This window comes from Bradyrhizobium sp. USDA3516, from assembly GCF_057651995.1.
This window is the reverse complement of sequence record NZ_JBYGYN010000002.1, coordinates 677157-901623: the sequence shown is the minus strand read 5'-3', so window position 1 is coordinate 901623 and position 224467 is coordinate 677157. Positions and strand designations below refer to the sequence as shown.

Genomic DNA, 224467 nt, shown 5'->3' with positions numbered 1-224467 from the left:
CCTGCGGCCGCCGTTCCTAAGAACGCCGATGCGGAGCATCGGCTATGGTGAGGGGCTCTCTCCGCGAATTCAACTGTCACCGCCATTGCGGATGCAGCCCCTCACCCCAACCCTCTCCCCGTAAGAACGGGGAGAGGGAGAGGAAAGGCGAAAAACCTCACTTCACCTTCGGCAGCACCTGCTTCACCACCTGCTTGCCTTCGACCACCTCGACCAGGAAGCTCTGGCGGTCGATGTCGCCGGTGTCGCTGAAGGTGACGTCCATCAGGATGCCCGGCTCGTCCGCGGCCTTGATGGTGAGGCCGTGCAGCGTGTCGGCGAACTTCTTCGGGTCGACCTTGCCCATCTTCTCGGTGGTGGCCTTCACCATGTAGACGGCGAGGTAGCCTTTCAGGCCATTATGGTCGGGGACGTAATTGTACTTCTTGGAGAACTTCTCGCGGAACGCCTTGACCAGATCGACCGGCGCGTCGGTGGTGAGGCCGACATGGCCGCGCGCGCCGTTGGCGGCATCGCCGGCGAGCTCGATCACCTTCTGGCCGATCAGCGTGGTCTCGCCCATCAGGGGCGCGGTGACGCCCTGGCGCTTCAGCTCCTTCAGGATGCGCGCGCTCTCTTCTTCATTCAGGTAGACGAACACGGCGTCGGGATTGGCGGCCTTGATCTTGCCGACGTCGGCGGCGAAGTCGGCCTGGCCCGCTTCGGTGGAGAGATCGGCGACGACCTTGGAGCCGAGCCGGTCGAGCTCCTTGATCATCACGTCGCGGCCGCCGCGGCCGAAGTCGTTGTTGACCCAGACCACCGCGACGGTCTTCGCCTTCATCTCGTCGTGGATGTATTTTGCGACCTTCGGCATCGAGGATTGCTGGCCGAAGGAGGTGCGGAACAGGAACTTGTTGCCGCCTTGCGTCAGCTCGGCGGCTTCGCCGCCCATGATCTGCGCGATGCCGGCTTCGGCCGCGAGCGGCGCGGTCACCTTCACCGAGCCGGAATAGCCGGGCCCGAGCAGCACATAAGGCTCGGCGTCGAGCGCCTTCTGCACCTGGGCGCGCGCCACGCCGGGGTTGGATTGCGAGTCGGCGTGGGTCACTTCCAGCTTGCGGCCGAGCACGCCGCCCTTGGCGTTGATCTCCTCGATCGCGAGGTCGATGCCGTTCTTCCAGTTCGTGCCGACGGTGGCGCCGCCGCCCGAGAGCTCCGCGACGTTGGCGAGCTTGATGGCCTGGCCAAGGGCGCCCGTTGCGGTCATGACGGTGAGCAATGCGCCCACCACTAGCGTTGATTTCATCGTCCTCTCCTCCCGTTTCAAATGTTGCAAGCGGCCTTGTATCCGGCCGCTTCGCCTCAAGCTACCTGATAGGCGGCGCTGCGCGCCGCCATCACGGCGTCGAAAGCCTCTCCCATGATCTCGGTGGATGGGGCAAGGCCTGTGAACAATTCGAAGGCGTCGGCGGCCTGGTAGATCGCGAGGTCGCGGCCGGTCATGATCCTGGCGCCTTTCTCTCGCGCTGCGCTCAGCAGCGGCGTGATCAGCGGCGAATAGACGGCGTCGGCGACCCATAGGTCCGCCCTGAGCAGGCCCGCCGGCACCGCCGTGTCGCGGTTCGGCAGCATGCCGACCGGCGTGCCGTTGACGAGACCGGTCGCGCCGTCGAGCGCATCCTCGATGCTGGCGGCAGCGCGGGCGCCGCGCGGGGCGAGCAAGGCGGCCAGTTTCTCGGCGCGCGCCGGCTCGCTGTCGAAAATGCGGATGTCGGCCACCTCCAGGCTCGCCAGCGCAAACGCGATGGCCTTGCCGACGCCGCCGGCGCCGATCAGGGCGACGGCGTTACCGGAGGGCGCCAGCAACGGCGTCACCGCCCGCGCGAAGCCCGTGGTGTCGGTATTGTGGCCGGTCAACCGGCCATCCCTGACCACGACGGTGTTGACCGCGCCCATGCTGGCTGCGCCCGGCGCCAGCGCGTCCAGCAGCGGCACCACCGCTTCCTTGTAGGGGTAGGTGACATTGACGCCGGCAAAGCCGAGCCGCCGGACGCCCTCGAGCATCATGCGCAGCCCGGCCGCATCGGCGCCGGCGACCTCGATGAGCTGGTAATGGCCGCGCAGGCCGAGCGCCTCGGCGGCGCGCTCATGCATGGCGGGCGAGGCGGAATGCGCGATCGGAGCGCCGATCAGGCCGGTGAGGAGCTTCTTGCTGGCGGCGTATCCGCGTTTCGACATGGTTCGCGATCGTCTCCAAGGGAGCGTCCGGCCCCGGCCATTAGCGGGGAAATCCGTGCAGTTCCAGCCGCGACGATAGTCTTTCCCCCGCCTAACACAATTACCCTTTTATCTGGCAAACCTAACATTATGTTATTTCTTCCGCCCGCGTGCCGGCGCGGTCTTGCCACTGCCGCGGGATGGCTCGACCGCGCGCATCTCGGTGCGCAGGGCCTCGATGAAGTACTCGGCATGCAGTGACAGCGGCGTGCCGCGCTTGACCGCGACGTAGGTGTCGAACCGCGTCGGCTCGGCGATCTTCAGAAGCTCGATCCCGGGATAGCCGCCATGGGCGACGGTGAACTGGTCGATGATGGCGATGCCGAGTCCCGCCTTCACCAATGCGCAGACCGTGGTGCCGAAGCGCGCGCGGATGGTGATGTTGTAGTCGAGCCGATGGCGCGCGAAGATCTCGGCCATGATCCGGCCATAAGGGTCGTTGGGATCGATGCCGATCAGCGGATAGCGCGTGATCTCGGCGGCGGAGACCTGCTTGCGGCCGGAGAGCTCGTGGCCGGGCGGAACGATGCAATAGAGCTCGCCCGAGGCGAGCGGCATGAAGTCGAGCCCGGAATGCTCGAGCCGATAGCTCATCGCCACGCACTCGCCGCGGCCGAGCATCAAATAGTCGATTGCTTCCTCGAGCTTGAGGATGTTGATGTCGATGCCGAGATCGGGATAGCGGCGGCGGACGCGCTCGATCGCGCGCGGCACCATCACCTGCGAGATGCTCGGCACCGAGCCGATGCGCAATTCCGAGAGGCCGCCGCGGCCGATCTTGGAGATGATCTCGGAGAGGTCGTCGACCTTCTTGTAGACGCCGTTGATCTGCTCGAAGATGTTCTCGGCCTCCGGCGTCGGGAAGTAGCGCCCGTTCTGGCGCTGGAAGAAGCGGATGCCGAGCGAGCGCTCGGTGTATTTGACGAGGCGGCTGATCCCCGGCGCCGAGACGTTGAGCAGCTTCGCCGCACCGCCGATGGTGCCCGTCACCATCACGGCGCGGATCACTTCGACCTGGCGCAGCGTCATCATGGCCTTGAAATGTCCCCGGCATCTACAAGAGATCGCGGCGGCGATCATCTCACGAGAGATGCGAGGTCATCCAGCGGCAAGTGTGTGGATGTGGAGGCGGCACTTTCTCTTACCCTCCCCTGGAGGGGGAGGGTCGATCGCGCGCAGCGCGAGCGGGGTGGGGTGATCTCTCCACTCGGGCACTGTTGGAGGTGGAGAGACCGTCACCCCACCCCATCTCATATTTCGCTTCGCTCAAAATGAGCCGACCCTCCCCCTCCAGGGGAGGGTAAGGGCTCAGCAGGCGTTGCTGACAATGACGGAGTAATTTCCCGGTCAGAGTGTTTCGACTAAAATCCGCGGTCAGATGGAAGGGCGCCGTCCTTCAGCGCGATCGGTTGCTCCGGCGTCGTCTGTTGCAACGGCGTTCTAGCTCGCCGGTCCTTCCGGCGACACGCTCTCGGCCAGCTCCGCGCGCTCGCTCTGCAGCACCTCGCGCGCAAACTCGATGATCTTCTGCTTGTTCGCCGTTTCGCGAACGGCAAAAAACACGCGGTTCAATTCCAGGCCGAGCACGCTGTTGAGGGCGATGTCCTCGTCTTCCATCGTTGGCTTCCCGCTTCGGATGCTCTCAGGTGTATCGTGGCGTCAATTCTGCCACAAGTAGTTAAATCTTCGGAGCGGATGAGCACCGGGAAACTACGGCCACAGCGAATTGAGGCAGCGCCCAAATACGTGCTATACGGGAAGAGCGAGGGTCAGGAAACTTACCGATGTCGGCCGCAGACGCCGTTGATTATGGCCGGGAGGCGCTCGATTTCATCGAAGGGCTCGGAGCCTATACCAAGGTTCCGGATGCCATGGACGCGCTCGCAACTGCGTTCCGTCGCTACGGTTTCGAACATATCATCGTGACGGGCTTGCCGAATCCCGAGCAGCGCTTTTCCCAGATGGTGCTTGCCAAGAAGTGGCCTGCGGAGTGGTTCAGCCTCTACACCGAAAAGAGCTACGACCGGGTCGATCCAGTAATCCGCAAATGCCGGCAGACGGTGAATCCTTTCGAATGGTCCGAAGCGCCCTACGATCCGGAGCTGGAGCCCGGTGCGGTCGAGGTGATGCGGCGCGCAGCCGATTTTCGCATGTCGCGCGGCTTCGTCGTGCCGATCCATGGCCTGACTGGCTATGAGGCCGGCGTCTCGCTCGCCGGCGTCCACCTCGATCTCAATGCGCGCAGCAAGCCGGCGCTGCACCTGATCGGGATGTACGGCTTCGATCACATCCGCCGTCTGCTCGAGCCGGTGCCGCATCCGTCCACGCGTCTGACCCCGCGCGAGCGCGAGGTGATCGCCTGGGCTTCGCAGGGGAAGTCGGCCTGGGAAATCGGCGAGATCCTGCACATCACGCAGCGCACCGCCGAAGAGCATCTTGCAACTGCTGCGCGCAAGCTCGGCGCCGTCAACCGGACGCATGCGGTCGCCATCGCGATCCGCAACAGAATCATCTCTCCCTGAAATATCCGCCTACTGGGAAATTTCCCAATAGTCGGTTTTGCCTTTTTCGCTGAGGCTTTCCTCATTGCAAGCCATGGGGGACCTCATGATTCATGTGATTTCTAGCGCCAATCGACACCTATACGAGGACGTTCTCGAGCAGCATTTCCGGATTCGTCACGAGATTTTCGTCGAAGAGCGGAAATGGGAGGCGCTTCGCAAGCCCGATGGCCGCGAGGTCGACAGCTACGACAACGAGGACGCGGTCTACCTGCTGGCTCTCGAAAGCCGCCGGGTGCTCGGCGGCTCCCGCCTGTATCCGACCACCCGGCCGACGATGATGAGCGAGGTTTTCCCGCATCTCGCCGCGGTGCGCGGTTGCCCTGCGGACCCGCTGGTCTGGGAGTGGTCGCGCTTCTTCGTCACGCGCGAGCGCCGCGACGGCGCGTTCAATCTGCAATTGATGGCGGCCGCGCAGGAGTTCTGTCTCGATCAGGGCATCGAGCGGCTCTGCCTCGTCATGGAGACCTGGTGGTTGCCGCGGTTCCAGGACATCGGATTCGTCGTGGCGCCGCTGGGGTTGCCGGCGCTGGTGGAGAATTCCTGGACCATGGCGGCAACCATCGAGGTGCGCCGGGAGTCGCTCGACGTCGTGCGCGGCCGGATCGGGATGGCGAGCATCGTCCAGCATGACGGTCCCCGGATCGACTGCGTCGCCCGTGCCAACCTCTGCGGCCATGTCGCCGCGCAACGAAAGAGCGCCTGAGATGTCGAACGTGATGCGGGACAGCCAGATCATGGCGCAGACCAGGGACGAGAATCTCGGCTACATGTCCGACATGGCGCTCGAGTTGGCGCAGATGGCGGAGGACGCCGGATTGGCGACGCTCGCCTATCTGTTTCGGATGGCGGCGCTGGAGGCCTCGACGGCCAACGTGCTCGCCGAACCCGATGACCTTCCCCAGCAGATGACGTCGCACTAGGCGCAGCCCTGCTCGATTTTACGACGATCGCACCCTCTCCCCGTGACACCGGGGGGAGGGTGATTGTCGGCTGGCTGCGGCAGGTTGCCTCATGCCGCGCGGCAGCCTTTTTGCATTGCGATGCGCGTCTCGGCCGCATGGGCCGAGATGCAACAAAGTGCATGTCTGGTGTCGAATCGCTCTTGCCTCGGAACGATACTGCCATTACCCATTTTTCGGCCTTGAAGAGGCAGGGGGAGCTCTTTCACTGATGGCGACTGTGTTCGAACATCGGCGCGACGCTGCGCGCGCCTGAAAGAGTCTTGATGCTGCTCGTCGTCGAACAATTCTTGAATGGGCTGCAGTTCGGTCTGCTGCTGTTCCTGCTCGCCGCGGGCCTGACGCTGGTGTTCGGGATCATGGATCTCGTCAACCTCGCGCACGGCTCGCTCTATATGATGGGCGCCTATTTCGCCGCGACCTTCGCGGCCTGGACCGGCAGCTTCGTGCTCGGAGCGCTGATGGCGCTCGGGGCCACGCTCGTGCTCGGCATCGTGCTGGAGGTGACGGCGCTGCGGCATCTCTATGGCCGTGACCATCTCGACCACGTGCTCGCGACCTTCGGCCTGATCCTGTTCTTCAATGAAGCCGTGCGGCTGATCTGGGGCCCTGCGGGCCTGGCGCTGCCGCTGCCGGCCTGGCTCACCGTGCCGGTGCCTATCCTTCCCGGCATTCATTATCCCGCCTATCGCCTCGCCATCATCGCGGTGGCGCTGCTGGTCGCGCTGTTGCTCTATCTCGGCGTGATGCGCACCCGCATCGGCATGCTGATCCGCGCCGGCGCATCCAACCGCGAGATGATCGGCGCGCTCGGCATCAACATCAAGTTGCTCTACACGCTCGTGTTCGGTCTGGGCGCCGCGCTCGCGGGCCTTGCCGGGCTGATGCAGGCGCCGATCCTCACCGTGCAGATCGGCATGGGCGAGAACATCCTGATCCTCGCTTTCGTCATCATCGTGATCGGCGGCATCGGCTCGATCCGCGGCGCTTTCCTCGCAGCGATCTTCGTCGGCATGATCGACACGCTCGGCCGCGCCTTCCTGCCGAACCTGCTCCGCCAGGTGCTGAGCGGCGCCGCCGCATCCACCGCCGCACCCGCGCTGTCCTCCATGCTGATCTATCTTCTGATGGCGATCGTGCTGGTGGTGCGGCCGGAGGGGCTGTTTCCGGCCAATCGCCGATGAAGAGCTTGCGTCGATGAAGAGTCTGAGTGTGAGCAAGGCCGTCACGGCCCTGATGCTGGCGGGCCTCGTGCTGCTGCCGCTCTATTCGCAGCTGACCGGCAACATCTTCATCCTGACGCTGTTCACCCGCATCATCATCCTGGCGCTGGCGGCGGCGAGCCTCAACCTCATCATGGGATTTGCGGGCCTGATGAGCTTTGGCCATGCCGCCTATCTCGGCATCGGCGGCTATGCCGTCGGCATGCTCGCGCAGGAAGGCGTTGGGTCCGGCTTCATCCAGTTTCCGGTCGCGGTCGCGGCGTCGGCGATCTATGCGCTGGTGATCGGCGCGCTGTCGCTGCGCACCCGTGGCGTCTACTTCATCATGATCACGCTGGCCTTCGCCCAGATGGCCTACTACGTCGCCTCGGGGCTGGCCCGCTACGGCGGCGATGACGGCCTCACCATCTACAAGCGCAGCGACTTCTCGGGCCTGATCGATCTCGGCAACCGCACGCAGTTCTACTATCTCTGCCTCGCCTGCCTTTTTGGCGTCATGCTCCTGATCTGGCGCATCGTCAATTCGCGCTTCGGTCTTGTTGTGCAGGGCCTGCGTTCCAACGAGCAGCGCATGCAGGCCATCGGCTTCCCGGCCAAGCGCTACCAACTGGTCTGCTTCGTCATATCGGGCACGATGTGCGGCCTTGCCGGCGCGCTGCTCGCCAACAACACCGATTTCGTCAGCCCGGCCGTGATGTACTGGACCCGTTCCGGCGACCTCATGGTGATGGTGATCTTGGGCGGCATGGGCACGCTGTTCGGCCCGGTCATGGGTGCGGTGGTGTTTCTGCTGCTGGAGGAGTTCCTGTCGCAGATCACCGAATATTGGGCGCTGATCCTCGGCCCGCTGCTGCTGCTCATCGTGCTGTTCGGCCGCGGCGGCATCATGGGTGCGCTCGGGAGGGCCGGACGTGGCTGAACCCTTGCTCCGCGTCGAAAAGCTGGTGCGCCGCTTCGGCGGCATCATCGCCACCGACAACGTCTCGCTCGACGTCGCGTCCGGCGAGCTGCACGCCATCATCGGCCCGAACGGCGCCGGCAAGACCACGCTGATCAGCCAGCTCACCGGGCATCTCGCGCCGCATTCCGGCCGCGTCTCGCTGGCGGGCCGCGACATCACCGACTTGCCGGCCTATCGCCGCTGTGCGCTGGGCCTGGCGCGTTCGTTCCAGATCACCTCGCTGCTGCTCGACTTCACCGCCGCGGACAATGTCGCACTGGCCGCGCAGGCCCATGCCGGCACCTCGTTCCGCTTCTTCGCCAACGCGCGGAAGGAGAAGGGCTTGCGCGATGCCGCCCACGCCGCGCTCGACCGCGTTGGCCTCGGTCACCGTGCCGACGTCGTGGTGTCCAGGCTCAGCCATGGCGAGCGTCGCGAGCTCGAGCTCGCGGTCGCGCTCGCGAGCAAGCCGAAACTGCTGCTGCTGGACGAGCCGATGGCGGGCTTAGGGGTCACCGAATCCCAGCGCATGGTGAAGCTGCTCCAGGAGCTGCGCAAAGAGGTCTCGATCGTGCTGGTCGAGCACGACATGCCGGCGGTGTTCGCGCTGGCCGACCGCATCACGGTGCTGGTCTATGGCCGCGTCATCGCCTCCGGCGATCCGGCCGCGATCCGCGCCAACGAGGACGTCAAGCGCGCCTATCTCGGCGATCAGCACGTGGTGACGCATCATGGCTGACACGCTGCTCGAGGTCGACGGCATCGAGACCTGTTACGGCCTGTCCCAGGTGCTGTTCGGCCTGTCGCTGTCGATCAAGCCGGGCGAGATGGTCTCGCTGATGGGCCGCAACGGCATGGGCAAGACCACCACCATCCGCTCCATCATGGGCCTGACGCCGGCGCGCGCAGGCACCATTCGCTTCGCGGGCGCGGAGGTGCGGCAGCTCCCGTCCTACAGAATTGCCAAGCTCGGCGTCGGTCTCGTTCCGGAGGGCCGCCAGATCTTCCCGAATCTCACCGTGCGCGAAAACCTGGTCGCAGCCGCGGCCGATCGCTTTGGCAGCGACAATCCCTGGACGCTCGCTGCGATCTACGTGATGTTTCCGCGCCTTGCCGAGCGCGCGTCCAACATGGGCAACCAGCTTTCCGGCGGCGAGCAACAGATGCTCGCGATCGGCCGCGCGCTGATGACGAATCCAAAACTCCTGATCCTGGACGAGGCGACCGAAGGTCTCGCGCCGCTGATCCGCGAGGAGATCTGGAATTGCCTGTCGCTGCTCAAGAGCCGCGGGCAGTCGATCCTGGTCGTCGACAAGAACGTCGACCATCTCGCCCGCATCTGCGATCGCCACTACATCATCGAGCGCGGCAAGACGGTGTGGAGCGGCACCTCCGATGAGCTGATGGCCGCGCCGGACCTGCAGCACAAATATCTGGGAATCTGACGCGTTCGTTGCCTTCGCCACCGCGACGCAAGTTCTCTTCGAGCAAATCCAATTTCGAAATCCTCCAAATTGCGCGCTGAGCTCTTGAGCGCGCCGCCGTCAGCCGTCAAAGAAGACGCGGCGTTGTGGATTCGATGCGGGACTTTTACGAGCAAATTGTCGGGTTGCCTGAGGACGACGTCGGTTCCGCACAGCGAGGGGCAGCCCAATGGCTGGACTATCCGGGCTGCGTGGTCGTCAAAGGTGAGTTTCGAGCCGACGCCGAGGGGCCTGCAGCGCCGGGTCTGTTCATCTCCGTGACGTTCGATGAAGCCGATACTGGCCGCGGCACTCTGACGCGCTCAATCGGCGAGAGGCGGATGGGCGTGATCGCGGTGCGCGAGCGCCTCGCCGTGAAACACGCGATGCGGAACGCCATCGGCCTCGCATTGCCCCGACCTTCCATTGATCAGCTCGGACTCGGCGCCGCGTTTCGGGCGCTGTTCAAGGAGGAAGGATCTGGCGCGGTCATCCTCTCGCTGGCCGCATCGGCGCGGGCGCGGGCCGTCGCGGCGGAAATGTTCTCGCCGCCGGTCGCCGGAAACGCGGCGCGATTGCTGATGTCGGCGCATGCCGCCGAGATCGTCGTCCATGCCTTGTTCGGCGAGTGCGGCCGGATCGCGGTTGATCCGGCAACAGATCTCCAGCGCATGCGGCTGCAATCGGTCAAGGAGCGGATGGACGCCGACCTTGGCTATCCCTGGAGCATCGACGAGCTGGCGCGGAACGCAGGCCTGAGCCGGCGATCCTTCAATCAGAAATTCCAGATCGCCTATGGCGAGAGCGCCATCGACTATCTGAGGGCGCGCCGGCTCGAGACTGCACGAGCCCTTCTGATTCACCAGCGCCTGTCGGTCACCGAGGCCGCCTATCGGGTCGGCTATACCCATCCGGCGAACTTCGCGACGGCCTTTCGCAGGCGCTTTGGTCATTCGCCCAGTCGCTGCCAGTAACGGCAGCAGGCGATGCGCTGCCTCACGCCGCAGTCTTGAAAGCCTCCACGTGGAATCAAAGGCGATTTGCGCGGTCGCAAAGGCGGCGTGCGCCCCGATCTGATTACTCCCGGGTGGTCCAAAGACGGAGCTTGGGGAAGACGATGAGGCGTGGCGACGGGCAAACGTTCGGTTGGGAACGGTTGATGAAGGCCGGTCTGGGTGCGGCCGGTCTGGGCGTGGTTTTGCAGGCAACACCCACCCTTGCACAGGTCTCCGGGGCCAATTCGGGATCGACGGCCGCGACATTGCCGCCCGTCACGGTGGAGGCGCCGAATCAGGTGCGCCCGCGCGCCGCGTCTGCCCAGCGCACTTCACCGTCGCAGCGCGGCCGTGTCGCGGCGCAACGCAATGCCGCCTCCAGGCAAGCCGCAAGCCGGGATGCGCGCGAGGCAGGTGGCGGTCGCGCCACGATGTCGAGCGAGAACAGCTACGTTGCCAGCAGCAGCTCCGCGGGCACCAAGACGAACACGCCCCTGTTGGAGACGCCGCAGTCGATCTCGGTCGTGACGCGCAAGGAGCTCAACGATCGCGCCGTGCAAACGCTGACGCAGGCAGTCGGCTATGAACCGGGCGTGCGCATCGATGCCTCAGGCTACGATCCGCGCTTCGATGCCATCTCGATCCGCGGCTTCGACATCACCTATAACGGCATCTATCTCGACGGCCTGCGTCTCGTCGGCGCTGGCCTTGGCGTGTTCAAGACGGAGCCCTACGGGGTCGACAGCATCACCGTGGTCCGCGGCCCGAGCTCGGCGCTTTACGGCCTCGGCTCGCCAGGCGGACTGGTCGATCTGCAAAGCAAGCTGCCGACCAGCCAGCCTTTCCACGAGGTGCAGACGCTGTTCGGCGACCGCGATCGCGTTCAGGGCAATTTCGATTTTTCGGGGCCGATCGATCCCAACGGCCAATTCTCCTATCGGCTGACCGGCGTGGTGCGAGACGCCGACGTGTTCGTGCCGGGCGGCACGGACAATCGCACCTATGTCGCTCCCGCCATCACCTGGAGACCGGACCAATCGACAACCCTCACGCTTCTCGGCGCCTATCAGAAATCGAAGACGCCGGGCTCGATGTTCACCTATTCGACGGAGGTCGGCACCACAACGGACATCTTCACGGGCAGCCCGTCCTACAATTCGCTCGATCAGGAGCAGGGGCGTGTCGGCTACCTGTTCGAGCACGCGTTCGACAACGCCGTGACCGTCCGCCAGAAATTCCGCTACGTCGATCTCGACGCGGTCACGCGCTATGTCGGCTTTCTCGGTGCTCCCGTCGGCAACGTCGTGTCGCGTTATACCGGCTACGTCCACGACACGCTGCAATCGGCCATCATGGACAACCAGGTGGAGGCGAAGCTCGCCACCGGCCCGGTGCAGCACACGCTTCTGGTCGGCACCGACTACACCTCGTCGAAGTTCACCGACAAGCAGGGGTTCGGCTTCGGCGTGTCCGCTCTCAATCTGGCTGCGCCGGTCTATGCGCCGGAATCCATTCCGGATCCCGCGATCTCCTCGTCCACGGCGCAGCGGCAAACCCAGTCCGGCGTCTACATTCAGGACCAGGCCAGGCTCGACCACTGGATCCTGACGCTGAGCGGCCGCAGCGACTGGGTCCGCACCACCGGTGAGGACCGGTTCGCGCTGACGAGACAGTCCCAGTCCGATCAGGCCTATAGCGGGCGGGCGGGCCTGACCTACGTGTTCGACTCCGGCGTGGCGCCCTACGTCGCCTATTCGACGTCGTTTTTTCCCAACCTCGGCGTCGATCCATCCGGTGCCTTCTTCAAGCCGACCACCGGCAAGCAGACCGAGGTCGGCGTGAAGTATCAGCCACCAGGGACACAGAGCTTCATCACCGCTGCCGTGTTCGACCTGACGCAGGATGGCGGCCTGGTGACGACGGGCACGGGTATGACGGTCCAGCGCGGCGAGATCCAAAGCCGCGGCTTCGAATTGCAGGGGCTTGCAAGCCTCGGCAATGGTTTCGACGTCACCTCGTCCTACACTTATCTCGACATGGTCACCAAGCAGGCCGGCGACAGCGCGCTGGTCGGCAAGTTTCCGTCGGGCAATCCTCCGCACACCGTGACGCTGTGGGGCAATTACGCCCTGCCGCTGGCTGGCCCCTTCGCTGGCCTGAGCGTCGGTGCCGGCGCGCGCTACATGTCCTGGAGCTATGGCGATGATCTGAACACGTTCAAGAACAGCTCGGTGACCCTGGTCGACGCGGCGCTGAAATACGATTTCGGCCAGGCGGCGAAGGAGCTGAAAGGGCTTCAGTTCCAGGTCAACGCCAGGAACCTGTTCAACGTGCACTACACGACGTGTCAGGTCGGTTACTGCTATCGGGGCGCGCCGCTGACCGTCATTGCGACGCTCGGCTATCGCTGGTGAGCGGAGCTGCCGGGCGGACGTCGCCGGACGATCACCAATAGATCCCGTGGCGGTGCAGCTCGCGGATCACGCGGGCTTCCACGGACGGCTGGCGGCGTTTCGGCTTTGACGTTTCGCTCGTCTTTGCCGGCGTGGTGCTTGATTGCACCGGAGCTGCGGCGCTCGGTGTCGTTGCGGCGGGTGCGGTCGGCGTCTGGACGTTTGCCGGTGACGCTTGCGTCGCCGGCGGCGACACGGCGGCCGCCGCGGCCGGCTGCTCGGTGGCCGGTTGCTTCGGATCGGCCGCCGCCAGGCTGAGGCTCCGCGAGCCTCCGGCATTGGCCTGGCTTGCGAGCAGCGACAGCGCGGCGATCAGGATCAGCTTGCGCATGGTCATCCCCGTCATCTGGTCAATCGATCTTACCTAATTCGCATGGACTCAGCGGGCGAAGCGATGCGCGCCGATTTCCATCAGGGTGGTGCGGCAGGACAGGCGGTAGATCAGGCTGAAAAGTTGACCCCACATGACCGAACTCCGTTGTTGATCATCGAAAACAATCCTAGACCGCCTGCCTTTCCGGCGTTTTTCGCCGGGTGAGGAAAATGGCTTCGTGCGGGGGCGGCGCGATGTCGTCGTAACAGTCCGGAAGAAGTCGCCTCACGCCGCCGTGAAGCGACGCGCCGACCGGCCCGGGCCGGATTCCGATAGAGGCCGGTAGTTGTCCCGAGATGAAGCGCGCGCCGCGCGGTAGTAACGTGCGGGCCGCCTCAGTCCCGGTTATTGTATGAGTTCCGACCGCCAAGACGATCCGCCGATCCTGATCTGCTCAAAATGCAGGCGGCCGATGAAGTTCCTGGCGACACTACCTGGAATAGTCACACTGCCTGCGGAGCACGCTTATCATTGCGTCCCGTGCCGTCGTGTCGACACGATACGGCTGAAATGACGCGCTGACGGCCGGAGCGGGCCGGACTCAAAACATCTCGAAATATTCGCGATGCTCCCAGTCGGTCACGTCCGACAGGAAGCGATCGATCTCGGCGTTCTTGATGTGGGTGTAGTAGTCGACGAATTCGGCCCCGAGCTTCTCGCGGAAGAACGGGTCGTCCTTGAGTGCCGAGACCGCATCGCGCAAGCTCTTCGGCAATGGCGGCGCCTTGGTCTCGTAGGGCGTGTCGGCCGAGGGGCCGGGATCGAGCTTGCGGTCGACGCCGTCGAGGCCGGAGAGAATCTGCGAGGCCATGTAGAGATAGGGATTGGCCGCGGGCTCGCCGATGCGGTTCTCCAGCCGCGTGGCGGCATCACCCGCGCCGCCGAGCACCCGGATCATCACGCCGCGATTGTCGCGGCCCCAGATCGCACGGTCCGGCGCCAGCGAATAAGAGCGGTAGCGCTTGTAGCCGTTGATGGTGGGCGTTGTGAACAATGTCGAGGCGCGGGCGTGGTCGAGCAGGCCGGCGAGGTAGGACTTGCCGAACGCGCTGAGCGGCTCGCTGCCGTCCTTCGTCATGAACTGATTCTCGCCGCTCGCGCGCGAGACGATCGACTGATGCAGGTGCCAGCCGCTCGCGAACACGTTCGGCAGCTTCGGCCGGCACATGAAGGTGGCGTGATAGCCGTGACGGCGCGCGATCTGCTTCACGGCGCTGCGGAACAGCACCATGTTGTCGGCGGGCTCGAGGCCCGTCTTCGGCTGGAACGTGAATTCGCACTGGCTCGGCCCGAACTCAACCTCGACCGAGCGCAACGGCAGCCCCAGCGCGACGACGTCACGCCGCAGGATCTCCAGCACCGGCTCCATCTGATCGAAGCGCTGCTCAGTGAGATATTGATAGCCGTGGCTGAGCAGGCTGACCGAGGGCGGCGTGCCGGGCTGGCCCGCGTCCTCGCTGCGCATGTGCGGATCGTCGAGCCTGAAGATGTGGAATTCGACCTCGAGGCCGGCGACGAAGTCGCAGCCGCGCGCGCCGAGCTCGTCGAGCACGCGCTTGTAGAGCCCGCGCGTCGCGAACGGGACGGGACGGCCGTCGTTGAAATAAAGGTCGCACAGCACCCAGCCCGTGGTGGGCGCCCACGGCAGCACGCGAAACGTGGTGGGATCAGGCACCATGAGCACGTCGGCCGCGCCCTCCATCTCCTTCATGCCGAAGCCGCCGCCTGCGGTGAACACCGGGAATACCGTGCGATGCGAGGTATCCTTGGCCAGCATCGTCGTCGTGATGGAACAGCCGCTCTCCAGCGAGGCGATCGCCTCGGACGCGACGATGGTCTTGCCGCGCAGGATGCCGTGCTGGTCGGGGAAGGCGAGGCGGATGACCTCGAGGTTCTTCTCCTCGGCGATGCGGCGCATGCGCGTCGCCGCATCCCTCTGCTCATCCGACCACAGCGCATGACGCGCGACGAAAGTCACTTTGCGATTCCTCCAGTCGTGAGGCGCGAAGCGTGCGCCACATTCTCCGTCATTGCGAGGAGCCCGCGACAAAATTGCAAAGCAATTTTGCGCTGGTGCGACGAAGCAATCCAGAATCCCTCGGAGGAGGTCGTCTGGATTGCTTCGCTGCGCTCGCAATGACGTGGATAGGCCGTCACGCTCACTCCGCCGCCGTCAGCCGGTGCACGTTGTCGGAGATCTCCTTCGGCACCGGTGCGGCCCAGGGAGCGCCGCGGCGGCGCTTGACGTCGACCTCCATCCAGTAGAGCTCCCAGCCCTGGGTCGGCCCGATGCCGTCCATGGTGGCCGGTCCCTGGATGCTGCGTGCCCTGCTGTCGTCCAAAAACAGCATCGGCTTCTCGCCGCCCTGGACCTTCTCGATCTCGGCTCGTAGCAGGCGACGATATTGCACGATCGCCTTGTCGGATTGGCCGAGATGCTCCTTGGTCCGGTCCTGGATCGCGCCCATCGATTCCACCGCCCATTGGTCGTGGACGTTGATGTCGTTGCCCATGCCGGTATAGGTCGCGGTCTGCTGCTCGTGCGGATCGAAACCGTAATCGTTGGCTCTGTTCTTGCGCGATTTGTAGTCGGGCAGCTCGTAGAGCTCGAGCCGCTGGTCGCGCATCTTCTGCTTGTCGACCGGGTTCGTGTAGCTGGTGAAGATCGCGTACCAGTAGCAGTTCTCGTCATCCACAGGCACGTGCCACTGCGTGATCGTCATCTCCGTGCTCATGGGGATGACGAAGCCGTGCGGGAACAGCTGGTTGGTGACGCGCACATGGGTGCGCTCCTCGTCGATCTCGCGCAGCGCGATCAGGCGCAGGCCGTACTCGGTGTGCTCGACATTGATGATCGGGCGGTCGTATTCGCGCAGGATCTTCGTCATCGGCAGATCGCTGCCGGCGGAGGCGCCGCGGAATTGCTTGCCGTAGGCGGTGGAGGTGTCCTCGTCCTCGAAGAAGCGATGCAGATAGGAGGCGTGGGCGGGATCGATGCCGACTTCGAGGGCCTGCAGCCAGTTGCAGGCCATGTGGCCCTTGAACGCGAAGGTGTGCGTGCCCGGCGCAATGAAGCAATCGATCTCCGGGAATGCGGGCGGCTCGCCCTCACCGAGATAGGCCCAGAGGATGCCGCTCTTCTCCACCACGGGGTAAGAGCGCTGGCGGATGTTCTGGCAGAGTTTTGAGTCCTTCGGCTCGGCCGGCGTCTCGATGCACTGGCCGGTGGCGTCGAACAGCCAGCCATGGAAGGCGCAGCGCAGGCCGCCATGCTCGAGCCGCCCAAAGGCGAGGTCGGCGCCGCGATGCGCGCAATGGCGGTCGATCAGGCCGTAGCGACCGGTCTCGTCGCGGAACAGCACCAGGTTCTCGCCGAGCAGCCGGACAGACCGGATCGGCCGCGCGCCCTCCAGCTCGTCCACCAGCGCCGCCGGCTGCCAGTAGCTCCGCATCAGCTTGCCGCAAGGGTCCTTCGGCCCGGTGCGGGTGATCAGGTCGTTCTGCTCCTGGCTCATCATGGCGAGTTCATCCTTTGTGGAATGGTATCTGTTCGCCTATTGAACGAATGGGCGAATTATGACATGCCTTGGATTGTCAGCAAGCACTATTTTGCAGAATTGTCCCGTCACCATGCCCAAGCTGAAGCGACGTGAAAGCGAGGAGCGCGCGACGGATTTCGTCGAAGCCCTCGATCGCGGCCTGCGCCTGCTGCAATGTTTCGGCACCAATGCAGGCCCGATGACGCTGAGCGATCTCGCCCGCGCCGCCGACCTGCCGCGCGCCACCGCGCGGCGCATGCTGTTCACGCTGCAGCGCGGCGGCTACGTCTCGGGCGATGGCAAGCTGTTCTCGCTGACCCCGCATGTGCTGACATTGGCGGCGTCCTACTTGCGCGCCAACCAGCTCGTTGCGGTGCTGCAACCCGTGCTGGATCGCGTTGCGACCGCGGCGAACGAAATCTCTTCGCTGGCGGTGCTCGACGGCGATGAGGTCGTGTTCATTGCAAGGGGCAGCCCGGCGCGGGTGTTCTCGGGCGGGTTGGAGATCGGCTATCGCCTGCCTTCCTTCTGCACCTCGGTCGGCCGCGCCATGCTCGCCCAGCTCGACGATGCCGAGCTCGCCGCGCGCCTGAAGGCGATGACGCGCGAGGCGCTGACCCCGCAGACGGTGACGGACCCGAAGGCGCTGCTCGCGCGCATCGCTGCCGACCGGGCTCAGGGCTATGCCCTGGTTGACCGCGAGGCCGAGCCGCACTTCCGCTCGATCTCGGTCCCCGTCCGCCGCTACGACGGCGTGATCGTCGCCGCCATCAACATGGGCGCCCATGTCGACCGCGTGCCGGCGCAGGAGTTGATCGACCGCTTCCTGCCGTTGCTGTGGGAAGGAGCAGATTCCGTACGTTCACAGCTGTTGTAGCTGCTTCGCAGCGACGAGGCGGCTGCAGGCGAGCCGGTTCGCCCGATGGACTTGCTTGGCTATCCCGGCAGCGGCGGCTCGCCGACTTTGGGCCAGTAGGTGCCGAAGCTCCAGAGGCCGCCTTCGGGATCCCGGGCCGAAAAGTCCCGGCTGCCGTAATCAGTGTTCTGCAGTTCCATTTCGATGCGGGCTCCGGATGCCTTCACCTTGGCATAGAGCGCGTCGGGATCATCGACGGCCAGATACACCGCGTCGGTTCGGCGTCCGTCGAGCTCGCCGACGCTCTTGCCATAGCTATCCTGGCGATCTGATCCGAGCATCAGAATGGATGACCCGAACGACAATTCGGCATGCATGACGGTGTTCTCGTGCCTGTAGATCACGCGTTCGGTGAACCCGAGGACGTCCTTCAGCCAGGCGATCATCGCCTCGGCGTCCCTGCAGCGCATGGTGTGGTAAAGGCGTGGCGCTTCGATCGCGACTGAGCTGGGCATGGCATTCTCCGCTTCGGTTGCGTGCTCACTCTAGGTGGCCCGCTCGCCGGCGGCTTGAACAAATGGGACCTGGAACTATCCGCTGGCTTCCCGGATCAAGCGCGGATCCAGCTGCTCCAGCCTCGCGGCCCATACGCTCGGCCTTTCGCCGCTGAACTCCCTGAACTCGCGGGCGAGATGCGCCTGGTCGGCATAGCCGGCCTCGATCGCAATACCGGCCCAGCCTCGCGCATCGCCGTGGCGCGCCAGCTCGCAGGCGCGGTGAAAGCGCAGCATCCGCGCCAACGTCTTCGGTGCAACGCCGATCTCGTGGTGAAACCGGCGCGCGAGATGCTTACGGCTCCAGCCGATGTCCGATGCGATGTCCGATATGCGCGCTGCGCCGGCGCTGCGCTGGAGCCGGCGGAGCGCCGCAGCGATTGCGGGGGAGGGCTCGTGCACCGACCGCTCACGCACGAAGTTCTCGATGATGTCGAGGCGTCGCTGGCAATGATCTGCCTCGGCCACCCGCTCGCCGAGTTCTCGACCGTCGCGGCCGAGCAAATCTCCAATATCGATCATGCGCGCGGTGAGTTCAGGTACGACGCCGCCGTAGAACCGGTAGGCGCCGAGCGGCGTGAAGTCGATCTGGACACACATGGCGCGGCCATCGGATTCGATCTGCACGGGTCCGGGGAACAAGCCGGCGACGAAGCTCGGCTGGATATCCGACCGATCGGGCTCACGCCCGAGCGCGATGCGGAACGGGCTGCCGAGGTTGATCAGAAGCGGCAGGGACAGCGGCGCGGCGTGGCGAAAATTGGTCAGGCCGGCCCCGCGCTCGCGGTAGCAGGAAATCGACGAGACGATGTGCGTCATATGCACGGGAACAGGGCGTCTGATGACTTCCGGCGCGATGCTTGCGTCCATGAAGAAGCCTCCGTTGTCCTGCACAGCTTAGCCGGATGACGGGATCGCACCAAGAGACGGCGCCCGGAGCTAGGGACGGTTGCGCATCCAGTCGGCCAGACCCGATATCGCCTTGTCGAGGTCCTGCCGCGCGGCGGCATCGGTGATCGTCTCTTCCATCGCACCGCGCATGCAGAGCATCCAGGCATCGCGCTCGGCGTCCCCAATCGAAAAGCCGAAATGTCGCTGGCGCAGCCGCGGATGGCCTTTCTCGGGGGTGTAGAGCCGCGGCCCGCCGGTCCATTCGGTGAGATAGCGCTTCAGCACGTCCCTGATCAGGCCGAGGTCCTCCGCATGCATGGCGCGGATGATCTTCGCCTCCGGCAGGGAGTCCATGCGGTCGTAGAAGCGGTCGACCAAGGCGTCGATCGTGGCACGGCCGCCGATCCGCTCGAACAGGGAGATTACGACGGTGTCATCGGTCATCATTGATCCCAAGGCTTGCTGTTCGGCGTCGATATCGTGTTGCCGGAGGTCGCGCAAACCCTCGCTGTCGTCCCGGATCTGCGCTTACGCTTGTCCGGGACGACAGCGGAGTGTGTCGCTTTAGTGAGGGCCCAACGACCTACAGCGCCACGCTGCGCAGGCCGAAGCTGCGGGCCTCGTTCTGCAGCACCGGCCGCACCGCATCGATCAGGCGGACGGCGGCGGCGTCGACCGACAGCCCCGCGGTATCCACCACCGCGGTTGCACGCGAATACAGCGGCTCGCGGCTGCGCAGGATGTTGCGCAGCTCCGTCATCGCCGAGCGATCGTCCGCCATCGGGCGCAGATCGCCCTGGCGACGCACGCGCGCCATGTGCTCTTCGGGCTCGGCCTTCAGCCAGATCGTGTAGAACGAGCTCAGGACCTGGTCGAAGGTCAAAGGCTCCGAGACGATGCCGCCGCCGGTTGCCAGCACCATCAGCTCGTTGCGCGCGAGTAGCTGTTGCAGCGCCGCCTGCTCCATGCGGCGAAAACCTTCCTGGCCGTACAGCGCGATGATCTCGGCGACCGAGAGCCCGTTCTGCTGCTCGACCTCCTTGTTGAGCTCGACGAAACTCCAGCCGATCTTCTTCGCCAGCATCCGCCCCAGCGTCGACTTGCCGGCGCCGCGCAGGCCGATCAGCGCGATGCCGCAGAATGGCGCGCGCCGGGGCGCGGTTGCGCTGCCGCCGGAGAGCAGATCCTTGGCCTGAGCAATCTGCGCGGGCGTCGCCTTGCGCAGGAGGTCGCGAAACATCTGCCAGTCCGGCGTCGGATCGGCGCTGGGCAGCAGATCTTCGAGATGGGCGCCCATCGCGTCGGAGACGCGGCGCAGCAGCACGATCGAGACGTTGCCCTTGCCGCTCTCGAGCTGCGCGATGTAGCGCTCCGAGATTCCCGACACCTTGGCGAGCACCTTGCGCGACATGCCGCGCAGCGCGCGCATGGTGCGCACGCGCTGGCCGAGTTGTTCGAGGAAGCGGGATTCGGCGTCGGGACTTTCGCTCATGTGCCTTCTTTACAAGGGTCCTGCGGCGCGTTTTAATGAAACATAGTGCCTGCTGGCATTGACAGCAAGCTGCCGTGGTGTCTTTCTATGAATTATAATTCTAAATTCGGGGGAGATGTCCGTGAGCGAGGGATCCTATAACGCGGTGACCTGGCTGCTCGACCGTAACGTCGAGGAGGGCCGGGGCAGCAAGCTCGCCTTCGACGACACCGTCTCGCGGCTCACCTATGGCGAGCTCCAGCAACAGACCCGGCGCGCCGCCAACATGCTGCGCCGGTTAGGGGTCCGCCGCGAGGAGCGCGTGGCGATGATCATGCTGGATACGATCGATTTCCCGATCGTGTTCCTGGGCGCGATCCGCGCCGGCATCGTACCGGTGCCGCTCAACACGCTGCTGACCGCGGACCAATACGCCTACATCCTCGCCGACTGCCGCGCGCGCGTGCTGTTCGTGTCCGAAGCGCTCTACCCCGCCATCAAAGACGTCGTCGGCCGCATGCCGGATCTCGAGCATGTCGTGGTCGCCGGCGCCAAGCAGAATGGCCACAAGCAGCTCGCCGAGGAACTCGCCGGCGAGAGCGAGGCGTTCACCACCGCCGCGACGCATCCGGACGAGCCGGCGTTCTGGTTCTATTCGTCGGGGTCGACGGGCATGCCGAAGGGCGTGCGTCACATTCATTCCAATCTGCAGGCGACCGCCGACACTTACGCCAAGCAGGTGCTCGGCATTCGCGAGAGCGATGTGTGTCTGTCCGCGGCGAAATTGTTCTTCGCCTACGGGCTCGGCAATGCGCTGACCTTTCCGATGTCGGTCGGTGCCAGCGTCATCCTCAACAGCGAGCGGCCGACGCCGGCGCGCATGTTCGACCTGATGAACCGCTACAACCCCTCGATCTTCTACGGCGTGCCGACCTTGTTCGCGGCCATGCTCAACGACGAGACCATGAAGAGCGAGCGCGGCGGCAAGGCCTTGCGCATCTGCACCTCCGCCGGCGAGGCGCTGCCGGAATCCGTTGGCCACAGCTGGAAGGCACGCTTCGGTGTCGACATTCTCGACGGCGTCGGCTCGACCGAGCTGTTGCACATCTTTCTGTCGAACGCCCCTGGTGACATCAAATACGGCTCGTCCGGCAAGCCGGTGCCGGGCTATGCGGTGCGGCTCGTCAACGAGGCCGGGCAGGACGTCGCCGACGGCGAGGTCGGCGAGCTCCTGGTCGATGCGCCCTCGGCCGGCGAGGGCTACTGGAACCAGCGTCACAAGAGCCGCCGCACCTTTGAGGGGCCGTGGACCCGCACCGGCGACAAGTACGTCCGCGACAGCGACGGCCGCTATACCTTCTGCGGACGCGCAGACGACATGTTCAAGGTCTCGGGCATCTGGGTCTCGCCGTTCGAGGTCGAAAGCGCGCTGATCACGCATCCCGCCGTGCTGGAAGCTGCCGTGATACCGGAAGCCGATCCGGAAGGCCTCTTGAAGCCGAAAGCTTTCGTGGTGCTGCGCCCGGGCGCCAAGACGGCGGACTTGCAGGAGATGCTCAAGGAGCACGTCAAGCAGAAGATCGGCCCCTGGAAATATCCGCGCTGGATCGATGTGGTGGACTCGCTGCCGAAGACCGCGACGGGCAAGATCCAGCGGTTCAAGCTGCGCGAGGGCGCGCATTAATAGCAGCCGTCATGGCCGGGCTTGACCCGGCCATCCACGCGCCGCCACGCATGAGTAAAGACGTGGATGCCCGGGTCAAGCCCGGGCATGACGATCGAGAGAGAAGAGCGCAGAAATGACCAACCTCACCCCCACCGGCTTTCTCAGCATCAACGGCGCCAGCCTCGAATACAAATGGCTCGCGCCGCTATCGGCCGACGCTCCCACCATCGTCATGCTGCACGAAGGCCTCGGCTGCGTCGGCCTCTGGGGCGACTTCCCGGAGAAGCTGCAGCAGGCCACGGGCGCGGGCATCTTCGCCTATTCGCGCGCAGGCTACGGCCAGTCAAGCCCGGTCGCCCTGCCGCGGCCGCTCGACTACATGCAGCGCGAGGCGCTGGACGTGCTGCCGAAGCTGCTCGACATGATCGGCTTCAAGCGCGGCCTCCTGCTCGGCCATTCCGACGGGGCCTCGATCGCGGCCATCTATGCCGGGGCGCATCAGGATCATCGCCTGAACGGCCTCGTGCTGATCGCGCCGCATTTCATCGTCGAGGACATCTCGATCAAATCCATCGCCGCGATCAAGACGACGTTCGAGACCACGGACCTCAGGACGAAACTGGCGCGCTGGCACAAGGACGTCGACAACGCGTTCTACGGCTGGAACGGCGCCTGGCTCGATCCGAAATTCCGCGATTGGGATATCTGCGAATACCTCGCCTACATCCGCGTGCCCGTCATGATCGTGCAGGGCGTGGACGATCAATATGGCACGCTGCGCCAGGCCGAGATCGCACAGGAGGAATGTTACTGCCCGGTCGACCTGAAGATCATCGCCGGCGCAGGGCATTCCCCCCATCGCGAGGCCCCGGGGCCGACCCTCGAGGCCATCGTGCAGTTCGCAAAGGCCGCCCTGCGGGACGATCCGGGGCTTCAGGCCGCGTGAGGCGCATGCGCGCCGAGATGAAGCAAAGTGCATATGATGCCGAGATTCGGGCTGGACTAACCTAGTTAGATGCACTATTGTGCATCAAACGCTCCAGAATGCATAACCAAGCTTAAGGGTGGCTCATGGCCGGGGAAGATCGGCGCCTCGCAGGCGGCGCGACATTCATCGATTTCCAGACCGAACCGTCCCGCTACAGGCATTGGAAGCTGGCGGTCGATGGCGACGTCGCGACGTTGACCATGGACGTCGACGAGAACGGCGGCCTGTTCGAAGGCTACCAGCTCAAGCTCAATTCCTACGATCTCGGCGTCGACATCGAGCTCGCCGACGCGATCCAGCGCCTGCGCTTCGAGCATCCGCAAGTGAAGGCCGTCGTGCTGCGCTCGGCCAAGAACCGCGTGTTCTGCGCCGGCGCCAACATCCGCATGCTCGCGGGCTCAACCCATGCCCACAAGGTCAACTTCTGCAAGTTCACCAACGAGACCCGCAACGGCATGGAAGATTCCTCGGAGAATTCCGGCCAGCGCTTCATCACGGTCGTGAACGGCTCCGCCGCCGGCGGGGGCTATGAGCTCGCGCTCGCGACCGATCACATCATCCTCGCCGACGACGGCTCGTCCGCCGTGGCGCTGCCCGAAGTGCCGCTGCTCGCGGTGCTGCCGGGCACCGGCGGTCTCACGCGGGTGGTCGACAAGCGCAAGGTGCGGCGCGACCACGCCGATGTCTTCTGCACCATCGAGGAAGGCGTGAAGGGCAAGCGCGCCGTGCAATGGCGCCTCGTCGACGAGATCGCGCCGAACTCCAAGCTCGAGGCCAGGATCGCCGAGCGCGCCAGGGAGTTTGCGGCGGCCTCGACGCGCAAGGGCAGCGGCAAGGGCATCGCGCTGACGCCGCTCAAGCGCGTGATCGACCAGAACAGCATCCGCTATGGCTTCGTCACCGTCGACATCGATCGCACCGCCCGCATCGCCACCATCTCGATCAAGGCGCCCGAGGCCGCGCCGCCCACCGACATCGACGGCATGATGGCGCAAGGCGCATCGTTCTGGCCGCTGCAGGTGGCGCGCGAGCTCGACGACGCCATCCTGCACTTACGCATCAACGAGCTCGAGATTGCGATGCTGGTGTTCAAGAGCCATGGCGACCGCGCCCATGTGCTCGCCAGCGATGCGTTCCTCGAAGCCAACAAGGCGCACTGGCTGGTCAACGAGATCAGGCATTACTGGAAGCGCGTGCTCAAGCGCGTCGACGTCACCTCGCGCACGCTGGTGACGCTGGTCGAGCCCGGCTCCTGCTTTGCCGGCACGCTCGCCGAGCTCGTCTTTGCCGCCGACCGTTCCTACATGCTGATCGGCACGCGCCAGGGCGACAATCGTCCGCCGCCCTCGATCGAACTGTCCGCCATGAATTTCGGCCCCTATCCGATGAGCCACGGCCTGACGCGGCTGCAATCGCGCTTCCAGGCCGATCCCTCCGACCTGGAGCGCGCCGAAGCAACGCTCGGCACCAGCCTCGACGCCGAGCAGGCCGAGGAGCTCGGCCTCGTCACCTTCGCGCTCGACGACATCGACTGGGACGACGAGGTCCGCGTGTTCCTCGAAGAGCGCGCCAGCTTCTCGCCCGACAGCCTCACCGGCATGGAAGCGAGCCTGCGCTTCGTCGGCCCCGAGACGATGGAATCGAAGATCTTCGCGCGCCTGACGGCGTGGCAGAACTGGATCTTCCAGCGCCCGAACGCCGTCGGCGAGGAAGGCGCGCTGCGCCGCTACGGCAGCGGCCAGAAACCGAAATTCGATATGACGCGAGTGTGATGATTTTCGTGTCCCGGGCGCGCTGCGGCACGAAGTGACGCTGCGCAGAGCCGGGACCCAGCAAGACGAGACGGTGGGTCCCGGCTCAGCAGCGCACCGCTTCGCGCTGCGCAGCGTCCAGGACAAGAAACAAGGAGCACGGCCATGAACATGAACATCATGAACGTCGACTACTCGACCAAGATTCCCAACAACGTGAACCTCGCCGAAGACCGCCAGGTGCTCAAGGCCCTGGAGGGCTGGCATCCCGGCTACATGGACTGGTGGAGCGACATGGGCCCGGAGGGCTTCCAGGAATCGCTGGTCTATTTGCGCACCGCCTACTCCGTCGATCCGCGCGGCTGGGCCAAGTTCGACTATGTGCGCATGCCCGAATACCGCTGGGGCATCCTGCTTGCGCCGCAGGAAGAAAATCGCGTCGTGCCGTTCGGCGAGCATTATGGCGAGCCGGCCTGGCAGGAAGTCCCGGGCGAGCATCGCGCCATGCTGCGCCGCCTGATCGTGATCCAGGGCGACACCGAGCCGGCTTCGGTCGAGCAGCAGCGCCATCTCGGCAAGACCGCGCCCTCGCTCTACGACATGCGCAACCTGTTCCAGGTCAACGTCGAGGAAGGCCGTCACCTCTGGGCGATGGTCTATCTGCTGCAAAAGTATTTCGGCCGCGACGGCCGTGAAGAAGCGGATGATCTGCTGCGCCGCCGCTCCGGCGATGCCGACGCGCCGCGCATGCTGGGCGCGTTCAACGAGGCGACGCCGGACTGGCTGTCCTTCTTCATGTTCACCTATTTCACCGACCGCGACGGCAAGATGCAGCTGCACTCGCTCGCGCAGTCCGGCTTCGATCCCTTGTCGCGCACCTGCCGGTTCATGCTGACGGAGGAAGCGCACCACATGTTCGTCGGCGAGACCGGCATCACCCGCGTCGTGCAGCGCACCTGCGATGCGATGCGCGCAGCCGGCATCACCGATCCCACCGACATCGCGAAGGTCCGAGCGCTCGGCGTCATCGATCTCCCAACCATCCAGAAGAAGCTGAATCTGCACTACACGCTGTCGCTCGACCTGTTCGGCTCGGAAGTCTCGACCAACGCGGCGAACGCCTTCAATGCCGGCATCAAGGGCCGCTATCACGAGACCCAGATCGAGGACGATCACCAGCTCAAGAACTCCACCTATCCGGTGCTCAAGCTGATCAACGGCGAGGTCAAGCTGGTCGACGAGCCGGCGCTGACCGCGCTCAACATGCGCCTGCGCGACGATTACAGCCAGGACTGCGTCAAGGGCATGCTGCGCTGGAACAAGGTGATCTCGACCGCGGGCTACGACTTCAAGCTGACGCTGCCCAACGTCGCCTTCCACCGCCACATCGGCGAGTTCAAGGACGTGCACGCGACCCCCGACGGCATCCTGATCGACGATGCCACCTGGGCCAAGCGCAAGGATGAATGGCTGCCGTCGGCCAGCGATGGCGACTTCATCACCTCGCTGATGCAGCCCGTCACCGAGACCGGCAAGTTCGCCTCCTGGATCTCGCCGCCCAAGGTCGGCATCGACAACAAGCCCGGCGATTTCGAGTACGTGAAGATCGAGTCGTAAGGGCTGCTAGCTACGCACTCAGTGTCATCGCCCGGCTTTGACCGGGCGATCCAGTATTCCGGCGACGGTCGTGATAGAGCCGGGAGATCGCGGCAATCCGGCTCGAGCTCGGCGGTGTCTTGCCCGACGTGTCAACATCATCGCGCCTGCAACGGCCGTTTCCGCGCCATCCGAAAAACCCCTTGTCGATCAAGGGGCCTTCTACTGTGCATGGGGTTGTTTTCGACGTTTTGGTTTTCGAGCCCCACTTCGGGTGACGGGAGACCGCCGGATCAATCGCTGTCCCAGCCGCTGCCCTTGATTCCCGGGTTCGCATAGACGATGCCGCCATCCACCGCGATGGTCGCGCCCACCACGTAATCGCCCGCGCGCGAGGCGAGGTAGATGGCGGCGCCCGCCATGTCCTCGTCGGTGCCGATGCGGCCCACGGGGACGCGCGTTGCGACCTCATCAGCGTGGTCGCGCGCGGCGCGGTTCATGTCGGATTTGAACGGGCCCGGCGCGATCGCCGTGACGACAACGTGGTCGGGGACGAGCTTCACCGCCATGCGCCGCGTCAGATGGATCAGCCCGGCCTTGCTGGCGGCATAGGAATAGGTCTCGCCGAGATTGACGAAGATGCCGTCGATCGAGGCGATGTTGATCACCTTCGCCGGCCGCTCCGCGCTTGCGGAGGCGCGCAGCGTCGGCGCCAGCGCCTTGGTCAGGAAGAACGGCGCCTTCACGTTCAGGTTCATCACCTTGTCCCAGCCGCTCTCCGGGAATTCGTCGAACTCCGCGCCCCAGGCCGCGCCGGCATTGTTGACGAGGATGTCGAGCCGGGATTCGCGCTTCCCGAACTCGCTGGCCAACAGCTCGGCGCCGGCAATTGTCGAGATGTCGATCGGCAGCGCGATGCATTCGCCGCCATATTGCGCGGTGAGCTCCTTGGCGGTCTCCTCGCACGGTCCGGCCTTGCGCGCGGTGATGTAGACCTTCGCCGCGCCGGCGCTGAGAAACCCCGCCGCGATCATCTTGCCGATGCCGCGCGAGCCGCCGGTCACCAGCGCCACGCGGCCGTTGAGCGAGAACAGATCCTTGAACATGCGTTCCTCCTTGGTTGCCGCCGGTTGTGGGCGGAGCGGGAAGGGGAGTCAAGGAAGGCGCGCTTGGCCTCGACAACTGCGGAGAATGCAGCAGCTACGCCGCCGCGATGCGGCGGAAGCCGTTCCACATCGCGGTCGCGGCGCCCGAGGTCAGCACCGGCAGGATCCGCGCGTCCTGGTAATTGCCGTTGAGCGAGACGCGGGGCAGCGCGGTCATGTGGCCGGCGTTCTCCGCGAACAGCATGCCGGGCCGCGTCGTCACCGCGGTCTTGAAGCCGGCGGATGCGGCAAGGGCGAATTCGCGCGCGCCCGCGGCGTCGCGATCGCCATAGGGATAGGCGAGGTGCAGCACGGGGCGCTCCAGCGCCTGCTCGATCCGCGCGCGGCTCGCGGCCATCTCCTGCGCGGCGATGTCTTCCGTCTGCTTGGCGAGGTTGCAATGGCTGACGCTGTGCGCGCCGATCGTGACCAGCGGATCGGCGGCAAAGGACTTGAGCTCGGCCCAGGACAGGCAGAGGCTGCGGCACAGCGCTTCCATGTCGACGCCGTAAGTCCTGCACAGCGCCCCGATCTCGCGCGCAAGATCGTGCTCGCCCGGCAGCGCACGCAGCCAGTCGTGCAGGCGGTCGAATGCCGCCTGCTTCGCCGCGACACTGGTGGCATCGAGCCGCAGGGCGGAATTGCCGATCTGAATGTCGATCTGCTCGGTCTTGGCGATCACGGCCTCCAGCGCCGTCCACCACAATCGCCCGGTGCCGTCGGCGAAATCGCTCGCGACATAGACTGCCAGCGGCGCGTCAAATTCGCGCAGCACCGGCAGCGCATAGTCCAGATTATCGCGGTAGCCGTCGTCGAGGGTGAAGGCGGCGAAGCGGCGGTCGAACCGGCCCTGCACCAGCCGCTCATGCAACTCGTCCATGCTGACGATGTCGATGTCGCGCGAGCGCAAATGGCACAGCGTGGCGCGCAGGAATTCGGGGGTGACCTCGAGATGCCGGTTCGGCTGGAACGCGGCCTCGCGCGCCGGCCGCACATGATGCAGCATGAAAATGGCGCCGACGCCCGACAAGAGCGGGCGCAACAGGTGGTGCGCCCCGCTGAAATAGAGTGCTCCCAGCCCGGCGCGGATGACGTTGTTACGCAGTTGTTTCATGACCGGGTGGGGGACTTTGGCATTCCGGCCTCAACTTACGGAAGAACCCTTGAAGAAAAAGTTATTCCAATTGTCCCACCCCGGTCTTGGGAAGGGCGCCATTTCCGGTTTGACAGCCTGCCAAGGGTTTGTTTTGTCTCCGTTTCCAGAGTTCGGGTCGTCGAATGCAGAAGCTTTTCTCGTGGGCCAGCAAATGGTGGCCGGGGCTGATCCCCCTTGCCGTCATGTGGGGATTTGCGGCCTGGAATAATACCTTACCGGTCGAAGCCGATCTGTCGGCCCGCAGCTCGGCTGCGCTGAAGGACACCGTTCTGGACAAGACCCGGATCGCGGTCGACGGCCGCGACGTCAGCCTGGCCGCGGACGCCTTCTCCGAGGAGGGCCGCCGTGACGCCGTGATGGCAGTCGAAACCGTGCCCGGCGTGCGGCTGGTCGACGACCGGACCCGCCTCGTTCCCGAGGCCAAGCCCTTCGTCTGGAACGCGGAGCGGGACGTGGTGCGGGTGACGCTGTCGGGCTCCGCGCCGCTGCCCTCGATGAAGGCCCGGCTGACCGAGGCGGCCCGCAAGGAAGTCGGCGGGGTCGAGGTCGCCGACCAGATGGGGCTGGCGCGCGGGGCGCCGCCCCGGTTCGAGGCCGCCGCGACGCTGCTGCTGGATCAGATCGGCAAGCTGAAGGACGGCAAGATCACGATCACCGACACCAAGGTCAATCTGTCGGGCATGGCGCGCGAGCTCGGCGGCCGTGAGGCGATCGCGGCCGCGCTGAAGAACCTGCCCGAGGGTTTTTCGATTGCGGCCAACGAGATCAAGGCGCCGCCCTACATCTTCCAGGCCTACAAGGATCCGGTGGCCGCGACGGTGACGCTGACCGGCTACGTTCCCGACAACAACGTCCACGCCGCGATCGCCACCAGCGCCTCGCGAAAGTTCTTCACCGAAAAGGTCGTCGACAATCTCAAGGCCAGCGTCGGCGCACCCGGCTCCTTCAGCACCGCCGTCGTCGCCGCGCTCGGCGCGCTGTCGCGGCTGTCGACCGGCACGCTCGTCGTCTCCGACCGCGAGGTGAAGCTCTCGGGCGATGCGCTCTACGAGGGCGCCGCCAACGAGATCCGCGCGGGCCTCGGCAAGGACTTCCCGAAGAACTGGCAGTACAAGCCGGAGATCACGGTGAAGCCCGCCGCAGGCCCGGTCGACGGCACCGTGTGCCAGCAATTGTTCACGGAGCTCCTGACCAAGGGCAAGATCCGCTTCGCGAACAAGCGCGCGGACATCGATCCCGACTCGGCCGGCATCCTCGATCGTCTGATCGAGACGGCACTGCGCTGCCCCACCACCAATATCGAGGTCGCCGGACATACCGACGCCGATGGCGACGATTCCTTCAACCAGGCCCTCTCGGAAAAGCGCGCGCAGTCGGTGATCGACTATCTGGTCAAGGCGGGCCTGCCCGCCAGCCGCTTCACCGCGGTCGGCCATGGCAGCACGCAGCCGGTCGCCGGCAACGACACCAATGAAGGCAAGGCGCAGAACCGCCGCATCGAATTTCTGGTGAGGTGACGATGCCCTATCTCGTCTCGTTCCATCTGGGCTGGCTGATCGGCTCGCTGCTGCTGGGCTTCTGCATGGGCTGGATCTCGGTGGTCCAGCGCGGCAACGGCACTTCGAAGGTCACCGCGCGGTGGCTCGCAGTGCTTGCCGCCGCCCTGGTCGCAGTCTCTCTCGCCCATGTGGTCCCCGGTCGTTTCGGCTACTGGCTCGACCTCGGCCTGATTATGTTCGCCTGCTACCTCGTCGGCTGCACCATCGGAGCATGGCTGCGCGACCGCGTGGTCGCGCGCAGCATGCGGGCGGGCTGAGGCGCCGGCGCCGAGGTCCCTTTCTTCTTCCCGACAGGTCATGAAAGCGTCGACGAAAAGCTGCGCTTGACAATAATACGTACGTACGTATTATTTGGTCATGCCTAAGCCCTCAGTCAAAGACGCCATCCTCGACGCCGGCCTGAAGGTCATGTTCCGGACCGGCTATCACGGCACCAGCGTGCGCGATGTCACCGCCGCGTCGGGCGCACCGCAGGGCTCCTTCACCAATCATTTTCGCTCCAAGGAAGCGTTCGCCTCGGAGGTGCTCGATCGCTATTTCGAGATCACGAAGGGATTGGTGGCGGAGGCCCTTGAAGACGCCTCGCTGACGCCGCGGGCGCGACTCAAACGCTATCTCGACATCATCACCGGCCGGCTCGAAGCCGACGGCTACGGACGCGGCTGCCTCATCGGCGATCTCAGCCTGGAAGCGGCCGGCAGCAGCGAGCTGCTGCGCACCCGCCTCGCCGCGATTTTTGCCGAGTGGCGCATGCCTTTTGCCGCCTGCATCCGCGAGGCGCAGGAAAGCGGCGAGATGGATTCCGAATTCGAGCCCGAGGAACTGGCCGACTTCCTGCTCGCGTCCTGGCAAGGCGCGATCCTGCGCATGAAGGTCGACCGCACGCCCAAGGCGCTCGAGCGATTCAAGACCATCGCATTCAAGACTGTATTCAAGGAGCCGACATGAGCCAGCAAGCCGAGATCCAGATCCGCAGCGCCGCCGTGCTGGGAAGCACGATGGCTTATCGCGAGACGGGCGCGAAGGATGCGCCGGTCGCGCTCTTTCTTCACGGCAATCCGACGTCGTCCCATATCTGGCGAAACATCCTGCCGTTGGTGGCGCCGGTGGCGCATTGCATCGCGCCCGATCTCATTGGCTTCGGCCGGTCCGGCAAGCCCGATATCGCCTATCGCTTCTTCGACCACGTCCGCTATCTCGACGCCTTGATCGAAGAGCTCGGCATCGATTCGGCCTATCTCGTTGCGCAGGATTGGGGCACGGCGCTCGCCTTTCATCTCGCGGCGCGCCGGCCGGCCTTCGTGCGCGGCCTCGCCTTCATGGAGTTCATCCGGCCGATGCCGACCTGGCAGGACTTTCATCAGGTCGAAGCAGCGCGCGAGACGTTCCGTAAGTTCAGGATACCCGGCGAGGGCGAGGCCATGATCCTGGAGGGGAACGCCTTCGTCGAACGCGTGCTGCCCGGCGGCATCATGCGCACTTTGAGCGAAGACGAGATGGCGCCTTATCGCGAGCCTTTTCCGACGCCGGACAGCCGCCGTCCTATTCTTGCATTCCCGCGTGAATTGCCGATCGCGGGCGAGCCCGCCGATGTCTATCAAGCGCTGCAATCGGCCCATGCGTCGCTCAAGACGTCAGGCTATCCGAAGCTGTTGTTCGCGGGCGAGCCGGGAGCCGTCGTCGCTCCCGCAGTTGCGGAGACGTTTACGGCTTCGCTGCAGCACTGCGCGCTCGTCCGCCTTGGGCCCGGTCGGCACTACCTCCAGGAGGATCATCCCGATGCGATCGGCCGTTCCGTGGCCGGCTGGATCGCCGGCATCGAAGCGATGCGTCCACAGCTTGCCGCCTGAAGGAGAGCGAGATGTCGATTGTCTGGTCCGACGATCTCGCCGGTGTCGACTGGGACGAACTGTCTGAGCTCTATCGCATCGCCCCGCTCGCCACCAAGACACCGACCGATCTTGCGTTGGTGTTCGGCAACAGCATGTTTGCTGCCTTCGCCAGGGAGAATGGTCGCATGGTGGGTGCAGGACGCGTGCTGGCCGACGGCCGGGACTGCGCCTATCTCTGTGATGTCGCAGTGCACCCGGACCATCAGGGGCGGGGTCTCGGCCGCGGCATGATCGAGCGTCTGCTTGCGCGTTGCCGCGGCCATCGCAAGATCATCCTCTACGCCGTGCCGGGCAAGGAAGGCTTTTACGAGCGCCTGGGCTTCAGGCGTATGACCACGGCCATGGCGATCTTCGAGGATCAGGCCGGCGCCTATGGCCGCGGCTATTTGACCGCGCCTTGAGTGCGGTCTGGAGCCGGCGACCCTCCCGGCGCATCGGAAAAACCCGGGAACGATGCCGGGATTGCCCCCCTCTTTCAACAGGCAGGCCGGCTCCATAGATTGATGTCGGCTTAAGGCGTGACGGAACATTGTGCGGCCGAAATCATCAAAACTTCATGGCCCCTGCGCAGGATCGCCATGGAGATTCGCGCCAAGCCTTGCCGACGAAAGCGCCAAACCCTGCACTGGGAGCCGTAACCCTGCCTAAAATATTGAAGGCACGTGTTTTTGTTCGAACTGGCGAATTCCACTTCGGCCGAAAACGCGCTAGTGGAGGGGCAGGGGGCATGCGCGATTCCGGCGCCGGCGGCGAGGGTTCGTTGAATGCCTGTGCGTCCGCCTGTCCGCCGGCCACCCTGGCCGCTGAAGCGCTGTTCGAGGTCTAGATGCTGGAAGCCATACGCAGGGCCATGACGTTTCTGCGCCAGAAGCAAGTCCTGCATAAGCTTGGAGTCGTGATCAGCATCGCGGTCATCGGCATCGCTTGCTACGTGCTCTACCACATGCTGCGCGGCATCGATTTCAACGAGGTCCTCGAAGCGATCAAGAGCACCGAGCCGAGCCAGATTGCGATGGCGGCGCTGTTCGTCACTGCAGGCTATTTCACGCTGACCTTCTACGACCTCTTCGCCACGCGCGCGATCGGCCATGCCCATGTGCCCTATCGCATCAACGCGCTCGCGGCCTTCACCAGCTATTCGATCGGCCACAATGTCGGGGCCTCCGTCTTCACCGGCGGCGCGGTGCGCTACCGCATCTATTCGGCCTATGGGCTGAACGCGATCGACGTCGCAAAAATCTGCTTTCTCGCCGGCCTGACCTTCTGGTTGGGCAATGCCGCCGTGCTCGGACTCGGCATCGCCTACCATCCGGAGGCGGCAGCCTCTATCGACCAGCTGCCGGTCTGGCTGAACCGGACGTTGGCGCTAATGATCATCGTGGCGCTGATCGGCTACGTGATCTGGGTCTGGAGCCAGCCGCGGGTGGTCGGCCGCGGCCCCTGGACCGTGGTGCTGCCGGGCGGCCCGCTGACGCTGCTCCAGATCGCGATTGGCATCGTCGATCTCGGTTTCTGCGCGCTGGCGATGTATGTGCTGGTCCCCGACGAGCCCAATCTCGGCTTCGTGATGGTCGCGGTGATCTTCGTCTCGGCGACCCTGCTCGGCTTCGCCAGCCATTCGCCCGGAGGTCTTGGGGTGTTCGATGCCGCCATGCTGGTCGGCCTCTGGCAGATGGACCGCGAGGAGCTGCTGGGCGGCATGCTCCTGTTCCGCGTCCTCTATTATCTGTCTCCCTTCGTCTTGTCTGTAATCTTGCTGACGTTTCGAGAGGTTATCATCGGCGCCCGATCGAAGCGCTTGCAACAGGCGGCGCTCAAGCTGGACCCCGGCCCGGCGCCTGAAGCCGCTTATGTGAGAGAGCGCAGCGACGGCGGCGCCTGACCGATGTCAGGTCCTTAAGGACAGTTCCTCCAGGAGAAGCCGCCCGATGGCGATCGACGCCCCCTCTTCTCCCTCCGCCCAGCCGTGGTCCGACCGGTTGCGGCATTCGACCATCATCCTGATCGCCGCGGCGCTGGCGCTGTCCGTCGTGGTCTCGCTCGGCGAATTGTCGGCGCTGCACGCTGCAATCGTGTTTCTCTGCATCGCGGCGGCTGCCTTGATCCCGTGGCGGCTGCACGATCCCGCCACCTCCCGCGACGACGTCAGACGCATCAACCCGGTCGAGAGCGCGGCGGTGGCCGCGGTGGTCGCCGGCATGCCGGACCCGGCGGTGCTGCTCGACCGGGCCGGCCGCGTCATCCATCTCAACGCCGCCGCCGCCCAGCTCGCGCCGGCGCTGCGCAAGAACGAGCTCGCCCAGTTCGCGCTGCGCTCGCCGGAGATCATCACCGCGCTGCGCGAGGCCATCGCGACCACCGAGCCGCGGCGCGCGACCTATCTCGATCACGTTCCGGTCGATCGCTGGATGGAGCTGATCATCACGCCGGTGCCGGTGCCGACCAGCTTCGGCGGCGCCGACAAATGCATGCTGATGACCTTCCACGACCAGACGCCGCTGCGCCGGGTCGAGGAGATGCGCGCCGACTTCGTCGCCAATGCCAGCCACGAGCTGCGCACGCCGCTGGCGGCGCTGTCGGGCTTCATCGATACGCTCCAGGGCCAGGCCAAGGACGATCCCAAGGCGCGCGAGCGCTTCCTCGGCATCATGCACAACCAGGCCACGCGCATGGCGCGCCTGATCGACGATCTCCTGTCGCTGTCGCGCGTCGAGCTGTCGGCCCATGTCCGGCCCGACACCCTGGTCGATCTCGTCCCGATCATCCGCCAGGTCGCCGACGGGCTCGAGCCGCTGGCGCGTGAGCGTCAGGTCGAGGTAGACATCCACCTGCCGGAGCCGCCGGTGATGATCGCGGGGGACCGCGAGGAGCTGCTCCGCCTGTTTGAGAACCTGATCGAGAACGCGCTCAAATACGGCGCCTCCGGCGGGCGCGTCATCGTGTCGCTGACCTCGAGCGCCGCCGCTGAGGGTGCTCAGGAAATCCGGGTCACGGTCCGCGATTTCGGCCCCGGCATAGCGCCGGAGCACCTGCCGCGGCTGACCGAGCGGTTCTACCGCGTGGACGTCGGCGACAGCCGTTCGCAGGGCGGAACCGGGCTCGGATTATCGCTGGTGAAACATATTCTTAACCGTCATCGCGGCCGCCTTTTGATCGAAAGCGTGCCCAAACAGGGTGCCACCTTCACCGCCTGTTTTCCCCAGAACAAGACTCTGGCCTGATCGAATAATTCAAGCAATTTCAATTGCTTGAGGCCGTCATCCAACTGTCACGAAACCTTCGTAAAAGCACAGCCGACCGCCCCTAAAGCGGCGGCGCGGGGAGCGCGATCGGGCGCGGATGGCGCTTCGCTCCCCTGTATGGAGACCAGCATGAATTTCCTCAAAACCATGGTCGCTGCCGGCTTGGTCGCCGCATCGACGACGGTAGCCTTTGCGGCCGACATCACCGGTGCCGGCGCGACGTTCCCGTTCCCGATCTATTCGAAGTGGGCCGACGCCTACAAAAAGGAGACCGGCAACGGTCTGAACTATCAGTCCATCGGCTCCGGCGGCGGCATCAAGCAGATCCAGGCCAAGACCGTGACCTTCGGCGCCACTGACGCGCCGCTCAAGGCCGAGCAGCTCGAGAAGGACGGCCTGGTCCAGTGGCCGATGGTGATGGGTGCCATCGTCCCCGTCGTCAACCTCGAGGGCGTGAAGCCGGGCGAGCTGGTGTTCGACGGCGAGACCCTCGCCAACATCTATCTCGGCAAGATCACCAAGTGGGACGATGCCGCGATCAAGAAGCTCAATCCGACCGCGAAGCTGCCGTCCGAGGCCATCACCGTGGTCCGTCGTTCGGACGGCTCGGGCACCACCTTCAACTTCACCAACTATCTCTCCAAGGCCAGCGCGGACTGGAAGAGCAAGGTCGGCGAGGGCACCGCGGTGGAGTGGCCGGTCGGCGTCGGCGCCAAGGGCAACGAAGGCGTGTCGGGCAACATCAGCCAGACCAAGAACTCGATCGGCTATGTCGAATACGCCTATGCCAAGCAGAACAAGCTCACCCACACGGGTCTCGTCAACAAGGCCGGCAAGCCGGTGCAGCCGACCGTCGAGGCCTTCCAGGCGGCCGCTTCCAACGCCGATTGGTCCAAGGCTCCCGGCTATTACGTCATCCTGACCGAGCAGCCCGGCGAGAAGTCCTGGCCGATCACGGCGGCGACCTTCATCCTGATGCACAAGTCCGCCACCGACAAGGCGGCCGCGCAGGAAGCGATCAAGTTCTTCCGCTGGGCCTTCAAGAACGGCGGCAAGATGGCCGAGGAGCTCGACTACATCCCGATGCCGGACAGCGTCGTCCAGCAGATCGAGAAGACCTGGGCTGCCGAGATCAAGAGCTAAGGCGCTATACGTGTCCCGGACACGGTTCCGGGATGCTGCAAGATCTCCGCTCCGGATCGGCCTCCTGCCGTATCCGGAGCGCGCCACCAACAACAAGCGTAAATAAACGGGTATAGGGGATCGGCGTGGCTGAGATGGCTGTTGAGAGCAATGTGATTGATGCTGCCGGTCCATATGATCGCGCCAAGGCCTTGAGCGCATTCAAGCTCGGCGACGTCACCTTCTACTGGATCACGCGGTTGTCCGCGATCTCGGTGCTGCTGATCCTCGGCGGCATCATCATCTCGCTGATCGTCGGCGCCTTCCCGGCCATCCAGCAGTTCGGCATCTCCTTCCTGTGGACGCAGCGCTGGGCGCCCTCGGCCGATCCGCCGGTGCTCGGCGCGCTCGGGCCGATGTACGGCACGCTCGTCACCTCCTTCATCGCGATGCTGATCGCCATTCCCGTCGGCCTCGGCATTGCGATCTTCCTCACCGAGCTCTGCCCGCAATGGCTGCGCCGTCCGATCGGCATGGCGATCGAGCTGCTCGCCGGCATTCCCTCGATCATCTACGGCATGTGGGGCTTCTTCGTGCTTGGCCCGTTCCTGGCCAACACCTTCCAGCCCTTCATGATCAGGGTGTTCGACGGCGTCCCCGTGCTCGGCGCGATCTTCGCGGGCCCCCCGTCCTATCTCAGCCTGTTCAACGCCGCGCTGATTCTCGCCATCATGGTGCTGCCCTTCATCACCTCGATCTCGGTCGATGTGTTCAAGACGGTGCCGCCGGTGCTGAAGGAAGCCGCCTATGGCGTCGGCTGCACCACCTGGGAAGTCGTCCGCAGCGTCGTGATCCCCTACACCCGCGTCGGCATCATCGGCGGCGTCATGCTGGCGCTGGGCCGCGCGCTCGGCGAGACCATGGCGGTGACCTTCATCATCGGCAACTCGTTCCGGATCTCCTCGTCGATCTTCGCGCCGGGCACGACCATCTCGGCGGCGATCGCATCCGAGTTCGCCGAGAGCGACGGCCTGCACCAGTCCGGCCTGATCCTGCTCGGCCTCCTGCTGTTCGTGCTGACGTTCTTCGTGCTCGCGGCCGCGCGGCTGATGCTGATGCGTCTGGAAACCAAGGCGGGGAAGTGAAGCCATGAACCCGATCTATGCACGTCGCCGCCGCTGGGACATCGTCATCCGCGGCCTCTGCATCGCCGCCGCCGCCTTCGGCGTCACCTGGCTCGCGCTGATCCTGATCACGCTACTCTACAACGGCCTGGCCGGGCTCAACCTCCAGGTCTTCACAGCGGACACGCCGCCGCCTGGATCGACCGAGGGCGGCCTGCGCAACGCCATCGTCGGCTCGCTGATCATGACCGTGATCGGTGTCGGCATCGGCGCGCCGCTCGGCCTGTTCGCCGGCACCTATCTCGCCGAGTACGGCCGCAACGACAAGCTGACCTCGGTGATCCGCTTCATCAACGACATTCTCCTGTCGGCACCCTCGATCATCATCGGCCTGTTCATCTATGGCGCGGTGGTGGTGCCGATGCGCGGCTTCTCGGCGATTGCAGGCGCGCTGGCGCTTGCCGTCATCGTGATCCCGGTCGTCGTGCGCACCACGGAGGACATGCTGCTGCTGGTGCCGAATCCGCTGCGCGAAGCTGCCAGCGCGCTGGGTCTGCCGCGCTCGCTGGTGATCAGGCGAATCGCGTACCGTGCGGCGCGCGCCGGCCTCATCACCGGCGTGCTGCTCGCCACCGCCCGGGTCGCCGGCGAGACCGCGCCGCTGCTGTTCACCGCGCTGTCGAACCAGTTCTTCAGCCTGGGCCTGGACAAGACGATGGCCAACCTGCCGGTCACCATCAACAACTTCGTGCAGAGCCCCTACGCCTACTGGAAGCAACTCGCCTGGAGCGGCGCGCTGCTGATCACCCTGACCGTGCTTGCCCTGAATATTGGCGCGCGCATCCTTGGCGCCGAGAGGACTGCAAAATGAGTGAAATGTCTGTTTCCGTCAGCGCACCGACCGTTCATCCCGGCTCGCAACCCCTGCCCGAGGCGCCCGCCAAGGTCACGGCGCGCAACCTCAACTTCTACTACGGTGACCACCACGCGCTGAAGAACATCAACCTGACGCTCGGCACCAACCGCGTCACGGCGTTCATCGGCCCGTCCGGCTGCGGCAAGTCCACCCTGCTGCGCATCTTCAACCGGATGTACGACCTCTATCCGGGCCAGCGCGCAGACGGTCAGCTGTTGCTCGACCATACCAACATCCTCGACCCCAAGCTCGATCTCAACCTGCTCCGCGCCCGGGTCGGCATGGTGTTCCAGAAGCCGACGCCGTTCCCGATGACGATCTACGAGAACATCGCCTTCGGCATTCGTCTCTACGAGAAGATCTCCAAGTCCGAGATGGACGGCCGCGTCGAGAAGGCGCTGCGCGGCGGCGCGCTGTGGAACGAGGTCAAGGACAAGCTCAATGCCTCCGGCCTGTCGCTCTCCGGCGGCCAGCAGCAGCGCCTCTGCATCGCCCGCACCGTCGCGGTGCGGCCCGAGGTGATCCTGTTCGACGAGCCTTGCTCGGCGCTCGACCCGATCTCGACCGCCAAGGTCGAGGAGCTGATCCAGGAACTGTCCGAGAACTACACGATCGCGATCGTGACCCACAACATGCAGCAGGCGGCGCGCGTCTCCGACAAGACCGCCTTCATGTATCTCGGCGAGTTGATCGAGTTCGACGACACCAGCAAGATCTTCACGTCGCCGAGCGATCGGCGCACGCAGGATTACATCACCGGCCGGTTCGGCTGAGGAGACGGAACATGGGTTCTGAACATACCGTAAAGGCCTTCGACAGCGACCTTCAGGAGCTCACCCGCCTGGTCGCCGAGATGGGCGGCATCGCCGAGCGCATGATCGTCGATTCCGTCGACGCGCTGATCCGTCGCGACGTCGCGCTCGGCCAGCGCGTCGTCACCACCGACGGCGAGCTCGACGCGCTGCAGAAGCGCATCGAGGAGCGCGCCGTGCTCACCATCGCCCGCCGCCAGCCGATGGCCGTCGACCTGCGCGAGATCGTCGGCGCCATGCGCGTTGCGACCGATCTCGAGCGCATCGGCGATCTCGCCAAGAACATGGGCAAGCGCGTCGCGGCGCTGGAGACGGATTTCCATCCGCTCAAGCTGTTCCGCGGCCTGGAGCACATGACCGACCTCGTGCAGCAGCAGGTCAAGAGCGTGCTGGATGCCTACGCCGCGCACGACCTGCCGGCGGCGATGGCGGTGTGGAAGGGCGACGAGGAAGTCGACGCCATCTGCACCTCGCTGTTCCGCGAGCTCCTCACCTACATGATGGAGGATCCGCGCAACATCTCGTTCTGCATCCACCTGATGTTCTGTGCCAAGAACATCGAGCGGATCGGCGACCACGCCACCAACATCGCCGAGACCGTGTTCTACATGATCGAGGGCCAGGCGATCACCGACAAGCGGCCGAAGGGCGACATGACGACCTTCGCCACGACGGTGCCGAATACCTGACGACTTAAGGAGCTACGACCACATGGGCGCACGCATTATGGTGGTTGAGGACGAGGAAGCTCTCACCGAGCTTCTTCGCTACAACCTCGAAGGCGACGGCTATGACGTCGAGACGGTGATGCGCGGCGATGACGCCGACACCCGCCTCAAGGAGCACATTCCCGATCTGATCGTGCTCGACTGGATGCTGCCGGGCCTGTCGGGCATCGAGCTGTGCCGGCGGCTTCGGACCCGCCCCGAGACCAAGCAGCTGCCGATCATCATGCTCACCGCGCGCGGCGAGGAGAGCGAGAGGGTACGTGGGCTTGCCACCGGCGCGGATGATTACATCGTCAAGCCGTTCTCGGTGCCGGAGCTGCTCGCGCGTGTGAAGGGCCTGCTCAGGCGCGCGAGCCCCGAGCGCCTCGCCACCGTGCTCGCCTATGGCGACATCGAGCTCGACCGCGACAAGCGCCGCGTGGCGCGCTCGGGCCGGCCGATCGATCTCGGCCCGACGGAATATCGTCTGCTGGAGTTCTTCCTGGAGCATCCCGGCCGCGTATTCTCGCGTGAGCAGCTGCTCGACAGCGTCTGGGGCCGCGACATCTACATCGACGAGCGCACCGTCGACGTCCATATCGGCCGTTTGCGCAAGCTGCTCAATCTCGGCCGCGAGCAGGACCCGATCCGCACCGTGCGCGGCGCCGGCTACGCGCTGGACGATCGCTTCGCGAAGGCTGAGCAGACGTAAGATTTGGAGGCCGGGGGATTTGGCGGACTACCGCTACGATCCCGGCCGTCATCCCGTGGCGCGCGGAGCGCAAACCCGGGATCTCAGCGCGAGCGCTCGTCGCGATCGACCACAGCACCTCGTTTGGCGAAGACTCGGAGTGACCATCTCGCGCAACAATTGCGCCCTGTGGTAATGATCCCCGCGTGCGCGGGGATGACACCGAGTTGGTGGAGCCGTCAACGTGTGACGGCTGCGATCAGCTAGATCAACAAACTCACCGCGTGCCCGGCTTCGGGGCTGCGCGACGGCGGTCCGCTGCGGGCTGATAGGCCACGCGCGAATGCTGGGCGCAGTAGGGCAGGCCTGAGAGCGCCTTGCCGCCGCAGAAGAAGAAATCCGGGCTCGAGGGATCACCGACCGGCCAGTGGCAGGTCGCCTCGTTCAATTCCAGCAGCGACAGCCGCTGGCTCATCGGCACCACGTTGTCGTAGGTCACCGGCTCGGCTTCCAACTCGACCTCGAAGGCCTGCGCCAGCGCGGTGTTGCCGCGCGCGACGGGGCGGGTCACCCGCATCATGTGCTGTGCGGGCCGTGCCTTGCGCGGCCGCGGCGCTGCCGATGAAGGGCTCTTGGCGCGGCCGGACAGGCCGAGCCGGTGCACCTTGCCGATCACGGCATTGCGGGTCACATTGCCGAGCTCCGCTGCGATCTGGCTGGCCGAAAGTCCGGCCTCCCAGAGCTTCTTCAGCTGCTCGACGCGATCATCGGACCAGGTCAAAACCGTCATTGCACCCTTTCCCTCGCTGCGCGCCAGCCATCCTGGGGGCTTCGCAGCGAATGCTTAGCCTTGAAAAACCCGTGCCGTCAGAATCCCTTAAGGCTCGCCGGGCGCGCTCAAGACGCCCGAACGTTTACGCCGGTACATGAGGACTTCTGGGATCAGAACTGCTGCACGAGATGTCGTATCTGACAGCCCAAACGCTACAATATGGCGTGACTCCCGCGCAAGAGTCCGCCGACTCGCTTCCACATGTTCCGTGGTGAAAAACCCGCAAAATCGGCACCGCAAGACTACGGAATCAGTGTTTCGCGAGGCTTTCCGGGCGGCATTGACACCCGTCTTGCCAGGCATAAGATAGTGACACGTGCCGCCCTTAAAAGGCGGCACGTTTCGTTTTCCGGGGCCGGTCGATGGTGCGTTGCCCAATGCATGTCTCACACGGTCCGCAACATTTAAGTGACGTCATGACTAACAGCGCAGCGCCGCATTTGCTCCCCGTTTTCGCCAGGGCCGACCTCGGTTTCGAGCGCGGCGAAGGCTGCTGGCTGATCGCGACCAATGGCGAGCGCTATCTCGATTTCACCTCGGGCGTGGCGGTGAATGCGCTCGGCCACGCCCATCCCGCGCTCGTCAAGGCGTTGCAGGAGCAGGCGACCAAGCTCTGGCACATGTCGAACCTGTTCCAGAGCCCTGACGGCGAGAAGCTCGCGAGCCGCCTCTGCAACGAGAGCTTCGCGGACTTCGTGTTCTTCTGCAATTCCGGCGCCGAGGCGCTGGAGGGCGTGATCAAGCTGGTGCGCCACCATCATTTCTCGAAGGGGCATCCGGAACGTTACCGCATGATCACCTTCGAGGGTGCCTTCCATGGCCGCACGCTGGCGACGCTCGCCGCCACCGGGTCTGCGAAATATCTCGAGGGCTTCGGTCCGCCGATGGACGGCTTCGATCAGGTGCCGCATGGCGACCTCGATGCCGTGAAGAAAGCGATCGGCCCGCACACCGCCGGCATTCTCATCGAGCCGATCCAGGGCGAGGGTGGCGTTCGTGCCGCACCTCACGCCTTCTTGAGGGCGCTGCGCGAACTCTGCAACGAGCGCGGCCTGTTGCTCGCCTTCGACGAGGTGCAGACCGGCATGGGCCGCACCGGCGAGCTCTTTGCCTACAAGCGCACCGGCGTCACACCGGACGTGATGTCGCTCGCCAAGGCGCTCGGCGGCGGCTTCCCGATCGGCGCGGTGCTGGCGACCGCGGACGCGGCAGAAGGCATGGGCCCTGGCTCGCACGGCTCGACCTTCGGCGGCAATCCGCTCGCGATCTCGGCCGCCAACGCTGTGCTCGACGTCATGCTCAAGCCCGGCTTCTTCGACCACGTGCAGAAGATGTCGCTGCTGCTCAAGCAGAAGCTCGCCTCGGTAATCGATCGTCATCCCGATGTCGTCAGCGAGGTGCGCGGCGAGGGCCTCCTGATCGGCATCAAGGCCGTGGTGCCCTCGGGCGATCTCGTCGCGGCGCTGCGCGCCGAAAAGCTGCTCACCGTCGGGGCCGGCGACAATGTCGTGCGCTTCCTGCCGCCTTTGATCGTCACCGAAGCGGAGATCGAGGACAGCGTCGGCCGGTTAGAGCGCGCCTGCACTGCGATCTCCTCCAGCCAGACCAAGCGGGCGGCAAGCTGATGAGCACGACGCCCAACAAAGCTCCCAAGCATTTCCTGGACATCAACGAGCTGCCGCTGTCGGAGCTCAAGAGCATGCTCGCCGCCTCTTCCGCCATGAAGGCGAAGCAGAAGGCGCAGCAGCCGGTCAGGCCGCTCGAAGGCAAGACGCTGGCGATGATCTTCGAGCGTCCCTCGACCCGCACCCGCGTCTCGTTCGACGTCGGCATGCGCCAGCTCGGCGGCGAGGCGATCATGCTCACCGGCGCCGAGATGCAGCTCGGCCGCGGCGAGACCATCGCCGACACCGCGCGGGTGCTGTCGCGCTATGTCGATGCCATCATGATCCGCATCCTCAATCACGATGCGCTGCTGGAGCTCGCGGCCAACGCCACCGTGCCCGTCATCAACGGCCTGACGCGGCGTTCGCATCCCTGCCAGGTGATGGCCGACCTCATGACCTATGAGGAGCATCGCGGCCCGATCGAGGGCAAGACGGTGGCCTGGACCGGCGACGACAACAACGTGCTGGCGTCCTGGGCCCATGCCGCCGAGCGCTTCAAATTCCAGCTCAATGTCGCAACGCCGCCGGAGCTCGCACCGAAAAAGGCCATGCGCGACTGGATCAAGGCGACGGGCGCGCCGATCGTGCTCGGCACCGATCCTGAGGCCGCCGTGCGCGGCGCCGATTGCGTCGTCACCGACACCTGGGTGTCGATGGGCGACAAGGAGGGCGAGCACCGCCACAATGTGCTGAAGCCCTACCAGGTCAACGGCAAGCTGATGTCGCTGGCCAAGGCGGACGCATTGTTCATGCATTGCCTGCCGGCCCATCGCGGCGAGGAAGTCACCGATGAGGTGATCGACGGCCCGCAATCCGTCGTGTTCGACGAGGCCGAAAACCGCCTGCACGCGCAGAAGGGCATTTTGGCCTGGTGCTTCGACGCGGTGAAGTAGCCGCGCTGGCGGCCCGGCTGCCGCGTCAAAACGACTGTCGTCCCGGACAAGCGCGCCACAAGTGCGCGCCGATCCGGGACGACCTCGATCTTGAGGTGGCTTCTCAGAACCCACCTGCATCCGGAACGCACCACCCAGCGCCCTTCCATTTCCGTCCACCGACCCCAGATAATGCGCCATGGTTTCCCAATCTCCTGACATGAAGACCGGGCCTGAAGGCCCGGTTCGCGCGCCATCATCGGTTCCGATCGATGACGCCGTGCTGCCTTACGAGGTTGACGCGCTCGACGTGCGCGGGCGCCTGGTGCGGCTTGGTCCTGCGCTCGACGACATCCTCACCAAGCACGATTATCCCGCAGCCGTGGGCAAGCTGCTCGGCGAGGCCATCGTGCTGACGACGCTGCTCGGCTCGGCCCTGAAATTCGAGGGCCGCTTCATTCTTCAGGCCCAGACCGACGGCCCGGTGTCGTTCCTGGTGGTCGACTACAAGGCCCCGGACCGCCTGCGTGCCTATGCGCGCTTCGACGCCGCGCGCCTGGGCACGGCGAAGGATTCCGGCACGCTGCTCGGCCGCGGCCATCTCGCCATGACCATCGACCAGGGCCCCGACATGAGCCGCTACCAGGGCCTGGTTGCGCTCGACGGCGGCAGCCTGGAAGACGCCGCCCACGAATATTTCCTGCGCTCCGAGCAGATCCCGACGCGCGTGCGCCTGGCGGTCGGCGAGGAGTGGCGCTCGAGCGACGGCGGCAAGCATCGCTGGCGCGCCGGCGGCATGCTGATGCAATTTCTGCCGAAGGCGCCGGAGCGCGCGCGGCAAGCGGACTTGCATCCCGGCGATGCGCCTGATGGTACCGAGGTGCACAGCATCACGGAAGACGATGCCTGGGTCGAGGCACGCTCGCTGATCGAGACGGTCGAAGACGTCGAGCTGATCGATCCCGAGCTCTCCGGCGAGCGGCTGCTCTACCGCCTCTTCCACGAGCGCGGCGTGCGCGTGTTCAATCCGCAGGCGCTCGAGGCGCGGTGCTCCTGCTCGCGCGATGCGGTGGCCGCCATGCTCAAGAGCTTCTCGCACGACGACCGCGCCGCCATGGTCAAGGACGACAAGGTCGTCGTCACCTGCGAGTTCTGCTCGTCGGTGTACCAGTTCACGCCGCACGAGGCGGGCGCCGAGGACGCGTAAGCCTATCCTTCGTCATTGCGAGCGCAGCGAAGCAATCCAGAGTCTCTCCGCGGTGGCAGTCTGGATTGCTTCGCTGCGCTCGCGATGACGATGTGGAGGAAGCGGGCCAAGATCTCCGACATTGTAGGGTGGGTAAAGCGAAGCGTGCCCACCATTCGTCGCCGAATTCGGAAGGGATCGTGGGCACGGCGCTTTGCGCCTTTGCCCACCCTACGACCCGCGCCCGGCTCCGCTAATTCAACACCCGCTTGCTGTCGGGGCTGTCCAGCGAAAACGTCGGCACGTCGATCTCGAAGCGCTCGCCGGTTTCGCTGACCATCTGGTAGCGGCCGGTCATGAAGCCCGAGGCGGTCGCGAGCGGCACGCCGGAGGTGTATTCGAAGCGCTCGCCGGGGGCCAGGATCGGCTGCTCGCCGACCACGCCTTCGCCCTTCACCTCCTGCTGGCGGCCGGAGGCATCGGTGATGATCCAGTGCCGCGTCTTGAGCTGCACGGTCTCCTCGCCCGAATTGGTGATGACGATGGTGTAGGACCAGAAGAAGCGCGAGCGGTCGGCCGACGATTGCTCCGGAACAAAGTTCGGCTCGACGGTCACTTCGATCTGGCGGGTCACGGCGCGGTACATGGCTGTCATCATACCGAATCCGCCCCGGGAACCAAACCCCCGCGGGCGCCTTGGCGACATCGTCCCGCCAGAATTGGCGGGAAAGCACACCGCCGAGGGAGACACCCTGATGTGATCCGGCCGCTTTGCGAGACGACGGCCGGACCATTACACTGCTTCGACGTCGCGATTTGCGGAAGGGTTTCCAGGCCCGATGACCATTGCCGACCAAGTGACGGGATCGACCATCGCAGGAACCGCGGACGCCAAGCCCGCAGGGGCGAAGGCGCGCGCCGCAGCGCCAGCCATCACGCTGCCCGCTATCGGCGAGCGCGAGCTCCGGCTCGATCTGTTCCGCGGGCTCGCGCTGTGGCTGATCTTCATCGACCATCTGCCGCCCAGCCTGCTGACCTGGTTCACGATCCGCAATTACGGCCTCAGCGACGCCACCGAGATCTTCATCTTCATCTCCGGCTACACCGCGGCCTTCGTCTATGGCCGGGCGATGCTGGAGAGCGGCGTCCTCATCGCCACCGCGCGCATCCTGCGCCGGGTCTGGCAGATCTACGTCGCCCACGTCTTCCTGTTCACGATCTTCCTCGCCGAGATCTCCTATGTCGCGACCAGGTTCGAGAACCCGCTCTACACCGAAGAGATGGGCATCATGGACTTCCTCAAGCAGCCCGACGTCACCATCGTGCAGGCGCTGCTGCTGCGCTTCCGTCCCGTCAACATGGACGTGCTGCCGCTCTACATCGTGCTGATGCTGGCGCTGCCGCTGATCCTGTGGTCGATGAAATGGCGGCCGGACGTCACGCTCGGGCTGTCGGTCCTGCTCTATGCGGTGACCTGGGAGTACGACCTTTACCTCTCGGCCTATCCGAACGGCTTCTGGGCCTTCAATCCTTTTGCCTGGCAATTGCTGTTCGTGTTCGGTGCCTGGTGCGCGCTCGGAGGTGCGCGTCGCATGTCGGGCGTCCTGGCCTCGCCGGTGACGATGTGGATCTCGATCGCCTATCTCGTCGCGGCGTTCTACGTGACCCTGACCTGGTACGTGCCCCAGCTCTCCCAGTTCATGCCGAAGCGGATCGAGCAATGGATGTATCCGATCGACAAGACCGACCTCGACGTGCTGCGCTTCGCGCACTTCCTGGCGCTGGCGGCGCTGACCGTGCGCTTCCTGCCCCGCGATTGGCCGGGCTTGAAATCGCGCTGGCTACGACCATTAATTCTATGTGGTCAGCATTCGCTCGAGATCTTCTGCCTCGGCGTCTTCCTGGCCTTTGCCGGCCATTTCGTCCTCGCCGAAATCTCCGGCGGGCCGGTGATGCATGCGTTGATTAGCCTCTCCGGAATCCTGATCATGTGGGGGGTGGCCTGGGTCATTTCGTGGTACAAGCGTGTGGCTGACAAGAGCGGTGCGAAAACCAAAAACGCCGTCGGCAACGCCGATCTGGCGGGAGGGGGCTGATGAAGGCGAAGGTTCTCCTGAGCCTGGTCCTGCTATGCGGTAGCCTCGCCGCGCCCACGGCGCGCGCGGGCGATACCGCGCCTGCCGCATCGCCCGCGGCCTGCGAATTGCCGTCCTATCTGCTGACCAGCGAAAGCCAGCTGCCCAAGGTGGCCGATGCGGTCAAGGCCGGTAAGCCGCTCGATATCCTCGTCATCGGCAGCCGCTCGACCACGATTCCGTCGTCGGAGAGCAGCTCCTATCCGGCGCGCATGGAGGCGATCCTCAAGGAGAGGCTGCCGCCCTCCGAGGCGGTGCACGTCTCCGTAGAAATACAGAGCAAGAAAACGGCAGAGGAGACCGCGTCCACCTTCGTTAAGCTGATGGAAGCAAAAACGCCTACTTTGGTCATCTGGCAGACCGGGACCGTGGATGCTATCCGATCCATCGATCCCGACGAATTTCGTGGCGCGGTGACCGATGGGGTTGTTGCGCTGCAAAAGGCAGGGGCGGACGTCGTCTTGATGAATTTGCAGTACAGCCCGCGCACCGAGACCATGATCTCGGCGCAGCCCTTTCTCGATAATATGCGCGTCGTGGCGCAGGAGCACGACATCCCGCTGTTCGATCGTTTCGCGATCATGCGGCAGTGGAATGAACAGGGCCAGTTCGACCTGTTCAACCCGTCGCGCGGGCCTGAGCTGGCGAAGCAGGTCCATGATTGCCTTGGCCGGGCGTTGGCACAGTTCGTGATCGGTGCTGCTCATCTGGAGCCGGCCCAGCAGCAAAATTGAGGTCTAGCGTTAATGAGTTCTCTCCGCCCTTTTTGCCTGACGTCATGGCTGGCCGCGCCTGCAGCAGCAATGCTGTTGTTGCTGACGCCCGCCTCGCATGCGCAGACGCCGGCCGCACAGCCGGCGACCCCCGCACCCGCCCAGTCGCCTGATCCAGCGCCCCCTGCGCCGTCCCAGACCACCGTCGCCGCGAGGTCGCCCGAGCAGCGCGGCGTCACCTCGCGCGCCATCGACAAGGTGAAGGAGGTCGCCAAGTCCGCCGCCGACATCTTCAGCCGCGTGCCCTGCTTGCCGCCCAAGGACGCGAACAAGGGCGGCTCCAAGGCGATGGGCTCGCTGCCCCATGTCGCAAGCAAGCTTGCCGCCGGCCGGCCCGTCGTCATCGTCGCGTTCGGCTCGTCCTCGACTGCGGGCTTCGGCGCGAGCTCGCCGGAGTTCAACTACCCCAACCGGCTCGCCGCGCAGCTGCGCCGGCACTATCCGACCGCCGACATCACCGTCGTCAATGCCGGCGTCGGCGGCGAGGATGCGCCCGAGATGATGAAGCGCCTGCAGACGCAGGTCATCGACGTGCATCCGGATCTCGTGATCTGGCAGGTCGGCACCAATGCCGTGCTGCGCAACCTCGATCCTGCCGATACGGCCAAGCTGGTCGAGGACGGCATCAGCCGCATTCAGGCCGCCGGCGGCACCGACATCGTGCTGGTCGATCCGCAATATTCGCCGGCCGTCAACCAGCGCAAGGAAAGCGCCGGCAAGATGATCAAGCTGCTCGGCAACGTCGCCGAGCTCCGCAAGGTCGGCATCTTCCCCCGTTTCGAGGTGATGCGCGACTGGCACGAGAACCAGTCGATCCCGGTCGAGAGCTTCGTCATCGCCGACGGCCTGCACATGAACGATTGGGGCTATGCCTGCTTCGCCCAGCTGCTCGGCGACGACATCATCCGCTCCGTCGGCCAGCTCAAGCTCGGCGTGAACGTGCCGGCAGACGTGAGAACCTATCGGCCGATGTAGGTCTGCTTCACCCTCCCCTGGAGGGGGAGGGGACGAGCGTAGCTCGCCCGTGGTCGATCGCGCGCAGCGCGAGCGGGGTGGGGTGATCTATCCACTCGGGCAGTGTTGGATGTGGAGAGACTGTCACCCCACCCCGTCTCACATTTCGCTACGCTCAATGTGAGCCGACCCTCCCCCTCCAGGGGAGGGTAAGAGCCTCACGCCTTCTCCAGCGCCGCGGTGAGATCCTCGATCAGGTCATCCGCGTGCTCCAGCCCCGCCGAGAAGCGGATGAAGCCTTCGCTGATGCCGAGCGCGGCGCGGTCTTCCGGCTTGAGGCGCTGATGCGTCGTGGTCGCCGGATGCGTGACGAGGCTCTTGGCGTCGCCGAGATTGTTCGAGATCTTGGCAAGCTTCAACTCGTTGAGCACGCGGAACGCCGCCGCCTTGCCGCCCTTCACCTCGAAGCCGACCAGCGTCGAGCCGCCGCGCATCTGCTTCTTCACCAGCGACGCCTGCGGATGATCGGCGCGGCCCGGATAGACCAGCCGCGAGATCTTGGGATGGCTCGCCAGCACCTCGGCGATGCGTCCGGCCGTCTCGGTCTGCGCGCGCACGCGCACGCCCAGCGTCTCCAGGCCCTTGAGCAGGACCCAGGCATTGAACGGCGAGATCGACGGGCCGGTCTGGCGCATGAAATTGTGGATGTGCTCGGCAATGAAGGCTTCCGAGGACAGGATGATGCCGCCGAGACAGCGGCCCTGGCCGTCGATGTGCTTGGTCGCGGAATAGACGACGACGTCGGCGCCGAGCGCGAGCGGGCTCTGCCAGATCGGCGTCGCAAACACGTTGTCGACGACGAGCCGCGCGCCGCCCTTGTGCGCGATCTCGGCAATCGAGGGGATGTCGAGCACATCCAGCGTCGGGTTGGTCGGGCTCTCCAGGAAGAACGTCTTGGTGTTGGGTCTCAGTGCGCGCTGCCACTGGTCGAGATCGAGCCCGTCGACCAGCGTGGTCTCGATGCCGTAGCGCGGCAACAGGTCCTGGATGACGTAGAGGCACGAGCCGAACAGCGCGCGGGAGGCGACCACGTGATCGCCGGCCTTGAGCGGCGCCAGGATCGCGGTCGTCACCGCCGCCATGCCGGTTGCCGCCGAGCGCGCGGCCTCGGCGCCTTCGAGCTCGATCATGCGGCGCTCGAACATCGCAATGGTCGGGTTGGAATAGCGCGAATAGATGAAGCCGGGATCCTCGCCCTTGAAGCGTGCCTCGCACTCCTCCGCGCTGGCGTAGACATAGCCTTGCGTCAGGAACAGCGCCTCCGAGGTCTCGCCATATTGCGAGCGCAGGGTGCCGGAATGGACCAAGCGGGTTTCGGGGCGGTAGTTGGCGGTCGACTTCGACATAGGTACCTCCGACATGACCGCTTCACGCGAAAACGGTCACAAAAAAACCGGCCTGGACATGTCCACGGGCCGGGATCTCAGAGGTCCCCGGCCTGTTTAGCGACTTATTTAACGTGGCTGCAAGCCGGCCGGCTCAAATCACCACGGGATAAGTGATGCTCATATTCCGCAATGCCCTTTCCGTCAAGGCGTCCATCGGATAGCCGTAAAAGACCTGTATTTCCGGCATGTCCGGATGCGTTTGACCCTTGATGAGGACTCCCGGTTGACGTTCACGGTCGCCGCCGACGCCAATGGCATCCTGCCCGACCGCATAATCGCGGCGATGGCGGAAGCGGGCCTCATCCTGCCCGCCTACGACTTCGTCGAGAGCCAGATCCAGCCGGCGAGCCTCGATCTGCGCCTTGGCGACATCGCCTATCGCGTCCGCGCCAGCTTCCTCCCCGGGCCCGGCGCTACCGTGGCCGAGCGCATCGACGAGTTGAAGCTGCACGAGTTCAGCCTCGCCGACGGCGCCGTGCTGGAGACCAATTGCGTCTACATCGTGCCGCTGCTGGAGAGCCTGGCGCTGCCGCCGGAGATCGTCGCGGCCGCCAATCCGAAGAGCTCGACCGGCCGGCTCGACGTCTTCACCCGCGTGATCGCCGACGGCACCCGTCGCTTCGACATGATCGGCGCCGGCTATCACGGCCCGCTCTATGCCGAGATCAGCCCGAAGACGTTTCCGGTGCTGGTGCGCGAGGGCTCGCGTCTCAGCCAAATGCGCTTCCGCACCGGCGATGCCATCCTCAATGCCGACGAGCTCGATGCGCTGCATGCGAGCGAGCGTCTCGTCGACATCGACGATGCCGACCTCTCGGGCGGCGTTGCCGTCTCGGTCGATCTCTCGGGCGAGAAGGCGAGCGGCTTCGTCGGCTACCGCGCCAAGCGCCACACCGGCGTCGTCGATGTCGACCGCCGCGCCGGCTACGCGGTGGAGGATTTCTGGGAGCCGATCTCGGCGCGTCCCGACGGCAGCCTGATTCTCGATCCCGGCGAGTTCTACATCCTGGCGTCGAAGGAAGCCGTGCAAGTGCCGCCCGATTACGCCGCGGAGATGGTGCCGTTCGATCCGCTGGTCGGCGAATTCCGTGTGCATTATGCCGGATTCTTCGATCCCGGCTTCGGCTATGCCGGCGCCGGCGGGTTGGGCTCGCGCGCGGTGCTGGAAGTGCGCTCGCGCGAAGTGCCGTTCATCCTCGAACACGGCCAGATCGTCGGCCGCCTCGTCTACGAGAAGATGCTGGCCCGTCCCGACGCGATGTACGGCCAGCGCATCGGTTCGAATTACCAGGCGCAGGGCCTGAAGCTGAGCAAGCATTTCCGGGTGTAGAGCCAGGCTACGCCGCGGCCTCTCGATTCAAGCATGACCGTCTCGGAGTACTGGATCGCCCGCCCCAGTGCGCAATGGCGCACAAGGCGGGCGATGACACAGAGATCGCGTCCGGTTGCGTCCTCCGATCCGCGATGACACACTCCCGCAAAACAACAAGCCGGGAGCGAACATGACCGCCGCATCAGACGCCGCGCAGGAAGCGCAATGGAAGCGCTGGCGCGCGATCGCCGATCTCTATCACGCCTGTTTCACCGGGCTGATCCTCACCGTCGTCACGCGCCGCGGCACGGCGGATGCCGCCGAATTCGTCTTCCGCGTGTTCCGTCGCCAGCAGCAGGAGCGCTTCCTGCCGGGGCTCAAAAAGCTCGGGATCGACCATCTGCCGCCGGCGGTCGCGGCCGCGCAATATCACTATCTCTCCAACTGGATCGGCGGCGTGCATGTCGAATACATGTACGAGAGCGACACCAAGGCCTGGATCCGCTATCCGCCGCCGCGCTGGATCTGGAAGGGCACCGCGATCTGCGGCGTGCCGGGCGAAGTCTCCCGCGCCATGCTGCGCGGCTGGCACGCCAACAACGGCGTTGCGCTCGGCGATCTCAGGCTCGGCTTCGTCTGCACCAAGCAGAGCGTCGACGGCCAGGACGGGCTCGAAGGCTATTACCATTTGTACGACCATCCGCTCGAGCTCGACCAGCGCCTCGTGTTCGCGCGCCACCTCGAAGCACCTTTGTTCGATGCGAAGACGGCACCCGCATTGCCGGTCGCAAGCTGGCCAAAACCGCGGCTGGAAAAAGCCTATCGCAACTACGCGATGGAATATGTCCGCACCGCTGCGCCCGTGATGGTGCAGCTGTTCGGCCCGGAGGATGCCGGCTATCTGCTGCACCTCACCGGCAAGCTGATCGGCATGCAATATTTCGATGAGGTCGCCGCGGCGCTGGCGACGACCCGCGGCGGCGCGCCAGAATTCGCATCGTTCCTGAACGCGCTGCTCGCCGCGCAGGATGATGCGGCCGAGACGATGCAATCGGAAAGCACCTTCGAGATCCGCCAGCGGAGCTGGAAGCTGATGGACGACGTCGCCGACTATCACCGCGCCTGCGCCAGGCTGCTTGAGGGATTGTTCGCAGGTCTCGCCGCAGGCTGCGGCCGCCAGATCGGCGTGCAGATGCGCACCGCGGTAGGCGGTCGCCCGCCGCTGGTCTGGACGATCGAGTAATTCCACCTGTTGAAATGCGTTGCCGCAGGGCACGCCTGCATCGGGCGCAGTCAGAATCGGAGCACGCCGTGCTAACACGCCTCAGCCGCGCCATTCGCGCGAACGAAGCCATTGGCGCACCAAGAGATTGGGCACACCAAGCGATTGCTGCGCCGCAAATGGCGCCTGCGCCCGGGAGAGGACATGTCCGACATCGCCGAAATCCCGGTCGATGAGCAAGAGCGCCCGCTGCCGCCGCCTCCGCCGCCGATCAGAAGTGCCCTGACCGATGGGCCGATCCTGCGCACGCTGCTCTCGCTCGCCTGGCCGAACGCGATCGGTCTGTCGGCCGGCATTTGCGTCGTCATCGCCGAGACCTCCTATGTCGGCCGGCTCGGCGTCGAGGCGCTGGCGGCGATGGCGCTGGTGTTTCCGACGATCATTCTGACCATGACGATGTCCGGCGGCGCCATGGGCGGCGCGGTGGCCTCGGCGATCGCGCGTGCGCTCGGCGCCGGGAACCGCGAGCGTGCCGGCGCATTGGCCGTGCACGCGATGCTGATCGGCATCAGCTTCGGCCTCGTCTTCACGCTGGGCATGCTGATCTTCGGGCCGAGATTGCTCGAGATGCTCGGCGGCCGCGGCGACGTGCTGATGCATGCGATCGCCTACACGCAGGTGTTCTTCGGCGGCGCCGTGCTGCCCTGGCTGCTCAACACCATGGCGGGCATCTTGCGCGGCACCGGCAACATGAAGCTGCCGTCGTTCCTGATCCTCAACTCCGCGGCCTGGCAGATCGTGCTCGGCGGCACGCTCGGCCTCGGGCTCGGGCCGGTGCCGCAACTCGGCATGCGCGGCGTCGCCGCCGGCGCGCTGATCGCCTACACCATGAACATCGGCATCATGGCCTGGTACCTGTTCTCCGGCCGTGCGCGGATCACATTGAAGCTGCGCGGCCTGCGCATCCAATGGGCGATGTTCTTCGACATTCTGAAGGTCGGCGCCATCGCCTGCTTCTCGCCGCTGCAATCGGTGCTGACGATCTCGATCTTCACGCATATGCTGGCGCAGTTCGGCACCGCGATCCTCGCCGGCTACGGCGTCGGCGCGCGGCTCGAATTCCTGCTGACCTCGATCGCGTTCTCGTTCGGCATCGCCTGCGTGCCGATGGTCGGCATGGCGATCGGCGCCGGCCGCATCGCGCGCGCCCGGCGCATCGCCTGGACCGCCAGCGTGGCCGCTTTCGTGGCGGTCGGCGCACCGGCGTGTCTCGTCGCGATCTTCCCCGATCTCTGGGTCAACATGTTCACCGACAGCGCGGAGGTGCGCGCGGCGAGCCATCAATATCTCTCGACCGTTGGGCCGTTCTACGCCTTCTTCGGCCTAGCGACGACGATGTATTTCTCCTCGCAAGGCGCCGCGAAGGTGATCGGCCCGGTGCTGGCGCAGACGGCGCGGCTGATCTACATCGCCGGAATCGGCTGGTGGCTGTCGACGCACGGCGCCAGCGCGCAGAGCTTCTTCTGGCTCGCCGCGAGCTCGATGGTCGTGCTTGGCCTGCTGTCGTGCTCCAGCGTCGTGCTGACACGCTGGGGACCGCGCGAGACGAAGCCTGCGATCAGGCCGGCGCTTTCGGCGGCCGACTAGCGACGCTTGTGGCGGCGGTGGCCGCCGCCGCCCGTATTGGCGAGCCGCATCAATTGCGGAATCATCGCCATCATGTCGCTGCCGCCGCTGCCGCCGAGCATGCCCATGATGTCGCCGCCGCCCATGCTGCCGATCCCGACCGGCATGGTGCCGCCGCCCATCGGCGTGTAGCCGCCATAGCTCGGTGCTCCGAATCCGCCGCCGAAACTGCCGCCGCCCATCATGCCACCGAGCCCGCCGCCACCGTTCTCCATCATGCGGCTCATCATCGGGCCCATGGTCTGCATCAGCATGGCGAAGCGGCGCTTGCCCATCTTCGCCTTCATCATCTCCAGCATCGGCGCCATCTGGGTCATCATGTCCTCGCCGCCGGCACCGCCGCCGCCGAGGAATTGCGCTTTTGCCGGCACGCTCGAGATTGAAAACAGCAGCAGCACCGCGGCCGCCTGGCAGATCACCTTGTCCGCACCTCTCATGGCATGCTCCTCGCGTGCGTGGCGCCGCCGGGAGAGCGGAGCCGACCGGACGCACGAGGGGCATAGTTACGGCCGGCGAGGACGCGCTTCTGTGAGAAAACTCACAGTGAATGATCAGGCCGAAGCGGGCGGAAACGCCTTGTGCATGGCGGCGACCGCCTCCTTGGTTTGCCCCTGAACGTAAGGCGCGAGCTCGTTCGGCAGCATGTCGATGATCCAGACAAGGCGGCAGCTCGCCTCGCCCTCGGCAACGACCTGCACCGAGGCGCTGTAATGCCTCAGCCGCTCGTTGCTGATGGCGTAGACCAGGCGCCGCCGCGCATCGTCGCAATCGACCAGCACTTCCCGCGCCATCGAGCCGTTGGCAAAGGTGACGATGCGCGCATCGCCGTCGAGCGAGCACGCCGTGACGAAGCCCGGCACCAGCCGCCGATGCAGCGCGCCGAAATCATGCACCGCGTCCCAGACATCGCGCGCGGAGGCGGGGAGGGAGATGTCGTTGTGGATGGAGGCCATGGTCTCTCCTATCAGGTGGAATCCGTAGGGTGGGCGAAGGCGCGCTCTTCGCGCGCCGTGCCCACCATTCATCGGCGTTGTCGCGAGCAGTTGGTGGGCACGCTACGCTTTGCCCACCCTACAAGTGCTCGTGCGCGGCGGCGCTTCACACGCAGACCGCCTCGACGTTGTTGCCGTCAGGATCGATCAGGAACGCCGCGTAATAGGTCGGGCTGTAATCCCTGCGCGGGCCCGCGCCGCCATTGTCGCGGCCGCCGCACTTGAGGCCTTCGCTGTGAAATGCCTTGACCGCATCATGATCCCCGGCGCGGAAGGCGATATGGACGCCGTCGGCCTTGCGGCCCTTGTTCAGGTGCAGCCACAGCGCCGGCTCGCCCTTCGGCCCGAAACCGGCATAACCGTCGCCGCTCGAGCACAGGACAAAGCCGAGTGGCGCCAGCACCGCGCTGTAGAAGCGCGTGGCAGCGTCGAGGTCGGCAACGCGCAATCCGATGTGGTCGTACATGTTCGTCTCCATTGCGGAAAAGCGTGCCGCGAAGGGCACGCGCCGGAGACGACCCTAGTCAGTTGAGGGCAAGCTGCTCTTGGAGAATCTTGCGCTCCCCCTTCGACGCCTGCCGGAACTTGGTCGGCGACATGCCGGCGGCGCGATGGAAGGTGCGGACGAAATTGGAGAGATCGCCGAAGCCGACGTCATAGGCGATGTCGGTGACGGCGATGTCGTCGTCAGCGAGCAGCCGTGCCGCGTGGCGCAGCCGCGAGCGCACGAGATATTGATGCGGGGTGACGCCGAGCACGGCCGAGAACAGCCGCAGGAAATGAAACGGGCTGAGGCCCGCCTGCTTTGCCGCCTGCTCGAGGTCGAGCTCGGCATGCGAGTTGTCGTCGATCCACAGCGCGGCCTCCACCGCGCGGCGGCGGTCGCGTGCGGTGGGCGTGGCCGGCTTGCGCGCTTTGCCCGAGACGGCCTCGACAAAACGGCCGGCCAGGATCTGGCCGATCTCGTCGAGGCCGAGATCGCTGTTGCCATCTGCTGCCGTCTGGGCCAGCTCGCCCAGCACCATCAGCTCGGGCAGCGGCGGCGTCGCGCCGATCTGCCAGACCTCGCGCCGCCCGCCGAGGGCGTCGACCAGATCCTCGCTGAAAAAGAAGCCGAGGCAGACGTCGCCGGAGACGTGCTCATGCGTGCAGGTGTATTCCTCGCCCGGGGCGCCGATCAGCATCGAGCCCGCCACCAGATCGAAAAAGCCGGCGCGGCAATGACAGCCGAAGCTGCCGGAGCGCACATAGGCGATGGAATGACCGGTGCGGCATTCCGCAAACGGCCTATCGTCCGGTCCCGCATCGCAGCGAAACTCGGAAGCCGTGATCGATGGCGTCGTCAGCAGCGTGGTGGCGTGCATGCCGCCTTATCTAGGTGGAGGGTCTCGGCGGGGCAACCGGCAGCAGCACCTCGAACAACGTCTTGCTGGCGATGGGATGGGCGCCTTCCAGCGCCAGCAGCCGCCGCTTGGAGATCACGCCGCCGTAAGGAGAGAGGCGGTCGGTGTAATTTCCGGCCTCCAGCACCCGGTGGCAGGGCACGATCAGCATGAACGGATTCTTCGCAATCGCCTGCGACACGGAATAGGACGCGCCGGAGGCGCCCAGCGCCCGGGCGACCTCGTGATAGGTGCGCGTCTCCCCGCGCGGAATGCTGCAGGCGTATTCGTAGACGCGCCGGTCGAAGCCGGGCACGCCGCCGGCATCCAGGCTGACCTCGGAGAAATCGGGATCGTGGCCTTGCAGCAGGCCCGTGATGCCCTCGATCGCAAGCTCGGCGTTCTCGGACGGGCGTTGCTCCCGCGCTTCGGGATGGACCTGGAAAATCCGGCGTCGGGTGTCGATCTCCCGCGCCTCCGGTAATTGCACGGCGACCACACCGGTGCCGCTCCAGATGATGCCGCAACGGCCGATGGCCGTGTCGAATATCGCGTAAGCCCGCCCCACCATGCACACGCCCCACTCAGTGCACGTTTCTCCCCGGAGCAGCGATCATAACACCGCCACAATCCGGCGCACCTGGAATCTTATCGGGCCGTTAACAACCGCCCGGCCGGTCGCGCCAAACCGCTTGGCGGCAGGCGCCGTCTCGGCTAATCAGGAGGGGCGTAAGCCGCGCATCCGCGGGCGTAGTTCAATGGTAGAACGGCAGCTTCCCAAGCTGCATACGAGGGTTCGATTCCCTTCGCCCGCTCCAAGCTCCTCAAATCCCGAGAAAAATGAGAGAGGCCGCAGGTCCCAGCAGTCCTATTGCGGCGCGTCCGTTCCGGGCTCTGATTTTTTCCGCGCGAGCCGCTCGTTCCATTCGTGCCTTTCATCCGATTTCTTACTTGCGGTCGCATTCCACTCCATGAACGTCTCGCTGGGAGTAAAATCCTTGGCTGCGGCGCTGCGTGCCGCAGTTATGGCCGCGCGCGCACCCTGGGCCAGTGAGCTGCATTGCTGGTCGATTGGACCGTTGCCAACCATTGGCTTGAGAAGCTGGACCGAGGCTTTGATTCTCGAATTGATTGTCTGGATCATGTCCCGCGCGAGATCGTAGCAATTCATGGATTCAAGTTCGAAGGCTTTGCTGCATTCATCGATTTTGCGCTGTCGCAGGCTCATGATGCGCAAGAATCCTGCTGACCGGCGTCGCCATGCATCGGACGAATCGCAGCCCGTCAGCTGGACGAGATTCATGAGCTGGAAACCTCCCAGTTCGAAGGTGCGTTGAACGTACTGAGCTATGTCCGTGGGAGAGGCGTCCTTGGTGACGCGCTGAGCCAGCGCTTGAACTTCCTCAAACGGCCAAGGCGCCAGGGATTTATCGATGGCATCCAGCAATCGAAGAAAATCGCCGAGTGCGTCAGGGAAGCCTTTGAGCGATCGATCCAGCGCCTTTTTCCTTCGCTCACGGTCGCGAAAGCTGGTTTCCTTCTTGCTGGCCTTGATCGCGTGATGCGCGTGCTCGCAGATCAAGTTCGCGCTGTGCTCCAGCAATTGACAGATGTGAGTATCGGTCGTCACAATCAAGTCGAGAATGGCCGCCTTGTCGTCGCCCACGACATCGAATAGCTTTGTGTAGGAAACGCCGAAATCGGAAAGCACTAGGTAGAAGTCAGTGAACGCGGCAGCGTTGTTGCGCCCTCTCTCGAGAATGGAGAGTTGCGTGAGCGGCCAGTTGTGAGGGGGGACTTCGATCGAAATCTCACTGAAGCCATTGGCTTTCAGCAAATCGTACAACTCACCGACGTAGATTTGCTCCGGGTAAGTAGCCCAGCACTCGGCGGGGACTACGTCAAGCTCCAGTAGAACCTTCTTAACGAAGACCGAGCAGAAAGAGGCGCCGAGTTCCGGCTTTTGCTTGAGTACGCGAACGAGTCCGCGGAAATCGTAGCTTTCCCCTGCGAAGTAGAACGCTGCGTCGCGGATCAACTCCTGTGTTCCCGGACTGAGGTCACGTCTCAATACCACGTAGTCATCCAGCGCGAGATCGACCAATTGTTCACGTGCGCTGCTCCCCTTCACGCCCGCCATTGTGGCATCGGCGATCTCGAACGGGGAGACGAACATGGCCGCGTGGATGAACTGGTAGGATGGCACGCGGGCCAACCATTGACCGCCGATGATAATGCTGTGCCTCAGCTTGTGTTGCGACGACTTCCTGAAGAAAATGATGTCGCCCGCTTGAGGTAACGAGAGAGCCATATGCGCGCTCCGCCGCGTTGATAACTCTAATTCTGTACAATACAGCCCTATCGGGTGTCGAAGCAACGTAGCTACCTCAGGACGTTAGCTTCCGTTTCCCTCGCTCGTGCGTCCGGGCCGAACAGCGTTATGGTCTCGCGCAACTGCGGCACCTGCCCCGTATTAGGCAATATATCGTCTGTCGGCCGTGGTGACCTGCGGCTTCGCCAAGATTCTAATATATTGGCCGCTCGCTTCGGCACGCGCGCCTCGCCAGCCTTAAGCTCCTTCATGTCCCGGCGGGTGCGTCCTTGCGCCGGGCAATGTTTGGATGAACGCCAGGACCTGCAAAGAGATGGACCAGCAGAAACTCGATCGCGCCATCGGTCGGCGCCTGAAGACGCTGCGGACGCAGGCCGGCATGACGTTGAACGAGCTCGCAGGCCGCTCGGGCGTCAGCCGGGCCATGATCGGGCGGGTGGAGCGGGCGCAGAGCAGTGCGACGGCGGCGCTGCTCAACAAGCTTTGCGCGGCGCTCGACGTCACGCTCAGCGATGTCGTCGCGCTCGCCGAGAAGCCGCCGGAGCGCCTGGTGCGGCTTGCCGACCAGCCGCTCTGGCGCGATCCCGACAGCGGCTATCGCCGGCGGCACGCCTCGCCGCCGGATGCGGCCAGCGGCATCGAGATCATCGTCGTCGACCTTCCGGCCGGCGCGCGCGTCTCCTACAGCCCATGGGGCCGCAACGCCTTCACCCAGCAGCTGCTGATGCTGGAGGGCGCCATCGCCGTGCATATCGATGCCAAGGCGGTGCGGCTGCGCGAGGGCGATTGCCTGGATTTCGACGTGATGCGCGCCGTGATCTTCGAGAACGAAACCAGGCAGGACGCGCGCTACGTCATCATCACGCGCCGTGGCGCGTCCTACGGCAAGATGTGAGGGCAAAGCGTGGAGACGAGCACGATGCAGATCCGGACCGGCGACACCTATGACCCCCGCGTCGTCGCGCTGCTCGATCATCACGTCACGGCCGCGCGGGCGCAGACGGCGCCTGGCAGCGCCCATGCGCTCGATCTCGCGGGCCTGCGCGCACCCGACGTCGCATTCTGGACCGGTTGGGACGGCGAGACGCTGGTCGCCACCGGCGCGTTGAAGACGCTTTCGCCTGAACACGGCGAGGTCAAGTCGATGCACACGCTGCAGACCGCGCGCCGGCGCGGCTATGGCGGCCAGATGCTGCGCCACATCATCGCCGAGGCCCGTGCGCGCGGCCTGAGGCGGCTCAGCCTCGAGACCGGCTCGTGGGACTATTTCAAGCCGGCGCACGCACTCTATCTGGCGCACGGTTTCGTCGCCTGTAGCCCGTTCGAGGGTTATGTCGAGGATCGCAACAGCCTGTTCCTGACGCTCGACCTGTCGGCGCCGGCGCGCCGATAGCCCAGGAGTGTCTCGATCTGTCGAGCAGGCGCTCGAAGGCAAGGAGCAAAAAGGCCGATCCTCTCATCAAATGAGTTGCGTACCTCAAAACACCTCTGCTAGCCTTCAGCCATGGCCGAGACCCTGAGCCCGACTGTGCTGACGCTGAAGGACATCGCCCGCGAGGCCGGTGTCAGCCTCGCCACCGTCGATCGCGTGCTGCACAACCGGCCGGGGGTCCGCCCGGACACGGTCCGGCGGGTCAAGGACGCCATCGCGCGCCATTCGTTCCAGCCGCATGTCGCCGCCGCCGAGCTTGCGCGCGGCCGCGCCCGCCGGTTCGCCTTCGTGATGCCGTCGGGGCCGAACCCATTCATGCAGCAGATCGAGGCCTATCTCGGCGAGATGGCGGCCTGGCTGTCGGCCCGCCGCCTCAATGTCGAGATGATCGCAACCGACGTGTTCGAGCCTGCCGCGCTCGCGGCCTCGCTCGAGGCGCTGTCGGGCGACTATGACGGAATTGCCGTGGTGGCGCTGGACCATCCGAGCGTCCGCGCCGCCATCAACGACCTCGTCGATGCCGGCACCAAGGTCGTGACGCTGGTCTCGGATGTGCCGTCCTCGCGCCGCCACCATTATGTCGGCATCGACAACATCGCCGCGGGCCGCACCGCCGGCGCGCTGGTCGGGCGCCTGGTCGGCCAGAGGTCCGGCAAGGTCGCGATCGTCGCGGGCTCGCAGGGCCTGCGCGACCATGCCGAGCGCATCTTCGGCTTCAACCAGGTGATGGGATCCGAATTTCCCGATCTCAGCGTGCTGCCGGTGCTGGAAGGGCGCGATGAGGATGATCGTTCGGAGCAGCTGCTCGCGCGGCTGCTCGGCAAGCATGGCGACATCGTCGGCCTCTACAACGTCGGCGCCGGCACGCAGGGCGTCGCCAAGGCGCTGAATGAGAAGGCACTGAACGACAAGGCGTCGGGTGCGGCCGGGCGCGACAAGCAGGTGGTGTTCGTCGGGCACGACGTCACCGCGCTGACGCGCCGGCTGCTGCTGCAGGGCGTGATGGATGCCGCGATCTCGCAGAACCCCGGACATGAAGCGCGCGCGGCCGTCCGCGTGCTGCTCGCGCTCGCCCGCGGCGAGCCGATCTTGAGTGAACAGGAGAAGATCCGGATCGACATCGTGATGCGGGACAATCTGCCCTAGCGGCAGGTCGATTTGGCAACAGGAGGCCTGCGGGGACAAGCGACGCAAGATCGCTCACCCGCCTCAGGCGAAAGGGAGGACGATTTGTATCTCGGGATCGACATCGGCACATCCGGTGTGAAAGCGGTGCTCGTGAGCGAAGCTGGCGCGGTTGTCGCGACGGCGGCGCGCGAGGTTGCGCTGTCGTACCCTGCGCCGCTGTGGTCCGAGCAGGATCCCGACGCCTGGGTCGATGCGGCCGTCGGCGCCGTCGACGATCTCGCCAGGCGGCATCCGCGCGAGGTCGCGCAGGTCCGCGGCATCGGCCTGTCGGGTCAGATGCACGGCGCGACGATGCTTGGCGAGGACGGCCGCCCGCTGCGTCCGGCCATCCTCTGGAACGACGGCCGCTCGCAGGCCGAATGCGCCGCGCTGGAGCGGCGCTGTCCTTCGCTGCACGCGATCGCCGGCAATCTCGCGATGCCGGGCTTCACCGCGCCGAAGCTGCTCTGGGTGGCACGGCACGAGCCGAAGATCTTCGACCGCGTGGCGAAGGTGCTGCTGCCGAAGGCCTATGTCCGCTATCGCCTCACCGGCGAGATGGTCGAGGACATGTCGGACGCGTCAGGCACGCTGTGGCTCGATGTCGGCCTGCGGCGCTGGTCCGCGCTGCTGCTGCATGCCACCGGGCTCGATCTGCACCACATGCCGCGTCTGGTCGAGGGCAGTGCGGTGAGCGCGGTGCTCGCGCCTGACTGCGCGCAGCGCTGGGGCATGGCGAAAAACGTCGTGGTCGCGGGCGGCGCCGGCGACAATGCGGCCAGCGCGATCGGGCTCGGCGCCATCGCGCCCGGCGATGCCTTCCTGTCGCTGGGAACGTCGGGCGTCCTGTTCCGCGTCACCGACCGCTTCGCTCCGGCGCCGGCTTCGGCCGTGCATGCCTTTTGCCACGCGCTGCCCGGCCTCTGGCACCAGATGGGCGTGATGCTGTCGGCCGCAGCCTCGCTCGCCTGGCTTGCCGGCGTGATGGAGACGCCGGCCGCAGCGCTCCTGGCGCCACTCGGCGAGCGCGTCGATGCACCTGGCACGGTCCGGTTCCTGCCTTATCTCGACGGCGAGCGGACGCCGCACAATGATGCCGCCGCCAGCGGCGCCTTCGTCGGCCTGCGCGGCGCGACCGGGCGCTCGGAGATCGTGCAGGCCGTGCTCGAAGGCGTCGCCTTTGCCGCGCGCGACAATCTGGCGGCGCTGAGCACAGCTAGCGGGCCGATCGCCGAGGTCGATTTCGTCGGCGGCGGCTCGCGCTCGCCGCTATGGGCGCAGATCTGCGCCGACGTGCTCGGCATGCCCGTCCACCGTGTCGAGGAAGGCGAGGTCGGCGCCGCGCTCGGCGCTGCCAGGCTTGGCCGGCTCGCCGCGACCGGCGAGAACCCCGCGGACGTCTGCACGCGCCCGCGGCGGCTCGCAAGCTTCACACCCCGCCCGTCCGTCGCCGCGGCCTATGACGAGGCCTATCGGCGATGGCGCGCGCTTTATCCCGCATTGAAGGAGTCTTAAGTGAACGCGCCAGCCAAATTCTTCGATGCAAGTGCGCCCGTCGCCTTCGGCGGCAAGGAGGCGGAAGGCGCGCCCGCCTTCCGCTGGTACGACAAGGACCGCCTGGTGCATGGCCGCCGGCTCGAGGATCATCTGCGCTTTGCGGTCTGCTATTGGCACTCATTCTGCTGGCCGGGCGGCGATCCCTTCGGTGGCGAGACCTTCCTGCGGCCTTGGCACCACGGCACCGACGCGATGGCGATGGCGCGCGCCAAGGCCGATGCCGCCTTCGAGCTGTTCCGCCTGCTGGACGTCCCCTTCTTCACCTTCCACGACGTCGATGCGGCGCCGGAGGGCGCTTCCCTCGCCGAGTCCGTCGCAAACCTCAATGCCATCGCCGATCTGTTCGAGCAGAAGATGGCATCGAGCAAGGTTCGCCTGCTCTGGGGCACTGCGAACCTGTTCACGCACCGCCGCTACATGGCGGGCGCGGCGACCAATCCGGACCCTGAGATCTTCACCTATGCCGCCGGCCAGGTCCGTGCCGCGCTGGAGGTCACGCACCGGCTCGGCGGGCAGAACTACGTGCTGTGGGGCGGGCGCGAGGGCTACGAGACGCTGCTCAACACCGATCTCAAGCGCGAGCTCGACCAGCTCGGCCGCTTCGTCTCGCTCGTGGTCGAGCACAAGCACAAAATAGGCTTCAAGGGCCCGCTGCTGATCGAGCCGAAGCCGAAGGAGCCGACCAAGCACCAGTATGATTTCGACGTCGCCACCTGCTACGGCTTCCTCGAACGCTACGACCTGCTCAAGGACGTCAAGCTCAACATCGAGCAGAACCACGCCATCCTCGCCGGCCATTCCTTCCATCACGAGGTCGCGCTGGCCGAGGCGCTCGGCGTGTTCGGCTCGCTCGACATCAACCGCGGCGACGATCTGCTCGGCTGGGACACCGACCAGTTCGCGATGAACGTGCCGGAGCTGGCGCTGGTGTTCCACGAGATCCTGAACCGCGGCGGCTTCACCACGGGCGGGCTCAATTTCGATGCCAAGATCCGCCGCCAGTCGATCGATCCCGATGATCTCATCCATGCCCATGTCGGCTCGATGGATGCCTGCGCGCGGGCCTTCCTCGCCGCCGCCGACATGCTCGACGCCGGCACGCTGAGTGCGCCGCTCGCAAGACGCTACGAGGGATGGGCAGGCCCCGAGGGCCGCGCCATTCTCGGCGGCCAGCGCTCGCTCGCCGATCTCGCCGACCGTGCGATGTCGCCCGGCTTCGATCCGCAGCCGCGTTCGGGCCGGCAGGAATATCTGGAATCCCTGGTCAACCGCTATGTCTGAGGAAACACCATTGATGACGAAGGCTGACGCGACACCGGTGCTCGAGCTCACCGGCATCGGCAAGGAGTTCGGCGCGATCCGCGCGCTGCACGACGTCGACATGCAGGTCTGGCCCGGCGAGGTGGTCGGCCTGATGGGCGACAACGGCGCCGGCAAGTCGACGCTGGTGAAGATCATCGCCGGAAATTTCCGTCCCACGCATGGCGAGATGCGCTTTGCCGGCAGCGCGGTGCATTTCAACCGGCCGGTCGATGCCCGTGCCGTCGGCATCGAGGTCGTCTACCAGGACCTCGCGCTCGCCGACAATCTGACGGCGGCCGCCAACGTTTTTCTCGGCCGCGAGTTGAAGCGCAGGTTCGGACCGATCGCCTTGCTCGACCACAAGGCGATGGCGTCGCGCGCGCTCGAGCTGTTCGGCGAGCTGCGTTCGGAGACGCGACCCGACGATCTCGTCAGGCAGATGTCGGGCGGCCAGCGCCAGGCGGTCGCGATCGCGCGCACCCGGCTTTCCAATGCGCGGCTGGTGATGATGGACGAGCCGACCGCCGCGATCTCGGTGCGCCAGGTCGAGCAGGTGCTCGGCCTGATCCACCGGCTCAAGGAGCAGGGCGTCGCCGTGATGCTGATCTCGCACCGCATGCCCGACGTGTTCGCCGTATGCGACCGCGTCGTCGTCATGCGGCGCGGCGAAAAGCGCGCCGACAAGTCGATTCACCAGACCTCCCCCGAGGAGGTCACCGCCCTCATTACCGGCGCGAAGGAGGCGGCGTGATGGCCATGCCCTTGGAATCCCCGATCAGCTTCACCAATGTCGGCAAGATCAGATGGTGGCAGCGCGGCATCTTCGCCTCGCAGACCGGCTACGTCCTGCTCGCGCTGGCGGTGCTGCTGGTGATCATGCATTTCGCCAGCCCGTACTTCTTCACCCAGGGCAACATGCAGAACGTGGCGAAGAACTTTTCCTTCATCGCCATCGCAACGCTCGGCGTCACCTTCGTGATCATCACCGGCGGCATCGACCTGTCGGTGGGATCGATGATGTGCTTTTCCGCCATGATCACCTCGATGGTGATGACCGAGCTGTCGGCGCCCGGCTCGCCGCTGGTGCACATGGCGGCGGACGGCAAGACCGTGCTCGCCAATGTTCCGGGGCTGATCCTGCTTATCTCGATCCTCGCCGGCCTCGGCGCCGCGCTGATTGCCGGCCTCGTCAACGGCTTCTGCATCGCCGTGCTCGGCCTGTCACCCTTCGTCACCACGCTCGGCATGCTCTCGATCGTGCGCGGGCTCGGCTATGTCGTCTCCAACGGACGCGGCAGCTTCCCGGGCGGGCCGGACGCCGATTATTTCTATGCGCTCACGTCCGGTGACGTGCTCGGCGTGCCGGCGCCGTTCATCTATCTGGTGATCCTGGCGCTGACCATGGCCGTGGTGCTGCACCACACCTCGTTCGGCCGCCACGTCTTCGCGCTCGGCGGCAACGAGAAGGCGGCCGAGCTCACCGGCATTCCGGTGGTGCGGGTCAAGATCGAGGTCTACGTGATCTGCGCGCTCGCCGCGGGCCTGCAGGGCATCATCATCTCCGGCTGGCTCGGATCGGCGCCGGCCAACATGGCGATGTCCTACGAGCTCAACGTGATCGCGGCGGCCGTGATCGGCGGTGCCAATCTCGCCGGCGGCATCGGCGGTCCGCTCGGGGCCATCGTCGGCTGCGTGCTGCTGGAGGTGATCCGCAACGGCCTCGTGCTGGCCCAGGTCTCCTCGTACTGGCAGCAGACGTTGGTCGGCGTGATCATCATTCTGGCTGTGCTGGTCGACCGCGTCCGCTCGCGGATGACCTGACATGACGACATCTCGGGAAGGCAAGGAAAACGCCGCCTATCCGCTTCCCGGGGCTTTCGAGGGGATAGGCACCAACAAGAGTGGAGGAGACAATGAGGAAACTGCTTCTTGCCGGCATCGCGGTTGCGATGATGGCGACGCCCGCATTTGCTGCGAACTACCGCTTCGTCATCGTGCCAAAGGCGATGAACAACCCGTTCTTCGATTTTTCGCGCGACGGCTGCCTGAAGCGCGCCAAGGAGCTCGGCAACATCGAGTGCATCTACAAGGGACCGGTCGAGCATGAACCGGCGAACCAGGCCCAGATCATCCAGGACTTCATCACGCAGAAGGTCGACGGTCTCGCCATCTCGGTCGCGGACGTCGCGGCCATGACCAAGTCGATCGAGGCGGCGACCGCCGCCGGCATTCCCGTCATCACCTTCGATGCCGACGCGCCGGGCTCCAAGCGCATCGCCTATATCGGCACCAACAACAAGGAGTTCGGCCTGGCCCTCGGCAAGGAATTGCTGAAATTGCGGCCTGACGGCGGCAAGTATGCCATGGTCTCCGGCGGTCCCGGCGCCAAGAACCTGGCCGAGCGCGTCGACGGCGTACGCGAGGCGCTGAAGGGCTCGAAATGGACCGAGGTCGCGGGCTCGCCGAGCTTCTGCAACGACGATCCCGCGCTCGCGGTCCAGCAGATGACCGACATGCGCACCGCAACGCCGGATCTCGCCGCTATCGTTCCGATCGGCGGCTGGCCGATGTTCGCGCCCGAAGGCTTCAAGGCCTTCGCCAGCAGGAACAAGAAGGACATCGATTCCGGCAAATTCACGCTTGTCGTCGCCGATACGTTGAAAATGCAGCTCGAGCTGCTGCGTGACGGCTACGCCAATGCGCTGGTCGGCCAGCGTCCGTTCGAGATGGGTGAGAAGGCGATGGACACGCTGCTCGCCATCAAGAAGGGCGAGAAGGTGCCGGAGATCGTCTACACCGGCCTCGATCTCGTCACCAAGGACAACGTCGCGCAGATGTTGAAGTAGGAGCGCTGCCAGCCCCGCGCTTCTGCATGCCTCTCCCGCTTGCGGTTTCCGCAAGCGGGAGAGATGATTTGGAATGGACGACGATCGCTGGAAGGCATGGGAATGAAAAGATCGCGGCTCGGCGCTCTCGATGTCACATCGATTGGCCTCGGTTCCGCCCCGCTCGGCGGATTGTTCTCGCCCGTCAGCGATGCCGATGCGCAAGCGACGATTGAACGCGCCTGGTCGCTCGGCGTCCGATTCTTCGACACCGCCCCGCTCTACGGCTTCGGCCTCGCGGAGCGGCGGTTAGGCGCCTTCCTGCGGCAACAGAGGCGTGATTCCTACGTCATCTCGACCAAGGTCGGCCGCCTGTTGCGTGCACCTGATGGTGCTGCCCCGGAGGACGAGCACTACAAGGGCACGCCGCGCGAGCGGCCGGTGTTCGATTTCAGCTATGACGGCGTGATGCGGTCGGTCGAGGAGAGCCTGCAGCGCCTCGGCCTGGATCGCGTCGACGTCCTGCTCGTGCATGATCCCGACGATCATTATGACGATGCCGTCATCGGCGCCTTCCGCGCGCTCCAGCGCCTGCGCGAGGACGGCACGGTGAAGGCGATCGGCGCCGGCATGAACCAGTCCGAGATGCTGGTTCGCTTCGCCGAGGCCGTGCCGGTCGACTGCTTCCTGCTCGCCGGCCGCTACACACTGCTCGACCAGGGCGCGCTGGATACGCTGTTTCCGCTCTGCCAGGCCAGGACTATCGGCATCCTGCTGGGCGGTATCTACAACAGTGGCATCCTGGCCAATCCGCGGGCGGGCGCCAAATTCAACTATCAGGATGCCGATGCGGCGCTCGTGGCACGTGCGCTGGAGCTGGACGAACTCTGCCGCAGGCACGGCACCGAGCTGAAAGCCGCCGCGCTGCAATTCTGCATGACCCATCCGGCGGTGACGGTCGCGGTGATGGGCGCGCGCAATGCCGCCGAGGTCGCCGACAACATCGCGATGTCCGAGAAGACGGTTCCGCCGGCATTCTGGCAGGAGTTGCGTGCGCGAAAGCTGGTCGATGCGCGCGCGCCGCTTCCCGGCGGAGCGTAGGACATGATCGTCGATGCCCATCAGCATTTCTGGGATCCGGCCCGCGCCGATTATCCCTGGATGGAAGCGCCCGAGCTGGCGCCGATCCGCCGTGCCTTCGGCCCGGCCGATCTCGCGCCGCTGCTAGAGGCGAACCGCATCGAGGCCAGCATCCTGGTGCAATGCCGCTCCGCGCTGGAGGAGACCGAGGAATTCCTGCGTATCGCGGCTGCGACGCCCTCGGTCGTCGGCGTGGTCGGCTGGGCCGATCTGACCGATGCGGCGCTCAGCGAGACGCTCGACCGGCTGCGCGCTCTGCCTGGTGGCGACAAGCTGGTCGGCATCCGCCATCAGGTCCACGACGAGCTCGATGCGGATTGGCTGCTGCACGAAGACGTCCAGCGCGGACTTGCGGCGGTGTTCGACCACGATCTCACCTACGATCTCCTCGTCCGCAGCCGCGAGCTGCCTTCGGCGATCGCAACCGCGCAGGCCTTTCCGCACGCGCGTTTCGTGCTCGATCACGCCGCCAAGCCGCCGATTGCCGAAGGCGGCAGCGCCGAATGGTCCGAGCGCATCGCAGCGCTGGCTGCCTCCGGCAACGTCTGGTGCAAGATCTCAGGGTTAGCGACCGAGGCGGTCTGGAACGACTGGGATGCGGAACGGCTGTTTCCGTTCGTTGCGCATGCCGCGAAATGTTTCGGCGAGGACCGGCTGATCTTCGGATCGGACTGGCCCGTATGCCTGCTCGCGGGAAGCTACGGCGAGATCAAGACCGCGCTCGAAGCGTGTTTGGCGAAGCTGGGCTCCGGTGTGCGGGACAAGGCTTTCGGCGTGAATGCCAAAGCTGCGTATCGATTAGGTTAATTGCAGTGGATGCCTACCCTTCCCTCTCCCTTGTGGGAGAGGGTGGCTCGCCGCGCAGCGGCGAGACGGGTGAGGGTCTCTCTCCGCGAGTCACCTTTCACACGTGAGTTTGCTGAAGCAACCCCTCATCCGGCGCTTCGCGCCACCTTCTCGCACAAGGGGAGAAGGGAAGCGGCGGCGGCGCTCGCCTCGCCCGCCTACTCCGACATCGGCTTGTCGGAGATGTCCCAGTCTCTCCCGGTGAAGGTGGAGATGAACAGCGTCTTCATCGGCGTGTAGTCCTCGGGCGTGTAGCTGTAGGTGACGCCGTCGAGGAAGTAGGGCGAGTGAAAACCTTGGAGGTTCGATGCCTGCTTCAGCACGTTGGCGCGGGTGAGCTCGTCGCCGCAGCGGCGCAGGATCTCGGCCATGGTGGCGGCCTGGCCGTAGCCGGCGAAGGCGATGGTGTTGTCGGGATCGATCGCCGGCGTGTACTTCTTGCGCAGCTCCTCGAACGCCATCACGTCCGGATCCTTCTCCCATTTCGGCAGGCCGACCTCCTTGTTGTAGCGGATCGCGACGATGCCGGCGGCGTTCTCGAGGCCCGCGGCATTGAGGATCGAGCGGCCGGTGGAGCCGGCGGACAGGAGGTGCAGCGGCTTCCAGCCGAGCTCGGCCACCTTCCGGATCGACTGCGACGACGCCTTGCCGGTCGAGATGTTGTAGAAGACGTCGGCGCCCGACTTGGAGAGATTGATGAGCTGGGAATCCACGGTCGGCTCGGTGAGATCGTAGGTCTGCTCCATGATCACTTGCGCGGTGCCGCCGGCATCCGCCAGCACCTTCTTGAACGGACCGAGGAAGTCGCGGCCGAAATCGTCGTTCTGGTAGAGAATGCCGATCTTGGCGTTCGGCTTCACGCTGACGACGTGCCGCGCCAGGATGCGCGCCTCGGTCGGATAGAGCGGCAGGCCCGCCATCGTCCACTTGAACTCTTTCGGATTATTCCACTTCGATGCGCCGGTGTTGAGCAGGAGCTGCGGCACGCCCTTGGAGTTAAGGTATTTGTGCACGGCGGTCTGCGGCGCGGTGCCGAGCGAGCCGTACAATGCGAGCACTTCTTCCTGCTCGACCAGGCGCCGCGTCGCCTCGACGCATTTCGGCGCGCTGTAGGCGTCGTCCATGGTGAGGAACTTGACCTTGCGTCCGTTGATGCCGCCCTTCTCGTTCAGCATCTGGAAATAGGCTTCGCCGACGCGGCCGAGCACGCCGTAGAGCGAGCCGGGGCCGGAATGCGGCACGGTCTGACCGATCTTGATCTCGGTGTCGCTGGCGCCCGCATCGTATTTCTTCTCCGCGGCCCAGACGTAGGGCGCGGGCAATGTCGATGCGGCGATGGTGGCGAGCGCGCCGGCGCTGAAATCGCGCCGCGATGGATTCCTGGTCATTGTTGTTTTCTCCCTGATGCGCGCATTGTGCTGACATCGCAGCTCGGCTCGCAAGTGGGAAGTCGCAGCTTTGCGACGCAATGACGCTCAAATCATGAGGCGTTAGCGTCTAGACTCAAGTTTTCTCGGCGACCACGACGAGGCCGCGCACGGGCTCGTTGTTCTCGTTGCGCGGCGAGGCCGGCTCCAGCGTGAGAAGTTTGAGTCCGGCCTTCGCGATGGCGCCGCGCACATATTCCGCCGAATGGGCATAGCGCAGGCCGGCGCCGAGCACGATGCCATCGCCCGCATGCGTCTCCAGCGTGAAGGCGAGCACGCCGCCTGATCCGAGCACGCGCCTTGCTTCGCTCAGCACCGGTGCGAGATCGGAGAGATAGACGAACGCATCCGCGGCTACGACGAGGTTCGCGCTGGCATCTGGCTTGCCGCGCAGGCCCTCGATCATGTCGGCAACTTCGAGCTCGGCATAGAGGTTCGTCGCCCGCGCCTCCTTGATCATGCCGGGCGACAGATCGATGCCGATGAAATGATCGACCTGCTTGGCGAAGGCCGCGGCCGCAAGCCCGGTGCCGCAACCGAGGTCGATGGTGCGCTTGAAGTAGGCGGGCTTCTTGGCGGCGACGCGCGCGGCCAGCACCGCCTTGAAGATCAGCGTGGGAGCGCGATAGCCGAGATCGTTGATCAATGTGTGCTCGAAGCGCGGGGCGTACTGGTCGAACAGCGCCTGCACGTAGGCCTTGGGCATCTCCGCTATCTCGGTATCGCCGAGCCGCATCAGGTGCAAGCCGGCGCCGTGCTGATCCCCGGGGTCGCATCGCCGCGCCTCACGAAAGGCCGCGATGGCCTTGTCGCGCTCGCCGAGCTGCTGACGGATCTCGCCGAGCGTGAACCAGGCCGAGGTGAAATCAGGCGCGAGCTCGATCGCCTGCTCCAGCAGGTCGGCGGCGGCGGGCAGGTCGCCCTTGAGCTGGAGGTCGCGTGCGAACTCGAAACGGCGGTCGGCCATGAGATCGCCGGAGGTCAGGAACAGGCGGAGCGGCATGGAACTACTCGTCATTGCCGGGCTTGACCGGCCTGCGGGGCCGAAGCCCCTCCGGCGCGGCGTAGGCCCGGCAATCCATCAAAAACAGAACTGTTAAGAGGATGGATGCGCGGGTCCCGCCTCCACCAAATGGTTTCGGCGGGCTTGTACACCGCCGGGCCGGCGAAGCCTAGCGGAGACGGCAAGCCCGCGCATGACAGCTTCATTTGAAACGCCCACTTCCTATATCACCACCATGCGTCCGCAAGACATCCTGCTGCCAAATGCTGCCGGCCTGTGCTGTAAGCCCGGCGGTTTCCATATCGACCCCGTCCGTCCCGTGGAGCGGGCCGTGATCACCCACGGCCATTCCGACCATGCCCGCGCCGGCCATGGCGCCGTGCTGGCGACGCAGGAAACGCTGGACATGATGCGGCTGCGTTACGGCGAGAATTTCGCCGGCTCGACCCAGGCGATCCGCTATGGCGAGGAGATCCGGCTCGGCGACGTCAAGGTCAAGTTTCACCCGGCCGGCCACGTGCTGGGTTCGGCGCAGATCGCCGTCTCTTGCAAGGACACCTGCATCGTGGCCTCCGGCGACTACAAGGACGCCCCCGACCCGACCTGCACGCCGTTTGAGCTGGTGCCCTGCGACGTCTTCATCACCGAGGCGACGTTCGGCTTGCCGGTGTTCCGGCATGGCGATGCGAGCGACGAAGTCAAGAAGCTGCTCGCTTCCGTCGCGCTGTTTCCCGAGCGCGCGCATCTCGTCGGCGCCTATTCGCTCGGCAAGGCGCAGCGCGTGATCAAGCTGCTGCGACAGGCCGGCTATGATGCGCCGATCTACCTGCATGGCGCGATGGAGACGATCACGCATTACTATCAGAGCCGCGGGATCGACCTCGGCGAGCTCAGGCCGGTAAAGGGCATGAAGAAGGCGGCGCTCGCCGGCACCATCACGCTGGCGCCGCCCTCGGCCACCTCCGATCTCTGGACGCGGCGCTTTCCCGATCCCGTCACCGCCTTCGCCTCGGGCTGGATGCGCGTGCGCGCCCGGGCGCGGCAGCGCGGCGTCGAGCTGCCGCTGGTGATCTCCGACCACGCCGACTGGGACGGCCTCATCGCGACCATCGCGGCGACCGGCGCCGGCGAGATCTGGGTCACCCACGGCCAGGAAGATGCGCTGGTGCATTGGTGCCGGAGCAAGGGCCTGAAGGCGCAGCCGCTCGACCTCGTCGGCTATGGCGACGAGGAGGAGAGCGAAACGCCGATTCAAGGCGAGGCCGAAGCATGAACCGCTTCGCCGAGCTGCTCGACCGCCTCGCCTATGAGCCCGGCCGCAACAACAAGCTGCGGCTGATCACCGGCTATTTTCGCGAGGTCGGCGATCCCGACCGCGGCTATGCGCTGGCTGCGCTGACCGGCGCGCTCAGCTTCAAGCACGCCAAGCCGGCGCTGATCCGCGATCTGATTGCCGCGCGCACGGACGAGGTGCTGTTCGGGCTGAGCTACGACTATGTCGGCGATCTCTCCGAGACGGTGGCGCTGATGTGGCCGAAGGCCGCGCTCGCCGGTCACAACAACCCGCCGCCACCGAGCCTCACCGAAGTCGTCAGCACGCTGCGCACGCTCGGCAAGACCGAGCTGCCCAGGCAGCTCGAGCGCTGGCTCGACGAGCTCGATGAGACCGGTCGCTGGGCGCTGCTGAAGCTCGTCACGGGCGCCCTTCGGATCGGCATCTCCGCGCGCCTTGCCAAGACTGCGGCCGCAGCGCTCGGCGACAAGGACCCGCACGAGATCGAGCTGATCTGGCCGGGGCTTGTCCCGCCCTATCTCGACCTGTTCGCCTGGCTGGAAGGCCGCGGCGACAAGCCCGTCAACCGCGATCCCGCACCGTTCCGCCCGGTGATGCTGGCGCATGCGATCGAGGATGCGGATTTCGCCGCGCTCGATCCCGCCGCCTACATCGCCGAATGGAAATGGGACGGCATCCGCGTGCAGGCGGTGGCGGGGCGCGACGAGCGCGGCTATATCACCGCGCGGCTCTATTCGCGCACCGGCGAGGACATCACGGGAAGCTTTCCGGATCTCGTGCCGTCGCTGCGCCTGCCGGGCGCGATCGACGGCGAGCTCCTGATCCTGCGCGAAGGCCGGGTGCAGAGCTTCAACGTGTTGCAGCAGCGGCTCAACCGCAAGGTCGTGTCGCCGAAGCTGATCAAGGAGTTTCCGATTCACCTGCGTGCCTACGATCTGCTCGGCGACGACGAGAACGATCTGCGCGAGCTGCCGTTCGCCGAGCGGCGCGAGCACCTGGAGCGGTTCATCGCAAAGCTCGACGATCCCCGCATCGATCTCTCGCCCACCGTGCCCTTCGACAGCTGGGAGGCGCTGACCGCCGCACGCGCGGATCCCGCCAGCGCCGGCGCCGGCGAGGATGCCGACGCCGTCGAAGGCATCATGCTGAAGCGGCGCGACGCGCCTTATCTGCCGGGACGGCCGAAGGGCCAATGGTGGAAGTGGAAGCGCGATCCGCACATCATCGACGCCGTGCTGATGTACGCGCAGCGCGGCCACGGCAAGCGTTCGTCCTATTATTCCGACTACACCTTCGGTGTCTGGATCGCGACCGAGAATGGCGAGGAGCTGGTGCCGGTCGGAAAGGCCTATTTCGGCTTCACCGACGAGGAGCTCCTGCAGATCGACCGCTTCGTCCGCCGCAACACCACGGAAAAGTTCGGTCCCGTCCGCCACGTCGTGCACGAAGCGGACAAGGGTCTGGTGCTGGAGGTCGCCTTCGAGGGATTGCAGCGCTCGCCCAGGCACAAATCCGGCGTCGCCATGCGTTTCCCCCGCATCAGCCGCCTGCGCTGGGACAAGCCGCCGCGAGAGGCCGACCGGCTGGAAACGCTGGAGAAGATGCTGAAGGAAGAGGCGGCGGAGGCGTGAAGTGCGAGGCTCGATCATCGCAAAGCGAGAGGGGCGCTCCCTCTCCCGCTTGCGGGAGAGGCGCCCGAGCTCGCGGCCGGCAGTTTGCCCAAATCAAGCCGGGCACGTTCACCCGAATTAAACTCCCGTAACCCGATTGACGGGCCCTTGCGGGTTCCCCATGTCCCCCGCCGTGCCTATAATGGGCTCGAATCCGCATCAGGAGTTTGCGATGGTCCAAGACGTCAGAGATTTGCCGGCCGGCCGCAGCGACGGCCTGCACCGCTTTCTCGGCGGCTCGCCGCTGGCGGTCGCATTCCGCCTGGTGCTGCTCTCGATCCTGGTCGGCGTCGTGCTGGCGACGATCGGCTTCGACCCCTGGAACATCATCCACAGCATCCAGCTGCTGTTCCAGCGGCTGTGGGATCTCGGCTTCGATGCGGTGAACTGGCTGTGGCGCTACTTCCTGCTCGGTGCGGTCATCGTGATTCCGATCTGGCTGCTGTCGCGCGTGTTCGGCGCGCCGCGCGGCCGGTAAGGATCGGATTGAGGGAGTGCGCAGCCGATGCAATTGCGGTTCGTCGGCTGCGGTGATGCCTTCGGCTCCGGCGGCAGGCTCAACACCTGCTTCCACGTCTCCGGGCGCGAAGCGAACTTCCTGATGGATTGCGGCGCATCAGCGCTGCCGGCGCTGAAGCGGCTCGAGATCGACCGGGGCGACATCGACCTGATCCTGATCACGCATTTCCATGGCGACCATTTTGCCGGCCTGCCGTTCTTTCTGCTCGACGCGCAATTCTCACGCCGAACGCGGCCGCTGACGATCGCGGGCCCGCAAGGCATCGAGAGGCGGCTGCGCGATGTGATGGAAGCCCTGTTCGAGCATTCCTCGAACACCAGGCAGCGCTTCGAGCTGAACGTGGTCGAGCTCGCGCCGGGGCAAAGCCAAAGCTTCGGTGCGGTGAATGTGACGCCTTATCCGGTCGTACACGGCGAATCGGGCGGACCGTTCCTGGCCTATCGCGTCACGGCCGAGGGCCGCACGCTCGCTTACAGCGCCGATACCGAATGGACGGAGACGCTCATTCCGCTGGCGCATGGCGCGGACCTTTTCATTGTCGAAGCCTATATGTACGAGAAGGTGGTCAAGAACCATCTCAGCCTGAAGACCTTGGAACAGCATCTGCCCGACATCGGCGCCAAGCGGCTCGTCCTCACCCATATGAGCGAGGACATGCTGTCGCGCCTCGCCGACGTCGAGCACCTCGCCGCCGAAGACGGCATGGTGCTCGTGTTCTGAAACGATGCACGCCCCCGTCCATCACCGCGTCGGTAGCCGGCAGGTCTTCGCCATCGCAGGACCCGCGATGGTCGCGAACCTCACGACGCCGCTGATCGGCGTGGTCTCGACCACCGCGATCGGACGGCTCGACGATGCCGCGCTGCTCGGCGGCGTGGCGATGGCCTCCGTCATCTTCGACTGCCTGTTCTGGCTGTTCGGCTTCTTGCGCATGAGCACGCTCGCCTTCACAGCGCAGGCGCTCGGCGCGGGCGAGACGCGCGAGCAGACCGTGATCCTGGTGCGCGGCTTCATCGTCGCCGGCCTGATCGGTGCGGCGCTGATCGCCCTGCAGCTGCCGCTGGCAGGTGCACTGTTCGACCTGATGGGCGGCAGCGATGGCGTGACGCGCGCCGCGAAGACCTATTTCATGATCCGGATCTGGTCCTCGCCCTTTGCTTTCGCCAATTACGTCATCCTCGGCTGGCTGGTCGGGCAGGCCCGCGCCAATCCGGCCCTTGCGCTCCAGGTCGTCATCAACCTCGTCAACATGGTCGCGACCATCCTGCTGGTGCTGGTCTACGACACCGGCATCGCCGGCGCGGCGATCGCCGCGCTTCTGTCCGAGACGATCGGCTTCGTGCTCGGCGTGATCGTGTGCAGGCGCCATGCGGTCGGCGGTTTTGCCGTGCCCCGCGCAGTTCTGTTCGATCGCGCCAAGCTGATGCGGCTCCTGGCTGTCAACACCGACATCCTGATCCGCACCGCGGCGCTGATCGCCGTATTCCTGTTCTTCACCGCCAAGGGCGCGCGCGCCGGCGACGTCACGCTGGCGGCCAACTCCGTGCTCAACAATTTCCTTCTGGTCAGCGCCTTCTTCCTCGACGGCCTTGCCAACGCGGCCCAGCAGCTCTGCGGCCGCGCCTTTGGCGGACGCGACGCCAAGGGATTTGCGGATTCGACCAGGCTGGTGCTGCTCTGGGGGCTCGGCTTCGCCATCGTCGTCGCCGTGCTGTTCGCAGGCTTCGGGCCCGATATCATCAACGTCATGACGGCGAGCGAGGACGTCCGCCGCGCCGCGCGCGAGTTCCTGCCCTTCATCGTGCTGGCGCCGATCCCCGGCGTGTTCGCCTTCGGCTTCGACGGCATCTATGTCGGCGCGACCTGGGCGCGGGAGATGCGCAATCTGATGCTGGCCTCGCTCGCGATCTTCTTCGCCGCCTGGCTGGCGCTGCAATCGTTCGGCAATGCCGGCCTGTGGAGCGCGCTGATCGCGTTCTACGTCGCGCGCGGCGGCTTGCAGGGCGCGAGATATCCGGCGCTGTACCGGGCGACGTTTGCGAAGCCGTAGCTCTCGTGTCCCGGACGCGCGCAGCGCGAGCCGGGACCCAGAGTGCTGCGAGATGGGCCCCGGCTCTGCAGCGCACCACGCCGAAGCCGGCGCGCCGCGCGGCGTCCGGGGCACGAGAGTGCCTTACATCCCCGGCCAGTCTTCCGCCGTGAGCGTCGCCGCGTCGGCGCCGACGATCTCCGACAGCGAATCCCGCCCCGTCCGCAGCAATGTCGACGTCAGGTCGCGCTTGATCTCGTCGACGAGGCCGAGGCCCTTGTAGACCAGCGACGAATAGAGCTGGATCAGGCTGGCGCCGGCGCGGATCTTGGTCAGCGCGGCGCCGCCCGAATCCACGCCGCCGACGCCGATCAGCGGAAATGCGCCCTCGACGCGCACATAGGTTTCCGCGACCATCCGCGTCGACAGGCGGAACAGCGGCCGGCCGGACAGGCCGCCTTGCTCCTTCGCCCGCGTCTCGTCACGCAGCGTGCTCGGCCGCGCGATCGTGGTGTTCGACACGATCATGCCGTCGACCCGGCGCGAGCGCGCCACCTGCACGACGTCGTCGAGCTGGGCCAGGCTCAAATCCGGCGCGATCTTGAGCAGCACCGGCGTGTCGCCGGCCTTCTGCCTGACCCGCTCGCGGGCCTCGATCACCCGTGCGAGCAGATCGTCGAGCAGCGCGCCTTCCTGCAAATTGCGCAGGCCCGGCGTGTTCGGCGAGGAGACGTTGACGGTGAAATAGCTCGCCACCGGCGCGAAGGTCTCGATCAGCTTGACGTAGTCGCCGACGCGGTCCGGCGAATCCTTGTTGGCGCCGACATTGACGCCGACGATGCCGCCGTGCTGCGCGCGCGCGGCAAGCCGTCGTAGAGCCGCCTCCGCGCCGTCATTGTTGAAGCCCATGCGGTTGATGATCGCCTCGTCGCGCTCGAGCCGGAACAGCCGCGGCCGCGGATTGCCGGCTTGCGGCTTCGGCGTCACCGAGCCGATCTCGACGAAACCGAAGCCGAGCCGCAGCAGCGCATCCGGTACCTCGGCGCTCTTGTCGAAGCCCGCGGCCATGCCGATCGGATTGGGAAAGTTCAGCCCGAAGGCGCGCACCGCGAGCTTGGGATCATCGGCACGCGGCTTGACCGGCGGCAGGAAGCGCAGGCCCTGGATCGCGAGGCGATGCGCGTCCTCGGGATCGAGCCAGCGCAGCACCGGCAGCGAAAAGGCGTCGAAGGCGCGGATCACGGCAGCAGCTCCGGAACATCGTGACCGCCGTCGGAGCGCGTGTTGAGGTTCATCACCGCGATCACCGCGCCGAGATCGAGCTCGCCATAGAGATGGGGGAAGAGCTCGTCATTGCGCGAGCGCTCCCAGCGCAATTCGCTCCCCAGCGCGTCGCCGTCGACCTCGACCAGGAACAGCGCGCGCTGCCCGAAATAGTGCTTGCGCAGGGTCTCGGGAACCTGGGCCGCGGTCGAGAAATGAATGAACCCGTCGCGCGCGTCATCTGCGCTGCCCCGGTAGACACCCTGCCGTTCCGCCTCGCGCCAGGCCGAGGCCGGACAGATTTTGTAGATCTTGACCACCGCTACCGCAGCCTTGTTGTTCTTTGAGTCTCTTGGGTTTTTTCGCTTTTCGCGGGTCCTCGAAACCCGGGCGCGACCGTAAAGGCCGCCCCTTCCGAACTCAAGACCTAGAGCCTTTTGCGCGCCGATGAAATCGGCACGGGGCTCCAGATTCCCGGTTTGGTGCGTTTTCCCGACGCCAGCGGGCGCCCGCTTCGCTTGAAAACGTCGTCCCGTGCCGCCTCTTGCGCCAAAAACGGAAAACCGGTTGATTTGAGGATAGTTTTCCTGAGTTGCGACGGGCTGGACCTTCCATGGTCAGACAGGCCAAAGCGCAGAGGATGCTGACTCACGACCAGATCTGGGCCGCACTGGACCGGCTGGCGGCGCGCGCCGGATTGTCGCCGTCCGGCCTTGCCAAGCGTGCCGGGCTCGACCCCACCACCTTCAACAGGTCCAAGCGCGTCACCGCCGACGGGCACGAGCGCTGGCCCTCGACCGAATCGATCGCAAAGGCGCTGGCCGCGGCCGACGCCTCGATCGACAGCTTTGCGAAGCTGATTGATGACGACGGTGGAAGCGGCCGCGGCTCGGTGCCGCTGCTCGGCTTTGCACAGGCCGGGATGAGCGGCGCCTTCGATGAGGCCGGCCTTCCATCCGGCAAGGGCTGGACCGAGATCGCGCTTCCGATCGGAGAGGATGGTCAAGTCTTTGCGCTGGAGATTTCCGGGGATGCGCTTGCGCCCGCCTATCGCGACGGCGACATCATCCTGGTCTCGCCTGCGGCGCCGATCCGCAAGGGTGATCGCGTGGTGGTCAAGACCAGGGCGGACGAGATCACGATCGCGACCCTCAAGCGCCGCACGGCGAAGACACTGGACTTGGCGCCCCTCGATGCGTCACAGGCGGCGCGAACGGTCGCGGCGAGCGATGTCGCCTGGGTTGCGCGGATCCTCTGGGCGAGCCAGTGATGGCGCCGCTCACGCACTCCTTGCCAGCGCGCCGTCGATCATGTTGACCGCGTTCTGCACGCCGTAGACCGCGACGAAGGAGCCGAAGCGCGGGCCCTTCTCCTGGCCGAGCAGCACCTGGTAGAGCATGTTGAACCAGTCCAGCGTCACGCCCGGGCGGCCGTCCTTGCCCTTCTTGACCTGGTCGAGGAACGGTTCGCGGCGGCCGATCTCGTAGACGACGTTCTGGATGTCCTCGGCCGAGGCGTCCTGCGCCAGCTGCGAGAGTGCGTCGCGCAGGTCCTGCAGCGCCGCGCGCTCGCTGTCGCTGGGCACGCGGAACTGCTTCGTCGGCGCGACGAAGTCGCGATAATAATTGATGGCGTAGCCGACCATCGCATCCAGCTTCGGATGCGTCTGCGGGCTCACGCCGGGGCGGTAGCGGCCGATGAAGCCCCACAGCGTCTCGGCGTTCTCCGCATTCGACGACGACACCAGCGTCAGGAGCAGCTGGAAGGTGACGGGCATGTCTCCGAACGGCGGCTTGCCGCTGTGGATGTGCCAGACCGGATTGCCGAGCTGCTGCTTGCCGTCCTGCTTCGGAAAGCCGTCGAGGAATTGCTGGTAGTCGTCGACGTTGCGCGGGATCACGTCGAAATACAGCCGCTTGGCCGCCTTCGGCTCGCGATACATGAACAGCGACAGCGATTCCGGCGAGGCGTAGCGCAGCCATTCGTCGATGGTGAGGCCGTTGCCCTTCGACTTCGAGATCTTCTGGCCCTTCTCGTCGAGGAACAGCTCGTAGTTGAAACCTTCGGGCGGCGCGCTGCCGAGCGCTCTGGCGATCGCGCCGGACAGCTTCACCGAATCGATCAGGTCCTTGCCGGCCATCTCGTAGTCGACGCCGAGCGCCACCCAGCGCATCGCCCAGTCGGCCTTCCACTGGCACTTGACGTTGCCGCCGGTAACTGGCGTCTCGACCTCCTCGTTGGTATCGGGATCGACATAGGTCACCGTGCCCGCCGCGACGTCGCGGCGGATCATCGGCACCTGCAGCACGACGCCGGTGGTCTTGCTGATGGGCAGGAACGGCGAATAGGTCGCGCGGCGGTCGGGCCCCAGCGTCGGCAGGATGATCTCCATCACCTTGTCGTAGGCGGCGAGCATTTTCAGCAGCGTCGCGTCGAAACGGCCCGACGTGTAATAGTCGGTCGAGCTCGCGAATTCGTAGTCGAAGCCGAAATGATCGAGGAAGGCGCGCAGCCGCGCATTGTTGTGGTGGCCGAACGACGGGTACTCGTTGGAGAACGGATCCGGCACCCGCGTCAGCGGCTTGCCGAGATGCTCCGCCAGCATCTCCTTGTTCGGAACATTGTCGGGCACCTTGCGGAAGCCGTCCATGTCGTCGGAGAACGCGAGCAGGCGCGTCTTGATCTTGTCCTCGGTGAGCACGCGGAAGGCGTGGCGCACCATCGAGGTGCGCGCCACCTCGCCGAACGTGCCGATATGCGGCAGGCCGGATGGACCGTAGCCGGTCTCGAACAGCACCTCGTCCTTCGGGCTTTTCTTCAGCCGCGCGACAATGGCCTTCGCCTGCTCGAACGGCCAGGCGTTGGATTGTTCGGCGAGCGCACGCAACTCGCTCGGGTTTGCGGCTGGATCAATAACGGACATCAGGGGCCTCCGGGCCGCGGAAAATAGCGATTTCCCGGCAGAATGCAAAAGCTGCGGGCTGATACCCCCAGCCCTGTCTCGCCTGCGCAGGGCGACCGCATAGGGTGTGCACGATGCGGCGGCATCAGCACTGGGCTCCTTCCCCGCTTGCGGGGGAGGGTTGGGGAGAGGGTGTCTCCGCGTTGGGGTTGTCGAGAATTTGCCGTCCCTGCGCGGTGAGAGCCCTCACCCGCCGCGCTCTGCGAGCGCATCGGCCTCTCCCGCGAGCGGGAGAGGCGGAACAAGCGCGCAAGCAGTCCTCGTGAAATTACGCGAGAGCCCTGCTACGCGCGACGATGCATCACATCGCCGGCGGGCGGATCGAACGCGATCCGGCTCAATGCGCGGCTGACGCCGAGCGCTTGGGCGCAACTTGCTTCGGGGCCGGCTTCGCGCTGGCCTGCGGTGCGCTGTCCCAGCCGCCGTTCGGGGTCGCAACGTTGACGGCATCGTCGGGCTGCGGCTCGGCGCTGAAGGTCTGGATCGCGAGCTTGGCGGCGGCGAGCGATTGCGGGTCGAGACGCTTGGCGACATCGTCGCGCTTGCCGGCGGCATCCGCATCGCCCTGGGCGGCAGCCAGGCTGAACCATTTGTAGGACTCGGCGAGGTTTTGCTCGACGCCGATGCCGCGGGCATAGAGGATGCCGAGGTTGAACTGGCTGTCGGCGACGCCGCGATCGGCGGCTTTCCGGAACCACTGCGCCGCGCTCTTGTAATTGGCGCCGCGCCCGCCGCCATCGGCATCGAGCACCGCGAGATTGTGCATCGCCTTGGCGTTGCCGCGCTCGGCGGCCTGGGTGTAGTAGCGGCGCGCGATGTCGGCGTCCTTCTTCACCCCAAGGCCTTTTTCGTAGAGCGTGCCGAGGCGGAAGATTGCGGGGACGACGCCGGCCTGCGCCGCGCGGTCGTACCACTTCGCCGCTTCGTCGTAATTGGTGGCGACGCCCTTGCCTTCGGCAAAGCGCACGCCGATCTCGTAGGCCGCGGTCGCATCGCCCTTCATCGCGGCGGTGCGCAAGGCGGGGCCGCCGATGCCGTCTGGCAGCTTCTCGCTCGGCGGCACCTGAATCACGCCAAGCCTGGCGCGGCTGGTGCCCGACAGCGCGCCGGTGACGTCGCTGGAGGCCGGCGGCACCGCCGCCGCCGGCACTTGCGGGATTTCCACCGAGGCCGAGCTGCCGGGGCCGGGAAGGGGCGCCGGCGCGGCATTGTTCTGCGACTGACGTCCGATCGGTGTCGGCGACGTCATCGATGGCGTGATCTGTTCCGGCGCGGCTGGCTTGGTCTCGACCGGCGGCGGCGCCGGCTGCGGCGCCGGCTCGGTCGGGACGTCTTGCATCGCCTGCGGCGTCGGTGACGAGCTGCCGCCGTCGAGCAGGTTCATCGCCATCTTGAAGGTGCCGAGCACGATCACGACCACGCTCGCGCCGACCAGCAGCGAGCGGATTTTCGAGGTGATGGTCGAGCCGCCGTCCTTGCCCTTCTCCTTGGCGCGGGCGATCGCGGCCTTGGCTCCGCGGGCCGGCTTCTCGGGCGGCTGTGCGGCGGCGGCTTGCGCCGCGCGGCGCGCGGCCGCGATGAAGCTCGACGACGACACCGGCTCCTTCGGCGCGGCGGCAATTCCGCTGATCGCGCTTTCGGAGGCGGCGATGCGTTCCGAGGGCGTGGCGAGGCGTCCGCCCGGCCGTGTGCCCGGCTCGAGCGGGTGATCCGGCGGCAGTTCCGGAGCGATTGCAGCGCGCGCCGTGTGCGGCTCCAGAATTTCGCTGATCGCGCGCGGCGGAACCGGCGGCGCCGCCGGCACGGGCGGCGGCGCGGCGGGGGCGGCGGCGTGGAATTCGCGCGGCGCGGCGACGAAGGCGGCCGATGCTGCCTGCGCGGCAGCCGGATTGGGCAGCTCGGGCTTCGGATCGTATTTCGGCGGCTGTGCTTGCGGCCGCGGCTCGCGCGCCATCGGCGCCGGCTCCATCGGCATCGGCTGCGGGGCCGGGGGAGGCGGCGCGGTGCGCACCGCGCGCAGATCGCCCTCGATCATCGAGAGGCGGTCGACGACGTGGCCGAGCGCGCTGTGGACGGCCTCGAGCGAGTCCTGGGTGTGCCGGTTGGTTTCGGCCTGGCTGAAGCGGATGTCGGAGAGCTCGCGCTTGACGAGATCGACCATCCCGGAATCGGGCGGCGCGGAGCTGCGGCTCTCCGCCAGCGCGGCATAGGTCGCCTGCTGCCGTTCCAGGTGCCTGAGGATGTCGTGCAGCCCGTCCTCGACGCGGCTCAGATTGCCGTTGCGCGGATCGGAGGCGGCCTCGATCCGCTCCAGCAGATAGGAAACGCGCTGCTCGAGATGAGCGAAGGTCGATGCGGAATCGTTGCCGACCTGCATGCGGTCGAAGCGGTCCGACAGCGCGCGGATCGCAGCTTCCAGATGCTCGGTGCTCTCGGACGGCTGCGGCCGCTCGCGCGTTTCCAGCGCCGCGGTGAGCGCCGCGATGCGCTGCTCCAGCACCGCAAAGCTGTCACCGTGGCCGGAGGCGCGGGTGATCTGGTCGACCTTGGACGACAGCAGCTGCACGTCTTCGGACAGCCGCGCCAGTGCCTCGTTGGAGGCGACGTTGGAGACGATGGCGCGCAGCGCGGAGATCGCGCCTTCGAGCTGCTGCACGGTCGAGGGATCGTCATTGGCGCGCAGGATCAGGTCGAGCTTGGCGCCGAGATTGCGGATCGCCTCGTCGTAGCCGGTGAGTTGCTCGGCCGGCGTCAGCGTGCGCAGCACCTGCTTGATGTCGGACAGTGCGCGCTCGATGCCGGCGAGCACCTGCCCGTCGGTGCCGTTGGAGCGGGTCTCGTCGATCCGGCGATGCAGCGAGCGGATCTCGTTCTCGATCGATTCGATCGCGCGCCGCGGCATCGCCTCGGTGATGGCGGCGCGGATTTCGGCCAGCTCGCTGCGGAAGGCGGCGATGGCCTGCTCGGTATTGTCAGGCCGCTGCAGCGATTCGATCTGGCTCGTGATCTTGAGCAGATGGCGCTCGAGCGCGGAAAAATCGGGCCCCGGCTGCGGTGGCGGCGGCGCATAGCTAGGGGCGGGCGGCGCGTAAGGAGCCGTTGGCGCAAGCGGCGGCGCTGCACGCGGTGGCATCTGCCGCGGCGCAAAGCCGTCGAGCTCGCTCTGGCGCGCGGTGATCTCGGCGACCGCGACGTCGAACGAAGCCGGGCTCAGTGGTGGTGAGCTGCGATAGACCTGCGCGGCCGCGCGCTCGACGACATCGGCCTGGAGCTGGCGCGCCTCGGCCGGGGTGGGGCGAGGGGCCTGCGGCTGCGGCACTTGCCGCTGCGGGCGGGAGATCTGCGACAGGCGCGCGTCGAGCCGCGAGATCGCGTCGTTGAGCTGGCGCGCGACGCCCTGCTCGCGCGAGACGTCTGGTCGTGAGGAATCTTGTCTTGAAGAGTCTTGGCGCGGCGCGGGCTTTGAGATCCGCTCGATCTGCTGGGTGATCGCGTCGAGCCGCTGGTGGATGTCGGCGACTTCGCGGCTCTCCTGACTCGGTCCTTGGCTCGGCACGTGCTGCGGACGCTGATCGTAGGGCGCGCGAAAATTGGGCGGGGCAGTTTCGCCGAGCGTGGAGTTCAGCCAATCGTTGAGCGACATGCCTGCACGACGCGCAGCAGCCTCGGCCCGCTCCCGGACGGATGGATCGATGCCGTCGACACTCCACGATACGCGCGAATTCATGACTCTGTCCGGTTCCGACTTCGGCACCCCACCCGGCGCCTCCAGCTTCCCCACGCGTGCCGGTTGCAAAGACAATCGAATTTGGCGCGGGTCGTCTGCCTCGAAAACCGACTTTTTCCTGTTACGGTAAATAACCAGTTAAGGAATGCAGGCCCGCTGTCTTAAAGTTGGGCGGCGGGAACTTCGGGCGGCGATGGCGTCGCCGCGTTTTGGTGGCGTGCTCTCGCCTTACACTCCGCTGTCATCGCCCGCGAAGGCGGGCGATCCAGTACGCCGCAGCGGTTCGATTCCAGCCGCACTGCCGCGGAGTACTGGATGCCCCGCCTTCGCGGGGCATGACACCGGTGGATGTGCGGCAGCGCGCGGTAGCGTTGGCCGGCGCCCTCAGCCCTTCTCGCGCTTGCCATCCTCCAGCGGCACCACCGTGGCCTTGCCGGTCATCGTCGATAGCGCGGCGAGCGCTTCCTCGCAGAAGTCGGCCACCATCTGCTCGTGGCGGGCGCCGAGCTGCAGCAGGAGCAGATTGCCGAGGTCGAGCCGGCCTTCCGCCGTGCCGTCGGGAAAGCGCTTCTTCAGGATGCGCTCGTAATTGGCGTGGCGGTCGCGGTGGTGCTCCAGGCGGGCCATCAGGTCGGTGCGCATGGGCTCGATATCGATGCTGTCGAGCGCATGCAGCCGCACCAGGAGGTCGTCCTTGATCGAGGGCGGCGTGCTTGGCCGCGCGGCCCAGTGCCGCAGTGCTGTTCGGCCCTCGGGAGTCAGCGTATAGATCAGCTTATTGGGCTTGCCCGACTGCACGACCTCGCGGCCCTGGATGTAGCCGCGGTCCCGCAGCTTGGAGAGCTCGCGGTAGATCTGCTGATGGTCGGCCTTCCAGAAGAAGCCGATCGAGGAATCGAACGTCTTGGCGAGCTCGTAGCCCGTCATCGGACGTTCCGTCAGGCATGCGAGGATTGCGTCGCCCAGTGCCATGACCGGCCCCCTTTTTAGGTTTGACCAAGTTGCTTGACTTTATGCGCATCGGCGCATATGCGTCAATGTGCATATGAGGAGCGTGCAGGCGGGCTTGAGGCCCGACTGAATAATCAAGTGAAATCAATCTCCTCGCTACTGTGCATGGGGTTGTTTTCGCAGTTTTTGCCCTGGCCTTGAGGGAGGCACCCGAGAATGACCGGCCTCGATTCCTGGTACGCCTATATGAAGTCCCACGACCGCGCCGCGCTCTGGGACCTCCTGCATCCCGACGCCGTGTTCGAAAGCCCCGTCGTGCACACGCCGCAAGCCGGCCGCGACATCACCTTCAAATACCTCTCCAGCGCCGAGAAGGTGCTCGGCGGCCCCGGCTTCACCTATGTCGGCGAATGGCGCAGCGACAACGGCGCCGTGCTCGAATTCAAGAACGTCATCGACGGCATCGAGATCAACGGCGTCGACATCATCAGCTTCGATAGCGAGGGCCGCATCACTCACTTCAAGGTGATGGTGCGTCCGCTCAAGGCGATCAACATGCTGCACCGCCTGATGGCGGAGCAGCTTGCCGCCGCCCAATCATAAGCCCAACATCATCACTTCAGACCGCCTGCCGGGAGACCCCCATGCCGATCTATAAAGCCCCCGTCGAAGACGTGAACTTCCTGCTCAACGACGTCTTCCAGATCGACCGCTACGACAATCTCGCCGGCTTCTCCGATGCGTCGAGCGACGTGCGCGAGGCCATCCTCGGCGAAGCCGCCAAGCTCGCCGAGGAGGTGCTGCAGCCGCTCAACCGCGTCGGCGATCTCGAAGGCTGCAAGCGTGCGGATGACGGCAGCGTCACCACGCCGAAGGGTTTCAAGGAGGCGTTCAAGCAGGTCGCCGAGGGCGGCTGGCTCGGCCTGTCGGCGCCGACCGAATATGGCGGCCAGGGCTTGCCGGTGACGCTTTCGCAAGCCGTCAACGAGTTCCAGATCTCCGCCAACATGGCGTTCTCGATGTATGGCGGCCTCACCATGGGTGCGACCGCGGCGCTCTTGGTGCACGGCACGCCGGAGCAGAAGAAGACCTACGTGCCGAAGATGGTGGCCGGCGAATGGACCGGCACCATGAACCTGACCGAGCCGCATTGCGGCACCGATCTCGGCATGCTCCGCACCAAGGCGGTGCGGCAGGCGGACGGCAGCTTCAAGATCACCGGCACCAAGATTTTCATCTCGGCCGGCGAGCACGATCTCGCCGACAACATCATCCACCTCGTGCTCGCCCGCATCGAGGGCGCACCGGCCGGCATCAAGGGCGTGTCGCTGTTCGTGGTGCCGAAGTTCCTGGTCAATGCCGACGGTTCGGTGGGGCAGCGCAACGGCGTCGTCTGCGGCTCGATCGAGCACAAGATGGGCATCCACGGCAATTCGACCTGCGTGATGAACTACGACAACGCCACCGGCTGGCTGATCGGCGAAGAGAACAAGGGCATGCAGGGCATGTTCGTGATGATGAACGAGGCCCGGCTCGGCGTCGCCGTGCAGGGCCTTGCGCAGTCCGAGGTCGCCTATCAGAACGCGGTCGCCTATGCCCGTGAGCGCATCCAGGGCCGCGCGCTGTCAGGCGCCAAGGCGCCGGACAAGCAGGCCGATCCCATCATCGTGCATCCCGACGTGCGCCGCACGCTGCTCTCGATCCGCGCTTTCAACGAGGCCGCGCGCGCCTTCGTGATGTGGACCGCGCTGAAGAGCGACGTCGCCCACCGCTCCGAAGACCCGAAGGATCGCCAGGCAGCCGACGATCACATGGGCCTGATGACGCCGGTGCTGAAGGGCTTCCTCACCGATTACGGCTTCGCCAACGCGGTGCAGGCGCAGCAGATGTATGGCGGCCACGGCTACATCGCCGAGCAGGGCATGGAGCAGTTCGTGCGCGATGCGCGCATCGCCATGATCTATGAAGGCGCCAACGGCATCCAGGCGCTCGACCTGGTCGGCCGCAAGCTGCCGCGCGACGGCGGCCGCGCCATCATGGCCTTCTTCGGCGAGGTCATGGCCTTCGCCAAGGAGAACGGCGGCGACGAGGCGCTGAAGCCCTTCATCACCCCGCTCTCGACCTCGCTCGGCCATCTGCAGCAGGCGACGACCTGGCTGATGCAGAACGCGATGGCGAAGCCTGACAATGCGGGGGCAGCCGCAACCGATTACCTGCATCTCTTCGGCTTCGTCGCGCTCGGCTACATGTGGGCGCGGATGGCCAAGGTAACGAATGCCAAGATTGCCGAGAGCGGGGCGACGCCCTATCTCTCGACCAAGCTCGTCACCGGCCGTTTCTTCATGGAGCGGATGCTGCCGGAGACCGCCGCCAATCTCGCACGCATCCAGGCCGGCTGCGCCACCATCATGGAATTGCCGGCGGAAGCGTTCTGAGCCTAGCTTCCGCTGCCTGCTCCCAATCGTAACGAACATCACATCAGGAGGGCGTCATGCCTGAGGCATTCATCTACGACCACGTTCGCACCCCGCGCGGCCGCGGCAAGCCGGACGGCGCGCTGCACGAAGTCACCGCGCTCGCGCTTGCGACCGTTCCGCTGAAGGCGCTGAAGGACCGCAACAACCTGCCTGAGGATTCAGTCGACGACGTCGTGCTCGGCGTGGTCGATCCGGTCGGCGAAGCCGGCTCCGACATCGCGCGCTTCGCGGCGCTGAAGGCCGGTCTCGGCGAAGCCGTCCCCGGCGTGCAGATCAGCCGCTTCTGCGCCTCCGGCCTCGATGCCGTCAACTTCGCCGCAGCGCAGATCATGAGCGGCCAGCATGAGCTCGTGATCGGCGGCGGCGCAGAATCCATGAGCCGCGTCGGCATCGGCGCCTCCGGCGGCGCCTGGCCGATGGATCCCTCGATGGCGGTGCCGGCCTACTTCATGCCGCAGGGCGTGTCGGCCGACCTGATCGCGACCAAATACGGTTTCTCTCGTGACGACGTCGACGCCTACGCGGTGCAGAGCCAGCAGCGCGCGGCCAAGGCCTGGGACGAGGGCCGCTTCAACAAGTCGGTCGTGCCGGTGAAGGACATCAACGGCCTCACCATCCTCGCCAAGGACGAGCACATGCGTCCTTCGACGACGATGCAGTCGCTGGCGCAGCTGCAGCCCTCGTTCACGATGATGGCGCAGATGGGCGGCTTCGACGGCGTCGCGATCCAGTCGCATCCGGAGATCGAGCGCGTCAATTACGTGCACCACGCCGGCAATTCCTCGGGCATCGTCGACGGCGCCGGCGCCGTGCTGCTCGGCAGCAAGGAAGCGGGCAGCAAGTACGGCCTGAAGCCGCGTGCCAAGATCCGGGCGTTTGCCAACATCGGCTCGGAGCCCGCGATGATGCTGACCGGTCCGGTCGACGTCACCGAGAAGCTGTTTGCGCGCTCGGGCATGAAGAAGTCGGACATCGACCTGTTCGAGCTGAACGAGGCCTTCGCCTCCGTCGTGCTGCGCTACATCCAGGCCTTCGACATCGACAATGCCAAGATCAACGTCAATGGCGGCGCGATCGCGCTCGGCCATCCGCTAGGGGCGACTGGCGCGATGATCCTCGGCACCGTGCTCGACGAGCTCGAGCGCACCAACAAGTCCACCGCCCTCGTCACGCTGTGCATCGGCGGCGGCATGGGCACCGCGACCATCATCGAGCGGGTGTAACGAGCTGCCGTAGGGTGGGCAAAGCGAAGCGTGCCCACCACTGTTGCCTTTCGCGAATGATGGTGGGCACGGCGCAGGAGCGCCTTTGCCCACCCTACGAGATCTCAAGTCAACCGCCGCGCCTGAGATCGGCTGCGGCACCGAGGAGCAACCAACATGTCGTACAAGAACTTCAAGGTTGAGACCGACGCAGACGGCATCGCACTCGTTACCTGGGACATCCCGGGCCGTTCCATGAACGTGCTCGACGAGACCTCGACCAACGAGCTCGAGGCGATCGTCAAGGCGACCACGGCGGATGCCGCGGTGAAGGGCGTCGTCATCACCTCGGCCAAGGAAGCGTTCTGCGCCGGCGCGGATCTGTCCATGCTCGAAGGCATGAACCAGGCCTATGCGAAGGTTTTCAAGGAGCAGGGCGAGATCGCGGCGAACCAGATGCTGTTCGACCAGAGCCGCCGCTTCTCGCAAGTGCTGCGCGGAATCGAAACCTCAGGCAAGCCGTGGGCGGCCGCGATCAACGGGCTCGCGCTCGGCGGCGGCTTCGAGATCACGCTGTGCTGCCACTATCGCGTCGCGGCGGAGAATCCCAAGACCCGCCTCGGCCTGCCCGAGGTCAAGGTCGGCCTGTTCCCCGGCGCCGGCGGCACGCAGCGTGTGCCGCGCCTGGTGCCGCCGCAGGACGCCATGACGATCCTGCTCAAGGGCGATCCTGTCACGGTCGAGAAGGCCAAGGCGCTGAACCTGATCCACGCCATCGTTCCCGCCGCCGACCTCATCAAGGCGGCGAAGGATTGGATCAAGGGCGGCGGCAAGGCCGTTGCGCCCTGGGACGAGAAGGGCTTCAAGCTGCCCGGCGGGCCGGTGTTCTCCAAGGCCGGCATGATGATGTTCCCGGCCGGCAACGCGATCTATCGCCGCGAGACCTACGACAATTACCCGGCCGCGCGCGCGATCATGAGCTGCGTCTATGAGGGCCTGCAGTTGCCGATCGACGCGGCGCTGCGCGTCGAGTCGCGCTACTTCACCTCGGTGCTGCGCTCCAAGGAAGCGGCTGCGATGATCCGCAGCCTGTTCCTGTCGATGCAGGAGCTCAACAAGGGCGCGCGCCGTCCGAAGGATGTGCCCGCCACCAAGGTGAAGAAGATCGCCGTGATCGGCGCCGGCTTCATGGGCGCGAGCGTCGGCTACGTCTCGGCCCGCGCGGGGCTCGACGTCGTCCTGATCGACCGCGACCAGGAGAGCGCCGACAAGGGCAAGGCGCATGCGCAGAAGGTGATCGAGGAGCAGATCAAGAAGGGCCGCGCCAAGCCTGCGGACGCCGAAGCGCTGCTCGCGCGCATCACGCCGACCGCGGACTACGCGGCGCTGAAGGACGTCGACCTCGTCATCGAGGCCGTGTTCGAGGACCGCAAGGTCAAGGCGGACACCTTCGCCAAGGCGCAGGAATATCTGAAGCCGGACGTGATCTTCGCTTCCAACACCTCGACGCTGCCGATCACCTCGCTGGCCGAGGGTTTCAAGGACCAGGGCAAGTTCATCGGCATCCACTTCTTCTCGCCGGTCGAGAAGATGATGCTGGTCGAGATCATCCTCGGCAAGAACACCGGTGACGTCGCGCTCGCGACCGCGCTCGACTACGTCCGCCAGATCGGCAAGACGCCGATCGTGGTCAACGACTCCAGAGGCTTCTTCGCCAACCGCTGCGTCGGCCGCTACGTCGCCGAAGGCAACGAGATGTTCCTGGAGGGCGTGCCGCCGGCCATGATCGAGAACTGCGCCAAGATGGCCGGCATGCCGGTCGGCCCGCTCTCGCTGTCCGACGAAGTCGCACTCGACCTCGGCCTCAAGATCATGAAGGCGACAGAAGCCGACCTCGGCCCCAACGCCATCAACCCCGAGCAGAAGAAGCTGATGGTGGAGATGGTCGAGAAGCAGGGCCGGCTCGGCCGCAAGAACAGCAAGGGCTTCTACGACTATCCCGAGAAGGGCAAGGGCCAGAAGAGCCTGTGGCCGGGCCTCTCCGCGCTGCAGCCGAAGCAGCTCGATCCCGATACGCTCGATATCGAGGAGCTGAAGCAGCGCTTCCTGGTGGTGCAGGCGGTGGAGGCCGCGCGCACCGTCGAGGATCACGTCATCACCGATCCGCGCGAAGCGGATGTCGGCTCGATCCTCGGCTTCGGCTTCGCGCCGTTCACCGGCGGCACGCTGTCCTACATCGACTTCATGGGCACGAAGAAGTTCGTCGAGCTCTGCCACAAGCTAGAGGCGAAATACGGCTCGCGCTTCACCCCGCCCAAGCTGCTGGAGGAGATGGCGGCGAAGGGCGAGACCTTCTACGGCCGTTTCGCGCCGAAGAAGGCGGCGGCCTGACGGAGCGTCGGCCTGCGCAGAAACAAATGGCCGGATCATCGATCCGGCCTTTTCATTTTCGATCGCCGAACGGCGAGAAGGCGCGGCCCGATACCGCATCATCGGCGAGGCTGGCCTTCCAGCTGCCTTCGTCGCCGCGGCCGATGCGCACCTCGAAACGCCAGCCATTCTGGTTGGTGAAGGCGATGTCCGCGCCGCCCTTCGTTCTGGCGTAGCTGCACCGATATTCGGTCGGCCGGTCCGGGAAGACGATCTTGCCTTCCTTGCTCTCGAACACGGCCGAGGTGATCTGCGGATGGATCATGAAGATGCAATTGCGTTCCGGCGCGACCGGCGTCGACAAGCCGAGCATCGCGAGCGGCGCGCCGGCGGCGGACATGAGGACGATCATGTTCATGGAGGCAACAATCTTCTGGAGATGTTCCTTCGACGTCGCGGCTGATCAAATGGTTCACGAACACAAGGAGCCGGATCATCGGTCCGGCCAGACCAGCGGATGGTCCCTGGGCATTGAAGCTGTCCGGCCATGATGTCCATGATGTTCCAGGCCAGCTCAACCGGCGCCTCGGCCAGAGCCTGAGCGGCGATGATCTGGACAATCACCGGGGCTTCCGTCACGATCTCGCTGCCGTGGAAGCCCAGCCCAGGGCCCCAGCTTCAGATAATCCTCACCATTTTCGGGCTCCTTGACCCCGCTACCGACCTCGACCAGGCCACAGGGCGGCCCGCCTCCAGGAACACGATGCGGCGGGCACACGCCGGGCGAACCATCCGGTTTCGAGGAATTTCCTTCCCCTGACGCTTGGTTCGGCCGAAAGAGCGACTACATGCACCTGCTTGAAATAGTCAAGATTGATGCAGGTGCATCGAATGGAGTAAGAGACGGGCGACGAGCTTGAGCGGGACCATGAAACGTAAACCATCGACCGAGGCAACCGCCGCCTGGATCCGCCTGATGCGGGTGCAGAGCCGCGTGCTCGATTGCGTCGAGCAGGACTTGAAGAAGGCCGGCTTCCCACCGCTGGCCTGGTATGACGCGCTGCTCGAACTGTCGCGGGCGCCCTCAGGCGAGCTGCGGCCGGTCGAGCTCGAGCGGCAGATGCTGATCCCGCAATACTCGACCTCGCGCCTGATCGACCGCCTGGTCGACGAGGGGCTCGCCTCGCGGCGCGAATGCAAGATCGACAAGCGCGGCCAGTTCGTCGAGATCACCGAAGCCGGCCGCGAGCTGCAGAAGCGGATGTGGGGCGCCTATTCGGCCGCGATCGAGAAATATGTCGGTTCGAAACTGTCGGACGCCGACGCCGTCAAGCTCAGCAATCTGCTCGATCGGCTGGGCTGCTCGTGCGGCGAGATGAAACTTCCGCCCGCCGCCGCCAACGAAACTATGCCGTCGCGATGATCGCGCGGCAACCCCGCTCGCCCGTGCAACCGGTGGGTTCGCGGGCCGTCCCTGTCACCCGCGCGCATTCGGTCGAAGCGCTTTTGATTAGAGTTTGAGATGGCGCGAGACCAGATCGACATGACGCCGCTGCAATCACGCGACGAACTCGTCGCGTGGTTCGAGGCCGGCTGCAAGGACCCGTCCGAGTTCCGCATGGGCACCGAGCACGAGAAGACGCCGTTCACGCTCGAGGGCCATCGTCCGGTGCCGTACGAAGGCGCGCGCGGCATCGGTGCGCTGCTCGAAGGCATGAAGCTCCTGCTCGGCTGGGAACCGATCATGGAGCAGGGCAACATCATCGGCCTCTACGACGTCACCGGCGGCGGCGCGATCTCGCTCGAGCCCGGCGGACAGTTCGAGCTGTCCGGCGCGCCGGTCGAGAACGTGCACCAGACCCAGAGCGAGCTGATGGCGCACTTGGCGCAGGTGCGCGAGATCGCAACGCCGCTCGGCATCGGCTTCCTCGGCCTCGGCATGACGCCGTCCTGGTCGCGCGCCGACATCCCGGTGATGCCCAAGGGCCGCTACAAGATCATGACCAATTACATGCCGAAGGTCGGTCAATACGGCCTCGACATGATGTACCGGACCTGCACGGTGCAGACCAATCTCGACTTCTCTTCGGAAGCCGACATGGTCAAGAAGCTGCGCGTCTCGCTCGCGCTTCAACCGGTCGCGACCGCGCTGTTCGCCAATTCGCCGTTCACCGAGGGCAAGCCGAACGGCTTCCTCTCGTTCCGGTCCGAAATCTGGCGCGACACCGACAATGCCCGTTCGGGCATGATGCCATGGGCGTTTGAGGACGGCATGGGGTTCGAGCGCTATGTCGATTACGCGCTCGACGTGCCCATGTATTTCGTCAAGCGCGGCGAAGAATATATCGACGTCTCGGGCTCCTCGTTCCGCGCCTTCTTCGACGGCCGCAACAACAACCTTCCCGGCGAGCGTCCGACCTTGTCGGACTGGGCCAACCACCTCTCGACGATCTTCCCGGAAGTGCGGCTCAAGCGCTATCTGGAGATGCGCGGCTCCGACGGCGGCCCTTGGGGCCGCTTGCCGGCGCTGCCGGCGTTCTGGGTCGGGCTGCTCTACGACGATGCCTCGCTCGATGCCGCCTGGGAGATCGTCAAGCACTGGAGCGCGCATGAACGCCAGGCCCTGCGCGACGACGTGCCGCGCCTGGGCTTCAAGGCGCGGATCAAGGACCGCTATCTGTTCGAGATCGCCAAGGAATGCCTCGTTCTTGCCCATGCCGGCCTGCGCCGGCGCGGCCGGATCGACCAGCTCGGCCGCGACGAAACCCGGCATCTCGAGCCGCTCGATCGCATCATCGATTCCGGCCGGACGCCGGCCGAGGAGATGCTGGATAAATTCAACGGTCCCTGGAAGGGCTCGGTGGAACCGGCCTACGCGGAATACGCGTTCTAGACCTCTGAAGCCACCCAGGATTCAGCCGTTCATCGCCCATACAGGTTTGCGGCGATCAAATGACCGGCTGAAAAAACCTGAGCGTCGTCAATAACTCGAAAGCTGTTCCGATGAGGAAGGGCCGCCCGTCCGGGGCCATCATGGCCAGCGCCGCGGCATGTGTCACGCTGCTTTCGCTTGCGTTTGCGAGCGCGCCGGCGCTTGCCCAGACGGCGTTCGACAGGCCCGGCGGCGACTATTTCAGTACGCCCGTCACCTCCGGCGATCCCGAGGATTGCGCGCTGCTGTGCGAGCGCGATCGCCGTTGCCGCTCCTGGAGCTTCAACTATCCCGATGTCGAAGGCGGCTCGGCCGTGTGCTGGCTGAAGAACACCGTGCCGGCGCGCGTGCCGGGCAGTTGCTGTATCTCGGGCGTGCGCGGCGCCGGCGTGATCGAGCCGCGCGTCGAAGGCGTCGAAACGTCGATCGACCGTCCCGGCGGCGACTTGCGCAATTTCGAGCTCAAGGACGGCGAAAGCGTCGAGGCCTGCAAGGCCGCCTGCACCGCCGACAACAAATGCCGCGCCTTCACCTATGCCCGCCCCGGCTACACCGGCCGCGAGGCGCGCTGCTTCCTGAAGAAGGAAATCAAGCCGCCGAGACGGAAGGCGGGGTTCACGTCGGGCGTGGTGCGGTAGGCGCAGCTCTCACCGCCGTCATTGGAGGATGGAAGCGGGCCTCTCACTCGGCAGCGATCACCGTGAGCTCCGGCCATAGCCGCTTCCAGCGCGTGGCTTTCACAGCGTAATTCGTCGCTGAAAAATTCGGCCCTGGATTGGGGCGCGTGATCAACCCTGCGACATCAGCAAAGCCGTGCGGCGCGTAGACTTCGTAGCCATCTCTTGCACGCCTCACTCCGATTTGCGTGTTCTGCGTGAGGAAGCGGTCGATGCCGTCGGTCGAACATGCCAGGGGCGGATAGGGCAGGCCGTGCTTGCCGGGATACCAGAGATGCACGCGAGCCTGGTTGCGGGTCTCGACCTTGACGCCGAGATGACCGAGCCGGCCGGATACGTCCCGGATCACCGCGTCCTCGGCCTCCCACGATGTGTCGGGGTCGAAATAGAACACGTCGTAGTCGGCGATGCCGTGGTCGACGGCGCGGCCCGTGAGCGCGTTCCACGCCGTCTGCACCAGGCATCCCGACACCAGCCACGCATCTGGCAGCGCAAGCCGGTGCAGCTCGTCGAGGATCGCGGCGTTGACCGGATTGCGTAAGGCGAGCGCGAGGAATTCGTCCTTGCTCACCCTTTGGCCAGTCAGTGCACGGCGGTGAAGAACCGCGACAGCCTGAATCCGGACAGCCAGGTCCACACCGGCTGGCTGCGCATGCCGAGATCCCAGGAGCCGACCACCGCGTCCGCACGGCCGATCAGATTGTCGATCGGCAACAGGCCGACGCCGCCGGAGCGCAGCGGCACGCGGCTGTCGGCGGAATTGTCGCGGTTGTCGCCGAGCACGAACAGATGCCCGGCCGGGACCGTCACTTCGGACGTGTTGTCGAGCGGACCGCTGTCGCGCATCTTGAAGATCAGATGCGAGACGCCGTTCGGCAGCGTCTCGACATAGCGATAGGCGGGCTCGCTGCCGCCGCTGTCGTTCTCGGCGGCGCCGACGCCATCGGGCTTCAGCTCGGCGGGGCGGTCGTTGATGAAGAGCTGGCCCTGGCGCATCTGGATGCGGTCGCCGGGCAGACCCACGACGCGCTTGACCCAGGCCTGCGAGCGATCGCCGGGCCAGCGGAACACGACGACGTCGCCGAGCTTCGGCGTCTCCGCGAAGACGCGGCCGCTTTCCGGCAGGCTGATCTGGATCGGCAGCGACGAGGTGCCGTAGCCATAGGGGAATTTCGAGGCAAGTAGCGCATCGCCGATCAGGAGCGTCGGCTCCATCGAGCCCGACGGCACGTAGAACGGCTCGGCGAGCGCGCCCTTGGCGATGAAGACCGCAGCGACGATGCCGGCGAGCTGCACGAGTTGGCCACCCCAGCCGCTGCTTTTCCGCTTCGGGGTGACCGTTGCCTTCTCGATGCTCATGCGCCCGTTCCACCCACCGTGATGCGTTCCATCAGCAGCGATGGCTGGCCGACGCCGACAGGCACGCCCTGGCCGTTCTTGCCGCAGGTGCCGATGCCGGTGTCGAGCGCAAGGTCGTTGCCGATCATGCGGATGCGATGCAGGTCGGTCGGCCCGTTGCCGATCAGCATGGCGCCTTTCAGGGGCGCGCCGATCTTGCCGTTCTCGATCTTGTAGGCCTCGGTGCACTGGAACACGTACTTGCCCGAGGTGATGTCGACCTGCCCGCCGCCGAAATTCGCGGCGAACACGCCGTTCTTCACGGAGGCCAAAATCTCCGCCGGATCGCGGTCGCCGGCGAGCATGTAGGTGTTGGTCATGCGCGGCATCGGCACATGGGCATAACCCTGGCGGCGGCCGTTGCCGGTCGGCTTCATGTTCATCAGCCGAGCGTTCTGGCGGTCCTGCATATAGCCGACCAGGATGCCGTCCTCGATCAGCACGGTGCGATTGGTCGGCGTGCCCTCGTCGTCGATCGACAGCGATCCGCGCCGCGAGGCGATGGTGCCGTCATCGACCACGGTGACGCCCTTGGCCGCGACCTGCTGGCCCATCAGGCCGGCGAACGCCGACGTCTTCTTGCGGTTGAAGTCGCCTTCGAGGCCATGGCCGACCGCTTCGTGCAGCATCACGCCGGGCCAGCCGGCGCCCAGCACGACGTCCATCTCACCGGCCGGTGCCGGAATCGATTCCAGATTGACCAGCGCCTCGCGCAGCGCGCCATCGGCGGCCTCGCGCCAGTTCTTGCTCTCGATGAATTCGGCATAGCCGGCGCGGCCGCCATAGCCCTTGCTGCCGCTCTCCTGGCGGTCGCCCTGGCCGGCGACGACGGAGATGTTGACGCGTACCAGCGGGCGGATGTCGCGATAGCTCTCGCCGTCGGGCCGCAGGATCTCGACGACCTGCCAGGTCGCGCCGAGACTCACGCTGACTTGCCGCACCCGTGGGTCCTTGTCGCGCAGGTAAGCGTCGATCTCGGCGAGCAGTTTTACTTTTGTCTCGAAGCCCGGCGCATCGAGCGGATTGTCGTCGCCATAGAGGCGGACATTGGTATGCGGGGGCGGCGCGGCAAAGCTGCCGGAGTAGCCGCCGCGCACGGCCGCAACCGCGTCCGCCGCGCGGATCAGCGCCGGCAGCGACACGTCGGAGGAATGCGCATAGCCCACGGCGTCGTCCTTGACCGCGCGCAGGCCAAAGCCCTGCGAGGTGTCGTAGGTCGCCTGCTTCAGCCGCCCGTTGTCGAACATCAGCGCTTCGGTCTGGCTGTATTCCAGGAACAGTTCGCCGTCGTCAGCGCCCGAAAGCCCGCGCGCGACCTCGTGGCGAACCTGGTCGCGGTCGAGATTGGCACGGTCGAGCAGGGAGGTCGTGGCAGGATTGGTCATGCGTCCGTCCATTAGCGGAAGATGTGGGGCAAGATAATGGTTTCGGCCCGGTTCCGCGAGGGCGCGAAGCCGCACATTACTGAAACAAAAGGATTGCCAAGGTTAGCCGCCCCTACGGCAGCTTGTCGTACCCCTCGCCGAGCCCGTTCAGGCTGAGCGGGAAGCCGATGCCTTCTTCGGGGGTCTCGAAGATGATGAAGGTCGCGGTCTTGGCGCTGCGGAGCTGGCCGAGCAGCTTGTCCTCCAGGACGACCTCGGCGACGCAGCCGTTGGGCAGGCAGCGGACGAAGCCGGCGCGGCCGACGTCCTGGTTGTCGAGCTTGAGCCCGAGGCCGGAGGGCAACAGGACCCCGAGCGGGGCGACTACGCGCATCAGCCGGCTCTTCTGGTCGGCGGTCTTGAGCACGATCACGGTCAGGCCGGCATTGGAGCGGTCTTCAGCCACCACGCTCTGGATCAGGGCGCATTGCTCGGTCTGGGCGCCGGGCGGCGTGTCGCAGCGGATCTGCCAGTCGCCATGGACGGAGCGGACCGCGCCCTGCGCATGGGCGAGCCCTGGAAGTGCCATGAGGACGATCGCAGCCACGAGGGCGGCGAGCGCCGGGACGCCGTTGGCCGGCCTTGCCATCGATCTCGAAAGCCCCATCGGGTCGGTCCCTCTGCTCGCCTGGGTTGCTCGCGCTTGGCGGACTGGTCTGGCGGACTGATACGGAATGACGGCGTCTTGAAGGCGATTCCCAAGCAAATTCCGCGCCGCCCACACCGCCATTGCCCGCACGAATCAGGCTGCTGCGTGGCAGTCTTCCAGTGCCTACCGCGGGCAATTCCGCTGTCAAGCCGCGGCGTCCCGGGGAACGGTATTTTTGTCTGATCTTGCTGGGAAATATCTTGCCGGTGATGGCTGACAGGCGGGGCTCAAGACTGCATTGCGATAGATCAAGAATTATGGTTTGAGAGGCTTGATTTCGCGTTCTAGCGATCTGGCCCCAATTCCTCTTAGAGGTATTCTTGCGTGGCGGTTTGTCGGACTGGCGGATCGAATAAGCGTTTCCCGGAAGCAGGGGAATGCACTTGGGGTGATTTCGGAAGGGGAGCGCGAACGACATGAGGATGTCGATGGGTCGGGTGGGCCGGCAATTGCTGGGATTGGCCACCACCGCCTTGATGGCGGCTGGAGTCACGCTGGCGACGGGTGGTGCGGCATTGGCCGAGCTCGGGCAGCCGGCGCCGTGGGAGTGGACGCTCCAGCAGTCCGGTTCCCCGGTGATGGACAACATCGTCTGGTTCCACAACTTCCTGTTCGTGCTGATCACCCTGATCACGCTGTTCGTCCTGGCGCTGCTCGTGATCGTGGTCGTCAAGTTCAACGCGAAGGCCAATCCGGTGCCGTCGCGGACCACCCACAACACGCTGATCGAGGTCGCCTGGACCCTCGTTCCGGTGCTGATCCTGGTCGGCATCTCGGTGCCCTCGTTCCGGCTGTTGTTCCTGGAGCTCGACATTCCGAAGGCGGACCTGACCGTCAAGGCGACCGGCAAGCAGTGGTACTGGTCCTATGCCTATCCGGATAACGGCAAGTTCGAGTTCGATTCGCTGATGGCGCAGGACAAGCAGCCCCGCCTGCTCGGCGTCGACAACGAGATGGTGGTGCCGGTCAACAAGGTGATTCGCGTCCAGACCACGGGCGCGGACGTCATCCATGCGTTCGCGCTGCCGGCTTTCGGCGTCAAGATCGACGCCATTCCCGGCCGCCTGAACGAGACCTGGTTCAAGGCCACCAAGACCGGCATGTATTACGGCCAGTGCTCGGAACTGTGCGGCAAGGATCACGCCTTCATGCCGATTGCGATCCGCGTGGTGAGCGACCAGGAGTTCGCCTCCTGGGTCGAGGCGGCGAAGAAGAAATTTGCGAGCGGCGGCACCAGCACCTACGCCTCCGCGGCCGGCCCGACGCAGTAAGCGCCGGGTGACGGCCTGAGGGACTGAAAGCGACAAAGGGCGGGACCTCCAAAGGTCCGAATGGGACGCAAGGCAGGATTTGAAAATGGCAACGAGCGCAGCGGCACACGGCGATCACGCGCATCATGACGAGCATGCCCATCCGACCGGATGGCGGCGCTACGTCTATTCGACCAATCACAAGGACATCGGCACGATGTACCTGGTCTTCGCGGTCATCGCCGGCATCATCGGTGCGGCGATGTCGATCGCGATCCGGGCCGAGCTGATGTATCCGGGCGTGCAGGTCTTCCACGAGGCCCACACCTACAACGTATTCGTGACCTCGCACGGCCTGATCATGATCTTCTTCATGGTGATGCCCGCGATGATCGGCGGGTTCGGCAACTGGTTCGTGCCGCTGATGATCGGCGCGCCCGACATGGCGTTCCCGCGCATGAACAACATCTCGTTCTGGCTGCTGCCGGCATCCTTCGCGCTGCTCTTGATGTCGACCTTCGTCGAGGGCGAGCCGGGCTCCAACGGCGTCGGCGCGGGTTGGACCATCTACGCGCCGCTGTCGACCTCGGGCCATCCCGGCCCGGCGGTCGACTTCGCGATCCTGTCGCTGCACCTCGCCGGTGCCTCCTCGATCCTGGGCGCGATCAACTTCATCACCACCATCTTCAACATGCGCGCGCCGGGCATGACCCTGCACAAGATGCCGCTGTTCGTGTGGTCGATCCTGGTGACGGTGTTCCTGCTGCTGCTGTCGCTGCCGGTGCTCGCCGGTGCGATCACCATGCTGCTCACGGACCGCAATTTCGGCACGACGTTCTTCGCGCCCGACGGCGGCGGCGACCCCGTGCTGTTCCAGCATCTGTTCTGGTTCTTCGGTCACCCCGAGGTCTACATTCTGATCCTGCCCGGCTTCGGCATGATCAGCCAGATCGTCTCGACCTTCTCGCGCAAGCCCGTGTTCGGCTATCTCGGCATGGCCTACGCCATGGTCGCGATCGGCGGCATCGGCTTCGTGGTGTGGGCGCACCACATGTACACGGTCGGCATGTCCTCGGCGACGCAGGCCTATTTCGTCGCCGCCACGATGGTCATCGCCGTTCCGACCGGCGTGAAGATCTTCTCCTGGATCGCGACGATGTGGGGCGGCTCGATCGAATTCCGCGCGCCGATGATTTGGGCGGTGGGCTTCATCTTCCTGTTCACGGTCGGCGGCGTCACCGGCGTCGTGCTGGCGAATGCGGGCGTCGACCGCGTGCTGCAGGAAACCTATTACGTCGTCGCGCACTTCCACTACGTGCTGTCGCTCGGCGCGGTGTTCGCGATCTTCGCCGGCTGGTACTACTGGTTCCCGAAGATGTCGGGCTATATGTACAATGAAGGTCTCGCCAAAGCGCACTTCTGGGTCACCTTCATCGGCGTCAACCTGGTGTTCTTCCCGCAGCACTTCCTCGGCCTGTCCGGCATGCCGCGCCGCTACATCGATTATCCCGATGCGTTCGCAGGCTGGAACCTGGTCTCGTCGGTCGGCTCCTACATCTCCGGCTTCGGCGTGCTGATCTTCCTCTACTGCGTGCTGGACGCCTACATGAAGAAGGTGCCGGCAGGCGACAATCCCTGGGGCGCCGGCGCGACCACGCTGGAGTGGACGTTGTCCTCGCCGCCGCCGTTCCACCAGTTCGAAGTGCTGCCCCGCGTGCAGTAAGCAATCCCCCGCGGCGCCCGTGACGGGCGCCGCGGCGCTACAACGAAGCGAGTCAATCTAAGTGTCCGTCCTCGACCACAACGCCATCGACATCAATCCCCGCATCTCCGAAGCGGAGGTTGGCGACTATCTCGCATTGCTCAAGCCGCGGGTGATGTCGCTGGTGATCTTCACCGCGCTGGTCGGGATGGCGATGGCGCCGGGGCATTTCCACCCGGTGCTGGCGATCACCTCGCTGCTCTGCATCGCGGTCGGTGCCGGAGCCTCCGGGGCGCTCAACATGGCGCTCGAAGGCGACATCGATTCCAAGATGTCGCGCACGGCGAACCGGCCGATCCCGCGCGGCCGCATCACCCGCCCTGAAGCGATGGCGTTCGGCATGACGCTCGCCTTCTTCTCGGTGATGACGCTCGGCATTCTCGTCAACTGGGTCGCGGGCGCGCTGCTCGCCTTCACCATCTTTTTCTACGTCGTGATCTACACGATCGGCCTGAAACGCTGGACCGCGCAGAACATCGTGATCGGCGGCGCGGCCGGCGCGCTGCCGCCGGTGGTGGCCTGGGCCTCGGTGACGGGCACGGTCGACGTCGAGCCGCTGCTGCTGTTCGCCATCATCTTCTTCTGGACCCCGCCGCATTTCTGGGCGCTGGCGCTGTTCCGCTCCGACGACTACGCGCGCGCCGGCATTCCGATGCTGCCGAACGTCGCCGGTCCCGACGCGACGCGTCTGCAGATCCTGCTGTACACCATCGTGCTGATCGCGGTCGCCGCCGCGCCCTGGGCGCTCGGTTATTTCGATGCCGTCTACGGCGTGGTCTCGCTGATCCTCGGTGCCGGCATGCTGGCGCTCGCCATCAACGTCTATCTGCGCCGGACGCGAGCTGCGTCGCTGCGCGCGACCCGCAAGCTGTTTGCGTTCTCGATCCTGTACCTGTTCGCGCTGTTTGCGACCCTGCTGGCAGAGGTCGTGTACCGGGCGCTTGCTCCGATGGTTGGGGGCGCATGATCACCGCGATGGCCGACAAACCCGAGCCGGAAGGAATCGTCCTCACCGAGGCGCAGCGGAAGAGCCGTCGTCAGCGCTCCATCGCCATCGCTTTGGCGCTCGGTGTGCTTGTGGTGCTGTTCTTCGCCGTCACCATGGTCAAGGGGCCGGCCGTGCTCGTGCGGCCGATGTAGGAAACATGGATCACGAGCCGACCATATCGCAGGACGTCAGCGCCAAGTCGGGCCATCGCAACCCGGGCAAGGGCCGCGGGCTGGGGCGCGATGTGGCGGTCGCGTCCATCTGCGGCGGCGTGGTCGCGCTGATGGTCGGCGCCTCCTACGCGGCGGTGCCGTTCTACAATTGGTTCTGCCGCGCCACCGGCTTCAACGGCACGACGCAAGTGGCGACCTCTGCGCCGGCCACGGGCCCGATCGCACGGAAGATCTCGGTGCGCTTCGATTCCAACGTCGCGCCCGGACTGCCCTGGAAGTTCGAGCCGGAGAGAAGCGAGATCGAGGTCAATATCGGCCAGGTGGTGACCGTCTTCTACACCGTGACCAACCAGGCGGCGCGCGCCACTGCAGGCCAGGCCGCCTATAACGTCGCGCCCCTGACGGTCGGCGCCTATTTCCAGAAGATCAACTGCTTCTGCTTCACCGAGCAGACCATGGCGCCCGGTGAGAAGCGCGAGATGCCGGTCGTGTTCTACGTCGATCCGTCGCTCGCCGCCGACCACGAGAACGACGGGCTGAGCACGATCACGCTGTCCTACACGTTCTATCCGGTGCGCGATCCCGTGGTGAAACCGCTGGCATCGGGCGAGGGCGACAAGCGCAAGGGAAATCTTTGACCGCAGGGCACACGCGCAGGCGGTCGGACGCAAGGGGATAAGTGCCGGACAGGCACGGGATTGAGGAGAGAGACGGAAATGGCCACGGCGCACACCAAGCATCACGACTATCACCTGGTCGATCCCTCTCCCTGGCCGGCGGTCGGCTCGCTCTCGGCCTTCATCATGGCGGTCGGCGCGGTCGCCTGGATGCACCACATGTTCTCGGCGGCGCCGATCGTGTTCGGCGTCGGCACCGTGGGCGTGCTCTACACCATGGCGAGCTGGTGGGCCGACGTGATCAAGGAAGCCCAGTACAAGGGTGACCACACCCGGGTCGTGCAGCTGCATCACCGCTACGGCATGATCCTGTTCATCGCCTCCGAGGTGATGTTCTTCGTCGCCTGGTTCTGGGCCTATTTCAACGCGGCGCTGTTTCCGGCCGATGCCGTCCACGCCACCCGCGATGCGGTGTTCGGTTGCGGCCTCGGCACGCAGCCCGGCGCCTGCGCGGTCCCGGGCACCTGGCCGCCGAAGGGCATCGAGACTTTCGATCCCTGGCATCTGCCGCTGCTGAACACGCTGATCCTGCTCACGTCAGGCACCACCGTGACCTGGGCGCACCACGCTCTGCTCGAGAACGACCGCCAGGGCCTGAAATACGGCCTGATCCTCACCGTCGTGCTCGGCGCGCTCTTCACCTGCGTGCAGGCCTACGAGTACGCCCACGCGGCGTTCTCCTTCGGCGGCAACGTCTACGGCGCGACGTTCTTCATGGCGACCGGCTTCCACGGCTTCCATGTGCTGGTCGGCACCGTCTTCCTATTGGTGTGCCTGTTCCGCGCCTATGCCGGCCATTTCACGCCGAAGCAGCATCTCGGCTTCGAGTTCGCGGCCTGGTACTGGCACTTCGTCGACGTGGTCTGGCTGTTTCTGTTCCTCTGCATTTACGTCTGGGGACGCGGCGCCGAGACCATGGCCCACGCCGCGCACTGAGCCGTATCGAACCGATCAGGAAGGGCGGCCGCAGGGCCGCCCTTTCGCTTTCCGGCCGCCGGAAGTTTCGCCGGAAACTGTGATAGAGTCCGCCATCATGAACCACAGTGCCGGCACCCCCCAGTCCGAAACCACCGTCCTGCAAAGCGCGTTGCGCGGACTTGCCTGCAAATGCCCGCGCTGCGGCCAGGGCAAGCTTTATGCGGGCTTTCTGACGCTCGCGCCGGCATGCGACCGTTGCGGGCTCGACTATGCCTTCATCGATAGCGGCGACGGTCCGGCGATCTTCATCATCATGCTGGCCGGCGGCATCGTCGTCGCGTGCGCCCTCATCGTCGAAGTCAAATACCAGCCGCCATATTGGCTGCATGCGGTGCTCTGGCTGCCGCTCATCCTCGCCACCACGCTGTTGCCGCTGCGCGCGATGAAGTCGTTGCTGATCGCGCTGCAATTCCACCACAAGGCGGCGCCGGGCCGGTTGGTCGATCGCGCGAAATGAACGAGCCTGCTTCGCGCAAGGCCTCCGTGGCCGGCTTCGCGCTGTTCACGCTGTTCCTGACGGCGGTGTTCGTCGCGCTCGGCGTCTGGCAGTTGCAGCGCCGCACAGCCAAGCACGAGCTGATTGCGGCGCTCACCGAGCGGCTTGCGGCTGCGCCGGTTGCGCTGCCGCCGTCCGCGCAATGGGCCGTGCTCAATCCCGCCCGCGACGAATTCCGCCGCGTCAGCTTCACCGCGACCTACGCCGCCCTCCCCGATGCGATGGTCTATTCCTCCGGCTCCGCGGTGCGCAAGGACGCCTCCGGCCCCGGCACCTGGGCGTTCCTGCCGGCACGGCTTCCCGGCGGCGAGATGGTCGTGATCGACGCGGGCTTCGTCGAGAACACGATGCAGGACCGCGGCGTCGAGGACCGGGCGGTGAACAAGCTCGTCACGGGCGAGCCGGTCGAGCTCACCGGCTACCTGCGCTTTCCCGAGTCGCCAAGCTGGCTGACGCCGGCGGAGGATCGCGGCAAGCGGCTCTGGTTCGTGCGCGATCATCTGGCAATCGCAAGCGTGCTCGGCTGGGGGGCGGTCGCGCCGTTCTATATCGATCTCGAACGGCCCGCGCCGGCGAACGGCATCCCGCGTCCAGGACCGCTCGAGGTGAATCTCAAGGACGACCATCTGCAATATGCGATCACCTGGTTCACGCTAGCAGGCGCCGTGCTCATCGCCTTCGCCGTGTGGGCACGAAGCCGGCGGCAGAGCTAAATTATTGGCGGTTCCTTGAGGGAACCCGGTATCGCCCGGGGTTTATTATTCAGCCCATATTCACGAGTGTGGTTCTAAGCCCGCCGGGTATTGTCCGCGGCAGATAGGATTGCGGCGTGAGTGATTTCGACCAGATGGGAATTATCGTCGACTGGGTGGATGCCTGCCGTAAGGGCGACCTCGCAGCCCTGCTCGACCTCTATGCCGACGACGCGCAGCTCGAATGCACCTGCGACGGCGCGCGGCGCTATCGTGGCCGGAGCGAGATCGAGGCCTATTGGCAGCCGCGGCTCAGCGCCTTCTTGTTGGCAGGGTTCGGGCTGGAAGAGATCCATCCCGCGCCCCACGGCGTCCACCTGGAATATTCCGTCGCCGGCGCGCTGCGCATTCAGGCCTCGTTCCGCTTCAGCCCGGATGGCAAGATCCGCAGCACGCTGTGCGAACCGGCGCGACAGAATGCGCATGTTGGCTGCGCCTGCTGATTCAGCCTGGATGTGGAACGTCCCGTATCGTCTGCGCCGGAAGGCGGCAGCGCACGTAGGTTCGGTCATCCACGCGCAACAGCGATAGCGATCCGCTGAGCGCGCGCACACGCTCATGCATGCCGGTCAGGCCCCGGCCGAAGACATTGTCCGCAGGGAAACCGCCGCCATCGTCGGAGATCTCGATGACAAGCGTCTTGTCGGCAACCGTCGCCTGCACGTGTGCGTTGCCGGCGTTGGCATGTCTCAGCACGTTGGTCAGCGCCTCCTGGATCACCCGATAGACGGTCTGCGCCAGCGGCCCGCCGATTCCACTGAGATCGCCATCGATCGCATCCGTCAGCACGATATGAGGTGCCTGCTTGCGAAAATTCCGGAGCAGTGTTTGCACGCTGCTCGATAGACCGAGCTCCTCGATATAGAGCGGCCGCAGCCGGTCGAGAATGCGGCGGTTGGTCTGCTGCAGTGCCTCGACAGATTGCAGCAGGTCCTGTGCCGAATTGCCGAGATGTCCCATTGGCTGAGAGGTCTCGGTCAGCGCGATCGTGCCGGCGCGGATGCTGAAGAGGAGGGGCGCGAGCTCGTCGTGCAGTTCGCGGGCGAGATCGCGGCGCTCGTCATCCTGCAGCGACACCAGGCGATGCATCAGATCGCGATTGTCCTGGCTGAGTTGCGCCAGTGTCGCTGCCAGCGCATTGGCTTCCTCGCAGCTTTGCCGGATCTCCGGCGGTCCTCCGACCGGGATCGGCGTTGCGTAGTCGCCGCGCCGCATCCGCGTAAGACCGTCGCCGAGATGCTGCAGGGGGCGCAGGGCCGACCCGGCGAAGACATAGGCAACTGTGCCGGTGAGCACCATCAGGACAGCGACCAGGCTCGTCAGCGCAAGGAAGCCGATCCACTTCTCGAACAAGTCGGCCGATATGTCCGGGAAGAACACGATATCGCCGACATGTCGGCCGTCAATGACGATCGGAAACGCCGCTTCCATCTCTGGTATGGTGATGAAGCCGACGAACCATTGCGGAACCTTCTTCAGATTGCGCAAGTCTTTCGGAGAAGGCGGGGGACCTCCGTCCATGCGGCGGAATTGAATATCCGTGGAGGCGTCCAGGGACTGAACGAATGCATCGAGGGTCTTTTGCGGATTGTCCGATGCGCGCAGAGTGCTGTTGAGCGCGGCGGCGATGGTCTGGATCGAACGTCGAGCCGGCTCGTGTTCATCAGCTACCTGACCTGCTGCAAATATCTGCAGTAATATGCCGCCCAGGATCAGGGCTGCGAGAAGGCTCGCGCCGAGCGGGAGAAACAATTGCGTCCGGAACGAGAGTCGTCGCCACATTAGGTCAATTCTAACGCGTATCGGCGGGATTTGCTCTTTCCATTTATTCCCGGCGGGCTATGAGTCGAAAAACAAGAGAGTGCGCGATGCAAGATACCGCCAAATTGGCCACGAGGGTGCTGATCGTCGACGACCATCCCGTGGTGCTGTCCGGCTGCCGCACCCTGTTCGCATCCGACAATTCAATCCGCATCGACGAGGCGAGCGATGCCAAATCCGGGCATCGTGCCTATGTCAGCAAGCGGCCCGATGTCACCGTGATCGACATCAGCCTGCCCGACGTCTCCGGTTTCGAGCTGATGCGGCGCATCCGCAAGGACGATCCCGAGGCCAAGATCATCATGTTCAGCATGAACGACGATCCCGCCTTCGTCGTGCGGGCCGTCGAGCTCGGGGCGCAGGGCTATGTCTCCAAGGGCGACGATCCCAGGATCCTGCTGAAAGCGGTGCGTAAGGTGGTCGCGGGCGACAACTTCATCTCGCCGCAGCTTGCGGAAGCCGTGACGTTTTCCGGCGCGGCGATCAAGGCCAACCCCGCGTCACAGATGACACCGCGGGAGCTCGAAATTCTCCGCCTGCTCGGACGCGGCGACAAGATCGTCGAGGTCGCCGAGGCGCTCGGGATCTCCTACAAGACGGTCGCCAACACCACGTCCCTGCTGAAGCAGAAGCTTGGCGCCAAGAACCATTCCGACCTGATCCGGATCGCAGTGGAAATCGGGATGAACTGACCTTCGCCAGCGACCGAATTGGCCGCTTCAGGATGCAGCGGTTCGGAAGACGGGTCGATCCCGCCGGTGGCCGGGCAATGCATGGACAACGGGCTGACACGCATCCGCCGACACAATGAGCCGAGGCTGTATTCGTTCCCACATCTTCTACGGGAAGATGTGGAATTCCTGCCAATATTTCAGCTGGATACTGCAGGCCGAGTCCGAACCGGGTCGGGAAAAACAGGAACATTTTCGACCCGCGCCGGGTTTTGGACTTGACGATTTCGTGACGGGCGACGAAAGCTTGCCGGAACAGTTTTGAGGGGTCGGCGACCCCGATAAGGCAACCGGTCTGCACACAACGACAGGCCTTCCAAGAGAAGGGCTGCGGCGATGCCGCAGCCCTTTTTCATTGGGCACGGGGGCAAGCCGGAAGCGGTTTCCCGATGCCGCAAAACACTCTATGGTTGGTTCAAAGCCTCTGGCTGTTGACAAGTAATTACATAAAATCAAAGGCTTAAGGGTCGAGCTTCGGTCCGGCCGCCTTTGGAGGGCAGTTTGACTCGCTATATCTCGACCCGGGGCGAAGCCCCCGAACTCGGCTTTTGTGACGTGATGCTGACCGGTCTCGCCCGCGATGGCGGCCTGTATGTGCCGGCGGCATGGCCACAGCTTCCGAGCGAGACGATCGCCGGCTTCTTCGGTCGTCCCTATTGGGAGGTCGCGGTCGACGTGATTCGTCCCTTCGCCGGCGGCGAGATTTCCGACGCCGAGCTCGGACGCATGGCGAACGAGGCCTATGCCACCTTCCGCCATCCTGCGGTGGTGCCGCTGCGCCAGATGTCCCCGCACCAGTTCGTGCTGGAGCTGTTCCACGGTCCGACGCTCGCCTTCAAGGACGTGGCGATGCAGCTGATCTCGCGGCTGATGGACCATGTGCTCGAAAAGCGCGGCCAGCGCACCACCATCGTGGTCGCGACCTCAGGCGATACCGGCGGCGCCGCGGTCGAAGCCTTTGCGGGCCTCGGCAATGTCGATCTCATCGTGCTGTTTCCGCACGGCCGCATCTCCGAGGTGCAGCGGCGGATGATGACGACGACGGGCGCGGCCAACGTCCATGCGCTCGCCGTCGAAGGCACCTTTGACGATTGCCAGGCGCTCGTGAAGGGGATGTTCAACAACCATCGCTTCCGCGATGCGACCTCGCTCTCCGGTGTCAATTCCATCAACTGGGCGCGTATCGTCGCCCAGGTGGTCTACTATTTCACCTCCGCCGTCGCGGTCGGTGCGCCCGGGCGCGCGGTGGATTTCGTCGTTCCGACCGGCAATTTTGGCGACATCTTCGCCGGCTACGTCGCCAAGCGCATGGGGCTGCCGGTGCGCACCCTGCACATCGCCGCCAACGTCAACGACATCCTGGCGCGCACGCTGAAGACCGGCATCTACGAGGTGCGCGAGGTGCACGCGACGGCATCGCCGTCGATGGACATCCAGATCTCCTCGAACTTCGAACGGCTGCTGTTCGAGGCCGGCCGGCGCGATGCCGCCGGCGTACGCCGCCTGATGGAACAGCTGAAGCAGTCCGGCCGCTTCGTGCTGCCCGATGCGACACTCGCCGCGATCCGCGAGGAGTTCGATGCCGGGCGCGCCGACGAGACCGAGACAGCGGCTGCGATCCGCGCCGCCTGGCGCGAAGCAGGCGAGCTGGTCGATCCCCATACTGCGGTGGCGCTCGCCGTCGCCGACCGCGACACCACCGATACGAGGGTGCCGAGCATCGTGCTCTCCACCGCCCATCCGGCCAAATTCCCCGACGCCGTCGAGGCGGCCTGCGGCCAGCGGCCGCAATTGCCGGCCTGGCTCGACGGATTGATGACCAAATCCGAACACATGAGGGTGATGAAGAACGATCAGGTCGAGCTCGAGCGGTTCGTGCTGTCCGCCAGCCGCGCCGCAAAGCAGGGAGTTGCCGGATGAGCGTCGAGATGTCCAAGCTTGCCTCCGGCCTCACCGTCGTCACTGACGAGATGCCCCACCTCGAGACGGCGGCGCTCGGCGTCTGGGCCGGCGTCGGCGGACGCGACGAGAAGCCGAACGAGCACGGCATCTCCCATCTCCTGGAGCACATGGCGTTCAAGGGCACGACCAGACGCTCCTCGCGCGAGATCGTCGAGGAGATCGAGGCGGTCGGCGGCGACCTCAATGCCGGCACCTCGACCGAGACCACGTCCTATTACGCGCGGGTGCTGAAGGCCGACGTGCCGCTCGCGCTCGACGTGCTCGCCGACATCCTCGCCAATCCCGCCTTCGAGCCCGACGAGCTGGAGCGCGAGAAGAACGTCATCGTGCAGGAGATCGGTGCCGCGCAGGACACGCCCGACGACGTCGTGTTCGAGCATCTGAACGAGCTCTGCTATCCCGACCAGCCGATGGGCCGCTCGCTGCTCGGCACCGCCAAGACGCTGCGCGCCTTCAACCGCGACATGCTGCGCGGCTATCTGTCGACGCATTATCGCGGACCCGACATGGTGGTGGCGGCGGCCGGCGCGGTCGACCACGGCCAGGTCGTCGCCGAGGTCGAAAAGCGGTTTGCGAGCTTCGAGGCGACGCCCGGGCCGAAGCCGCAGGCCGCCCGGTTCGGCCAGGGCGGCGCCAAGGTGGTGCATCGCGAGCTCGAGCAGGCGCATCTGACGCTGGCGCTCGAGGGGATACCGCAGACCGATCCTTCGCTGTTCTCGCTGCAGGTCTTCACCAACGTCCTCGGCGGCGGAATGTCGTCGCGCCTGTTCCAGGAGGTGCGCGAGAAGCGCGGCCTCTGCTACTCCATCTATACCTTCCACGCGCCCTACACCGACACCGGCTTCTTCGGCCTCTATACCGGCACCGATCCCGCCGACGCGCCGGAGATGATGGAGGTCGTGGTCGACATCATGAACGATTCGGTGGAGACGCTGACCGACGCCGAGATCGCCCGGGCCAAGGCGCAGATGAAGGCGGGGCTGCTGATGGCGCTGGAGAGCTGTTCATCCCGCGCCGAGCAGCTCGCCCGGCATGTGCTGGCCTATGGACGGCCGCAGACGGTGCAGGAACTGGTCGCCCGGATCGACGCCGTCAGCATCGAATCGACGCGGGATGCGGCCCGTGCGCTGCTGTCGCGCAGCCGGCCTGCGGTTGTCGCATTGGGCAGCGGCAGGGGTCTGGACACGGCGGTGTCTTTTGCGGAAGGATTGACACGGGCGCGCGCCAAGGCGCGGCTGCATTAGGAGCCGCGCGCGGGCCTCGCCCCGGGAAGCATCACCATGGCCCTCTTTCGCCTGCCATCCAGTGGACCCGCCGCCCTGGCGCCGCGCGGCAACGGGCTGCTCCTGCGCGCGCCGCAAATGTCCGACTTCCTGCAATGGGCTCATCTGCGCGAGACCAGCCGTGACTATCTCACGCCTTGGGAGCCGATCTGGCCGTCCGACGATCTCACCCGGTCCGGCTTCCGCCGCCGCCTGCGCCGTTATGCCGAGGACATTGCCGCGGACCGCTCCTATCCCTTTCTGATCTTCCGCGAGCTCGACGGTGCCCTGGTCGGCGGCATCACGCTCGCCAATGTCCGGCGTGGCATCGTGCAGGCCGGGACCATCGGCTATTGGGTCGGCCAGCCCTACGCCCATCGCGGCTACATGACCGCCGCACTGCGGGTGCTGCTGCCGACGCTGTTCGGCGAGCTCAATCTGCACCGGGTCGAGGCCGCCTGCATCCCCACCAATGCGCCGTCGATCCGGGTGCTGGAGAAGTGCGGCTTCTCGCGCGAGGGCCTGGCGCGCCGCTATCTCTGCATCAACGGGGTCTGGCAGGATCACCTGCTGTTCGGCCTGCTGCACGAGGACTTCCGCGGCTGAGCGGCCTCATGGGTGCGGCCAAATCCCTTTTTGCTGCCTTGGGTTCGCCGATATTGGCGATATAACCCGGCCGGAACATTGTCATGGAGTACGGGTGTTGATGGTGCAGGAGCTTCGGTCATCGCGGACGAGATTGCGGCGGGGCGCAGCGATCGTGCTGGCATTATCGGTCGGGCTCGCCTCCGTCTCGCCGGTGGCGGCACAGTCGTTGACCGACCGCTTCAAGAGCCTGTTCGGCGGTAAATCCGACGAGCCGGCCGAGCCGAAGCCGGCGCCTGCGCCCGGACAGCCGGCCGAAGACGACCTCGATTGCCCGCAGGTCACGGTGCGCGCGGGGGCCTCGACCTACGCGGTCGGCGCCAGCGGCAAGCCGGCGGTCGGCAATGACATCCGCTTCCAGGCCTCGATTACCAAGATGGCGCGCGAATGCTCGCGCAGCAGCGCCGGCATCACGGCCCGGATCGGCATCCAGGGCCGCGTCATCGCCGGCCCCGCCGGGGCGCCGGCCTCCGTCGAGGTGCCGCTGCGCATTGCCGTCGTGCAGGGCGGCATCGGCGAGAAGGTGATCGCCTCGAAGGCCTACCGGACCACGGTTGCGATGTCGGAAGGCGGCAGCGTGCCCTTCACCTTCGTCGCCGAGGATCTGGCCTATCCGGTGCCGGCGCCCGCGGTCGCCGATACCTACATCTTCTATGTCGGCTTCGACCCGCAGGCGCTCTCGCCGGAGAAGGGGAAGAAGAAGAAATAGGGAAAGCTCGCGCCACAACCTCAACTGTCATTGCCCGCGAAGCGATGACACCGTGATTGTGGATGCTGTTCGACAAACAAAAAAGCCGGCGCTCATCGCGCCGGCTTTTTGATTGGTGAAGGCGAAGCCCTCAGTTCAGCTTCTGCCTGACTTCGTTGATGCCCTTGGCGAGCAGGTCGTCGGCGATCTGGCCCTTGACCGACTGCGACAGGATGGTCGAGGCGGCCTGAACGGCGGCTTCCGCGGCGGCGGCGCGGACATCGGCCAGCGCCTGGGCCTCGGCGAGTGCGATCTTGCTCTCCGCGGTCTTGGTGCGGCGGGCGACGAAATCTTCCATCTTCGCCTTGGCGTCGGCGGCGATGCGCTCGGCTTCGGCCTTGGCGTTGGCGATGATGTCGGCGGCCTCGCGCTCGGCCGTGGCACTGCGCGCCTTGTAGTCGGCGAGCACCTTGGCCGCCTCCTGCTTGAGGCGCGCGGCGTCGTCGAGCTCGGCCTTGATGCGGGCGGCGCGATGATCGAGCGCGGTCATCGCCGACTTGAAGACCCCGACATAGCCGAACACGACCATCAGGATCACGAAGGCGACGGCGACCCAGGTTTCAGGATTGAAGAACATCTCTGGCTAACCCTTCAAGGACGCGTCAACGGCGGCATTGACCGAGGCGGCATCCGGAATGACTCCGGTGAGCTGCTGCACGATCTGGCCTGCCGCATCGGCCGCGATGCCGCGGACGTTGCCCATGGCGGCCGTGCGGGTCGAGGCGATGGTCTTCTCTGCCTCGGCGAGCTTGGCCGCCAGTTGCTCCTCCAGCGTCTTGCGTTCGGCGTCCGCCTGCGCATTCGCCTTGTCGCGGGATTCGTTGCCGATCGCCTGCGCCCGCGAACGCGCCGAAGCGAGTTCGCCTTCATAGGCCTTCAGCGCAGCCTCGGACTGGTCCTTCAGCTTCTGCGCCTCGGCGAGGTCGCCCTCGATCTTGTTCTGGCGTGCTTCGATCGCACCGCCGACCTTCGGCAGGGCGAGCTTGGACACGATCACGTAAAGCAGGACGAAGAAGATCGCGAGCGACACCAGCTGCGAAGCAAAGGTGCTGCTCTCGAACGGCGGAAAGCCGCCGCTGTGATGACCGCCATCGGCTTCGGTGTGGGCACCCGCCGGTCCTTTTGCCCCGCCATGACTCTCGGCCATGGAGTACTCCTGTTGCTGTCACGCGCCGCTTCGGATGAAGCGGCGCGAAGAAGTCGTTCTTTAGAAAACGAACAGCAGAAGCAGCGCGATCAGCAGCGAGAAGATGCCGAGCGCTTCGGTCACGGCGAAGCCGAAGATCAGGTTGCCGAACTGGCCCTGAGCGGCCGAGGGGTTGCGGACGGCTGCGGCGAGGTAGTTGCCGAAGATCACGCCCACGCCGACGCCCGCACCGCCCATGCCGATGCACGCGATGCCCGCGCCGATAAGTTTTGCTGCTGCCGGATCCATTTTAGACTCCTTGGAAGAAAGATTGGGTTGTGGGTGGAAATTCCCCGGACCGCTCAGTGTCCCGGATGAATGGCGTCGTTGAGGTAGATGCAGGTCAGGATCGCGAAGACGTAAGCCTGCAGGAACGCGACCAGGATCTCGAGAGCGTACAGCGCGACCGTGAGCGCCAGCGGCAGCACGCCGCCGACCCAGCCGATGGCGCCGAGCGAGAAGCCCAGCATGGCGACGAAGCCCGCGAACACCTTCAGCGCGATGTGGCCGGCCAGCATGTTGGCGAACAGACGAATGCTGTGGGAGACCGGCCGCAGGAAGAACGACAGGACCTCGATGAACATGACCAGCGGCAGGACGTAGCCGGGGACGCCGTGGGGAACGAAGATCTTGAAGAATTTCAGGCCGTTCTTGGCGATGCCGTAGATCAGCACGGTGAAGAAGACCAGCAGCGCCAGCCCGGCGGTGACGATCAGGTGGCTCGAGACCGTAAAGGTGTAGGGGATGATGCCGACCAGGTTCGAGACGCAGATGAACATGAACAGCGAGAAGATCAGCGGAAAGAACTTCATGCCTTCCGCGCCGGCCGTCGAACGGATGGTCGAGGCGACGAATTCGTAGGAGATCTCGGCGACCGACTGCAGGCGGCCGGGAACCAGCTGCGAGCCGCTGGCGAGCATCAGGATCGAGATGATCGCGACCGCGATCAGCATGTAGAGCGACGAATTGGTGAAGGCGATCGTGTGATTGCCGATATGGCCCAGGGTGAAGAGAGGCTCGATGTTGAACTGGTGGATCGGATCGATTTTCATCAGCGCGGCATCTCTTGGTCTGCCGGGCATGCCGGCGGGTCTCGGTCTGCCGGCCGGGCCGGCCCGTACCGGCGAGGCCGGCACGATCATTCCTCTCCTGGCGGGACCAGCTTTACGAACCACCGCGCCTGTTTTGACCCGCGCCTGCCGATCTCACCACATTCACCACGCCGGTGACGAAGCCCAGCAGCAGGAACACGATGAATCCGAAAGGCGACGTCGACAGCAAACGGTCGAACCCCCAGCCAATCCCCGCTCCGACAGCGACACCGGCGACCAACTCGGAGGATAACCGAAAACCAAGCGCCATCGCCGAGGCTCTGGCCGCTTTGTCTCCATCGTCACCTGCGGGTTGCTCGGTCTTGGCCCTGCGGTCGCGAAATTCGGACAACCGCTGATCAAGATTTCCGAGCCGATCGGAAAGCGCGGCTTCCTCGGACGATCTATCGCGATCTCCATCCCCGCCGTGTCCCGTGCCCTGTGTCATGCAACGAAGACCCGAAACGCTGCGGCTGAATGGAAATTGCGCCCGTCACCCTCAAAAGCCGCGCGGACCATACTGATGGCCCATAATCAAGTCAAGCCAAGTCACGATTGCGTCGCTTCCGATTATGTAATTGATTTATTTAATGATATTGGCGCGCACAGCAGCGCTGCACACAGCGTGACGCCGCACCGCAGCAGGTCTGCCGGCGAACGGCGGACGCAGCCGTGCTTTCGCCGCGCTCGCGGGATCAAACAAGCCGCCGCGTTCGTTGATTTCGGGGGCGGCTTTTTGGCGGCGGATTGCCGGCTGCGGGTGTAGAATTGCAACCGCAACCGCAGCAGTGCCGGGGCGGAGACAACGATGAGACCTGCGACGTCATCCACGACATCATGGCTCGCGGCGGCGGCCGCGGTGATGGTGGTCAGCGGCGGCCTCGTGGCCGCGCAATCCGCGCCCGACGGCGAAAACGGCCGCTACAGCATGACGCCCATCCCCGAGGGCGTGCTGCGGCTCGACACGCGCACCGGCACGGTATCGACCTGCACCAAGAACGGCACCGGCTGGGCCTGCTACGCGGTGCCCGACGAACGTACCGCTCTCGACGCCGAGATCGGCAGGCTCCAGGCCGAGGTCGAGCGGCTGAAGGGACAGCTCGCGGCGGGGCCAACGGTATCGGGCAAGATCGACGAGGCGCTGCCGAAATCCGATCCGCTCAGGAAGCCCGAGCCCAAGGTCGCCGAGAGCGAGCGCAAGATCGAGATTCCGCTGCCGAGCGAGCAGGACGTCGACCGCATGATGTCGTTCCTGGAAAAGGCCTGGCGGCGGCTGATCGACATGGCCAACCGCGTGCAGAAAGACGTGTCGGGGAAGATCTGATGCGTGCCCCTCCATGACATCTGCCAGATCCGTCACCCGCTCCGCGCCATCGTCCGTGCAGGCCACGACCGTCACATCGTCACTGCTCACCGTGCAGACGCCTGGCCGCGGCTTCACCGATCTGACCAGCGAGGCCGCAAGATTCATCGCCGAGGCGCACGCGGGTGAGGGCGCATTGACGCTGTTCATCCGCCACACCTCGGCCTCGTTGACGATCCAGGAGAACGCCGATCCCTCCGTGCTGGTCGATCTCACCACGGCACTGTCACGGCTTGCGCCGGAGAACGCCGGGTGGACCCATGATACCGAGGGACCCGACGACATGCCGGCCCATATCAAGACCATGTTGACGCAGACTTCGCTCCAGGTTCCGGTGCTGAGCGGCAGGCTCGCGCTCGGCACCTGGCAGGCGATCTATCTGATCGAGCATCGCAGTCGCCCGCACCGCCGTGAGATCGTGCTGCAATTCATCGGCAGCAACCGATAACCACATAAAGCAAAACCGGCCGCGGAGACCGCGGCCGGTTCGTGTCGTCGATTGTTGCTGCGATCAGGTCGCCTTGATGTCGACGTCCTTGGTTTCCGGCAGGAACAGGAAGCCGATCACCACGGTAATCGAGGCGAAGATGATCGGGTACCAGAGACCGGCATAGATGTCGCCGGTCGAGGCCACGATGGCGAAGGCGGTGGCGGGCAGGAGGCCGCCGAACCAGCCGTTGCCGATGTGGTAGGGCAGCGACATCGAGGTGTAGCGGATGCGGGTCGGGAACAATTCGACCAGCATCGCCGCGATCGGGCCGTACACCATGGTGACGAACAGGACCAGGATGAACAGCAGGCCGATGATCGCCGCCACCTGCGGACGGAAGATGTCGAACGGATGCGACATCTTCACGATGGCGGCGTCACCCGCCTTGGGATAGCCAGCCGCCTGCACCGCGGCGAGAACCGCCGGGTTGCTGTCCTTGGCGTTGGTGTAGGGCACGTCCTTGCCGTTGACCACGACCTTCACGTCCGAGCCGGCCGGGCCCGAACTCGTCGTGTACCTGACCGACGATTGCGACAGGTAGGCGCGTGCGGTGTCGCAAGGCGCGGTGAAGACGCGGGTGCCGACCGGGTTGAACAGATCGCCGCACTTGGCGGGATCGGCCACCACCTCGACCTTGACCGACTCGATGGCCTTTTCCAGCGCCGGGTTGGCGTTGGACGTGATCATCTTGAAGATCGGGAAGAAGGTCAGCGCCGCGATCAGACAGCCGCCGAGGATGATCGGCTTGCGGCCGATCTTGTCGGAGAGCGCACCGAACACGATGAAGAAGCCGGTGCCGAGCAGCAGCGACCAGGCGATCAGGAGGTTGGCGGTATAGCCGTCGACCTTCAGGATCGATTGCAGGAAGAACAGCGCGTAGAACTGGCCGGTGTACCAGACCACGCCCTGGCCCATCACGCCGCCGAGCAGGGCGAGCAGCACGAGCTTGCCGTTCTGCCAGTTGCCGAAGGCCTCGGTCAGCGGCGCCTTCGAACCCTTGCCCTCTTCCTTCATCTTCTGGAAGACCGGCGATTCGTTCAGGCGGAGCCGGATCCAGACCGAGATGCCGAGCAGCAGCACCGAGACCAGGAACGGAATGCGCCAGCCCCACGCTGCGAAATCGGCCTCACCGAGCGCGGTGCGGGTGAACAGAATCACCAGCAGCGACAGGAATAGGCCGAGGGTTGCCGTGGTCTGAATGAAGGAGGTGTAGAAGCCGCGCTTGCCGTTCGGCGCATGCTCCGCGACGTAGGTCGCCGCACCGCCATATTCGCCGCCGAGCGCCAGACCCTGGGCCAGACGCAGCACGATCAGGATGATCGGGGCCGCGATGCCGATGGTCGCCGCGTTGGGCAACAGGCCGACGATGAAGGTCGACAGACCCATGATCAGGATGGTGACGAGGAAGGTGTATTTGCGGCCGACGATGTCGCCGACACGGCCGAACACGATCGCGCCGAACGGACGCACCAGGAAGCCCGCGGCAAACGCCAGCAGCGCGAAGATGTCGCGGGTTGCCGGCGGATAGGCCGAGAAGAACTGCGCGCCGATGATGCCGGCCAGCGATCCGTAGAGATAAAAGTCGTACCACTCGAAGACGGTACCGAGCGAGGAGGCGAGAATGACGAACCGTTCGTCCTTCGTCATCCCTCCCGCGCCTGCTTGAGACACAGCCATAGTCGACATGTTGAGTCGCTCCCCGAAAATCGTTTCCTCTCGCCCCCAGAATGTCCGGACGTGCCGGATCAGCCCAGGTCTTGCCCACAAGGTAACATCGGCGTGAAACCCTCCCCAATACGACTTTCGGCCTTGCGCAGCGACGCTGTGGTATCCGGCGGCGGCGTGCAAAGGCCAAGCCCAGGGGTTAACCCCTTTGCAGCAAAGGGATAATGTGCACTTGCATGCCACGGCCGCTCGGGGAAGAATTGACGCACCCGCGATCTGTTCGCCGACCCGGCGCGAACGACAGCAAGAGAACGATGAACGCTCCTTCGACCCATCTCGTCATCGCCGATGATCATCCCCTGTTTCGCGATGCGCTGCGGCAGGCGGTGGCGGGCGTTCTCCCCTCGGCCCGGATCGACGAGGCCGGATCCTTCGAGGATCTGACCAAGCTCCTGGAGCAGACCTCCGAGGTCGATCTGGTCCTGCTCGACCTCTCCATGCCCGGGATCTCCGGCTTCTCCGGCCTGATCTATCTGCGCGCGCAATATCCGGCGATTCCGGTCGTCATCGTCTCGGCCTCCGACGACAGCGCCACGATTCGCCGATCGCTCGATTTCGGCGCGTCCGGCTTCATCCCCAAACGGTTCGGGGTCGAGACCTTGCGCGACGCCATCCTCAAGGTGATGGAGGGCGACGTCTGGGTTCCCGCCGATACCGACCTGTCCGCCGCCGCCGACCCCGACATGACCCGCCTGCGCGACCGCCTGGTGACGCTGACGCCGCAGCAGGTCCGGGTGCTGATGATGCTGTCTGAAGGCCTTCTCAACAAGCAGATCGCCTACGAGCTCGGGGTCTCCGAGGCCACCATCAAGGCCCACGTCTCGGCGATCCTGCAAAAGCTCGGCGTCGAGAGCCGGACGCAGGCGGTGATTGCCGCGGCGAAGATCGCCGGCGGCCAGTGGAAGCAGGGCACGCCGACGGGCTGAGGTTTCGCCTCGCCAACTCGCGGACGTCCCGCATCACCCGACGCAGACCTTGATCTTGAGGCTGCGGCGCGGGTGCCTGTCCGTTGCACGTCGCAGTTTGAGGCTCCCGACGCGCCCCAAGGGATTGGGTCGTCGCAGCGCAAAACAGCAATCGCTGGGTCAATCGACCGCCAGGCAATAATTCTGCTTTACAGAAATTCGGATTCAGCGTAGACGTCGCGCATCCTGATCCGGCGAAAAGGGGCGGTCGTACGTCGTCACGAGCCGCGGATCGGGCTGCGGTGGACGCATGGCGCCGTCGCGGATGCGAAGCGCAGGGCGGGGTGATGGATTGAGCCTAGCCCCGTGAGCGCCTCGCAAGCCGCGTTGTACGAACGGCGTTGGTGCGTAACGGCAAAACCGTGTGGTCCCGGCCGTCGTTGCTACGGTCAAGCGCTTGCGGATGCGACATCTGCGCCAACCGGCGCGGTGTCGGTGACTTTCGTGAGGGCGAGGGAGGCCAGAGGGAACTCGGCTCCCGGGAGAGCGCGGCATAAGCCGTCCGACCATCGCGCAGGGAAGGCCGTGTGTTCGGCTTCACCTGTATGCTGCTGTGCGGTTCTCTCTGCGTGTGCATTTCGCGCAGCGGACCGCGGGTGCCGCCGGCACCCGGCCTTCCCTGCGCCCTCTCTTCCAAGAGGGCGTGAAGCGAAGCGCAAAACTCGGGCGAAACGCGCCGCGAGAATGAGAAGCCGTGTCTATCGTTCAAGAGCAGTTTCGTGCCCCGGACGCCATCAGCGCGTTTACGCGCGTCTTCGACGCGCTAGGCAGCGCCCCTTCAGCGATGCGCTGCAGAGGCGGGGGCCCATGCATCAGCAATCCGTGCAGTCTGCTGGGTCCCGGCTCGGCACCGCAACGCTGGCGCGTTCCGGCTTGTCCGGGACACGGAGTGCTGACGACGTGGCGGACGCTCGCAATTGCGCCTCACTCCGCCGCCACCATCTGCTGCGTGCGCCACTGCCCGAGCAGGGCGCGGAGCGAAGCCGGTTTCACTGGCTTGTTGAGCACCGCGATCTTCTCCTCGCGTGCGGCCAGCTGCACGGCGGGGCTGCGATCGGCGGTGATCAGGATCGCAGGGATGCCATCGCCGAAGCGGCGGCGGATCTCGCGGATCGCGGCGATGCCGTTGCCGCGGTCGAGGTGATAGTCGACGAGAAGGCCGGTGACGCGCTTGCCGGCGGCCTCGATTGCGGCGATCGCTGCTTCCGGATCGGCGACCGCGATGACCTCGGCGTCCCAGGCCGTCAGCAGCGTGCGCATGCCGTCGAGGATCGCGGCATCGTTCTCGATACAGACTATCAGCGCCCCTGCGATCGGCGTGCGCGCCAGCGGCGTCGCGCTGGTGACCGCGGCCGTGAGCGTGATCGCTTTCGCCGTGGGCACCGTCACCGAGAAGACCGAGCCGCCGCCGACATTGGAGCCGATGGCGATGCCGTGGTTGAGCACGCGCGCCAGCCGTTCGACGATCGAGAGCCCGAGGCCCAGGCCGCGCGCGATCCGCGCGCCTTGCTCCAGGCGGTGGAATTCCTTGAAGATCTCGCCGCGCTTGACCGCGGGGATGCCGACGCCGGTGTCGTAGACGCAGATCTTGAGCGAGGCGCCGCGGCGGCGGCAGCCGACCAGCACGCGGCCGCGCGGGGTGTACTTGATCGCGTTCGAGATCAGGTTCTGCAGCAGCCGCCGCAGCAGCAGGCGGTCCGACTGCACCGGCAGCGAGCAGGGCACGAAGGCGAGCTCCAGACCCTTGGCGCGCGCGATCGGCGCGAACTCGATTTCGAGCGAGCGCATCAGATCGGCCATCTTGAAGCTCGAGATCGAGGTCGTCATCGCGCCGGCGTCGAGCCTGGAAATGTCGAGCAGCGCGCCGAGAATTTCCTCGATCGCCTGCAGCGATTCGTCGATGTTCTCGACCAGCCGCGTCTCCTCGCCATTGTGCTGGCGCTCGACGAGACTCGTGACGTAGAGCCGCGCCGCATTCAGCGGCTGCAGGATGTCGTGGCTGGCGGCGGCGAGGAAACGCGTCTTGGAGATGCTGGCGTCCTCCGCCGCGCTCTTGGCGATGGCCAGCTCCGAGTTCAGCCGCGTCAGCTCCTCGGTGCGGTCGCGCACGCGCTTTTCCAGCGTCGCATTGGCGCGCTCCAGCGCTTCCGCGGCTTCGAAGGTCGGCGTGACGTCGGTGAAGGTGATGACGAAGCCGCCGCCGGGCATGCGGTTGGTGAGCACCTCGATCACCATGTGGCGTTCCGGCAGGCGCTCGAGATAGGGCTCGCTGTCGGTGGTGTAGGCCGCAAGGCGCCGTTCCAGCAGGGCCTCCCGCTCGAGCGGATCGTTCGGATCGCCGAGGCCGATGAATTCCAGGATCTCGCGCAAGGGCGTGCCGAACTGGATCAGATGCAGTGGCACGTTGAGGAGGTCGCCGAACTGCCGGTTGGAGCAGATCAGTTGCAGATCGGCGTCGAACACGGCGATGCCCTGGCGCACATGGTTGAGCGCGGTCTGCAGAATCTCGCGATTGAAATGCAGCGCGGCATGCGAATCGTCGAGCAGCTTCAGTGCGGCCTTGGCGGAGACCGTCCGCTTGCGCAGCAGCAGCGACATCACGAGGCGAGAGGAGGCCGCGCCGATCGAGGAGGCAATCAGGTGCTCGGCGTGTTGCAGCAGCTCGAAATCGGCGGGCGCACCGGGCTCCAGCCGCACGTTGCGCCGCGCCGAGAAGGCCTCGAAGGAATGCCGCGCGCGGTCGGGCCCGAGATATTGCGCCACCGTGGTCTGGATGTCCTGCACGGTGACCGTGGTGCGCCAGCGGCGGAAGCTCGGGGAGATCGGTGCGAGCGTGTCGGGCACGAACAGATCGGCCTGCAGCAGCTCGATGGAGGATGGCCGGCGTGCCAGCGACAGCAGCACATAGGTCAGGATGTTGAGGGACAACGACCAGATCACGCCGTGCATCAGCGGCGGCAGGTCGGCGCCGAACAGTGCCTGCGGCCGCAGCGCCTCGATGCCGAACGGGCCGTGCTGCAGCAGCAGGATGCCCGATGTCGAGGAATCCACGAAGCTCGGCATGAACAGCGTGTAGAGCCACACCGCAAAGCCGACCAGCATGCCGCCGATCGCCCCGCGCGCGGTTGCGCGCCGCCAGAGCAGGCCGCCGAAGAAGCTCGGTGCGAGCTGGGCGATGGCGGCAAAGGAGAGCAGGCCGATCGCCGCGAGCTGGGTGCTGCCGAGCGCGCGATAGTAGAAATAGGCCATCACCATGATGGAGAAGATAGCAAGGCGCCGCGAGCGCAGCAGGAAGTTGCTGAAATCGGCACCGCCGGCGCGCCCCTCCGGCCGGCGTTGCAGCACCAGGGGCACCACGAGGTCGTTCGAGACCATGATGGAGAGCGCGACGCATTCGACGATCACCATCGCGGTCGCCGCCGACAGCCCGCCGACGAAGACGGCGACGCTGAGCAGATCCGCGCCGGCCTCGATCGGCAGGGCCAGCACGTACATATCAGGGTCGGCCGCGCCGAACGGGAAGGTCACGAGGCCGGCGAGCGCGATCGGGATCACGAACAGGTTGATGGCGACGAGGTAGAGCGGAAACAGCCAGCGCGCGCGGCCGACCTCGGCATCCGAGGAATTCTCCACCACGCTGACGTGAAACTGGCGCGGCAGCAGCATGATCGCGCACAGCGACAGCAACGTCATGGTCAGGAAGTTGCCGATGGACGGCGAATAGTTGATGGCGCGCACCGCTTCCGGCGTCCTCATCGCGCGCTCGATCAGTTCATGCGGCGAGAACATCCAGAAGGTGACGAAGATGCCCGCGGCGAGGAAGGCGACCAGCTTGATGATGGATTCGGTCGCGACCGCCAGCATCAGGCCGTGCTGGTGCTCGGTCGCGTCGGTCTGCCGCGTGCCGAACAGCACCGCGAAGGCCGCCATCGTCAGCGTCACCATCAACGCCATGTCGCCGAGGATCGGGATGTGCGAGAAGGCCTGGTCTTCGCTCAGGATCGTGCCCAGCGAGGAGGCCACCGCCTTGAGCTGGAGCGCGATATAGGGCACCGAGCCGATGATCGCGATGGTGGCGACGGTGGCCGCCACCGCCTGGCTCTTGCCGTAGCGGGCCCCGATGAAGTCGGCGATCGAGGTGATGTTGTGGGCCTTCGCCAGCTGGATCACGCGGCGGAGCACGCCGGCCCCCAAGCCGATCATCAGGATCGGGCCGAGATAGATCGCGAGGAAGTCGGTCGAGGTGCGGGTGGCGAAGCCGACCGAGCCGAAGAAGGTCCATGACGTGCAGTAGATCGCCAGCGACATCGGATAGATCAGCCCGGAGGCGCGGCCGCGCCCGGCCGGCGAGCGGCGGTCGCCGTGGCTCGCCACCAGGAACAGGAAGCCGATATAGCCGAAGGCGGCGGCGATCACGCCCCAATCGTGCAGCATGGGTCGGGGGCTCTCTCCCAGGGCACCGGCGGCGCCCGAGCTCATTTTCCCTGTAAACCTAGCGCGTTGAGCGGACGCAAGCGACAGCGAAATGCCGTGCTGGGGGAGGAACTGCTGATGTCGTTAAGCGTGCACCGCCGGGGCCTACCCTCCCCTGGAAAGGTCCGGGACGAGCTTAGCTCGCCCGTGGCCGAGCGCGCGCAGCGCGAGCGGGGTGGGGCGATCCCTCCACACGGGCACTCTTGGATGGGGAGAGACCGTCACCCACCTGGCGGGGAGGATGAGAGTGCGGCGCTAGGTTCGCTTCCGGCGCAAATGGACGATGACGTCGAGCCGCGCGACCTCGTGGCCGGGAAGCGCCTCGGGCATCCTGGTGAAGGCGACGCCCTCGGCAACGTCGATCAGGACGTCCTCGCCTTCGAGATAGAAGTGCGGGTGCACGGACGTGTCGGTGTCGAAGAACGACTTGATGCCGTCGGCCGCAATCCGCCGCAGCAGGCCTGCTTCGGTGAACTGGTTCAGCGTGTTGTAGACCGTGGCTAGCGACAGATACGCGTTCGCGGCCATCGCCTCCTCGTAGAGACTTTCTGCGGTGACGTGACGATGGCCGCCGAGGAACAGCAATCGACCGAGCGCCAGGCGCTGGCGTGTCGGGCGCAGGCCGGCATTGCCGAGCAATAGCAGGCAGTGCTGCACGCCCGCATCCGGCGCCGGCTCGAGACCGGCGACATCAGATCCGCCGTCGTCATCCGCACGGATCGTCGTGGCCTGAATGTCCATCCATCGTCTCACGGCTCGAGCAAACAGGATACGCAGCTGCGTCCCGCTACTTGCTATTCGATTGCAAAAGCCGGGTGTCGGCTTTGATTCGGATCAAATTTGGCCTCGACCGCCTCTGACCTGGCGCAAGGCGGTCCGGCCCGTCCCCGGCCAGAATGCGCGCGCATCGATGAGGTTCGCATGTCCAAGCCGGTTCCCGACAAGGCAGAAGTCGCGCTCGAATATCCCGACAAGTTCTATGTCGGCACTTTCGAGCATTCGTCCCGCTTCGAGGCGAAGCTCGACGGCAGCGGCGTTGCGCTGGTGCTGCAACATCCCGGCGCGGCCGACGAACGAAAATCGGTGCACCTGCACATCAACTTCGGCCTGCTGGCCGGCATCCTGCGGGAGCTCGCCGGCAGCGTCGCCGCGATCCCTGCGGACGACATCGCGCACCGCGAGCAGCTTGCCGAGGCGCTCGACGAATTGCGGCGGGCGCTCGGCGCAAGATGACGGGCTGATGCTTTTGGTCGCAGGCGCGCACTTGTGCACCGCCCCGGCATGCTCTCGTCACTTCTGAATGCCGCCCGATCGCTCGGAGCGGGCCGATCTACCGCGCCATCGCACGGCGGAAAAACAGGACGAGTTGTACATTTTTTGTGCGAGCACTGTCGCGACTTTCATCTTGCCGCACCGAACGGGACTGTGTGAGCCTCGATGGCGGATGGGGACTGGGATGGACCGACCGTCGCTTTGCGCGCGAGGGCGCGTGCGAAGCGTTGCCGGCTGGTCTCGCTTGAGAAAGATTACGACATGCCAAAACGAGTGTTGCTTGGTCTCCTCCTGGCTTGCGGCCTTGCGGCCCCTGCGCTGGCACAAGAGCCGAAGACGGGAGGCGTGATCAATGCCGTGATCCAGCCCGAGCCGCCCGGCCTGATGCTTGCCCAGGTCCAGAACGGCCCGACCCAGATGGTCTCGGGCAATATCTTCGAAGGCCTCTTGCGCTACAGCCCCAAGCTCGACCCGCTGCCGGAGCTCGCCGAGAGCTGGAGCGTCAGCGAGGACGCCAAGACCTATACCTTCAAGCTGAAGAAGGGCGTGACCTGGCACGACGGCAAGCCCTTCACCGCCGCCGACGTGTTGTTCTCGCTCGAGATGCTGAAACAGACGCATGCCCGTGCCCGCACCAATTTGGGGCAGGTCGACAAGGTCGAGGCACCGGACGATCATACGGTGGTCTTCACGCTGAAGCAGCCGTTCGGCCCGTTCCTCGGCATTTTCGAGGTCGGCTCCATGCCGATGGTGCCGAAGCATCTCTATGCAGGCACCGACTGGAAGACCAACCCCTACAACAACGCGCCCATCGGCACCGGGCCCTTCATGTTCAAGGAATGGCAGAAGGGCTCGTTCATCCGCCTGGTGAAGAATCCGAACTACCACGAGAAGGGCAAGCCCTATCTCGACGAGATCTACTGGCAGATCATCCCCGACGCCGCCGCGCGCTCGGTGGCATACGAGACCGGCAAGGTCGACGTGCTGCCCGGCGGTTCGGTGGAGAATTTCGACGTGCCGCGGCTGTCCAAGCTGAAGGACACCTGCGTCACCGGCGCCGGCTGGGAATTCTTCTCGCCGCTGGCCTGGCTGTGGCTGAACAACCGCCAGGGCCCTCTCGCCGACAAGCGGGTGCGGCAGGCGATCATGTATGCGGTCGACCGCGACTTCGCCAAGGACGTGATCTGGAACGGGCTCGGCAAGGTCGCCACCGGCCCATCGGCCTCGACCATCAAGTACTACACCGACGACGTGAAGAAATATCCGTACGATCCGGCCAAGGCCAAGGCGCTGCTGAAGGAAGCCGGCTACAAAGGCGAGAAGATCCGCCTCTTGCCGCTCGCCTATGGCGAGACCTGGCAGCGCTGGGGTGAAGCCGTCAAGCAGAACCTCCAGGACGTCGGCATGACCATCGAGACGATCGCCACAGACGTTGCCGGCGGCAACCAGAAGATCAGCGACTGGGACTACGACATCGCCTTCACCTATCTCTACCAATACGGCGACCCCGCGCTCGGAGTGGGACGCAATTACATCTCCAGCAACATCGCAAAGGGCCAGGTCTTCAACAACGTCGAGGGCTATTCCAACCCGGAGATCGACAAGCTGTTCGCCGAGGGCGCGGTGGCGACGCCGGATTCCAAGCGCAAGGAGATCTACGAGAAGGCGCAGAAGATCCTGGTCGAGGACGTGCCCGTGGCCTGGATGCTCGAGCTGCAATTTCCAACCATCATGCGCTGCAAGGTCAAGAACCTGATCACCACGGGGATCGGGGTCAATGACGGCTTCAAGGACGCATGGCTCGAGAAGTGAGCGCATGCCTTCCTTCACCTCTTCCCGCTTGCGGGGAGAGGTCGAATATGCGCGAAGCGCATATTCGGGTGAGGGGGTACAGGTCCATCGGCATTCTCACACGTGGAGAGAGGCCCCTCACCCCAACCCTCTCCCCGCAAAAGAGCGGGGCGAGGGAGCGCACTGCCCCAGTGGCTAAAGGCTACGTCACCTCTATGAACCTCCGGTAAAATGCTCTCCTTCGTCGCTCAGCGTGTCCTGAAGGGCGTGATCGTCCTGCTCGCGATCGTGGTTCTCAATTTCTTCCTGATCCGCCTGGCACCCGGCGATCCCGCGATCGTGATGGCGGGCGAGGCCGGGGCCAGCGATCAGGTCTTCGTCAAGCAGCTCCGGGAGAAGTTCGGGCTCGACAAGCCGCTGCCCGAGCAGCTCTTCATCTACGTCAAGGGCGTCGTCAGCCTCGACCTCGGCTTTTCCTTCCGCCAGCAGGCTCCGGTCGCCAAACTGATCGGCGAGCGGCTGCCGGCGACGCTGTTGTTGACGCTGACCGCCTTCGCGATCTCGCTGATGCTGGGCATCCTGTTCGGCACCTTCGCCGCGCGCTTTGCCGGAACTTTCCTCGACACCGGCATCACCGTGTTCGCGCTGATCTTCTACGCCATGCCGATCTTCTGGGTGGCGCTGATGGGCATCCTCTTGTTCTCGGTCACCTTCGACTGGCTGCCGAGCTTCGGCTACGAGACGGTCGGCGCCAACCTCACCGGCCTTGCCCATGCGGTCGACGTCGCCAAGCACCTGATCATGCCGGCGATGACGCTCGGGCTGTTCTTCATGGCGACCTATACCCGCATGACGCGCGCCTCGATGCTGGAGGTGAAACGCCTCGACTTCGTCAAGACGGCGCGCGCCAAGGGTCTCTCCGACGCCGTGATCCAGCGCCGCCACGTGCTGCGCAACGCGCTGCTGCCGGTAGTGACGCTCGCGGGCGTGCATTCCGGCACGCTGATCGGCGGCGCCGTCATCACCGAGACCGTGTTCGCCTGGCCTGGCATCGGGCGGCTGATGTACGACGCGCTGCTGCAGCGGGACTACAATCTGCTGCTCGGCGTGTTCGTGATCTGCTCCGCCATGGTCCTCACCTTCAACCTCATCACCGACCTCGTCTATCGCCTGGTCGATCCGAGGATCGAATACGCCGCATGAAACAGTTTTGGAAATCGATGCTGAAGAGCCCGAGCGGCGCCATCGGGCTCGTCATCCTCCTGGTTGCCATCTTCGTCGCGGTGTTCGGACCGATGCTTTTCCCGAACTCGCCCTGGCGCATGGTGCAGCGGCCGTTCCTGCCGCCGTTCACGCTGTCGACCGTGCCGCTCGGCACCGACGCGCTCGGCCGTGACGTGTTCGCCGGCGTGATCTTCGGCGCCCGCGTCTCGCTGCTGGTCGGTCTCGTCTCCACGCTGGTCGCGCTGATCGTGGGCGTGCCGATCGGCGCCATGGCCGGTTACTTCGGCGGCAAGGTCGACGATGCCTTGATGCGCTTCACCGAGTTCTTCCAGACCATTCCGAGCTTCGCGCTCGCGATCGTGCTGGTCGCGATCCTGCAGCCCTCGATCTATTCGATCGTCGCCTCGATCGCGGTGGTGAGCTGGCCGCCGGTCGCGCGCCTCGTCCGCGGCGAGGTGCTGTCGCTGCGCACGCGCGAATATGTCCAGGCCGCCGTGGTCACCGGCCAGAGCAACAGCTGGATCATCCTGCGCGAGATCCTCCCCAACGCGTTGTCGCCCGTCATCGTGCTGGCCTCGTTGATGGTGGCGACCGCCATCCTGCTTGAATCCTCGCTGTCCTTCCTGGGCCTCGGCGACCCCAATCTGATCTCCTGGGGCTACATGGTGGGCGCCGGACGCACCGTGATCCGGCAGGCCTGGTGGATCACCGTGTTTCCCGGCATTGCCATCCTGATCTCGGTGCTTGGGCTGAACCTGATCGGCGAAGGCCTCAACGATGCGCTCAATCCGCGGCTGTCGCGGGAGGGCCGCTGACGATGACCGCCTCGCCGGCCGTCTCCATCAGGAACTTGCGGATCGCGCTGCCCAAGGGCGCCGAGCGCCCCTTCGCCGTCGACGGCGTTTCGCTCGATCTGCAGCCGGGCAAGATCGTCTGCGTCGTCGGCGAATCCGGCTCCGGCAAGTCGATGTGCGCGCATGCGCTGATGGGCCTGTTGCCGGATACGGTGTCGGTCACCTCCGGTGAAATCCAGTTCGAGGGCCGGGACCTGCTCAAGCTCGATGACGGCGGCTGGCGCGATCTGCGCGGCCGCCGGCTGGCGATGATCTTCCAGGAGCCGATGACCGCGCTCAATCCGTTGATGCGGATTGGCGACCAGATGGCGGAGATGTTCGAGGCGCACGGCCTGCTCACGCCGAAGGAGCGGCGGGCCAAGGCACTGTCGCTGGCAAGCGAAGTCGGCCTGCCCGACCCTGAGCGTATCGTGCGCGCCTATCCGCACCAACTCTCCGGCGGCCAGCGCCAGCGTGCCATGATCGCGATGGCGCTCGCGCTCGAGCCCGCGGTGCTGGTGGCGGACGAGCCGACCACCGCGCTCGACGTGACCACCCAGGCGCAGATCCTGAAGCTGATCCGCAACCTCCAGCGTAACCGCAATATGGCGGTGATGTTCATAACCCATGACTTTGGCGTCGTCGCCGACATCGCGGATGAGGTCGTGGTGCTCCGGCATGGGAAGGTGGTCGAGGAAGGTCCGGCCGCAACCGTATTCAACGCGCCTCAGCACGACTACACCAAGGCGCTGCTCGCCGCCGTCCCGTCGATGGATCCGCCGGCGCGCGCTCCGCTGGACGATCAGGCCAAAGCGGTCGAGGTGATCGGGCTGGACAAGACCTATGTCACATCGGGTGGCTGGTTCCGCGAGGATCGCCGCGTCGATGCGGCGCGCGCGGTCAATTTCAACATCCTCAAGGGCGAGACGCTCGGCCTCGTCGGCGAATCCGGCTCGGGCAAGTCCTCGGTGGCGCGCCTGGTGATGCGGCTGCTCGAAGCCGACCGCGGCACGGTGCGGATCGGCGAGACCGACCTGACCTCGCTTTCCGGCAAGGCGCTGCGCGCCGAGCGCCATCGCATCCAGATGATCTTCCAGGATCCGTTCGCCTCGCTCAATCCGCGCCGCAAGATCGGCCACATCATCGCGGACGGGCCGATCGCAGCCGGGACCGATCCGAAGGTGGCGTTCGACCGCGCCCGCGACCTCCTCAGGATGGTCGGGCTGGATGCCGGCGCGCTCGAACGCTATCCGCATGAATTCTCCGGGGGTCAGCGCCAGCGCATCGGCATCGCCCGCGCGCTCGCGCTCGAGCCGGAGATCATCGTCGCGGACGAGGCTGTTTCCGCGCTCGACGTCTCGGTGCAGGCGCAGGTGTTGAAGCTGCTGGAAGATCTCAAGGCGCGCCTCGGCCTGTCGATGCTGTTCATCACCCACGATCTGCGCGTCGCGGCCCAGATCTGCGACCGCATCGCGGTGATGCAGCGCGGCGCCATCGTCGAGCTGAAGCCGACTGCGCAACTCTTCGCCGCGCCCGAGCACGTCTACACGCGCGAATTGCTCGCAGCCGTGCCGGGACGGAAGGAGCACGCGCCGGCCGCCTGAGGTCAGGCCGGGCAAATTAGCCGCTTTCCGAGATGGTTCCAAAAACTTGCCCGCCGCAATCGGCGAAACATATTTGATCCAGCAGCATTTGCTTCGTAGACGATTCCTTGCTCATGTCAGCGAGGGGGCGAGCTGACACCAATAGTCGCTCGTCGCGACAGGAATTGCGCGGCGCGGTCACGCGCTTTTTATCCGGTCGTGACCGGGCTCGCCGCTTCAAAGCTCAAGGGCATCACCATAGATGAAGATGGAATGATCAACGTCATCTCATGACGGACTCACACTGATATTCGGAGCCAACATGGGCGAAGTTATTCGATTTGTCTCAAAGTCCGAGCGCGAGCGAGTGCGTCTCATCCAGGAGGCACGCGCCATCTACGACAGCATCTTCCCGCTGGCCGATCCCGCCGGCGAGGGGCAGGAGAACCCGGCGATCGGCCGCTCGTTCATCGGCCGCGACGGAGGTAGCTCGTCGTGATCAAGATCATCGCCGTGCTTTGCAGCCTCGCCTCTCCCAACAATTGTCACGAGCAAATCGTCACCACGTCGGACTTTGCGCAGATCTCGGTGCAGTCCTGCCTGATGGGCGCGCCGCAGCTCGCCGAATGGATGAACCAGCATCCTACCGAGCGCCTGGCGGCATGGCGCTGCGTGATCGGAGACCAGGGACGCCGGGGAATCTGAGGCCGAAGGCCGCCTGATCGTGTCCTACCTCGTGGTGTTGCTCCAGGTGGGAACCGAGTTGGTCACTCCGACCGAAGGCCAATTGTATGATCCGATCGACGGCGCCGTGACAGTGCCGACCGTCTGTCCGGATGACCCGTAGGACGCCCTCGGTTGCGCGGCCGGCGCGCCGGCACCGCTATAGGTCGGAGCCACCGCACCCGTGCTGTATTGCCGGCTGGATCGGATCTTTTTCGCCTCAGCCGCGAACGGTGCGGCAAGCAGTGCCGTCGTGATGAGCGCGGAAACGGCGAGTCTGATGGCTTTCATGGCTGATCCCTTCGCCCGTTGCGCACCCCGATATGCCAAGTGTTCATGCATCGGAAAATTTCCATGGGTTCTCCCTTCATAACTCCGTGTGCGGACGAAGGTGCCGGAGCGCGGCGGACTCACACCGCCTTCGGATGGACCCGAATCAGCGCTAGTGCATTGCTTTCAATGACTTCCCTGGACCCAAGCATGACCGGCGCCGAACTGAAGCAGCTTCGCAACGATCTCTCCGATGCCCTCGAGCGCAAGCTCAGCGCGGCCGACATGGCCAAGCTTTGCGGATTGCCGGAGAGAGGCGGCGCCGACACCATCCGGCGCTGGGAGGTTAGCGGTCCGACGCCGGAGGGGACCAGGATACTGCGCGTGCTCGCGATGGCGAGCGAGCGCTATCCGATCCTGGAGAAGTTCGACATCTTCGATCGACACGACGTGCGTGAGGAAGACAGGCCGGCAAAGCGCGCCGCCTTCCGCGCGCAGATGCGCGATGAGGCGCGGCGGCGTCTTGGTTAACGCAAGGCGCGCGCAAGTTACCGACCGAGCACGCCGTTAAGCCTTCCTTCACCACTTCTTAAGTCGCCATTAAGCACGAAAATCATTTGCGGCCCAACAAGTTACCTTGGACGCCGCTGTGCCACGGATGTGACAGCATTTTCGTCAAAAGCGAGCTATCTGCAAAACCAATGCGGCGCACAAAACGCGCCTGCCGGGGACCTTACGTGTTGGAGTTCAAGACGATGAAGAAGATTCTGTTTGCGACCGTGGCGCTGCTCGTGGTGGGCGCGGCTGCGCCGGCGGTCGGTGCCGATCTCGGCAACCGCAATTATTACAAGACGCCCGCGCCGGCCTACGCCGCGCCGATCTACAATTGGACGGGCTTCTATCTCGGCGCCCATGTCGGCGGCGCGTTCTCCAGCGACAACAATTTCAACGGCCTCTCCACCGGCAACAACGGCAACGGCCGCTTCCTCGGCGGCGTGCAGGTCGGTGCGGACTGGCAGTTCAACCCGAACTTCGTGGTCGGCGTCGAAGGCCAGTATTCCTGGCTCTCCGGCAGCGTCGGCGCGGTGTTCCCGGGCGGCATCGCCTACACCAACGACCAGCGCGGCCTCGGCTCGATCACCGGCCGCGTCGGCTACACCTGGGGTCCCGGCCTGGTCTATGTGAAGGGCGGCTACGCCTATTCGGACAACAACGAGAAGGTCACCGTCGGCGGCGTGCCGACCGCCTTCGTCATCACCGGCGATCATCGCAACGGCTACACCGTCGGCGCCGGCCTCGAATACATGTTCGCCCCGAATTGGTCGGCCAAGGCCGAGTACCAGTATTACAATTTCGGCGACGCGAGCTTCACCGCCGGTCCGCTCGCGGGCACCGGAAGCTTCACCACCGACGACCATACCTTCAAGGCGGGCGTCAACTACCGCTTCAACTGGGCGAGCCCGGCTGTGGCGCGCTACTGATCGGTTAGCAAAACCTTATCGCGATGGGGGGCCGGCGGCACTGCCGGCCCCTCTTTTTTCGCTGTGCGGAACGCGGGCAACCGATTGCAGAAATTGCGATTTTTTAACCGCCCTGGCCGATACTCCCCGCCACAAAACATAAAGCAAGGGCGTGGGGGAATTTCGATGGCAATCCGTTTCAGTCTCGGCCGTTTCAAGCCGCGTTTCAAAATGCCGAGATGGGGCGTGCGCGGCAGCCTGTTCGCGGCTTTCATATTGATCGCGGGTATGGGCCTCGTGATCGCGGCCGGCGCCGGCCTTGCGCTGCAGAATCTCGGCGGACGCATGACCGAACTGAGCGGACGGGACATTCCCCGCCTTTCCGCCAGCCTGCAATTGTCGGCGCTGAGTGCGAGCCTCGCGGCACAGGGACCGGCCCTGCTTGCGGCGCAGAGCGAGGACGCCCTGACCGAACGTACCAAGAAGCTCAGGGAATTGCAGGAGCAGACGCAGCAGAAGCTCAACGAGATCATCGAGCTCGGCGGCGACAAGAGCGTCGTCTCAGGGCTCAGCGATACGATGAAGAGCATCAACGAGGCGGCACAGAGCCTGACGAAGGCCGCCCGCGAACGGCTCGACATCGCTGCCCTGCACGAGAAGCAATATGACGCGCTTCGCGCCGCGCAGGGCGCGTTCGTCGGCGCAGCGAGCCCGGCGATGCTGGACGCGCAGACCCGCGTCAATGCCATTCTCGGTTCGGCCGACCTGTCCGCCGCAGATGCGAACGACGCCGCGCAGACCGTCGGTCAGCTCGGCAACGTCGTCGCCAGCGGCAATCTCGCGGCCGCCAACATGAGCGCGGCGCTGTCGGCGAACACGAGCGACAAGCTGGACGACATCCAGAAGGAATTCAAGACGGCGCAGGGACGCCTGCGCTCGAACCTCGATCTGTTGCCGGACAACCAGGGCAACAAGATGCTGCGCGAAACGGCGGAAAAGCTGCTCGCGCTCGGCACCGGAAAGACCGGCGTGTTCAATCTGCGCGAGAAGGAGCTCGACTCCATCGACTACGGCCAGACCATCCTGGACGAGACGCGCAAGCTCAATGTCGGCCTCGGCATCAGCGTGCAGCAGCTCGTCGACGGCGTGCAGAAAGAGACCAACGCATCGACCTTCCAGGCGCGGCAGGAGATTTCGCTCGCGACATCAGTCATGCTGGCGCTGGGCGCGCTGATGCTGGTCGGCTCGGCGCTGTTCGTCTGGCTCTATGTCGGCCGCAACATCCTGCGTCGGATCGGCGCCCTGCAACAGTCGATGCAGCTGCTAGCGAACGGGGATCTCGAGACCGAGATCTACCGCTCAAAGAACCACAACGACGAAATCTCCGTGATGGCGAACACGCTGCAGGTGTTCCGGGAGAGCATGATCGAGACCCGCGCGCTGACGAGCGAGCAGGACAAGGACCGTATCGCCAAGGCCGAGCGGGCCGCGCGCATGGAAGCGAAGATCGCCCAGTTCGAAAGCACCGTGCGCTCCGCGCTCGACAATCTGGCGCAATCGGCCAATTCGATGCAATCGACCGCGCAGAGCATGTCGAACACCGCCGACCAGTCCAACGCGCTGGTCAACGCGGTCGCCTCCGCCGCGGAGGAGACGTCGGTCAACGTGCAGACCGTATCGGCCGGCACCGAGCAGCTGTCCTCCTCGATCCAGGAGATCAGCCGCCAGGTCGTGACCTCCGCCGAGATCGCCAAGAAGGCGGTCGACGAAGCGGGAGCGACCGATGCCACCGTGCAGAGCCTTGCCGACAGCGCGAGCCGCATCAGCGTCGTCGTCGACCTGATCCAGACCATCGCCTCGCAGACCAATCTGCTCGCGCTCAACGCCACCATCGAGGCGGCGCGCGCAGGCGAGGCTGGCCGCGGCTTCGCGGTGGTTGCCTCCGAGGTGAAGAGCCTGGCGAGCCAGACCGCCAAGGCGACCGACGAGATCCGCACCCAGATCGCCAGCATGCAGGAGAGCACGACCTCCGCAGTCGGCGCCATCCAGGGCATCGGCCGGATCATCGCCGAGATCAACGATGTCACCACGACGATCGCAGCCGCGGTCGAGGAGCAGGGCGCCGCCACGCGCGAAATCGCCCGCAACATCCAGCATGCCGCCGGCGGTACCAGCGAGGTCTCCAGCAACATCGTCGGCGTCTCCACCGCGTCCGCCGAAGCCGGCGCTGCGGCCACCGAGGTGCTGGGCGCCTCGGACGCGCTGCGGCGCGAGGCCGACATGCTGCGCGGGGAGATCGACGCCTTCCTCAACGACATGCGGGCGGCCTGATCGTCATTCCGGGGCGCCTCGAGAGGCGGACCCGGAATCTCGCGCTACAATTCTCCACATTCCGGATTCGCGCTCACGCGTGCTCCGGAATGACTGCGCTTTTGACGATCACCAACCGGGACACGGAAAAACACGACCCGGTATGACCGCCATGCGATCGCCGCCCAGCATCCTTTTTCGGCTGGCGCCCCGCGCGCGCTGGGTTTAAGCCGATAGCATGAGCTCGAAACCCGACACCGCGCAGTCCTCGGCCGAGGCCCTGCGCTACCCCTGGGAACAGCATCCCGGCCCCGAACAGGTGGTCGAGGTGCGGCCCGGCGTGTTGTGGGCGCGGCTGAAGCTGCCGTTCCGCCTCAACCACGTGAACATCTACCTGCTCGCCGATGGCGACGGCTATGCGATGATCGATGCCGGCTTCGGCAACGAAGAGACGATCGAGGCCTGGACCAAGCTGTTCGAGGGGCCGCTCAAGGGCGTCAACATCACGCGCCTGATCGTCACCCATTCTCACCCCGACCATGTCGGTCTCGCCGGATGGATCGTCGACCGGTTCGGCTGCCCGCTGGTGATGTCGCAGGTCGAATATCTGCAATCGGTCTATCACCAGAACCGCGGCACCGAGGAGCGGCGCGAGGCACAGCGGCTGTTCTTCCGCCGCCATGGCATGGACGAGTCGCTCACCGAAAAGCTGCTCGGCCGCGGTCAGGACTATCTGAAGCGCGTCTCGGTGCTGCCGCCGTCCTACCGCCGCATCTCGCATGGCGACGACGTCGTGATCGGCACGCGCCGCTTCAAGGTCATCACCGGCGGCGGCCACGCCCTCGACCAGGTGATGCTGTATTGCGCCGACGACAAGCTGTTCCTCTCCGCCGACCAGGTGCTGAGCAAGATCTCGCCGAATGTCAGCGTCTGGGCGGTCGAGCCCGACCAGAACTCGCTCGGCGAATATCTGGCCTCACTCGCCAGCCTGACCACGACGCTGCCCTATGACGTGCTGGTGCTGCCCGGCCACGGCGTGCCGTTCTACGGATTGAAGACCCGCATCAAGCAACTCGCCGACCACCACGAGGAGCGCTGCCGATTGATCGCGGAAGCCTGCCGCGAGGTGCCGCAAACCTCGCGCGCCCTGGTGCCCGTCGTGTTCAACAAGCACGTGCTGGACGAGCACCAGATGGGCTTTGCCGCCGGCGAGCTCGTCGCCCACGTCAACTACATGATCGTCGAGGGCCGCCTCACGCCCGAGATGCAGGACGGTGTGCTGCAGTTTCGGACGACGTGAGTCTTGTCTTCGCCTCTCCCTGCCCGCGGGGAGAGGCCGGAATGCGCGCGTAGCGCGGATTCCGGGTGAGGGGACTCTCCGCGAGTCCAACTGTCACCGTCCTTGCGGAGACTCCCCCACGCCAACCCTCTCGCCGCAAGAGCGGGGCGAGGCAGCAGACCGCCGCCGCGGCAAGCACCTCACCTCATATTCGCGATCGCGTGCAGCGCCGCGATGTAGCCGAACGGCCCGAGCCCGCAGATCACGCCGGTCGCCACGAACGAAATCTTGGAGTGACGGTGATATTCGTCACGGGCGTGGATGTTGGAAATGTGCACCTCCAGCACCGGGCCCTCGAACGTCTTGATCGCGTCCATGATCGAGACCGAGGTGAAGGAGAGGCCGGCCGGATTGATGACGATCGCGTCCGCGTCCTGCCGCGCCGACTGGATCAGATCGACCAGCACGCCCTCATGGTTGGACTGGTGGAAGGCGAGTTTCAGGCCGAGCCTGGCTGCGGCGTCCTCGCAGCTCGCGTTGACCTCCGCAAGCGTCGTCGTGCCGTAGATGTGCGGCTCGCGGATGCCGAGCATGTTGAGGTTGGGGCCGTTGAGAATCATCACGCGCTTCATGGAAGGGTCCTTTCGAGATCCTGCTTGAATAGGAAAGCGCGCCGCGGGCCGCGACGGAAGACCATAGGCTGGGGCTGAACCCTCGCCCGGCAGATGGTGCAGAGCAGCACTTACATATCGCGCAGGATTGATCGGGATCAAACTGAGATGCGCCGGATAGGGCATTTTGCCCAAATGCCCACAGATCCAAATGTGGGATAGCGCATAGACATTGGAGCTGGAAAAGCTCTAAGTAGACGCGTCCCCTTGGTCAGGTTCCGTTGCAGGTTTGCCGATGGATTACGCCCAATTCTTCAATTCCGCCCTCGATCGTCTCCATACCGAGCGGCGTTATCGCGTGTTCGCCGACCTCGAGCGCACGGCCGGCCGGTTCCCGCACGCGGTCTGGCACTCGCCCAAGGGCAAGCGCGATGTCGTGATCTGGTGCTCCAACGACTACCTCGGCATGGGCCAGCATCCGAAGGTGGTCGGCGCCATGGTGGAGACCGCGACGCGTGTCGGCACCGGCGCCGGCGGCACCCGCAACATCGCCGGCACGCATCATCCGCTGGTCCAGCTCGAAGCCGAGCTCGCCGATCTCCACGGCAAGGAAGCCGCGCTGCTGTTCACCTCGGGCTATGTCTCGAACCAGACCGGCATCCCGACCATCGCAAAGCTCATTCCGAACTGCCTGATCCTGTCGGACGAGCTCAACCACAATTCGATGATCGAGGGCATCCGCCAGTCCGGCTGCGAGCGGATCGTGTTCCGTCACAACGACGTTGCGCATCTCGAAGAGCTGTTGAAAGCGGCCGGCCCCGATCGGCCGAAGCTGATCGTCTGCGAGAGCCTCTATTCCATGGACGGCGATGTCGCGCCGCTCGCCAAAATCTGCGATCTCGCCGAGAAATATGGCGCGATGACCTATGTCGACGAAGTCCACGCCGTCGGCATGTACGGCCCGCGCGGCGGCGGCATTGCCGAGCGCGACGGCGTGATGCATCGCATCGACATTCTCGAGGGCACGCTGGCCAAGGCGTTCGGTTGTCTCGGTGGCTATATCGCCGCCAACGGCCAGATCATCGACGCCGTGCGTTCCTATGCGCCGGGCTTCATCTTCACCACCGCGCTGCCGCCGGCGGTCTGCTCGGCCGCAACCGCCGCGATCAAGCACCTGAAGACGTCGAGCTGGGAGCGCGAGCGCCACCAGGACCGTGCCGCCCGCGTCAAGGCGATCCTCAATGCCGCCGGACTGCCGGTGATGTCGAGCGACACCCACATCGTACCGCTGTTCGTCGGCGATCCCGAGAAGTGCAAGCAGGCCTCCGACCTGCTGCTCGAGCAGCACGGGATCTACATCCAGCCGATCAACTATCCGACCGTCGCTAAGGGCACCGAGCGCCTGCGCATCACCCCCTCGCCCTATCACGACGATGGCCTGATCGATCAGCTCGCCGAAGCGCTGCTGCAAGTGTGGGACCGCCTCGGCCTGCCGCTGCGCGCCAAGTCGCTCGCGGCGGAGTAGGCTTCCGCGCCAGGGCAGGGGTGAGAGCAGCGTCGCGCCTCACTGCAAGCCCGCGCGGCGGAATCCCTCCAGATAGTGTTCGCGATCCCGCTCATTGGCCCACGGCAGCTGCGTCGCGATCCAGTGCAGCGAGATGCCCGGTTGGGTGCGGCGGAGCTCTCCGAGCGCCATTTCCGCAAGCGCGCCGTCGCCGGTCATGCCGGCGGAGACGGCGAGCACGCGGTAGGCGCCGGTGAGATCGCCGCGGTGGCGGATCGCCTCGCGCGCCAGCGCGATGGCCTCGCCATAGTGCCGTTCTGTGAAGCGCGCATAGGCGGCGATACCGTGATAGATCGCCAGTGACGGATCGCGCGGCGACAGCCGAATCGCCTTTTGCGCGGCCTCGAACGAGTCCTTCGACCGTCCGGCATAGGACAGTGCCAGCGCGTAATAGCCCTGCGCCAGCGAGAAGTTCGGATTGAGCGCGAGCGCCTGCTCGAACTCGGACAGCGCATCTGTGAGCCTGCGGGTCGAGAAGCAGACGCTGCCCAGCGCGGCATGCGCCCAGGCATCCTCGTGGTCGCAGCGCACTGCTTTGATCGCGGCGGCTTCCGCGGCCGGCGCAACCGCGTCCAGCTCGGTCCAGCCGAGATGCACGCCGAACATGTCGTTCACGGCCAGCACCGACAGCGCCTGGCCGTAATTCGGATCGATCGCGATCGCGCGCGCGAGCAGCGCCTTCGCGGCCTCGTGGTCCTGGCGGGTCACGCGCCAATAATGCGACAGCGCGCGCATCAGGAGGTCCCAGGCGTCGAGGCTCGCCGGCGGCTTGCGATGGCTGCGGAAATTCTCGGCCGCGTGGATCTGCGGCTCGATCGCGGCGGCGATCGCGTTGGTGATCTCGTCCTGCACGGCGAAGACGTCGACGAGCTCGCGGTCATAGCGCTCGGCCCAGAGATGACTGCCCGACACGGCGTCGTTGAGCTGTGCGGTGATGCGTACCCTTTTGTCCGCCTTGCGTACGCTGCCTTCGACGATGTAGCGGACGCCGAGCTCCTCGGCGATCTGCCTGATATGGACCGTCCGTCCCTTGTAGGTGAAGGAGGAGTTGCGGGCGATCACCATGAACCAGCGCTGCTTCGACAGCGCGGTGAGGATGTCCTCGCTGATCCCGTCGCCGAAATAGTCCTGCTCGGGATCGCCGCTCATGTTCTCGAAGGCGAGCACCGCGATTGCCGGGCGATCCGCCACGCGCGGGGGAGCGGGCCTGGCTTCCGTCCGCGCGGGCGAAGCCGCCGCTTCTTCCCGGACCTCGCCGACGAACCGAAAGCCCTTGCGCGGAATGGTCTTGATCAGGCGCTGGGCCGCGCCGTCGTCGCCGAGTGCCTTGCGCGCGGCGTTGATCCGGCTGTTGAGGGCGGAATCCGAAACGATGCGGTCGTTCCAGATATGGCTGATCAGGTCATCCTTGCTGACCACACGCGCCCGTTGCGTGACCAGATAGAGCAAGAGATCGAACACTTGCGGCTGCAACGGGACGGCATTCCCGTCGCGAGTGAGCTCCCGGAGGTCACCGTCCAGCACGTTGTTTTCAAAGCGAAATCGCACGTTTTCGTCGTCTCAAGCAGAAATCAAAGTCGTCTCAGGCGAAAATCAATCGTCCGCGAAAGCCGCGGGACGTCCGATCCGGCATGGTGCGAAGACCAAACCGTGTCGGTGCCTCGGCACAACGGAGTGTTTCATGACCCAAATTGATCACCAGGTTCATTCCCTCGGCCCGGACGTTACGGGCTCTCGTATTTTCAGGTTCATCGCCTTTCTGTACGGAATTGCGGCGTATCTCGTGTTTTTCGTCACCATTCTCTATGCGATCGGTTTCGTCATGGGGGTGATGGTGCCCAAGACCATCGATACCGGCGCCGAAGCGCCCGTCGTTCGCGCGGTCGTCATCAATCTGCTGCTGATGTCGCTGTTCGCGGTTCAACACAGCGTGATGGCACGCCGGCAATTCAAGGATTGGTGGACGCAGTTCGTCCCCAAGCCGGTCGAGCGCTCGACCTACGTGTTGTTCGCGAGCCTGTCACTGCTGCTCCTGTTCTGGCAGTGGCGGCCGCTGCCGTCGGTCATATGGAGCGTGGAGAACCCGGATCTTGCCGTGACGCTGGTCACGTTGTCCTTCGCCGGCTGGGTTCTGGTGTTCACCTCGACCTTCATCATCAACCATTTCGAGCTGTTCGGCCTGCATCAGGTGACCAATCATCTCGTCGGCAAGGAGATGGAGCCGCCGCGCTTCAAGACGCCGCTGCTCTACAAGTTCGTGCGCCATCCGATCTATCTCGGTTTCATCATCGCGTTCTGGGCGGCGCCGGTCATGACCGCGGGTCATCTGTTGTTCGCGGCCGTGACCACGATCTACATCTTCGTCGGCATCGCGCTGGAGGAGAGCGATCTCGTCGATCTCTTCGGCGACGAGTACCGGCAGTACAAGCAACGCGTCTCCATGCTTATTCCCTGGCGCCGGTCGGTAGACTAATCGCGCGTCGGCGGGCGCCTTGGCATTTTTTCGAGAGGGCGGCACAGCGTCGCCCTCTCTGCCTTCGTCGAAGAGAAGGATGAACGACTACCCTCCGCGCGATTCGACCACCTTGCGGCAGGAATCCGACAGCTTCGACTTGTTCTCGCGCAGGCAGGCGTTCATCTGCGGCGGCTTGCCGATATGCTCGGCGCAGAATTTGCTGGCGTCGCCGCGGCAGGCCATCTGCTCCTGGACGGATGGACCGGACTGCGCGGCAGCAGGCAGGGCGGCAGCTGCGAGCAGCAGCGCGGCAAGAACCGAAATCTTCATAGAGCACCTCTTTGGAATTCTCGTTGGTCCCGACCGGGATCAATCGGGCCGGACCATTCCGCAAAGGTCGGGCGCCGGTCCATGCCATGTTCATGGCACCGGCCAGTCCTGCCGCCGGCGGTACCCCCATCTTCATGGCATGTATCCGCGCGCCGACTTTTGTCATTCAGGCTGCACCTCGGCTGCGAGACCCGGTGATTGCATCGGAACGCCGAACGGAAGCAGGAGAGCAAGAATGTCGAAGAGAGCTGGAGCGCTGGGCGCGGGGCTGACGGTCATGGCGCTGGCTGGCGCGGCGATGGTGTCGCTGGGTACGAGCCCGGCGCAGGCCGTGGTCTATTGCAAGACGGTCGGCGTGCCGAAGGGCTGCGTGGTGCGGCCGGCTGGCGCCGTGGTGGTGGGAGCGCCGGTCGCGCGGGCTGCCGTCGTGACCCCCGGCGTCGGCGCGCCCGGTGTCGGTGTGCGTGCCGGCACGCCGATGAATCGCGGCGGCCCGGTCAATCGCGTCGGTGTGCGCTGATATTTCCGCTTCATTGAATTGATACATCGCTTCGGGCCAAGGGGCCCGCGGACGAACACCCCCCGTCCTCCGCAGGCAATTTTACCCGGCCCGTCCCCTCTCTCCGTGCGCCCCACACGTTCGGGGAGGGGGCCCTTTCAGCCCGCGGCCATGTCGCTGCCGGGAAAACGTTGCGGTAGTTTCAGCCGCACGCGCGTGCCGGAGGAATCAGACGTCAGGTCGAGCACCGCGCCGCAGCGCGCGGCGCGGCTTTTCATGTTGCGTAGGCCACGCGCGGTCTGGCTGGTACCCGCCGCCTCGCCATTGCCGGCCAGCGCAAAGCCGCTCCCGTCGTCAGTCACGCTGATCACGCCGTACGGCCCCTGGCCTGCGTCGAACGTGTCGATGGTAACCGCGATGCGGCGAGCCTGCGCGTGCTTGACCGCATTGGTGACGGCCTCGTCGAGGATGCGCACGATCTGGATGACGTGCCATGGCCTGAGCTCGGGATGCAGCGGCAGGCCCTGCGGCGTCGCCACGCGCCAGTCGAGCGTGATGTCGTGCGGTCTCAACTGGGCCGTGGCGCGCTCGCGCCAGGAGCCGAGCGCCAGCATCAGGTCGCCGCCGATGTCGTCCATGGAATCGATGACGAGGCGGAGATCCTTCAGCGCCGCGCGCGCGGCGTCCGTGATGCTCGCGCCCGCGCTGCCGCGCTCGGACAGCGCGACGATGCTCACGAGCTGGCCGCCGAGGCCGTCGTGCAGGTCTCGCATCAGGCGGGTGCGCTCGTTGGCGAGCGCGGCGGCGCGGGCGCGCTCCTCCTCGCGGGCAAAGCTCGCCTTCAGCCGCTCCTCGGCCTCCCGCACCCGCGTCACCAGCTGGCCGGCAAAGCTGTCGACCTGGTTCAGCGCGCGGGCAAAGCGCCAGGTCAGCCCGGCACCGATCGCGACCAGCATCGCCGAATAGGACAGGCGCGAGACGAAGATGCGATCGTTGCTCACGATATCGAGCACCGTGAGCATGTCCTGGACCCAGCAGACCAGCACGATCGTCACCGCGCAGCCGATCGTGAAGCTCGCCGCGTCTTGACGTCGCACCACCGCGGTTGCGGTGACGCAGGCCATCAGGACCAGGCAGAGCCCGACGGTGGGAATGCCGAGCACCAGGAACAGGATGCGCGGCAGCGGCGGGCCCCCGATCAGCCCGACCACAAACACGAGGACACCGGGCACGAACAGCAGCGTGCCGTAGCGCGGCCAACGCCAGCCGAAGAACAGCACGCCGAACACGACGATCAGCGCGCTCTCGATCGGTGCGGACGCGAGCAGCACCGCCGTGAGCCGGGATACCGTGGCCGGCGGCGCCGGCGGCGGCACGAAGGCCTGCACCACGCCGAGCACCATCGCGGCGGCCAGCACGCCATAGACCGGTTCGTGGCGCCGCATCAGCCACATGATCGCGAGGATGACGGCCAGGATCGCCTGCCAGGCGGAGAACACCACCGGCAGGGTGACGAACAGCAGCGTGCGTGTCTCATAGGCCGGGCGCAAGGCGGCATCCGGCCCGACATAGACGGTGTCGAGAAAGCCCTTGAGCGGTCCCCACACGAACATCCGCACCGTGATCTCGTTTCCGCCCTCGCGCAGCAGCGACGCGGGGATCGCTGCGATCTGCGGCGTGTTGCGGTCGGGCCGGTTGGCGTTGGTGTCGCGTCGGGAGTCGAGCACGACGACGCCGTTGACGGCGACCTCCACCGCGTTGCTGAAGCGCGGCAGGTACACCGACCAGCCCGAGGCCGCATCGCCGCTCGGGAATGTGAAGGTGCCGGCGTAGAATGGCGGGTCGGCCAGCGAGTGGCGCGAGGAGGTGAAATGCGGCAGCGTCACGGGGCGCGTCAGACCGTCCTCCCGCGCCGAAAAATCGGTCACGGCGAAGTCTTCGGGATCGCTCGGCTGCAGCAGCCGAATCCCCAGCGCCGTGACGATCACGATCAGGACCTGGAGCAGCAGATAGGGCACGAGGCGCGAGGCGATTAGCCGGCGCCGCGGGCGTGTCGGTGCCTTCGCGGGTGCCTTCGTATGTGCTTTGGCCGCGATCTCGCTCACAGCTTGATCAGGCCCTGCTGCACCGCCTCGAACACCGCCTCGCTGCGCGTATGCACCTCGAGCTTGCGATAGATGTTCTTGATATGGCCGGGCACGGTCTGCTTGGAGAGGCCGAGATGGCTCGCGATCTCGGCATAGCTGAAGCCTTTGGCGATGCCCCAGAGAATGTCGATCTCGCGCGGGGTGAGCCTTGCCGTGTTGAGCGGGGGGCCGGGCGGCGACTCCGCCGAACTTTGTGCGGCACCTTGTGTTCTGCGCACGATGAAGCGCGCGATCGAGGCCGAGATCGGCGAATGTCCCGCGACCAGGTCGCGCACCGTGGTGGCGATGTCGGTGGGGAAGGCGTCCTTGAGCAGGTAGCCGGTGGCGCCGACCGTGATCGCGGAGATTACGCTTTCCTCGTCGCCGAGCGCGGAGATCACCATGATCTCGGTGTCGGGGAAACGCTGCCGCATCTCGCGGATCAGCTCGACGCCGTGGCCGTCGGGCAGCCGCAGGTCGGTCAGCAGCACGCGCGGCGCGCCGCCGCTCAGGGCCTGCCGCGCCTCTGCGAGCGTACCGGCGCTGCGCACCTCGTAACCCGCCTTGGCCAGTGCATCCTGCAGCCGCCAGCAGGTCGGCGCGTCATCCTCGACGAGGAGGATGGTGATGGCTTCACCCGTCTCGCCCTGTTCGGTCATGATCATGGTCCCGCGACCCGCGTGTCCCCCGCGGCGCGAAGCAAGTTTAACCGCAGCCCGGAGGCGGTGACACCCATAATCATGGGGGCGGGAAAGTCACGGGACTGCCATGTGCCGGCCTGACGTTGTCGGGCGACGGGCGCCGCCGCCAATCCGGCTTACAACAGATCAACCCGCGGCGGCGGATACCGCCGCGCCAGGGCCGACAGCGACAGCGGCCGTTCGTCTTCCGGCAGTTCCAGATACGCCAGCACGAGCGGCCGCTTCCAATCGCCGACGCCGAAATCCATCGCCGTCCATTTCTGCGGCTCGGGCCCTTCGAGCCCCCGGACCCAGACGAAATAGCGGGGAAGGTCGTCGGCGTCGCTCGTGCGTCTCCTGGCCATCGAAGCTATCCGCTGCATCACCATCATGCGGCACGATATATGACGTAGCTTGGTGAAGTCGAACGTTCCTTTGGGGGGCTTGCCGGGGCCGGGGCGCAATCGCCGTCATTGTCGGAGCGGCTATCCGCCGCGCGATTCCAACCGTTCGAGAAATGATCGCGTCAGCGAGACAACCTCGTCGAGGTTGGTTTCGAGCAGCCAATGGCCGCCATCCAGGAGATGCAGCTCGGCATCCGGCAGGTCGCGGAGATAGGCTCGCCCTGACTCCTCAGGCATGTAATGATCTTGCGGGCCCCACAGGATCAATGTCGGCGGCTTGTGCTGCCGAAGATATCGGCGGTGCTCGGGAAACCATTGGCGGTTCGCCTTGAGGCCAAACAGAACGTCTGCGGCGGCATCCTTCCGCCGCTCGGTCATCAGTGACCAGTGCAATCGCCAAAGGTCCGGCGCGATGAGTCGAGCTAGGTCCGCACGCACGTCGTTCAGGAACTCGTCGCGGAAATTCTCTTCCGTGACAGCTTCCCTCATCGCCGCACGCATCTGTTGGTCGGGCAGCGACCAAGTCTTCTCGATTTCGGCGTATGCCGGTCCAAGCGCATCGTCGTAAGGGATGTCGCCGTTTTGAATGATCTGAGCCACCACCCTCTCAGGCCGCATGATCGCCAGCCGGGCCCCGATCGGTGAGCCGAAATCATGAAGGTAGATCACGAAGCGCTCGATCTTTAGATGCCTCACGAACTGGTCGAGCCACGCGGCATAGCCGTCGAAGCTGTAATCGAAGTCATCAGGTGTCCCGCTATAGCCGAACCCGGGATAATCGGGAGCAATCAGCCGCCATCTATCGGCCAGTCGCGGCATCAGATTGCGGAATTCGTAGGATGAACAGGGATAGCCGTGCGGCAGGAGAACGACTGGCGCGCGTTCAGGGCCTGCTTCTCGGTAGAAGGTGTCCACGGGTCCGATCCGGACCCTGCAATGTCTGACGCGTGTATCCATGTCTTGCTCCCTTTGCAGATAAAGCGACGTCCGGGGCGCGGTTCCCGACATCTGCGTCGTGGTGGGTAGGAGGGCGGGCAGTTCTGACGGAACAACGGCCGGAAGCTGCCGTTACGAAGCGACATCGGAACGGAGGTCGTCGTGATCCACCATGTCTCGGTCGGTACGAATGATGTTCAGCGTGCGAAGCGCTTCTACGATGCGGTCTTGCCGGTCGTCGGGATCACGCCGATGGCCGAGGACGAGGGTGGGCTGGGCTACGGAAGCGGTACGTTTCACTTCAGCGTTCAAGTTCCGATCGATGGAAAGCCCGCGACCGTGGGTAACGGCAGCCACATCGCCTTTGCCGTCGAGAACCGCGCGATGGTCGATCGCTTCTACGCAGCAGCATTAGAGCATGGTGGCAGCGACGCTGGCGCTCCCGGGCTGCGGCCGAGTTACGACCTGAACTATTATGGGGCGTTTGTCCGCGATCCCGACGGTCACAAGATCGAGGCCGTGACCTACTCGGCACAATAGTCGCGAGCGGGAAGGCGCATGTCGACCATGCCCTATGCAATCATCGAAGCTCCTTCAACGCTGGGCCTTGCGACAGACGGCGTGGAGCGCTTGCCCGAGCAACTCCTCAAGCTTGGTCTTGCGGAGCGCATCGTCGCGCGCCGCGCCGGGCGGCTGGTGGTGCCTTCGAAAGATCCGGCGCCGGATCCCCAGTCCGGCATCTTGAACGCCGGCGCCATTGCGGCGTGGTCGCCCAAGCTCGCCGACGCGGTGGAAGCGGTGCTCGTCGCGGACGAGTTTCCGCTGGTGCTGGGCGGCGATTGCACGATCTTGCTGGGCTCGATGCTCGCGTTGCGACGGCGCGGCCGCTACGGCCTGTTGTTCATCGACGGCCACGCCGATTTCTTCCAGCCCGAGGCGGAGCCCAAGGGTGAGGGCGCCTCGATGGACCTCGCCTTCGTTTCCGGCTACGGGCCCTCCCTCCTCGCCGACATCGAAGGTCGCGGTCCTCTGGTCCGCCCTGAAGACATTGTTGCGTTTGGATATCGCGATCACCAGGATCAGGCGGAATATGGAAGCCAGCCGCTTCCCGAAAAGCTCAAGGTGCTCGACCTTCCCGCTGTGCGCGCGAGGGGTATCGAGGCCGCCGCACGCGAAGCGGTCGATCACCTGAGGCGAGCCGAACTGGACGGCTTCTTCATCCATCTCGACGCCGATTGTCTCGACGATGCCATCATGCCGGCTGTCGATTTTCGCGTGCCGGGTGGGTTGTCGTGGGACGAGCTATCGACCGTGCTCCGGGTTGGCCTGGCGAGCGGCAAGGCGGTCGGCCTCGAGATCACCATCTACAATCCGAGCCTCGATGAAGACGGCAGCGCCGGGCGCGGCCTGGCCGATGTGCTCGCAGCGACGCTCGGGAGAGCAACACTCCGAAAAGGCTGATGACGGCTGCTATCCGGCGTAACCAAGCAGCCTCTGAACGACAGACGTGGGACGCTTTGCCGACCGGCCGCTCTCACATGGTGACGGCGACATGAGGGATGGCTAAGGGAGGGAGCCGGGCCGAACCAGTCCGCCTTCGCCAAGGCTTCGGCGGGACAGCCTACCCTGCTTCGCATCGATGGGCTTACACCCGGCTCGCCTAGCCGTAGCTGCGAAGCAGCGAAGGCTGGTGCCCCTGGCCGGAATCGAACCAGCACTCCTTGCGGAACTCGATTTTGAGTCGAGCGCGTCTACCAGTTCCGCCACAGGGGCCCTCGGTCGGCCCCAAAGGCGGCGTCGCGAAGCCGGCGGACTATAGCCATGGACAGGACGGGGTCAACCCGCGCCAAAGTGATCCCGGTCGTTCTCGACAGCCGCATGGGCCGGGGCTAGAGGCTTAGGTCGCGCGAAGAGATGCAAAAGAGGCTGCCGTGACCACCCAGAGTGCCGCCATACCTGCGTTCAAGCCGGGCGCCACCAGCCCCGCGCTGACCGCCGCGGCCTTGGTCACGCTGATCGGCGCAGCCACGATTGCGGGTGCCTGGTTCTTCCAGCTCGTCCTGGAGATCCTGCCCTGCCCATTGTGCCTGGAGCAGCGCTACGCCTATTACCTTGCGATACCGCTCGGTGCGCTGACGGCGCTGGCGGCGCGGAGCGGCGCGCCGCGGCCGTTGCTGCTGGCGGGGCTGGCGATCCTCGCTTTGGCGACGCTCGCCAATGCCGGCCTCGGCGCCTACCATTCCGGGGTCGAATGGGGGTTCTGGAAGGGGCCGACCGATTGCTCCGGTCCGGTCGTCAATCTCGGCAGCGCCGCCGATCTCCTGTCGAAGCTCGACACCGTCAAGGTGGTGCGCTGCGACGAGGTGCAATGGCGCTTCCTGGGCGTCTCGCTCGCCGGCTACAACGTGCTGATCTCGCTCGTGATGGCCGCGATCGCCGCGTGGGGATTCGTGCAGACCGCGAAGCGCTAAAGCTCAATCATCCACGTCGTCCTGCGTGCGCCCGAACAGGTGCACGATGCCCGGCGTTGCGATCGTCACGAAGACGAAACGCGACAGGTGATGGGCGCCGACGAAGATCGGGTCGATGTGCAGCGTCAAGGCCAGCGCCAGCATGGCGTCCATCGCGCCCGGCGCGAACGCCACGACGATGTCGGAGAATTTCACCTGGGTGGTCAGCGCCACGATGCCGACGAAGATCGCGGAGACGGTGATGGCCACGGCAAACGAACCCAGCGCCGCGCGGAGGTGGCCGGCGAGCGTCTTGATCCGCATCCGCGCGAAACGGCTGCCGATCAGTGCGCCGATCCCGATCAGCGCAACGCCACGCACCCAGTCTGGCAGGCCGCCCTCGACCCATCCGGCACCATGCAGCAGGCTGGAGCCGATCATCGCGCCGAACATCCAGCTCGCGGGAAACCTGATCAGCCGCAACACGAGCGCTGCGGCCAGCGACGCGGCGGCCAATTCGAGCAGGTCGAGCGGCGAGGCGATGGCCGTCGTCAGCGACGGCGCAGCCGAGGGCGTGACGCCTGCAATCGCCAGCACCAGCGGCAGCGCGGCGGTCAGGATGATGACGCGCATGGTCTGCACCACCGCAATGCCCGGCAAATCGGCGCCGCGCTCGACCGCCAGAATCGTGATCTGCGACAGCGCGCCGGGACTGCCGGCAAGGAAAGCCGAGGTGCGGTCCCAGCCATGGATGCGCTGGAGGTAATAGCTCGACCCGAACGTGGAGCAGAACGTGGCGAGCGCAAGCAGGCCGATGGTGACCGGGTAGGCGCTGACCTGCTGAAGCAAATGGCGTGAGACGACCGAGCCCAAAGAGATGCCGAGCAGCACCAGCACGGTCTGGGTCAGAATCGGCGGCAAGGTCAGCTGACGGCCGGCGATCGCGGCGATCCCGACCGCGATCATCGAGCCCGAGATCAGCCCGCCGGGAAGGCTGGCGAGCAGAAACACAAGGCCGCCGGCGGTGCCGATGACGAGCGTCTCCACCGTGCTCAGGATCGTGGCACGGCTCGGCCATTCGAACGACAGGGCGGCGGTGATGGGCTTCACGCCGCCTTATCGCAAATCGGCGCGAGGCGCACAATTGCAGGCTCGTCATGCCGCAATGCGCGACGCCTTCCGCCGAGACGCGGAAGGAAACATGAGGGGCTCATTTCTTGTCGGCGGCGGGAGCTGCGGGGGCGGCGGCTGCGCTGCCGGCCTTCGCCTCCTTTTTGCATTCGCGACGGAATTTCTTGCGCTCCTTCCCCTTCAATCCCTTGGCGTCCGCCTGCTTGGAGCATTCCAGCGATTCCGCCGATCGCTCCTTCGTTGCCTTCTTGTCGTCAACAGTGGCGGCAGTGTCGGTCTTGGCGGCCGGCGCGGCGGTCTGTGCGAAAGCGGTGCCGGTGATGAGCAGGGAGGCCAGAGCAACGGCGGCGAGGCGGGACGTGAAGGTCATGTGGTGCACTCTGCGAGAATTGCGAAGGGCTGGAACGTCGGCTGGCGTTGCTGAACGCGACATGAATGAGTTGAGCGGCAGGATCACTATATTTTGCCGGCGCAACTCATCGCATCCTTGTCGCAAGCGGCCGGCACGCTAGGATAGCAATCCTCAATTCACTTCCGTCGGGGAAGATCAAGCAGGAGACCAGGGATGACCATTCAGACGAAATTGTTGTGTGCGATCGCAGCGTCCGGTGTCGCGGCATTGCTGACGAGCGCGCCGGCGCAGGCACTGACCGCGCAGGAGTGCAGCGCGAAGTACCAGGCCGCCAAGAAGGACGGCTCGCTCGGCACCACGAAGTGGAATGACTTCCGCAAGGCCCAATGCGGTGCCGATGCGACGCCCGCCGCTGCGCCGACAGCTCCTGCGGAGCCGAAGCAGGCGAAAAAGGAGGAGGCACCCACCGCTGCGCCGGCCCTGCCGGCCGGACCCGCGGTCTATCCGAACGCGATCGATCCGAAATATGCCAAGGAGACTCCCGGCAAGGCGCGCCTGCACACCTGCGTTGACCAGTACAATGCCAACAAGACCACCAACGGCAACGGCGGCTTGAAATGGATCCAGAAGGGCGGCGGCTATTACAGCGAGTGCACCAAGAAGCTGAAGGGCGCCGCCTGAGTTTCGCATTGCTGCGAAGGCCGGAGCAACGCTCCGGCCAATTCGCCTGAAGTGTTGCGCATGATCTTTTCGGAAAGCCGCTGCACACCTTGCGCTCACGCGGCCCTTCGGGGTCGGATCATGCTCAGTCGAGCAGCTTCTCGGCCGATTTCGCCACGAGCTGCGACCGCTTGCGCGGACCGCTCTCGACGAACAACAGGCTCTGGCCGAAGATGAAGCAATAGAACAGGAAGGCCTGCGCGTCGGCCTCCTCCGTCGCAAGGCCGGTCGCCCGGTAGAGGTCGCCGACGTGCCTGAGCCGCGCCGCGTCGACACTCGCCACCGCCGCCGCGGCGTTGTCGTCCGAGCGGGCCCATTGCCGGATCGCGAGCTCGATCGCCATCCCTTCGGGATTGAGTCGCTCGGAATAGAGCTGGATCACCGCCTTCAGCCGTTCGCGGGGTGCTTGCCCGTCAAGGCTCGTCTGCTGCGCGACCGCGGCGATGCGGCCCGTACGCCAGGCTTCCAGCATGGCCTCGAGCAGCGCGGCGCGGTCGGCGAAGCGGCGGTAGAAGCCGCCCTTGGTGACGCCGAGATTCTTGGCGAGCACCTCGACCCGCACGCCCTCCGCCCCCGCGCGGGCGAGCTCGGCAAATCCAGCCTCGACCCAGACGTCGCCCTTGCCGTCGCTCATGAAGGAAACCTCACCGGTCCTGATACGGTGGCGTATTGCTAACGCGACACGGGTTTGATACGCTACCGTATCAACGCCCAAGAATGAAATTGCGGGAGGAAATGCGATGGAGCAGGAGGCGACCTATCGCGGCACGGTCTATCCGTGGCAATGCGACCATATCGGGCACATGAACATCATGTGGTATGTCGGCAAGTTCGACGAGGCCAATTGGAATCTGTTCGCTCGCCTCGGCCTGACGCCGAGTTACTTGCGATCCTCCGGTCGCGGCATGGCCGCGGTGCAGCAGAACATCGCCTACAAGCGCGAGCTGCTCGCCGGCGACATCGTCGAGATCCGCAGCCATCTGCTCGAGATCAGGGACAAGTCGATCCGCTTCCGGCACGACATGACGAATGGCGAGACCGGCGAGCTCGCAGCGACATGCGAGATCACCGGCGTGCACATGGACCGCCAGCTCCGCAAGTCCGCCCCGTTCGCCGATTGCATTCGCAGTGCTGCCATCAAGCATCTTGCACCAGCCGAGATGTGAGCCATGACCGCCTTCGAGCCGAAAAACCCGGGCTATCGCGCGGCGGCCATCGCCATGTTCGATGCCCAACCGGCCATGCGCACGCTCGGCATCGTGATCGTCCGTCTCGCGCCGGGCGAGGTCGAGCTCGCGATGCTGCATGCGCCGGCCTTCACACAGCAGAACGGTTTCATCCATGCCGGCATCATCACCGCCGGGCTCGACAACGCCTGCGGCGTTGCGGCCTTCAGCTTGATGCCGGCGGAGGCCGGTATCCTCACCGTCGAGTTCAAGACCACGCTGCTCGCGCCTGCCCGCGGCGAGCGTTTCGTCTTCAAGGCCGAGGTGGTCAAGCCCGGCCGTACGCTCACCTTCTGCGAGGCAAAGGCCTACGCCGAGCATGACGACAAGACCACGCTGATCGCCGCGATGAGCGGGACATTGATGGCGATGCTGCCGGCGGCTTAGTCGAGCAGGGCGCGATTCGCGTGGCAATCGCTCCCGCGGCATTCTATAGGAGTCGTAACAATGGCCGGCCCGCGCGCGAATATCCGCAAGATGGGACCGGAACGGGACGATATGACTGTATTCAGGAACAATGCGCCGAGCCGGCGCGCAGCCTTGACGCTGATCGCCGCGGGCGTTCTCGCCGTGGGTGGGGTCGTTTCGGCGCGCGCAGCATCCGGCGATGATGAGGTGCTGACCGAAGCGAAGGTGCTGCGCGATCCCGACACGCCCGTCGCGGGCAATCCCGACGGTAACATCACCATCGTCGAATGGTCCGATTACAATTGTCCCTATTGCCGCAAGCTCGAGCCCGAGCTGCGCCAGGTGGTCCAGGACGACGGCAAGGTGCGGCTGGTGATGAAGGACTGGCCGATCCTCGGGCCGGTTTCGGTCACCGCGGCGCGGAGCGCGCTGGCGGCTAAATTCCAGGACAAGTACCACCAGGCCCATGACGCACTGATCGGCGTCTCTTCGCGCCTGACCGAGCCGCGCATCAACGAGCTGCTCGCGGCCGCCGGGGTCGATATAGACCGCTTGAAGCGCGATCTCACCGGCCGCGCCAAGGACATCGACGCCATCCTCAAGCGCAACAACGAGCAGGCTGAAGCTTTCGGCTTCCAGGGCACCCCGTCCTTCATCGTCGGCAAGTATCGCGTGCCCGGCGTGCTCAGCATGACCAAGTTCGAGCAGGTCATCGCCGACGCCCGCAAGGCCAAGATGAACTGAGCCGGTGATTTTTTAGCGCCCAATAAAAAAGGCGCCGTCGCAGACCTGCGGCGGCGCCTCGTTCATGTCGATCGGACGAAATTACTTCGACGAGATCCGGACCCAGTCCTTGTGCGCGCGATCGCGCAGCGCATCCCAATCGGCCTTGGCGACGTCCCAGTTCACGATGGTGCGGTTGGTGGTCGCAACCTCGCCTTTGGCGACCGACGACGTCTGCATGGAATCATAGACGTACACGCCGCACGCAAGCAGCAACGCGCCCAGGATCATTCCGAAAAAAGTCTGCATGGGGAACCTCCGGTGACGGGCGATAACGTCGGCCCGGAGTGATGGTTCCGCGACCATGCGGCGCATTCAAGGAGAGGTTGTTCATTTTCCATTCAGCCACTCCATCAGCTCCGCATTGATCTCGCGCGGATAGGTGTGGCTGAGGTCGTCGACCTCGCGGTAGGTGACATTGGCACCGGCGGCGGACAGCGCCGCCTGCGTTTGCCGCGCGGTCTGCACCGGAAACATCCAGTCGAGCTTGCCGTGAGTGATGAAGACCGGCAGGTCTTGCAGGCGCGTTGCGTCGGCCATTTCCGCCATCAACGGATGGAAGGTCGCCGCAACAGGCGCGAGATGCGTGAAGGGCGAGGCGCCGTCGAGGCCGGTGACGTAGCAGAAGGTGCCGCCGTCGCTCATGCCGGTCAGCAGCATGCGGGAGGGATCGATGCGCCAGCGGCCGCGCACCTCCTCGAGAATGCGCATGAGGTTCGGCGTGTCGGTGTCCTCGCCCATCAGCGCCCAGGTCGTGCCGGTCGCGGTCGGCGCCACGAGGATCGCGCCGAGGCTGCGGGCATCGCGCAGCCAGCTCCACAGAAAGCCGCGGCCGTTGCCGCTGCCGCCATGCAGCGCCATCACCAGCGGCATGGGACGCTCGGGCGTGTAATATTCGGGGACGTAGACCGAGAAGCCGCCGCGGCTGCCAGGCTCGTTGCGGTCGTGGAAGATGCCGGTATCTTCGCTCGCGCTGGCCTGGAGCCGCGACAACAAATCCGCATTGTCGCGATTGGCGGCGTTGAGGAAGAAGCTGCTCACCGGCGGAAATTGCACCGCCAGCGGATAAAGCGCCTCCTGCGCGCGCGGGACATGGCGTAGCGCGCGGAAAACCGCGACGAGGTCGCCATGGCCACGCTCGACCTCACGAATGCCGGCAAAGGCAGCGAGCGCCTCGCCGCAGGCGCGATCGATCCGCTCGCGCAAGCCTCCGAACTGCTCCGGCCAATCCCCGATTGCTGCGTGCGCCCTCTGCAGCGCCTCGTCGGGCGTGCCGATCGCATCCATCACCGAGGCAAAGGCCGGCGGATGCAGATGCCGCTGGAAGAAGCCGAGTGCTTCCAGCGCGTTGAGCAGCGGCGGCAGCACGGCCACGATGTCGTCCACCACGGCCTCAGTCATCGCCCGCTCCTCAGAGCCTTTGGATCAGTGCAGCTTCGGCGCCTTCAGCAGCTTGAAGCGATCGGTGGACGTCACGGTGACGTCGAAGGTGACGCCTTCATGATGAACCGTGAGCGGCACGTCGACGCCGGCGGCGCCGAGCGCCCACATCTTCCTGTAGAAGGCGGTCTGGCTCGTGACCTTGTCACCGTTCACGGCGAGAATGACGTCGCCGGTCTTGAGCTCGGCGCGGGCGGCCGGGCCATTGGCGGAAATCCCAATCACCACCACGCGGTTGTCGATCTCGGTCGAGAATAGCCCGAGCCAGGGCCGTGCCGGCTTGTTGACACGGCCGAACTTGCGCAAGTCCTCCAGGACCGGCTTCAGGAGGTCGATCGGCACGATCATGTTGACGTGCTCGGCCTCCCCGTCACGTTCGCGATCGAGCTGGAGCGAGCCGATGCCGATCAGCTCGCCGCGCTCGTTCAGCAGCGCCGTGCCGCCCCAATTCGGATGTGCGGGAGCGGTGAAGATGGCCTCGTCCAGCAGGTATTCCCAGTAACCGGCGAATTCCTGCTTGGCCACGACCTGGCTCGCGACCGAGCGCGTGCGTCCGCCGGCGCCGCCGACCACGACGCGGTCGCCGATCCGCGTCGCTGCCGACGAGCCGAGCGGCAGCGGCGCAATGTCGAGCTGGCCGAGCGCCTGCACCAGCCCGAACCCGGTCTCGGAATCGAAGCCGAGCGCATGGCCCTCCACCACGCGTCCGTCGGCGCGGTGCAGCCAGACCGATTCTGCTTCGGTGATGAGATAACCTATCGTGAGCACCAGGCCGTCATCGATCACGACGCCGTTGCCGGCGCGTTCGGTGCCCAGCGTCTCGGCGCTGAAGGCGTCCGGGGGGATGATGGCGTGCAGGCCGACGACGGAGCCGAGCGCGCGGTCGAGATCGAAACCATAGTCGCTCGCCCGCGGCTGGTTCGCCGGCGGCACTCTCCATTCGGTCAGAGTGCTCATGGAGTTCTCCTGGCTGAGGGCATCGCTCCGTCAGGGCTGGCGGCGCGACGCGCGAAGCAGCACCAATCTAAGCTGCGAGTGATCGATTTTAAAGACTTCTCGCGACTATTCGCGTGGATTGGCGAGAAGCTCGAAAGTTCAGTCCACCCCTTGAATCGGTCCCTCGATCCGGCAAGGGCGCGCCGTATGTCGTTTTGTCTCCGGTTGCTCCTTGATGCTCGCTTGCCAATGGATCATCCGGCCAGCGGCCAGATCGGCAAGACTATTGCCGGCCTCAATTGGGGGACGTATCGTTCCGCGAATTCGCGGAACTTGCCATGAGCGAAAAGAACTTCGATCGAGCAACTTTGGAATATGCGCTGGCCGAGCTCGGCCGGGATGAAAACTGGCTGAACGACGGCGTGAAGGGGTGGTTGAGCAAGAGAGACTCCGATCCCGAAGTTAGAGCTTTATTCAAGACCTACCCCTCCGAGGATGAACCGGGCCTCCGCGTCTACACGGCAAAACCCGAGTACTTGTTTGCCATGAAATGCCGGGCAATGCGTGTCGGCGGTATCGAAACGAACTCGGACATCGACGACATCAAGCTGCTCGCGCGTGCAATAGGGATAAAGAATAGCCAGGACGCATTGGCCCTTGTCGAGGGATTCTACCCGCAGAATATGCTCCAACCCAAAACCCGTCTGGGGCTCGAGGAGATTTTCTCAAATCTGGCGATTGGGCCAGACAGCGCCGAAACACCCAGGTCGAGCCCGCCATGAGCCTCTTTGGCAACAAGCCCAGAACGCTAAGTGATGTCGTGCGACGCGTAAAAGCTGGTCGGCAGAAGTTTGATCCGTCACTTCGCGAATTTCTCGATTGGTTCTATATGAATCCGCACGCGCGTCAGCAGGCGATCGAAGGCCGCCCAGATCCGATTGATGCTCTGCATGACGCCTACGTGGCGGCAGTAGCGGAGCATCTTGCGCGCGTTCACGGATTGCCAGTGCCGGAATGGACCGAGGATCATGGTAACGGGCTGAGCGAACCGTTCTTTGCAGGCGGCCTACAATCGCTAAAGGGCGTGCTGGTCGCCGAGAGCCCTACTGCCTTTCGACGACGCCTCCTGTTCGTCAGCAAGGATGCTTTGTCGAGGCCCAGAATGCAGGACGCCTAACCTCCGGTGCAGTCTGGCGCAGGGGTTCAGTGTCGCGTTCGGCTGCATGGCTGGTGTCCGCGCCGGTTCTAGGCGAGCCAACGTGAAGCTGCTAACCATTGCCGCTTCGTTTGACCAAGGGATCACGGACGACAAGCATGGACAACCGCAGCGACATCTGGCGTGGCATCGACACGATCAAGGCACGCTTCATCGACCTCAGCGACAGGGTCTGGGGCATGCCTGAGGTCTGCTACACCGAGGCGCGGTCCGCCGCCGAGCATCTCGCCGAGCTGCGTCATCAGGGCTTCCGCATCACCGAGAACGTCGCCGGCATCCCGACTGCGCTGATCGGCGAGTGGGGCGAGGGCGGTCCGGTCATCGCCTTCATGGGCGAGTACGATGCGCTGCCGGGCCTCAGCCAGGAGGCGGGTGTCGCCGAGCATCGCCCGATCGAGACCGGCGGCCATGGCCATGGCTGCGGTCACAACCTGCTCGGTTCCGCCGCGCTGCTCGCCGCGACGGCGGTGAAGGACTGGCTTGCCGAGACCAAGGTGCCCGGCCGCGTGCGCTATTACGGCTGCCCGGCGGAGGAAGGCGGCGCGGCCAAAGCCTTCATGGTGCGCTCCGGCGCGTTCGAGGACGCCGACATCGCCATCACCTGGCACCCGCACAGCTTTTGGGAAGTGGCGGTGACGCCCTCGCTTGCGAATACGCGCGCGGATTTCATCTTCACCGGCCGCACGTCGCATGCGGCGGCCTCGCCGCATCTCGGCCGTTCGGCGCTCGATGCGGTGGAATTGATGAATGTCGGCGTGAACTACATGCGCGAGCACATGCCGAGCGACGCGCGCGTGCACTATGCCCTGCTCGACACCGGCGGCATTGCGCCGAACGTGGTGCAGGCCCATGCCCGCGTGCGCTATTCGATCCGCGCACGCGATCTTCCCGGCATGAACGAGTTGGTCGAGCGTGTGTCCAAGATCGCGCAAGGCGCGGCGTTGATGACCGAGACCAAGGTCGAGATGAAGATCATCTCCGCGGTCTCCAACATCCTGCCGAACGCGCCGCTGGAGCAGGCGCTGCATCAGGTCATGGAAGAGCTCGGACCGCCGCATTTCGACGATGCGGACAAGAGTTTTGCCGGCCAGATCCGTGCGACCTTGAGCGACAAGGATATCGCCTCGGTCTATTACGCCATCGGCATGGAGCCGACCGATCGGCCGCTGGCCGACTTCCTGGTGCCGCTCGATGCCAAGCGCAACCCGCTGGTCGGCTCCACCGATGTCGGCGACGTGAGCTGGGTGGTGCCGACCGTGCAGGTGCACGCACCGACGGTTGCAATCGGCACGCCCTTCCACACCTGGCAGGTGGTGGCGCAGGGCAAGAGCCCGCACGCGCACAAGGCCATGGTGCAGGCCGCCAAGGCGATGGCAGGTCTCGGCATCAAGGCGTTGACGGAACCGGAACTGATCAAGGCTGCCAAGGCGGATCTGCAGAAGCGGACGGCCCGCACTCCTTACGTTTGTCCGTTGCCGGATCACGTCGGACCGCCGCTCGACATGTCCGTGGCGTAGGAATTCGTCTCGATACTTCGTCTGATCTACCGAACAAATTTTCCGCAGTGCAGCGCGCAATCCAGCAGATTCTGATGCTGGATTGCCAAACGGATGGGCTGCGGAGCGCAATTTTGCCCAACGGACAGCCAGTAGACCGTTTGCATACACACGGTCCCAGTTGACGTGCACCCCATTCGGTGTGCCATCTACCGCCAGCAAACCCGGCGGTCGCGAGCGGCCGCCTGCATCCATGTCGGAACCAGACGGGGGACAACCATGCTGGACAAAGAGCTGCGTTCGATGATCGGTCAGGTGAAGGACGGGCGGATGGACCGCCGCGCCTTCATCAAGCGCCTCGCCGCGGTCGGTCTCACCGCTCCACTGGCCAACCAGCTCCTCGCGCTCGGCGGCGTTGCCATGGCGCAGAGCCCCGCGGTCTACAAGCCGACCAAGCGCGGGGGCGGCGGCCCTCTCAAGGTGCTGTGGTGGCAGGGGCCGACGCTGCTCAATCCGCATTTCGCCACCGGCACCAAGGACCAGGACGGATCGCGGCTTTTCTACGAGCCGCTCGCGAGCTGGGACGCGGACGGCAATCTCAACCCGATCCTCGCCGCAGAGATTCCCTCGCTTGCAAACGGCGGTCTCGCCGCCGATGCCAAATCGGTGGTCTGGAAAATCAAGCCGGGAGTCAAATGGCACGATGGCAAGCCGCTGACTGCCGACGACGTCGTGTTTACCTGGCAATACGCCAGCGATCCCGCCACGGCTGCCGTCACTATCAGCACCTATGGTGAAATTACGGTCGAGAAGGTCAGCGATCTTTCGATTCGCATCCTGTTCAAGACTCCGACGCCGTTCTGGGCCAACGCGTTCGTCGGCGCCTACGGATGCGTTCTCCCCAAGCATCTGTTTGCCGACTATAAGGGCTCGAAGTCCCGCGAGGCGCCGAACAATCTGGCCCCGGTGGGCACCGGTCCCTACAAGTTCGTCGAGTTCAAGCCGGGCGATGTGGTCCGCGGCGAGCTCAATCCCGACTATCATATGCCCAACCGTCCGCATTTCGACACGATCGAGATGAAGGGCGGCGGCGATGCCGTCTCGGCGGCGCGCGCTGTGATCCAGACCGGCGAATTCGATTTCGCCTGGAACATGCAGGTCGAAGACGACGTGCTGCTGCGTCTGGAGAAGGGCGGCAAGGGCAAGACCGTCTATGCCACCGGCGGCGACATCGAGTTCATCGCGATCAATTTCACCGATCCGAACACTGAGATCGACGGCGAACGGTCCTCGATGAAGACCAAGCACCCGATCTTCTCGGATCCGAACGTGCGCAAGGCTCTCGCCCTGCTCGTCGACCGCGACTCCGTCAAGAAAGCGATCTACGGCCGGGCCGGACGCACCACGGCGAACTACCTCAACGGTCCCGAAAAATTCGTCTCCAAGAACACCTCGTGGGAGTTCAACATCGAGAAGGCGTCGAAGATGCTCGATGACGCCGGCTGGAAGGTCGGTGCCGACGGCATCCGCGAGAAAGACGGCAAGAAATTCAAGCTGCTGTACCAGACCTCGACCAATGGTCCGCGCCAGAAGACCCAGGCCATCGTCAAGCAGGCCTGCCAGAAGGCCGGCATCGACGTGGAGCTGAAATCGGTCGTCGCCTCGGTGTTCTTCTCATCGGACGTTGCCAACCCCGACACCTATCCCAAGTTCTATGCCGACATCGAGGAGTTCCAGATCCCGATGACGCAGCCGGATCCGGCCCTGCACATGCGCCGCTACATCTCCGCCAATGTGGCCACCAAGGAGAACAAATGGCAGGGGCAGAATTTCCCGCGCTATGTCAACAAGGAGTATGACGACGCCATTGCTGCGGCCGAGACCGAGACCGATCCGGTCAAGCGCGCCGCGCTCTACATCAAGTGCAACGACCTGTTGTGGCAGGACACCGTGTTCATTCCGGTGATGCATCGCCTATTGGTGGATGCCTGCTCCAACACGCTGCGGCCGGCGCTCTCGGGCTGGGCCAATCGCACCGACAACCTCCAGGACTGGTACCGGGAGGCATGAGCGCAGGCTAGACGGGATTCTTCCCTATGAGTCAGTATGTCCTGCGTCGTCTCCTGATTGCCGTTCCGAGCCTGCTGGCGATTTCGCTGGTGCTGTTCGTCGTGCTCGCGCTCGCGCCCGGCGATCCGTTCTCCGAACTGGCCACCAATCCGAACGTGCCGCCCGAAGTGCAGGCGGCACTCCGGGCCAAGTTCGGCCTCGACGATCCGATCTACCTCCGCTACCTGCACTGGCTCAACGCCATGCTGCACGGCGACTGGGGTTTCTCCTTCGTCAGCCGGATGAACGTCGACACGCTGATCCTCCAGCGCCTGCCCGCCACGCTCTACGTGATCGGCTCGGCCCAGATCCTGGCGCTGCTGATCGCGATTCCTGTCGGCGTCTATGCCGCGACCAGGCCGTATTCGCTGTTCGACCAGATCGCGAATACGCTCGCCTTCGTTGGCTTCTCGCTGCCGACCTTCTTCACCGGCATCCTGTTCATCCTGATCTTCTCGGTCACGCTGGACTGGCTGCCTTTCGTCTACACCACCGACATCAAGGCCACCGGCATCCGCTGGGTGCTGGAGATGATCCGTCAGGCGATCATGCCGGTGGCGGTGCTCGGCCTGTTCCAGGCGGCGTCGATGACGCGCTTCGTGCGCTCGGCGATGCTCGACGTCATCCGGCTCGACTACGTCACCACGGCGCGGGCCAAGGGCCTCGGCCAGACCACGGTGATCATCAAGCACGTGATGCGCAACGCCATGATCCCCGTGGTCACGCTGATCGCGTTGCAGATGCCCGCGGTGTTCGGCGGCGCCATCGTCACCGAGCAGATCTTCCGCATTCCCGGCATCGGTTCGCTGCTGATCTCCTCCATCCTTTCCAACGACACGCCGGTGGTGATGGCCGTCACCTTCGTTTTCGCGTGCCTCGTGGTGCTGTTCAATCTCATCGCGGACGTCCTTTATGGCTGGCTTGACCCTCGCATCTCCCTCCGCTGAGCGGCGCGTCTACTCGCCCTGGCGTGAGACGTGGCGGCGTTACAGCCGTCACCGGCTCGCCGTGGTCAGCGCTGTCCTGCTCCTCATTCTGGTGCTCGCCGTCGTGTTTGGGCCGTTCGTGTGGCGTGTGAAGATCAACGAGATCGACATCGTCGCAGGGCTACAGGGTCCGTCGCTCGCCCATCCCTTCGGCACCGACGATCTCGGCCAGGACATTCTGGCGCGCATGATCTATGGCGGCCGTATCTCGCTCGCGGTCGGGCTCGCCGCGATGCTGGTCGCTGTCATCATCGGCACGCTGATCGGCGCGCTCGCCGGCATGTCGCGCGGTGCGCTCGGACACGGATTGATGTGGCTCACCGACCTGTTCCTGTCGTTGCCGCAGCTGCCGCTGCTCCTGCTGCTGATCTATCTGTTCCGCGACGGGCTGAAGCAGGTGTTCGGGCCGGAAGGCGGCATCTTCATCCTGATCGTGCTCGTGATCGGAGGCCTGCGCTGGATGCCGGTGGCGCGGCTCGTCCGTGCCCAGTTCCTGTCGCTCCGCGAGAAGGAGTTCGTCGAGGCCGCCCGCGCGCTCGGCGCCAGTCCGGTGCGGCAGGTGGTGCGGCACATCCTGCCCAATGCGGTCGGTCCGGTGATCATCGCCGGCACCATCGATGTCGCCGCCGCGATCATCGCCGAATCGACGCTGTCCTTCCTCGGCCTCGGCTTCCCGCCGGATACCCCGACCTGGGGCCGGCTGCTGTTTGACGCCAAGGATTTTCTCGACATCGGCCCGCACTGGGCGCTGTTTCCGGGCGGCGCGATCTTCGTCGCGGTGGTGGCCATCAACTTCATCGGCGACGGTCTGCGCGACGCGCTCGATGCGCGACGGGTGATCTGATGGCGCCGCTGCTCGAGATCAAGGGCCTGAAAACCCACTTCTCCACCGACGACGGCATTCTCCAGGCCGTCGACGGCGTCGACATCTCCATCAACAAGGGCGAGACGCTCTGCGTCGTCGGCGAGTCCGGCTGCGGCAAGACCGTGACCGCGATGTCGATCCTGAAGCTGATCGCGATGCCGCCGGGTCGGATCGCAGCGGGCCAGATCATCTTCGAGGGGCGCGATCTGGTGCCGCTGACCAGCAACCAGCTCGACGAGATCAGGGCGAAGGAGATCGGCTTCATCTTCCAGGAACCGATGACCTCGCTCAATCCGGTGCTCACGATCGGCGAGCAGATCGCAGAGAGCCTGCGACGGCACGAGGCGATGACCAGGAAGCAGGCGCTGGAACGCACCATCGACATGCTGAAGCTGGTGCAGATTCCCAATGCCGAAGGCCGCGTGCACAATTATCCGCACCAATTCTCCGGCGGCATGCGCCAGCGCGTGATGATCGCGATGGCGCTCGCCTGCAAGCCGAAGCTGATCATCGCCGACGAGCCCACCACTGCGCTCGACGTCACCATCCAGGCGCAGATCCTCGACCTCTTGCAGGACATGAAGGACCGCTTCGGCATGGCGGTGATGCTGATCACCCATGCCATGGGCGTCGTCGCCGAGACCGCGCAGCGCGTCGTCGTGATGTATGCCGGCAAGGTGGTGGAGGAGGCGCCCGTCGACGATCTCTTCGGCGATCCCCGTCACCCCTATACGCAAGGCCTGATCCGCTCGATCCCGCGCATCGATCTCGACAGCGAGCACAAGACGCGGCTCGAGGCGATCGGCGGCTCGGTGCCGATCCTGATCAATCCGCCGGTCGGCTGCCGCTTCGCGCCGCGCTGCAAGTTCGCCATGAATGTCTGCACCGAGAAGGAGCCGCTGCTGCGCGAGATCGCGCCGGGTCACCGCATGGCCTGCCATCTCGGAGATACCAGCGTGGGAGCCGCGTCATGAGCGAGCCCTTGCTCCGCGTCAGCGGGCTGAAGAAACATTTCCCTGTGCTCGGCGGCCTCTTGTCGCGCCAGGTCGGCACTGTCTACGCGGTCGACGGCGTGTCGTTCTCGGTCAACCGCGGCGAGACGCTCGGCCTGGTCGGCGAATCCGGTTGCGGCAAGTCGACGACCGGACGCTGCGTGCTGCGCCTGATCGAGCCGACCGACGGCGAGGTCACCTTCGACGGCCAGGACGTGCGCAAGCTCGGCGGCAACGATCTGCGCGCGATGCGGCGGAACATGCAGCTGGTGTTCCAGGATCCGTTCGCCTCGCTCAATCCGCGCATGACGGTCGGCGCCATTCTCGGCGAGGCCTTCACCATCCACAATCTCGCCTCCTCCCCGAAAGAGCGCGAGGAGCGCGTCGCGGGTCTGCTGGTCAAGGTCGGGCTCAAGGCCGAGCACATGCGCCGCTATCCGCATGAATTCTCCGGCGGCCAGCGCCAACGCATCGTGATCGCGCGCGCGCTTGCGGTCGAGCCGAAGCTGATCGTCTGCGACGAGCCGGTCTCCGCGCTCGACGTGTCGATCCAGGCCCAGGTCATCAACCTCCTGGAGGACCTCCAGGCCGAGCTGAACCTGACCTATCTGTTCGTCGCGCACGACCTCTCGGTGGTCGAGCACATCTCCGACCGCGTCGCGGTGATGTATCTCGGCCGCATCGTCGAGCTCGCGAAGGCCAGCGACCTCTACCGCAACCCGCAGCATCCCTACACCAGGGCGCTGCTGTCTGCGGTGCCGGTGCCCGATCCCAAGCTGAAGCGGGAGCGCATCCGCCTCAAGGGCGACGTGCCGAGCCCGATGAAGCCGCCCTCCGGCTGTCACTTCCACACCCGCTGCCCGATCGCCCAGCCACGCTGCGCGGAAAGCGCGCCGCCGCTGAAGGAGGGGGCGGGCGGCCACTTCGTGGCGTGCCATCTGGCCTGACGCATGAGGATCCTCCACCGACGCGTCGCGATCTGTGTACAGGCCTGCCGAGGCCGCGGATCGCTGTCGAGGCGAGGTCGCCGTCACTCTTCGAGTGTGAAGCCTACGCGCAACGTGACCTGATAGTGACCGACGGCGCCGTTCTCGATATGGCCGCGCGTCTGGACTACCTCGAACCACTTCATCTCGCGAATGGTCTTCGAGGCGCGGCTGATGGCGTTCTGGATCGCGTCCTCGATCGAGGTCTCGGACGATCCGACCAGGTCCAGGATCTTGTAGACATGGTCTTTCTCAGCTGCAGGCATGATGGCCTCCCTCGGTTGCGCTGCACGTTTCGACGCGTGTGCTCTCACTTGAACGAGCGCCAGGCAGTCCGGTTCCGTCCCGCGCGATGGTCCGCATGCACCAGGCGAGGTGGAGCGGCCGGCGCCGGCCTGCTAAGCGCTTCCGTATGGACACGGCGCGACGCGACAGGACGATCGGCTCTATCTGCCTCTGCGTGACGGCGTTCGGCTGGGCCTTGAACTGGCCGCTGATGAAGCTGCTGCTGCAGCAATGGCCGCCATTGTTCGCGCGCGGCCTTGCGGGCGTGTGCGCCTCGCTCATTCTCGTCGCCCTGGTGCTGACCCGGAAGGAATCCTTCGCCGTGCCGCGCGAGGCGGTGCCGCGCCTTCTGTTTGCGACCTTCACCAACGTCTTTGGCTGGATGGGTCTCGGCACGGTCGCGATGAAGTATGTGAGCGTGAGCGAGGGCGCGCTGCTCGCCTATACCATGCCGATCTGGGTGATGCTGTTCGCATGGCCGGTGCTGCGCACACGCCCCTCCCCACGGGACATTTTCGGCCTGGTCCTCGGCGTTGCCGGCGTCACGCTGCTCCTGAGCGGCAACGGTCTTGCGTTCAGCACCGACAAGCTGGTCGGCATTGTGCTCGCATTGCTCTGCGCCATCCTGTTCGCGCTCGGCAACGTGCTCAACCGCAAGCCGCTGCCGCTGCCGCCGCTGGTCGTCGTCGCCTGGCAGGTCGGGCTCGGCTGCGCCACGATGCTGGTGCTCGGCGTGCTGTTCGAGCGCCCCGACATTTCCGCGGTCACTCCGATGGGGGTGGGCTGCTTCGTCTACATGACGCTGGTGCCGATGGGTCTCTGCTACGTCACCTGGTTCGAAACGCTGCGCCGTCTGCCACCGACCACGGCCTCGACCGGCATGTTGATCGTGCCCGTGATCGGCGTCGTGTCCGCCGCCATCATTCTGGGTGAGCCGCTCGGCTATCGCGAATGGACGGCGATGGCACTCACGCTCGGCGGCGTGACGCTGGCCTTGCAGCGGGGGTAGCAGGGCGCGCTGGCTTGAACCCTACGGATCCAGCTCCGTATCCCAGTACAGATAGTCCAGCCAGCTGTCGTGCAGATAGTTCGGCGGAAACAGGCGGCCGTTGCGGTGGAGCTGGTGCACGGTCGGTGCGAACGCGCTCTGGCGCGGAAACATCTTGGCTTGCGCCGGCGTGAGGTTGCCCTTGCGCAAATTACACGGCGAGCACGCAGCGACCACGTTCTCCCAGGTGGTCTGGCCGCCTTTGCTGCGCGGGATGATGTGATCGAAGGTGAGGTCTTCGGGCGAGCCGCAATATTGGCAGGCGAAACGATCGCGCAGGAAGACGTTGAAGCGCGTGAAGGCGGGGTGGGTGGTCGGCTTGACGAAGGACTTGAGCGAGACGACGCTGGGCAGCTGCATTTCCAGCGTGGGACTTCGAACCGCCTGATCGTAATGTGCGACGATGTTGACGCGGTCGAGGAACACCGCCTTGATCGCGTCTTGCCACGACCACAACGACAGTGGGTAGTAACTCAGCGGCCGGAAGTCCGCATTCAGCACCAACACCGGCCAACTGCCTTGCGAGACATGTGCGTTCAAGTAACGCTCCCGGCCTCCAATGTACGCTGCGAAGCAGCATGTAGTGACATACTACATGCAGCGTGACGGGATTGTGAAGCCCGTTGAGCGACTTATTCAAGCGCAAGCAATGCGGCGGCGGGGTGGCAAAAGTGCTCAAAAGGCCGCGATCCAGGGGGCACGCGGAACCGCTTAACGTGGGCGCCTTTGCGACGGCAGCTACTCCCGTACCCGCACCAGCTTCTGCAGGCAGCGCGTGGCGCGCACCGCGGCCGGCATCTCCTCGTCCGGAAAGCTGGTCTCCCAATTGGTGACGCCGACCTCGCCGACATAGATATCGCCCTTCGAGTCCAGCGCGATGCCGTGCGGCGCCAGGAATTTGCCGCTGGCAACGCCCGGCCCCTCCTCGCCGCCGAGCCGCGCGATGCGATTTCCCTTGGCGTCCACGATCGACAGCCGCGGGCCGAGATTGGGTACGTTGCGGTTGATGGCGAGGCCGGGGCCGAGCTCGCCGATCACGAAGGTCGGGCTCCTGGCCCCGCCGCAACAGCACAGCGCGCAGGGCCGGTGCAGATTGTTCCACTGCGTCTCGTATTTGCCCTCGCCGTCGAACACCTGGACGCGGTGGTTCTCGCGATCGGCGACATAGACCCAGCCGTCGGCATCGGTGGCGATATTGTGCACGATGTTGAACTGGCCGGGATCGATGCCCGGCTCGCCCCAGCTCTTGATCAGCTTGCCGTCGGGCGTGAACTTGTGCACGCGCGCATTGCCATAGCCGTCGGAGACGTAGATCTCGCCCTTCGGCGACAGCGCGGTGTGGGTGCAACGGTGGAACGGCTCGCCGCTCATGAACGGCGCCGGCTTTGCCGGGATGCCGATCGTCAGCAGCACCTTGCCGTCGGTGGTGCATTTGCGCACGGTGTGGTCGCCGTCATCGGTGCAATAGAGATTGTCGTCGACGTCGATATGCAGGCCGTGCGCGCGCGAGAACAGGCCTTCGCCAAAACTGCGCAGGAAATTGCCCTCGCGGTCCAGCACCACCATCGGGTGGGCGCCGCGGTTGAAGACGTAGACGCGGTCCTTGCTGTCGACCGCGACGGAGGCGACGTCGGTGAGCTGCCAGCCGTCCGGCAGTTTTGCGAAGTTGTCGACGACGCGGTAGCGGTGTTCGCCGCTGCCGAGAATGGCTGACATGGTCTCTCCTCTTGTCATTCCGGGGCACGCGAAGCGTGAACTATGATGCGTAATTGCGCATCTGAGAATCCATCGTACGGCGTTCTCGTGGATAAATGGATTCCGGGCTCGCGCTAGGCGCGCCCCGGAATGACGGCTGTAGCTATATTCGTGCCAGAATCCCTTCCTCGATCGCCTTGATCTGCAGCGCCAGATATTTCGAGTTGATCCGGCATTGCGCCAGGCTCCCGGCGATGAACCAGAGGCCGGGCTGTTTGGTGCGCGCATACATGTTGCGCAGCTCGAAGCCGTCGCCAAAACCCCAGATCGGGCCGATGCGGTCGGCGATGCCGTCGCCGAACAGTTTTCGCACCAGATATTCCTGCGGCTTGTATCCCGTGGAGAGTACGATGAGGTCGGCCGCAATGGTGAAGCCGTCTTTCATCCGCGCGCCTTCAGCGACGAAACCTGCGATGTCGTCGAACTGCCTGAGCTTGATCTTGCCGTCGACGATCAGGTTGGAGCAGCCGACGTTGAAATAATAGCCGCCGCCACGGGTGAGGTATTTGAACTGCCAGCCGGTGCCGGCCTCACCGAAATCGAGCTTGAAGCCGACGCGCGAGAGGCCGTCGAGCAGCTCCTTGTCGAGCTGCTTGGACTGCTCGGTCAGCATCACATGCGTCTTCTTCGCGAGCGGCGTCGGCATCGAGGCCGCGATCAGATCGTTGTCCTCGAGCGTGCCCTCATTGTAGATCGCATAGGCCAGCTGCGCCGACGGCTCGATATTGGTGACCAGCGTCGGCGAACGCTGCACCAGCGTCACCTCGGCGCCGCTGGAGTGAAGATCCTGCGCGATGTCGTGACCGCTGTTGCCGGTGCCGATGACGATGGCACGCTTGCCGGTCCAGTTCTCGCCGTCCTCGTAACGGCTGGAATGCACTATCGTGCCGTTGAAATTGTCGAGCGTCGGAATGTCAGGAATATTGGCGATGCCGCTGACCCCAGTCGCCATGATCACGTGGCGCGGACGCATGGTGCGCCTGCTGCCGTCGGCGCGGCGCAGGGTGACGGTCCAGTGTCCCTCGGCCTCGTCATAGGCGCCGCCCTCGAACTCGGTGCCGGTCCAGAAGTTCAGCTCCATCGCATCGACATAGGCCTCGAACCAGTTGGCGAGCTTGTCCTTGGGGATGTAGACCGGCCAGTTCGGCGGAAACGGCATATAGGGCAGGTGATTGACCTGCACCTGGTTGTGCAGGGTCAGCGCGTGATAGCGCTTGCGCCAATTGTCGCCGACCCGCATTTCGCGATCGACGATCAGGGTATCGACCTTCAGCTGCTTCAGCCGCGCCGCAATCGCGAGCCCGGCCTGGCCGCCGCCGACCACCAGCACGGCCGGGTCGCGATCGGCATAGGCGCGCGAGGCGTCGCGCTGGTCGAGCCAGTTCGGCCCGCGGAAGTCGCGCGAATAGGCCTGGCCGCGCGGGCGCGAGGTGCCGAGCTGTTCCTCGAAGCCCTTGAGCTCGTCGAGTGCGGTCAGCAGCGTCCATGCCTTCAGGCGGTCGCCGTCGGCAGCGTCAGGTACGAGCCGCACGATGCCGCCGCCGCGGCCGATCGCGGTCTCGAAGTTGAAGATCGCCTCGATGCTCTTGGTGCCGGCCCGCGTCACCCAGCGCGGCGGCGCCCGGTTCGGCGCGATCCGGAAATGGATCGGCACTGCGTTGGGCGCGCACGCCGCCAGCTCCTGTGCGATCGCAGCGCTGCCCGCGATTGTCTGCAGGTTCCAGCTCAACGCCAGCGCGTCGCGCCAGAAGCCGTCGGCGAGAAAGAGCGGGTCCAGCGTCGCGGGATCGGCTCTGCTTAATGCGCGCTCGAAGTCGTCGAGCCAGGCTTGTGCGGCGATGGAAATATCCTGCGTCCGGTCCAGCATGCGCGACCTCATGGCCGTCTTCGCGGCGTTTCCTCAGAGATCGAACGCTATACGGTTTCGCCGCCCGCCAAAAGCCGCGGACCCGAGCGAGGCCGGCATGCGGCCCTGCCCGGACGGAATATTGCCGGCCATCCCACGCGCGGACGCGGCCGGAGAACGACTTAGGCGCCGCCCGGCCTGCGGTCCGCCCAATAGGGATCGCGCAGCTTGCGCTTGAAGATCTTTCCGGTCGCCTCGCGGGGCAGCGCATCCAGGAACTTGACCTCCTTCGGCACCTTGAAGTTGGCCAGACGCTCGCGCAGAAAAGCCTGCACCGCGGCGGCGGAGAGCTGCTCTGCCTTGTCGGGCTCGATGCAGGCGCACAGCCGCTCGCCATATTCCGCGTCCGGGATGCCGAACACGGCGCAGTCGCGTACGCCGGGCATCGCGATCAACGCGTTCTCGATCTCGGCGGGATAGATGTTGACGCCGCCCGAGATCACCATGTCGCGCTTGCGGTCGCACAGGAACAGATAGCCGTCCTCATCGAGATAGCCGACGTCGCCGACGCTGACGAGACCGTCGCGCCCCGCCTCGGCGCGCGCCTGCGCCTTGCCGTGATAGTCGAAATCCGGCACCGCGGTCTGGCGCATGTAGATCTCGCCGACCTCACCAGCATCGCAGAGGCTGCCGTCGTCGCGAAAGATCTTGACGATGCCGCCTTCGATGGCGCGTCCGACCGTGCCGGGCTTCTTCAGCGCTTCTTCCGCTGAGTGCCAGACCGGGATTCCGGTCTCGGTCGAGCCGAAATATTCGTTGATGACCGGTCCCCACCATTCGATCATGGCCCGCTTGACCTCGGGCGGGCAGGGCGCCGCGCCATGCACGACGAAGCGCAGCGACGACAGGTCGTAACGCTGCCTGACGGCTTCGGGCAGGCGCAGCAGACGGACGAACATGGTCGGCACCATGTGGATATGCGTCACGCGGTGGCGCTCGATCAGCGCCAGCAGCTCCTCGGCGTCGAAGCGCGGCTGAAGCACGATGGTGCAGCCGTTACGGAAGGCCATCATGCCGTAGGAATGCGGCGCCGAGTGATACATCGGCCCGTTGATCAGCACGACTTGGTCCTCGCGCGGCTTGATGCCGTAGGCGATCGCGCCGACCCGCTCGGAGGCGGCGGCCTGCTCCGGCTGCATCGGCATGCGGCGCACGCCCTTCGGCATGCCCGTGGTCCCCGACGTGTAGATCATCGCCGCGGCGCGGCGGGGCGGCTCCTGCATCTCCGTGTGGCCGTCGCGCCAGCGGTCCCAATCGGTGAGATCCGCCGGGATCTCGGTCAGCTCACCGGGAATGGCGAAGGTCGCTGCCAGCTCGGGCGGGGTCGCGACGACGAGCAGGCGGACATCCTCCGGAATGCCGCCGCGGATTTGCGGCAGCAGGTCGGCGTGGCAGATCAGGATCTTCGCGCCGCTGTCGGTCAGGATGTAGCGGACCTCCTCGGCCTTCAGGTGCCAGTTGATCGGCACCACGGGGCTGCCCAGTGCGGCCGAGGCCGCGACCACCTCGAACAAGGCGAAGTCGTTGCGCAGCATCATGGCAACCGGTGCGCCTTCGGCAAGGCCGAGGGCGCGAAGCCCGCTCGCCGCGCGTCTGATGCGCGCCTGGATCTCGTCATAGCCGATCCGGCGTTCGCCGCTGATGATCATGGTCTGTCCTATTCCGTTCGAGTCAGCGATCGTCCAGCACGTCGCCGAAGCCCACCCAGCTCTTGCCGTTGAAGCGCCGCAGCTGCAGCTGCTGGAACGGCAGATAGTCGTCGGCGCCGGTGCTGACGGATATGCCGGGCAGCAGCAGCGGCAGCTTCACCTCTTTCAGCGAGGCGGCCTGGCGCAGGATGTTGTCGCGGCTGAAGTCGTCCTTGCACGCCTTCAGCACCGTCATCAGCAGCGTCGCGTAGTGGTAGCCGGCCGCATAATTGGAGTTGGAGAGGTCCGCATTCGGCATGTACTGCTTCATGAAGGCGAAATACTCCTTCACGCCGGGATCGCCGGCCCATTGCGGGTCCATCGTGTCCTTCTGGTTGCTCGACGAGATCAGGCCGACGGCGTTGTCGAGCCCGGCCGGCTCCAGGAACGAGATCGACGAGGCCGAGGTCGGCACGAAGAACAGCTCGGGCTTCCAGCCGAGCTCGGCGACGCCCTTGATCATCTGCGAGGTGAACTTGCCGAGCACGACGCCGAACAGCACGTCGGCGCCCGATGCCTTCAGGGTCGAGAGCTGCGAGCTGATCGTCGGCGCGCTGGTCTCGTAGGTCGCTTCGGCAACGATCATGCCGGCAGCCTTGTCGCCGAGCGCGCGCTTGAAGCCGGCGACATAGTCGCGGCCGAAATCGTCGTTCTGGGAGAGGATGGCGATCTTGGCGCCCGGCTTGGTGCGCAGCACATGCTTGGCATAGACCACGCCTTCGGATTCGTAGGCGGCCATGCCGGGCATGGTCCATGGGTATTTCTGCGGATCGGCCCATTTGGTCGCGCCGGACAGCACGAACAGCTGCGGCACCTTCTTGCCGTTGAGGTAGCGATGCACGGCACTGTTGGTGGCGGTGCCGAGCGAGCCGAACAGCATCAGCACTTCGTCCTGCTCGACCAGCTTGCGGGTCTGCTCGACCGTCTTCGGCGGCGAATAGGCGTCGTCCAGCGTGATGAACTTGATCTTGCGGCCGTTGATGCCGCCTTCGGCATTGACCTTCTCGAAGAACGCCTCCTGCGTCCGGCCGATCGCGCCGAAGCCGGAGGCCGGGCCGCTATAGGGCAGGGTCTGTCCGATGCGGATCTCCGTGCCTTCGGCGCGGGCGTTGTCCGTGGCGAGCGCCAGCAGGGACAGACCGATCAGTGCGGCTACCAGCTTCATGATATCCTCCCGTTTTGTTTTGTCAGTTGGAGACGTCAGGCGCTGACGCGCATCAGGAAATCCTGTCTCGCCTGATCGAATTCACGCTTCATGCGGTCGACGAGCTCCGCGACGGGCGGGGCATCGGTGATCTGGCCGATGCCCTGGCCCGATCCCCAGATGTCGCGCCACGCCTTGGATTTCATGTTGCCGCCGGAGCCGAAATTCATCTTCGATTTGTCGGCGGCGGGGAGATTGTCCGGATCGAGGCCGGCGGCAGCGATCGACGGGCCGAGATAATTGCCGTGCACGCCGGTGAACAGGTTGGTGTAGACGATGTCGTGCGCGGCGTGCTGCGTCAGCGCCGATTTGTAGGCGGGGTCGGCATTGGCTTCCTGCGTCGCGATGAAACGCGTGCCCATATAGGCGAGGTCGGCACCCAGCGTCAGCGCCGAGGCGATGCCATAGCCGTCGCTGATCGCGCCCGACAGCAGGACGGCGCCGTCGAACCATTGCTTGACCTCGCGCACAAGCGCGAAGGGTGACAGCGTGCCGGCGTGTCCGCCCGCACCGGCGCAGACCAGGATCAGGCCGTCGACGCCCTGCTCGGCGGCCTTGCGCGCGTGCTTGACGTTGATGACGTCGTGGAACACCAGCCCGCCATAGGAATGCGCGGCCTCGACGATCTCCGCCGGCGGCCGCAGCGAGGTGATGATGATCGGCGCCTTGTGCTTGACGCAGGTCTCCATGTCCTTCATCAGCCGGTCGTTCGAGGCATGGCAGATCTGGTTGACGGCGTAGGGCGCGACCTTCTTGCCGGGATTGCGCGATTTGTACTCGCCGAGTTCGTCCTCGATCCGGCTCAGCCATTCGCCGAGCATGTCGACCGGGCGGGCATTGAGCGCGGGAAAGGAACCGACGACGCCCGCCTTGCACTGGGCGATGACCAGCTCCGGGCCGGAGACGATGAACAGCGGTGAGCCGACCACGGGCAGCTCGAGCGAATCCTTCAAGAGAGTGGGCAGTGCCATCATGTCCTCCCGAAACGCGGCCCCGCCGGCGGGCGGATGACGAGGCGTTTCCCTTTGATTGTCGCGCGGGCGGATGGGCCGTGGCCGCGGATTTGATCCCATTATAGGGTTGGACGGCGCCGCCCGGCCGTTCAATAATGAACGGACGATCATTCAGGTATGAACAGGGCCGCCGATGGATTGGGACCTTTGCAAGACCTTCGTCGCGGTCGCCGAGACCGGCAGCTTCACCGCCGCCGCCCGCCGCCTGCACACCAGCCATCCCACCGTCAGCCGCAAGATCGCCGCGCTGGAAGCCCAGCTCGGCACAAGATTGGTGGCGCGCGCCGCCGAGGGCCTCGCGCTGACCGCGGATGGACGGACCTTGCGCGAGCACGCCGAGGCCATGGCGGCCGCAGCGCTCCGGGCCGAGACCGCAGTGGCGGCGGGTGGACACAAGGCGCGCGGCATCGTCAAGCTGTCGATCGGCGCGACGCTGGCCTCGCACTGGCTGATGCCGCGTCTGCCAGCCTTCCTGCGCGCGCACGATCATATCCAGCTCGAGATCATCACCCATCCGTTTCCGGCGAGCGTGCGCCGGCGCGAGGCGGACGTGGTGCTGCGGCCCTTCGACAGCGGGGAGGAGAATCTGGTCGGCCGCAAGATCGGCCGTCTCGGCACGGGCTTCTATGCCTCGCGCGATTATGCCGCCGGGCGGTCCCTGCCTGAACGGCGCGCCGATTGGAAGGAGCACAGCGTCATCGGCTTCGCCGATCAGACCTCCAATGCGCAGCTTGCGCGCTGGAGCGACCTCGTCACGCGGCAGGCGAGGGTGGCGATGCGCTGCTCGTCCCAGGGCGACATGCTGGCCGCGGTCCGCGCCGGCATCGGAATCTCCGCGCTGTCGTGCTTCGTCGCCGAAAGCTATTCCGATCTCGTGCGCGTCGCGCCGCAGAAGCTCGCCAGCGTCGCGGATCTCTGGCTGCTTGCCCATCCCGACCTCGTCGAGCTCCCGGCGGTGCGCGCCGTGATCGATTTCGTCGCCGAATGCGCCCGGACCGACCGCGCGCGGCTGCGCGGTTAGCCCGATTCCGCGAGCACGCCCTCGCGCTTCTTCACCGCGCGGTAATAGCTCCACCACAGATGCGCCGCCGCACCGCGCAGCGGACGCCAGGGCTCGGCGATCGGCGCCATCTGCTTCTCGGTCGGGCGCGCCTTGAGGCCGAGCCCGATGCGGATGCCCTCCTGCACGGCGAGATCGCCGGCCGGCCAGGCATCGCCATGGCCGAGACAGAACAAGAGGTAGAGGTCGGCCGTCCAGGGGCCGATGCCGGGCAGAGCGATCAGGGTGTGATGTGCCGCGTCGGCATCCTCCTCGGCGAGCACGTCAAGGTTCAGCCGCTGCGCGGCGATCTCGCGGGCGAGATGCTTGAGCGTCTTGATCTTGGCGGCGGAGAGGCCGAGCCGTCCCAGCCGGTCGGTGCGGGCGCGGCGCACGGCGTCGTGATCGAACGGATCGAACGCCGCCGACAACCGTCCCCAGATCGCCGCGGCACTCGCGGTCGACAGTTGCTGCCCGCAGACGATGTGGGCAAGCCCCGCGAAACCCGGCTCGCGCCGCCGCAACGCCGGCATGCCCGCGATCTCCAGCACGGGCTTGAGGCGCGGATCGCGCTTGATCAGCGCGTGAACGGCCTCTTCGAGATCGGACTGGGTTTCGAGGTGGATGGTCATGGTCTTTCAACTCGTCATGCGCGGGCTTGACCCGCGCATCCATCTCCTATCGTAACAGAGTCCTTGGAAGATGGATGGCCGGGTCGAGCCCGGCCATGACGAGATTCATCTGATGACACCACCCGTTTTCCGATTTGCCCCGAGCCCGAACGGCTTCCTGCATCTCGGCCACGCCTATTCCGCGCTGCTCAATTTCGACCGAGCGCGCGAGTCCGGCGGCCGATTGCTGCTGCGGATCGAGGACATCGACGCGACGCGCTGCCGGCCGGACTATGAGACGGCGATCTACGAGGATCTCGCCTGGCTCGGGATTGCCTGGGAGACACCGGTGCGGCGTCAATCCGAACATCTCGCCGATTATCGCGCTGCGCTGGACACGCTTTCTGCGCTCGGTCTCGTCTATCCCGCCTTCGAGAGCCGGGCCGAGATCGCAAGGCTGGTGGCGGCGCGCGAGGCCGACGGGCCGTGGCCGCGCGATCCCGACGGCGCGCCGCTTTATCCGGGCAAGGCCAAATCGCTCCCGGCTGACGAGCGCGCAAAGCTGATTGCCTCGGGCGCGCCCTATGCGCTGCGGCTCGACATGGCGGCCGCCTGCCGCCGCGTTGCCGGCCTGAGCTGGAACGAGCTCGGCGAGGGGCCGGACGGCGAGTCCGGCATGGTCCCGGCGCGGCCGGAGGCCTGGGGCGATGTCGTCCTGGCCCGCAAGGAGACGCCGACCAGCTACCATCTCTCGGTTGTCGTCGACGACGCGCTTCAGGGCGCCAGCGAGATCGTGCGGGGGCAGGACCTGTTTTACGCCACGTCGGTGCACCGCCTGCTCCAGGTCCTGCTCGGCCTGCCCCAGCCGGCATACCGCCATCACCGGCTGATTCGCGATGAAGCGGGTCGGAAGCTGTCGAAATCGACCCGCTCGACGGGTCTGCGCGAATTGCGCACGGCCGGCCTCACGCCTGCCGCGATCTGCCGGCTGGTGGGATTAGGTTAAGTTTCTCTGGGGGTTAGCGAAACGTCGCCGTGACTCCGGGCGTTCCTCCGTGCCATGCTTGGCCAGCGCGGGGTTCGAAGAGGGTACTTCGAAGGGGATTCATGGCGGCGAAGACGCGTCCAGTGCGCACCACCCGGACGTCCAGGCGGCGGCCGCTTCGGAAGCGACCCAAGGCGGCCGGCCGGCTGCGCAAGAGCAGCACCAAGGCGGTCGCGCCGGATGTCGTCCAGGCGGCGCTGGCCGCTTTTGCCCATGAGGTCCGCACCCCCCTCACCGGCATTCTCGCGATCAGCGATCTGCTCGCGACCTCCGATCTCGGCGAGCGGGAGCGGCGCTGGGCCGACACCATCAAGGCAGGCGCCGAGCATCTGGCGAGCCTCGCCACGCTGTTCGTGGATGCTGCCAAAACCGAGAAGGGCGCCAGCACGCCGCGGCAGGACCTGTTCGATCTCAAGGCGCTCGCCCGCACCGCCGGCGATTCGCTGGCCGGCCGCGCCGCGGCCAAAGGTCTCCAGGCCAAGATCGAGATCGCCGACAAGATCCCCGGGCTCGTGGTCGGTGATTCCGTCCGCCTGCGCGCTGCGCTCGAGAACCTGATCGACAACGCCGTGAAATTCACCGACGAGGGCGGAGTGGCCCTCGCGGTCGCGCCGTGGCGTCCGGCCAAAGGTAAAGCAAAGCGCAAAGCAAAGGCCACGGTGGGCGTCGCCTTTGCTGTGTCCGACAGCGGCATCGGCCTGACCATGGCCGAGATCAAGCGGCTGTTCCGCCCGTTCACCCAGGCCAATGTCACCATTGCCGCACGCTTCGGCGGTGCCGGCTTGGGGCTCTCCTCGGTCAAGCAATTGGCGCGTGCGATGGGCGGCGACATCACCGTCGCTCCGCGCCGGGGTGGCGGCGCCACCTTCACATTGACGGTGTCGCTGGACTCGGCGGGACGGGGCAAGACCCGCAAGGCAAAGGACGGCAGCGAGCCCGAGGCGGTGGCTGCGCTTCGCGTTCTCAGCGTCGAGGACAACCCGTTCGGCCGCGTCGTGCTCAACACCATCCTGACCGAGCTCGGCCATCATGCCGAGTTCATCGGGCGTGGCGAGGACGCCGTGAACCGGCTGGAGCAGGGCGCGTTCGACGCGGTGCTGATGGACATGGTGCTGCCGGGCATCGACGGCATCGAGGCTATCAGGCGGATTCGCAGGCTGACGACGCCGCTGGCTCAGATCCCGATCATCGGCGTGTCCGGCCGCAGCGAGGACGAGGCCGCCTCTCGCGAGGCCGGCGCCGACGCCTTCCTGGTCAAGCCTGTGTCTCCGCGGGCTTTAGCGACTGCGCTGCTTGAAGCGACACGCCGTGAGGAAGCCGCGACTTGATGATCGCGGCGTTCAGCTCGCCGCCGTAAACGAAGATCGCGGCGATGAAGTACAGGAACACCAGCGCGATGATCACCGAGGCGAGGCCCGCATACATCGTCACGTAATTGTTGGCAAAGCGCGCGAGATATTGTCCGAACACGATACCTGATATCAGCGACGCCACGATGGTGAAGATGATGCCGGGCAGGATCTGGAAGAAGCTGCGCCGCCCCGCCGGCAGCCAGGCATGCAGGATGATCAGCGCCACCACCAGCGCGCTGATGGTGATGCCGTAGCGCAACCAGGTGAGGATGCTTTCGTTGGATTCCACGAACAATGGAATGTGGCGCCGAGCGGCCTCGATAATGAGAGGACCGAGCACGATCAGGAACGCCATGGCGAGCGCGGTGAAGGCCGCAATGATCGTATAGGCGATTGATTCCAGCCGGAGCCAGTACCAGCTTCGCATCTCCACCACCGCATAGGCGCGGTTGAGCGCGACCCGCAGCGCCTCGACGCCGTTCGAGGCGAAATAAACCGACAGCGCTGCGCCGATGGTCAAAAGGCCGGTCCGGGTGGTGGTCAGCACGTCATGCACCTCGCCCGAAATTGAATCGGCGACTTGCTTGGGCCAGACCTGGAGCATCAGGCTGGCGGCCTGGTCGGCGAGTTCCTTGGAGCCGAAAAAGCCGGCGAGCGCGGTCAGCACGATCAGGAATGGGAACAACGCCATCAGCGTCGACAGCGCGATGTGGCTCGCGATCGCCCAGCCGTCATCGGCGAGGAACGTGTAGAACGCGTCCTCAACGACGCAGTAAATGTAGCGGATGGCTTTCACTTGGCACCTAGATCGCTGCTCTCTCCCTCTGCACGTAGGGAGAGGCCAGGAGAACAAGCAATGGGCGCAAATCGAAAAATCATCGCGCTACCATCTGATATTCTTGGCCCAAAAGCCAGTTCGCGAAGCGCCGCGCCGTCATTCCGGGCTCGATGCGTCGGGCCTCGCTGCGCTCGGTCCCCCGCATCGCCCCGGAATGACGAGCTGGAGATGGCGGACCGGCACACACGGTGTTATCTACCCTCAAATGGCATCTTTCCTGAGTACTTTCATCCTGCCGGCCGCAGCCGGCGCCGTGGCGCTGGTGCTGCTGCTCGGGCTTATCAACATGATGCGCGGCGGCTCGCCCAACACCTCGCAGAAGCTGATGCGCTGGCGCGTGCTGCTTCAGTTCGTGGCGATCATCGTCGCGATGCTCGCGGTCTGGGCAATGGGACGCTGATCATGGTCGTACTTAATCGCATCTACACGAAGACTGGTGACGACGGCACGACGGCGCTCGGAACCGGCGAGCGGCGTCCGAAATACGATCGGCGCATCGAGGCCTATGGCACCGTCGACGAGACCAACGCCGCGATCGGCGTGGCCAGGCTCCACACCAGGGAGACGCCCGAGCTCGACGCGATGCTCGGCCGCATCCAGAACGATCTGTTCGATCTTGGTGCCGATCTCGCGGTGCCGGAGCGGCAAGACAAGGACAAAGGCAAGGCCGAGCGGCTGCGGGTGGTGGCGAGCCAGGTCGAGCGGCTCGAGCGCGACATCGATGCGCTCAACGACAAGCTCGCGCCGCTGACCTCCTTCGTGCTTCCCGGCGGCACGCCGGCCGCGGCCCACCTCCATGTGGCGCGCACGATATGCCGCAGGGCGGAACGCGTGATCGTGGAACTGGCGGCCCAGCCCGGCGAGCCGGTCAGCGCGGCTGGCATCCAATATATGAACCGCCTGTCCGACTTTCTCTTCGTGGCCAGCCGGGCCGTGAACGGCAATGGTGCCGGCGACGTGCTCTGGGTTCCCGGCCAGAACCGCTGACCCATCGCGCTCGGCGCATTTCAGAAGGCCGAAATTAGGCCCGTTCGCGCGTTGACCGGGGCAGATCAGGCCTTTAGGTTCCGCGCCAGTTGATAACCCCCCTCCCAGATTGAGTGAAAGAGGATCGATGAAGGTCTTAGTGCCGGTAAAGCGGGTGGTCGATTACAACGTCAAGGTCCGCGTCAAGGGCGATGGATCGGGCGTTGAACTCGCCAACGTCAAGATGTCCATGAACCCCTTCGACGAAATCGCTGTCGAGGAAGCGCTGCGCCTGAAGGAAGCCGGCAAGGCCACCGAGGTCGTGGTGGTCTCGATCGGACCGGCGCAGGCGTCCGAGACGATCCGCACCGGTCTTGCCATGGGCGCCGATCGCGGCATCCTGGTGAAGGCGGACGGCACCGTCGAGCCGCTCGCCGTCGCCAAGATCCTGAAGAAGGTTGCGGAAGAAGAGCAGCCGGGCCTGATCATTCTCGGCAAGCAGGCGATCGACGACGACTCGAACCAGACCGGCCAGATGCTGGCCGCGCTGCTCGGCTGGTCGCAGGCGACCTTCGCCTCCAAGCTCGAGGTCGAAGGAAGCGACTTCAAGGTTACGCGCGAAGTCGATGGCGGTCTCCAGACCGTGAAGCTGAAGGGGCCGGCGATCGTCACCACCGATCTCCGCCTCAACGAGCCACGCTACGCCTCGCTGCCAAACATCATGAAGGCGAAGAAAAAGCCGATCGCGGAGAAGACCGTCGCCGATTACGGCGTCGACATCGCCGCGCGCCTCGAGGTTCTGAAGACGACTGAGCCCGCGGGCCGCAAGGCCGGCGTCAAGGTCAAGGACGTCACCGAGCTGGTGTCGAAACTCAAGAACGAAGCCGGGGTGCTCTGATGACGACGCTTCTGATTGCCGAACACGACAACGCGTCGCTCAAGGACGCCACCAACAAGGCCTTGACCGCGGCAGCCGCGCTTGGCGCGGATGTCGAAGTGCTGGTTGCCGGCCAGAACGCCAAGGCTGCAGCGGATGCCGCTGCCAAGCTCGCTGGCGTGAAGAAGGTGCTGCTCGCCGACGGCGACCTCTACGCGCACGATCTCGCCGAGCCGCTGGCCGCGCTGGTGGTGTCGCTGGCGTCCGGCTATGACGCCATCGTCGCGCCGGCGACCTCCCGCTTCAAGAACGTGATGCCCCGCATCGCCGCTCTGCTCGACGTCATGCAGGTCTCGGAGATCACCAAGGTGGTCGCGCCCGACACCTATGAGCGTCCGATCTATGCCGGCAACGCCATCCAGACGGTGAAATCGAAGGACGCCAAGAAGGTCATCACGGTCCGCACCTCGACCTTCGCTGCAGCAGGCGAGGGCGGCAGCGCCCCGGTCGAGACCGTGGCGGCGGCCGCCGATCCGGGCCTGTCGACTTTCGTCGGTGAGGAAGTCGCCAAGAGCGATCGTCCCGAGCTGACCTCGGCCAAGATCATCGTCTCCGGTGGTCGCGCCATGCAGAGCCGGGAGAACTTCGCCAAGTACATCGAGCCGCTCGCGGACAAGCTTGGGGCCGGTGTCGGTGCCTCGCGCGCCGCGGTGGACGCCGGCTATGCGCCGAACGACTGGCAGGTCGGACAGACCGGCAAGGTCGTGGCCCCCGAGCTTTACGTCGCGGTCGGCATTTCCGGCGCCATCCAGCATCTGGCCGGCATGAAGGACTCCAAGGTGATCGTTGCGATCAACAAGGACGAGGACGCGCCGATCTTCCAGGTCGCCGATTATGGCCTGGTCGCCGATCTCTACCAGGCGGTTCCGGAGCTAACGGACGAACTCGGCAAGCTCGGCAAGTAAAAGGCATCGAAAACACCGGCCGGAGGTATAAACTCCGGCCGGTGTTGCATTTCTGAGGCGTTTTCTTTGGCGTGGGGCGCGCCTTCGAAGCGATCCAATCTAGGTTTCGAGCCAAGGTTCTGATTAAATCGGTCCTCCCGGCTCGGGGGATAGGCAGGCGCGACATGCGCGCCGTTCCGGTGGATGACATTATGGCGGCAGTGATCAAGAAGGTCGGCGTGATCGGCGCGGGTCAGATGGGCAATGGCATCGCCCATGTTGCGGCGCTCGCCGGCTTCGACGTGGTGCTCAACGACGTTTCGGCCGACCGCCTCAAGTCGGGCATGGCCACTATCAACGGCAATCTGGCGCGCCAGGTCTCCAAGAAGGCCGTCACCGAGGAGGCCAAGACCAAGGCGCTGTCGCGCATCACGCCCGCCGAGAAACTCGACGACCTCGCCGATTGCGACCTCGTCATCGAGACCGCGGTCGAGAAGGAAGAGGTCAAGCGCAAGATCTTCCACGAGCTCTGCGCCGTGTTGAAGCCGGAGGCGATCGTCGCCTCCGATACGTCGTCGATCTCGATCACGCGCCTCGCAGCCGCCACCGACCGCCCGGAACGCTTCATCGGCATTCATTTCATGAATCCGGTGCCGTTGATGGAACTGGTCGAGCTCATCCGCGGCATCGCCACCGACGACGCCACCTTCGAGACCGCCAAGGAATTCGTCGGCAAGCTCGGCAAGCAGGTCGCGGTCTCCGAGGATTTCCCCGCCTTCATCGTCAACCGCATCCTGCTGCCGATGATCAACGAGGCGATCTACACGCTGTATGAAGGCGTCGGCAACGTCGAGGCGATCGACGCGGCGATGAAGCTCGGGGCGCATCATCCGATGGGCCCGCTCGAGCTGGCCGATTTCATCGGCCTCGATACCTGCCTCTCCATCATGCAGGTGCTGCACGAGGGGCTGGCCGATTCCAAGTACCGCCCGTGCCCGCTGCTGGTGAAATACGTCGAGGCCGGCTGGCTCGGCCGCAAGACCCAGCGCGGCTTCTACGATTACCGCGGCGCCAAGCCGGTGCCGACGCGCTGACGCGATCTGTCCTGTGACATTTCATGTCGCGTTAACCTCTCGCGTCTAGGTTACGGCCGGTACGAGGGTTCGCGTAATGGACATGATGGCAATGGTCAGCACCGTGCTGGCCGCACAACAAGGCGCGCTGCAGTCGAATATCGCGGCGACGCTGACCAAGCAGAACGCGGACATGGAGAAATCCACCGTCCTGACGCTGCTCGGCGCCGGCCAGCCCTCGCTCGCCAATGTCGCCCCTGGCGTCGGCGGCAATCTCAACGTGACAGCATAATCCCTCAAAGTGCGGCGGCGGCCTTGCCTGTTGCTGCCCGGATCAGCTTGAGCGCGTCCTCGCTCGCCCATTCCGCCGGTCCCGCGATCGTCGCGATCTCGCAGCCCTGCGGGTCCACCAGCACCGAGGTGGGCATGCCCAGCGCCCGTCCCACGACTTTAAGATCCTGAAAAACCTTGGCTTTGTGGTCGCTGAAATAGCCGAGCCGGCTCAGATTGGCCTCTTTCAGGAAGGTTTTCGGCTTCTCGAGGTCGCGGGTGTCGATGTTGATCGCCACCACCTCGAAATTCGGGCCCGACAGCTTGCCCTGGAGCTCGTCCAGCGCCGGCATCTCCTTGCGACAAGGCACGCACCAGGTCGCCCAGAGGTTCACCAGCAGGGTCTTGCCGCGGAAGTCGGACAGCTTCTTCGGCTTGCCCTCGGAATCCTCGAAGGCAAGGTCGGGCAATCTCAAGGGGGCGCTCGCCATGGTCAGCGCCGCCACCTCGCCATGGGCGAGCGGGGCGATCCTCGAGGCCGTCGCGACCGCCGGCTTGCAGGTCGGATCGCCTGACGGCGCCCGGCTCAGGCCGAACCCGTACAGCGCGGCGAAGCCCGCCACCCCGACGATCGCAACAGTGGCGATGACGAGGGGGATGCGGCGCGTGGCGGAGGGCTTCGGGTCGAGCATATCGTTTGTCATCCGGTCGCAGATATGGCTATCAGGGGCCTCTTAATACGGCTGGCCGCGGCCAGCAAACGTGCGGCAAATCAGGCGTGAGCAGGGGATCATGAGCAACAAGATGTGGGGCGGCCGGTTCTCGGAACGCCCCGACGAGATCATGGAAGAGATCAACGTCTCCATCGACGTCGATCGTCACCTCTTCGCCCAGGACATTGCCGCGTCCAAGGCCCACGCCGCGATGTTGGCCAATCAGGGCATCATCACGGCTTCTGATGCGAAAAATATCGGCAAGGGTCTAGACACAATCCTGTCAGAGATCGGCAAGGGCGGCTTCGAATTCAAGCGCGCGCTCGAGGACATTCATATGAATGTCGAGAGCCGCCTGTCCGAGCTGATCGGCCCCGCCGCCGGAAGGCTGCACACCGCGCGCTCGCGCAACGACCAGGTCGCCACCGACTTCCGTCTGTTCGTCCGCGACGTCATCGACGAGACCGATGCCGCGCTCGCCGCGTTCCAGCAGGCCCTGGTGGACCGCGCGCTGGAGCACGCCGCAACCGTGATGCCCGGCTTCACGCATCTGCAGACGGCGCAACCCGTCACTTTCGGCCATCACCTGCTGGCCTATGTCGAGATGGCCGCGCGTGACCGCGGCCGCTTCCAGGACGCCCGCAAGCGGCTGAACGAATCGCCGCTGGGCGCGGCTGCGCTCGCCGGCACCTCGTTCCCGATCGACCGCCACGCCACCGCGAAGGCGCTTGCCTTCGACCGGCCGATGGCAAACTCGCTCGATGCCGTCTCCGACCGCGACTTCGTGCTGGAGACGCTGTCGGCCGCCTCGATCTGCGCCGTCCACATGTCGCGCTTTGCCGAGGAGATCGTGATCTGGACCTCGCCGCTGGTCGGCATGATCCGGCTCAGCGACAAGTTCACTACGGGATCCTCGATCATGCCGCAGAAGCGCAACCCTGACGCCGCCGAGCTGGTGCGGGCCAAGACCGGCCGCGTCATCGGCGCGCTCAACGGCCTCCTGATCGTCATGAAGGGCCTGCCGCTCGCCTATCAAAAGGACATGCAGGAGGACAAGCAGGGCGCCATGGAGGGATTTGCCGCGCTGTCGCTGGCAATCCGCGCCATGACCGGCATGGTCCGAGATCTCGTTCCGGACGAAGCCAAGATGAAGGCGGCCGCGGGCGAGGGTTACGCCACGGCGACCGACCTTGCCGACTGGCTGGTGCGGACGCTGAAGATGCCGTTCCGCGAGGCCCACCACGTCACGGGCCGCATCGTCGCCAAGGCCGCCGAGGGGGGCGTCGCGCTGCACGAGCTGCCGATCAAGGAAATGCAGGCGATCGAGCCCAAAATCACCAAGGACGTGCTCGGCGTGCTCTCGGTCGAATCGTCGGTGAAGAGCCGCACCAGCTTTGGCGGCACCGCGCCGAAGAACGTGACAGCTCAGGCTAAGGCCTGGGCGAAGCGGCTGGAAAAAGAGCGAAAATTGGGCTGAGGGCAAAATTTCGCTTATGTTTCATGGTCATCCGGCTCTCGCCAGAACGCGCCAATCTCTGTATGGTGCGCCGCGCGTAGTGGGGATTTCGTCGTGACGTCAAAGTTTCGCCCGGCCGGCTCGGGGTGGGCCATCATTGTCTTGAGCCTGACGGCGCTCGCGCTTGCCGGTTGCGGCCGCAAGGGCCCGCTGGATCTGCCGCCGACCGCCTCCAACACGTCCTCGGCCACGGGCGCCGCGCCTGTCGAGCCCGAGACCGCGGCCCAGAAGGCGCCGAGCCTGTTCGAGCCCACCGCGAGCGCGGATGCCGCGCCCGCGGCTGCCAAGGGCCGGAAGAAATCGTTTATTCTCGACCCGCTCCTGGACGAACCTCCCGGCAGGAAATAAGCCGGCACAACCGAGCCTGCGCCATGAATCATTTCGACTATCGCAACGGCGTGCTGCACGCCGAGGCGGTGAACCTGTCCGAGCTGGCCGCCACTGTCGGCACGCCGTTCTATTGCTATTCGACCGCGACGCTGGAGCGGCACTACCGCGTCTTCACCGAGGCCTTTGCCGGCGAGAAGGTGCTGGTTTGCTACGCCATGAAGGCGAACTCCAACCAGTCGGTGCTGCGGACGCTGGCCAAGCTCGGCGCCGGCGCCGACGTGGTTTCGGGCGGCGAGTTGAAGCGCGCCTTGGCGGCCGGCATTCCCGCCAGCAAGATCGTCTTCTCCGGCGTCGGCAAGACCGAGGCGGAGCTGCGCGCGGCGCTGGCCGCCGACATCCTCTGCCTCAATGTCGAATCCGAGCCGGAGCTCGAGCTGCTGTCGCGCCTCGCCACCGAGATGGGCAAGACCGCGCGCATCTCGCTCCGCGTCAATCCCGACGTCGATGCCGGCACGCATGCAAAAATCTCCACCGGCAAGTCCGAGAACAAGTTCGGCATCCCGATCGTGCATGCCCGTGAGGTCTATGCGCGCGCCGCGAAGCTGCCCGGAATCAAGGTGACCGGCACCGACGTGCATATCGGCAGCCAGATCACCGATCTCTCCGGCATGGAGACCGCGTTCCGCATCCTCTCCGAATTCGTGCAGACGCTGCGCGCGGACGGCCACGACATCAGCCACGTCGATTTCGGCGGCGGTCTCGGCATTCCCTACTACATGGACCGCGAGGCGCCGCCGGCGCCCGCCGCCTACGCCGCCATGGTCAAGCGCGTCAGCCACAATCTCGGCTGCACGCTGATGTTCGAGCCGGGCCGCATGATCGTCGGCAATGCCGGCATTCTCGTCGCCAAGGTGATCTATGTGAAGCATGGCGACGGCAAGAACTTCGTCATCATCGACGCCGCCATGAACGACCTGATCCGCCCGACGCTGTACGAGGCGCATCACGACATTCTGGCGGTGACGCAGCCCGCCAAGGGCACCGCCACGATTCTGGCCGATGTCGTCGGCCCGGTCTGCGAGACCGGCGATTATCTCGCCCTCGACCGCACGCTGCCGACGCCCGCGCCCGGCGATCTCCTCGCCATCATGACCGCCGGTGCCTATGGCGCCGTGCAGGCCGGCACCTACAACACCCGGCCGCTGGTGCCCGAGGTGCTGGTGAAGGGTGACCAATACGCCGTGGTGCGCCCGCGCATCGAGGTCGAGCAGCTGATTGCAATGGATACGCCGGCGCCGTGGCTGTGAGGCCGCCACCAAAACCTGAAAAACAACCCCATGCACAGTAGACTGGGGGTTTCGCAATGATGCTTGGTCGTCAGGCAAAACCGCTTGAACTGTCGGGCAAATTCGCCACGACCGCGCTATTTCGCTGAACGTCAGTTGTTTCCGCCTACGATCACACCCGCCTTCTTCTCGATCGGCTTGATCGCCGCGGTGAAATCGGACTCGGCGCCTTCCGCGCTGATGACCGTTTCCCACAACCGCCCAACCGCGTCGGCGACCTCCATCGACAGGCCGAGCTGCTTCATCTCCTCCAGCGCCAGCCGCACGTCCTTCACCATCAATCCCGTGGCGAAGCCGAAGTCGAAGGTGCGCGGCAGCACCGCGCGCGGAAACTTGTCGCGGCTCGCCGTGTTCATGCCAGACCCCGCATTGATGACGTCGATCATCACGGCGGGATCGAGCCCGGCCTTGACGCCCATCACCACGGCTTCCGACGTCGCCACGATCGCGGTGGCCGACAGGAAATTGTTGGCGAGCTTCATGGTCTGCGCCGCGCCGGGCTTCTCGCCGATGAAGAACACCTTTCCGATCACCTCGAGCGCAGGCTTGAGCTGCTCGAACTCGGCTTTCGGACCTGACACCATCACGGCCAGCGTGCCCTTCTCCGCGCCGCCGACGCCGCCGGAGACGGGACAATCGATCTGCACGATGCCGCGCTTTGCGAGCAGGCCGTGAATCTTCGCGGCCATCGCCGAGCCGACCGTTGAGAGATCGACGAAACGCTTGGCGCGCTTGCCCTCGATCACGCCGCCAGCGCCGGTGGCAACGTCGAGGGAAGCCTGCAGCGAGGGCAGGCTCGCCATCACGGTCTCGACCTGGTCGGCGACGTCCTTCGGCGACGACGCGGCAATGGCACCGCGCGCGACCAGATTGCCCGTAACTTCCTTGCGCGTGTCGAATACGACGAGCCTGTGCCCCGCCTCGATCAGCCGCCGCGCCATCGGGAAACCCATGTTTCCGAGCCCGATGAATCCGATGTCCATGGTGTTTCTGCCTCCTCCGCGTCATTGCGAGGAGCGAAGCGACGAAGCAATCCAGTCTTTCTCCGCGGATAGATTCTGGATTGCTTCGCTTCGCTAGCAATGACGGTGCACTACGTTGAATGCTTGTTGTTGGTCTCACGCCTTCCCGTCGATCTCCGCGAACACCTCGCGCGCGATGCGGAAGCTGTCGACCGCAGCGGGCATGCCGCCATAGATCGCGACCTGCATCAGGATCTCGCGGATCTCCTCGCGGGTGACGCCATTGGTCAGCGCGCCCTTCAGATGCGCGCGAAACTCGTGCTGACGGTTGAGGATCGCGATCATGGCGATGTTGAGCATGCTGCGGGTCTTGCGCGGCAGCTCCTCGCGGCCCCACACCGTGCCCCAGCAATATTCGTTGAGCATCTCCTGGAACGGGCGGTTGAAATCGTCGACGTTCTTCAGGGCGTTGTTGACATAGGCCTCGCCCAGCACCGCTTTGCGGACTTCCAGGCCCTTGTCGTGCATCTTCTTGTCCATGGCGTTTCCTTCGTTTCCCTCGAGATTGGCGCGCGGAAATTACGGGGTTGCACCCGGCCAGTCACGTCCTCGTGTTATGCGGGAAAAGGAGGCTCTCCCGTACAGGAACGGATGCCTCAGTGCTGCCGTTGTGATAGGCTCTGCTCTACCGGGCAACCTGGAGAGTTGATTGAACGGCCTCACCCCCGAGCCGTCAGACCCGATCCGCAACAGTGACGCGCTGTCGCGGCTGAAGCTGGCGCAGGCCCTTGATCGGGCGACTTATGCCATCGCGTGGGAGCGTGCCTGGCCCAATGCGGCGCGCCTTCTGACCGTCGTCGGCCTGTTCCTGGTGGTGTCCTGGGCCGGCCTTTGGCTGGCGCTGCCGTTCACGGCCAGGGCCGTCGGCCTCGCCCTTTTCGCCGTGATCGCGGCGGCTGCCCTGTTCCCGCTGATTCGCTTCCGCTGGCCGAGCCGCGAGGAAGCGCTCGCCCGGCTCGACCGTGGCTCCGGCATCCGGCACCGCCCGGCCACCACGCTCACGGACACACTGACCTCGCAGGACCCGGTCGCGCAGGCGCTTTGGCAGGCGCAGCGCGAGCGGACGCTCGCCTCCATCAAGCGCATCCGCGCCGGTGTGCCGCAGCCCCGGCTCGCGCTTCACGACCCCTGGGCGCTGCGTGCCCTCGTCATGGTGATGCTGGTTGCGACCTTCTTTGCCGCGGGTGACGAGCGAGCAATGCGCCTTGGCGCCGCCTTCGACTGGAACGGGGTGCTGGCGCCGGCCAACGTTCGCGTCGACGCCTGGGTCACGCCGCCGCTCTACACCGGCAGGCCGCCGGTGATCCTGTCGGCCGCCAACAAGGAAGCTGCGGCATTGCCCGCCGGCGGCCCGCTCGCCGTTCCCGCCGGCTCGACCTTGATCGTGCGCTCCTCCGGCGGCAACCTGGATGTCGCCGTCTCGGGCGGCCTCAAGGAGGTCGCCCCGACTGAAGCCAGCCCCCAGGGGACCAACGAAAAGCATTTCGCGATTTCGGGCGACGGCACCGCGCATGTCCGGGCGCCCTCCGGCCAGCCGCAATGGGCCTTCGCCGCCACGCCGGATCGTCCGCCGACGATCGCGCTCGCCAAGGATCCGGAGCGCCAGGCGCGCGGCGCGCTCCAGCTCTCCTACAAGATCGAGGACGATTACGGCGTCACCGGCGCCGAGGCCAAATTCGCCCCGCGGTCGACCGATGCCAAAGATGGTGCCAAGGATGGCCCTAAAGATGGTCCGAAGGCCGCTGGCGGCGATGGCGACAGCAGGACGGCGCCGCGGCCGCTGTTCCAGCCGCCGCAATTCCCGCTCGCGCTGCCGAACGCGCGCACCCGCAACGGCGTCGGGCAATCCGTGAAGGATCTCAGCGAGGATCCCTACGCCGGCGCCGAGGTCACGCTGACACTCGCGGCCAAGGACGAGGCCGGCAACGAGGCCACCAGCGAGCCGTTCAACATGCGCCTGCCCGAGCGGCTCTTCACCAAGCCGCTGGCCCGCGCCTTGATCGAGCAGCGCCGCATCCTCGCGCTCGACGCCAACAAGAATTCGGACGTCTATGCCGCGCTCGACGGGCTGATGATCGCGCCCGAGATGTTCACGCCGGAGGCTGGACAATATCTCGGCCTGCACAGCGTGGCCCGGCAGCTCGAAGCGGCGCGCACCGACGATGCCCTGCGCGAGGTCGTGGCGAGCCTGTGGGCGCTTGCGGTGACGATCGAGGACGGCAAGATCTCCGACGTCGAGAAGGCGTTGCGCGCGGCCCAGGAAGCGCTGAAGCAGGCGCTGGAGCGCGGCGCCAGCGACGAAGAGATCAAGAAGCTCACGCAGGATCTGCGTCAGGCGCTGAACGATTTCATGCGCCAGCTTGCCGAGCAGTTCCGAAACAACAATGACCCGCAGCAGCTGGCGCGGCCGCTCGATCCGAACACCAAGGTTCTGCGTCAGCAGGATCTGCAGAACATGATCGACCGGATGGAGCGCCTGTCGCGCTCCGGCGACAAGGATGCGGCCAAGCAGTTGCTCGACCAGCTCCAGCAGATGCTGGAAGGCCTGCAGATGGCGCAGCCGGGGCAGTCCGGCGAGAGCGACATGGAGCAGGCGCTCAATGAGCTTGGCGACATGATCCGCAAGCAGCAGCAATTGCGCGACAAGACGTTCAAGCAGGGCCAGGATTCCCGGCGCGATCGCTCGCGTGGCAAGCAGCAGCAGGGCGATCAGTCCATGTCGGAGCTGCAGCAGGACCAGCAGGGACTGCGCGACCGCCTGAAGAAGCTGCAGGACGAGCTCGCCAAGCGCGGCCTCACCCAGAAGGGGCAGAAGGGTCAGCAAGGCCAGCAGGCACAGAAGGGCCAGAAGGGTCAGCAAGGCGAGCAGGGCCAACCCGGCCAGAACGGTGACCAGGACAGCGACCAGGGCGATGACGGCAGCCTGGATGCGGCCGACGGTGCCATGGGCGATGCCGGATCAAAGCTCGGCGAGGGCAATGCCGACGGCGCCGTGGACTCGCAAGGCAAGGCACTCGACGCCATGCGCAAGGGTGCGCAGAAGATGGCCGAGGCGATGCAGCAGGGTGATGGCGACGGCCAGGGCGACGGCCCCGGCCAGCGCGCCGGCCGTCAACAGAGCGGCGGCAACCAGACCGATCCGCTCGGCCGGCCGCTGCATGGGCGCGAATATGGCGACGATTACACGGTCAAGATTCCCGGCGAGATCGACACCCAGCGTGTCCGCCGCATTCTCGAAGAGCTCCGCCGCCGTCTCGGCGATCCGTCGCGGCCGCAGATCGAGCTCGATTATCTCGAGCGGCTGCTGAAGGAGTTTTGAGGGACGGCTCAGTTCTCGTAGCCCGGATGAGCGCAGCGACATCCGGGGCAGTGTTCCCGCATACCGCTGCGCTGATGCGGGCTGGGATCGCGCCACAGTTTTCGTCATTGTGAGCGCAGCGAAGCAATCCAGAGTCTTTCCGCGACGGCAGTCTGGATTGCTTCGCTGCGCTCGCAATGACGATGTGGGGATACCGCCGACGCTAGCCCTTCTTCGCCGCCAGCGCATCGGCGACCGCCGTGCGGATATCCGCGACCGAGAACGGCTTGGTCACGACGTCGTGCACCAGCGCGTTCAGGTTCGAGGCGCGCTCGCGCTGGTCGGCAAAGCCGGTCATCAGCAAGATGGTCAGGTCGGGGAAATCGCGCGCGACGGAGAGCGCCAGCGCGATGCCGTCCATCACCGGCATCTGGATGTCGGTGAGCAACAGGTCGAAGGCGCCATCCTCGCGGGTCAGGATCTCCAGCGCCTCGGCACCGTCCTGGGCGGTGACGGTCTCGTGGCCGTCCATGGCGATGGCGCGCGCGACCAGCGTGCGCATCGAATCCTCGTCGTCGGCGATCAAGATTTTCGGCATGAGACGAACCTCGGGATAAACGCCCTTGCGAGGGCGATTATACGCTGCCGCCGGCAATGTCGCGCCGGTTGAAGAAACGAACATCGATGTTGCGGCCCTCCGGCGGCGGTGAGGCGAGGCGCGAGCGGAAGAAGGCGCGCTCACCCGGCCGCAGCACGGTCTGCTCAAGTACCGCATTCCAGGCATAGATCTCCGCGCCCTGAGCGTCGCGCACGGCAAAGCGCAGCCGCGGAATGTCGAGCGGCTTCTTGCCCTCGCCGACGATCACGCCCTCGATCACCAGCACCTGCTTACCGTCCACGGTCTCGCTGGAGAGCTTGACGTCCTTGAAGGCGAGACCCCGCAAGTTCACCTCGAGCCCGACCATTTTGTAGAACGCTGCCGTCTGGGGCAGCAGCCGCACCACGTCGCCACGCCAGAGCACCAGTGCCAGCACCAGCGCGCCCATCGCGGCGCAGGCGGTCGGCAGGCCAAGATAGGATTTGCGCGGCACCGCAGCGGCGACCGGGTGGCTTACCCGCGCGCCGCGGCGGGGGAACAGGCTTCGGAACCAGGATTGGTGCTGCGCGCCGACGGCCTCTTCTTCGGCCTGCCGGGCCGCTGCCGACCATTCGTCCTCGGTTTCGTGGGCCTGCTCATCCGGCCAGTCGCTGGCGATCGAGGGGCTGTCGATGACGGGCGCATCAGCGGCGCCGTCGTCCTTGGCATAGGAGTTCCATTGTTCGGCGAGGTCGGACTGGTCGTCGGCTCGGCTGGCCGCGGCCATGGCCGGAACGGACGCCTCCTCGATGGCATCCTCGGCGTGGGCGATCCAGGTCTCCTTGCAGCGGGAGCAGCGGACCGCCCGCCCGTTCGCCCCAAGGCTCGCGAGCTTGATGGCGTAGGATGTCATACAATGGGGGCAGACGATATGCATGGACGAGCCTTGATGCATGAACGAAGGTCTTGGTGAACGAAGGTCTTGGACTGGTCTTGACGATGCCACGATCGCACAGAACCGGGCGCCCTTTATGCTACTGGGCGACCGTTAACGAACCGGAAACCATAACGGCGGCAAAACCCGTTGATCGCGTATGGCGGAGCTCCGCAATGCGGCCTGCGCCCCCTCTCGAACGGAGCTGAGCTTGGTTCGGTTCGAAAATGTCGGTTTGCGTTACGGACTGGGGCCGGAGATCCTGCGCGACCTCAGCTTCCAGATCCCGGCGCATTCCTTCCAGTTCCTCACCGGACCGTCCGGTGCCGGCAAGACGTCCCTGCTGCGCCTGTTGTTCCTGTCGCATCGACCGACGCGGGGCCTCGTCAACCTGTTCGGCCACGACGTCTCGCAGCTCGGGAAGGACGAGATCGCAGACCTGCGCAAGCGCATCGGCATCGTGCTCCAGGATTTCCGCCTGCTCGATCACATGACGACCTATGAGAATGTCGCGCTGCCGTTCCGCGTCATGGGCCGCAGCGAGTCGAGCTACCGGAAGGAGGTGATCGATCTGTTGCGCTGGGTCGGCCTCGGCGACCGCATGGACGCGCTGCCGCCGATCCTGTCGGGTGGCGAGAAGCAGCGCGCGGCGATCGCGCGCGCCGTGATCTCGCGGCCGCAGCTGTTGCTCGCGGACGAGCCGACCGGCAGCGTCGATCCGACGCTCGGCCGCCGCCTGCTGCGACTCTTCATCGAGCTCAACAAATCAGGCACCGCCGTCATCATCGCCACCCACGACATCGGCCTGATGGACCAGTACGAAGCACGGCGGCTGGTGCTGCACCAGGGACGGCTGCACGTCTATGAGTAGGCTGGACGAGCGCGGCGTGCTGGTCGATCTCGGACAGGAGCGTCCGCAGCTTCCGGCCAAGGCGCGCAATATGTCGCCGATCGTGCCGCGCGCCTCGATCCACGGCAGAGCACTGCTCGCGGTCGTCGCCATCATGACGTTCCTGGCCTCGATGGCTACGGGCACGGTGCTGCTGGTCAGTGCCTCCGCCGCCGAATGGCAGTCGGACGTCGCGAGCGAAATCACCATCCAGGTTCGTCCGCAGGCCGGCCGCGATCTCGAGCGCGACACCGTAGCCGTGGCGGAAGCGATGCGCACGCAAGCCGGCATCGTCGAGGTCAAGCCGTTCACCAGGGAGGAGAGCGGCAAGCTGCTCGAGCCCTGGCTCGGTACCGGCCTGTCGATGGACGATCTGCCTGTGCCGCGCATGATCATCGCACGCGTGCAGCCGGGAACGCCGCTCGATCTCGGCGCCTTGCGCGCGCGCGTGACGCAGGTCGCCCCTAGCGCCAGCGTCGACGATCACCGCGCCTGGATCGAGCGCATGCGCATGATGACGAACGCCATCGTGCTGGCGGGCCTCGGCATCCTCGCGCTCGTCATCGTCGCAACCATCATCTCGGTGTCGTTCGCGACCCGCGGTGCCATGGCGGCGAACCGTCCGATCGTCGAGGTGCTGCATTTCGTCGGCGCCGGCGACCGCTACATCGCCAATCACTTCCTGCGTCATTTCCTCAGGCTGGGCCTGGAGGGCGGCGTGATCGGCGGCGGCGCCGCCATGCTGATGTTCGGCTTCTCCGAGTCCATCGCAGGCTGGTTTTCCGGGACCCCCGTCGGCGACCAGTTCGCCGCGCTGCTCGGCACCTTCTCGCTGCGCCCCTCCGGCTACGTCGTGCTCGCGGTTCAGGCCGTCCTGATCGGCGCCATTACCGCGATCGCCTCGCGCCAGACGCTGTTCGCGACATTGAACGACGTCGACTAGGCTTGCTAAACCGGACTCCACTTCGCCTCAAAACGTCATAAAATCAGATCGGGAAGGGATCACCGACATCGCATGACCTCAAGGGCCGACGAACGATCGCCGAAACTGCCGCGCGGCTGGCTGCGCGCGGCAATCGTTTCGACGATCGCGCTCGCCTTCGTCGGCGCGGCCGCGGGCTTCGTTGCATTCCTGTCGCAATTGCGCGGCGCCGAGACGGTGCCGGACCGCAAGGCGGACGGCATCGTGGTGCTGACCGGCGGCTCCTCGCGGGTATCGGACGCGATGGAGCTGCTCGCTGCCGGCTACGGCAGGCGGCTCCTGATTTCCGGCGTGCATCCGACCTCGACGGCGAGCGACATCTCCCGCACCTTGCCGGAGAATCAGTCCTTCATGACCTGCTGCGTCGACCTCGACCGCACCGCGCTCACGACCCGCGGCAACGCGGCGGAGGCGCGGCGCTGGGCCGAGGGGCGCCGATTTACGTCTCTGATCGTGGTCACCTCGAACTATCACATGCCGCGCGCGCTGGTGGAATTCTCGCATGCGATGCCACAGACGACGCTGATCCCGTTCGCGGTGGTCGGTGAAAAATGGCGCGAGGAGCCGTGGTGGATCTCGGGCTCGACGCTGCGGCTGCTCCTGTCCGAATACGTCAAGTACATTGCGGCCGAGCTCAGGGTGCGGCTGGAGGATTTCGGGATTGACCTTTGGCCCGAGATGTCGGAGCAGCCTGCAGGTCAGCAACCGAAGCGGCCCGCCACCGCACAGGCCAATTGATCGGACCATCGATGTTCCTGATTTTCCTGCGATCGCTCGTGTTCAACGTGCTGTTCTACGCCGTGCTGGTCCTTCTCGCGATCGTTGCGCTGCCGACCTTTGCATTGCCGCCGCGCGCCATGCTCACGGTGGCGCAATGGTGGGCCAAGGCGACGCTGGTCCTGATGCGCGTGGTCTGCAACATCAGGGTGGAATTCCGCGGGGTGGAGAAGATCCCGACAGGACCGCTGCTGATCGTGGCCAAGCATCAGTCGTTCTGGGAGACCTTCGTGCTGCCGGGTTTCTTCAACCGGCCGATCTTCATCCTCAAGCGCCAGCTGATGCAGATCCCGGTGTTCGGCCAGTTTCTGGTCAAGACCGGGATGATCGCGATCGACCGCAATGCCGGCGTGAAGGCGCTGCTGGACATGACGCGTCGCGCGCGCGAGGCGGTGCGCAGTGGAAAGCAGCTCGTGATCTTTCCGGAAGGCACGCGCCGCGCGCCCGGCGCTGCGCCCGACTACAAGACCGGCTTCGCGCAGATCTACTCCTCCTGCGGCGTGCCGTGCCTGCCGGTCGCACTCAATTCCGGCCTGTTCTGGCCGCGCCGTACCTTCATGCGCTACCCCGGCACGCTGGTGGTCGAGTTTCTCGAGCCGTTGCCGCCGGGCCTGCCGAAGGACGAATTTCTCGCACGCGTGCAAGCGGCGATCGAGGATGCGACCACTCGCCTCGTCGAAGCGGGGCGGAAGGAGCAGGAGCAGTTGATCGGCTCGGCGCCGAGTTACGCGCCGACGGGCTAAAGCGCAATGAAATGAGGCTTGATCGCGCAACGACGGAGGTGCGCTCCCTCTCCCGCTTGCGGGAGAGGGTGCTTCCGCAATGGGACAGTCTCCAAGAGGAGAAAGCCCTCACCCGGCGCGCGGGACGATGCTTCGCATCGCCCGGACGCGCCGACCTCTCCCGCAAGCGGGAGAGGTGAACGAGCCGCGACAATCGATTCAACCTAAGGCCATTCTGCTTTAGCGGCTTTCGCGATCTTGGTCCCGATCCGCCGCGTGCAGGGAATGCGCATCACCATGCAGCATCAATGCAAGCTGATGCAGCTGCGTGTCGCGAAAGCCTTCGGCCTCGATCGCCTTCACCGTCGCGGTGACGTAGTCGCGGTTGGCGCCGGACTGACCATGGCCCTGGACGACATGGCGATGCTGCTCGGCGAGCGAGAGGCGGCCGGCATATTGCACATGGCCGCGGTCGACGACGTAGGCGAGCGCGGAGACGCGCTGACGCGCGTCGTTCTCCAGCCACACCGAGCGCATCACCTCGCGATAGACCGAGGTGACCTGCTCGCGCGCGCGCAAATATGCAACCACCTCGGCCCGGTTCTTCTCGGCGACGCGGAAAGCGATGCCGCGGCAGGCGCCGCCGCGGTCGAGGCCGAGCACCAGGCCCGGCTTCTCCGGCGTGCCGCGATGCACGAAGGAATAGACGCAGAGCGCGCGGTGCTCGCCGACCAGCCGTGCCGGGACGCGCTCCTCGAAGTCGAAGCCCGGCCGCCACATCAGCGAGCCGTAGCCGAACACCCAGAGGTCGCCCTTGGCTGTGGTGACGGAGGGGAGGGTGATTTCGGACATTTCGGGGACGGCTACCAGAACCCTGCGCCCAAGCGAAGCGATTTCTGCGCCTTTCGTCGCAGGCCGGCTCCGCTTACATTTGCCTGAATCTGGCGTCAAAGGGTCGCCGCATGTCCAATATGACCGTTGCCACTGGCCGCCGCTCCCGCTGGGGCCTTTTCATCGCTCCCGTTCTCGTCCTGGTCCTTGCCGTCGGCTGGACCTGCTTCTGGTTCTATGCGGCCTCGCAGGCCGAAATCACCGCCGACGCCTGGCGGGCGCAGGAAGCCAAGGCCGGCCGCATCTATGATTGTGCCAAGCGCTCGATCGCCGGCTTTCCGTTCCGCTTCGAGGTCCAGTGCTCCGGCGCCAGCGTCGCCCTGGTCTCGCAGAACGCGAGCAAGACGCCGTTCACCGCCAAGCTCGACAACATCCTGGTCGTGGCCCAGGTCTACGACCCCAAGCGCATCATCGCCGAATTCGCAGCGCCCGCGACGCTGATCGACGGCATCACGCAAAACACCTTCACGGTGAATTGGAGCAAGGGCCGCGCCAGTGTGGCGGGCCTGCCGGCGGTGCCCGATCGCGCTTCCATCGTGTTCGACGACCCCAGCCTCAACCGGCTCGATGGCAGCGTCCAGGTGCCGCTTGCGCGCGCCAAGCAGGTGGAGCTGCACGGGCGCCTTGCCGATGGATCAGCGTCGGATCGTCCCGTGATCGAGACCGTGGTCCATGTCGCGCAGGGCAGCATCCAGGGCGTGCATCCGTTGCTCGCCGAGCCGTTCGAGGCGGACACTCGCGCCAAGATCACCGGCCTCTCCGACCTCACGCCCAAACCGTGGCCGCAGCGCTTCCGCGAGATCCAGGCCGCCGGCGGTCACATCGAGATCGTGCAGTCGCGTATTCAGCAGGGCGAGATGATCGCGGTCGCGGCCGGCACGCTCGGCCTGTCGCCCAACGGCCGGCTCGACGGCGAATTGCAGATGACGGTGACCGGCCTCGAGCGCGTGATCCCGGCGCTCGGTATCGAGAAGATGCTGGAGGAGGGCGTGCCGCAGTCAACGCTCGATCGCCTCGCGCCCGGCGTGAAGTCGCAGGACCTCAACAATCTGTTCGGCGCGCTCGACCGCGCCGTCCCCGGCCTCGGCAAGGTCATCAAGCAGAACGCCAATGCCGGCGTTGCCGCCGGCATCAATTCGATCGGCACCGAGAGCACGCTGGAAGGCAAGAAGGCGCGGAGCTTCCCGCTGAAATTCGTCGACGGTGCCGTGCTGCTCGGCCCGGTCAAGGTCGGCCAGATCCCGCCGCTGTATTGAAGACTGTCATTCCGGGGCACGCGAAGCGTGAGCCCGGAATCCATTTCACCCCGTGCGTTGTGGCCCAATGGATTCCGGGTTCGCCCTTCGGGCGCCCCTGAACGACAGGCTCACGGCTTCTTCAGCGCGCCATGCTGCCGGCCGAAATCGGGCGCCGCGGAATCCTGGCCGATCTCGACGATGCCGCGGCGGATGGCGCGGGTGCGGGTGAAGTGGTCGAACAGCGCCTCCCCGTCGCCGCGGCGGATCGCGCGGGTGAGCTTGGCCAGATCCTCGGTGAAGGTGCCGAGCATCTCCAGCACGGCCTCCCTGTTGGCGAGGAACACGTCGCGCCACATCGTCGGATCGGACGCCGCGATGCGGGTGAAATCGCGGAAGCCGCCGGCGGAGAACTTGATCACCTCGGATTCCGTCACCTGCGCCAATTCGTCGGCGGTGCCGACGATGGTGTAGGCGATCAGATGCGGCAGGTGGCTGGTGATGGCGAGCACGAGATCATGATGATCCGGCGTCATCACCTCGACCCTGGCGCCCATCGCCGCCCAGAACGCGCGCAGGTGCTCGGTCGCCGCTGCGTCGGTGCCGTCGGGCGGGGTCAGGATGCACCAGCGGTTGATGAAGAGCTCGGCAAAACCGGAATCCGGCCCCGAGTGCTCGGTGCCCGCGACCGGATGCGCCGGCACGAAATGTATGCCGCTCGGCAGATGCGGGGTCATGTCCCTGACCACCGCGCCCTTGACCGAGCCGACGTCGGAGACGATCGCGCCGGCCTTGAGATGCGGCGCGATCTCCTGCGCCACGGCTCCGCAGGCGCCGACGGGAATGCAGAGGATAACGAGATCGGCATCCTTCACCGCTTCGGCATTCGTCGCCACGACCTGATCGACGATCCCGAGCTCGGCGACGCGTGCACGCGTCTTCTCCGAGCGCGCGGTGGTGACGATTTCGCCGGCCAGCCCCTGGAGCTTCGCAGCGCGCGCGATCGAGCCGCCGATCAGGCCGAAGCCGATCAGCGCGACGCGCTGGAAGTGCGCCTGCGCGCTCATTTGCCGCCCATGAAGTCGCGCAGGCCTTCGACCACGAGGCGGTTGGCCTCCTCGGTGCCGATGGTCATGCGCAGCGCATGCGGCAGGCCGTAGTTCTTCAAGCCGCGCAGCACGAGGCCGCGCTTGGTCAGGAAGGCGTCGGCGTCATCGGCGGTCTTGCCCTTATCGGTCGGGAAATGGATCAGCACGAAATTGGCGACACTCGGCGACACCTTCAGCCCGAGCTTGCCGATCTCCTCGGTGAGCCAGTTGCGCCAGGTTTCGGTGAACTGCTTCGACATCGCCTGATGCGCGGTGTCCTCGATCGCGGCGACCGCGGCATACATCGCCGGCGTCGACACGTTGAAGGGACCGCGGATGCGGTTGACCGCGTCGATGACGTGCTCGGGCCCGAACATCCAGCCGATGCGCAGCGCGGCAAGGCCGTGGATCTTGGAGAAGGTGTGCGTCACCACGGTGTTCTCGGTGGTGGCGACGAGCTCGATTCCCATCTCGTAGTCGTTGCGCGAGACGTAGTCGCAATAGGCGGCGTCCAGCACCAGCAGCACGTGCGAGGGCAGGCCGGCGCGCAGCCGCTTGACCTCGTCGAACGGCAGATAGGTGCCGGTCGGATTGTTGGGGTTGGCGAGCCAGACCAGCTTCGTCTTCGGCGTCACTGCCTTCAGGATGGCGTCGACGTCGGCGGTGAGGTTGGTCTCCTGCGCGACGACGTTCCTGGCGCCGACCGCCATGGTCGCGATCGGGTAGACCAGGAAGCCGTGCGTGGTCGAGATCGCCTCGTCGCCCTGGCTGAGATAGGTGTGCGCGAGCAGATTGAGGATCTCGTCCGAGCCGGCGCCGCAGATGATGCGGTTCGGATCGAGCCCGAACGAGCGGCCGATCGCCTCGCGCAGCACGCGCGAGGTGCCTTCCGGATAGTCCTCCAGATGATCCGCCACGCGCTTGAAGGCCTCAATCGCCTTGGGCGAGGGCCCGAACGGCGTCTCGTTGGCGGAGAGCTTGAACACCTTGCGGCCCGGCTCCGGCACCGGGCTCTTGCCGGGCGTGTAGGGCGCAATATCGAGAATGCCGGGATTCGGCACGGGGCGGGACATCTTCGACTCCGGATAGGCTTGGGCGGTTCGCGACTTACGATTTCGGCCCGGTCGGGGGCACCGTATAGCGCGTTGCGTGGCTGCCGACGAGGGCCACGGAGCGCACCGAGGCCCCCGCCTCGATCAGGGCAGCCCTGATCTTGTCGATGCTGGTCGCGCCGGTAACCGAGACCAGCAGCGCCGCGCCGTCGAAGGCGGTATCGGGCACCGCCACGATCTCGGCGAGCGGCGACAGCGCGCGGGCGACCTCGGCGTTCCATCCCGAGACGCGCACGCTGAAGGTTTCGACCTCCGTTACCAGGGCGCTGTCGGCGACGCGTGAGACCGCGAACACCGGCAATGCGGCCGGATGGTCGGCGCGCTCGACGAATGGCATCCGCGCGATGATCTTCGGTGCGCCGTCCGCTTCCAGCTCCAGCCACCATGGCGTGCGGCTCGAGGTCGCCGAGACCAGCGCCAGGTCGCCCTTGGATCTTGCCACCGCCTCGACCGCGGCCTGCGCGCTGAAATGCGCGACGTAAGGCACTGTGAAGCCGAAATGGAAGCGCGCGGAATCCCGCATCGCCGGCTCGCTCACCGAGACGTCGGCATGCACGGAGAACGGCGCCTGCACATAGGTGAAGGTCGAGATGATGACGCGCCAGATGCTCTCGACCGTGTCGAGCGGCAGGATGCCGCGATGACGCTGCACGATCTCGCGCATCATGGCGGCCTCGCGCGCGGGGCGAAACGCCGAGCCGACCTCCTGGGTCTGCTTCACCTGGATCAGGCGATCGATGATCTCGCCGCGCTGCATGAGGAGGCGATGCATGCCCTCGTCGATCGCGTCGATCTCCTTGCGCAGTTCCTGCAGCGATAGTGGCGCGGGCGGACGTTGGGACATGTCTGGTGGCGATCGTTCCGATGGGGGATGTCCTGATTAGGCAGTCGGGGCGGCGAAAGCAAAGAGAAATGACGTGCTTTGCGGGCGTCGCGGCAGAGGCGAATTGGGCCGATCCGGGCCGCGACTTGACGAAAACCGCCCAAGACGGTAGCTTTTGCCCGTTCCGTGGTCATTTGAGCCGGCCGGCTTGCAGCCACGTTAAAAAACTCGCTAAACAGGCCGGGGACGCTTCCGATCCCGGCCGAACCTATCGTTCAGGCCGGGTTTTTCATGGCCTGATGTCAGCGGCGCGGTCGAGCAGCCCGTCGCAAACGAGGTCGATGTCCGAGATGGGTAGCGTCAAGTCGATACCGAGTCCTGCGATCAGCGCCGACGAGCGGTCGCACGAGGTCGATCATCCGAGCTCGCAGGTCGCGCATTTCGGCACCGAGCAGCCGCTGCGGCTCGATTGCGGTGTGGACCTCACCCCGTTCCAGATCGCCTACCAGACCTATGGCGAGCTCAATGCCGATCGCTCCAACGCGGTGCTGATCTGCCATGCGCTGACCGGCGACCAGCATGTCGCCAATGTGCATCCGGTCACCGGCAAGCCCGGCTGGTGGGAGACGCTGGTTGGCCCCGGCCGCCCCATCGATCCCAAGCACTACTTCATCATCTGTTCCAACGTGATCGGCGGCTGCATGGGCTCGACCGGGCCGGCCTCGATCAATCCCGCCACCGGCAAGGTCTGGGGCCTGGATTTTCCCGTCATCACCATCCCCGACATGGTGCGCGCGCAGGCCATGCTGATCGACCGGCTCGGCATCGACACGCTGTTTGCGGTCGTCGGCGGCTCGATGGGCGGCATGCAGGTGCTGCAATGGACCGCGGCCTATCCGGAGCGCGTGTTCTCCGCGCTGGCGATCGCCTGCGCGACGCGGCACTCGGCGCAGAACATCGCCTTTCACGAGCTCGGCCGCCAGGCCGTGATGGCCGACCCCGACTGGCACGGCGGCGGCTATGCCGATCGCGGCATCCATCCGCATCGCGGGCTCGCGGTGGCGCGGATGGCGGCGCACATCACCTATCTCTCGGACGCCGCGCTGCACCGCAAGTTCGGCCGGCGCATGCAGGACCGCGAGCTGCCGACCTTCTCGTTCGACGCCGATTTCCAGGTCGAATCCTATCTGCGTTACCAGGGCTCCTCTTTCGTGGAGCGCTTCGACGCCAACTCCTATCTCTATCTGACGCGCGCGATGGACTATTTCGACATCGCCGCCGACCATGGTGGCGTGCTGGCCAAGGCCTTCGCCGGCATCAAGACCCGCTTCTGCGTGGTCTCCTTCACCAGCGACTGGCTGTTCCCGACCTCGGAATCGCGCGCGCTGGTGCACGCGCTGAACGCCTCGAGCGCCCGGGTGTCGTTCGCCGAGATCGAGACCGATCGCGGCCACGACGCTTTCCTGCTCGACGTGCCCGAATTCTTCGATATCTCCCGCGCCTTCCTGCAATCGGCAGGCAAGGCCCGCGGACTGAAGGATAGCTAAGATGTCCGTGCAGGAAGTGTTGCCGCTGGACGGCGGTGCGGCCAGGCCGTCCGGAGATTATCGCGCCGATCATCGGCTGGTTGCCGAGATGGTCAAGCCGGGCTCGAAGGTGCTCGACGTCGGCTGTGGCGACGGCGATCTGCTTCAGCTCTTGGAGACCCGCGGCATCGACGGCCGCGGCATCGAATTGTCGCGCGAGGGCGTCAACCGCTGCGTCGCCAAGGGGCTCGCGGTGGTGCAGGGCGATGCCGACACTGATCTCGTCAACTATCCCGACGACGCCTTCGACTACGTGATCCTGTCGCAGACGCTACAGGCGACGCGGCAGCCGAGGGTCGTGCTGGAGAATTTGCTGCGCATCGGCCGCCGCGCCATCGTCTCGTTCCCGAATTTCGGCTTCTGGAAGATGCGGCTCCAGCTCCTGATCGGCGGCCACATGCCGCGCACGGAGAATCTGCCGGCGACCTGGTACGACACCGCCAACATCCATTTCTGCACCATCAAGGATTTCGTCGAGCTCTGCGACGAGATCAACGTCAAGATGGAGCGCTCGGTCGCGCTCGATCTCTACGGCCGCCCGGTGCCGCTGAACCTGCCCTGGTGGGTGTGGAACATGTTCGGCGAGCAGGCGGTGTTCTTGCTGAGCCGCGGCGGGGGGAAGTAATTTCTCTCCGTCATTGCGAGGAGCTCTTGCGACGAAGCAATCCAGAATGCCGCCGCTGAGGGATTCTGGATTGCTTCGCTACGCTCGCAATGACGGAGTACTTGGCGGCGCCTCTACCTCAATGGGGAGCCAGCGACCGCGGATCCCGCACAGGCCAGCGTCCGGCTTCCACCAGCGTCACGAACCGCTCGACGCTCTCGTTGAAGAGCGCGGGCTCCTCCAGGTTGAGCACGTGACCGGACTTTGGAAACATCGCCAGACCCGCCGCGGGGAGGTGCTTCTTCAAGAACAGGCTCGGCCCGACGCACGGCTCGTCCTCGTCGCCGCAGATGATCAGCGCGGGTGTTGCCGCGCCTCTGATCGCGTCCGTCATCGTGTAGATCGAGGGACGGCCGCCCTGGAATCCGCGCATGGTGCGCGCCGATCCCTTGGCATCGTGCCGCGCCAGTGCGGCGTAGAAGTCGGCGTGGCCGCGCGGGTCCTTCACCAGGAAGGGAATCCGGCTCGGCGCCTCGCGCGTCACTTTAGCGACCTCCACCGAGCCTAGCGTCTCGAACTGCTCGGCATTGGCGCGACACTGCTTGCGCCAATCGTCGAGCTTCTCGAGCTCCGAGCCGGAGCCGACGCCGGCCAGCGTCATCGACAGCGCGCGCTGCGGCGCGTTCAACCCGATCTGCAGCGAGGAATAGGCGCCCATCGACAGGCCGACGAGATGCGCGCGCTCGATGCCGAGATGATCGAGCACTGCGAGCGCATCGGTGTAGAAATGCGTGTAGGTGTAGACCTCGCCGTCAGGCACGTCCGACGGCGTGTAGCCGCGCGCCGAATAGGTAATGCAGCGATGGCCACGCGAGAAGTAGCGCATCTGCGGCTCCCAATTGGTGTAATCGGCCGCGAACTCGTGCAGAAAAAATATCGGCGTTCCCTGGCCCGCCTCTTCGAAATAGATGCGAACGTTATCCTTGGTCGTGGCGTGGGGCATTAACCGTTTCCCTCTCTTCAAGCCGCTTTTGCAGGATCGCAGTTAATGCTGTTGTCCGCAATGCGGCAGCATTGAAGCAGTGTCGGCGCAAAATCATCGCAGCTATTCGCAGGCAGCCCGCGTCTTTTTCTCGCCACATCCGGCGGCTTAACGGCCAGACGGATGTCGGCGCTTGCACGGGTCGATTGGAAGTGGGGGTGTCAACGAAGGATGAAGAATGGTTGAGTTGTTTGCGTCCCGCCTGTCGCGCTGTGTTGTCGCGCTGGCGATTTTTCTTGCGGCGGTTGCCGCGTTCGTTTCTCCGGCCTCAGCGCGGCCTCATCATCGTCATAGCGCAGAACGGCACGCTTACGTGCACCACACCAGACATCATCATTACCGGCATCATGCACGCAGCTCGCGCTTCGAGCGCAGCGCGGCGCAGTTGCAGGCGAGCGGATTCGGCAACACTTTTGCCAGCTATGATCCGAACACCAATAGCCCCGGCGTCGCCATGAGCGGCAATGGTGGAACGATCATCACCGGCGGCGGTCGAATGGTCACGCGCGCAAGCCGTCGAGCGGCGCTGAGCGCGAGCGGCGGCATGGCGAGTGAGGCCACGAGCAGTGGTGGCTTCGGCGGCGGCTCCCTGGTGTCGGAAGCGCGCCGTTACGTCGGCGGCAATCCGACCGGGCGCGGAAGCCTGTGGTGCGCGCGCTTCATGAACATGGTGCTGGAAAAGACCGGTCATCGCGGCACCGGCTCGGACATGGCGAACTCCTTCGCCCATTACGGCACGCGCATCTCCGGTCCGCAGGTCGGCGCCATCGCGGTGATGTCGCGCGGCCGCCGCGGCGGCCATGTCGGCATCGTCACCGGCATCGACGCGCAGGGCAATCCGATCATGATCTCCGGCAACAACGGCAACCGCGTCCGCGAAGCCCCGGTCTCGCGCGGCAAGATCTATGCGTATGTGATGCCGAACTGAGGTTCGTCATTGCGAGGAGCTCTTGCGACGAAGTAATCCAGACTGTTTCCGCAGATGCATTCCTGGATTGCTTCGCTGCGCTCGCAATGACGGAGTACGTCGAGACAGCGTTGTCTCACACCAGCTTCGGCTCTTCCACCGCCACTACATCGCCGACGCCGACGTCACCGCCCTCGATCACCTCGGCATAGATGCCGCAGTCCATGTGGCCGAGATGGCGCGAGAGCGTGGGCGGAATTTCGAGATCGCGCCTGGCGGTCTCGGGGTCGACATTGGTGGCCGGGCAGCGGACGATGCGCTTGATCACCTTCAGCCGGGCCTGTCCGATCGCGAGCGTCTGGCCGATGAGGTCGAGCTCCGACCAGGCCGGCCAGCCCTTGACGTAGAGATTGGCGCGGAAGCGCAGCGGATGCACGGCGACGCCGCCGAGCATGGTCTCGATGGCGCGGACGCTGTCGAGATTGATGATGGAGACGACCTTGCGGGCGACGTCGGAGAAGCTGTGGTCGCGGCCGGAAAGAATTTTGGGCGGGCCCTTCAACTCGGGCTGAAAGTTCTCCGTGAAATAGGCCTCGATGGCCGCGCGCCCGGCGGCGGTCTCGAGATCGCCGCTGGCGACGATCTGGCCGTCCTTGCGGATGGTCAGCAAATTGGTTTCGTCGTCGAACCGGCTGTCGAGCGCGGCCAGCCGCTCATTGCGCGCCAGCATCAGGAACTGGATTTTCGGCTTCCATTCGGGCGCCTCGGGGTTGAACCCGCTCGGGCCGTTCTCGATGGCGTAGCGGCGGTCGGCCGGCAGGGTCTGGCCGACCCGTAAAGGGGCGCGCGACAGGCGTTCCGGCGTCAGGCCCTTGACGGGATAGCGGTAGAGGCCGGTGATCTCGGCGGTATCTTTAGCTGTCATGCGGCTACTTAAGGGATTCGGATCGCCATCGCCAAGCCCGCTCATTCACGCACGAAATTGTGAAGTTGCCTCTTTCGCATCCGCAACCTGCTTCCCACATCTGGCTCAGGCCGGCAGCGCCGGCAAAAGACGACCGTTACCGGTTGAGAAACGTCAATGCGGTAATTGGAAACCCAATGAAGATGCCGTTTGGGGTGCCTTAGAGGGCCCCGAGGGCAGGCCGAGGGACAGAAAAGATGAATATCGAGAAGTATACCGAACGCTCCAGGGGCTTCATCCAGTCCGCGCAGTCGCTCGCGATGCGCGAGGGGCACCAGCAGTTCTCAACCCTGCATGTGCTGAAGGTCCTCTTGGACGACAATGAGGGGCTCGCCGCCGGTCTGATCGACCGCGCTGGCGGCAATTCCCGCGCAATCCTGAAGGCGACCGAGGACGCCCTCAACAGGGTGCCGAAGGTCTCCGGCGGCGGCGCCGGGCAGATCTACCTCGCGCCCGAGCTGGCCCGCACTTTCGATGCGGCCGAAAAGGCCGGCGAGAAGGCCGGCGACAGCTTCGTCACGGTCGAGCGGCTTTTGCTCGGGCTCACGCTGGAGAAGACCAGCGAGGCCGGCGCCATCCTCGCCAAGGGCGGCGTCACACCGCAGAACCTCAACGCGGCGATCGAGGCGCTGCGCAAGGGCCGCACGGCCGACTCTGCGACCGCCGAGAATGCCTATGATGCCCTGAAGAAATATGCCCGCGACCTGACCCAGGCCGCGCGCGACGGCAAGCTCGATCCGGTCATCGGCCGCGACGAGGAGATCCGCCGTACCATTCAAGTGCTCTCGCGCAGGACCAAGAACAATCCCGTCCTGATCGGCGAGCCCGGCGTCGGCAAGACCGCCATCGCCGAAGGCCTTGCGCTGCGCATCGTCAACGGCGACGTGCCGGAGAGCCTGAAGGACAAGAAGCTGCTCTCGCTCGACCTCGGCGCATTGATCGCAGGCGCGAAGTACCGCGGCGAGTTCGAGGAGCGGCTGAAGGCCGTGCTGCAGGAGGTGACCGGGAGCGAGGGCACCTTCATCCTGTTCATCGACGAGATGCACACGCTGATCGGCGCCGGCAAGGGCGACGGCGCGATGGACGCCTCCAACCTGCTCAAGCCGGCGCTCGCCCGCGGCGAGCTGCACTGCATCGGCGCGACCACGCTCGATGAGTACCAGAAGCACGTCGAGAAGGATGCTGCGCTGGCGCGGCGTTTCCAGCCAATCTTCGTCAGCGAGCCCTCGGTCGAAGACACCATCTCGATCCTGCGCGGCTTGAAGGACAAGTATGAGCAGCATCACGGCGTGCGGATCACCGATTCCGCGCTTGTTGCGGCGACGACGCTGTCCAACCGCTACATCACCGACCGCTTCCTGCCCGACAAGGCCATCGACCTCATGGACGAGGCGGCGGCGCGGCTGAAGATGCAGGTCGATTCCAAGCCGGAAGAGCTGGATTCGCTCGACCGCGAGATCATTCGGCTCAAGATCGAGCAGGAGGCGCTGAAGAAGGAAAGCGATGTCGGCTCCAAGTCCCGGCTCCAGACCCTGGAGAAGGACCTCGCCGAGCTCGAGGAGAAGTCGGCGGCGCTGACGGCGCGCTGGAGCGCGGAGAAGAACAAGCTTTCCGACGCCCAGAAGCTGAAGGCGGAGCTCGACGGCTTGCGCGTCGAGCTCGCCAACGCGCAGCGGCGCGGCGAATTCCAGAAGGCCGGCGAGCTGGCCTATGGACGGATCCCGCAGCTCGAGAAGCAGCTTGCCGACATCGAAGCCAAGGAGAATTCCGGCGAGATGATGGAGGAGGCGGTCACCGCCAACCACATCGCGCAGGTGGTCTCGCGCTGGACCGGCGTGCCGGTCGACAAGATGCTGGAAGGCGAGAAGGAGAAGCTCCTGAAGATGGAGGAGCAGCTCGGCAAGCGCGTCGTCGGCCAGGCCGAGGCCGTGCGTGCGGTCGCGACCGCCGTGCGCCGCTCGCGCGCCGGCCTGCAGGACCCGAACCGCCCCACCGGCTCGTTCATGTTCTTGGGGCCCACCGGCGTCGGCAAGACCGAGCTGACCAAAGCTCTTGCGGAATACCTGTTCAACGACGAGACCGCGATGGTCCGCCTCGACATGTCCGAATACATGGAGAAGCATTCGGTCTCGCGGCTGATCGGCGCGCCTCCGGGCTATGTCGGCTATGACGAGGGCGGCGCGCTCACCGAAGCGGTGCGGCGCCGGCCCTACCAGGTCGTGCTGTTCGACGAGATCGAGAAGGCGCATCCTGACGTCTTCAACGTCCTGTTGCAGGTGCTCGACGACGGCCGCCTGACCGACGGCCAGGGCCGCACCGTCGACTTCCGCAACACGCTGATCATCATGACCTCCAACCTCGGTTCGGAGTATCTGGTGAACCAGCCGGAGGGCGAGGACACCTCGGCCGTGCGCGAGCAGGTGATGGGAATGGTGCGGGCTCATTTCCGCCCCGAATTCCTGAACCGCGTCGACGAGATCATCCTGTTCCACCGCCTGCAGCGCAGCGAGATGGGCCGCATCGTCGAGATCCAATTCGCGCGGCTGCAGAAGCTCCTGACCGATCGCAAGATCGTGCTGAGCCTCGATGCCGCCGGCCGCGACTGGCTGGCTGCCAAGGGCTGGGATCCCGCCTACGGCGCACGGCCCTTGAAGCGGGTGATCCAGCGCTACCTCCAGGACCCGCTCGCCGAGATGATCCTCGCCGGCGACGTCAGGGACGGCGACAGTGTCGCGATCTCGTCCGAAGGCAACGTCCTGACCTTCAACGGCAAGGCGCCGCAGACCGCGGAGATCGCCCAGTTCGAGGCACCGGTGCCGAAACGGAAGCTGAACTGATGAGATACACGCCCTCCGCGCCAAACGCGCGGGGGGCGTTTTTCAATCCGCTAAGAACGTGTCCACCACGGCCTGATCGCGGTCGTAGACCCAGCATTCGCTCAGCAGGCCCTCACGCACGGCATAGACCAGCAACCGTTCCAGTTCAGCCGTGCGACCGTCCCGGCTGAATGATTCCCGTGCGAGAATGGCGCCGCGCCGCGGCCCGGCCATCACGTCATCGAGGCCGAGAAGTTTTCGGTTGGAGCGGCGTGCGACCTCGGCCAGAGTGGCAAGCGCGGCCGTCTTGCCCTGGTGAGTGCCGGCGAGCGGGTTATGACCGGCATAGTGCAGCACGAATTCATCGTGGTAGCAGGCGGCGATCGCGGCGCGGTCACCGGCCTGCCAGGCGGCCGCGTAGCGCGTGACGGCGGCGCGGATCGCGGCGATTTGTGCGGCGTCATCCGCCAGAACTGTCTCCATCGATATGATCTCCCGGATCCTCGGCAGCGCGGTGCCGGTGCGCTATGATAGGGCATGACCTCGCCACCCGGCTTTCAGGAACTGGCTATCGGCACGCCGCCCAGCGGCGGACCGAAGAAGGCGCGGATGCTCGATTGGGACGCGCGGGTGCTCTATCTCGGGCCGGCCTTCGGGCTGACGCCCCACCGCAATGCTACCGGCGTGCTGGCCGTCGCGCTCGACGGGGCGATAGGCGTAGCTGACCATCCGAAGGCACGCTCACCGTCTTATCGCCAGACCCGCAGCGTGCTGATCATGCCCAACAATCTGCACCATCTGCGCGTCGATGCCGGACGGATGGCCTTCCTCTATGTCGATCCCCTCGGGCGCGATATCGAGGCGCTGCGCTCACGAATGAAGGAGATCGGATCGAGGGCCGCGTTCGACATGATCGACGAGAGGTCGGTGGTTGCGCTGTTTGGCGACATCGCGGATCGACGCCTCGCACCTGAGGACGCGCGGCAAGCAGCCCGCGATATGCTTGGAATCGGATCAAGTGCGCAGCCGGATGCGAGAATTGCCGCCGCCATCAAGCGGATGCGCGAGGAGCCCGGCGGTTCGCACACGCTTGCTGAACTCGGCCGCAAGGCCGGGCTTTCGTCCTCGCGCTTCCTGCATCTGTTCAAGGACGTCACGGGTGTGCCGCTCCGCCGCTACCGCATCTGGTCCCGGATCGGCGCTGCCGCGCGCGGGGTCGCACAAGGCCAATCGCTGACCGAGGCCGCGCATGGCGCCGGTTTTTCCAGCTCCGCGCATTTCAGCACGGCCTTTCGCGACATGTTCGGCATGATGCCGTCGGAATTGTTCGCACGGTTGCGCGCGGAATAACGTCTGCAGCGTGCTGCTGCAGCTGTGCCTCAAAGCCCTCTCCGCCGGCGCGGAGAGGGCTTTCGCCTTTGCGAGGGAGGCCGGGTATCGGAGTGGTGTTGTGTCGTTGAAATGCCACACGCAGCGCGGTTATCCGCTCTGGATGTAAATTGATGTTGAACAACCATAGGCTCCGTTGTCATAATTGCACCTCGGTCGGCGCGGCATTCCCCCGGCGGCCGCGAGCTCGAGGATTTGACGCGAGTCTTTGAGCAACCGACGATTTTAGACTGAGCTCGCAATTTCGAGCTGCGATGACTGAACGCCACAGGCAATTTTTGTTGTGTTTTGCGTGGAGGGGGCGGCGGTGTTGACCGTTAGTTTGCTGGGGGCCAGCCGGGTTGCACGCGGTAACGAGCAGATCTGGTCGGATCTCGGTCCAGCAGGACGGAGATTGGCCGGTTTCCTTTTCACCTTTCCGGACCGCCCGCATCGTCGCGAGCGACTTATCGACCTGTTTTGGCCGGAGCTCGATACGGACAGGGGGCGCCGAGCCGTGAACTCTGCGATCTGGCGCTTGCGAAAGCTGCTCGCGTCAGCTCCGGAGTACAAAGAGGGCTATGGCCTCAGGACCATCGGCTCGGAGACCATTCTCGAGAAGGCGTCTTGGCTTGACGTCGACACCTGGGCCCTGCTTGAGGCGGCACAGGCCGCTCCCACCGGTGTTGAGGCGCACGTGGATCCTTCCTCGATGAAGCAGGTTCTCACCGTCCTGTACCGCTACGAGGGGCCGTTCCTGGACGGCGAAGATGCCGACTGGATATTGGAGGAGCGCGAGCGATTGCATTCCCTTTTTGTGCAATCGGCAATGACCATCGTTCGTCACCTTGGGCTTTGCGGCCATTATCATGACGCGATCCTGCTCGCACGCCACGCGCTGCGCTTCGATCCCTATCGCGAGGAACTGGTCCGTCACCTCCTGACTCTGCTCGCACTCGACGAGAGGCGCATCGACGCCATCAGGTACTACGATCACTGGATCGCCATGATCCAGAAGGAGCTGGGAATTTCTCCACTTCCAGCGACGCGCGCGATCATCGAGGAGATCAGGAATCTGCATAACGCCGATGACGCCCACCATTTGCGCCTACGGCTGATGAGCCGCGACGAGAGGCGGCGTGCAGTAAACTAGAGCGTTCCCGAGCAGAGTGGATACCGGTTCGCGTCAAGAAAACGCGTGAAGCGGGAGCCAGAGCCCCGTTCCGATTCGATCGGAACGAGAAGGGCTCTAAGCGCCGCAGTCCCCGAGCCGTCTGATATCGCAAGCCTGACCACGGCCTGGCCGTGGCCGGGCCCTGCCTTGCCCGACCGCATCGTGATTCTGCCGTGATCGCGGCGCGATCGCTGCGGAATTCTCGCCGTGAGCCGCCGTGACCGGACGGCGACCGTCCCGGAACGATCGCGCCATCCTCCCCAGTTCGTACCATGCGACGCTCGGCCATGAGCTCACAACAGCCGCTCTCGGATCAGGTTTTCATTCTGCGCTTCTGGCGGGAAGCCGCCGGTGGCAGCGGAGGCGGCCGTTGGCGGGTTCTCGTCCGCAACATCAATACGCGGCGGCGCGATGTGGTCGACGACGTGCAGCGCGCTTTCGCAATCGTCGCCGCCAATCTGAACGTGGCGGCGGAGGAACACGAAGAGCAGGCGACGTGGACCGTTGAGCCGCCAACGCCCGAACAGTGAGAGACAAGCCGTGCGCAAGATCGATCACACAACGAGTTGCCAGCTGCCATTCACGCGATGCTTCGACGGTGGGGGTTGCGTGAGTCCTCTTGAGCAATTTGATCGGGGCTCGCCAAGATCCTCGTTTATTTTCTGGGGTGGCGTCGATGCGTAGCGTTTGGGAATTCGTTACGTTCGTGTGTCTGGGGCTGCTGCTGAGCGGCTGCGATACGACCGAGACGCGATACTTCCGGTACGGGATCGGCACGGATCTTTATTCCGAAGACATCGTTGCGACGACACATTACCAGGACATCTATCTGACGGAGCTTTGCCGGCAGACCCTGTCGCTCACTTCGACCAGAGACGGACAATGCGTAAACGTGCAACTGAGTCCGAACGACTGGAACCTGCTCGTGCAGGCAGGACTCAACGATGTCGACCGGCGGTGCGATTCTTATCTCGCCTGGCTTGACGATAGGCGTCGAACCAACACCGCGGTGCTGAAAGAGCTCGGTGATCTCACCGTCGCGAGTCAGGCCATCATGCGCGTGTCCGGCGTGAGCGCTAACCCCATCACGCTCGCAGGCCTTGCCTTCGGGCTCGCCGCCGACACCTTCATCAACGTCAATTCACGCTTGCTTCTCGAAGTCGACAAGACGACCGTGCAGACGTTGGTGCTGAGGCGGCGAAGCGAGTACAGGGTCGAGCTCCAGTCGGTCAGGATTGAGAACAGGCCCGCGGCCATTCATGCGATGCGCTCGTATCTGAATATCTGCACGCCGTTCACGATCGAGACGGACATCAACGCGACGATCATGGTATTTCAGCAGGCCGGTGCCGGCGCGCTTGGCGTCAAGCCTCCCTTGGTAGGTGTTCCGGCGCAGCGCGCGGATCGTCCTATCGTCGTGACCCCCGGGCCGAAGAAGCCGACTACGGCGCTCTCCGAACTCGAGAAAACAATGGGAATGGATCAAGCGAGGAACATCCAGCGCGTTCTATGTGTCGATGATACCGGCGATTTTGGTCCCGAAGGCTCTGCGACGCGACGGGCTCTGATTGATTTCATGGGGGCGTCAGGCCTGCAGAGCAGGAGACCCGGAGTAATCGAGAATGGAGATCAATTGGCGACGCTGACAAAGGCCGTAAAGGACGTCCAGTCGTGCAGGGTTGAGGCACTGGCAAATTCATTCGAAACCGGCATCGTTAGCCGGTTTGGCGAAGACAGCGTTCGTGCGCGCATCAAGCGGGCAATTGAAAGCGTAAACAAGCGCGTCACCGAAAAAATAGCGCTGCCACCAGAGCTGAGTACCCCTTCGAGCAATGCAGCGGTAGGGGAAACCATTCGTTCGTCGATAACCGCGCTTCGGAAAGCCTATTCCGCACTTGGATTGCCGATTGCGTCCGGAAGCGCAATTGACCAGCAGCTATGGCAACAGATCACGAAAGACGGCCTGGTCCAATAACTGAGCGTGGGGACGTTTCCATGGCTAATGAATTTGCCGATCTCAAAGACGAATACTCACGTTTGTTTCAGTCGATGGTGGTGAAAGAGGTTCAAGCCGTCGACACGGCCGTTGCAAGGGTTCTGGGCAACCGGGCCGACTATGAAAAAGTGACGGCGCGCACTGGGGTGCCATGGCCGATCGTCGGGATCATCCATAGTCTGGAAGCTGACTGCAAAATGAATCGCCATTTGCACAACGGCAATCCCTTGAGCGGGCGCACGACTGACGTACCGGCCGGCCGTCCCCCGACGGGATCGCCTCCCTTCACATGGATCGACAGCGCCGTGGATGCACTGACGATGCCGAGGCACAACCTGGACGCGGTAAAGGATTGGCCGATCGAGCGGATTGCGTTCGAATTGGAAAAGTACAACGGGTTTGGCTATCGAACGCAGAATACGGGGATCAATTCGCCGTATCTGTGGTCGTTCACAAATCACTATACCAAGGGCAAATTCATCGCCGATCACGTTTTCGATGCCAACAAAAAGAGTAGCCAGGTAGGCGCAATGGCGCTGCTGAAGAGGCTCATGGACGGCGGCGCTAGCATCGCTGGTGGCGCCGGTCCAAGCGTTGTTGTCGGGGGCGTGTCATCGACTGTCGTGGCGCAGACAAAACCGCTGGAAACCGGTCTGTTCCTCGCTTCCGGGCCGTTCGAGTTGCGGCCCACAGCCACGGCCGCGCCTGCCGACGATCCCGACATCGTCGAGGAGGATCTGCCCTGCCTCAAGATCAGTGAAGTCGGGGTGATGTGGGAGATTGAGGTTCAGTCCGAGCCGAAACGCCGTGGCTTCGCGCGTGGCGGCATATTCAAGCCTATGATTCCCGAACCGGAGGTCGATATCGACGGCTTTGCTCAGATGTGCCTGAACGCTGCGCGGTTCAGCGGTACCAGCGCGCATCATCTGGTGGCTTTTGCGGATACCGAGACCGGTATCAAGAATGTTGCGGCGGTCCAGGGCGACGAAGTCGGTCCTTTCCTGATCAAGGCAGCTGACTGGAATGAACTGATCGCGGACGGGACGACGGGAATGAATGCACGAAGCCGTTTCAAACCGCTGGCCCAACCGTTTATCGCGGCAAAGGCGACCGTGGCCGACACCAAAGTTCTGCAGCCGTCGTTGCCCAACAGGCTTCCGACCTCGGCGGAACTCTATCTTGCGCAGCTGGTTGGTGCGGCCCACGCAGTCAGGATTTTGGCTAATCCTGACGCCTCATTCCAGACTGCCGTGTCCGAAGAGGTCGGAGCAACGGAGCTTGCGATTCTGAGCGCTATCCGGCCTTGGCTCTTCGGCGCTCCGCTTGACGTAAAGTCGGCGCTGATAAAAATCGCGCGCAGGATGGATTTTGGCTACGAGCGGGCGGACAAGCTCTTCCTGCGTGTCGAGCCCGACTTTGATGCCGGTGCTCAGCCGGGGTTCGCCGGCAAGCTCTGCGAGATGGCCGCCAGTGAATGGGACTTTTTCGGCAACAACACGTTCGATCTTGCAGGTGCGACCATCAGGGCGGGCCACAGGGAAGCGGAGCCAGGTTTCTTTGAACGCGTTGGAACATACTGGCGCGTAGTAGGTGACCTCAGCTCCGACGGGCGGACCAATAAGCCATGGTCCGCGGCCTTCATTTCATTTCTCGTGAAAGGTGCTGGTGCAGCGAATAAGTTCCGTGGATCCTCTCAGCATTCTGTCTACATCAGTCAGGGGATTCGTGATTTCGACGGCCGCGCCGACGTGGCCTATTGGTGTCAGCGCCTCAACGCTCACAAGCCGGTCGCAGGCGATATCATCTGTTGGGCACGAGAAGATGGTGTTGATTATGACAATCAAAAAGGCGGCGACTATGATGGCCATTGCGATATTGTGGTCGAAGTCCGGGACAACGAAATTGACGTGATCGGTGGCAACGTCGGCAACTCCGTGACGAAGCGGACGTTCGCTCTCGAAAATGGCTTCGTCAAGGGTGGCCGGTTTCAGGACGCGCTTCTGTTCGCGATCATGGAGAATCGCCTGCCTTAGAGCCGGAGAAGTTTCATTGTCGCGAACGGCTACCGCGAGCGACGCCTGACAACGCCGATTGCAATCGTGTCCGCAGGCAACGTGCTGACCTTGGCGGGCGCAGCAGACAGCGGATATCACCCATTTCGACGCCTCGGCCTCGACGCGTCAGCCTCGAAGCGGAGCTGAACGGGTCGCCGACATTGCCAACCAATATCACCCCTGAAGGGCTCGTCCTTTCCGGGGGAATTGGTTTGGGGCCAGCTGCTAGCTGATTGTCGACACGGAGCCGGGGGACGCGGGGTCTTCCTCTTCCTCCTCCTCCAGCTCCGAAAGTATATCCACCAGCTCGCGCACCCGGCCCTGGGCCAGAGGGCGCAGGTCGTTGATCATCGGCTCGTCGTTGGCGAGCCAGGCCTGGGCCTCAGCGAGCTCCTCGGCGGTCGCGCCGGTTCCGATGATCTGGGCAATGGTGACGTCATCGGCGCGGTCCACGGCCTTGACGACATCGTCGCGTGAGAGGCGCGTCATGGGCGATCCTCCTGCTAGCTTCGGTCAGCCTCTAACCTGGGAACCGACGCGCCGGTTCCCACCGGTCCCGTTGTGCGCGACTCCTACTTCTTCACGACCTTGTAGATCGCGTTCTCGACATCCGAGCTGACGTAGATCGCGCCCGTCGCGCCGACGGCGACGCCGGTCGGGATATGCGTCGGCAACCCGCCGGGCGCGCCGGTCAGGCCGATCGGGAGATTGGCGACGATCTCGGTGACCTTGCCGGTTTCCGGCACGATCTCGATCAGCCGCTTGGCGCCGACTTCGGCGACGATCAGCTTGCCGTCGCTTGTGCGCGCGATGCCTTCCGGCATCTTCAGCTCCTTGGCGATCACGGTCTTTTCGCCGGTGCTGTCGATCTTGGAGATGATTCCAGCAAACGCCTCGGTCACGTAAACCTCGTCGCCGGCCCCGCGGACGAGACCCATCGGACCCTCGAGCGCGCCGATCAGCGTGGTGCGATCCTTGCCGTGCTCGCCGCTCACCTTGACCAGCGACTTGGTGCCGAGCTCGGCCACCAGGATGCTGCCGTCCGCGAGCACGACCGCATCATGCGGCGCCTTGAAGTCGTGCAGCATGTCGCGCGTCGCGCCGGTCTTGCCGTCGATCACCTGCACGGTGCCGGTGAACCAGCTTGAGAGGACCACGTCGTTGCCCTTCGCCGTGGCGCTCATCGGATATTCGAGCGTCGTGCCTGCGGCGTGCATGCGCGCCTTTTCGGTGACCTCGCCGGTTGTCCCGTCAACCGTGCGATAAGCGAACAGGTCGGCGACGTGGATCGTGTCCTTGCCGTTCTCCGAGGTGACGCCGATGCCGCCGGGCAAAGCGAGCTTGCCGATGATGATCTGCTTGGCCTGGCCGGTTGCGGGATCGACCTCCTGGATGCCGTTCTCGGCCATGTTGGAGACGTAGATACGGTCCTTGTCGTCGATGGCGAGATTGTCCAGCGAGGGCTTCAGTTGCGCGACGATGGTCTTGGCGCCCGATTTGGGATCGACTCGGACGAGCTGGCCGAGCGCGGTGTCGACCACAAAGAGGTTGCCCTTGGAATCGAAGTTCACGGCAGCCGGGATCTTGAAGCCGTCGGTGACGACACTCAGCTCGGCCTTGTCGACGTCGACCCTTGCGACCTGGCCCTTGAACCAGAGCGGACCATAGAGCTTGTCGTCGGGACCGAACTCGAAGCCGTTGAGGCCGCCCATCTTCTCCATGATCTGGCGGGGCGGTTTGACGCCCTCGACGTCGATCTCGTAGAGCGCATCGCCGAGGAAGACGGTCGTTGCGTAGAGCCTGCCGTCCTTGCGGAAAGCGAGCGAGTTGATGCCGGGCAGGTCGCTCGCGAGCTTCTTGATCGGCCCGTCGCCCTTGCGCGCATAGAGATCGCCAGCGAGGAAGCCGGTCCAGGCCATGGTGCCGTCGGGCGCGAACGCGATGTCGTCGGCCATCCCGACCGGTGCGGGGACCGCGACCTTGGCGCTGCCGCCGGCAATGTCGACCTCATAGAGCGCAGCGCCCGCGACGCTGCCGGCAAACAAGCGGCCGGCCTTGTCGACACCGAGCCCGTGCACGCCGTGAAACGCCGAGCCCTGCACCAGCCTCGTGACCTCCCAGCCATCGGCCGATGCGCTCGTTGCGGAGAACAGCGCAGCAATCAGGGCTGCGCAGGCGAGCCTGTTTCTCATGGCGTGACCTCCCGTTTTTTTGGAAGTATTCGCCCGTCCTGCGGCTTTGGCAAACGAAACTTGACGTTGCGACGCCCGCGAAGCGGCCTCGCTGCGCAGCGTGCTTGCTTGCAATCCTGTTTGAAAATGCCGGCCTTCTCGGCCGGCTGCCGGCTTACCGGTTGGTGACCTGCAGCGGCCCGCCGGTGGCATCCGATATCCGGGCGATGGCGCCGCCGCGGCCGCTCATCATGCCGTCGAGCCGGTCGCGCTCCTTCTCGAAGCTTGCCAGCATCGGGCCTTCCAGCGAACGGCCGCGCGGCAGCTTCACGCGCATCGGATCGACGAAGCGGCCGTTGACCAGGATTTCGTAATGGACGTGCGGGCCGGTCGACAGGCCGGAGGAGCCGACGAAGCCGATCACCTGGCCCTGCCGCACCTTCTTGCCGACCTCCATGCCCTTGGCGAAGGCCGACATGTGGCCGTAGGCGGTCTCGTAGCCATTGGCGTGCTTGATGCGGATGTACTTGCCGTAGCCGCCCTCGGGGCCGGCCTTCTCGATCATGCCGTTGCCGGAGGCGAAGATCGGCGTGCCGTAGCTGGTGGACCAGTCGACGCCGGTATGCATCTTCACGTAGCCGAGGATCGGGTGGCGGCGGCCGCCGAAGCCAGAGCGCATGATGGCGTTGTTGACGGGCTTTCGGACCAGGAACTTCTTCGCGCTCTTTCCGGTCTCGTCGTAATAGTCGACGAGGCCGTCGTCGGGGCTCTGGTAGCGGTAGTATTTCTTGGTCTCGCCGCCGACGGTGAGCGAGGCGAACAGCACCTCGTTCTTCTCGCTCGACGTCACGCCCTCGTCCTCGCCGGCGTAGAACACGTCGAAGGAATCGCCGGGCTGCACCTTGCGCTGGAAATCGACGTCGTAGGAGTAGATCTTGATCATGTCCTCGATGACGGGCATCGGGACCTTGTTGCGCATCGCGGTCTCATAGATGCTCTGGTAGAGCCGCACGCCGGAGCCGTCATCGTCATCATCGTCGTCGCTGCTGGCGCTCGCCGCAGTATCGGCGACGGTGTTCATGCTGGAGACGTCGACGGCGACGTATTTGCCGAGGTCGGACAGCGCCGCGATCGCTTCCACCATCGTGTCGTTTGCAACCACGACGCGATAGGGCTGCAGGCGGGCGCCGGGGCTTGCGGGCGCCATCAGGATACGGAGCTTCTCGCCTTCCTTCAGGCCGCCGTCGCGGCCGCGCGGTCCGAGCGTCGCGGTGATCGCCTTGATCTCGTCGGCGTTGGCGCCGAGGTCGCGCAGCACGCCGGCGACGCTGTCGCCCTTCTTGACCATGTGGACGCGTTCGCCGTTGGGATTGCCGCCGGTGATCTGCTCCTTGGTCTTGGGCAGCAGCGTGACGTTTTCCGGCACCACGCGCGTCTCGAAGCCGGCATAGGGATCGGACGGCGAGGCCTCGGCGGCGTAGGCGGTTCTGATGTCGGAGGGACCGGTCGCGCCGGAAATGTCGGCGGCCGTGTTGGCGAGCGAGGCGTAGCGCACACCGCCATTGCCGCGCCAATTGGCGGCATCGCGCACCCGCATCAGGATGTCGTCGAGCGCCACCACCGCGGAAATCTTGGCCTTCGGCAGCACCGGCGACAGGTCCTTGGTGACAAAGGATACTTCCGCGTCGGGCTCGACGGCCTCGGGATTGTTGGGATCGTCGGACGCCGTCTTCGGGTCAGAGCCGACATCGGTCAGCAGGCGCTGGGCGTTGAACGGCGGGATCTTCGCCGACAGATCGCTCGTCGTCATCGACAGATTGCCGGCGATCCGCACGAACGGACGTACCCGCATCACGTCACGGTTGCCGACGCGGGCGACCGTCGAGACGCGCATCACGTTGCGCGAGGCGGTGGATTCGCTCGGCGGCGGCAGGCGGTCGCTCTTGTGCAGCGTGGCGGCGCGATCGGCTGCGCCGAATGCTCCGCGCAGCGCGCCTTCGACCCGCTCCGGCACCTTGGCGAACGTCATCTCGCCGTCGAGAGAAGCGAAAACGGCGCCGCCGATCAGGGCTGCGCCGCAGAGTCCGGTCAAAATTGTCCCGCTGAACCACTGCACCGAGACGCGGCGGCGGTCGATCACCGCGGCTTCAGAACCATCAACGGACAGCGGCGGCTCGTGGCCGAGATCGATGATCCCGGTCTCACGCCCGTAAGTGCCGCGTGACGTCCTGTGGTTCAACCCAAGTCCCCCAACTCAACGACCCAAGATGCCCGGTTTCGAACCCGTCCCCGGCTGCCCTCTTGAACGGGGATCGCCGGAACAGGCAAGCCGCACAACTGTCCGCGCCCAGAAAGCCCCATGATAGGGCCGGCCGAAATTACGAACAGTTGGACGGGTAAAGCTCTCTCGATGTCTTTCGAATGCCGAAGGAAGGTCGCGTCATTTGCAAGATCGCCTTCCTCTGACCCCATGAAAATCGCCGGCAGCCCCCACAGGCGTCCCCGCGATTCAAGCTTGTCTCTTATCAGAACGCCGCGGGATTGTGGCTCAAGTACGGCGCCAAATATGGAAAAGTTTCCCGAAACGCCGGGCCGGAAAGGCCCCCGTCAGACTACGGGCTGAGCTCGGGCGGGATGGGGGGACAGAGCCCCATCTAGCGGGGGAGGGCGTCTGGCCGGGGGGCCGTCAGGATCTTGGGACGGCACGCCCCCCAGGGTGACGGGGGTGCGGAGGAGGGGCCCCGGGGAGGCCGCCAGGGAGGCCTCCAAGGCGCCCACCGGAGCCCGCCGGCGGGCAAAACTTTTTTCAGATTTTTTGCCGCGCGGGCTCGTTCGACGCCCCCGACGGCTTTATAAGCGGCTGGAATCGTGGATGTTTTCTCGCTGCTCCACTGTGCGACGATTTGTTGACGATTGGCGTTGACAGGCCGGAAGGTGGGGCCTATAACCCCAACCACTGAGCGCGGCGCCGCCGGGTCACTGACCAAGGCGAGCGAACGCGCCACTGATGCTCCTCACCTCGTTGAGTGACACAACAGCCGACACCAGTCGGTTGGAGTTCATCCATCGTCGGTAAGGGTGTCGGAACCCTTCCTCTCAGGAAGGTTGGGACCTCCAGGGTCCCGGGCTGTTTGACAAGTGAAGATGAAGAAAGAGAAACGTGGACGGCGGAGTCCTTGCGGGTCTCGCTTCCGAGAAGCTTCGGCTTTTCTGATCGAGACCGGACGAAAGACTTCGGCGGTACACGTTTTCAAGGAAACACCATCGTTGCCAGCGATGTGAATCGCGGGCAGCACATCGACTTCGGTCGATAATGGTGGGACCTCGTCAAACGTTGTGATCAGCCGGTTCAAAGTTCAAGTCCAACTTGAGAGTTTGATCCTGGCTCAGAGCGAACGCTGGCGGCAGGCTTAACACATGCAAGTCGAGCGGGCGTAGCAATACGTCAGCGGCAGACGGGTGAGTAACGCGTGGGAACGTACCTTTTGGTTCGGAACAACACAGGGAAACTTGTGCTAATACCGGATAAGCCCTTACGGGGAAAGATTTATCGCCGAAAGATCGGCCCGCGTCTGATTAGCTAGTTGGTGAGGTAATGGCTCACCAAGGCGACGATCAGTAGCTGGTCTGAGAGGATGATCAGCCACATTGGGACTGAGACACGGCCCAAACTCCTACGGGAGGCAGCAGTGGGGAATATTGGACAATGGGGGCAACCCTGATCCAGCCATGCCGCGTGAGTGATGAAGGCCCTAGGGTTGTAAAGCTCTTTTGTGCGGGAAGATAATGACGGTACCGCAAGAATAAGCCCCGGCTAACTTCGTGCCAGCAGCCGCGGTAATACGAAGGGGGCTAGCGTTGCTCGGAATCACTGGGCGTAAAGGGTGCGTAGGCGGGTCTTTAAGTCAGGGGTGAAATCCTGGAGCTCAACTCCAGAACTGCCTTTGATACTGAAGATCTTGAGTCCGGGAGAGGTGAGTGGAACTGCGAGTGTAGAGGTGAAATTCGTAGATATTCGCAAGAACACCAGTGGCGAAGGCGGCTCACTGGCCCGGTACTGACGCTGAGGCACGAAAGCGTGGGGAGCAAACAGGATTAGATACCCTGGTAGTCCACGCCGTAAACGATGAATGCCAGCCGTTAGTGGGTTTACTCACTAGTGGCGCAGCTAACGCTTTAAGCATTCCGCCTGGGGAGTACGGTCGCAAGATTAAAACTCAAAGGAATTGACGGGGGCCCGCACAAGCGGTGGAGCATGTGGTTTAATTCGACGCAACGCGCAGAACCTTACCAGCCCTTGACATGTCCAGGACCGGTCGCAGAGATGTGACCCTCTCTTCGGAGCCTGGAGCACAGGTGCTGCATGGCTGTCGTCAGCTCGTGTCGTGAGATGTTGGGTTAAGTCCCGCAACGAGCGCAACCCCCGTCCTTAGTTGCTACCATTTAGTTGAGCACTCTAAGGAGACTGCCGGTGATAAGCCGCGAGGAAGGTGGGGATGACGTCAAGTCCTCATGGCCCTTACGGGCTGGGCTACACACGTGCTACAATGGCGGTGACAATGGGATGCTAAGGGGCGACCCTTCGCAAATCTCAAAAAGCCGTCTCAGTTCGGATTGGGCTCTGCAACTCGAGCCCATGAAGTTGGAATCGCTAGTAATCGTGGATCAGCACGCCACGGTGAATACGTTCCCGGGCCTTGTACACACCGCCCGTCACACCATGGGAGTTGGTTTTACCTGAAGACGGTGCGCTAACCCGCAAGGGAGGCAGCCGGCCACGGTAGGGTCAGCGACTGGGGTGAAGTCGTAACAAGGTAGCCGTAGGGGAACCTGCGGCTGGATCACCTCCTTTCTAAGGATGATCCTTCAGCGAGCTCACGCTCACTATCGGATCGTTTTAGAAACATCAGTGGCCAACAGATCGCCAGATCGTTGAGCTGCATTGGCGGGATTTCGCCGTCTTCGTTTCTCTTTCTTCGCGGACGAACACGCGCTGGGCCTGCGTCGAGCAGGATCCCACGGTCCCTGACGGGATATGCGTTAGGGGCTTGTAGCTCAGTTGGTTAGAGCGCGCGCTTGATAAGCGTGAGGTCGGAAGTTCAAGTCTTCCCAGGCCCACCAGCCTTCGCGCTTCGCTGCTTCGGCTAGGCAAGCCCTTCGAAACGAAGGCTGCCGCGCCGTAGCCTTGGCGAAGGCGGGCTAATCAAACGAGCATTCGTCTTCTGGTTACGGGGCCATAGCTCAGCTGGGAGAGCGCGTGCTTTGCAAGCATGAGGTCGTCGGTTCGATCCCGTCTGGCTCCACCAGCCTTCGCAGGCTGCGCCTGCTTCGGCTAGGCGAGCCAGCCGGTAGCGAAGGCTGCCACGCCGGAGCCCGACAGGGCGGAGGCGGGCCTGCCTGGACTGAACCCGTAACCATCATCGTCCGCGAAACATCACTTCGCATCCTGCTAGTCTGGATAGACAGCAAGATGCGTGTTTTCTGACATCGTAAAGAGGAGATCGATCCGAGTTGGATCGTGCAGCAGATTGTTGCGCGAATCCTTCATTATCTCCGGATCATTTTCGGCGCTCGCTTTCAGCCGTGAGGTTGAATGCGAGTTGTAAAATGATCCTTTTAGCGAAGCTTGACCGCCTCGCTATCGGAACGATCTTACGAAGCAAGCTGGTCTTTCTAGTCAATGTCCGG

The 224467-nt window shown here is 65.2% G+C and carries 215 protein-coding genes, 4 tRNA genes, 1 rRNA gene and 2 riboswitches; of the genes, 138 read left to right on the top strand and 82 right to left on the bottom strand.

All coding sequences use genetic code 11. The features are described from left to right. Positions 1 to 157: 157 nt before the first annotated feature. The 4 genes from AC24YW_RS10130 to AC24YW_RS10115 form a co-directional block, all read right to left on the bottom strand. Positions 158 to 1288, bottom strand: a complete 1131-nt coding sequence (locus tag AC24YW_RS10130; RefSeq protein ID WP_487482571.1) for an ABC transporter substrate-binding protein — start codon at positions 1286 to 1288, stop codon at positions 158 to 160. 56 nt (positions 1289 to 1344) lie between these two features. After that, positions 1345 to 2220, bottom strand: a complete 876-nt coding sequence (locus tag AC24YW_RS10125; protein WP_487482570.1) for a shikimate dehydrogenase — start codon at positions 2218 to 2220, stop codon at positions 1345 to 1347. A gap of 132 nt (positions 2221 to 2352) precedes the next feature. Further along, positions 2353 to 3291: a LysR family transcriptional regulator gene (locus tag AC24YW_RS10120; protein WP_487482569.1), complete on the bottom strand. Its 939-nt coding sequence runs from the start codon at positions 3289 to 3291 to the stop codon at positions 2353 to 2355. Between the two features lie 408 nt (positions 3292 to 3699). After that, the gene (locus AC24YW_RS10115; RefSeq protein WP_036001797.1) at positions 3700 to 3876 is read right to left on the bottom strand and encodes a hypothetical protein; all 177 of its coding nucleotides are present in this window, start codon (positions 3874 to 3876) and stop codon (positions 3700 to 3702) included. Positions 3877 to 4043: 167 nt separating this feature from the next. Between AC24YW_RS10115 and AC24YW_RS10110 the strand changes: the two genes are divergently transcribed. From AC24YW_RS10110 to AC24YW_RS10070, 9 genes are all read left to right on the top strand, one after another. Continuing rightward, the gene (locus AC24YW_RS10110) at positions 4044 to 4781 is read left to right on the top strand and encodes a helix-turn-helix transcriptional regulator (RefSeq protein ID WP_487482568.1); all 738 of its coding nucleotides are present in this window, start codon (positions 4044 to 4046) and stop codon (positions 4779 to 4781) included. A gap of 85 nt (positions 4782 to 4866) precedes the next feature. Then, the gene (locus AC24YW_RS10105; protein ID WP_487482567.1) at positions 4867 to 5526 is read left to right on the top strand and encodes an acyl-homoserine-lactone synthase; all 660 of its coding nucleotides are present in this window, start codon (positions 4867 to 4869) and stop codon (positions 5524 to 5526) included. A 1-nt stretch (position 5527) separates the two neighbouring features. Beyond that, positions 5528 to 5743, top strand: a complete 216-nt coding sequence (locus AC24YW_RS10100) for a hypothetical protein (RefSeq protein ID WP_487482566.1) — start codon at positions 5528 to 5530, stop codon at positions 5741 to 5743. 305 nt (positions 5744 to 6048) lie between these two features. Beyond that, on the top strand, positions 6049 to 6966 hold the full coding sequence (locus AC24YW_RS10095; protein ID WP_487482565.1) for a branched-chain amino acid ABC transporter permease: 918 nt from the start codon (positions 6049 to 6051) through the stop codon (positions 6964 to 6966). Between the two features lie 13 nt (positions 6967 to 6979). After that, on the top strand, positions 6980 to 7924 hold the full coding sequence (locus AC24YW_RS10090; protein WP_487482564.1) for a branched-chain amino acid ABC transporter permease: 945 nt from the start codon (positions 6980 to 6982) through the stop codon (positions 7922 to 7924). Next, a complete protein-coding gene (locus tag AC24YW_RS10085; protein WP_487482563.1) occupies positions 7917 to 8684 on the top strand; it encodes an ABC transporter ATP-binding protein in 768 nt (255 codons plus the stop codon). The genes AC24YW_RS10090 and AC24YW_RS10085 overlap by 8 nt, the downstream gene beginning before the upstream one ends. Then, on the top strand, positions 8677 to 9390 hold the full coding sequence (locus AC24YW_RS10080) for an ABC transporter ATP-binding protein (protein WP_487482562.1): 714 nt from the start codon (positions 8677 to 8679) through the stop codon (positions 9388 to 9390). Before AC24YW_RS10085 ends, AC24YW_RS10080 begins: the two co-directional genes overlap by 8 nt. 164 nt (positions 9391 to 9554) lie before the next feature. Beyond that, positions 9555 to 10382: a helix-turn-helix transcriptional regulator gene (locus AC24YW_RS10075; protein ID WP_487482561.1), complete on the top strand. Its 828-nt coding sequence runs from the start codon at positions 9555 to 9557 to the stop codon at positions 10380 to 10382. Positions 10383 to 10567: 185 nt separating this feature from the next. Then, on the top strand, positions 10568 to 12817 hold the full coding sequence (locus AC24YW_RS10070) for a TonB-dependent siderophore receptor (protein ID WP_487482560.1): 2250 nt from the start codon (positions 10568 to 10570) through the stop codon (positions 12815 to 12817). A 31-nt stretch (positions 12818 to 12848) separates the two neighbouring features. Here the strand turns inward: AC24YW_RS10070 and AC24YW_RS10065 are convergent, their stop codons facing one another. The 3 genes from AC24YW_RS10065 to AC24YW_RS10055 all read right to left on the bottom strand — a co-directional run bounded on the left by AC24YW_RS10065 (position 12849) and on the right by AC24YW_RS10055 (position 16747). Beyond that, positions 12849 to 13202 (bottom strand): hypothetical protein, encoded by a 354-nt coding sequence (locus AC24YW_RS10065; RefSeq protein ID WP_487482559.1) that lies wholly within the window; start codon positions 13200 to 13202, stop codon positions 12849 to 12851. A gap of 568 nt (positions 13203 to 13770) precedes the next feature. After that, positions 13771 to 15207 carry a glutamine synthetase family protein gene (locus AC24YW_RS10060; RefSeq protein ID WP_487482558.1) on the bottom strand — a complete coding sequence of 479 codons (1437 nt, stop codon included), beginning with the start codon at positions 15205 to 15207 and terminating at the stop codon, positions 13771 to 13773. 181 nt (positions 15208 to 15388) lie between these two features. After that, positions 15389 to 16747, bottom strand: a complete 1359-nt coding sequence (locus tag AC24YW_RS10055; RefSeq protein ID WP_487482557.1) for an aromatic ring-hydroxylating dioxygenase subunit alpha — start codon at positions 16745 to 16747, stop codon at positions 15389 to 15391. A 112-nt stretch (positions 16748 to 16859) separates the two neighbouring features. Between AC24YW_RS10055 and AC24YW_RS10050 the strand changes: the two genes are divergently transcribed. Next, positions 16860 to 17645, top strand: coding sequence for an IclR family transcriptional regulator domain-containing protein (locus tag AC24YW_RS10050; protein ID WP_487482556.1), 786 nt, complete (start codon positions 16860 to 16862; stop codon positions 17643 to 17645). Between the two features lie 59 nt (positions 17646 to 17704). Here AC24YW_RS10050 and AC24YW_RS10045 read toward each other — a convergent pair whose 3' ends face one another. The 4 genes from AC24YW_RS10045 to AC24YW_RS10030 form a co-directional block, all read right to left on the bottom strand. Continuing rightward, positions 17705 to 18139, bottom strand: coding sequence for a VOC family protein (locus AC24YW_RS10045; protein WP_487482555.1), 435 nt, complete (start codon positions 18137 to 18139; stop codon positions 17705 to 17707). 75 nt (positions 18140 to 18214) lie between these two features. Continuing rightward, complete coding sequence (locus AC24YW_RS10040; RefSeq protein ID WP_487482554.1) at positions 18215 to 19048, bottom strand: helix-turn-helix domain-containing protein; 834 nt, start codon at positions 19046 to 19048, stop codon at positions 18215 to 18217. A 69-nt stretch (positions 19049 to 19117) separates the two neighbouring features. After that, the gene (locus AC24YW_RS10035) at positions 19118 to 19513 is read right to left on the bottom strand and encodes a group II truncated hemoglobin (protein ID WP_487482553.1); all 396 of its coding nucleotides are present in this window, start codon (positions 19511 to 19513) and stop codon (positions 19118 to 19120) included. A gap of 139 nt (positions 19514 to 19652) precedes the next feature. Beyond that, positions 19653 to 20561: a helix-turn-helix transcriptional regulator gene (locus AC24YW_RS10030; protein ID WP_487482552.1), complete on the bottom strand. Its 909-nt coding sequence runs from the start codon at positions 20559 to 20561 to the stop codon at positions 19653 to 19655. A 121-nt stretch (positions 20562 to 20682) separates the two neighbouring features. Between AC24YW_RS10030 and AC24YW_RS10025 the strand changes: the two genes are divergently transcribed. From AC24YW_RS10025 to boxB, 4 genes are all read left to right on the top strand, one after another. Next, complete coding sequence (locus tag AC24YW_RS10025; protein WP_487482551.1) at positions 20683 to 22224, top strand: benzoate-CoA ligase family protein; 1542 nt, start codon at positions 20683 to 20685, stop codon at positions 22222 to 22224. Positions 22225 to 22339: 115 nt separating this feature from the next. Next, positions 22340 to 23152 (top strand): alpha/beta fold hydrolase, encoded by an 813-nt coding sequence (locus AC24YW_RS10020; protein ID WP_487482550.1) that lies wholly within the window; start codon positions 22340 to 22342, stop codon positions 23150 to 23152. Positions 23153 to 23277: 125 nt separating this feature from the next. Further along, positions 23278 to 24966 (top strand): 2,3-epoxybenzoyl-CoA dihydrolase, encoded by a 1689-nt coding sequence (gene boxC / locus AC24YW_RS10015; protein WP_487482549.1) that lies wholly within the window; start codon positions 23278 to 23280, stop codon positions 24964 to 24966. A 144-nt stretch (positions 24967 to 25110) separates the two neighbouring features. Further along, on the top strand, positions 25111 to 26562 hold the full coding sequence (gene boxB, locus AC24YW_RS10010) for a benzoyl-CoA 2,3-epoxidase subunit BoxB (RefSeq protein WP_225188555.1): 1452 nt from the start codon (positions 25111 to 25113) through the stop codon (positions 26560 to 26562). Positions 26563 to 26834: 272 nt separating this feature from the next. Here the strand turns inward: boxB and AC24YW_RS10005 are convergent, their stop codons facing one another. Together AC24YW_RS10005 and AC24YW_RS10000 are read right to left on the bottom strand one after the other, a co-directional pair. Further along, a complete protein-coding gene (locus AC24YW_RS10005; RefSeq protein ID WP_487482548.1) occupies positions 26835 to 27647 on the bottom strand; it encodes an SDR family NAD(P)-dependent oxidoreductase in 813 nt (270 codons plus the stop codon). A gap of 94 nt (positions 27648 to 27741) precedes the next feature. Beyond that, the gene (locus tag AC24YW_RS10000) at positions 27742 to 28800 is read right to left on the bottom strand and encodes a polysaccharide deacetylase family protein (protein ID WP_487482547.1); all 1059 of its coding nucleotides are present in this window, start codon (positions 28798 to 28800) and stop codon (positions 27742 to 27744) included. Between the two features lie 164 nt (positions 28801 to 28964). Here AC24YW_RS10000 and AC24YW_RS09995 point away from each other — a divergent pair, with 164 nt between their 5' ends. From AC24YW_RS09995 to phoB, 13 genes are all read left to right on the top strand, one after another. Beyond that, positions 28965 to 30359 (top strand): OmpA family protein, encoded by a 1395-nt coding sequence (locus tag AC24YW_RS09995; protein WP_487482546.1) that lies wholly within the window; start codon positions 28965 to 28967, stop codon positions 30357 to 30359. Between the two features lie 2 nt (positions 30360 to 30361). Beyond that, entirely contained in the window at positions 30362 to 30658 is a 297-nt protein-coding gene (locus AC24YW_RS09990) for a hypothetical protein (RefSeq protein WP_487482545.1), read from the top strand. 100 nt (positions 30659 to 30758) lie between these two features. Further along, positions 30759 to 31349, top strand: coding sequence for a TetR/AcrR family transcriptional regulator (locus AC24YW_RS09985; RefSeq protein WP_487482544.1), 591 nt, complete (start codon positions 30759 to 30761; stop codon positions 31347 to 31349). Then, positions 31346 to 32251, top strand: a complete 906-nt coding sequence (locus tag AC24YW_RS09980; protein WP_487482543.1) for a haloalkane dehalogenase — start codon at positions 31346 to 31348, stop codon at positions 32249 to 32251. The genes AC24YW_RS09985 and AC24YW_RS09980 overlap by 4 nt, the downstream gene beginning before the upstream one ends. 11 nt (positions 32252 to 32262) lie before the next feature. Further along, a complete protein-coding gene (locus AC24YW_RS09975; protein ID WP_487482542.1) occupies positions 32263 to 32694 on the top strand; it encodes a GNAT family N-acetyltransferase in 432 nt (143 codons plus the stop codon). A gap of 425 nt (positions 32695 to 33119) precedes the next feature. Beyond that, complete coding sequence (locus tag AC24YW_RS09970; RefSeq protein WP_487482541.1) at positions 33120 to 34175, top strand: lysylphosphatidylglycerol synthase domain-containing protein; 1056 nt, start codon at positions 33120 to 33122, stop codon at positions 34173 to 34175. Between the two features lie 46 nt (positions 34176 to 34221). Further along, positions 34222 to 35514: an ATP-binding protein gene (locus tag AC24YW_RS09965; RefSeq protein ID WP_487482540.1), complete on the top strand. Its 1293-nt coding sequence runs from the start codon at positions 34222 to 34224 to the stop codon at positions 35512 to 35514. A 150-nt stretch (positions 35515 to 35664) separates the two neighbouring features. Further along, positions 35665 to 36678: a phosphate ABC transporter substrate-binding protein PstS gene (pstS, locus tag AC24YW_RS09960; RefSeq protein ID WP_487482539.1), complete on the top strand. Its 1014-nt coding sequence runs from the start codon at positions 35665 to 35667 to the stop codon at positions 36676 to 36678. Positions 36679 to 36812: 134 nt separating this feature from the next. Beyond that, complete coding sequence (gene pstC / locus AC24YW_RS09955; protein ID WP_487482606.1) at positions 36813 to 37802, top strand: phosphate ABC transporter permease subunit PstC; 990 nt, start codon at positions 36813 to 36815, stop codon at positions 37800 to 37802. 4 nt (positions 37803 to 37806) lie between these two features. After that, positions 37807 to 38652 carry a phosphate ABC transporter permease PstA gene (gene pstA / locus AC24YW_RS09950; RefSeq protein ID WP_128265996.1) on the top strand — a complete coding sequence of 282 codons (846 nt, stop codon included), beginning with the start codon at positions 37807 to 37809 and terminating at the stop codon, positions 38650 to 38652. After that, the gene (pstB, locus tag AC24YW_RS09945) at positions 38649 to 39470 is read left to right on the top strand and encodes a phosphate ABC transporter ATP-binding protein PstB (RefSeq protein WP_128265995.1); all 822 of its coding nucleotides are present in this window, start codon (positions 38649 to 38651) and stop codon (positions 39468 to 39470) included. Before pstA ends, pstB begins: the two co-directional genes overlap by 4 nt. Positions 39471 to 39481: 11 nt before the next feature. Next, entirely contained in the window at positions 39482 to 40198 is a 717-nt protein-coding gene (gene phoU / locus AC24YW_RS09940; RefSeq protein ID WP_260373054.1) for a phosphate signaling complex protein PhoU, read from the top strand. Between the two features lie 22 nt (positions 40199 to 40220). Continuing rightward, positions 40221 to 40928, top strand: a complete 708-nt coding sequence (gene phoB, locus AC24YW_RS09935) for a phosphate regulon transcriptional regulator PhoB (RefSeq protein ID WP_008143479.1) — start codon at positions 40221 to 40223, stop codon at positions 40926 to 40928. Between the two features lie 256 nt (positions 40929 to 41184). Here phoB and AC24YW_RS09930 read toward each other — a convergent pair whose 3' ends face one another. Then, on the bottom strand, positions 41185 to 41697 hold the full coding sequence (locus tag AC24YW_RS09930) for a GcrA family cell cycle regulator (protein WP_036001664.1): 513 nt from the start codon (positions 41695 to 41697) through the stop codon (positions 41185 to 41187). A gap of 458 nt (positions 41698 to 42155) precedes the next feature. Between AC24YW_RS09930 and AC24YW_RS09925 the strand changes: the two genes are divergently transcribed. From AC24YW_RS09925 to AC24YW_RS09915, 3 genes are all read left to right on the top strand, one after another. Continuing rightward, a complete protein-coding gene (locus tag AC24YW_RS09925; protein WP_487482538.1) occupies positions 42156 to 43364 on the top strand; it encodes an acetylornithine transaminase in 1209 nt (402 codons plus the stop codon). Further along, complete coding sequence (gene argF, locus AC24YW_RS09920) at positions 43364 to 44299, top strand: ornithine carbamoyltransferase (protein WP_487482537.1); 936 nt, start codon at positions 43364 to 43366, stop codon at positions 44297 to 44299. The genes AC24YW_RS09925 and argF overlap by 1 nt, the downstream gene beginning before the upstream one ends. A 178-nt stretch (positions 44300 to 44477) precedes the next feature. Then, positions 44478 to 45485, top strand: coding sequence for an Hsp33 family molecular chaperone (locus tag AC24YW_RS09915; protein WP_487482536.1), 1008 nt, complete (start codon positions 44478 to 44480; stop codon positions 45483 to 45485). A 232-nt stretch (positions 45486 to 45717) separates the two neighbouring features. Here AC24YW_RS09915 and apaG read toward each other — a convergent pair whose 3' ends face one another. Then, positions 45718 to 46110, bottom strand: a complete 393-nt coding sequence (apaG, locus tag AC24YW_RS09910) for a Co2+/Mg2+ efflux protein ApaG (RefSeq protein WP_487482605.1) — start codon at positions 46108 to 46110, stop codon at positions 45718 to 45720. Positions 46111 to 46303: 193 nt separating this feature from the next. Here apaG and AC24YW_RS09905 point away from each other — a divergent pair, with 193 nt between their 5' ends. From AC24YW_RS09905 to AC24YW_RS09895, 3 genes are read left to right on the top strand one after another with little or no spacing between them, the layout of a single operon-like run. After that, complete coding sequence (locus AC24YW_RS09905; RefSeq protein ID WP_487482535.1) at positions 46304 to 47560, top strand: OpgC domain-containing protein; 1257 nt, start codon at positions 46304 to 46306, stop codon at positions 47558 to 47560. After that, on the top strand, positions 47560 to 48333 hold the full coding sequence (locus tag AC24YW_RS09900; RefSeq protein ID WP_487482534.1) for an SGNH/GDSL hydrolase family protein: 774 nt from the start codon (positions 47560 to 47562) through the stop codon (positions 48331 to 48333). Before AC24YW_RS09905 ends, AC24YW_RS09900 begins: the two co-directional genes overlap by 1 nt. A 12-nt stretch (positions 48334 to 48345) precedes the next feature. After that, on the top strand, positions 48346 to 49347 hold the full coding sequence (locus AC24YW_RS09895) for an SGNH/GDSL hydrolase family protein (RefSeq protein WP_487482533.1): 1002 nt from the start codon (positions 48346 to 48348) through the stop codon (positions 49345 to 49347). A 197-nt stretch (positions 49348 to 49544) separates the two neighbouring features. Here AC24YW_RS09895 and AC24YW_RS09890 read toward each other — a convergent pair whose 3' ends face one another. Then, the gene (locus tag AC24YW_RS09890) at positions 49545 to 50732 is read right to left on the bottom strand and encodes an O-succinylhomoserine sulfhydrylase (RefSeq protein ID WP_487482532.1); all 1188 of its coding nucleotides are present in this window, start codon (positions 50730 to 50732) and stop codon (positions 49545 to 49547) included. Between the two features lie 75 nt (positions 50733 to 50807). Further along, positions 50808 to 50887, bottom strand: a riboswitch (SAM riboswitch). An 80-nt stretch (positions 50888 to 50967) separates the two neighbouring features. On the opposite strand from AC24YW_RS09890, the gene AC24YW_RS09885 reads away from it, so the two are divergent. The 3 genes from AC24YW_RS09885 to AC24YW_RS09875 all read left to right on the top strand — a co-directional run bounded on the left by AC24YW_RS09885 (position 50968) and on the right by AC24YW_RS09875 (position 54955). Beyond that, positions 50968 to 52104, top strand: coding sequence for a 2'-deoxycytidine 5'-triphosphate deaminase (locus tag AC24YW_RS09885; protein ID WP_487482531.1), 1137 nt, complete (start codon positions 50968 to 50970; stop codon positions 52102 to 52104). Positions 52105 to 52276: 172 nt separating this feature from the next. After that, on the top strand, positions 52277 to 53329 hold the full coding sequence (locus AC24YW_RS09880; protein ID WP_487482530.1) for a hypothetical protein: 1053 nt from the start codon (positions 52277 to 52279) through the stop codon (positions 53327 to 53329). A 183-nt stretch (positions 53330 to 53512) separates the two neighbouring features. Further along, complete coding sequence (locus tag AC24YW_RS09875) at positions 53513 to 54955, top strand: MATE family efflux transporter (protein ID WP_487482529.1); 1443 nt, start codon at positions 53513 to 53515, stop codon at positions 54953 to 54955. On the opposite strand, the gene AC24YW_RS09870 is transcribed toward AC24YW_RS09875, so the two are convergent. The 5 genes from AC24YW_RS09870 to AC24YW_RS09850 all read right to left on the bottom strand — a co-directional run bounded on the left by AC24YW_RS09870 (position 54952) and on the right by AC24YW_RS09850 (position 57939). Next, positions 54952 to 55431: a hypothetical protein gene (locus AC24YW_RS09870; protein WP_487482528.1), complete on the bottom strand. Its 480-nt coding sequence runs from the start codon at positions 55429 to 55431 to the stop codon at positions 54952 to 54954. The genes AC24YW_RS09875 and AC24YW_RS09870 overlap by 4 nt on opposite strands. Before the next feature lie 114 nt (positions 55432 to 55545). Next, entirely contained in the window at positions 55546 to 55947 is a 402-nt protein-coding gene (locus AC24YW_RS09865) for an SRPBCC family protein (protein WP_487482527.1), read from the bottom strand. A gap of 145 nt (positions 55948 to 56092) precedes the next feature. After that, the gene (locus tag AC24YW_RS09860) at positions 56093 to 56452 is read right to left on the bottom strand and encodes a VOC family protein (protein WP_487482526.1); all 360 of its coding nucleotides are present in this window, start codon (positions 56450 to 56452) and stop codon (positions 56093 to 56095) included. 58 nt (positions 56453 to 56510) lie between these two features. Next, positions 56511 to 57350: a helix-turn-helix domain-containing protein gene (locus tag AC24YW_RS09855; RefSeq protein WP_487482525.1), complete on the bottom strand. Its 840-nt coding sequence runs from the start codon at positions 57348 to 57350 to the stop codon at positions 56511 to 56513. Positions 57351 to 57360: 10 nt separating this feature from the next. After that, positions 57361 to 57939 carry a methylated-DNA--[protein]-cysteine S-methyltransferase gene (locus tag AC24YW_RS09850; protein WP_487482524.1) on the bottom strand — a complete coding sequence of 193 codons (579 nt, stop codon included), beginning with the start codon at positions 57937 to 57939 and terminating at the stop codon, positions 57361 to 57363. Positions 57940 to 58112: 173 nt separating this feature from the next. Between AC24YW_RS09850 and AC24YW_RS09845 the strand changes: the two genes are divergently transcribed. After that, positions 58113 to 58186 (top strand) — tRNA-Gly (locus AC24YW_RS09845). A gap of 50 nt (positions 58187 to 58236) precedes the next feature. Here AC24YW_RS09845 and AC24YW_RS09840 read toward each other — a convergent pair. After that, positions 58237 to 59679, bottom strand: coding sequence for a hypothetical protein (locus tag AC24YW_RS09840; RefSeq protein WP_487482523.1), 1443 nt, complete (start codon positions 59677 to 59679; stop codon positions 58237 to 58239). 334 nt (positions 59680 to 60013) lie between these two features. Between AC24YW_RS09840 and AC24YW_RS09835 the strand changes: the two genes are divergently transcribed. The 10 genes from AC24YW_RS09835 to AC24YW_RS09790 all read left to right on the top strand — a co-directional run bounded on the left by AC24YW_RS09835 (position 60014) and on the right by AC24YW_RS09790 (position 69930). Next, the gene (locus tag AC24YW_RS09835) at positions 60014 to 60595 is read left to right on the top strand and encodes a helix-turn-helix domain-containing protein (protein WP_197949170.1); all 582 of its coding nucleotides are present in this window, start codon (positions 60014 to 60016) and stop codon (positions 60593 to 60595) included. Between the two features lie 24 nt (positions 60596 to 60619). Next, entirely contained in the window at positions 60620 to 61093 is a 474-nt protein-coding gene (locus AC24YW_RS09830) for a GNAT family N-acetyltransferase (protein WP_487482522.1), read from the top strand. A 111-nt stretch (positions 61094 to 61204) separates the two neighbouring features. Then, on the top strand, positions 61205 to 62278 hold the full coding sequence (locus tag AC24YW_RS09825; RefSeq protein ID WP_487482521.1) for a LacI family DNA-binding transcriptional regulator: 1074 nt from the start codon (positions 61205 to 61207) through the stop codon (positions 62276 to 62278). An 84-nt stretch (positions 62279 to 62362) separates the two neighbouring features. Continuing rightward, positions 62363 to 63814, top strand: a complete 1452-nt coding sequence (gene xylB / locus AC24YW_RS09820; protein ID WP_487482520.1) for a xylulokinase — start codon at positions 62363 to 62365, stop codon at positions 63812 to 63814. Next, positions 63815 to 65137, top strand: coding sequence for a xylose isomerase (xylA, locus tag AC24YW_RS09815; RefSeq protein WP_487482519.1), 1323 nt, complete (start codon positions 63815 to 63817; stop codon positions 65135 to 65137). A gap of 13 nt (positions 65138 to 65150) precedes the next feature. Continuing rightward, positions 65151 to 65909: an ATP-binding cassette domain-containing protein gene (locus tag AC24YW_RS09810; protein WP_487482518.1), complete on the top strand. Its 759-nt coding sequence runs from the start codon at positions 65151 to 65153 to the stop codon at positions 65907 to 65909. Beyond that, positions 65909 to 66979 carry an ABC transporter permease gene (locus AC24YW_RS09805; RefSeq protein WP_157285690.1) on the top strand — a complete coding sequence of 357 codons (1071 nt, stop codon included), beginning with the start codon at positions 65909 to 65911 and terminating at the stop codon, positions 66977 to 66979. Before AC24YW_RS09810 ends, AC24YW_RS09805 begins: the two co-directional genes overlap by 1 nt. A gap of 92 nt (positions 66980 to 67071) precedes the next feature. After that, positions 67072 to 68004, top strand: coding sequence for a sugar-binding protein (locus AC24YW_RS09800; protein WP_487482517.1), 933 nt, complete (start codon positions 67072 to 67074; stop codon positions 68002 to 68004). 102 nt (positions 68005 to 68106) lie between these two features. After that, the gene (locus AC24YW_RS09795; RefSeq protein WP_487482516.1) at positions 68107 to 69084 is read left to right on the top strand and encodes an aldo/keto reductase; all 978 of its coding nucleotides are present in this window, start codon (positions 68107 to 68109) and stop codon (positions 69082 to 69084) included. Between the two features lie 3 nt (positions 69085 to 69087). Then, positions 69088 to 69930: an amidohydrolase family protein gene (locus tag AC24YW_RS09790; RefSeq protein WP_487482515.1), complete on the top strand. Its 843-nt coding sequence runs from the start codon at positions 69088 to 69090 to the stop codon at positions 69928 to 69930. Positions 69931 to 70127: 197 nt separating this feature from the next. Here AC24YW_RS09790 and AC24YW_RS09785 read toward each other — a convergent pair whose 3' ends face one another. Both AC24YW_RS09785 and AC24YW_RS09780 read right to left on the bottom strand, forming a co-directional pair. Further along, on the bottom strand, positions 70128 to 71357 hold the full coding sequence (locus tag AC24YW_RS09785; RefSeq protein ID WP_487482514.1) for an ABC transporter substrate-binding protein: 1230 nt from the start codon (positions 71355 to 71357) through the stop codon (positions 70128 to 70130). A gap of 115 nt (positions 71358 to 71472) precedes the next feature. After that, a complete protein-coding gene (locus tag AC24YW_RS09780; protein WP_487482513.1) occupies positions 71473 to 72399 on the bottom strand; it encodes a class I SAM-dependent DNA methyltransferase in 927 nt (308 codons plus the stop codon). Between the two features lie 235 nt (positions 72400 to 72634). Between AC24YW_RS09780 and AC24YW_RS09775 the strand changes: the two genes are divergently transcribed. The 5 genes from AC24YW_RS09775 to AC24YW_RS09755 all read left to right on the top strand — a co-directional run bounded on the left by AC24YW_RS09775 (position 72635) and on the right by AC24YW_RS09755 (position 77933). Next, positions 72635 to 73672 carry a ligase-associated DNA damage response exonuclease gene (locus AC24YW_RS09775; RefSeq protein WP_487482604.1) on the top strand — a complete coding sequence of 346 codons (1038 nt, stop codon included), beginning with the start codon at positions 72635 to 72637 and terminating at the stop codon, positions 73670 to 73672. After that, positions 73669 to 75324 carry an ATP-dependent DNA ligase gene (locus AC24YW_RS09770; protein WP_487482512.1) on the top strand — a complete coding sequence of 552 codons (1656 nt, stop codon included), beginning with the start codon at positions 73669 to 73671 and terminating at the stop codon, positions 75322 to 75324. The genes AC24YW_RS09775 and AC24YW_RS09770 overlap by 4 nt, the downstream gene beginning before the upstream one ends. 211 nt (positions 75325 to 75535) lie before the next feature. Beyond that, the gene (locus AC24YW_RS09765; protein WP_487482511.1) at positions 75536 to 75841 is read left to right on the top strand and encodes a DUF6460 domain-containing protein; all 306 of its coding nucleotides are present in this window, start codon (positions 75536 to 75538) and stop codon (positions 75839 to 75841) included. A 27-nt stretch (positions 75842 to 75868) separates the two neighbouring features. Further along, positions 75869 to 76603 carry an MBL fold metallo-hydrolase gene (locus AC24YW_RS09760; RefSeq protein ID WP_487482510.1) on the top strand — a complete coding sequence of 245 codons (735 nt, stop codon included), beginning with the start codon at positions 75869 to 75871 and terminating at the stop codon, positions 76601 to 76603. A gap of 4 nt (positions 76604 to 76607) precedes the next feature. Then, positions 76608 to 77933, top strand: a complete 1326-nt coding sequence (locus AC24YW_RS09755; protein ID WP_487482509.1) for an MATE family efflux transporter — start codon at positions 76608 to 76610, stop codon at positions 77931 to 77933. A gap of 123 nt (positions 77934 to 78056) precedes the next feature. On the opposite strand, the gene AC24YW_RS09750 is transcribed toward AC24YW_RS09755, so the two are convergent. Together AC24YW_RS09750 and AC24YW_RS09745 are read right to left on the bottom strand one after the other, a co-directional pair. Beyond that, entirely contained in the window at positions 78057 to 79154 is a 1098-nt protein-coding gene (locus tag AC24YW_RS09750) for a quinone-dependent dihydroorotate dehydrogenase (RefSeq protein ID WP_487482508.1), read from the bottom strand. Beyond that, positions 79151 to 79495, bottom strand: coding sequence for a DUF952 domain-containing protein (locus AC24YW_RS09745; protein WP_197960525.1), 345 nt, complete (start codon positions 79493 to 79495; stop codon positions 79151 to 79153). The genes AC24YW_RS09750 and AC24YW_RS09745 overlap by 4 nt, the downstream gene beginning before the upstream one ends. Positions 79496 to 79788: 293 nt before the next feature. Here AC24YW_RS09745 and AC24YW_RS09740 point away from each other — a divergent pair, with 293 nt between their 5' ends. Further along, complete coding sequence (locus tag AC24YW_RS09740; protein WP_487482507.1) at positions 79789 to 80445, top strand: S24 family peptidase; 657 nt, start codon at positions 79789 to 79791, stop codon at positions 80443 to 80445. A 9-nt stretch (positions 80446 to 80454) separates the two neighbouring features. Here AC24YW_RS09740 and AC24YW_RS09735 read toward each other — a convergent pair whose 3' ends face one another. The 3 genes from AC24YW_RS09735 to AC24YW_RS09725 all read right to left on the bottom strand — a co-directional run bounded on the left by AC24YW_RS09735 (position 80455) and on the right by AC24YW_RS09725 (position 86836). Further along, complete coding sequence (locus tag AC24YW_RS09735; protein ID WP_487482506.1) at positions 80455 to 82098, bottom strand: lysine--tRNA ligase; 1644 nt, start codon at positions 82096 to 82098, stop codon at positions 80455 to 80457. 376 nt (positions 82099 to 82474) lie between these two features. Continuing rightward, entirely contained in the window at positions 82475 to 85864 is a 3390-nt protein-coding gene (locus AC24YW_RS09730; protein ID WP_487482505.1) for a tetratricopeptide repeat protein, read from the bottom strand. 384 nt (positions 85865 to 86248) lie between these two features. Next, on the bottom strand, positions 86249 to 86836 hold the full coding sequence (locus tag AC24YW_RS09725) for a PadR family transcriptional regulator (RefSeq protein WP_487482504.1): 588 nt from the start codon (positions 86834 to 86836) through the stop codon (positions 86249 to 86251). Between the two features lie 195 nt (positions 86837 to 87031). Between AC24YW_RS09725 and AC24YW_RS09720 the strand changes: the two genes are divergently transcribed. The 4 genes from AC24YW_RS09720 (at position 87032) to AC24YW_RS09705 (ending at position 92885) form a co-directional block, all read left to right on the top strand. After that, the gene (locus tag AC24YW_RS09720) at positions 87032 to 87418 is read left to right on the top strand and encodes a nuclear transport factor 2 family protein (RefSeq protein ID WP_487482503.1); all 387 of its coding nucleotides are present in this window, start codon (positions 87032 to 87034) and stop codon (positions 87416 to 87418) included. Between the two features lie 41 nt (positions 87419 to 87459). Continuing rightward, complete coding sequence (locus AC24YW_RS09715; RefSeq protein ID WP_487482502.1) at positions 87460 to 89250, top strand: acyl-CoA dehydrogenase C-terminal domain-containing protein; 1791 nt, start codon at positions 87460 to 87462, stop codon at positions 89248 to 89250. A 56-nt stretch (positions 89251 to 89306) separates the two neighbouring features. Further along, entirely contained in the window at positions 89307 to 90515 is a 1209-nt protein-coding gene (locus AC24YW_RS09710) for an acetyl-CoA C-acetyltransferase (RefSeq protein WP_487482501.1), read from the top strand. Positions 90516 to 90671: 156 nt separating this feature from the next. Then, positions 90672 to 92885, top strand: coding sequence for an FAD-dependent oxidoreductase (locus AC24YW_RS09705; RefSeq protein WP_487482500.1), 2214 nt, complete (start codon positions 90672 to 90674; stop codon positions 92883 to 92885). A gap of 52 nt (positions 92886 to 92937) precedes the next feature. On the opposite strand, the gene AC24YW_RS09700 is transcribed toward AC24YW_RS09705, so the two are convergent. Continuing rightward, positions 92938 to 93282, bottom strand: a complete 345-nt coding sequence (locus AC24YW_RS09700) for a hypothetical protein (RefSeq protein WP_487482499.1) — start codon at positions 93280 to 93282, stop codon at positions 92938 to 92940. A gap of 510 nt (positions 93283 to 93792) precedes the next feature. Between AC24YW_RS09700 and AC24YW_RS09695 the strand changes: the two genes are divergently transcribed. The 3 genes from AC24YW_RS09695 to AC24YW_RS09685 all read left to right on the top strand — a co-directional run bounded on the left by AC24YW_RS09695 (position 93793) and on the right by AC24YW_RS09685 (position 96434). After that, positions 93793 to 94287, top strand: coding sequence for a MarR family winged helix-turn-helix transcriptional regulator (locus AC24YW_RS09695; protein WP_035996519.1), 495 nt, complete (start codon positions 93793 to 93795; stop codon positions 94285 to 94287). Positions 94288 to 94386: 99 nt separating this feature from the next. Continuing rightward, positions 94387 to 95757, top strand: coding sequence for a glutamate--cysteine ligase (locus AC24YW_RS09690; protein ID WP_487482498.1), 1371 nt, complete (start codon positions 94387 to 94389; stop codon positions 95755 to 95757). A 110-nt stretch (positions 95758 to 95867) separates the two neighbouring features. Next, positions 95868 to 96434, top strand: coding sequence for a PAN domain-containing protein (locus AC24YW_RS09685; RefSeq protein WP_487482497.1), 567 nt, complete (start codon positions 95868 to 95870; stop codon positions 96432 to 96434). 43 nt (positions 96435 to 96477) lie between these two features. Here AC24YW_RS09685 and AC24YW_RS09680 read toward each other — a convergent pair whose 3' ends face one another. The 4 genes from AC24YW_RS09680 to AC24YW_RS09665 all read right to left on the bottom strand — a co-directional run bounded on the left by AC24YW_RS09680 (position 96478) and on the right by AC24YW_RS09665 (position 99902). Then, complete coding sequence (locus tag AC24YW_RS09680; protein WP_487482496.1) at positions 96478 to 97044, bottom strand: nucleotidyltransferase family protein; 567 nt, start codon at positions 97042 to 97044, stop codon at positions 96478 to 96480. A gap of 11 nt (positions 97045 to 97055) precedes the next feature. Further along, the gene (gene lepB / locus AC24YW_RS09675; RefSeq protein ID WP_487482495.1) at positions 97056 to 97832 is read right to left on the bottom strand and encodes a signal peptidase I; all 777 of its coding nucleotides are present in this window, start codon (positions 97830 to 97832) and stop codon (positions 97056 to 97058) included. After that, positions 97829 to 99256 carry a metalloprotease TldD gene (gene tldD / locus AC24YW_RS09670; RefSeq protein WP_487482494.1) on the bottom strand — a complete coding sequence of 476 codons (1428 nt, stop codon included), beginning with the start codon at positions 99254 to 99256 and terminating at the stop codon, positions 97829 to 97831. Before tldD ends, lepB begins: the two co-directional genes overlap by 4 nt. 112 nt (positions 99257 to 99368) lie before the next feature. Beyond that, positions 99369 to 99902, bottom strand: coding sequence for an invasion associated locus B family protein (locus AC24YW_RS09665; protein WP_487482493.1), 534 nt, complete (start codon positions 99900 to 99902; stop codon positions 99369 to 99371). 458 nt (positions 99903 to 100360) lie between these two features. Between AC24YW_RS09665 and coxB the strand changes: the two genes are divergently transcribed. The 9 genes from coxB (at position 100361) to AC24YW_RS09620 (ending at position 107463) form a co-directional block, all read left to right on the top strand. After that, the gene (gene coxB, locus AC24YW_RS09660; RefSeq protein ID WP_487482492.1) at positions 100361 to 101215 is read left to right on the top strand and encodes a cytochrome c oxidase subunit II; all 855 of its coding nucleotides are present in this window, start codon (positions 100361 to 100363) and stop codon (positions 101213 to 101215) included. 85 nt (positions 101216 to 101300) lie between these two features. Continuing rightward, entirely contained in the window at positions 101301 to 102917 is a 1617-nt protein-coding gene (ctaD, locus tag AC24YW_RS09655; protein ID WP_487482491.1) for a cytochrome c oxidase subunit I, read from the top strand. A 61-nt stretch (positions 102918 to 102978) separates the two neighbouring features. Further along, complete coding sequence (locus AC24YW_RS09650) at positions 102979 to 103923, top strand: heme o synthase (protein ID WP_487482490.1); 945 nt, start codon at positions 102979 to 102981, stop codon at positions 103921 to 103923. Then, on the top strand, positions 103920 to 104096 hold the full coding sequence (locus AC24YW_RS09645; RefSeq protein ID WP_035996586.1) for a hypothetical protein: 177 nt from the start codon (positions 103920 to 103922) through the stop codon (positions 104094 to 104096). The genes AC24YW_RS09650 and AC24YW_RS09645 overlap by 4 nt, the downstream gene beginning before the upstream one ends. 5 nt (positions 104097 to 104101) lie before the next feature. Further along, a complete protein-coding gene (locus tag AC24YW_RS09640) occupies positions 104102 to 104755 on the top strand; it encodes a cytochrome c oxidase assembly protein (RefSeq protein ID WP_487482489.1) in 654 nt (217 codons plus the stop codon). Positions 104756 to 104833: 78 nt separating this feature from the next. Continuing rightward, positions 104834 to 105730 (top strand): cytochrome c oxidase subunit 3, encoded by an 897-nt coding sequence (locus AC24YW_RS09635; protein WP_487482488.1) that lies wholly within the window; start codon positions 104834 to 104836, stop codon positions 105728 to 105730. 97 nt (positions 105731 to 105827) lie between these two features. Further along, positions 105828 to 106229 carry a DUF983 domain-containing protein gene (locus tag AC24YW_RS09630; RefSeq protein ID WP_487482487.1) on the top strand — a complete coding sequence of 134 codons (402 nt, stop codon included), beginning with the start codon at positions 105828 to 105830 and terminating at the stop codon, positions 106227 to 106229. Then, positions 106226 to 106981 (top strand): SURF1 family protein, encoded by a 756-nt coding sequence (locus AC24YW_RS09625; RefSeq protein WP_487482486.1) that lies wholly within the window; start codon positions 106226 to 106228, stop codon positions 106979 to 106981. The genes AC24YW_RS09630 and AC24YW_RS09625 overlap by 4 nt, the downstream gene beginning before the upstream one ends. Before the next feature lie 116 nt (positions 106982 to 107097). Beyond that, on the top strand, positions 107098 to 107463 hold the full coding sequence (locus tag AC24YW_RS09620) for a nuclear transport factor 2 family protein (protein ID WP_487482485.1): 366 nt from the start codon (positions 107098 to 107100) through the stop codon (positions 107461 to 107463). Between the two features lies 1 nt (position 107464). On the opposite strand, the gene AC24YW_RS09615 is transcribed toward AC24YW_RS09620, so the two are convergent. Then, positions 107465 to 108802, bottom strand: a complete 1338-nt coding sequence (locus AC24YW_RS09615; protein WP_487482484.1) for an ATP-binding protein — start codon at positions 108800 to 108802, stop codon at positions 107465 to 107467. A gap of 86 nt (positions 108803 to 108888) precedes the next feature. Between AC24YW_RS09615 and AC24YW_RS09610 the strand changes: the two genes are divergently transcribed. The 5 genes from AC24YW_RS09610 (at position 108889) to AC24YW_RS09590 (ending at position 114150) form a co-directional block, all read left to right on the top strand. Further along, positions 108889 to 109533, top strand: a complete 645-nt coding sequence (locus AC24YW_RS09610) for a response regulator transcription factor (protein ID WP_487482483.1) — start codon at positions 108889 to 108891, stop codon at positions 109531 to 109533. 540 nt (positions 109534 to 110073) lie between these two features. Continuing rightward, positions 110074 to 111492 (top strand): threonine synthase, encoded by a 1419-nt coding sequence (thrC, locus tag AC24YW_RS09605; RefSeq protein ID WP_487482482.1) that lies wholly within the window; start codon positions 110074 to 110076, stop codon positions 111490 to 111492. Beyond that, on the top strand, positions 111489 to 112778 hold the full coding sequence (locus tag AC24YW_RS09600; protein WP_487482481.1) for a M16 family metallopeptidase: 1290 nt from the start codon (positions 111489 to 111491) through the stop codon (positions 112776 to 112778). Before thrC ends, AC24YW_RS09600 begins: the two co-directional genes overlap by 4 nt. Positions 112779 to 112814: 36 nt before the next feature. Then, on the top strand, positions 112815 to 113402 hold the full coding sequence (locus tag AC24YW_RS09595; RefSeq protein ID WP_035996611.1) for a GNAT family N-acetyltransferase: 588 nt from the start codon (positions 112815 to 112817) through the stop codon (positions 113400 to 113402). A 100-nt stretch (positions 113403 to 113502) separates the two neighbouring features. Beyond that, positions 113503 to 114150 carry a hypothetical protein gene (locus AC24YW_RS09590; RefSeq protein ID WP_487482480.1) on the top strand — a complete coding sequence of 216 codons (648 nt, stop codon included), beginning with the start codon at positions 113503 to 113505 and terminating at the stop codon, positions 114148 to 114150. A 130-nt stretch (positions 114151 to 114280) separates the two neighbouring features. Here the strand turns inward: AC24YW_RS09590 and AC24YW_RS09585 are convergent, their stop codons facing one another. From AC24YW_RS09585 to AC24YW_RS09565, 5 genes are all read right to left on the bottom strand, one after another. Then, positions 114281 to 114766 carry a F0F1 ATP synthase subunit B family protein gene (locus AC24YW_RS09585; protein WP_487482479.1) on the bottom strand — a complete coding sequence of 162 codons (486 nt, stop codon included), beginning with the start codon at positions 114764 to 114766 and terminating at the stop codon, positions 114281 to 114283. A 6-nt stretch (positions 114767 to 114772) separates the two neighbouring features. Continuing rightward, positions 114773 to 115336: a F0F1 ATP synthase subunit B family protein gene (locus tag AC24YW_RS09580; RefSeq protein WP_487482478.1), complete on the bottom strand. Its 564-nt coding sequence runs from the start codon at positions 115334 to 115336 to the stop codon at positions 114773 to 114775. Positions 115337 to 115396: 60 nt separating this feature from the next. Beyond that, a complete protein-coding gene (locus tag AC24YW_RS09575; RefSeq protein WP_018643436.1) occupies positions 115397 to 115624 on the bottom strand; it encodes a F0F1 ATP synthase subunit C in 228 nt (75 codons plus the stop codon). Between the two features lie 53 nt (positions 115625 to 115677). Further along, positions 115678 to 116427 (bottom strand): F0F1 ATP synthase subunit A, encoded by a 750-nt coding sequence (locus tag AC24YW_RS09570; RefSeq protein WP_487482477.1) that lies wholly within the window; start codon positions 116425 to 116427, stop codon positions 115678 to 115680. A gap of 112 nt (positions 116428 to 116539) precedes the next feature. Further along, positions 116540 to 116914 (bottom strand): AtpZ/AtpI family protein, encoded by a 375-nt coding sequence (locus AC24YW_RS09565; RefSeq protein WP_487482476.1) that lies wholly within the window; start codon positions 116912 to 116914, stop codon positions 116540 to 116542. Between the two features lie 75 nt (positions 116915 to 116989). Between AC24YW_RS09565 and AC24YW_RS09560 the strand changes: the two genes are divergently transcribed. From AC24YW_RS09560 to AC24YW_RS09550, 3 genes are read left to right on the top strand one after another with little or no spacing between them, the layout of a single operon-like run. After that, complete coding sequence (locus tag AC24YW_RS09560; protein WP_487482475.1) at positions 116990 to 117232, top strand: hypothetical protein; 243 nt, start codon at positions 116990 to 116992, stop codon at positions 117230 to 117232. A 42-nt stretch (positions 117233 to 117274) separates the two neighbouring features. Further along, complete coding sequence (locus tag AC24YW_RS09555) at positions 117275 to 117790, top strand: hypothetical protein (RefSeq protein WP_487482474.1); 516 nt, start codon at positions 117275 to 117277, stop codon at positions 117788 to 117790. Positions 117791 to 117803: 13 nt separating this feature from the next. Beyond that, positions 117804 to 118277, top strand: coding sequence for a secondary thiamine-phosphate synthase enzyme YjbQ (locus AC24YW_RS09550; RefSeq protein ID WP_487482473.1), 474 nt, complete (start codon positions 117804 to 117806; stop codon positions 118275 to 118277). Positions 118278 to 118340: 63 nt separating this feature from the next. Here AC24YW_RS09550 and AC24YW_RS09545 read toward each other — a convergent pair whose 3' ends face one another. After that, entirely contained in the window at positions 118341 to 119966 is a 1626-nt protein-coding gene (locus AC24YW_RS09545; RefSeq protein WP_487482472.1) for an MFS transporter, read from the bottom strand. Between the two features lie 332 nt (positions 119967 to 120298). Between AC24YW_RS09545 and AC24YW_RS09540 the strand changes: the two genes are divergently transcribed. Continuing rightward, entirely contained in the window at positions 120299 to 120970 is a 672-nt protein-coding gene (locus AC24YW_RS09540) for a response regulator transcription factor (RefSeq protein ID WP_487482471.1), read from the top strand. Positions 120971 to 121933: 963 nt separating this feature from the next. Here AC24YW_RS09540 and AC24YW_RS09535 read toward each other — a convergent pair. Both AC24YW_RS09535 and irr read right to left on the bottom strand, forming a co-directional pair. After that, positions 121934 to 125443 carry a PAS domain-containing hybrid sensor histidine kinase/response regulator gene (locus tag AC24YW_RS09535; protein WP_487482470.1) on the bottom strand — a complete coding sequence of 1170 codons (3510 nt, stop codon included), beginning with the start codon at positions 125441 to 125443 and terminating at the stop codon, positions 121934 to 121936. Positions 125444 to 125737: 294 nt separating this feature from the next. Next, a complete protein-coding gene (gene irr / locus AC24YW_RS09530) occupies positions 125738 to 126223 on the bottom strand; it encodes a Fur family transcriptional regulator Irr (RefSeq protein WP_487482469.1) in 486 nt (161 codons plus the stop codon). Positions 126224 to 126403: 180 nt separating this feature from the next. On the opposite strand from irr, the gene AC24YW_RS09525 reads away from it, so the two are divergent. From AC24YW_RS09525 to AC24YW_RS09495, 7 genes are all read left to right on the top strand, one after another. Further along, complete coding sequence (locus tag AC24YW_RS09525) at positions 126404 to 126715, top strand: hypothetical protein (RefSeq protein ID WP_487482468.1); 312 nt, start codon at positions 126404 to 126406, stop codon at positions 126713 to 126715. A gap of 300 nt (positions 126716 to 127015) precedes the next feature. Next, complete coding sequence (locus AC24YW_RS09520; protein ID WP_487482467.1) at positions 127016 to 128566, top strand: ABC transporter substrate-binding protein; 1551 nt, start codon at positions 127016 to 127018, stop codon at positions 128564 to 128566. A 210-nt stretch (positions 128567 to 128776) separates the two neighbouring features. After that, the gene (locus AC24YW_RS09515) at positions 128777 to 129748 is read left to right on the top strand and encodes an ABC transporter permease (RefSeq protein WP_487482466.1); all 972 of its coding nucleotides are present in this window, start codon (positions 128777 to 128779) and stop codon (positions 129746 to 129748) included. Beyond that, positions 129745 to 130584: an ABC transporter permease gene (locus tag AC24YW_RS09510; protein WP_487482465.1), complete on the top strand. Its 840-nt coding sequence runs from the start codon at positions 129745 to 129747 to the stop codon at positions 130582 to 130584. Before AC24YW_RS09515 ends, AC24YW_RS09510 begins: the two co-directional genes overlap by 4 nt. A gap of 2 nt (positions 130585 to 130586) precedes the next feature. Beyond that, positions 130587 to 132206 carry an ABC transporter ATP-binding protein gene (locus AC24YW_RS09505; protein ID WP_487482464.1) on the top strand — a complete coding sequence of 540 codons (1620 nt, stop codon included), beginning with the start codon at positions 130587 to 130589 and terminating at the stop codon, positions 132204 to 132206. Between the two features lie 346 nt (positions 132207 to 132552). Further along, positions 132553 to 132684 carry a hypothetical protein gene (locus AC24YW_RS09500; protein ID WP_487482608.1) on the top strand — a complete coding sequence of 44 codons (132 nt, stop codon included), beginning with the start codon at positions 132553 to 132555 and terminating at the stop codon, positions 132682 to 132684. Beyond that, positions 132681 to 132890 (top strand): hypothetical protein, encoded by a 210-nt coding sequence (locus AC24YW_RS09495; protein WP_487482463.1) that lies wholly within the window; start codon positions 132681 to 132683, stop codon positions 132888 to 132890. The genes AC24YW_RS09500 and AC24YW_RS09495 overlap by 4 nt, the downstream gene beginning before the upstream one ends. Positions 132891 to 132914: 24 nt before the next feature. Here the strand turns inward: AC24YW_RS09495 and AC24YW_RS09490 are convergent, their stop codons facing one another. Then, on the bottom strand, positions 132915 to 133199 hold the full coding sequence (locus tag AC24YW_RS09490) for a hypothetical protein (protein ID WP_487482462.1): 285 nt from the start codon (positions 133197 to 133199) through the stop codon (positions 132915 to 132917). 189 nt (positions 133200 to 133388) lie between these two features. On the opposite strand from AC24YW_RS09490, the gene AC24YW_RS09485 reads away from it, so the two are divergent. The 4 genes from AC24YW_RS09485 (at position 133389) to AC24YW_RS09470 (ending at position 138248) form a co-directional block, all read left to right on the top strand. Beyond that, positions 133389 to 133709: a hypothetical protein gene (locus tag AC24YW_RS09485; protein ID WP_035996689.1), complete on the top strand. Its 321-nt coding sequence runs from the start codon at positions 133389 to 133391 to the stop codon at positions 133707 to 133709. Positions 133710 to 133933: 224 nt separating this feature from the next. Beyond that, the gene (locus tag AC24YW_RS09480) at positions 133934 to 134659 is read left to right on the top strand and encodes an outer membrane protein (RefSeq protein ID WP_487482461.1); all 726 of its coding nucleotides are present in this window, start codon (positions 133934 to 133936) and stop codon (positions 134657 to 134659) included. A gap of 165 nt (positions 134660 to 134824) precedes the next feature. Beyond that, positions 134825 to 136969: a methyl-accepting chemotaxis protein gene (locus AC24YW_RS09475; RefSeq protein ID WP_487482460.1), complete on the top strand. Its 2145-nt coding sequence runs from the start codon at positions 134825 to 134827 to the stop codon at positions 136967 to 136969. 217 nt (positions 136970 to 137186) lie between these two features. Further along, positions 137187 to 138248, top strand: a complete 1062-nt coding sequence (locus tag AC24YW_RS09470) for an MBL fold metallo-hydrolase (RefSeq protein WP_487482459.1) — start codon at positions 137187 to 137189, stop codon at positions 138246 to 138248. A 179-nt stretch (positions 138249 to 138427) separates the two neighbouring features. Here AC24YW_RS09470 and aroQ read toward each other — a convergent pair whose 3' ends face one another. Next, on the bottom strand, positions 138428 to 138859 hold the full coding sequence (aroQ, locus tag AC24YW_RS09465) for a type II 3-dehydroquinate dehydratase (RefSeq protein ID WP_487482458.1): 432 nt from the start codon (positions 138857 to 138859) through the stop codon (positions 138428 to 138430). A gap of 274 nt (positions 138860 to 139133) precedes the next feature. Between aroQ and hemA the strand changes: the two genes are divergently transcribed. Then, the gene (gene hemA, locus AC24YW_RS09460) at positions 139134 to 140363 is read left to right on the top strand and encodes a 5-aminolevulinate synthase (protein ID WP_487482457.1); all 1230 of its coding nucleotides are present in this window, start codon (positions 139134 to 139136) and stop codon (positions 140361 to 140363) included. Between the two features lie 39 nt (positions 140364 to 140402). Here the strand turns inward: hemA and AC24YW_RS09455 are convergent, their stop codons facing one another. After that, a complete protein-coding gene (locus tag AC24YW_RS09455; RefSeq protein ID WP_487482456.1) occupies positions 140403 to 141950 on the bottom strand; it encodes a winged helix-turn-helix domain-containing protein in 1548 nt (515 codons plus the stop codon). 133 nt (positions 141951 to 142083) lie between these two features. On the opposite strand from AC24YW_RS09455, the gene mddA reads away from it, so the two are divergent. Further along, positions 142084 to 142875: a methanethiol S-methyltransferase gene (gene mddA / locus AC24YW_RS09450; protein WP_487482455.1), complete on the top strand. Its 792-nt coding sequence runs from the start codon at positions 142084 to 142086 to the stop codon at positions 142873 to 142875. 87 nt (positions 142876 to 142962) lie between these two features. Here the strand turns inward: mddA and AC24YW_RS09445 are convergent, their stop codons facing one another. Further along, positions 142963 to 143187, bottom strand: a complete 225-nt coding sequence (locus tag AC24YW_RS09445; protein WP_036020653.1) for a hypothetical protein — start codon at positions 143185 to 143187, stop codon at positions 142963 to 142965. A gap of 235 nt (positions 143188 to 143422) precedes the next feature. Here AC24YW_RS09445 and AC24YW_RS09440 point away from each other — a divergent pair, with 235 nt between their 5' ends. Beyond that, on the top strand, positions 143423 to 143707 hold the full coding sequence (locus AC24YW_RS09440; protein WP_487482454.1) for a hypothetical protein: 285 nt from the start codon (positions 143423 to 143425) through the stop codon (positions 143705 to 143707). A gap of 137 nt (positions 143708 to 143844) precedes the next feature. On the opposite strand, the gene AC24YW_RS09435 is transcribed toward AC24YW_RS09440, so the two are convergent. The 4 genes from AC24YW_RS09435 to AC24YW_RS09420 form a co-directional block, all read right to left on the bottom strand. After that, positions 143845 to 145791 carry a sensor histidine kinase gene (locus tag AC24YW_RS09435; RefSeq protein WP_487482453.1) on the bottom strand — a complete coding sequence of 649 codons (1947 nt, stop codon included), beginning with the start codon at positions 145789 to 145791 and terminating at the stop codon, positions 143845 to 143847. Then, positions 145788 to 146471 carry a response regulator gene (locus AC24YW_RS09430; protein WP_487482452.1) on the bottom strand — a complete coding sequence of 228 codons (684 nt, stop codon included), beginning with the start codon at positions 146469 to 146471 and terminating at the stop codon, positions 145788 to 145790. The genes AC24YW_RS09435 and AC24YW_RS09430 overlap by 4 nt, the downstream gene beginning before the upstream one ends. Before the next feature lie 158 nt (positions 146472 to 146629). Then, positions 146630 to 146857 carry a hypothetical protein gene (locus AC24YW_RS09425; RefSeq protein ID WP_487482451.1) on the bottom strand — a complete coding sequence of 76 codons (228 nt, stop codon included), beginning with the start codon at positions 146855 to 146857 and terminating at the stop codon, positions 146630 to 146632. Positions 146858 to 146977: 120 nt separating this feature from the next. Next, on the bottom strand, positions 146978 to 147853 hold the full coding sequence (locus AC24YW_RS09420) for an alpha/beta fold hydrolase (RefSeq protein ID WP_487482450.1): 876 nt from the start codon (positions 147851 to 147853) through the stop codon (positions 146978 to 146980). Positions 147854 to 147994: 141 nt separating this feature from the next. On the opposite strand from AC24YW_RS09420, the gene AC24YW_RS09415 reads away from it, so the two are divergent. Continuing rightward, positions 147995 to 148372, top strand: a complete 378-nt coding sequence (locus AC24YW_RS09415) for a VOC family protein (protein WP_035996730.1) — start codon at positions 147995 to 147997, stop codon at positions 148370 to 148372. A gap of 18 nt (positions 148373 to 148390) precedes the next feature. After that, a complete protein-coding gene (locus tag AC24YW_RS09410; protein WP_487482449.1) occupies positions 148391 to 149293 on the top strand; it encodes an arginase family protein in 903 nt (300 codons plus the stop codon). Between the two features lie 227 nt (positions 149294 to 149520). Here the strand turns inward: AC24YW_RS09410 and AC24YW_RS09405 are convergent. After that, positions 149521 to 149605, bottom strand: a tRNA-Leu gene (locus tag AC24YW_RS09405). A gap of 158 nt (positions 149606 to 149763) precedes the next feature. Between AC24YW_RS09405 and AC24YW_RS09400 the strand changes: the two genes are divergently transcribed. Continuing rightward, positions 149764 to 150303, top strand: a complete 540-nt coding sequence (locus AC24YW_RS09400; RefSeq protein ID WP_487482448.1) for a disulfide bond formation protein B — start codon at positions 149764 to 149766, stop codon at positions 150301 to 150303. A gap of 3 nt (positions 150304 to 150306) precedes the next feature. Here AC24YW_RS09400 and AC24YW_RS09395 read toward each other — a convergent pair whose 3' ends face one another. Both AC24YW_RS09395 and AC24YW_RS09390 read right to left on the bottom strand, forming a co-directional pair. Continuing rightward, positions 150307 to 151392, bottom strand: coding sequence for an AbrB family transcriptional regulator (locus AC24YW_RS09395; protein ID WP_487482447.1), 1086 nt, complete (start codon positions 151390 to 151392; stop codon positions 150307 to 150309). A gap of 100 nt (positions 151393 to 151492) precedes the next feature. Then, positions 151493 to 151783 (bottom strand): PsiF family protein, encoded by a 291-nt coding sequence (locus AC24YW_RS09390; protein ID WP_487482603.1) that lies wholly within the window; start codon positions 151781 to 151783, stop codon positions 151493 to 151495. A gap of 195 nt (positions 151784 to 151978) precedes the next feature. On the opposite strand from AC24YW_RS09390, the gene AC24YW_RS09385 reads away from it, so the two are divergent. Beyond that, entirely contained in the window at positions 151979 to 152446 is a 468-nt protein-coding gene (locus AC24YW_RS09385; RefSeq protein ID WP_487482446.1) for a hypothetical protein, read from the top strand. Between the two features lie 124 nt (positions 152447 to 152570). On the opposite strand, the gene AC24YW_RS09380 is transcribed toward AC24YW_RS09385, so the two are convergent. Beyond that, positions 152571 to 153119 (bottom strand): TetR/AcrR family transcriptional regulator, encoded by a 549-nt coding sequence (locus AC24YW_RS09380; protein ID WP_487482445.1) that lies wholly within the window; start codon positions 153117 to 153119, stop codon positions 152571 to 152573. Positions 153120 to 153225: 106 nt separating this feature from the next. Between AC24YW_RS09380 and AC24YW_RS09375 the strand changes: the two genes are divergently transcribed. The 3 genes from AC24YW_RS09375 to AC24YW_RS09365 all read left to right on the top strand — a co-directional run bounded on the left by AC24YW_RS09375 (position 153226) and on the right by AC24YW_RS09365 (position 154863). After that, the gene (locus tag AC24YW_RS09375) at positions 153226 to 153651 is read left to right on the top strand and encodes an acyl-CoA thioesterase (protein ID WP_487482444.1); all 426 of its coding nucleotides are present in this window, start codon (positions 153226 to 153228) and stop codon (positions 153649 to 153651) included. 3 nt (positions 153652 to 153654) lie between these two features. Continuing rightward, positions 153655 to 154098 (top strand): PaaI family thioesterase, encoded by a 444-nt coding sequence (locus AC24YW_RS09370; RefSeq protein ID WP_487482443.1) that lies wholly within the window; start codon positions 153655 to 153657, stop codon positions 154096 to 154098. Positions 154099 to 154209: 111 nt separating this feature from the next. Then, positions 154210 to 154863, top strand: a complete 654-nt coding sequence (locus AC24YW_RS09365; RefSeq protein ID WP_487482442.1) for a DsbA family protein — start codon at positions 154210 to 154212, stop codon at positions 154861 to 154863. Positions 154864 to 154944: 81 nt separating this feature from the next. On the opposite strand, the gene AC24YW_RS09360 is transcribed toward AC24YW_RS09365, so the two are convergent. From AC24YW_RS09360 to AC24YW_RS09350, 3 genes are all read right to left on the bottom strand, one after another. After that, the gene (locus AC24YW_RS09360) at positions 154945 to 155151 is read right to left on the bottom strand and encodes a hypothetical protein (protein WP_453944403.1); all 207 of its coding nucleotides are present in this window, start codon (positions 155149 to 155151) and stop codon (positions 154945 to 154947) included. A gap of 81 nt (positions 155152 to 155232) precedes the next feature. Next, complete coding sequence (locus AC24YW_RS09355; RefSeq protein ID WP_487482441.1) at positions 155233 to 156303, bottom strand: carboxylesterase family protein; 1071 nt, start codon at positions 156301 to 156303, stop codon at positions 155233 to 155235. 24 nt (positions 156304 to 156327) lie between these two features. Further along, positions 156328 to 157299 carry a S1C family serine protease gene (locus tag AC24YW_RS09350; RefSeq protein ID WP_487482440.1) on the bottom strand — a complete coding sequence of 324 codons (972 nt, stop codon included), beginning with the start codon at positions 157297 to 157299 and terminating at the stop codon, positions 156328 to 156330. 317 nt (positions 157300 to 157616) lie between these two features. Between AC24YW_RS09350 and AC24YW_RS09345 the strand changes: the two genes are divergently transcribed. The 8 genes from AC24YW_RS09345 to AC24YW_RS09310 all read left to right on the top strand — a co-directional run bounded on the left by AC24YW_RS09345 (position 157617) and on the right by AC24YW_RS09310 (position 165889). Then, the gene (locus AC24YW_RS09345) at positions 157617 to 158060 is read left to right on the top strand and encodes a hypothetical protein (protein WP_487482439.1); all 444 of its coding nucleotides are present in this window, start codon (positions 157617 to 157619) and stop codon (positions 158058 to 158060) included. Then, on the top strand, positions 158057 to 158455 hold the full coding sequence (locus tag AC24YW_RS09340) for a hypothetical protein (RefSeq protein ID WP_487482438.1): 399 nt from the start codon (positions 158057 to 158059) through the stop codon (positions 158453 to 158455). Before AC24YW_RS09345 ends, AC24YW_RS09340 begins: the two co-directional genes overlap by 4 nt. Before the next feature lie 137 nt (positions 158456 to 158592). After that, the gene (locus AC24YW_RS09335) at positions 158593 to 160011 is read left to right on the top strand and encodes a M20 family metallopeptidase (protein ID WP_487482437.1); all 1419 of its coding nucleotides are present in this window, start codon (positions 158593 to 158595) and stop codon (positions 160009 to 160011) included. A 258-nt stretch (positions 160012 to 160269) separates the two neighbouring features. After that, positions 160270 to 162060, top strand: coding sequence for a peptide ABC transporter substrate-binding protein (locus tag AC24YW_RS09330; RefSeq protein WP_487482436.1), 1791 nt, complete (start codon positions 160270 to 160272; stop codon positions 162058 to 162060). Between the two features lie 26 nt (positions 162061 to 162086). Continuing rightward, positions 162087 to 163046 (top strand): ABC transporter permease, encoded by a 960-nt coding sequence (locus AC24YW_RS09325; protein WP_025033623.1) that lies wholly within the window; start codon positions 162087 to 162089, stop codon positions 163044 to 163046. Then, a complete protein-coding gene (locus AC24YW_RS09320) occupies positions 163012 to 163929 on the top strand; it encodes an ABC transporter permease (RefSeq protein ID WP_487482435.1) in 918 nt (305 codons plus the stop codon). The genes AC24YW_RS09325 and AC24YW_RS09320 overlap by 35 nt, the downstream gene beginning before the upstream one ends. After that, positions 163929 to 164924 (top strand): ABC transporter ATP-binding protein, encoded by a 996-nt coding sequence (locus AC24YW_RS09315; protein ID WP_487482434.1) that lies wholly within the window; start codon positions 163929 to 163931, stop codon positions 164922 to 164924. The genes AC24YW_RS09320 and AC24YW_RS09315 overlap by 1 nt, the downstream gene beginning before the upstream one ends. Next, complete coding sequence (locus AC24YW_RS09310) at positions 164921 to 165889, top strand: ABC transporter ATP-binding protein (protein ID WP_197955172.1); 969 nt, start codon at positions 164921 to 164923, stop codon at positions 165887 to 165889. The genes AC24YW_RS09315 and AC24YW_RS09310 overlap by 4 nt, the downstream gene beginning before the upstream one ends. Before the next feature lie 83 nt (positions 165890 to 165972). Here the strand turns inward: AC24YW_RS09310 and AC24YW_RS09305 are convergent, their stop codons facing one another. After that, positions 165973 to 166194, bottom strand: coding sequence for a dodecin (locus AC24YW_RS09305; RefSeq protein ID WP_487482433.1), 222 nt, complete (start codon positions 166192 to 166194; stop codon positions 165973 to 165975). Positions 166195 to 166340: 146 nt separating this feature from the next. On the opposite strand from AC24YW_RS09305, the gene AC24YW_RS09300 reads away from it, so the two are divergent. Beyond that, positions 166341 to 167222, top strand: a complete 882-nt coding sequence (locus tag AC24YW_RS09300; RefSeq protein WP_487482432.1) for a DMT family transporter — start codon at positions 166341 to 166343, stop codon at positions 167220 to 167222. 21 nt (positions 167223 to 167243) lie between these two features. Here AC24YW_RS09300 and AC24YW_RS09295 read toward each other — a convergent pair whose 3' ends face one another. The 6 genes from AC24YW_RS09295 to AC24YW_RS09270 form a co-directional block, all read right to left on the bottom strand. Next, on the bottom strand, positions 167244 to 167801 hold the full coding sequence (locus AC24YW_RS09295) for an HNH endonuclease (protein ID WP_008543309.1): 558 nt from the start codon (positions 167799 to 167801) through the stop codon (positions 167244 to 167246). Positions 167802 to 167999: 198 nt separating this feature from the next. After that, a complete protein-coding gene (locus AC24YW_RS09290) occupies positions 168000 to 168977 on the bottom strand; it encodes a peptidyl-alpha-hydroxyglycine alpha-amidating lyase family protein (protein WP_487482431.1) in 978 nt (325 codons plus the stop codon). 142 nt (positions 168978 to 169119) lie between these two features. After that, positions 169120 to 170883, bottom strand: a complete 1764-nt coding sequence (locus AC24YW_RS09285) for a flavin-containing monooxygenase (RefSeq protein ID WP_487482430.1) — start codon at positions 170881 to 170883, stop codon at positions 169120 to 169122. Between the two features lie 161 nt (positions 170884 to 171044). Then, a complete protein-coding gene (locus tag AC24YW_RS09280; RefSeq protein ID WP_487482429.1) occupies positions 171045 to 172571 on the bottom strand; it encodes an acyl-CoA synthetase in 1527 nt (508 codons plus the stop codon). Between the two features lie 22 nt (positions 172572 to 172593). Next, a complete protein-coding gene (locus AC24YW_RS09275) occupies positions 172594 to 173775 on the bottom strand; it encodes an ABC transporter substrate-binding protein (protein WP_487482428.1) in 1182 nt (393 codons plus the stop codon). A gap of 35 nt (positions 173776 to 173810) precedes the next feature. Then, entirely contained in the window at positions 173811 to 174785 is a 975-nt protein-coding gene (locus tag AC24YW_RS09270) for an NAD(P)H-dependent flavin oxidoreductase (RefSeq protein WP_487482427.1), read from the bottom strand. A gap of 175 nt (positions 174786 to 174960) precedes the next feature. On the opposite strand from AC24YW_RS09270, the gene AC24YW_RS09265 reads away from it, so the two are divergent. Then, complete coding sequence (locus AC24YW_RS09265; protein WP_487482426.1) at positions 174961 to 175848, top strand: LysR family transcriptional regulator; 888 nt, start codon at positions 174961 to 174963, stop codon at positions 175846 to 175848. On the opposite strand, the gene AC24YW_RS09260 is transcribed toward AC24YW_RS09265, so the two are convergent. Then, complete coding sequence (locus AC24YW_RS09260; protein ID WP_487482425.1) at positions 175845 to 176498, bottom strand: DNA-3-methyladenine glycosylase family protein; 654 nt, start codon at positions 176496 to 176498, stop codon at positions 175845 to 175847. The two genes, AC24YW_RS09265 and AC24YW_RS09260, sit on opposite strands and share 4 nt — an antisense overlap. A gap of 112 nt (positions 176499 to 176610) precedes the next feature. Here AC24YW_RS09260 and gluQRS point away from each other — a divergent pair, with 112 nt between their 5' ends. Both gluQRS and AC24YW_RS09250 read left to right on the top strand, forming a co-directional pair. Next, a complete protein-coding gene (gene gluQRS, locus AC24YW_RS09255) occupies positions 176611 to 177483 on the top strand; it encodes a tRNA glutamyl-Q(34) synthetase GluQRS (protein WP_487482424.1) in 873 nt (290 codons plus the stop codon). A 101-nt stretch (positions 177484 to 177584) separates the two neighbouring features. Beyond that, positions 177585 to 178850, top strand: coding sequence for an ATP-binding protein (locus AC24YW_RS09250; RefSeq protein WP_487482423.1), 1266 nt, complete (start codon positions 177585 to 177587; stop codon positions 178848 to 178850). Here AC24YW_RS09250 and AC24YW_RS09245 read toward each other — a convergent pair. Then, positions 178777 to 179670 carry a YihY/virulence factor BrkB family protein gene (locus AC24YW_RS09245; RefSeq protein ID WP_487482422.1) on the bottom strand — a complete coding sequence of 298 codons (894 nt, stop codon included), beginning with the start codon at positions 179668 to 179670 and terminating at the stop codon, positions 178777 to 178779. The two genes, AC24YW_RS09250 and AC24YW_RS09245, sit on opposite strands and share 74 nt — an antisense overlap. 247 nt (positions 179671 to 179917) lie before the next feature. On the opposite strand from AC24YW_RS09245, the gene AC24YW_RS09240 reads away from it, so the two are divergent. The 6 genes from AC24YW_RS09240 to AC24YW_RS09215 all read left to right on the top strand — a co-directional run bounded on the left by AC24YW_RS09240 (position 179918) and on the right by AC24YW_RS09215 (position 183864). Then, positions 179918 to 180112, top strand: coding sequence for a twin transmembrane helix small protein (locus tag AC24YW_RS09240; RefSeq protein WP_036020744.1), 195 nt, complete (start codon positions 179918 to 179920; stop codon positions 180110 to 180112). Between the two features lie 2 nt (positions 180113 to 180114). Next, positions 180115 to 180699, top strand: a complete 585-nt coding sequence (locus AC24YW_RS09235) for a cob(I)yrinic acid a,c-diamide adenosyltransferase (protein WP_487482421.1) — start codon at positions 180115 to 180117, stop codon at positions 180697 to 180699. A gap of 127 nt (positions 180700 to 180826) precedes the next feature. Beyond that, positions 180827 to 181576 (top strand): electron transfer flavoprotein subunit beta/FixA family protein, encoded by a 750-nt coding sequence (locus tag AC24YW_RS09230; RefSeq protein WP_487482420.1) that lies wholly within the window; start codon positions 180827 to 180829, stop codon positions 181574 to 181576. Then, complete coding sequence (locus tag AC24YW_RS09225; protein ID WP_487482419.1) at positions 181576 to 182520, top strand: electron transfer flavoprotein subunit alpha/FixB family protein; 945 nt, start codon at positions 181576 to 181578, stop codon at positions 182518 to 182520. Before AC24YW_RS09230 ends, AC24YW_RS09225 begins: the two co-directional genes overlap by 1 nt. A gap of 191 nt (positions 182521 to 182711) precedes the next feature. Continuing rightward, positions 182712 to 183593, top strand: a complete 882-nt coding sequence (locus AC24YW_RS09220) for a 3-hydroxybutyryl-CoA dehydrogenase (RefSeq protein WP_487482418.1) — start codon at positions 182712 to 182714, stop codon at positions 183591 to 183593. 76 nt (positions 183594 to 183669) lie between these two features. Further along, complete coding sequence (locus AC24YW_RS09215) at positions 183670 to 183864, top strand: hypothetical protein (RefSeq protein WP_487482417.1); 195 nt, start codon at positions 183670 to 183672, stop codon at positions 183862 to 183864. A 4-nt stretch (positions 183865 to 183868) separates the two neighbouring features. Here AC24YW_RS09215 and tlpA read toward each other — a convergent pair whose 3' ends face one another. Continuing rightward, positions 183869 to 184534 carry a thiol:disulfide interchange protein TlpA gene (gene tlpA, locus AC24YW_RS09210; protein WP_487482602.1) on the bottom strand — a complete coding sequence of 222 codons (666 nt, stop codon included), beginning with the start codon at positions 184532 to 184534 and terminating at the stop codon, positions 183869 to 183871. Positions 184535 to 184634: 100 nt separating this feature from the next. On the opposite strand from tlpA, the gene argH reads away from it, so the two are divergent. From argH to lysA, 3 genes are all read left to right on the top strand, one after another. After that, complete coding sequence (gene argH / locus AC24YW_RS09205; protein ID WP_487482416.1) at positions 184635 to 186032, top strand: argininosuccinate lyase; 1398 nt, start codon at positions 184635 to 184637, stop codon at positions 186030 to 186032. Between the two features lie 93 nt (positions 186033 to 186125). Then, the gene (lptM, locus tag AC24YW_RS09200) at positions 186126 to 186419 is read left to right on the top strand and encodes an LPS translocon maturation chaperone LptM (RefSeq protein ID WP_487482415.1); all 294 of its coding nucleotides are present in this window, start codon (positions 186126 to 186128) and stop codon (positions 186417 to 186419) included. 23 nt (positions 186420 to 186442) lie between these two features. After that, a complete protein-coding gene (lysA, locus tag AC24YW_RS09195) occupies positions 186443 to 187708 on the top strand; it encodes a diaminopimelate decarboxylase (RefSeq protein WP_487482414.1) in 1266 nt (421 codons plus the stop codon). Positions 187709 to 187839: 131 nt separating this feature from the next. Here lysA and AC24YW_RS09190 read toward each other — a convergent pair whose 3' ends face one another. Next, on the bottom strand, positions 187840 to 188730 hold the full coding sequence (locus tag AC24YW_RS09190; RefSeq protein ID WP_487482413.1) for an NAD(P)-dependent oxidoreductase: 891 nt from the start codon (positions 188728 to 188730) through the stop codon (positions 187840 to 187842). A gap of 135 nt (positions 188731 to 188865) precedes the next feature. Next, positions 188866 to 189249 (bottom strand): carboxymuconolactone decarboxylase family protein, encoded by a 384-nt coding sequence (locus AC24YW_RS09185; protein ID WP_028134137.1) that lies wholly within the window; start codon positions 189247 to 189249, stop codon positions 188866 to 188868. Between the two features lie 169 nt (positions 189250 to 189418). On the opposite strand from AC24YW_RS09185, the gene AC24YW_RS09180 reads away from it, so the two are divergent. Next, positions 189419 to 192088, top strand: a complete 2670-nt coding sequence (locus AC24YW_RS09180; protein WP_487482412.1) for a TIGR02302 family protein — start codon at positions 189419 to 189421, stop codon at positions 192086 to 192088. A 202-nt stretch (positions 192089 to 192290) separates the two neighbouring features. On the opposite strand, the gene AC24YW_RS09175 is transcribed toward AC24YW_RS09180, so the two are convergent. Next, positions 192291 to 192665: a response regulator gene (locus AC24YW_RS09175; RefSeq protein ID WP_487482411.1), complete on the bottom strand. Its 375-nt coding sequence runs from the start codon at positions 192663 to 192665 to the stop codon at positions 192291 to 192293. Positions 192666 to 192702: 37 nt separating this feature from the next. Next, positions 192703 to 193581, bottom strand: coding sequence for an MJ0042-type zinc finger domain-containing protein (locus AC24YW_RS09170; protein ID WP_487482410.1), 879 nt, complete (start codon positions 193579 to 193581; stop codon positions 192703 to 192705). 208 nt (positions 193582 to 193789) lie between these two features. Between AC24YW_RS09170 and ftsE the strand changes: the two genes are divergently transcribed. From ftsE to AC24YW_RS09150, 4 genes are all read left to right on the top strand, one after another. Next, on the top strand, positions 193790 to 194449 hold the full coding sequence (gene ftsE / locus AC24YW_RS09165; RefSeq protein WP_100232574.1) for a cell division ATP-binding protein FtsE: 660 nt from the start codon (positions 193790 to 193792) through the stop codon (positions 194447 to 194449). Then, a complete protein-coding gene (locus AC24YW_RS09160) occupies positions 194442 to 195410 on the top strand; it encodes a cell division protein FtsX (protein WP_487482409.1) in 969 nt (322 codons plus the stop codon). Before ftsE ends, AC24YW_RS09160 begins: the two co-directional genes overlap by 8 nt. Before the next feature lie 72 nt (positions 195411 to 195482). Beyond that, positions 195483 to 196187, top strand: coding sequence for a YdcF family protein (locus tag AC24YW_RS09155; protein WP_487482408.1), 705 nt, complete (start codon positions 195483 to 195485; stop codon positions 196185 to 196187). 11 nt (positions 196188 to 196198) lie between these two features. After that, positions 196199 to 196969 carry a lysophospholipid acyltransferase family protein gene (locus AC24YW_RS09150; protein ID WP_487482407.1) on the top strand — a complete coding sequence of 257 codons (771 nt, stop codon included), beginning with the start codon at positions 196199 to 196201 and terminating at the stop codon, positions 196967 to 196969. 219 nt (positions 196970 to 197188) lie between these two features. On the opposite strand, the gene AC24YW_RS09145 is transcribed toward AC24YW_RS09150, so the two are convergent. Continuing rightward, a complete protein-coding gene (locus AC24YW_RS09145) occupies positions 197189 to 197800 on the bottom strand; it encodes a gamma-glutamylcyclotransferase (RefSeq protein ID WP_487482406.1) in 612 nt (203 codons plus the stop codon). Positions 197801 to 197910: 110 nt separating this feature from the next. Here AC24YW_RS09145 and AC24YW_RS09140 point away from each other — a divergent pair, with 110 nt between their 5' ends. Continuing rightward, complete coding sequence (locus AC24YW_RS09140; protein WP_487482405.1) at positions 197911 to 199095, top strand: DUF2125 domain-containing protein; 1185 nt, start codon at positions 197911 to 197913, stop codon at positions 199093 to 199095. Between the two features lie 110 nt (positions 199096 to 199205). Here AC24YW_RS09140 and AC24YW_RS09135 read toward each other — a convergent pair whose 3' ends face one another. From AC24YW_RS09135 to AC24YW_RS09125, 3 genes are read right to left on the bottom strand one after another with little or no spacing between them, the layout of a single operon-like run. After that, positions 199206 to 200141, bottom strand: coding sequence for a prephenate/arogenate dehydrogenase family protein (locus tag AC24YW_RS09135; RefSeq protein ID WP_487482404.1), 936 nt, complete (start codon positions 200139 to 200141; stop codon positions 199206 to 199208). Continuing rightward, complete coding sequence (gene hisC, locus AC24YW_RS09130) at positions 200138 to 201235, bottom strand: histidinol-phosphate transaminase (RefSeq protein ID WP_487482403.1); 1098 nt, start codon at positions 201233 to 201235, stop codon at positions 200138 to 200140. Before hisC ends, AC24YW_RS09135 begins: the two co-directional genes overlap by 4 nt. Positions 201236 to 201269: 34 nt before the next feature. Beyond that, positions 201270 to 202118 (bottom strand): chorismate mutase, encoded by an 849-nt coding sequence (locus tag AC24YW_RS09125; RefSeq protein ID WP_487482402.1) that lies wholly within the window; start codon positions 202116 to 202118, stop codon positions 201270 to 201272. Between the two features lie 155 nt (positions 202119 to 202273). Continuing rightward, a riboswitch (SAM riboswitch) is annotated at positions 202274 to 202353 on the top strand. A 94-nt stretch (positions 202354 to 202447) separates the two neighbouring features. Between AC24YW_RS09125 and metX the strand changes: the two genes are divergently transcribed. After that, a complete protein-coding gene (gene metX, locus AC24YW_RS09120; RefSeq protein WP_487482601.1) occupies positions 202448 to 203644 on the top strand; it encodes a homoserine O-acetyltransferase MetX in 1197 nt (398 codons plus the stop codon). A 1-nt stretch (position 203645) separates the two neighbouring features. After that, positions 203646 to 204308 carry a methionine biosynthesis protein MetW gene (metW, locus tag AC24YW_RS09115; protein WP_487482401.1) on the top strand — a complete coding sequence of 221 codons (663 nt, stop codon included), beginning with the start codon at positions 203646 to 203648 and terminating at the stop codon, positions 204306 to 204308. 118 nt (positions 204309 to 204426) lie between these two features. Here metW and AC24YW_RS09110 read toward each other — a convergent pair whose 3' ends face one another. Further along, complete coding sequence (locus AC24YW_RS09110; RefSeq protein WP_487482400.1) at positions 204427 to 205290, bottom strand: alpha/beta fold hydrolase; 864 nt, start codon at positions 205288 to 205290, stop codon at positions 204427 to 204429. A 217-nt stretch (positions 205291 to 205507) separates the two neighbouring features. Between AC24YW_RS09110 and AC24YW_RS09105 the strand changes: the two genes are divergently transcribed. Next, on the top strand, positions 205508 to 206257 hold the full coding sequence (locus AC24YW_RS09105; RefSeq protein ID WP_487482399.1) for an NlpC/P60 family protein: 750 nt from the start codon (positions 205508 to 205510) through the stop codon (positions 206255 to 206257). 115 nt (positions 206258 to 206372) lie between these two features. Here AC24YW_RS09105 and AC24YW_RS09100 read toward each other — a convergent pair whose 3' ends face one another. Continuing rightward, positions 206373 to 207161, bottom strand: coding sequence for an MOSC domain-containing protein (locus AC24YW_RS09100; protein ID WP_487482398.1), 789 nt, complete (start codon positions 207159 to 207161; stop codon positions 206373 to 206375). Between the two features lie 236 nt (positions 207162 to 207397). On the opposite strand from AC24YW_RS09100, the gene clpB reads away from it, so the two are divergent. After that, the gene (clpB, locus tag AC24YW_RS09095) at positions 207398 to 210037 is read left to right on the top strand and encodes an ATP-dependent chaperone ClpB (RefSeq protein ID WP_487482397.1); all 2640 of its coding nucleotides are present in this window, start codon (positions 207398 to 207400) and stop codon (positions 210035 to 210037) included. 42 nt (positions 210038 to 210079) lie between these two features. Here the strand turns inward: clpB and AC24YW_RS09090 are convergent, their stop codons facing one another. Continuing rightward, a complete protein-coding gene (locus tag AC24YW_RS09090) occupies positions 210080 to 210499 on the bottom strand; it encodes a nuclear transport factor 2 family protein (protein WP_487482396.1) in 420 nt (139 codons plus the stop codon). A 54-nt stretch (positions 210500 to 210553) separates the two neighbouring features. On the opposite strand from AC24YW_RS09090, the gene AC24YW_RS09085 reads away from it, so the two are divergent. The 5 genes from AC24YW_RS09085 (at position 210554) to AC24YW_RS09065 (ending at position 216587) form a co-directional block, all read left to right on the top strand. Continuing rightward, positions 210554 to 211366: a helix-turn-helix domain-containing protein gene (locus AC24YW_RS09085; RefSeq protein ID WP_487482395.1), complete on the top strand. Its 813-nt coding sequence runs from the start codon at positions 210554 to 210556 to the stop codon at positions 211364 to 211366. A gap of 433 nt (positions 211367 to 211799) precedes the next feature. Continuing rightward, a complete protein-coding gene (locus AC24YW_RS09080; RefSeq protein WP_487482394.1) occupies positions 211800 to 212537 on the top strand; it encodes an AfsR/SARP family transcriptional regulator in 738 nt (245 codons plus the stop codon). Between the two features lie 308 nt (positions 212538 to 212845). Next, entirely contained in the window at positions 212846 to 213088 is a 243-nt protein-coding gene (locus AC24YW_RS09075; RefSeq protein ID WP_487482393.1) for a hypothetical protein, read from the top strand. 89 nt (positions 213089 to 213177) lie between these two features. Continuing rightward, a complete protein-coding gene (locus tag AC24YW_RS09070) occupies positions 213178 to 214533 on the top strand; it encodes a hypothetical protein (RefSeq protein ID WP_487482392.1) in 1356 nt (451 codons plus the stop codon). Positions 214534 to 214553: 20 nt separating this feature from the next. Further along, complete coding sequence (locus AC24YW_RS09065) at positions 214554 to 216587, top strand: DUF2272 domain-containing protein (protein ID WP_487482391.1); 2034 nt, start codon at positions 214554 to 214556, stop codon at positions 216585 to 216587. A 246-nt stretch (positions 216588 to 216833) separates the two neighbouring features. Here the strand turns inward: AC24YW_RS09065 and AC24YW_RS09060 are convergent, their stop codons facing one another. The 3 genes from AC24YW_RS09060 to AC24YW_RS09050 all read right to left on the bottom strand — a co-directional run bounded on the left by AC24YW_RS09060 (position 216834) and on the right by AC24YW_RS09050 (position 221018). Then, the gene (locus tag AC24YW_RS09060) at positions 216834 to 217097 is read right to left on the bottom strand and encodes a hypothetical protein (protein ID WP_487482390.1); all 264 of its coding nucleotides are present in this window, start codon (positions 217095 to 217097) and stop codon (positions 216834 to 216836) included. Positions 217098 to 217180: 83 nt separating this feature from the next. Next, positions 217181 to 218800, bottom strand: a complete 1620-nt coding sequence (locus tag AC24YW_RS09055; RefSeq protein WP_487482389.1) for a hypothetical protein — start codon at positions 218798 to 218800, stop codon at positions 217181 to 217183. Between the two features lie 154 nt (positions 218801 to 218954). Further along, positions 218955 to 221018, bottom strand: a complete 2064-nt coding sequence (locus AC24YW_RS09050; protein ID WP_487482388.1) for a peptidoglycan DD-metalloendopeptidase family protein — start codon at positions 221016 to 221018, stop codon at positions 218955 to 218957. A gap of 1124 nt (positions 221019 to 222142) precedes the next feature. On the opposite strand from AC24YW_RS09050, the gene AC24YW_RS09045 reads away from it, so the two are divergent. The 3 genes from AC24YW_RS09045 to AC24YW_RS09035 all read left to right on the top strand — a co-directional run bounded on the left by AC24YW_RS09045 (position 222143) and on the right by AC24YW_RS09035 (position 224085). Then, positions 222143 to 223631: ribosomal RNA gene (locus AC24YW_RS09045) — 16S ribosomal RNA — on the top strand. A gap of 192 nt (positions 223632 to 223823) precedes the next feature. Then, positions 223824 to 223900: transfer RNA gene (locus AC24YW_RS09040), tRNA-Ile, on the top strand. Positions 223901 to 224009: 109 nt separating this feature from the next. Next, positions 224010 to 224085, top strand: a tRNA-Ala gene (locus tag AC24YW_RS09035). Positions 224086 to 224467: the final 382 nt, after the last annotated feature.

Excerpts from the sequence above, each read along its gene's own strand:
- AC24YW_RS09535 (WP_487482470.1), bottom strand. The coding sequence starts at position 125,443 with ATGCTGCACGATTGGGGCGTGATCGCCGCCGCCTTCGGCTATATCGGC.
- AC24YW_RS09385 (WP_487482446.1), top strand. The coding sequence starts at position 151,979 with ATGACCATTCAGACGAAATTGTTGTGTGCGATCGCAGCGTCCGGTGTC.
- AC24YW_RS09085 (WP_487482395.1), top strand. The coding sequence starts at position 210,554 with ATGACCTCGCCACCCGGCTTTCAGGAACTGGCTATCGGCACGCCGCCC.
- AC24YW_RS09760 (WP_487482510.1), top strand. The coding sequence starts at position 75,869 with ATGCAATTGCGGTTCGTCGGCTGCGGTGATGCCTTCGGCTCCGGCGGC.
- AC24YW_RS09325 (WP_025033623.1), top strand. The coding sequence starts at position 162,087 with ATGAGTCAGTATGTCCTGCGTCGTCTCCTGATTGCCGTTCCGAGCCTG.
- AC24YW_RS09795 (WP_487482516.1), top strand. The coding sequence starts at position 68,107 with ATGAAAAGATCGCGGCTCGGCGCTCTCGATGTCACATCGATTGGCCTC.
- AC24YW_RS09485 (WP_035996689.1), top strand. The coding sequence starts at position 133,389 with ATGACCGGCGCCGAACTGAAGCAGCTTCGCAACGATCTCTCCGATGCC.
- AC24YW_RS09380 (WP_487482445.1), bottom strand. The coding sequence starts at position 153,119 with ATGAGCGACGGCAAGGGCGACGTCTGGGTCGAGGCTGGATTTGCCGAG.
- argH (WP_487482416.1), top strand. The coding sequence starts at position 184,635 with ATGAGCAACAAGATGTGGGGCGGCCGGTTCTCGGAACGCCCCGACGAG.
- AC24YW_RS09215 (WP_487482417.1), top strand. The coding sequence starts at position 183,670 with ATGGACATGATGGCAATGGTCAGCACCGTGCTGGCCGCACAACAAGGC.
- AC24YW_RS09305 (WP_487482433.1), bottom strand. The coding sequence starts at position 166,194 with ATGCCTGCAGCTGAGAAAGACCATGTCTACAAGATCCTGGACCTGGTC.
- AC24YW_RS09645 (WP_035996586.1), top strand. The coding sequence starts at position 103,920 with ATGATCACCGCGATGGCCGACAAACCCGAGCCGGAAGGAATCGTCCTC.
- AC24YW_RS09375 (WP_487482444.1), top strand. The coding sequence starts at position 153,226 with ATGGAGCAGGAGGCGACCTATCGCGGCACGGTCTATCCGTGGCAATGC.
- AC24YW_RS10065 (WP_487482559.1), bottom strand. The coding sequence starts at position 13,202 with ATGACGGGGATGACCATGCGCAAGCTGATCCTGATCGCCGCGCTGTCG.
- AC24YW_RS09615 (WP_487482484.1), bottom strand. The coding sequence starts at position 108,802 with ATGTGGCGACGACTCTCGTTCCGGACGCAATTGTTTCTCCCGCTCGGC.
- aroQ (WP_487482458.1), bottom strand. The coding sequence starts at position 138,859 with ATGAAGCGCGTGATGATTCTCAACGGCCCCAACCTCAACATGCTCGGC.
- AC24YW_RS09555 (WP_487482474.1), top strand. The coding sequence starts at position 117,275 with ATGAGACCTGCGACGTCATCCACGACATCATGGCTCGCGGCGGCGGCC.
- AC24YW_RS09280 (WP_487482429.1), bottom strand. The coding sequence starts at position 172,571 with ATGATCATCAGCGGCGAACGCCGGATCGGCTATGACGAGATCCAGGCG.
- phoU (WP_260373054.1), top strand. The coding sequence starts at position 39,482 with ATGGGTTCTGAACATACCGTAAAGGCCTTCGACAGCGACCTTCAGGAG.
- AC24YW_RS09930 (WP_036001664.1), bottom strand. The coding sequence starts at position 41,697 with ATGACGGTTTTGACCTGGTCCGATGATCGCGTCGAGCAGCTGAAGAAG.
- AC24YW_RS09425 (WP_487482451.1), bottom strand. The coding sequence starts at position 146,857 with ATGGCCAGGAGACGCACGAGCGACGCCGACGACCTTCCCCGCTATTTC.
- AC24YW_RS09755 (WP_487482509.1), top strand. The coding sequence starts at position 76,608 with ATGCACGCCCCCGTCCATCACCGCGTCGGTAGCCGGCAGGTCTTCGCC.
- AC24YW_RS09785 (WP_487482514.1), bottom strand. The coding sequence starts at position 71,357 with ATGACCAGGAATCCATCGCGGCGCGATTTCAGCGCCGGCGCGCTCGCC.
- AC24YW_RS10005 (WP_487482548.1), bottom strand. The coding sequence starts at position 27,647 with ATGTTCAAGGATCTGTTCTCGCTCAACGGCCGCGTGGCGCTGGTGACC.
- AC24YW_RS09570 (WP_487482477.1), bottom strand. The coding sequence starts at position 116,427 with ATGAAAATCGATCCGATCCACCAGTTCAACATCGAGCCTCTCTTCACC.
- AC24YW_RS09855 (WP_487482525.1), bottom strand. The coding sequence starts at position 57,350 with ATGCACGCCACCACGCTGCTGACGACGCCATCGATCACGGCTTCCGAG.
- AC24YW_RS09905 (WP_487482535.1), top strand. The coding sequence starts at position 46,304 with ATGACCATTGCCGACCAAGTGACGGGATCGACCATCGCAGGAACCGCG.
- AC24YW_RS09830 (WP_487482522.1), top strand. The coding sequence starts at position 60,620 with ATGCAGATCCGGACCGGCGACACCTATGACCCCCGCGTCGTCGCGCTG.
- AC24YW_RS10045 (WP_487482555.1), bottom strand. The coding sequence starts at position 18,139 with ATGCCCAGCTCAGTCGCGATCGAAGCGCCACGCCTTTACCACACCATG.
- AC24YW_RS09880 (WP_487482530.1), top strand. The coding sequence starts at position 52,277 with ATGACCGCCGCATCAGACGCCGCGCAGGAAGCGCAATGGAAGCGCTGG.
- AC24YW_RS09925 (WP_487482538.1), top strand. The coding sequence starts at position 42,156 with ATGACTAACAGCGCAGCGCCGCATTTGCTCCCCGTTTTCGCCAGGGCC.
- AC24YW_RS09100 (WP_487482398.1), bottom strand. The coding sequence starts at position 207,161 with ATGACAGCTAAAGATACCGCCGAGATCACCGGCCTCTACCGCTATCCC.
- AC24YW_RS09340 (WP_487482438.1), top strand. The coding sequence starts at position 158,057 with ATGAGCCTCTTTGGCAACAAGCCCAGAACGCTAAGTGATGTCGTGCGA.
- AC24YW_RS09780 (WP_487482513.1), bottom strand. The coding sequence starts at position 72,399 with ATGCCGCTCCGCCTGTTCCTGACCTCCGGCGATCTCATGGCCGACCGC.
- AC24YW_RS09515 (WP_487482466.1), top strand. The coding sequence starts at position 128,777 with ATGCTCTCCTTCGTCGCTCAGCGTGTCCTGAAGGGCGTGATCGTCCTG.
- AC24YW_RS09840 (WP_487482523.1), bottom strand. The coding sequence starts at position 59,679 with ATGGCTCTCTCGTTACCTCAAGCGGGCGACATCATTTTCTTCAGGAAG.
- AC24YW_RS09490 (WP_487482462.1), bottom strand. The coding sequence starts at position 133,199 with ATGAAAGCCATCAGACTCGCCGTTTCCGCGCTCATCACGACGGCACTG.
- AC24YW_RS09360 (WP_453944403.1), bottom strand. The coding sequence starts at position 155,151 with ATGCAGACTTTTTTCGGAATGATCCTGGGCGCGTTGCTGCTTGCGTGC.
- AC24YW_RS09090 (WP_487482396.1), bottom strand. The coding sequence starts at position 210,499 with ATGGAGACAGTTCTGGCGGATGACGCCGCACAAATCGCCGCGATCCGC.
- AC24YW_RS09800 (WP_487482517.1), top strand. The coding sequence starts at position 67,072 with ATGAGGAAACTGCTTCTTGCCGGCATCGCGGTTGCGATGATGGCGACG.
- AC24YW_RS09150 (WP_487482407.1), top strand. The coding sequence starts at position 196,199 with ATGTTCCTGATTTTCCTGCGATCGCTCGTGTTCAACGTGCTGTTCTAC.
- AC24YW_RS09875 (WP_487482529.1), top strand. The coding sequence starts at position 53,513 with ATGTCCGACATCGCCGAAATCCCGGTCGATGAGCAAGAGCGCCCGCTG.
- AC24YW_RS09470 (WP_487482459.1), top strand. The coding sequence starts at position 137,187 with ATGAGCTCGAAACCCGACACCGCGCAGTCCTCGGCCGAGGCCCTGCGC.
- AC24YW_RS09370 (WP_487482443.1), top strand. The coding sequence starts at position 153,655 with ATGACCGCCTTCGAGCCGAAAAACCCGGGCTATCGCGCGGCGGCCATC.
- AC24YW_RS09140 (WP_487482405.1), top strand. The coding sequence starts at position 197,911 with ATGTCCAATATGACCGTTGCCACTGGCCGCCGCTCCCGCTGGGGCCTT.
- AC24YW_RS10030 (WP_487482552.1), bottom strand. The coding sequence starts at position 20,561 with ATGAGCGAAAGTCCCGACGCCGAATCCCGCTTCCTCGAACAACTCGGC.
- AC24YW_RS09545 (WP_487482472.1), bottom strand. The coding sequence starts at position 119,966 with ATGACGAAGGACGAACGGTTCGTCATTCTCGCCTCCTCGCTCGGTACC.
- AC24YW_RS09580 (WP_487482478.1), bottom strand. The coding sequence starts at position 115,336 with ATGGCCGAGAGTCATGGCGGGGCAAAAGGACCGGCGGGTGCCCACACC.
- AC24YW_RS09870 (WP_487482528.1), bottom strand. The coding sequence starts at position 55,431 with ATGAGAGGTGCGGACAAGGTGATCTGCCAGGCGGCCGCGGTGCTGCTG.
- AC24YW_RS09965 (WP_487482540.1), top strand. The coding sequence starts at position 34,222 with ATGGCGATCGACGCCCCCTCTTCTCCCTCCGCCCAGCCGTGGTCCGAC.
- AC24YW_RS09595 (WP_035996611.1), top strand. The coding sequence starts at position 112,815 with ATGGCCCTCTTTCGCCTGCCATCCAGTGGACCCGCCGCCCTGGCGCCG.
- AC24YW_RS09260 (WP_487482425.1), bottom strand. The coding sequence starts at position 176,498 with ATGACCATCCACCTCGAAACCCAGTCCGATCTCGAAGAGGCCGTTCAC.
- pstB (WP_128265995.1), top strand. The coding sequence starts at position 38,649 with ATGAGTGAAATGTCTGTTTCCGTCAGCGCACCGACCGTTCATCCCGGC.
- AC24YW_RS10020 (WP_487482550.1), top strand. The coding sequence starts at position 22,340 with ATGACCAACCTCACCCCCACCGGCTTTCTCAGCATCAACGGCGCCAGC.
- AC24YW_RS10050 (WP_487482556.1), top strand. The coding sequence starts at position 16,860 with ATGCCCAAGCTGAAGCGACGTGAAAGCGAGGAGCGCGCGACGGATTTC.
- boxB (WP_225188555.1), top strand. The coding sequence starts at position 25,111 with ATGAACATGAACATCATGAACGTCGACTACTCGACCAAGATTCCCAAC.
- AC24YW_RS09705 (WP_487482500.1), top strand. The coding sequence starts at position 90,672 with ATGTCGTACAAGAACTTCAAGGTTGAGACCGACGCAGACGGCATCGCA.
- tlpA (WP_487482602.1), bottom strand. The coding sequence starts at position 184,534 with ATGCTCGACCCGAAGCCCTCCGCCACGCGCCGCATCCCCCTCGTCATC.
- AC24YW_RS09710 (WP_487482501.1), top strand. The coding sequence starts at position 89,307 with ATGCCTGAGGCATTCATCTACGACCACGTTCGCACCCCGCGCGGCCGC.
- argF (WP_487482537.1), top strand. The coding sequence starts at position 43,364 with ATGAGCACGACGCCCAACAAAGCTCCCAAGCATTTCCTGGACATCAAC.
- AC24YW_RS09775 (WP_487482604.1), top strand. The coding sequence starts at position 72,635 with ATGCGTCCGCAAGACATCCTGCTGCCAAATGCTGCCGGCCTGTGCTGT.
- AC24YW_RS09160 (WP_487482409.1), top strand. The coding sequence starts at position 194,442 with ATGAGTAGGCTGGACGAGCGCGGCGTGCTGGTCGATCTCGGACAGGAG.
- AC24YW_RS09625 (WP_487482486.1), top strand. The coding sequence starts at position 106,226 with ATGAACGAGCCTGCTTCGCGCAAGGCCTCCGTGGCCGGCTTCGCGCTG.
- AC24YW_RS09970 (WP_487482541.1), top strand. The coding sequence starts at position 33,120 with ATGCTGGAAGCCATACGCAGGGCCATGACGTTTCTGCGCCAGAAGCAA.
- AC24YW_RS09065 (WP_487482391.1), top strand. The coding sequence starts at position 214,554 with ATGGCTAATGAATTTGCCGATCTCAAAGACGAATACTCACGTTTGTTT.
- AC24YW_RS09995 (WP_487482546.1), top strand. The coding sequence starts at position 28,965 with ATGCAGAAGCTTTTCTCGTGGGCCAGCAAATGGTGGCCGGGGCTGATC.
- AC24YW_RS09285 (WP_487482430.1), bottom strand. The coding sequence starts at position 170,883 with ATGCTGGACCGGACGCAGGATATTTCCATCGCCGCACAAGCCTGGCTC.
- apaG (WP_487482605.1), bottom strand. The coding sequence starts at position 46,110 with ATGTACCGCGCCGTGACCCGCCAGATCGAAGTGACCGTCGAGCCGAAC.
- AC24YW_RS10080 (WP_487482562.1), top strand. The coding sequence starts at position 8,677 with ATGGCTGACACGCTGCTCGAGGTCGACGGCATCGAGACCTGTTACGGC.
- AC24YW_RS09135 (WP_487482404.1), bottom strand. The coding sequence starts at position 200,141 with ATGAGCGCGCAGGCGCACTTCCAGCGCGTCGCGCTGATCGGCTTCGGC.
- AC24YW_RS09895 (WP_487482533.1), top strand. The coding sequence starts at position 48,346 with ATGAGTTCTCTCCGCCCTTTTTGCCTGACGTCATGGCTGGCCGCGCCT.
- AC24YW_RS10115 (WP_036001797.1), bottom strand. The coding sequence starts at position 3,876 with ATGGAAGACGAGGACATCGCCCTCAACAGCGTGCTCGGCCTGGAATTG.
- AC24YW_RS09980 (WP_487482543.1), top strand. The coding sequence starts at position 31,346 with ATGAGCCAGCAAGCCGAGATCCAGATCCGCAGCGCCGCCGTGCTGGGA.
- lepB (WP_487482495.1), bottom strand. The coding sequence starts at position 97,832 with ATGAGCATCGAGAAGGCAACGGTCACCCCGAAGCGGAAAAGCAGCGGC.
- AC24YW_RS09770 (WP_487482512.1), top strand. The coding sequence starts at position 73,669 with ATGAACCGCTTCGCCGAGCTGCTCGACCGCCTCGCCTATGAGCCCGGC.
- metX (WP_487482601.1), top strand. The coding sequence starts at position 202,448 with ATGGGTAGCGTCAAGTCGATACCGAGTCCTGCGATCAGCGCCGACGAG.
- AC24YW_RS09220 (WP_487482418.1), top strand. The coding sequence starts at position 182,712 with ATGGCGGCAGTGATCAAGAAGGTCGGCGTGATCGGCGCGGGTCAGATG.
- AC24YW_RS09860 (WP_487482526.1), bottom strand. The coding sequence starts at position 56,452 with ATGTACGACCACATCGGATTGCGCGTTGCCGACCTCGACGCTGCCACG.
- pstA (WP_128265996.1), top strand. The coding sequence starts at position 37,807 with ATGAACCCGATCTATGCACGTCGCCGCCGCTGGGACATCGTCATCCGC.
- AC24YW_RS09850 (WP_487482524.1), bottom strand. The coding sequence starts at position 57,939 with ATGGTGGGGCGGGCTTACGCGATATTCGACACGGCCATCGGCCGTTGC.
- AC24YW_RS09345 (WP_487482439.1), top strand. The coding sequence starts at position 157,617 with ATGAGCGAAAAGAACTTCGATCGAGCAACTTTGGAATATGCGCTGGCC.
- AC24YW_RS09900 (WP_487482534.1), top strand. The coding sequence starts at position 47,560 with ATGAAGGCGAAGGTTCTCCTGAGCCTGGTCCTGCTATGCGGTAGCCTC.
- AC24YW_RS09715 (WP_487482502.1), top strand. The coding sequence starts at position 87,460 with ATGCCGATCTATAAAGCCCCCGTCGAAGACGTGAACTTCCTGCTCAAC.
- AC24YW_RS09365 (WP_487482442.1), top strand. The coding sequence starts at position 154,210 with ATGACTGTATTCAGGAACAATGCGCCGAGCCGGCGCGCAGCCTTGACG.
- AC24YW_RS09560 (WP_487482475.1), top strand. The coding sequence starts at position 116,990 with ATGGCCCATAATCAAGTCAAGCCAAGTCACGATTGCGTCGCTTCCGAT.
- ctaD (WP_487482491.1), top strand. The coding sequence starts at position 101,301 with ATGGCAACGAGCGCAGCGGCACACGGCGATCACGCGCATCATGACGAG.
- AC24YW_RS09265 (WP_487482426.1), top strand. The coding sequence starts at position 174,961 with ATGGATTGGGACCTTTGCAAGACCTTCGTCGCGGTCGCCGAGACCGGC.
- AC24YW_RS09975 (WP_487482542.1), top strand. The coding sequence starts at position 32,263 with ATGTCGATTGTCTGGTCCGACGATCTCGCCGGTGTCGACTGGGACGAA.
- AC24YW_RS10070 (WP_487482560.1), top strand. The coding sequence starts at position 10,568 with ATGAAGGCCGGTCTGGGTGCGGCCGGTCTGGGCGTGGTTTTGCAGGCA.
- AC24YW_RS09185 (WP_028134137.1), bottom strand. The coding sequence starts at position 189,249 with ATGGACAAGAAGATGCACGACAAGGGCCTGGAAGTCCGCAAAGCGGTG.
- AC24YW_RS09805 (WP_157285690.1), top strand. The coding sequence starts at position 65,909 with ATGGCCATGCCCTTGGAATCCCCGATCAGCTTCACCAATGTCGGCAAG.
- AC24YW_RS09475 (WP_487482460.1), top strand. The coding sequence starts at position 134,825 with ATGGCAATCCGTTTCAGTCTCGGCCGTTTCAAGCCGCGTTTCAAAATG.
- AC24YW_RS09790 (WP_487482515.1), top strand. The coding sequence starts at position 69,088 with ATGATCGTCGATGCCCATCAGCATTTCTGGGATCCGGCCCGCGCCGAT.
- AC24YW_RS09055 (WP_487482389.1), bottom strand. The coding sequence starts at position 218,800 with ATGAGAAACAGGCTCGCCTGCGCAGCCCTGATTGCTGCGCTGTTCTCC.
- AC24YW_RS09985 (WP_487482544.1), top strand. The coding sequence starts at position 30,759 with ATGCCTAAGCCCTCAGTCAAAGACGCCATCCTCGACGCCGGCCTGAAG.
- AC24YW_RS09430 (WP_487482452.1), bottom strand. The coding sequence starts at position 146,471 with ATGACCGAACAGGGCGAGACGGGTGAAGCCATCACCATCCTCCTCGTC.
- AC24YW_RS09720 (WP_487482503.1), top strand. The coding sequence starts at position 87,032 with ATGACCGGCCTCGATTCCTGGTACGCCTATATGAAGTCCCACGACCGC.
- AC24YW_RS09390 (WP_487482603.1), bottom strand. The coding sequence starts at position 151,783 with ATGACCTTCACGTCCCGCCTCGCCGCCGTTGCTCTGGCCTCCCTGCTC.
- AC24YW_RS09885 (WP_487482531.1), top strand. The coding sequence starts at position 50,968 with ATGCGTTTGACCCTTGATGAGGACTCCCGGTTGACGTTCACGGTCGCC.
- pstS (WP_487482539.1), top strand. The coding sequence starts at position 35,665 with ATGAATTTCCTCAAAACCATGGTCGCTGCCGGCTTGGTCGCCGCATCG.
- AC24YW_RS09690 (WP_487482498.1), top strand. The coding sequence starts at position 94,387 with ATGGCGCGAGACCAGATCGACATGACGCCGCTGCAATCACGCGACGAA.
- AC24YW_RS09190 (WP_487482413.1), bottom strand. The coding sequence starts at position 188,730 with ATGGACATCGGATTCATCGGGCTCGGAAACATGGGTTTCCCGATGGCG.
- AC24YW_RS09230 (WP_487482420.1), top strand. The coding sequence starts at position 180,827 with ATGAAGGTCTTAGTGCCGGTAAAGCGGGTGGTCGATTACAACGTCAAG.
- irr (WP_487482469.1), bottom strand. The coding sequence starts at position 126,223 with ATGGACATTCAGGCCACGACGATCCGTGCGGATGACGACGGCGGATCT.
- AC24YW_RS09825 (WP_487482521.1), top strand. The coding sequence starts at position 61,205 with ATGGCCGAGACCCTGAGCCCGACTGTGCTGACGCTGAAGGACATCGCC.
- AC24YW_RS09480 (WP_487482461.1), top strand. The coding sequence starts at position 133,934 with ATGAAGAAGATTCTGTTTGCGACCGTGGCGCTGCTCGTGGTGGGCGCG.
- AC24YW_RS09110 (WP_487482400.1), bottom strand. The coding sequence starts at position 205,290 with ATGCCCCACGCCACGACCAAGGATAACGTTCGCATCTATTTCGAAGAG.
- AC24YW_RS09865 (WP_487482527.1), bottom strand. The coding sequence starts at position 55,947 with ATGGCCTCCATCCACAACGACATCTCCCTCCCCGCCTCCGCGCGCGAT.
- AC24YW_RS10095 (WP_487482565.1), top strand. The coding sequence starts at position 6,049 with ATGCTGCTCGTCGTCGAACAATTCTTGAATGGGCTGCAGTTCGGTCTG.
- AC24YW_RS09600 (WP_487482481.1), top strand. The coding sequence starts at position 111,489 with ATGAGCGTCGAGATGTCCAAGCTTGCCTCCGGCCTCACCGTCGTCACT.
- AC24YW_RS10035 (WP_487482553.1), bottom strand. The coding sequence starts at position 19,513 with ATGACCGATGACACCGTCGTAATCTCCCTGTTCGAGCGGATCGGCGGC.
- lysA (WP_487482414.1), top strand. The coding sequence starts at position 186,443 with ATGAATCATTTCGACTATCGCAACGGCGTGCTGCACGCCGAGGCGGTG.
- AC24YW_RS09410 (WP_487482449.1), top strand. The coding sequence starts at position 148,391 with ATGTCGACCATGCCCTATGCAATCATCGAAGCTCCTTCAACGCTGGGC.
- AC24YW_RS10110 (WP_487482568.1), top strand. The coding sequence starts at position 4,044 with ATGTCGGCCGCAGACGCCGTTGATTATGGCCGGGAGGCGCTCGATTTC.
- AC24YW_RS09275 (WP_487482428.1), bottom strand. The coding sequence starts at position 173,775 with ATGAAGCTGGTAGCCGCACTGATCGGTCTGTCCCTGCTGGCGCTCGCC.
- AC24YW_RS09810 (WP_487482518.1), top strand. The coding sequence starts at position 65,151 with ATGACGAAGGCTGACGCGACACCGGTGCTCGAGCTCACCGGCATCGGC.
- metW (WP_487482401.1), top strand. The coding sequence starts at position 203,646 with ATGTCCGTGCAGGAAGTGTTGCCGCTGGACGGCGGTGCGGCCAGGCCG.
- AC24YW_RS09565 (WP_487482476.1), bottom strand. The coding sequence starts at position 116,914 with ATGACACAGGGCACGGGACACGGCGGGGATGGAGATCGCGATAGATCG.
- AC24YW_RS09335 (WP_487482437.1), top strand. The coding sequence starts at position 158,593 with ATGGACAACCGCAGCGACATCTGGCGTGGCATCGACACGATCAAGGCA.
- AC24YW_RS10130 (WP_487482571.1), bottom strand. The coding sequence starts at position 1,288 with ATGAAATCAACGCTAGTGGTGGGCGCATTGCTCACCGTCATGACCGCA.
- hisC (WP_487482403.1), bottom strand. The coding sequence starts at position 201,235 with ATGTCCCGCCCCGTGCCGAATCCCGGCATTCTCGATATTGCGCCCTAC.
- AC24YW_RS09170 (WP_487482410.1), bottom strand. The coding sequence starts at position 193,581 with ATGCATATCGTCTGCCCCCATTGTATGACATCCTACGCCATCAAGCTC.
- mddA (WP_487482455.1), top strand. The coding sequence starts at position 142,084 with ATGACCCAAATTGATCACCAGGTTCATTCCCTCGGCCCGGACGTTACG.
- AC24YW_RS10000 (WP_487482547.1), bottom strand. The coding sequence starts at position 28,800 with ATGAAACAACTGCGTAACAACGTCATCCGCGCCGGGCTGGGAGCACTC.
- AC24YW_RS09330 (WP_487482436.1), top strand. The coding sequence starts at position 160,270 with ATGCTGGACAAAGAGCTGCGTTCGATGATCGGTCAGGTGAAGGACGGG.
- AC24YW_RS09225 (WP_487482419.1), top strand. The coding sequence starts at position 181,576 with ATGACGACGCTTCTGATTGCCGAACACGACAACGCGTCGCTCAAGGAC.
- AC24YW_RS10090 (WP_487482564.1), top strand. The coding sequence starts at position 6,980 with ATGAAGAGTCTGAGTGTGAGCAAGGCCGTCACGGCCCTGATGCTGGCG.
- AC24YW_RS09730 (WP_487482505.1), bottom strand. The coding sequence starts at position 85,864 with ATGAATTCGCGCGTATCGTGGAGTGTCGACGGCATCGATCCATCCGTC.
- AC24YW_RS09835 (WP_197949170.1), top strand. The coding sequence starts at position 60,014 with ATGGACCAGCAGAAACTCGATCGCGCCATCGGTCGGCGCCTGAAGACG.
- AC24YW_RS09575 (WP_018643436.1), bottom strand. The coding sequence starts at position 115,624 with ATGGATCCGGCAGCAGCAAAACTTATCGGCGCGGGCATCGCGTGCATC.
- AC24YW_RS09630 (WP_487482487.1), top strand. The coding sequence starts at position 105,828 with ATGAACCACAGTGCCGGCACCCCCCAGTCCGAAACCACCGTCCTGCAA.
- hemA (WP_487482457.1), top strand. The coding sequence starts at position 139,134 with ATGGATTACGCCCAATTCTTCAATTCCGCCCTCGATCGTCTCCATACC.
- AC24YW_RS09075 (WP_487482393.1), top strand. The coding sequence starts at position 212,846 with ATGAGCTCACAACAGCCGCTCTCGGATCAGGTTTTCATTCTGCGCTTC.
- AC24YW_RS09250 (WP_487482423.1), top strand. The coding sequence starts at position 177,585 with ATGGCGGCGAAGACGCGTCCAGTGCGCACCACCCGGACGTCCAGGCGG.
- AC24YW_RS09270 (WP_487482427.1), bottom strand. The coding sequence starts at position 174,785 with ATGGCACTGCCCACTCTCTTGAAGGATTCGCTCGAGCTGCCCGTGGTC.
- AC24YW_RS09740 (WP_487482507.1), top strand. The coding sequence starts at position 79,789 with ATGGTCAGACAGGCCAAAGCGCAGAGGATGCTGACTCACGACCAGATC.
- AC24YW_RS09915 (WP_487482536.1), top strand. The coding sequence starts at position 44,478 with ATGGTTTCCCAATCTCCTGACATGAAGACCGGGCCTGAAGGCCCGGTT.
- AC24YW_RS09510 (WP_487482465.1), top strand. The coding sequence starts at position 129,745 with ATGAAACAGTTTTGGAAATCGATGCTGAAGAGCCCGAGCGGCGCCATC.
- AC24YW_RS09420 (WP_487482450.1), bottom strand. The coding sequence starts at position 147,853 with ATGGATACACGCGTCAGACATTGCAGGGTCCGGATCGGACCCGTGGAC.
- AC24YW_RS09145 (WP_487482406.1), bottom strand. The coding sequence starts at position 197,800 with ATGTCCGAAATCACCCTCCCCTCCGTCACCACAGCCAAGGGCGACCTC.
- AC24YW_RS09445 (WP_036020653.1), bottom strand. The coding sequence starts at position 143,187 with ATGAAGATTTCGGTTCTTGCCGCGCTGCTGCTCGCAGCTGCCGCCCTG.
- AC24YW_RS09640 (WP_487482489.1), top strand. The coding sequence starts at position 104,102 with ATGGATCACGAGCCGACCATATCGCAGGACGTCAGCGCCAAGTCGGGC.
- AC24YW_RS09550 (WP_487482473.1), top strand. The coding sequence starts at position 117,804 with ATGACATCTGCCAGATCCGTCACCCGCTCCGCGCCATCGTCCGTGCAG.
- AC24YW_RS10040 (WP_487482554.1), bottom strand. The coding sequence starts at position 19,048 with ATGGACGCAAGCATCGCGCCGGAAGTCATCAGACGCCCTGTTCCCGTG.
- AC24YW_RS09700 (WP_487482499.1), bottom strand. The coding sequence starts at position 93,282 with ATGAACATGATCGTCCTCATGTCCGCCGCCGGCGCGCCGCTCGCGATG.
- AC24YW_RS09990 (WP_487482545.1), top strand. The coding sequence starts at position 30,362 with ATGCCCTATCTCGTCTCGTTCCATCTGGGCTGGCTGATCGGCTCGCTG.
- AC24YW_RS10055 (WP_487482557.1), bottom strand. The coding sequence starts at position 16,747 with ATGATGAGCCAGGAGCAGAACGACCTGATCACCCGCACCGGGCCGAAG.
- AC24YW_RS09665 (WP_487482493.1), bottom strand. The coding sequence starts at position 99,902 with ATGGGGCTTTCGAGATCGATGGCAAGGCCGGCCAACGGCGTCCCGGCG.
- AC24YW_RS09355 (WP_487482441.1), bottom strand. The coding sequence starts at position 156,303 with ATGACTGAGGCCGTGGTGGACGACATCGTGGCCGTGCTGCCGCCGCTG.
- AC24YW_RS09520 (WP_487482467.1), top strand. The coding sequence starts at position 127,016 with ATGCCAAAACGAGTGTTGCTTGGTCTCCTCCTGGCTTGCGGCCTTGCG.
- tldD (WP_487482494.1), bottom strand. The coding sequence starts at position 99,256 with ATGACCAATCCTGCCACGACCTCCCTGCTCGACCGTGCCAATCTCGAC.
- clpB (WP_487482397.1), top strand. The coding sequence starts at position 207,398 with ATGAATATCGAGAAGTATACCGAACGCTCCAGGGGCTTCATCCAGTCC.
- AC24YW_RS09290 (WP_487482431.1), bottom strand. The coding sequence starts at position 168,977 with ATGTCAGCCATTCTCGGCAGCGGCGAACACCGCTACCGCGTCGTCGAC.
- AC24YW_RS09315 (WP_487482434.1), top strand. The coding sequence starts at position 163,929 with ATGGCGCCGCTGCTCGAGATCAAGGGCCTGAAAACCCACTTCTCCACC.
- phoB (WP_008143479.1), top strand. The coding sequence starts at position 40,221 with ATGGGCGCACGCATTATGGTGGTTGAGGACGAGGAAGCTCTCACCGAG.
- AC24YW_RS10100 (WP_487482566.1), top strand. The coding sequence starts at position 5,528 with ATGTCGAACGTGATGCGGGACAGCCAGATCATGGCGCAGACCAGGGAC.
- AC24YW_RS09610 (WP_487482483.1), top strand. The coding sequence starts at position 108,889 with ATGCAAGATACCGCCAAATTGGCCACGAGGGTGCTGATCGTCGACGAC.
- AC24YW_RS09695 (WP_035996519.1), top strand. The coding sequence starts at position 93,793 with ATGAAACGTAAACCATCGACCGAGGCAACCGCCGCCTGGATCCGCCTG.
- AC24YW_RS09235 (WP_487482421.1), top strand. The coding sequence starts at position 180,115 with ATGGTCGTACTTAATCGCATCTACACGAAGACTGGTGACGACGGCACG.
- AC24YW_RS09155 (WP_487482408.1), top strand. The coding sequence starts at position 195,483 with ATGACCTCAAGGGCCGACGAACGATCGCCGAAACTGCCGCGCGGCTGG.
- AC24YW_RS09685 (WP_487482497.1), top strand. The coding sequence starts at position 95,868 with ATGAGGAAGGGCCGCCCGTCCGGGGCCATCATGGCCAGCGCCGCGGCA.
- AC24YW_RS09890 (WP_487482532.1), bottom strand. The coding sequence starts at position 50,732 with ATGTCGAAGTCGACCGCCAACTACCGCCCCGAAACCCGCTTGGTCCAT.
- AC24YW_RS09060 (WP_487482390.1), bottom strand. The coding sequence starts at position 217,097 with ATGACGCGCCTCTCACGCGACGATGTCGTCAAGGCCGTGGACCGCGCC.
- AC24YW_RS09735 (WP_487482506.1), bottom strand. The coding sequence starts at position 82,098 with ATGTCCGTTATTGATCCAGCCGCAAACCCGAGCGAGTTGCGTGCGCTC.
- AC24YW_RS09240 (WP_036020744.1), top strand. The coding sequence starts at position 179,918 with ATGGCATCTTTCCTGAGTACTTTCATCCTGCCGGCCGCAGCCGGCGCC.
- AC24YW_RS09635 (WP_487482488.1), top strand. The coding sequence starts at position 104,834 with ATGGCCACGGCGCACACCAAGCATCACGACTATCACCTGGTCGATCCC.
- AC24YW_RS09505 (WP_487482464.1), top strand. The coding sequence starts at position 130,587 with ATGACCGCCTCGCCGGCCGTCTCCATCAGGAACTTGCGGATCGCGCTG.
- AC24YW_RS09540 (WP_487482471.1), top strand. The coding sequence starts at position 120,299 with ATGAACGCTCCTTCGACCCATCTCGTCATCGCCGATGATCATCCCCTG.
- AC24YW_RS10120 (WP_487482569.1), bottom strand. The coding sequence starts at position 3,291 with ATGATGACGCTGCGCCAGGTCGAAGTGATCCGCGCCGTGATGGTGACG.
- coxB (WP_487482492.1), top strand. The coding sequence starts at position 100,361 with ATGAGGATGTCGATGGGTCGGGTGGGCCGGCAATTGCTGGGATTGGCC.
- AC24YW_RS09765 (WP_487482511.1), top strand. The coding sequence starts at position 75,536 with ATGGTCCAAGACGTCAGAGATTTGCCGGCCGGCCGCAGCGACGGCCTG.
- AC24YW_RS09585 (WP_487482479.1), bottom strand. The coding sequence starts at position 114,766 with ATGTTCTTCAATCCTGAAACCTGGGTCGCCGTCGCCTTCGTGATCCTG.
- AC24YW_RS09525 (WP_487482468.1), top strand. The coding sequence starts at position 126,404 with ATGTCCAAGCCGGTTCCCGACAAGGCAGAAGTCGCGCTCGAATATCCC.
- AC24YW_RS09300 (WP_487482432.1), top strand. The coding sequence starts at position 166,341 with ATGGACACGGCGCGACGCGACAGGACGATCGGCTCTATCTGCCTCTGC.
- boxC (WP_487482549.1), top strand. The coding sequence starts at position 23,278 with ATGGCCGGGGAAGATCGGCGCCTCGCAGGCGGCGCGACATTCATCGAT.
- AC24YW_RS10125 (WP_487482570.1), bottom strand. The coding sequence starts at position 2,220 with ATGTCGAAACGCGGATACGCCGCCAGCAAGAAGCTCCTCACCGGCCTG.
- AC24YW_RS09310 (WP_197955172.1), top strand. The coding sequence starts at position 164,921 with ATGAGCGAGCCCTTGCTCCGCGTCAGCGGGCTGAAGAAACATTTCCCT.
- AC24YW_RS09320 (WP_487482435.1), top strand. The coding sequence starts at position 163,012 with ATGGCTGGCTTGACCCTCGCATCTCCCTCCGCTGAGCGGCGCGTCTAC.
- AC24YW_RS09725 (WP_487482504.1), bottom strand. The coding sequence starts at position 86,836 with ATGGCACTGGGCGACGCAATCCTCGCATGCCTGACGGAACGTCCGATG.
- AC24YW_RS09350 (WP_487482440.1), bottom strand. The coding sequence starts at position 157,299 with ATGAGCACTCTGACCGAATGGAGAGTGCCGCCGGCGAACCAGCCGCGG.
- AC24YW_RS09105 (WP_487482399.1), top strand. The coding sequence starts at position 205,508 with ATGGTTGAGTTGTTTGCGTCCCGCCTGTCGCGCTGTGTTGTCGCGCTG.
- AC24YW_RS09125 (WP_487482402.1), bottom strand. The coding sequence starts at position 202,118 with ATGTCCCAACGTCCGCCCGCGCCACTATCGCTGCAGGAACTGCGCAAG.
- gluQRS (WP_487482424.1), top strand. The coding sequence starts at position 176,611 with ATGACACCACCCGTTTTCCGATTTGCCCCGAGCCCGAACGGCTTCCTG.
- AC24YW_RS10105 (WP_487482567.1), top strand. The coding sequence starts at position 4,867 with ATGATTCATGTGATTTCTAGCGCCAATCGACACCTATACGAGGACGTT.
- AC24YW_RS09590 (WP_487482480.1), top strand. The coding sequence starts at position 113,503 with ATGGTGCAGGAGCTTCGGTCATCGCGGACGAGATTGCGGCGGGGCGCA.
- AC24YW_RS09175 (WP_487482411.1), bottom strand. The coding sequence starts at position 192,665 with ATGCCGAAAATCTTGATCGCCGACGACGAGGATTCGATGCGCACGCTG.
- pstC (WP_487482606.1), top strand. The coding sequence starts at position 36,813 with ATGGCTGTTGAGAGCAATGTGATTGATGCTGCCGGTCCATATGATCGC.
- AC24YW_RS09440 (WP_487482454.1), top strand. The coding sequence starts at position 143,423 with ATGTCGAAGAGAGCTGGAGCGCTGGGCGCGGGGCTGACGGTCATGGCG.